At 44.3% G+C, this 230,686-nt stretch carries 195 protein-coding genes, 2 pseudogenes and 3 riboswitches (1 of these 200 cut by a window edge); of the genes and pseudogenes, 37 read left to right on the top strand and 160 right to left on the bottom strand.

All coding sequences use genetic code 11. The features are described 5' to 3' along the window. A protein-coding gene (gene secA2 / locus CYJ37_RS09170; protein WP_101549305.1) for an accessory Sec system translocase SecA2 crosses the window boundary here: on the top strand, positions 1–827 show its 3' end. Its footprint begins 1,528 nt before the window's first position; 827 of the gene's 2,355 nt are visible here — the last part of the coding sequence; its start codon lies beyond the left edge, outside the window; it ends in the stop codon at positions 825–827. A gap of 27 nt (positions 828–854) precedes the next feature. Further along, positions 855–1,751: an accessory Sec system S-layer assembly protein gene (locus CYJ37_RS09165; RefSeq protein ID WP_101549303.1), complete on the top strand. Its 897-nt coding sequence runs from the start codon at positions 855–857 to the stop codon at positions 1,749–1,751. A 50-nt stretch (positions 1,752–1,801) separates the two neighbouring features. On the opposite strand, the gene CYJ37_RS09160 is transcribed toward CYJ37_RS09165, so the two are convergent. The 12 genes and pseudogenes from CYJ37_RS09160 to CYJ37_RS09105 form a co-directional block, all read right to left on the bottom strand. After that, the gene (locus tag CYJ37_RS09160) at positions 1,802–3,028 is read right to left on the bottom strand and encodes a DUF4367 domain-containing protein (RefSeq protein ID WP_101549300.1); all 1,227 of its coding nucleotides are present in this window, start codon (positions 3,026–3,028) and stop codon (positions 1,802–1,804) included. After that, positions 2,988–3,545 carry a sigma-70 family RNA polymerase sigma factor gene (locus CYJ37_RS09155; RefSeq protein WP_101549295.1) on the bottom strand — a complete coding sequence of 186 codons (558 nt, stop codon included), beginning with the start codon at positions 3,543–3,545 and terminating at the stop codon, positions 2,988–2,990. The genes CYJ37_RS09160 and CYJ37_RS09155 overlap by 41 nt, the downstream gene beginning before the upstream one ends. 149 nt (positions 3,546–3,694) lie before the next feature. Then, positions 3,695–5,242, bottom strand: coding sequence for a hypothetical protein (locus CYJ37_RS09150; RefSeq protein WP_101549293.1), 1,548 nt, complete (start codon positions 5,240–5,242; stop codon positions 3,695–3,697). A gap of 52 nt (positions 5,243–5,294) precedes the next feature. After that, the gene (locus CYJ37_RS09145) at positions 5,295–6,014 is read right to left on the bottom strand and encodes a C40 family peptidase (protein WP_101549291.1); all 720 of its coding nucleotides are present in this window, start codon (positions 6,012–6,014) and stop codon (positions 5,295–5,297) included. Positions 6,015–6,170: 156 nt separating this feature from the next. Next, positions 6,171–7,376, bottom strand: a complete 1,206-nt coding sequence (locus tag CYJ37_RS09140) for a CAP-associated domain-containing protein (RefSeq protein WP_101549289.1) — start codon at positions 7,374–7,376, stop codon at positions 6,171–6,173. 183 nt (positions 7,377–7,559) lie between these two features. Then, positions 7,560–7,976, bottom strand: a complete 417-nt coding sequence (locus CYJ37_RS09135; protein WP_180827290.1) for a hypothetical protein — start codon at positions 7,974–7,976, stop codon at positions 7,560–7,562. A 173-nt stretch (positions 7,977–8,149) separates the two neighbouring features. Next, positions 8,150–10,627, bottom strand: a complete 2,478-nt coding sequence (locus CYJ37_RS09130) for a phosphodiester glycosidase family protein (RefSeq protein WP_101549287.1) — start codon at positions 10,625–10,627, stop codon at positions 8,150–8,152. 151 nt (positions 10,628–10,778) lie between these two features. Then, positions 10,779–11,693 (bottom strand): anthrax toxin lethal factor-related metalloendopeptidase, encoded by a 915-nt coding sequence (locus CYJ37_RS27910; protein WP_308302649.1) that lies wholly within the window; start codon positions 11,691–11,693, stop codon positions 10,779–10,781. Positions 11,694–11,786: 93 nt separating this feature from the next. Next, a pseudogene (locus tag CYJ37_RS27710) lies at positions 11,787–12,041 on the bottom strand (hypothetical protein); the annotation flags it as partial. 620 nt (positions 12,042–12,661) lie between these two features. After that, positions 12,662–13,225, bottom strand: a complete 564-nt coding sequence (locus CYJ37_RS09115) for a transposase (RefSeq protein WP_101549283.1) — start codon at positions 13,223–13,225, stop codon at positions 12,662–12,664. Positions 13,226–13,282: 57 nt separating this feature from the next. Continuing rightward, positions 13,283–16,774, bottom strand: coding sequence for a S8 family peptidase (locus CYJ37_RS09110; RefSeq protein WP_101549281.1), 3,492 nt, complete (start codon positions 16,772–16,774; stop codon positions 13,283–13,285). Between the two features lie 152 nt (positions 16,775–16,926). Next, complete coding sequence (locus tag CYJ37_RS09105) at positions 16,927–17,799, bottom strand: helix-turn-helix transcriptional regulator (RefSeq protein WP_101549280.1); 873 nt, start codon at positions 17,797–17,799, stop codon at positions 16,927–16,929. Positions 17,800–17,988: 189 nt separating this feature from the next. On the opposite strand from CYJ37_RS09105, the gene CYJ37_RS27705 reads away from it, so the two are divergent. After that, positions 17,989–18,114: a hypothetical protein gene (locus CYJ37_RS27705; protein ID WP_257964205.1), complete on the top strand. Its 126-nt coding sequence runs from the start codon at positions 17,989–17,991 to the stop codon at positions 18,112–18,114. A 105-nt stretch (positions 18,115–18,219) separates the two neighbouring features. Here the strand turns inward: CYJ37_RS27705 and CYJ37_RS09100 are convergent, their stop codons facing one another. Continuing rightward, a complete protein-coding gene (locus CYJ37_RS09100; protein ID WP_101549278.1) occupies positions 18,220–19,107 on the bottom strand; it encodes a hypothetical protein in 888 nt (295 codons plus the stop codon). Positions 19,108–19,472: 365 nt separating this feature from the next. Between CYJ37_RS09100 and CYJ37_RS09095 the strand changes: the two genes are divergently transcribed. After that, positions 19,473–19,799, top strand: a complete 327-nt coding sequence (locus tag CYJ37_RS09095; protein WP_101549276.1) for a hypothetical protein — start codon at positions 19,473–19,475, stop codon at positions 19,797–19,799. A 70-nt stretch (positions 19,800–19,869) separates the two neighbouring features. On the opposite strand, the gene CYJ37_RS09090 is transcribed toward CYJ37_RS09095, so the two are convergent. The 6 genes from CYJ37_RS09090 to CYJ37_RS09065 all read right to left on the bottom strand — a co-directional run bounded on the left by CYJ37_RS09090 (position 19,870) and on the right by CYJ37_RS09065 (position 26,992). Next, the gene (locus CYJ37_RS09090; RefSeq protein WP_253618474.1) at positions 19,870–20,751 is read right to left on the bottom strand and encodes a helix-turn-helix domain-containing protein; all 882 of its coding nucleotides are present in this window, start codon (positions 20,749–20,751) and stop codon (positions 19,870–19,872) included. Between the two features lie 310 nt (positions 20,752–21,061). After that, positions 21,062–22,267 (bottom strand): efflux RND transporter periplasmic adaptor subunit, encoded by a 1,206-nt coding sequence (locus tag CYJ37_RS09085; protein WP_101549273.1) that lies wholly within the window; start codon positions 22,265–22,267, stop codon positions 21,062–21,064. A gap of 13 nt (positions 22,268–22,280) precedes the next feature. Next, a complete protein-coding gene (locus tag CYJ37_RS09080) occupies positions 22,281–22,943 on the bottom strand; it encodes a hypothetical protein (protein WP_101549271.1) in 663 nt (220 codons plus the stop codon). A 124-nt stretch (positions 22,944–23,067) separates the two neighbouring features. Beyond that, on the bottom strand, positions 23,068–24,213 hold the full coding sequence (locus CYJ37_RS09075; protein WP_101549269.1) for a glucosaminidase domain-containing protein: 1,146 nt from the start codon (positions 24,211–24,213) through the stop codon (positions 23,068–23,070). Positions 24,214–24,374: 161 nt separating this feature from the next. Next, positions 24,375–25,037 carry an HAD family hydrolase gene (locus CYJ37_RS09070; protein ID WP_101549266.1) on the bottom strand — a complete coding sequence of 221 codons (663 nt, stop codon included), beginning with the start codon at positions 25,035–25,037 and terminating at the stop codon, positions 24,375–24,377. Positions 25,038–25,141: 104 nt separating this feature from the next. Next, positions 25,142–26,992 (bottom strand): bifunctional metallophosphatase/5'-nucleotidase, encoded by a 1,851-nt coding sequence (locus CYJ37_RS09065; protein ID WP_101549265.1) that lies wholly within the window; start codon positions 26,990–26,992, stop codon positions 25,142–25,144. A 241-nt stretch (positions 26,993–27,233) separates the two neighbouring features. On the opposite strand from CYJ37_RS09065, the gene CYJ37_RS09060 reads away from it, so the two are divergent. Beyond that, positions 27,234–29,096, top strand: coding sequence for an LTA synthase family protein (locus CYJ37_RS09060; protein ID WP_180827289.1), 1,863 nt, complete (start codon positions 27,234–27,236; stop codon positions 29,094–29,096). A gap of 44 nt (positions 29,097–29,140) precedes the next feature. On the opposite strand, the gene CYJ37_RS09055 is transcribed toward CYJ37_RS09060, so the two are convergent. Then, positions 29,141–31,441: a bifunctional 2',3'-cyclic-nucleotide 2'-phosphodiesterase/3'-nucleotidase gene (locus CYJ37_RS09055; protein WP_101549260.1), complete on the bottom strand. Its 2,301-nt coding sequence runs from the start codon at positions 31,439–31,441 to the stop codon at positions 29,141–29,143. Between the two features lie 203 nt (positions 31,442–31,644). Between CYJ37_RS09055 and tagU the strand changes: the two genes are divergently transcribed. Further along, complete coding sequence (tagU, locus tag CYJ37_RS09050; protein ID WP_101549258.1) at positions 31,645–32,574, top strand: polyisoprenyl-teichoic acid--peptidoglycan teichoic acid transferase TagU; 930 nt, start codon at positions 31,645–31,647, stop codon at positions 32,572–32,574. 26 nt (positions 32,575–32,600) lie between these two features. Here the strand turns inward: tagU and CYJ37_RS09045 are convergent, their stop codons facing one another. Continuing rightward, the gene (locus CYJ37_RS09045; RefSeq protein WP_101549256.1) at positions 32,601–33,734 is read right to left on the bottom strand and encodes a M20 family metallopeptidase; all 1,134 of its coding nucleotides are present in this window, start codon (positions 33,732–33,734) and stop codon (positions 32,601–32,603) included. Between the two features lie 178 nt (positions 33,735–33,912). Between CYJ37_RS09045 and CYJ37_RS09040 the strand changes: the two genes are divergently transcribed. The 3 genes from CYJ37_RS09040 (at position 33,913) to CYJ37_RS09030 (ending at position 36,114) form a co-directional block, all read left to right on the top strand. Continuing rightward, positions 33,913–34,377 (top strand): hypothetical protein, encoded by a 465-nt coding sequence (locus CYJ37_RS09040; protein ID WP_101549254.1) that lies wholly within the window; start codon positions 33,913–33,915, stop codon positions 34,375–34,377. A gap of 248 nt (positions 34,378–34,625) precedes the next feature. Further along, a complete protein-coding gene (locus tag CYJ37_RS09035) occupies positions 34,626–35,132 on the top strand; it encodes a sigma-70 family RNA polymerase sigma factor (RefSeq protein ID WP_101549252.1) in 507 nt (168 codons plus the stop codon). Between the two features lie 82 nt (positions 35,133–35,214). Then, complete coding sequence (locus CYJ37_RS09030) at positions 35,215–36,114, top strand: hypothetical protein (RefSeq protein WP_101549250.1); 900 nt, start codon at positions 35,215–35,217, stop codon at positions 36,112–36,114. Between the two features lie 173 nt (positions 36,115–36,287). Here the strand turns inward: CYJ37_RS09030 and CYJ37_RS09025 are convergent, their stop codons facing one another. From CYJ37_RS09025 to CYJ37_RS09000, 6 genes are all read right to left on the bottom strand, one after another. Beyond that, on the bottom strand, positions 36,288–37,019 hold the full coding sequence (locus CYJ37_RS09025; RefSeq protein WP_101549248.1) for a glycerophosphodiester phosphodiesterase: 732 nt from the start codon (positions 37,017–37,019) through the stop codon (positions 36,288–36,290). A gap of 93 nt (positions 37,020–37,112) precedes the next feature. Next, positions 37,113–38,477 carry an ABC transporter substrate-binding protein gene (locus CYJ37_RS09020; RefSeq protein WP_101549697.1) on the bottom strand — a complete coding sequence of 455 codons (1,365 nt, stop codon included), beginning with the start codon at positions 38,475–38,477 and terminating at the stop codon, positions 37,113–37,115. 74 nt (positions 38,478–38,551) lie between these two features. Further along, a complete protein-coding gene (locus tag CYJ37_RS09015; RefSeq protein ID WP_101549695.1) occupies positions 38,552–39,364 on the bottom strand; it encodes a carbohydrate ABC transporter permease in 813 nt (270 codons plus the stop codon). 2 nt (positions 39,365–39,366) lie between these two features. Further along, positions 39,367–40,305 carry a carbohydrate ABC transporter permease gene (locus tag CYJ37_RS09010; protein ID WP_094768614.1) on the bottom strand — a complete coding sequence of 313 codons (939 nt, stop codon included), beginning with the start codon at positions 40,303–40,305 and terminating at the stop codon, positions 39,367–39,369. Next, positions 40,302–41,435, bottom strand: coding sequence for an ABC transporter ATP-binding protein (locus tag CYJ37_RS09005; RefSeq protein ID WP_101549246.1), 1,134 nt, complete (start codon positions 41,433–41,435; stop codon positions 40,302–40,304). The genes CYJ37_RS09010 and CYJ37_RS09005 overlap by 4 nt, the downstream gene beginning before the upstream one ends. A gap of 36 nt (positions 41,436–41,471) precedes the next feature. Then, positions 41,472–42,212: an MgtC/SapB family protein gene (locus CYJ37_RS09000; protein ID WP_101549693.1), complete on the bottom strand. Its 741-nt coding sequence runs from the start codon at positions 42,210–42,212 to the stop codon at positions 41,472–41,474. A gap of 279 nt (positions 42,213–42,491) precedes the next feature. On the opposite strand from CYJ37_RS09000, the gene CYJ37_RS08995 reads away from it, so the two are divergent. Then, on the top strand, positions 42,492–43,367 hold the full coding sequence (locus CYJ37_RS08995; RefSeq protein ID WP_257964204.1) for a glycerophosphodiester phosphodiesterase: 876 nt from the start codon (positions 42,492–42,494) through the stop codon (positions 43,365–43,367). Between the two features lie 525 nt (positions 43,368–43,892). On the opposite strand, the gene CYJ37_RS08990 is transcribed toward CYJ37_RS08995, so the two are convergent. From CYJ37_RS08990 to CYJ37_RS08955, 9 genes are all read right to left on the bottom strand, one after another. Next, positions 43,893–44,318, bottom strand: a complete 426-nt coding sequence (locus tag CYJ37_RS08990; RefSeq protein WP_009792938.1) for a hypothetical protein — start codon at positions 44,316–44,318, stop codon at positions 43,893–43,895. Between the two features lie 287 nt (positions 44,319–44,605). Continuing rightward, positions 44,606–45,850: an exo-beta-N-acetylmuramidase NamZ family protein gene (locus CYJ37_RS08985; protein ID WP_374703156.1), complete on the bottom strand. Its 1,245-nt coding sequence runs from the start codon at positions 45,848–45,850 to the stop codon at positions 44,606–44,608. A gap of 131 nt (positions 45,851–45,981) precedes the next feature. Further along, positions 45,982–48,066: a glycoside hydrolase family 3 protein gene (locus CYJ37_RS08980; protein ID WP_101549242.1), complete on the bottom strand. Its 2,085-nt coding sequence runs from the start codon at positions 48,064–48,066 to the stop codon at positions 45,982–45,984. Positions 48,067–48,079: 13 nt separating this feature from the next. Further along, complete coding sequence (locus CYJ37_RS08975) at positions 48,080–49,777, bottom strand: serine hydrolase domain-containing protein (protein WP_022544419.1); 1,698 nt, start codon at positions 49,775–49,777, stop codon at positions 48,080–48,082. A 332-nt stretch (positions 49,778–50,109) separates the two neighbouring features. Then, positions 50,110–50,244, bottom strand: coding sequence for a hypothetical protein (locus tag CYJ37_RS27700; RefSeq protein WP_257964203.1), 135 nt, complete (start codon positions 50,242–50,244; stop codon positions 50,110–50,112). 22 nt (positions 50,245–50,266) lie between these two features. After that, positions 50,267–50,352: riboswitch (cyclic di-GMP riboswitch) on the bottom strand. Positions 50,353–50,591: 239 nt separating this feature from the next. Next, positions 50,592–51,764, bottom strand: a complete 1,173-nt coding sequence (locus CYJ37_RS08970) for a toxic anion resistance protein (protein ID WP_101549239.1) — start codon at positions 51,762–51,764, stop codon at positions 50,592–50,594. Continuing rightward, positions 51,761–52,417: a 5-bromo-4-chloroindolyl phosphate hydrolysis family protein gene (locus CYJ37_RS08965; RefSeq protein ID WP_101549238.1), complete on the bottom strand. Its 657-nt coding sequence runs from the start codon at positions 52,415–52,417 to the stop codon at positions 51,761–51,763. Before CYJ37_RS08965 ends, CYJ37_RS08970 begins: the two co-directional genes overlap by 4 nt. 308 nt (positions 52,418–52,725) lie before the next feature. Next, entirely contained in the window at positions 52,726–52,878 is a 153-nt protein-coding gene (locus CYJ37_RS08960) for an anti-repressor SinI family protein (RefSeq protein ID WP_101549236.1), read from the bottom strand. A gap of 16 nt (positions 52,879–52,894) precedes the next feature. After that, a riboswitch (cyclic di-GMP riboswitch) is annotated at positions 52,895–52,981 on the bottom strand. Between the two features lie 371 nt (positions 52,982–53,352). Continuing rightward, positions 53,353–53,580 (bottom strand): hypothetical protein, encoded by a 228-nt coding sequence (locus CYJ37_RS08955; RefSeq protein WP_094768630.1) that lies wholly within the window; start codon positions 53,578–53,580, stop codon positions 53,353–53,355. Positions 53,581–53,678: 98 nt separating this feature from the next. Continuing rightward, positions 53,679–53,761, bottom strand: a riboswitch (cyclic di-GMP riboswitch). 184 nt (positions 53,762–53,945) lie between these two features. On the opposite strand from CYJ37_RS08955, the gene CYJ37_RS08950 reads away from it, so the two are divergent. Next, complete coding sequence (locus CYJ37_RS08950; protein ID WP_101549234.1) at positions 53,946–55,454, top strand: alpha/beta hydrolase; 1,509 nt, start codon at positions 53,946–53,948, stop codon at positions 55,452–55,454. A 64-nt stretch (positions 55,455–55,518) separates the two neighbouring features. Here the strand turns inward: CYJ37_RS08950 and CYJ37_RS28005 are convergent, their stop codons facing one another. The 8 genes from CYJ37_RS28005 to CYJ37_RS08915 all read right to left on the bottom strand — a co-directional run bounded on the left by CYJ37_RS28005 (position 55,519) and on the right by CYJ37_RS08915 (position 65,253). Continuing rightward, positions 55,519–56,271: a methyl-accepting chemotaxis protein gene (locus CYJ37_RS28005; protein ID WP_374703155.1), complete on the bottom strand. Its 753-nt coding sequence runs from the start codon at positions 56,269–56,271 to the stop codon at positions 55,519–55,521. Between the two features lie 683 nt (positions 56,272–56,954). Next, positions 56,955–57,092: a hypothetical protein gene (locus CYJ37_RS27125; RefSeq protein ID WP_165352640.1), complete on the bottom strand. Its 138-nt coding sequence runs from the start codon at positions 57,090–57,092 to the stop codon at positions 56,955–56,957. A 297-nt stretch (positions 57,093–57,389) separates the two neighbouring features. Beyond that, the gene (lhgO, locus tag CYJ37_RS08940; protein WP_101549228.1) at positions 57,390–58,604 is read right to left on the bottom strand and encodes an L-2-hydroxyglutarate oxidase; all 1,215 of its coding nucleotides are present in this window, start codon (positions 58,602–58,604) and stop codon (positions 57,390–57,392) included. A gap of 15 nt (positions 58,605–58,619) precedes the next feature. Then, positions 58,620–59,912 (bottom strand): (Fe-S)-binding protein, encoded by a 1,293-nt coding sequence (locus CYJ37_RS08935; protein WP_101549226.1) that lies wholly within the window; start codon positions 59,910–59,912, stop codon positions 58,620–58,622. After that, positions 59,905–61,323 (bottom strand): FAD-binding oxidoreductase, encoded by a 1,419-nt coding sequence (locus tag CYJ37_RS08930; RefSeq protein WP_101549224.1) that lies wholly within the window; start codon positions 61,321–61,323, stop codon positions 59,905–59,907. Before CYJ37_RS08930 ends, CYJ37_RS08935 begins: the two co-directional genes overlap by 8 nt. 17 nt (positions 61,324–61,340) lie before the next feature. Beyond that, entirely contained in the window at positions 61,341–62,069 is a 729-nt protein-coding gene (locus tag CYJ37_RS08925) for a FadR/GntR family transcriptional regulator (protein WP_101549222.1), read from the bottom strand. 181 nt (positions 62,070–62,250) lie between these two features. Continuing rightward, positions 62,251–64,215: a TRAP transporter permease gene (locus CYJ37_RS08920; protein ID WP_101549220.1), complete on the bottom strand. Its 1,965-nt coding sequence runs from the start codon at positions 64,213–64,215 to the stop codon at positions 62,251–62,253. 21 nt (positions 64,216–64,236) lie between these two features. Next, positions 64,237–65,253: a TAXI family TRAP transporter solute-binding subunit gene (locus tag CYJ37_RS08915; RefSeq protein WP_101549689.1), complete on the bottom strand. Its 1,017-nt coding sequence runs from the start codon at positions 65,251–65,253 to the stop codon at positions 64,237–64,239. A gap of 315 nt (positions 65,254–65,568) precedes the next feature. Here CYJ37_RS08915 and CYJ37_RS08910 point away from each other — a divergent pair, with 315 nt between their 5' ends. Together CYJ37_RS08910 and CYJ37_RS27120 are read left to right on the top strand one after the other, a co-directional pair. Beyond that, positions 65,569–66,807: a helix-turn-helix domain-containing protein gene (locus CYJ37_RS08910; protein ID WP_101549218.1), complete on the top strand. Its 1,239-nt coding sequence runs from the start codon at positions 65,569–65,571 to the stop codon at positions 66,805–66,807. A gap of 1 nt (position 66,808) precedes the next feature. Next, positions 66,809–66,961: a hypothetical protein gene (locus CYJ37_RS27120; RefSeq protein WP_180827288.1), complete on the top strand. Its 153-nt coding sequence runs from the start codon at positions 66,809–66,811 to the stop codon at positions 66,959–66,961. 110 nt (positions 66,962–67,071) lie between these two features. Here CYJ37_RS27120 and CYJ37_RS08905 read toward each other — a convergent pair whose 3' ends face one another. The 3 genes from CYJ37_RS08905 to CYJ37_RS08895 all read right to left on the bottom strand — a co-directional run bounded on the left by CYJ37_RS08905 (position 67,072) and on the right by CYJ37_RS08895 (position 71,665). After that, positions 67,072–68,721: a M4 family metallopeptidase gene (locus tag CYJ37_RS08905; protein WP_101549216.1), complete on the bottom strand. Its 1,650-nt coding sequence runs from the start codon at positions 68,719–68,721 to the stop codon at positions 67,072–67,074. Between the two features lie 486 nt (positions 68,722–69,207). After that, positions 69,208–69,777, bottom strand: coding sequence for a 3D domain-containing protein (locus tag CYJ37_RS08900; RefSeq protein WP_101549214.1), 570 nt, complete (start codon positions 69,775–69,777; stop codon positions 69,208–69,210). A gap of 202 nt (positions 69,778–69,979) precedes the next feature. Continuing rightward, the gene (locus tag CYJ37_RS08895; protein WP_101549212.1) at positions 69,980–71,665 is read right to left on the bottom strand and encodes an alpha/beta hydrolase; all 1,686 of its coding nucleotides are present in this window, start codon (positions 71,663–71,665) and stop codon (positions 69,980–69,982) included. Between the two features lie 150 nt (positions 71,666–71,815). Here CYJ37_RS08895 and CYJ37_RS08890 point away from each other — a divergent pair, with 150 nt between their 5' ends. Beyond that, on the top strand, positions 71,816–72,490 hold the full coding sequence (locus tag CYJ37_RS08890) for a hypothetical protein (protein WP_101549210.1): 675 nt from the start codon (positions 71,816–71,818) through the stop codon (positions 72,488–72,490). A gap of 82 nt (positions 72,491–72,572) precedes the next feature. Here the strand turns inward: CYJ37_RS08890 and CYJ37_RS08885 are convergent, their stop codons facing one another. The 20 genes from CYJ37_RS08885 to CYJ37_RS08790 all read right to left on the bottom strand — a co-directional run bounded on the left by CYJ37_RS08885 (position 72,573) and on the right by CYJ37_RS08790 (position 97,289). Beyond that, positions 72,573–74,480 (bottom strand): alpha/beta hydrolase, encoded by a 1,908-nt coding sequence (locus CYJ37_RS08885; RefSeq protein ID WP_180827287.1) that lies wholly within the window; start codon positions 74,478–74,480, stop codon positions 72,573–72,575. Positions 74,481–74,505: 25 nt separating this feature from the next. Further along, complete coding sequence (locus CYJ37_RS08880; RefSeq protein WP_101549207.1) at positions 74,506–75,522, bottom strand: LacI family DNA-binding transcriptional regulator; 1,017 nt, start codon at positions 75,520–75,522, stop codon at positions 74,506–74,508. A gap of 88 nt (positions 75,523–75,610) precedes the next feature. Beyond that, positions 75,611–77,710 carry an ADP-ribosylglycohydrolase family protein gene (locus CYJ37_RS08875; protein WP_101549205.1) on the bottom strand — a complete coding sequence of 700 codons (2,100 nt, stop codon included), beginning with the start codon at positions 77,708–77,710 and terminating at the stop codon, positions 75,611–75,613. A gap of 16 nt (positions 77,711–77,726) precedes the next feature. Next, positions 77,727–78,878: an ADP-ribosylglycohydrolase family protein gene (locus CYJ37_RS08870; protein ID WP_101549203.1), complete on the bottom strand. Its 1,152-nt coding sequence runs from the start codon at positions 78,876–78,878 to the stop codon at positions 77,727–77,729. A 10-nt stretch (positions 78,879–78,888) separates the two neighbouring features. Further along, complete coding sequence (locus CYJ37_RS08865) at positions 78,889–80,346, bottom strand: extracellular solute-binding protein (RefSeq protein ID WP_101549201.1); 1,458 nt, start codon at positions 80,344–80,346, stop codon at positions 78,889–78,891. Between the two features lie 63 nt (positions 80,347–80,409). Next, positions 80,410–81,288, bottom strand: a complete 879-nt coding sequence (locus CYJ37_RS08860; protein ID WP_101549199.1) for a carbohydrate ABC transporter permease — start codon at positions 81,286–81,288, stop codon at positions 80,410–80,412. Between the two features lie 13 nt (positions 81,289–81,301). Then, the gene (locus tag CYJ37_RS08855) at positions 81,302–82,201 is read right to left on the bottom strand and encodes an ABC transporter permease (protein WP_101549197.1); all 900 of its coding nucleotides are present in this window, start codon (positions 82,199–82,201) and stop codon (positions 81,302–81,304) included. Further along, positions 82,182–83,093: a ribokinase gene (locus CYJ37_RS08850; protein WP_101549195.1), complete on the bottom strand. Its 912-nt coding sequence runs from the start codon at positions 83,091–83,093 to the stop codon at positions 82,182–82,184. The genes CYJ37_RS08855 and CYJ37_RS08850 overlap by 20 nt, the downstream gene beginning before the upstream one ends. A gap of 11 nt (positions 83,094–83,104) precedes the next feature. Then, a complete protein-coding gene (locus tag CYJ37_RS08845) occupies positions 83,105–83,416 on the bottom strand; it encodes a DUF4387 domain-containing protein (RefSeq protein WP_101549193.1) in 312 nt (103 codons plus the stop codon). Further along, positions 83,416–84,774 (bottom strand): acyclic terpene utilization AtuA family protein, encoded by a 1,359-nt coding sequence (locus CYJ37_RS08840; RefSeq protein ID WP_101549191.1) that lies wholly within the window; start codon positions 84,772–84,774, stop codon positions 83,416–83,418. The genes CYJ37_RS08845 and CYJ37_RS08840 overlap by 1 nt, the downstream gene beginning before the upstream one ends. A gap of 239 nt (positions 84,775–85,013) precedes the next feature. Continuing rightward, the gene (locus tag CYJ37_RS08835) at positions 85,014–85,955 is read right to left on the bottom strand and encodes a polysaccharide deacetylase family protein (protein WP_257964202.1); all 942 of its coding nucleotides are present in this window, start codon (positions 85,953–85,955) and stop codon (positions 85,014–85,016) included. Further along, positions 85,952–87,301 (bottom strand): glycosyltransferase family 2 protein, encoded by a 1,350-nt coding sequence (locus CYJ37_RS08830; protein ID WP_101549187.1) that lies wholly within the window; start codon positions 87,299–87,301, stop codon positions 85,952–85,954. The genes CYJ37_RS08835 and CYJ37_RS08830 overlap by 4 nt, the downstream gene beginning before the upstream one ends. Further along, positions 87,298–88,122, bottom strand: coding sequence for a glycoside hydrolase family 16 protein (locus CYJ37_RS08825; RefSeq protein WP_101549185.1), 825 nt, complete (start codon positions 88,120–88,122; stop codon positions 87,298–87,300). Before CYJ37_RS08825 ends, CYJ37_RS08830 begins: the two co-directional genes overlap by 4 nt. Before the next feature lie 266 nt (positions 88,123–88,388). Next, a complete protein-coding gene (gene gtfA, locus CYJ37_RS08820) occupies positions 88,389–89,858 on the bottom strand; it encodes a sucrose phosphorylase (protein ID WP_101549183.1) in 1,470 nt (489 codons plus the stop codon). A gap of 12 nt (positions 89,859–89,870) precedes the next feature. Then, entirely contained in the window at positions 89,871–90,827 is a 957-nt protein-coding gene (locus CYJ37_RS08815; protein ID WP_101549181.1) for a carbohydrate kinase family protein, read from the bottom strand. Positions 90,828–91,027: 200 nt separating this feature from the next. After that, positions 91,028–92,698 (bottom strand): glycoside hydrolase family 13 protein, encoded by a 1,671-nt coding sequence (locus tag CYJ37_RS08810; protein WP_101549179.1) that lies wholly within the window; start codon positions 92,696–92,698, stop codon positions 91,028–91,030. Between the two features lie 272 nt (positions 92,699–92,970). Then, a complete protein-coding gene (locus tag CYJ37_RS08805; RefSeq protein WP_009792914.1) occupies positions 92,971–93,807 on the bottom strand; it encodes a carbohydrate ABC transporter permease in 837 nt (278 codons plus the stop codon). Next, entirely contained in the window at positions 93,807–94,688 is an 882-nt protein-coding gene (locus CYJ37_RS08800; protein WP_009792913.1) for a carbohydrate ABC transporter permease, read from the bottom strand. The genes CYJ37_RS08805 and CYJ37_RS08800 overlap by 1 nt, the downstream gene beginning before the upstream one ends. Positions 94,689–94,772: 84 nt before the next feature. Next, positions 94,773–96,089: an ABC transporter substrate-binding protein gene (locus CYJ37_RS08795; RefSeq protein WP_009792911.1), complete on the bottom strand. Its 1,317-nt coding sequence runs from the start codon at positions 96,087–96,089 to the stop codon at positions 94,773–94,775. Positions 96,090–96,266: 177 nt separating this feature from the next. Further along, complete coding sequence (locus CYJ37_RS08790) at positions 96,267–97,289, bottom strand: LacI family DNA-binding transcriptional regulator (RefSeq protein ID WP_009792910.1); 1,023 nt, start codon at positions 97,287–97,289, stop codon at positions 96,267–96,269. A gap of 299 nt (positions 97,290–97,588) precedes the next feature. Here CYJ37_RS08790 and CYJ37_RS08785 point away from each other — a divergent pair, with 299 nt between their 5' ends. From CYJ37_RS08785 to CYJ37_RS08765, 5 genes are all read left to right on the top strand, one after another. Then, positions 97,589–98,905: a hypothetical protein gene (locus tag CYJ37_RS08785; protein ID WP_101549177.1), complete on the top strand. Its 1,317-nt coding sequence runs from the start codon at positions 97,589–97,591 to the stop codon at positions 98,903–98,905. A gap of 270 nt (positions 98,906–99,175) precedes the next feature. Continuing rightward, the gene (locus CYJ37_RS08780; RefSeq protein ID WP_101549175.1) at positions 99,176–100,474 is read left to right on the top strand and encodes an amidohydrolase; all 1,299 of its coding nucleotides are present in this window, start codon (positions 99,176–99,178) and stop codon (positions 100,472–100,474) included. Further along, positions 100,467–101,714: a M20 family metallo-hydrolase gene (locus CYJ37_RS08775; protein ID WP_101549173.1), complete on the top strand. Its 1,248-nt coding sequence runs from the start codon at positions 100,467–100,469 to the stop codon at positions 101,712–101,714. The genes CYJ37_RS08780 and CYJ37_RS08775 overlap by 8 nt, the downstream gene beginning before the upstream one ends. Before the next feature lie 36 nt (positions 101,715–101,750). Continuing rightward, complete coding sequence (locus CYJ37_RS08770; protein ID WP_101549171.1) at positions 101,751–103,187, top strand: M20 family metallopeptidase; 1,437 nt, start codon at positions 101,751–101,753, stop codon at positions 103,185–103,187. Then, on the top strand, positions 103,184–104,725 hold the full coding sequence (locus CYJ37_RS08765) for an AbgT family transporter (RefSeq protein WP_101549169.1): 1,542 nt from the start codon (positions 103,184–103,186) through the stop codon (positions 104,723–104,725). Before CYJ37_RS08770 ends, CYJ37_RS08765 begins: the two co-directional genes overlap by 4 nt. A gap of 156 nt (positions 104,726–104,881) precedes the next feature. Here the strand turns inward: CYJ37_RS08765 and CYJ37_RS08760 are convergent, their stop codons facing one another. The 5 genes from CYJ37_RS08760 to CYJ37_RS08740 form a co-directional block, all read right to left on the bottom strand. Beyond that, positions 104,882–105,259 carry a hypothetical protein gene (locus CYJ37_RS08760; protein WP_101549167.1) on the bottom strand — a complete coding sequence of 126 codons (378 nt, stop codon included), beginning with the start codon at positions 105,257–105,259 and terminating at the stop codon, positions 104,882–104,884. A 36-nt stretch (positions 105,260–105,295) separates the two neighbouring features. After that, the gene (locus CYJ37_RS08755; protein ID WP_257964219.1) at positions 105,296–105,772 is read right to left on the bottom strand and encodes a hypothetical protein; all 477 of its coding nucleotides are present in this window, start codon (positions 105,770–105,772) and stop codon (positions 105,296–105,298) included. 154 nt (positions 105,773–105,926) lie between these two features. Beyond that, a complete protein-coding gene (locus tag CYJ37_RS08750; RefSeq protein ID WP_101549163.1) occupies positions 105,927–106,757 on the bottom strand; it encodes a hypothetical protein in 831 nt (276 codons plus the stop codon). Between the two features lie 230 nt (positions 106,758–106,987). After that, complete coding sequence (locus CYJ37_RS08745; RefSeq protein ID WP_101549161.1) at positions 106,988–108,388, bottom strand: DUF4179 domain-containing protein; 1,401 nt, start codon at positions 108,386–108,388, stop codon at positions 106,988–106,990. Next, positions 108,381–108,986 carry a sigma-70 family RNA polymerase sigma factor gene (locus CYJ37_RS08740; protein WP_101549159.1) on the bottom strand — a complete coding sequence of 202 codons (606 nt, stop codon included), beginning with the start codon at positions 108,984–108,986 and terminating at the stop codon, positions 108,381–108,383. Before CYJ37_RS08740 ends, CYJ37_RS08745 begins: the two co-directional genes overlap by 8 nt. A 97-nt stretch (positions 108,987–109,083) precedes the next feature. On the opposite strand from CYJ37_RS08740, the gene CYJ37_RS08735 reads away from it, so the two are divergent. The 3 genes from CYJ37_RS08735 to CYJ37_RS27115 all read left to right on the top strand — a co-directional run bounded on the left by CYJ37_RS08735 (position 109,084) and on the right by CYJ37_RS27115 (position 111,325). Next, a complete protein-coding gene (locus CYJ37_RS08735; protein WP_101549157.1) occupies positions 109,084–109,626 on the top strand; it encodes a sigma-70 family RNA polymerase sigma factor in 543 nt (180 codons plus the stop codon). Then, positions 109,616–110,935 carry a DUF4179 domain-containing protein gene (locus CYJ37_RS08730; RefSeq protein ID WP_101549155.1) on the top strand — a complete coding sequence of 440 codons (1,320 nt, stop codon included), beginning with the start codon at positions 109,616–109,618 and terminating at the stop codon, positions 110,933–110,935. Before CYJ37_RS08735 ends, CYJ37_RS08730 begins: the two co-directional genes overlap by 11 nt. Positions 110,936–111,178: 243 nt before the next feature. Then, positions 111,179–111,325: a hypothetical protein gene (locus tag CYJ37_RS27115; RefSeq protein WP_180827286.1), complete on the top strand. Its 147-nt coding sequence runs from the start codon at positions 111,179–111,181 to the stop codon at positions 111,323–111,325. A 100-nt stretch (positions 111,326–111,425) separates the two neighbouring features. Here the strand turns inward: CYJ37_RS27115 and CYJ37_RS08725 are convergent, their stop codons facing one another. The 3 genes from CYJ37_RS08725 to CYJ37_RS08715 all read right to left on the bottom strand — a co-directional run bounded on the left by CYJ37_RS08725 (position 111,426) and on the right by CYJ37_RS08715 (position 117,883). Then, on the bottom strand, positions 111,426–116,990 hold the full coding sequence (locus tag CYJ37_RS08725; protein WP_257964201.1) for a pullulanase: 5,565 nt from the start codon (positions 116,988–116,990) through the stop codon (positions 111,426–111,428). 391 nt (positions 116,991–117,381) lie between these two features. After that, positions 117,382–117,681 (bottom strand): hypothetical protein, encoded by a 300-nt coding sequence (locus CYJ37_RS08720; protein ID WP_101549153.1) that lies wholly within the window; start codon positions 117,679–117,681, stop codon positions 117,382–117,384. Position 117,682: 1 nt separating this feature from the next. After that, the gene (locus tag CYJ37_RS08715; RefSeq protein ID WP_101549151.1) at positions 117,683–117,883 is read right to left on the bottom strand and encodes a helix-turn-helix transcriptional regulator; all 201 of its coding nucleotides are present in this window, start codon (positions 117,881–117,883) and stop codon (positions 117,683–117,685) included. Between the two features lie 323 nt (positions 117,884–118,206). Between CYJ37_RS08715 and CYJ37_RS08710 the strand changes: the two genes are divergently transcribed. Continuing rightward, positions 118,207–119,418: a M14 family zinc carboxypeptidase gene (locus tag CYJ37_RS08710; protein ID WP_101549149.1), complete on the top strand. Its 1,212-nt coding sequence runs from the start codon at positions 118,207–118,209 to the stop codon at positions 119,416–119,418. 56 nt (positions 119,419–119,474) lie between these two features. Here CYJ37_RS08710 and CYJ37_RS28000 read toward each other — a convergent pair whose 3' ends face one another. From CYJ37_RS28000 to CYJ37_RS08605, 20 genes are all read right to left on the bottom strand, one after another. After that, on the bottom strand, positions 119,475–119,741 hold the full coding sequence (locus CYJ37_RS28000; protein ID WP_009792881.1) for a LysM peptidoglycan-binding domain-containing protein: 267 nt from the start codon (positions 119,739–119,741) through the stop codon (positions 119,475–119,477). 296 nt (positions 119,742–120,037) lie between these two features. Next, a complete protein-coding gene (locus tag CYJ37_RS08700) occupies positions 120,038–120,406 on the bottom strand; it encodes a hypothetical protein (RefSeq protein ID WP_101549147.1) in 369 nt (122 codons plus the stop codon). 4 nt (positions 120,407–120,410) lie between these two features. Continuing rightward, positions 120,411–120,737 carry a phosphoribosyltransferase gene (locus CYJ37_RS08695; protein WP_101549145.1) on the bottom strand — a complete coding sequence of 109 codons (327 nt, stop codon included), beginning with the start codon at positions 120,735–120,737 and terminating at the stop codon, positions 120,411–120,413. 161 nt (positions 120,738–120,898) lie between these two features. Then, on the bottom strand, positions 120,899–121,333 hold the full coding sequence (locus CYJ37_RS08690; protein ID WP_101549143.1) for a VanZ family protein: 435 nt from the start codon (positions 121,331–121,333) through the stop codon (positions 120,899–120,901). 175 nt (positions 121,334–121,508) lie between these two features. Next, positions 121,509–122,777, bottom strand: coding sequence for a cytosine deaminase (locus CYJ37_RS08685; protein ID WP_101549685.1), 1,269 nt, complete (start codon positions 122,775–122,777; stop codon positions 121,509–121,511). A 3-nt stretch (positions 122,778–122,780) separates the two neighbouring features. Next, entirely contained in the window at positions 122,781–124,043 is a 1,263-nt protein-coding gene (gene codB / locus CYJ37_RS08680) for a cytosine permease (protein ID WP_101549141.1), read from the bottom strand. Positions 124,044–124,669: 626 nt separating this feature from the next. Further along, positions 124,670–125,299: an SGNH/GDSL hydrolase family protein gene (locus CYJ37_RS08675; RefSeq protein ID WP_101549139.1), complete on the bottom strand. Its 630-nt coding sequence runs from the start codon at positions 125,297–125,299 to the stop codon at positions 124,670–124,672. A 651-nt stretch (positions 125,300–125,950) separates the two neighbouring features. After that, the gene (locus CYJ37_RS08665) at positions 125,951–126,883 is read right to left on the bottom strand and encodes an ROK family protein (RefSeq protein WP_101549137.1); all 933 of its coding nucleotides are present in this window, start codon (positions 126,881–126,883) and stop codon (positions 125,951–125,953) included. Positions 126,884–126,903: 20 nt separating this feature from the next. Beyond that, a complete protein-coding gene (gene nagZ / locus CYJ37_RS08660) occupies positions 126,904–128,502 on the bottom strand; it encodes a beta-N-acetylhexosaminidase (RefSeq protein ID WP_101549136.1) in 1,599 nt (532 codons plus the stop codon). After that, a complete protein-coding gene (locus CYJ37_RS08655) occupies positions 128,499–130,094 on the bottom strand; it encodes a DUF4127 family protein (protein ID WP_101549134.1) in 1,596 nt (531 codons plus the stop codon). The genes nagZ and CYJ37_RS08655 overlap by 4 nt, the downstream gene beginning before the upstream one ends. Continuing rightward, positions 130,091–131,260, bottom strand: coding sequence for an alpha amylase family protein (locus CYJ37_RS08650; RefSeq protein ID WP_101549133.1), 1,170 nt, complete (start codon positions 131,258–131,260; stop codon positions 130,091–130,093). The genes CYJ37_RS08655 and CYJ37_RS08650 overlap by 4 nt, the downstream gene beginning before the upstream one ends. A gap of 101 nt (positions 131,261–131,361) precedes the next feature. Then, positions 131,362–132,840 (bottom strand): extracellular solute-binding protein, encoded by a 1,479-nt coding sequence (locus CYJ37_RS08645; protein ID WP_101549131.1) that lies wholly within the window; start codon positions 132,838–132,840, stop codon positions 131,362–131,364. A gap of 118 nt (positions 132,841–132,958) precedes the next feature. Beyond that, a complete protein-coding gene (locus tag CYJ37_RS08640; protein ID WP_101549129.1) occupies positions 132,959–133,834 on the bottom strand; it encodes a carbohydrate ABC transporter permease in 876 nt (291 codons plus the stop codon). Positions 133,835–133,847: 13 nt separating this feature from the next. Beyond that, positions 133,848–134,813: an ABC transporter permease gene (locus CYJ37_RS08635; RefSeq protein WP_101549127.1), complete on the bottom strand. Its 966-nt coding sequence runs from the start codon at positions 134,811–134,813 to the stop codon at positions 133,848–133,850. Positions 134,814–134,846: 33 nt separating this feature from the next. Continuing rightward, on the bottom strand, positions 134,847–136,421 hold the full coding sequence (locus tag CYJ37_RS08630) for an FAD-dependent oxidoreductase (protein ID WP_101549683.1): 1,575 nt from the start codon (positions 136,419–136,421) through the stop codon (positions 134,847–134,849). Between the two features lie 16 nt (positions 136,422–136,437). After that, positions 136,438–137,298, bottom strand: coding sequence for a MurR/RpiR family transcriptional regulator (locus CYJ37_RS08625; protein ID WP_101549126.1), 861 nt, complete (start codon positions 137,296–137,298; stop codon positions 136,438–136,440). A gap of 30 nt (positions 137,299–137,328) precedes the next feature. Beyond that, positions 137,329–138,279 (bottom strand): acetylxylan esterase, encoded by a 951-nt coding sequence (locus tag CYJ37_RS08620; RefSeq protein ID WP_180827285.1) that lies wholly within the window; start codon positions 138,277–138,279, stop codon positions 137,329–137,331. 20 nt (positions 138,280–138,299) lie between these two features. Beyond that, positions 138,300–139,022 carry an N-acetylmannosamine-6-phosphate 2-epimerase gene (locus CYJ37_RS08615; protein ID WP_101549122.1) on the bottom strand — a complete coding sequence of 241 codons (723 nt, stop codon included), beginning with the start codon at positions 139,020–139,022 and terminating at the stop codon, positions 138,300–138,302. Positions 139,023–139,039: 17 nt separating this feature from the next. Then, positions 139,040–139,720, bottom strand: a complete 681-nt coding sequence (locus tag CYJ37_RS08610; protein WP_101549120.1) for a YesL family protein — start codon at positions 139,718–139,720, stop codon at positions 139,040–139,042. A 202-nt stretch (positions 139,721–139,922) separates the two neighbouring features. Continuing rightward, complete coding sequence (locus tag CYJ37_RS08605) at positions 139,923–142,796, bottom strand: family 10 glycosylhydrolase (protein ID WP_180827284.1); 2,874 nt, start codon at positions 142,794–142,796, stop codon at positions 139,923–139,925. Positions 142,797–143,139: 343 nt separating this feature from the next. Here CYJ37_RS08605 and CYJ37_RS08600 point away from each other — a divergent pair, with 343 nt between their 5' ends. Then, a complete protein-coding gene (locus CYJ37_RS08600) occupies positions 143,140–144,198 on the top strand; it encodes an SGNH/GDSL hydrolase family protein (protein ID WP_257964200.1) in 1,059 nt (352 codons plus the stop codon). 56 nt (positions 144,199–144,254) lie between these two features. On the opposite strand, the gene CYJ37_RS08595 is transcribed toward CYJ37_RS08600, so the two are convergent. After that, positions 144,255–144,914: a hypothetical protein gene (locus CYJ37_RS08595; protein WP_101549116.1), complete on the bottom strand. Its 660-nt coding sequence runs from the start codon at positions 144,912–144,914 to the stop codon at positions 144,255–144,257. Between the two features lie 265 nt (positions 144,915–145,179). Here CYJ37_RS08595 and CYJ37_RS08590 point away from each other — a divergent pair, with 265 nt between their 5' ends. Then, entirely contained in the window at positions 145,180–145,800 is a 621-nt protein-coding gene (locus tag CYJ37_RS08590; RefSeq protein WP_101549114.1) for a hypothetical protein, read from the top strand. A gap of 142 nt (positions 145,801–145,942) precedes the next feature. Here the strand turns inward: CYJ37_RS08590 and CYJ37_RS08585 are convergent, their stop codons facing one another. Next, on the bottom strand, positions 145,943–146,602 hold the full coding sequence (locus CYJ37_RS08585) for a hypothetical protein (RefSeq protein ID WP_101549113.1): 660 nt from the start codon (positions 146,600–146,602) through the stop codon (positions 145,943–145,945). A gap of 352 nt (positions 146,603–146,954) precedes the next feature. Between CYJ37_RS08585 and CYJ37_RS08580 the strand changes: the two genes are divergently transcribed. Both CYJ37_RS08580 and CYJ37_RS08575 read left to right on the top strand, forming a co-directional pair. Beyond that, on the top strand, positions 146,955–147,704 hold the full coding sequence (locus CYJ37_RS08580; RefSeq protein WP_257964199.1) for a hypothetical protein: 750 nt from the start codon (positions 146,955–146,957) through the stop codon (positions 147,702–147,704). Between the two features lie 290 nt (positions 147,705–147,994). After that, positions 147,995–148,660 carry a hypothetical protein gene (locus CYJ37_RS08575; RefSeq protein WP_101549109.1) on the top strand — a complete coding sequence of 222 codons (666 nt, stop codon included), beginning with the start codon at positions 147,995–147,997 and terminating at the stop codon, positions 148,658–148,660. A 48-nt stretch (positions 148,661–148,708) separates the two neighbouring features. On the opposite strand, the gene CYJ37_RS08570 is transcribed toward CYJ37_RS08575, so the two are convergent. The 8 genes from CYJ37_RS08570 to CYJ37_RS08535 form a co-directional block, all read right to left on the bottom strand. Further along, complete coding sequence (locus CYJ37_RS08570) at positions 148,709–149,917, bottom strand: TraB/GumN family protein (protein ID WP_101549107.1); 1,209 nt, start codon at positions 149,915–149,917, stop codon at positions 148,709–148,711. 303 nt (positions 149,918–150,220) lie between these two features. Continuing rightward, complete coding sequence (locus tag CYJ37_RS08565) at positions 150,221–152,755, bottom strand: ABC transporter permease subunit (RefSeq protein WP_101549105.1); 2,535 nt, start codon at positions 152,753–152,755, stop codon at positions 150,221–150,223. Further along, positions 152,752–153,636, bottom strand: a complete 885-nt coding sequence (locus CYJ37_RS08560) for an ABC transporter ATP-binding protein (protein ID WP_101549104.1) — start codon at positions 153,634–153,636, stop codon at positions 152,752–152,754. The genes CYJ37_RS08565 and CYJ37_RS08560 overlap by 4 nt, the downstream gene beginning before the upstream one ends. A 205-nt stretch (positions 153,637–153,841) precedes the next feature. Beyond that, complete coding sequence (locus CYJ37_RS08555) at positions 153,842–154,570, bottom strand: GntR family transcriptional regulator (RefSeq protein WP_101549102.1); 729 nt, start codon at positions 154,568–154,570, stop codon at positions 153,842–153,844. A gap of 62 nt (positions 154,571–154,632) precedes the next feature. Next, on the bottom strand, positions 154,633–155,415 hold the full coding sequence (gene frlD / locus CYJ37_RS08550; protein ID WP_101549100.1) for a fructoselysine 6-kinase: 783 nt from the start codon (positions 155,413–155,415) through the stop codon (positions 154,633–154,635). Positions 155,416–155,474: 59 nt separating this feature from the next. Further along, positions 155,475–156,488 (bottom strand): SIS domain-containing protein, encoded by a 1,014-nt coding sequence (locus tag CYJ37_RS08545; RefSeq protein WP_101549098.1) that lies wholly within the window; start codon positions 156,486–156,488, stop codon positions 155,475–155,477. Between the two features lie 138 nt (positions 156,489–156,626). Continuing rightward, a complete protein-coding gene (locus tag CYJ37_RS08540; protein ID WP_101549096.1) occupies positions 156,627–157,967 on the bottom strand; it encodes an amino acid permease in 1,341 nt (446 codons plus the stop codon). Continuing rightward, positions 157,960–158,811, bottom strand: a complete 852-nt coding sequence (locus CYJ37_RS08535; protein ID WP_101549094.1) for a sugar phosphate isomerase/epimerase family protein — start codon at positions 158,809–158,811, stop codon at positions 157,960–157,962. Before CYJ37_RS08535 ends, CYJ37_RS08540 begins: the two co-directional genes overlap by 8 nt. A 203-nt stretch (positions 158,812–159,014) precedes the next feature. Here CYJ37_RS08535 and CYJ37_RS08530 point away from each other — a divergent pair, with 203 nt between their 5' ends. Beyond that, positions 159,015–159,302 (top strand): hypothetical protein, encoded by a 288-nt coding sequence (locus tag CYJ37_RS08530; protein ID WP_101549092.1) that lies wholly within the window; start codon positions 159,015–159,017, stop codon positions 159,300–159,302. A gap of 164 nt (positions 159,303–159,466) precedes the next feature. Here CYJ37_RS08530 and CYJ37_RS08525 read toward each other — a convergent pair whose 3' ends face one another. Together CYJ37_RS08525 and CYJ37_RS08520 are read right to left on the bottom strand one after the other, a co-directional pair. Beyond that, positions 159,467–159,997, bottom strand: coding sequence for a hypothetical protein (locus tag CYJ37_RS08525; protein WP_101549090.1), 531 nt, complete (start codon positions 159,995–159,997; stop codon positions 159,467–159,469). Next, positions 159,981–161,477 (bottom strand): FAD-binding oxidoreductase, encoded by a 1,497-nt coding sequence (locus CYJ37_RS08520; RefSeq protein ID WP_257964198.1) that lies wholly within the window; start codon positions 161,475–161,477, stop codon positions 159,981–159,983. The genes CYJ37_RS08525 and CYJ37_RS08520 overlap by 17 nt, the downstream gene beginning before the upstream one ends. Positions 161,478–161,658: 181 nt before the next feature. On the opposite strand from CYJ37_RS08520, the gene CYJ37_RS08515 reads away from it, so the two are divergent. Then, entirely contained in the window at positions 161,659–162,036 is a 378-nt protein-coding gene (locus CYJ37_RS08515) for a DUF3139 domain-containing protein (protein WP_101549088.1), read from the top strand. Between the two features lie 123 nt (positions 162,037–162,159). Here the strand turns inward: CYJ37_RS08515 and CYJ37_RS08510 are convergent, their stop codons facing one another. The 19 genes from CYJ37_RS08510 to CYJ37_RS08410 form a co-directional block, all read right to left on the bottom strand. Beyond that, a complete protein-coding gene (locus CYJ37_RS08510) occupies positions 162,160–162,813 on the bottom strand; it encodes an HAD family hydrolase (RefSeq protein WP_101549086.1) in 654 nt (217 codons plus the stop codon). A gap of 37 nt (positions 162,814–162,850) precedes the next feature. Beyond that, positions 162,851–163,519 (bottom strand): fructose-6-phosphate aldolase, encoded by a 669-nt coding sequence (locus tag CYJ37_RS08505; protein WP_101549084.1) that lies wholly within the window; start codon positions 163,517–163,519, stop codon positions 162,851–162,853. Between the two features lie 75 nt (positions 163,520–163,594). Further along, a complete protein-coding gene (locus CYJ37_RS08500; protein WP_101549083.1) occupies positions 163,595–163,957 on the bottom strand; it encodes a PTS glucitol/sorbitol transporter subunit IIA in 363 nt (120 codons plus the stop codon). Positions 163,958–164,066: 109 nt separating this feature from the next. Then, complete coding sequence (gene srlE, locus CYJ37_RS08495) at positions 164,067–165,080, bottom strand: PTS glucitol/sorbitol transporter subunit IIB (protein WP_101549081.1); 1,014 nt, start codon at positions 165,078–165,080, stop codon at positions 164,067–164,069. A 20-nt stretch (positions 165,081–165,100) separates the two neighbouring features. Then, positions 165,101–165,646 carry a PTS glucitol/sorbitol transporter subunit IIC gene (srlA, locus tag CYJ37_RS08490; RefSeq protein WP_101549078.1) on the bottom strand — a complete coding sequence of 182 codons (546 nt, stop codon included), beginning with the start codon at positions 165,644–165,646 and terminating at the stop codon, positions 165,101–165,103. A 4-nt stretch (positions 165,647–165,650) separates the two neighbouring features. Beyond that, positions 165,651–166,091 (bottom strand): transcriptional regulator GutM, encoded by a 441-nt coding sequence (locus CYJ37_RS08485; protein ID WP_101549077.1) that lies wholly within the window; start codon positions 166,089–166,091, stop codon positions 165,651–165,653. 4 nt (positions 166,092–166,095) lie between these two features. After that, positions 166,096–168,027 carry a BglG family transcription antiterminator gene (locus CYJ37_RS08480; RefSeq protein WP_101549075.1) on the bottom strand — a complete coding sequence of 644 codons (1,932 nt, stop codon included), beginning with the start codon at positions 168,025–168,027 and terminating at the stop codon, positions 166,096–166,098. 87 nt (positions 168,028–168,114) lie between these two features. Beyond that, positions 168,115–168,915 (bottom strand): SDR family oxidoreductase, encoded by an 801-nt coding sequence (locus CYJ37_RS08475; protein WP_101549072.1) that lies wholly within the window; start codon positions 168,913–168,915, stop codon positions 168,115–168,117. Between the two features lie 780 nt (positions 168,916–169,695). Then, complete coding sequence (locus CYJ37_RS08460; RefSeq protein ID WP_101549066.1) at positions 169,696–170,670, bottom strand: phosphoglycerate dehydrogenase; 975 nt, start codon at positions 170,668–170,670, stop codon at positions 169,696–169,698. A gap of 46 nt (positions 170,671–170,716) precedes the next feature. Beyond that, positions 170,717–171,883: an iron-containing alcohol dehydrogenase gene (locus tag CYJ37_RS08455; RefSeq protein ID WP_101549063.1), complete on the bottom strand. Its 1,167-nt coding sequence runs from the start codon at positions 171,881–171,883 to the stop codon at positions 170,717–170,719. Between the two features lie 23 nt (positions 171,884–171,906). After that, positions 171,907–172,773: a 4-hydroxy-tetrahydrodipicolinate synthase gene (dapA, locus tag CYJ37_RS08450; RefSeq protein WP_180827283.1), complete on the bottom strand. Its 867-nt coding sequence runs from the start codon at positions 172,771–172,773 to the stop codon at positions 171,907–171,909. Between the two features lie 27 nt (positions 172,774–172,800). Beyond that, positions 172,801–174,159, bottom strand: a complete 1,359-nt coding sequence (locus CYJ37_RS08445) for a hypothetical protein (RefSeq protein WP_101549059.1) — start codon at positions 174,157–174,159, stop codon at positions 172,801–172,803. Continuing rightward, positions 174,152–175,627 carry a tripartite tricarboxylate transporter permease gene (locus CYJ37_RS08440; RefSeq protein ID WP_101549057.1) on the bottom strand — a complete coding sequence of 492 codons (1,476 nt, stop codon included), beginning with the start codon at positions 175,625–175,627 and terminating at the stop codon, positions 174,152–174,154. The genes CYJ37_RS08445 and CYJ37_RS08440 overlap by 8 nt, the downstream gene beginning before the upstream one ends. A gap of 25 nt (positions 175,628–175,652) precedes the next feature. Continuing rightward, positions 175,653–176,168 carry a tripartite tricarboxylate transporter TctB family protein gene (locus CYJ37_RS08435; protein ID WP_180827282.1) on the bottom strand — a complete coding sequence of 172 codons (516 nt, stop codon included), beginning with the start codon at positions 176,166–176,168 and terminating at the stop codon, positions 175,653–175,655. Between the two features lie 70 nt (positions 176,169–176,238). After that, entirely contained in the window at positions 176,239–177,243 is a 1,005-nt protein-coding gene (locus tag CYJ37_RS08430; protein ID WP_180827281.1) for a tripartite tricarboxylate transporter substrate binding protein, read from the bottom strand. Positions 177,244–177,306: 63 nt separating this feature from the next. After that, complete coding sequence (dapA, locus tag CYJ37_RS08425; protein WP_101549051.1) at positions 177,307–178,200, bottom strand: 4-hydroxy-tetrahydrodipicolinate synthase; 894 nt, start codon at positions 178,198–178,200, stop codon at positions 177,307–177,309. Continuing rightward, entirely contained in the window at positions 178,193–179,209 is a 1,017-nt protein-coding gene (pdxA, locus tag CYJ37_RS08420) for a 4-hydroxythreonine-4-phosphate dehydrogenase PdxA (RefSeq protein WP_101549049.1), read from the bottom strand. Before pdxA ends, dapA (CYJ37_RS08425) begins: the two co-directional genes overlap by 8 nt. Then, entirely contained in the window at positions 179,194–180,498 is a 1,305-nt protein-coding gene (locus tag CYJ37_RS08415) for a four-carbon acid sugar kinase family protein (RefSeq protein WP_101549048.1), read from the bottom strand. The genes pdxA and CYJ37_RS08415 overlap by 16 nt, the downstream gene beginning before the upstream one ends. Positions 180,499–180,704: 206 nt before the next feature. Then, entirely contained in the window at positions 180,705–182,492 is a 1,788-nt protein-coding gene (locus CYJ37_RS08410; RefSeq protein WP_101549046.1) for a sigma-54-dependent transcriptional regulator, read from the bottom strand. 365 nt (positions 182,493–182,857) lie between these two features. Between CYJ37_RS08410 and CYJ37_RS27110 the strand changes: the two genes are divergently transcribed. Beyond that, positions 182,858–182,995: a HepT-like ribonuclease domain-containing protein gene (locus CYJ37_RS27110; protein WP_180827280.1), complete on the top strand. Its 138-nt coding sequence runs from the start codon at positions 182,858–182,860 to the stop codon at positions 182,993–182,995. Between the two features lie 141 nt (positions 182,996–183,136). Here CYJ37_RS27110 and CYJ37_RS08405 read toward each other — a convergent pair whose 3' ends face one another. From CYJ37_RS08405 to CYJ37_RS08345, 13 genes are all read right to left on the bottom strand, one after another. Further along, complete coding sequence (locus CYJ37_RS08405) at positions 183,137–184,393, bottom strand: hypothetical protein (protein ID WP_101549044.1); 1,257 nt, start codon at positions 184,391–184,393, stop codon at positions 183,137–183,139. Then, on the bottom strand, positions 184,386–185,132 hold the full coding sequence (locus tag CYJ37_RS08400; protein ID WP_101549043.1) for a creatininase family protein: 747 nt from the start codon (positions 185,130–185,132) through the stop codon (positions 184,386–184,388). Before CYJ37_RS08400 ends, CYJ37_RS08405 begins: the two co-directional genes overlap by 8 nt. A gap of 11 nt (positions 185,133–185,143) precedes the next feature. Then, positions 185,144–186,280, bottom strand: coding sequence for a M20 family metallopeptidase (locus tag CYJ37_RS08395; RefSeq protein WP_101549041.1), 1,137 nt, complete (start codon positions 186,278–186,280; stop codon positions 185,144–185,146). Next, positions 186,273–187,601 (bottom strand): amidase, encoded by a 1,329-nt coding sequence (locus CYJ37_RS08390; RefSeq protein WP_101549039.1) that lies wholly within the window; start codon positions 187,599–187,601, stop codon positions 186,273–186,275. The genes CYJ37_RS08395 and CYJ37_RS08390 overlap by 8 nt, the downstream gene beginning before the upstream one ends. 1 nt (position 187,602) lies before the next feature. Beyond that, on the bottom strand, positions 187,603–188,544 hold the full coding sequence (locus CYJ37_RS08385) for a M14 family metallopeptidase (protein WP_101549037.1): 942 nt from the start codon (positions 188,542–188,544) through the stop codon (positions 187,603–187,605). Positions 188,545–188,627: 83 nt separating this feature from the next. Further along, complete coding sequence (locus CYJ37_RS08380) at positions 188,628–190,265, bottom strand: ABC transporter substrate-binding protein (protein ID WP_101549035.1); 1,638 nt, start codon at positions 190,263–190,265, stop codon at positions 188,628–188,630. Between the two features lie 81 nt (positions 190,266–190,346). Continuing rightward, positions 190,347–191,165, bottom strand: a complete 819-nt coding sequence (gene nikC, locus CYJ37_RS08375) for a nickel transporter permease (protein WP_101549033.1) — start codon at positions 191,163–191,165, stop codon at positions 190,347–190,349. Between the two features lie 12 nt (positions 191,166–191,177). Then, positions 191,178–192,191 (bottom strand): ABC transporter permease, encoded by a 1,014-nt coding sequence (locus tag CYJ37_RS08370; protein WP_101549031.1) that lies wholly within the window; start codon positions 192,189–192,191, stop codon positions 191,178–191,180. Positions 192,192–192,211: 20 nt separating this feature from the next. Next, positions 192,212–193,204, bottom strand: a complete 993-nt coding sequence (locus CYJ37_RS08365) for an ABC transporter ATP-binding protein (protein ID WP_257964197.1) — start codon at positions 193,202–193,204, stop codon at positions 192,212–192,214. Beyond that, a complete protein-coding gene (locus tag CYJ37_RS08360; RefSeq protein WP_101549029.1) occupies positions 193,158–194,174 on the bottom strand; it encodes an ABC transporter ATP-binding protein in 1,017 nt (338 codons plus the stop codon). The genes CYJ37_RS08365 and CYJ37_RS08360 overlap by 47 nt, the downstream gene beginning before the upstream one ends. A 13-nt stretch (positions 194,175–194,187) precedes the next feature. Further along, a complete protein-coding gene (locus CYJ37_RS08355) occupies positions 194,188–194,847 on the bottom strand; it encodes a GntR family transcriptional regulator (protein WP_101549027.1) in 660 nt (219 codons plus the stop codon). Then, positions 194,831–195,886 carry a ketopantoate reductase family protein gene (locus CYJ37_RS08350; protein ID WP_101549025.1) on the bottom strand — a complete coding sequence of 352 codons (1,056 nt, stop codon included), beginning with the start codon at positions 195,884–195,886 and terminating at the stop codon, positions 194,831–194,833. The genes CYJ37_RS08355 and CYJ37_RS08350 overlap by 17 nt, the downstream gene beginning before the upstream one ends. A gap of 11 nt (positions 195,887–195,897) precedes the next feature. Continuing rightward, complete coding sequence (locus CYJ37_RS08345; protein WP_374703150.1) at positions 195,898–196,662, bottom strand: SDR family NAD(P)-dependent oxidoreductase; 765 nt, start codon at positions 196,660–196,662, stop codon at positions 195,898–195,900. A gap of 418 nt (positions 196,663–197,080) precedes the next feature. On the opposite strand from CYJ37_RS08345, the gene CYJ37_RS08340 reads away from it, so the two are divergent. From CYJ37_RS08340 to CYJ37_RS08330, 3 genes are all read left to right on the top strand, one after another. Then, positions 197,081–197,746 (top strand): hypothetical protein, encoded by a 666-nt coding sequence (locus CYJ37_RS08340; RefSeq protein WP_101549021.1) that lies wholly within the window; start codon positions 197,081–197,083, stop codon positions 197,744–197,746. A gap of 278 nt (positions 197,747–198,024) precedes the next feature. After that, positions 198,025–198,795 (top strand): SDR family NAD(P)-dependent oxidoreductase, encoded by a 771-nt coding sequence (locus CYJ37_RS08335; protein ID WP_101549018.1) that lies wholly within the window; start codon positions 198,025–198,027, stop codon positions 198,793–198,795. Between the two features lie 144 nt (positions 198,796–198,939). Next, positions 198,940–199,836, top strand: coding sequence for an STAS domain-containing protein (locus CYJ37_RS08330; protein WP_101549016.1), 897 nt, complete (start codon positions 198,940–198,942; stop codon positions 199,834–199,836). 134 nt (positions 199,837–199,970) lie between these two features. Here the strand turns inward: CYJ37_RS08330 and CYJ37_RS08325 are convergent, their stop codons facing one another. The 16 genes from CYJ37_RS08325 to CYJ37_RS08250 form a co-directional block, all read right to left on the bottom strand. Continuing rightward, positions 199,971–201,155, bottom strand: coding sequence for a DUF2812 domain-containing protein (locus CYJ37_RS08325; RefSeq protein WP_101549014.1), 1,185 nt, complete (start codon positions 201,153–201,155; stop codon positions 199,971–199,973). Continuing rightward, the gene (locus tag CYJ37_RS08320; protein ID WP_101549012.1) at positions 201,148–201,468 is read right to left on the bottom strand and encodes a PadR family transcriptional regulator; all 321 of its coding nucleotides are present in this window, start codon (positions 201,466–201,468) and stop codon (positions 201,148–201,150) included. The genes CYJ37_RS08325 and CYJ37_RS08320 overlap by 8 nt, the downstream gene beginning before the upstream one ends. 477 nt (positions 201,469–201,945) lie before the next feature. After that, the gene (locus tag CYJ37_RS08315; protein ID WP_101549010.1) at positions 201,946–202,914 is read right to left on the bottom strand and encodes an ATP-grasp domain-containing protein; all 969 of its coding nucleotides are present in this window, start codon (positions 202,912–202,914) and stop codon (positions 201,946–201,948) included. Then, entirely contained in the window at positions 202,895–204,217 is a 1,323-nt protein-coding gene (locus CYJ37_RS08310; protein ID WP_257964196.1) for a diaminopimelate decarboxylase, read from the bottom strand. Before CYJ37_RS08310 ends, CYJ37_RS08315 begins: the two co-directional genes overlap by 20 nt. A 28-nt stretch (positions 204,218–204,245) precedes the next feature. After that, positions 204,246–205,088 carry a hypothetical protein gene (locus tag CYJ37_RS08305; protein WP_101549008.1) on the bottom strand — a complete coding sequence of 281 codons (843 nt, stop codon included), beginning with the start codon at positions 205,086–205,088 and terminating at the stop codon, positions 204,246–204,248. Positions 205,089–205,120: 32 nt separating this feature from the next. Next, complete coding sequence (locus CYJ37_RS08300) at positions 205,121–206,047, bottom strand: beta-1,6-N-acetylglucosaminyltransferase (protein ID WP_101549006.1); 927 nt, start codon at positions 206,045–206,047, stop codon at positions 205,121–205,123. Positions 206,048–206,101: 54 nt separating this feature from the next. Then, complete coding sequence (locus CYJ37_RS08295; RefSeq protein WP_180827279.1) at positions 206,102–207,865, bottom strand: right-handed parallel beta-helix repeat-containing protein; 1,764 nt, start codon at positions 207,863–207,865, stop codon at positions 206,102–206,104. A 491-nt stretch (positions 207,866–208,356) separates the two neighbouring features. Continuing rightward, positions 208,357–209,523: a glycosyltransferase family 4 protein gene (locus tag CYJ37_RS08290; protein WP_101549002.1), complete on the bottom strand. Its 1,167-nt coding sequence runs from the start codon at positions 209,521–209,523 to the stop codon at positions 208,357–208,359. 79 nt (positions 209,524–209,602) lie between these two features. Further along, on the bottom strand, positions 209,603–211,141 hold the full coding sequence (murJ, locus tag CYJ37_RS08285; protein WP_101549001.1) for a murein biosynthesis integral membrane protein MurJ: 1,539 nt from the start codon (positions 211,139–211,141) through the stop codon (positions 209,603–209,605). Between the two features lie 29 nt (positions 211,142–211,170). Further along, the gene (locus tag CYJ37_RS08280; protein WP_142385239.1) at positions 211,171–212,517 is read right to left on the bottom strand and encodes an O-antigen ligase family protein; all 1,347 of its coding nucleotides are present in this window, start codon (positions 212,515–212,517) and stop codon (positions 211,171–211,173) included. A gap of 4 nt (positions 212,518–212,521) precedes the next feature. Further along, positions 212,522–213,286 (bottom strand): tyrosine-protein phosphatase, encoded by a 765-nt coding sequence (locus CYJ37_RS08275; protein WP_101548997.1) that lies wholly within the window; start codon positions 213,284–213,286, stop codon positions 212,522–212,524. A 17-nt stretch (positions 213,287–213,303) separates the two neighbouring features. After that, entirely contained in the window at positions 213,304–213,993 is a 690-nt protein-coding gene (locus tag CYJ37_RS08270) for a CpsD/CapB family tyrosine-protein kinase (RefSeq protein WP_308302648.1), read from the bottom strand. Then, positions 213,983–214,714, bottom strand: a complete 732-nt coding sequence (locus CYJ37_RS08265) for a YveK family protein (RefSeq protein WP_101548995.1) — start codon at positions 214,712–214,714, stop codon at positions 213,983–213,985. Before CYJ37_RS08265 ends, CYJ37_RS08270 begins: the two co-directional genes overlap by 11 nt. A 48-nt stretch (positions 214,715–214,762) precedes the next feature. Then, positions 214,763–215,917, bottom strand: coding sequence for a DegT/DnrJ/EryC1/StrS family aminotransferase (locus CYJ37_RS08260; protein WP_101549670.1), 1,155 nt, complete (start codon positions 215,915–215,917; stop codon positions 214,763–214,765). A 1-nt stretch (position 215,918) separates the two neighbouring features. Further along, entirely contained in the window at positions 215,919–216,518 is a 600-nt protein-coding gene (locus CYJ37_RS08255) for a sugar transferase (protein WP_101548992.1), read from the bottom strand. 91 nt (positions 216,519–216,609) lie between these two features. Further along, entirely contained in the window at positions 216,610–218,436 is a 1,827-nt protein-coding gene (locus CYJ37_RS08250) for a polysaccharide biosynthesis protein (protein WP_101548990.1), read from the bottom strand. 1,694 nt (positions 218,437–220,130) lie between these two features. Here CYJ37_RS08250 and CYJ37_RS08245 point away from each other — a divergent pair. Further along, complete coding sequence (locus CYJ37_RS08245) at positions 220,131–221,159, top strand: hypothetical protein (protein WP_101548988.1); 1,029 nt, start codon at positions 220,131–220,133, stop codon at positions 221,157–221,159. Positions 221,160–221,320: 161 nt separating this feature from the next. On the opposite strand, the gene CYJ37_RS08240 is transcribed toward CYJ37_RS08245, so the two are convergent. The 3 genes from CYJ37_RS08240 to CYJ37_RS27905 form a co-directional block, all read right to left on the bottom strand. Beyond that, on the bottom strand, positions 221,321–221,884 hold the full coding sequence (locus CYJ37_RS08240; RefSeq protein ID WP_101548986.1) for a hypothetical protein: 564 nt from the start codon (positions 221,882–221,884) through the stop codon (positions 221,321–221,323). 220 nt (positions 221,885–222,104) lie between these two features. Beyond that, positions 222,105–223,283 (bottom strand): c-type cytochrome, encoded by a 1,179-nt coding sequence (locus tag CYJ37_RS27690; protein ID WP_257964194.1) that lies wholly within the window; start codon positions 223,281–223,283, stop codon positions 222,105–222,107. 320 nt (positions 223,284–223,603) lie between these two features. Next, on the bottom strand, positions 223,604–224,140 hold the full coding sequence (locus tag CYJ37_RS27905; protein WP_101549666.1) for an excalibur calcium-binding domain-containing protein: 537 nt from the start codon (positions 224,138–224,140) through the stop codon (positions 223,604–223,606). A gap of 352 nt (positions 224,141–224,492) precedes the next feature. Here CYJ37_RS27905 and CYJ37_RS08225 point away from each other — a divergent pair, with 352 nt between their 5' ends. From CYJ37_RS08225 to istB, 3 genes are all read left to right on the top strand, one after another. Next, positions 224,493–225,155: an Ltp family lipoprotein gene (locus CYJ37_RS08225; RefSeq protein ID WP_257964193.1), complete on the top strand. Its 663-nt coding sequence runs from the start codon at positions 224,493–224,495 to the stop codon at positions 225,153–225,155. A 186-nt stretch (positions 225,156–225,341) separates the two neighbouring features. Further along, positions 225,342–226,874 carry an IS21 family transposase gene (gene istA, locus CYJ37_RS08220; RefSeq protein ID WP_101548984.1) on the top strand — a complete coding sequence of 511 codons (1,533 nt, stop codon included), beginning with the start codon at positions 225,342–225,344 and terminating at the stop codon, positions 226,872–226,874. Continuing rightward, a complete protein-coding gene (istB, locus tag CYJ37_RS08215) occupies positions 226,871–227,644 on the top strand; it encodes an IS21-like element helper ATPase IstB (RefSeq protein ID WP_009792737.1) in 774 nt (257 codons plus the stop codon). Before istA ends, istB begins: the two co-directional genes overlap by 4 nt. Before the next feature lie 208 nt (positions 227,645–227,852). Here istB and CYJ37_RS08210 read toward each other — a convergent pair whose 3' ends face one another. Both CYJ37_RS08210 and CYJ37_RS27105 read right to left on the bottom strand, forming a co-directional pair. Further along, complete coding sequence (locus tag CYJ37_RS08210) at positions 227,853–229,082, bottom strand: Bcr/CflA family multidrug efflux MFS transporter (protein ID WP_101548982.1); 1,230 nt, start codon at positions 229,080–229,082, stop codon at positions 227,853–227,855. 434 nt (positions 229,083–229,516) lie between these two features. Beyond that, positions 229,517–230,686, bottom strand: a pseudogene (locus tag CYJ37_RS27105) (hypothetical protein); the annotation flags it as partial.

The following is a 230,686-nucleotide window of genomic DNA, read 5'->3' as shown; positions in this document are numbered from 1 at the left end:
CAGAGCTGCATGAAAGTGCACGGATAGATATGCAGCTAAGGGGAAGATCCGGACGTCAGGGCGATCCCGGCTCCACTCAATTCATCATTTCCCTTGAGGACGACATTTTCAACAGCTATGACAAAGAAGAATACGATAAATGGAAAAAGAAGATCAAGACGGACAGCAGCGGCCTGGTCATCGCGCCGAATCCAGTTAAGTTTGTAAATAAGGTTCAGGAAACAGTAGAGAGTTCACACTTCTCAGCTCGGAATCACTTATTAAAGCTGGATGACGTTGTAGACCAGCAGCGCAAGATCATCTACAAAAAGCGGAATTATATACTGGAAGCAAGCAGCTTTAATGAAACACTGAAAGAATCTCTGAAAAAGCATTTAGAAAGGCTGGTTGACCAGTACTGCCCTGAGAGCCAGCTGCCGGAAGATTGGGCCATCGGCGGCCTGTATGAAGAGCTGGCCTTGATTCTGGGAGAAATCCCTTTCCCGGAAAACTCACTGGAAGGACTGGAGAAGAAAGAGATTCAAGCCAAGCTTGACGAGCTGTTTAAAGAGTATATTAAGGTTTTGGATTCACTGGAAGAGAATGCAGAATTCCAGAATCAGATCAAACTCATGATGCTTCAGACCCTGGACCGTTCCTGGGTTGTTCATATGGAGCTTATGGTTCAAATGCGTGAAGGCATCAATATCCGCGGCTACGGCCAGGAAGATCCGTACAGGCTTTATGAAATGGAAGGCTTCGATGAATTTATGCACTTCCTCGCAGAACTTGATGCAAAGTACAGCAGGCAGGCTCAATATTATATCAGGCAATTTCTTGAAGAATAGAATTTCAACAACAGGGAGGAGACGATTATGGGATTATTCAGCAAGAAAAAGAAACATACAGAACAAACGCCAGATGTTGTCCCTGCTATAGGCGGGCAAGGCGTAGATCAAGCCCCTGATTCCGAAGAAACGGGCATAAAAACGGAATTATCCTACCATCCGGAATGGGAGCTCACTCCCCAGGAAAAGTATGTGTTCCAATTTAATCACCAAAAGCTGCCCGGGCTTCAGCCCAACCAGCTTTCAATCAACGGGATCAATCTTTATGAATATGAAGACGGGTTCGTCGTTACAGCTTTTTTGCAGAGCACACTTCCCAAGCCGGTTTCTTTTGAGATCATGGATTTGGTCATTGTAGATGAAGAAGGCAATCCGCTGGCCCGGAAAAGCTTTGAAATGGATTTATTCGGAGAACTGCCTCCACAGACCTGCAGACCGTGGAGATTCCTTTTCAATAATGAAGACAAACTAGCAGAGGACATTCCTGCTAAAGGCTGGAAGCTCGTTTTTGAACTGAAGCAAAAGTCACTTGCCGGCCTTGAACTTGATCTTGAAGAAAGCTGGAAAGAGTCGCTTGGTGAAGAACAAAAGAATAAATTGCAGGAGTTCGTCAAGAATCTTCCTCCTTTGAAGGAGGGTGAAGTGAACTTTATGGGCCTTGAGGCAAGGCAATCCGAAAACAGAAGCATCCCAGTGACCCTGCTGGTCCGTAATGCAAGCAACCGAAGCATCTTCCTTGAGCACCTCCCGCTTGCACTCGAAGATGCTTCAAACGAAATTGTTGCACAGGCAGGCTTTGCACTCAATAATCTTGAAGTGAAACCTCATACATGCAAACCATGGACATTTGTATTCCCTGAAGAAGCGATCAAAAAAGAGCAGATTGACCTCAGCAAATGGAAGGCATATGTACCGAATCAATAAAAAAAGTCATTTCCCCTGGCGGGAAATGACTTTTTTTATTGGCTGTGGGGTCAGACACCTCCTGCTTCTAAAGTTTCAATAGAGGTGATCATCCAGCTTCCGTTCTTGTACTCCAGGTAAGCCACAAAATCTTTGGTACCATGCAGATCGCTTTCATGGAATTGAGTCAGCTTATATTTCTCGTCGCTTACTTTCTCCACCTCGTAAGGAAGGCCGGGCTGGAACATGAGTGGCCCCTCTGTTGCAACTATATATAGACCATCATTCTTCTCTTCAAATAGATAACCAAAATGATACTCTGCAGCTCCTCTTTCAGATACACCATCAAACTCTGCAAGCAAATCGTCCATAGACTCATACTGCAGCTTATAAGCCGTATTGTCTACACTACTATTTGAATAGATCTTGTCGAGTACGGATGATAAGTCCTTAAATAGATTCACAACATCTGGCCCATTTTCAGGAGTATCCTTCGGCTGCTGTTCCGAAGATTCTTTCTTAGGGGCTTCGACAGCCTTTATTTCCTTTTCTGCAGTGTCTTTCTCTTGTTCATTGCTTTCCTGAGCAGCGGCCTTGCTATGATCCTCATTCTGGGTTTTATTCGGCGGCTCACTCGTATTAGGTTTTTCTATGTTTTTATCAGGGATCAAAGGATCAAACCCTTTTTGCTCTAAAATGGAGGCAGTAATTTTAAGCATTTCTTCCTTAGAAAGATTGCCTTCCTGTTCTACTGCCTGATAAAATCCCTCATCTTCCCATAGGATAAGTGAATGTTTATCAGTAAATTGATAGAAAGTCCCTGTCAGGCCGCTGGCAAGCTGGATTTCCTCAGTAACAGCCTTTTTATCTTTAACAGGATGCTTTTTTTGCATTTTATAAGCAAAAAACTCTGCCTTATTTAAGCTATTTTCATAAACATGTTCATAAAGTTCATCATCACCAGCATGTACATGCTTATGAATGAATGATTCGGGAATATATTTTGGCGGCACCAAAACGGGCTTTTTCTCTTCTGCTGCCTGCTGTTTTATATGAGCAGAATCAGTAGAAGGACTACCAGTGCCGTCTGAAATATAAGCAAAAATCCCTGCCGCCGATGCCACCGCGAAAGCTCCGCTTAAAAATATAGGGACCATCCTCTTTACTGGTGCCTGTTTATTTCTTTTACGGGTCGTTATTTCGTTTAACACTGTTCTCTTCATCTCATTTGTGAATTCGAATCCTTCTAACTCGCTTTCAAGCATTTGACTTTTGATCCTGCTCATTTCCTTTTCCATAAAAGTAGTCCTCCCCCCTGTCCTCAACGATATTTTTCAACAGCTTTTTCCCCTTGAGCATGCGGGATTTAACTGTATTTAAATTCAAGTCGCAGACTTCGCTGATTTCTTTCTGAGACAGCTCCCTGAAAAAGTAAAGGAATATGACCTCCCGATATTTAACAGGCAGCCTGAAAACAGCATCAACAAGCTCATTCCGTTCAGCTTCTTGGATATATTCGTTTTCAGCTCCTGATTGGCTCGATGTGAAAAATGAGGATATATAATCAGTCACATGAATTTTGCGGTTATACCAGCTTTTTAAGTAATCTTTGCAATGATTGACTGCCACCCTGTACATCCAAGTCTCCAAAGCTGATTCTTCTTTAAAGGAATCAAGCTTTTCATAACATTTTATAAATATCTCCTGTGCCAAATCCTCTGCTGTCTGCCTGTTTCGCACATAGGAGTAGGCAAGGTGAAGGACCTCTGTGCCATAGCGGTTCATCAGATCAGTAATGATCTCTTTTTTATTCACTTTTCTCCCCCTCCCGTAATAATTTACAGGAATATCAATACTTTGTTTATTTTACAAATTTTAGACGATCTTAAGGGAAGAAAAGTTTAAAAAGATTGTGGTAATTATAACCAGAAGGCCTGTCTTATTGAAAGACAGGCCTTTAAGTCTTATTTTAAATTAAATGAAGCAATGTATCCAACTTTGTTGGTCCCCTGGATCTGGACTTTGTACCATGCAAAAAGATTGAGGTTGTTCTTGATATCTTCAAACGTGCCGTCCAGGATAATGACCTTCGTCCCAGCCGGGAGAGGATCATCCTTACCGTCAGTGGAAGGCTGCTGCCTAAGGTACCCTCCGGTGGATAATGTCACTACATCTCCAGCCTTGTACAGCTCTGTCGATTTTGTTTTGCTGACAGTCTGGTAAAGCATCTTTCCTTTGAAATCCATTAAACCGTTTGGATAAGTGATAGATAGCTGTGCCTCAGGTATAAGGGAAGGATAAACCTGCCCGTATCTCCCCATGTTCTCAAACACTTTTTCCTGATAAGTCTGGCCGGCAGCACGCGCGGGATCATTGGTGAATGATAGGCCGTTATATGCCAATATAGCAAAATACCAGTTTTCCAAAATATCTTTTTCGTTGCCATTAATGATAGGAGTCCGGCTGCCGCCGTAGTCCCATTTTGACAGTAATATTTCAGTACCCTTTTCAATATTGTATAAAGTGTCATATTGCAAGCGTTGGAGATTATATTCGCTGTCACCTTCTCCCAATGTTACCTGCATGATCCCGATACCGCCGTCCAGTGACACAAAGGGACTGCCATCGTCGTTAAACTGCCGGAAGTCTTGATTCTCCGTAATGGCTATCGCTTTTAACACCTCTGGCGGAATACCATGCTTTCTAGCTTCGGCTGTTAGGGCCTTTTTTATATCCTGGACAGACAACTCTACCTTTTCAGGTACATCAGTATCTCCCAAGCTATATTTCTTACCCAGCTCGTTGAATCTTAATTTCAAATTTTCACGGTGCGCATCAGGTTTTACTGACGGAAGGAGCAGTTTGACGTCATTAAAGTATTCCAAGGCACTTGCCCTGTCGCCAGCTGCAAGAGCAGCTTCCATTTCATCTAGTTCCATTTTGACAGTAATGGCATTCTTAATGCTGTTGCGGACTGTTTCAGCGCTGTTTTTGTAGTTGTTTCTGATCAGATCCCTCGTCGACTGTCCATAGACACGGTCGAGTAGAACTCCTTGTTTCCTTATCTCAGCAGATAAGGAATGATAGGCAGCTTCAAGTTCATCATTTACTTTGTTTGTTTTTATAAGAGCAGAGAGTTGAATTTTCTTCTCGGTTATTTTCTCACCAGCTGTAATGGCATCAATATAATGCATAGCTCTTTTAATATGAACTTCTGATTCATTTTTAAGGGTAGTTTCTAATAATGCTGCATTCGCAGGCTTGCTTGAATTAATCATTGCTAAAGCCTTTGCGTTAGCGTCCTTAGCATCATTATACTGCTTCCATGGCCTTGTCTTGCCATCCCCGGACCCTTCAATTGAAATAGCCCATTTCAGCACGGTGGCCTTGTTTTTTGCATCAGTCATATAAGCGTTTAAGTTTGACGCTCCCAGGGTATTTTTTGGAATAAGAGAAAATGCCATCAATAACACTAGCATTCCAGCTATCAGCTTTTGCACTCTATTATTCAAAAGTAGTCTCCTCCTCAAAATAAAAGCCTCCAAACAAGGAGGCATGAAATTTTTATAGTTCGTAGTAATCAATATGCTCCGGCATATTGGTAATGTACATGCTGCTTCCGAGTCCATATTGGCCTCCGTACATTGTATCGTAAACGTAAACGCGGTACTTTTCACCCGGCTTCAGAATCCTGACCATCTCTAGTTTATTGCTGCTGTTTCTCTTCCATAGATTAATAGGTTTCTTGATTTCCACTATGCCGATTTGGCCGCTCTTAACAGCAAGTCCGCGGAAATTCCCATCAGCATGAAGGGAAGCTGCTTTAGGAGCCTCCTGGACGTATCTTTTCGCACCCAGATATCTGCTCTTCCAGTAGTAAGGATCTTCAATACTGCTGATTGAAATTCCTTTGGTGGCATCAGCATGGATAAACTGGCTGTCACCAATATATATACCTGAGTGGGATGGACCTGGTTTATATGTTTCAAAGAAAACAGCATCCCCCGGCTGCAAATCGCTTTTTTCAACAGGTGTGCCTGCAGAAAACTGATCTGAAGAAATCCTAGGAAGATCGACATTATATTGGCTGTATACATATCTTAAGAATCCGGAACAGTCAAAGCCTGAAGTTGTTGCCCCTCCATAAACATAAGGAATTCCTATTAAATTTTTGCTGTAGCTCACAATATCTTCGTTTAAACTGGATGCTTGTGCAGTTGCCGCCCCTGCAAAAATAGGCAAAACCAAACTTGCAGATAAAACTAATTTCGCTAATCTTCTCATATGTACCCCCAAAATGATAAAAATGCTGTCAATTTTTATCTCTCTGAAGGTAATTTTACCTTATTTTCTGTAATTTTCTTATTTCATTTATATTAAAAAAGCCCTCTAATATTTCATTTATATTACAAATGAATAGAATTAGAGGGTTCTTTTTCTCTATTTTGGAGTGAAGTAGTTTTGTGAATAGTAAGGAAGTCCTTCTTTATCCGTGAAAGCAACGCCAACCCCTAGGTTTCTCCATTTTGGATCAAGAATATTTTTTCTGTGCCCCAGAGAATTCAATAAAGCTTCATGTGCAAATATACTGCTATAATATCCCATTGCTATATTTTCCCCTGCAGCCGAATAGCGCACGCCTTCTTTTGTCATTCTCGTAAAAGGGGTTTCTCCCCGAAGGTTATTATGGGCAAAAAAATTATGCTCCGCCATATCCTGGCTGTGCTTGCGCGCAGAACGATCAGCAAGCGTATCTCTAGTCACAGCTCCAAAGCCGTTCCTTACACGTATGCTATTGGTTAAATCAAACATGGTGCGTTCGAAAGCAAGCTGCAGGCTGACCGTAGGAGGACCGAAGAATCCTGTCTTTCTTTCTTCCATTTCCTGTTTCAGCATCTGGACTGCAGTTACCTTTCCTGCATTATGGACATCGTAAAATACTGTAGCTATGTTTCCTTTGATAGCAAAATAATCTTTCTCTGCAGTTTGTTCCAAATTGTAGCGGGTATATCCCTTAACAATATAGCTGATGGGACTTCCCAGACTATCCCTCGTATCAGCCTTCGAAGTGCCAATTGTAATACCTGAGCCGCTCTTTAGCTGTCCGGAATTAGTATAAAACCCTTCAACCTTATTAGATTTATCATAGGAAATGAGGATAAAGTTTTTATAGTTTTGGTGATACACATACCACAGAGAACTATATTCATTGAGCTGCCTGTCCTTTTCCCTGCCTAATAGCCTTTCAACATCAGCCTTGGGAGTGCCGATCGTTATTCCGCATACCGAAAAAACAGAAGCATCTTGGCAATTCAGCAGACTTAACTTGGCCTTTGAAGGAGTCTGGTAAAGGACACTGCTGTCCTTCTTAACAAATAACCCTCCTCCTAAACCATAATAGCCATTTTTGTAAGAGTAGACCCGATACTCTGCATCTTTTAAAAGCAATTTTGCCGGTTTTATGCTGCTGCTTAAAGTATAGCTTTGTACATTCTTTAAAATGGTCACTTTCCCGATTTGGCCCTGTTTCAGTTCAGTCTTTCCCCACATGACTCTATCAGGACAGCTTTCACTGGCAGAGGCTTGGAACTGGAACCCGAAAAAAGCGCAGGCGAATAAGGCAGCCACGATTACTAGCCTTTTCAAATTAATCCCCCTATCATTTTTCTTTTTCTATAGACATCTTTTTGCTTATTGAAACATAACAATCACAGATTGTTCACTCAAGCGGCAAAAGTATGAACTTTCACAATGGAAGAAAACTATAACAAAAGACCTGACCCGGCTGAAGATAGTATCCTCAGCCATCAGGTCAGGCCCCTTTTTTACTTATGAGAAATCCGGCCAGTTCTTTTGATAAAGATCACCCTTAATTTGTTCAAGGGTTCTGTATCTGAACGGCATCATATCGCCAGAGTCCTTGTCCACATATTCCAGCGCAAGTTCCAGTGGGATAAGGTTAAATTGATCCTTTACTTCTGACAGGAAAAAGGCATCCTGTATTTTACCGCTCTTTTTAGAATCAATTAACAGAAATGCCGGGTAAAATGTGCCGTCTTTAGCTTCCAATATCGCTTTGGCGCTCAGGAACCCTTTCGGCTCTTTCTCAATGTTATCATTCGCTGTTTTATCCAAAGCCTTTTGAGCCCAGACCTGGCGCTTATAGCCTCCAATGATTTTGGGAGGTTCCTTCTCAAACTGCTTCCTGATTTCATCAATGTTATTTTGGCTTGGTCTTAATGACATTCTTTTCCCTCCAAAGAAAAAGGGTTCTGTAAATTAATATCTAATATAAAAAAATATTATCGCTTGTAATAGAGTACCATAACCCCTTATACAAATCAAACCAATGAAAAAAGGGGTCAGACCCCTACTTTAGACCCACAAGTCACCTGGGGTGCTAAGTAAGGGGCCAGACCCTATTTGTATACTGCCTGAATCTGGTCTATATAGATAATTCCACCATTTTTATTAGAATCACTGACCTCCATGTAGCGTACTGGTGTGTCAATTGACAGCGGGAGTGCCAAACCTTGGGGAACCGCTGCTTCGACATACTTCCAGCCCGTCCAGTTTAGATCTTTAGTAAAATCAAGCTGGATTTCTTTATTCTTTCCGTCCTTCAGCTGCATTCTCAGCCAATGTCCCTTGCCATCGCCGTAAACCCACATTCCAATTTTCTTTGGATATCCCTTTATCTGGATTGGCTTGGCGGCATCAATATATGCACCTGAAGTTCCGGATGTACCATTAAAGTCATAAGCAAGCTTTGCAGCGTATTTTCCTGTCTTGCTTTGTGCGGCAGAGGACTCTGCACTCACACTTTTATAACGGGCACCAGAGGCTTTATAATTTCCAAACCCTGCTTCAAAGCCTTCAAGCAGGATTGGCTCAGGAGTGCCGACTGTCACATTGATTTTAGCTGTTAATTTTCCATGGCTAACGGTAATGATCCCAGACCCATTTGTATTTCCTGCCTTAAACTCTCCATTTGTTATTGTTCCAATATTAGGTGACACGCTCCATTTAAAAGCAGAAGGGTCTGTCAGTACAGCCTTGCCCTTGTATATACCCTGAGGCATTATTTTGTACGAGTTATTTTTTTCAACAATTATATCTTTCTCCTGAACTAGCAGCTGGTCCAGAGTATTGATGATCTTGACTTTAACTTTTCCGGAGACCCCTCCAGCGGTCACAGTCATTTCGCTGCTGGCAGTATTCCCCAATGCTGTATAGCTGCCATCAGCATTCTTCCTTAATGCCGGCGAAGTGAATGCCACTGGCTGTGGTACCGGAACAGCATTATAAAAGCGGTCCATTCCTTTAATAGTAAGACCCATATTGCTATGAGTATAATTCGCACCAGCAAACAGTGTAACTTCACCAGGTGATAGAATCAGCTGGTTGAGAGGGCCGTTTAAATATTTGCTGATAAACAGCAATGAATTAGAAACCGATCTTTCCCTGCCATCTGAAGGTTTGTTCTGAATCGTCACCTGGCTGTCTCCATATTCCCTGGAAACGAGAGTGGAAGAACCCCCTCCATCAAAAGTGAACGCATTGACAGCTCCTAAATCTTTCATTAGCGCTGCCACTTCCGACAGGCTTAGACCTACACTTTGTGAAGTACGACCATCAATAACTGCAGTAACGATGCTTCCATCTGCTTTAATGCCGATAGCAGATCTTGGATGAACGCCTGCAACGGTTTGCGGGATAACCTTTCCGTTTCTTACAAGATGATATCTTCCGCTGATGGCCTCTTCAACCTGGTTCCACTCAGCTGAATCGAATACCGCGCTTACCTCTACCTTATCTCCTGCCTTTATTGTCTGCAGGTATTGGCTGGCAAGATGATGCCCGGAAAGAATAAATTCTCCCTCATTCAGTTTCTGGTCCCCTGCACCCTGTATAACTTTTGTGACGGTACCAGTCAATACGCTATGCCCGTTCAGCTGCCCTGAATCAATTTTCACCACTGCTTCTGTTCCAAGTTCATTGGTTTTCGTAGAACTTGCAAAGAAAGGTGTATACAGGACAAGGTTGTTGGCAAGCCTCTTTCTATTTACAGAGTTAATGGTATATGGAGACCCGCCATTAATTTGGACCGATAACTTCAGGTCAGGGCTCCCGATCAAAGGCTTGCTGTCCTTGGTAACTCCAAATACAGCCAATTGAAGGAGCGGCGTCTGGCTTGTCGTTACAATATTTCCCTTATGTATCATCAGATCCACAGGGTGGCCATTGCTGTCAAAATAATCACCATTGATCCCTGCGACTACATGATTGTCCGGAGCCTGATTTCTGTTAGCCTGCTTGGAGACCTGTTCAAAACCAAACAGCTGATCGTTAGCCAAGGCTGTTTCCATTGCAATTTTTTCTGTTTTTCCATCATATTCAACTGCGTAGATCTTCTGTTTTCCGCGATTACTGTCAACAGCCAGTTCTGTCTGTGTAACTCCAGGTGCCAATGTTTTGGAGTTTTGGCTGGTGACCTTGCCAATTGACAGTTTTGTCACAGGCGCTGGAGCATTGCCTCCGCCTTCGGCTGCTTCAAGCTCAGCCAGTTTTCTTTTGGAAGGTGTCCGATAGTCGACATATCCTGCCATTTTCGTAATATAATATCCCCCGCCCAGTCCATACTGGCCTCCAAAGAGATTATCATACCTGTAGACCCGGTACTGCTCCCCAGGCTTTAATACTCTTTCATAAACGAGCTTATCTCCAACACGTTTCCAGAGATTAATAGGCTTTATGACTTTTATCTTTCCTATTTGCCCCTTTACCATAAGCAATCCGTCCCAATATACTTTATTGGTGCTTGCCTCGGCAGGCGAATGAATTCCCATAATCAGTGCAGCAGCTACAACTACATTTACAAACCATTTTTTCCGCATTATTCCTCTCCTTTTAAATATTACATTATCATTATATGACAAAATACCAACCATTTGGACATAAACTTCCAATTATCCCCTCTTATCCTACTAAAGTAGGGGTCAGACCCCAAAAAAACGGCACCCTGGAAGGGTGCCGTTTTTTGGGGCTTCATTGCCACTTCATGCTTCTTATAAACTCATAAGTTCTTGGTGCTTTCTTTTTTAGAAGTTTGTTGGAGCTTTCGTCCAGATAATACATAGCAAAGGATTCAGCAAAAAATTCTTCTGCATAACCCGTGTAATAGTTTTCTTTAGGAAAAAGGTTTTCCTTTTCATTCTCCCATATGGACGTAAATACTTTACCGGATGATATCTGGTTTTTTACAATGCTATCCAAGGAATGAGCCAGTTCGTGAAGTTCAAGGTTAATCGATCCATGGCCGGCTCCTCTATGGCTGTAGCCGATTCTTATAGCAACGGTTTTAGTTCCCCCTATACCAGGTATGTCGTCCCAGGTTTTATTGGTTCCTTCCCACCCCCGGGGTGTGATGCCTCTCAAATAGGCGAATTCACTGGTGTCTGTAATAGGTCCATTTGTTAAAAGAATAGAGATTTTATTCAGGTATACTTGCTGAAGTAGAGGTACAGGCAATGTCTCCAGGCGCTGAAGGATTTCATCTGCCTCTCCTTTGTCGTAGCTTCCCTGCGGCAGAGAAACTATCTGCCTGATGAGACAAGAGCTTTCGCATCCAAGCAGCATCCTCTTTTCCGCCGACGGTGTTTCATATTTAACTCTTTCCGGTATGTTTGTGATGTAAAGATTGCCTCCAAGGCCAAACTGGCCGCCATAAGCCGAATCCATCCGGTACACTCTATACCGTTCGCCCTTCTTTAGTATCCTTACAAAAACAAGCCCGCTTTCAGATCTCTTCCACAAATTTATAGGTTCATTAACTGTCACTCTGCCAATCTGCCCCTTTTTTAACTCCATTCCATCCCATAGTACCGACGCGGAAGCATTTGAATCAGGAGAAACACAAAGCAGAAGTGCTAGAAATGCAAATGCAGCAATGAATTTTTTCATAATGATTTCTCCCTTCCTTTAAGTTCAATATTAATCTGTTTGCTGCTAAAAAGAAAGGGTCAGACCCCTACTAAAGTAGGGGTCTGACCCCACCTAATTCAACAATTTCTTAGAAGGTGTTTCGTACTTGATATGGTCCTTCATGTTAGTAACATAGTAGCCTGCTCCGACACCGTACTGGCCGCCGTATTTGGAATCATACGAATAGACTCTGTATACTTCTCCAGGTTTAAGAATGCGTACAAACTTAAGGGTTTCCCCTTCCCTTTTCCATAGATTGATGCTTTCATTGATTTTCAGTCTTCCAATTTGTCCGCTTTTAAGCTCCATTCCATCCCAATAAACCACTTTGCCCCGTTGCTTTTTTAAGCTTATTAATTCCTCATATAGCGGACTTCCGTACTCTAAAGCCGGCTGATCAGTCAAAATCGGTCCAACGTTTTCAGCATAGTGTCTGTATGTTCCTTCACTGTCCTTTGTAACCACAACATTTGTGAAAGTTCCAGCCCGCGTTTTTACTGTTTTTCCAATCTCGATTATCTTAACAGTTAGTGGGATGCCATTATAGTCTTCCTTCCATGTCTGTCCCAAAAAAATCGGATATTTTAATTCTTGAAAGGAAAATCTAGTGTCTACATTTTCAGCATATAGCCCATTCTCATCTTCTCTGTACATAATTTCAGATTCGTGATCTCCGCCATAAGAGTAAATATTCTTCCAATACGCCTTATTCCCATCCTGGCTTAAGAAGGTCTGTTTGCTTCGGCCTTCATAATAGACATATTCATAGATCCGGCTTTTATCAGGCATAAAAGACGGCCCCTTTTTGTTGTCAGCATGAGCATTGCTGCAGTTTAAAATATAGGCAAATAATAGGATAGGAATGATAAGGACATATTTTCTCACTTTTTTCTCCTCCAGATATATAGATTACTACTAATCTATTCCCTTCATGGAAGATTTATACTTTAATTTTCTTCAATTTCTTCATTTACTTTATTTTCTTTATCAACGAAAAGCAGGTAGTTTTCTAAAGAAGGATTAGGAAAATAGGAGAGGATTTTGTTGGTGGTTAGAATGGGGGAAGTGGAGTTATCTTTATAATAATGCAAGCTGCTCCATAGCGGATTATTGCTGTTTTCAATTAAATTGGCTTCCAAGGGATTCCTGTGTATATATTTGCTTGCCTCTAAGAAATAGGTTAACGAATCAATCAGTTTTCCAGTATATCGGCTTTCAAAAACATGCCCTGACACTTGGTGCCGAAATTTATAATAGATAGCATAACGGGTGTGGAGAAGCTTGATAATCTTTGAGGGAGAGTGTGAGCCTGTTTCCAATAGCAAATGTATGTGATTCGTCATAAGGCAATATGAATGGATTTTACAAGGGTATCTATCTATTACTTTTTCTAGTTGATTTAAGTAAACTTTCCTGTCCTGCTCATCATAAAACAAAGGATGCTTTCTAACGCCCCTGCTAATTATATGATAGGTTGCCCCAGGGAACCAGACTCTTGGTTTTCTCGCCATGTTTTCACCTCAAATGAGGGTCTGACCCCTACTTTAGTAGGGGTCAGACCCTATTTATTATTTTATATTCACTTTCAGATTATACGGTGTAAGAGTCGCATTTCCAAATGTGTCACGCACTTTAATGTGGTAGGTGCCTTTTTTGAGATTGAACGCCATTACTTCTGTATCTCCGGCTGCATAGTGATCGGCTGCAGCCAGCAGTTTCCCGTTCCTGTATAAGGATATAACACCGTCAGCTTCCATGCCTGTGACAAACTCCAGTGTGCCTGAAGCATCTTTATCAAGCTTCAGCTCATACCAGTCCTCATCGCCATACGGTACACCTGCATTTAAGTAGCCGGCTGCTTCCCAGGCTTTGTCGCTTTTCTTTTTGAGAGGAAGCGGCTTGGAAGGGATGTTGCCTTTGACGACCGATCCTTTATCTTCATCGGCTTTATTTACGGGTGCCAATGTAAGCTTATAAGGATTTAAAGAAAGCGGGAGGACTCCCTCGAAATATGCAGAAGCAAGAATGATATAGCTTTTCCCCTTTTCGGCTTTAAAGGAGCCATAAGTGGTCCCATTCATTGAACCTTTTTCAAGGTATTGTGATCTCGCATATTCCTCATCGTCCAGTTTTCTATCCTTGTTTACATCCTCAATTACAGCCATATATCCAAAGTAGCTGCCAAACAGCTGTTTAGGGTATTTTGCTTTTAGCGCTTCCGAAGCAGTTTTCATTTCCATGGTCATAGCATAGATATCCGTTTTCTTTGGTTCAAAATAAAAGATATCCTGATCATTAGGCATGGAAAAATTGGCTTCGAATGCAGCAGATGGGAGGTCCTTAATATTTTCCAATTCATTGTTATTCTCATATTTGTCACCAGTATTAGAGACTAATAGCTTTGAATTAAACTGGTAGGGGTCAAAAGAAACTGAACCCGCCATATAATCTGTTGCTGCTTTTAGATAATATGTTTCACCTTTTTCCATTCCGGTATAAAGCTTTCCTTCCAATTTCCCCGGGTACCAGCTGTAATCCATATTGGTGCCGATCCAGCTTAGATAAGAATGCTCCTTGCCTTCCTTATCTTTATCAGTCTTAATTTGATAGATCTCCACTAGGGGCAGATTTGATTTATCATCAAAATTGAATTCATAGATGCCGGTTTCCTCCGGTGTGATACTATACCAGTCTTCATCTTCCATTGATTGAAGATAACCTGTTACAGCCTGTCCAATTCCTGAAGGCAATGCTCCGTCTTTGATAGTTTGCACATAATCAAACTCTTCGTCAGGGCTGTATTCCTCAAAAATAACTTCTCTTTGGGATTCTAATGTCCCGCCCATATCTACTCCATCAGGCGGAAGCATTGGAAGGCCATCTTCATCAGGAGGAAGTACTTTCCCCTCTACTTTTATATTATAGGGAGTCAATGAAAATTCCGGTTTTTGTTCTTCATCCATCATTTCTTCATTCATAATAAAATCATAGATGCCGAAATAATTGACCGCCTCATTGGAAGCTTTCACTTTATATTCCATGTCTGGCCTTGCAATAAAGGATAAAGTTTCTCCCTCACTTTTTCCTTTATTATTTGAATAATAAACAGGTTCCCCTTCTTCCTGACTCTTTGCTATTTCCTTCTTTAAGGATTCCTGTTCTTCTTTAGACATACCCTCTAGATCAATCATGTCTTTTCCAATTTCATAAACGCCGATACTCGTATCGACTCCAGGGATAGCAGAGAGGCTGATTCTCACAAGCTGCTCTTCTTCAACAGAAAAAGAGTAAAAATCATCATCCTTCTCTTCGCCTGTTGCCATCAGTGTGTAATTTTTACCTTTTGAATCATATGGGAGCTGAATATCAATTGGCATTTCACTTGAAGACTCATCTTTGGGCAATTCTTTAAGTTTTTTCACATTCAAATTATAATTTGATAATCTTTTTCCTGAGTCATCATAGCTTCCGTTTACATCCTTTACACCAAATGAAAGTGTGCCGGAATGCGGTATATCGATAAATTTGCCCTCCTTCTTTCCTTCCCTCACCTTATTAACGTCCAGTTTCAATTTTCCCTCGGGAGAATTTAAGTAGATCATAAGCTTATAATCGTATTGGGAGGAGCCATCCAATTCAAACTGGATTTTGTCACCTATTCTCACGTCCGTTTGAAGCCACTTCTCTTCAAATGGTTTTGTAAAAGTGCCAGTAAATGCTGTATTGCCATTCAGCTCCACATTTTCGGCTTTTTCTAATATTTCTTTCTCACTCCAGGTTTTACTGGACAAATCAGGTATTTTCTTCATATCGTACTGCAGTGCCCGAACAGGGTTTATCAACCCATTCCCATATTTTACATCAAACCCTTTATCGCCCAGATCATCTGCTGTATGTTCCAACACATATTCAACCTGCGAAGGGGTTAGATCGGGATATTTGGATAAGAGCAGGGAAACTGTTCCTGCTACCATAGGGGAGGCCATTGATGTACCGCTCATTTTAGTGAAGGTGGACTTTTTCTCATAATCATATAAGGTGCTGTATACCTCGTCACCGGGTGCTACTACATCTACTGAAGGGCCAAAGGTAGAGAAGTCCGAGAGAGTCTTTTTGCTGTTGACAGAGCCTACGCTTATAACTCCCTCGTACGCCGCAGGATAGCTCAAAGTGTCATCTCCAGTGTTTCCAGCAGCAGCTACAACGGTTACATTCTTTTCTAAAGCTTTATTTACAGCTTCTTCAATAACGGGAGATTTCATTGGTCCCCCCAGGCTCATATTAATAACCTTGGCTCCCTTTTCAACTGCATGCAGAATACCCTGGGCAATGGCAAAATCACTCGCTCCCCAGCCTCGGTCAAATACATCAATGGGCAGTATTTTGGCATTTGGATTAATACCGTAGCCTCCAATGCCATTATCTTTGGCTCCTGCAATGATGCCGGAAACATGGGTGCCATGGTAGTCGGGGCTTCCCTGGTTCATTGGATTTACTGTATTATATCCCGGCAGGAGTTTCCCTTTTAATTCAGGGTGGTTCATGTCCGTTCCCTGATCTATTACAGCAACAGTCACCGGTTTATTTCCTGCCAGCTTCTGGGCTTCCGCTGCTTTCAGCTGGCCCAGATGATATTGTTCATTTACCTTAGGATCTGTTATGGCAAGCGGCTTATATAAAGCGCTTGGATTAACGGATTCAACTTGCTTAAAGCTGCTGTACTTATTCATGGCTTTATTGAGGTTCTTTTTATCTTTTACTTTTACGACAGCATAATTCAGTCCTGGAATTATCTTTACAAGAGTTCCTCCTGCAGCCCGGTGTTCAGTAGCGGTTAGCGGTTTCGAGTATTTAATGAGGATCGTATCTTCACTCAAAGCTGCTTGTTTCGTTTGTTCAAGCTTTTTTTGCAGCAACGGCGATTCTGCCTTGTAAGCAGCGACCTCCGCCTTTAAATTTAAGTCTGCATCAGCGTAAGCACTATTTGCTGATGCAAATGGGCCCGCTGCAAGTACTAAACCTGCTGCTAGTGATATAGCCTGATTTTTTATTTTTTTCATCGAACTCCCCCTTTTTTAAGCACTAATTTAATAGTAACCACAATCACCTATTTATAGCAAACATTTCCATATATTAATTTAATTGTTAATTCGACAAAAAAAAGAGGAGGGTCAGACCCCTACTTTAGTAGGGGTCTGACCCTCCTCTTTTTTTACCATTTACTCAGCTTATCATTAATGAATTTCATATACTTTTCATCTTCCTGCAGCTCAAATATTGTTAGTGCTCTCTTCATATAATTCATTGCCTCAGGTATTTTCCCCATAAGTTCGCAGTTATAGCCTATGTGATAGTGCAGCTCGCCCAAAAGGTACAGATTATCCTTCTGAATACAGTTTCGAATGGCTTCCTTACAATAATTAGTGGATTCCCGGTACTTTTTTACTCTAGTAAAAGTACGGGCAATATTGTAATATAAACGGATAAATATAGTGTGATCATTCACATAGGGAAGCAGCTGTAAATGCTCTTTGGCTGAAATGCAGACATCCATCGTCTTTTCATATTCCTTCTCTTCAAAATGGATAGCCCCTATGCTGAGCAAAATCTCAATTTCCCGTTCCGACCATGCCTTCGAATTTGCCTTAGTCATATATATTGCTTCTTCCAGCAGGCATAGTGCACCTGCTTTGTCGTGATTAACTGCATGTTCAACAATTCCTTTATGCCAGACAAGAAGCTGCATATTGCGGTTATTGTGAGAAAACAGCGGGTTTTTTTCTTCAATATGAATGATTTGTTTCATAGTATCATAGTCAGAATTCCTGCGCGCAAACTTTAGCTGATTGGCCACTTCCTGTACATAATCAATTCTCGGTGTCATCCCGATATCAAAAAAATAATTAACATCAACACCAAGCTTCTGAGAAATCAAATACAAGGTGGATGCAAATGGGTAAACATCGCCTTTTTCTATTTTACTGATTTGCGCCTGTGTACAAATACCCTCAGCCAGGTCTTCTTGGGACATCTCCATGAGCTTGCGCAATTCCCTGATCTTTTTGCCCACTGCTGAAAAGTCCATATTCATCCCCCTAAATATTCCTAGAATTATAATATTTTTTAATTGTATCTGTTATATATATGTTTTTAGCCTATAAACACGCGACAATAGCGAAAAACAGGAAAACACCTCTTTTAAAATTATGTTTTAATTAGATTAATCTTACTTATACATCAAGATTATCGCAAATTATACAAAGGAGGAAGTCAAATGAAAAGAAAACTATTTGGTTATTTACTTGTCTGCGGTTTAGTAGTCTGCTTTGGTTTTGTAGGAACTGCCAACCCATCAAACGGCGGTCCCGTCCAGACGCAAGAACTTCCGACAATCTACTAATTTCTAGTCCTTTCCGCTTGACCCCATTTTTTAGCTCCTTTAAAAAGGAGCTTTTTTTTATTGAAGAAAAAAAGCAGGAAGATTGCCTTCCTGCTTGACGTAAACCTATTCAGCTATTTCGGTAATATCAAGTGTGTAAATGGAAGGAGAGATCCACTCGTTCGGATCATCCTTGTAAAGGAGGACAGTATACTCGAATCCGTAAAAATCAAAGCTGATAAGTTCTGTCCCCTTATACTCAAGGGGCTTTTCAAGAGTATAGTATTCTTTTTCTATGTGGTCTCCCATATCAAAATGGACAGATAAGGTTTCTTTAAAACCATCTTCCGTGTTCATCCAGGCAATCATTGGCCCTTCAAAAAGGGGCTCAGCGATTTCGCTCAACTCTCTTGCCATGGTGATTATATCAGATTGCAAAGCATCCCTTGCATGAATAGGATAGATCTTTGGCAAATAATAATTAGCGTCCCCAAGATAGCCTATCATATTGTATATGTCTATCTCATCTTTTTGCATTTCTGCCTTTGCGGCATCAACAATGTCTTTGGCTGTGACAAACAATGAAACCTTTTCCTTCAAAACTTCAGCAGGCTTTTTATATTTTGCCAGAATGGCTTCCCTCGTTGATTTGCCATAGACCCTGTATAGCAGGATTGCCTGCTTCCTGACTTCTGCTGAAACCTCATGATATGCATCATCCATACGAATCATATAAATTTCTTCACGAATTAAATAGTCAAGCTCTTTAGTAAGCGTTTCAATCTTTTTTCCGCCCGTAAGAGCATCAATAAAAGCAATGCTTCGATCAATATGGACTTTTACATTGGCATCCAAGCGCGCGTAATAATTTGCTCTTTTATCTTTTGGAAGCTTGCTTACTTCTGCCAAAGCGTTCTTATACGCAGATTTTGTGTTATTAAACAAAATCATATCCGGCATTGCCAGCTGTTTGTTGCTTTCTACAGATATCTGCCATTTAAGGGACCTGGCCAACTCTTCTGCACGGCTACAGCTTTTTCAGCTGGAGTCAATGAGGTTTGCCCGAAGGCATCGCCAGGGGATATTAAGGTGAATAATAAGACAAAAGAGATAATAAGGAATTTAAAGCTCTTCATTCTTCCTCCTGTATGACGGTATTTTAAACATAATATACAAAAAACAGGAAGAATATAATACAGGAATATTATTCCTCACCTTTAATTATTCTTCTGGGAATATGCCTACAGTTATATATACAGCACCAATTTGTACATCCTTTCGGTTTTAAGGGGAATAATTCCCGGTAAAAGGGGCACACAAGAAACGGGGTAATAATACTTTTCTGTTATCATCTATATAAAGAGCCGGAGGTGATCTGCATGGAACTTGATATGAAGATTCAGCCTATGTTCCTGGATGATGAATGCGCTATCGTGTTTTCCTTTTACTTCAAGAAGGCGGCACAAAAGATCGGCGAGGCAATAATCTACACATGTACCTGCAATTATACTCCTCTAGAAAAACAACATTTTGATCTTGTCCACAATGAGCTGCAAAATGGAGAAAAGGTAGCTTTTGTTGAAAGTTTTACCGTTGTCGAGGAATTCCGATCCGCTACTTATGAGAAAATAAGAGAATTTCTAAGTGTAATTGGCATCCAAAACTTCTATAGCAATGTAGACAAAAGGATGCTCTCAGCTTTGTGACCCCCTATATTTTATATAAAGAAGGAGATAAATCAGTATAATGATTTATCTCCTTCCTATCCTTTTCATCTCAACTATCCCAGGACTGAAGTTTACCTCTAATAAATTCATCGTATTTATTATCTTTTTGGAGCTCAAATATAATTAAAGCCCTCTCCATATAGTCTCTCGCTTTCTTAAAATCTTCCTGCAGTTCAAAATTATAGCCTAGATGATAATGCAGTTCTCCGAGCAGAAAAAGATTATCGCAATCCAAACAGTAGTCGATTCCGGAATGGCAGCTTGAAACGGACTTGGACAGCACTCCCATCCTTGTCCACGTTCTTGCCATGTTATAATGCAGTCTGATTTTAATAGTTTCATCTTTTAATATAGGCAGCATGTTCAAGTATTCCTCTGCTTTTTCATATAACTCCATCGCTTCATTTAAATGATTTTCCTCAAAAAGAATGATCCCCTTGCTTATTGAAATCTCGATTTCTCTCTCGGACCAGTTTTTTCCTTGAGTAAGTTCAATGGCCTTATCAAACCATTCAAGTGACCCCTCCATATCTTTATGAAGGTAATATTCATAAATGCCTTTATGCCAAAGAAGCAGCTGCAGATATACCGGATTTTGTGTAAATAAAGGATTATTTTCTTCAGCCTTAACAATCTGCTTAATATCACTATATTTAAATACACGCCTTGCCAATTTAAGCTGCCGGGAGACTTCCTCTACATAATCCAGCCGGGGGGTTGTGCCTATATGCAGAAAATAATTAACATCTACCCCCAGCTTCTCCGCAATAAAATATAAAGTAGACGCATATGGATAGACATCGCCATTCTCAAGTTTACTGATTTGTGCCTGGGTACAGATTCCATCAGCTAGTTCCTTTTGAGATAAACGCTGTGTTTTTCTAAGCTCTTTAATTTTTGCACCAATAGCTGAGAAGTCCAAAGTTTCCACCGTCCAACAAATATTCTTATAGTTATTTTATATTATAATTCTTGGATTTTAAGGAAGGAAATAATAAGTATATATATATTTTCCTCTTTTATGAGCAAAATCAAGAATTTCCTAAATGTGTTTTAATATACATATAGCCTTTCATTCCTATACCGGATTGTTTAAGGCCATTGTATTCGTTAGCCCAGTGTACACATATTTGTGTACGCAATACTAAATCTCCACTTTCTAATCACCCTATTTATAATAGGGTGATCTTTTTTTTGCAAAAAAAATGGGGTCTGACCCCTACTTTAGTAGGGGTCAGACCCTAATTTGACGTAAGGCCTTTGAGGAAATAACGCAAAGCCTCACTTTTGCCTAGCTGTTTAAGGGAGTTTTTAGTGATCTCTCCAGGATGGGCCGGTGTAATAAACATGGGCCCTTCATTTTTCTCTACATCCTTGGCACGGAAGACAACTAGCTCTCTATTTACAAGCCCTTCTGTTATCTGGACTGCTCCTTCCATCTTCTTCCCTTTGACAACTTTTCGTTTCTCAAGAAGCCCGTTTTCCATTACTGCCCATACATAATGCTGGGATCCTTCTTTAAAAATGGCTGTCTCAGGAACTGTGATGGCGTTCTTTATTTCTTCAGTAATTATTGATACACTTACATGCTTTCCCATGAAGAGCCCTTCTGATTCATTCAATGCAGCAGCATAAGGATACTCACTATTCTTTTCAACTGAGATCTTTTCTTCTGGCAAGCTTCCTGCCTGCACCAGCATCCCTTCTATATTGTCCATATCAGGAACACTCACAGACACCTTCATGCCTTCTTCTATTTTATGACGATCTGCTTCCTCTATAACGCCCGTTACATTGGGTGCTGAAGAGCTTATAACGACTGCAGGATCACCAAGCTCATAATTGATGTCCTGTACAATCCCATCATTTTTACTCAGCACTGTGACTTTGCTGTCACGGCTGCTGATGGACTGAATTTGCCTTTCATACATGGATGCCTCTTCCATAAACAATTCCTGCTGAAGTTTTTTGTCATATATATCCTTTTCAATATTATGGATAATATCAGCAGATGTGTTTTCCTCATCCTCGCCACTGAATTGAACAGTAGCTTTATAGGCAATCAGCTCGCTTATGTGGTCTCCTATGCTTTCTGCCTGCTGTTCGGTTTTTTCCTTTTCCGCTTCAAGCTTTTCAACTTCTGCCCATACATCATCTGCTGTGTATTCAAATAGCGGAGTTCCAGCTGTTACTGTTTCCTGTTCTTTCACCAGGAAATCCCCAAAGGTGCCAAGTGATTTATCAAAGTAATAGGGAGTAGATTCAGCTGGTGAAACCACTCCAGGAACGTCTACTTTCTGTATGATATCCTTTTTCGATGACTGATTAGTTTTGCTTATGTAAGCCGCCCGGTCTGCCTTGCTCCCGTCCTTCAGCAATAAATACATATTAACTGAAATGGCCAGGACACAGAGCAGGGCAAGCAATCTTTTTGTACGCCTTCCCATACCATCAACACCCTTATATTAGCTTCTCTATCTGAAGTTGGAAAAATACTGCAGAAACTGTCCAATACAGCAGATTAATTAAAATGACAACGATTAAAATCAGTTTGGGGCTTTTTTCAGTAATTGATTTTAACGCTTTATATTGAAAGATGATCACTGCAATGCTAAATATGGTAACCATTGAGAATAACTTAGTAAGAAATCCGTTTTCAAATATATATTGGCTGATTATCCCCAAAGAAAATGGAGAAGATTTGCCGCCTGTGCCAAATACTGCAGTTATAGGCAGAAGCAGGACTTTTTCAGCAAGAAAGATGACTGAAACAAATGCCTGGACAACTAATAGTTTTCTATATTCCACATCCATGAATATCCAAAAAAGCACAGCCTGCAGGAACAATATCAGGCATGTATAAATGATCCCCCAGCATGTCTGCCCAATTATCGCAAAAAGCTTCTTCGTCTCAAATTCAGCACTGCCGATACTTGTTATTTCCCTATGTAAAAATTCCATGCCCATACCCAAATAGCCATAGGCCGCAAAGATCATGGCACCTGCTAAAATCAGCAAAATAAGCCGCTTTACAAGCCCCCTTATCTCCTCTGCCTTCCCCAGCTGATAAAAAGCTCCAGAAGGATTGAGGATTCCCCTAACCAGCTGCACATAATATATCATTACATTTCCTCCAAACATTAGTTACACTTTCATTCTAACCTATCAATTGTAATAATTTCCACTATCCTCTCGAATGTTGGGGAATATAGTCAAATTTTCATAGAAAAGAGGGGTCAGACCCCCCTTAGAAATTATCATATAGCTGTTTCCGTTTATCGTAGGTGATGAAGAGACCTGCTCCGAGATCCAGGACGTTCCCATTGATGGCATAGACCCTGTATTGCTGGCCGTTCTTCAAAACTCTTACTGTTTCTCCCGACCGGTTGAACAAGTTGGTATCCCCGGTTATTTTAATGGTTCCCTTATAAAAAGAAACATCCTGGCTTTTAGCCACATAATATCCTCCGCCTACATAATATCGGGCATTATCAAAGCTATAGACCCTGATATTTTCACCGACAGATAGTTTTCTATGGAAAGAGCCATCCGGCTTGTATAAAGTTACATTCGTATTCTTGATGTACAGCCTGCCAATATAAACATTCATTTTCGCACTGTTGGCAGCAACGGTATAACCGCCGCCTAAATTATAGTTATTGCCAATGGTCCCAAAAATGCGGTAAGAATAGTTCTTGGGCAAGGTTTTGTGAACAGTGCCGTTTGGCGCAACTAACGGACGATCAGCTTTAAGGTATAATGAGGCTATCGGCAATTCGTAAGTAATGGAAGTATCCACATTTGGTATGGATAGATTGATTGAACTCATGTCATTGAAAATGGATAGAATTTTCTCTCCATATCCTGTTCCCGGAACTGCCCATCTGCCATTCAAATCAGTCCAATTAGGTGCAATGCCTCTGGTAACGAGATCAAATCGCGGATCGATCTTCTCGGTCACAAGCGGTTCTTTATTGGCATAAGCCTTCAAATGCTGAATTTGAGCACGTACTCCTTCTTCTGGTGTCTGAAAAAAGGCGCCTCTTGCTCCTCCACCTACAGCTCCGATCCCCGCATAATTGTTCTGCTCTGGAACAACATCATTTCCATATTTAAAATAGCCTGTCTCATGCAGAGACTGAGCAAATGCAATATCTCCCCTGATACCTTCAGCACGTCCAATGGCCAAAAACAAATCAGCCAGCCTGTATATATCAATCTCCATTAACCTGGGCACTGGATTTTTTAAAAGTACATAATCCCCCATTTGCTTTGCGGTCAGCACGGAATTACCCGTGATGCTCACTTTGCTGCTTGCTTCTGCTGTATGTAACGGCAAACATGCTCCAAAGACTATTACGACTGCTAAAATCCCTGCTGTTAATTTCCTCATTTTCCTCTCCCTTTATATTATATAAAAATATTACTAGTTTACTATATATTGTAAGGTTAGCTTTGTCACCATTTTCAAACATATTCCATAATTAACCACAAAAAAAGAACCGTCAGCTTTACCGGTTCTTTTTTTGTCAACATCAAATCTTTAATTCTTTTCTATAAAACAGGCACAGCCACGCGATTGACGTAGTCTTTTAAATCCCCGATGGATTTGCACAGTACATCTGGCTCCTCATCAAAAGAAGTTGACTGGACCGAATCAAACCACTGGGCCGCTGCTGTCGCCACCTGTGCATGCCTTCCCGCAGCAATATCAGCTCTGCTGTCTCCTACAAAAATGACATCATTCCGTTCCAACCCTAAAAACTCCAAAGCTTTTAAGATTCCCTCTCCATCAGGCTTAGGTTTCAAAACTTCGTCACCGGCTATTGAAATATCAAAATGGTCTTCAATTTTCAGGCATTTCAAAGTTATATCCAGTCCCCGCCTGCTTTTTCCAGTAATGATACCAAGCTTCATATTTCGTTCCTTTAAAAATTCCAATAAACCCTTAATTTCTTCTATTAATTGAAAACTCCTGTCATGGCCTTTTTCGTAGAAGGAAAAATAATCTTCAATCGCATTTTGTATCTCATTTGTACTTTGAAGATTTCTTACTATAATTTCATCTTCTGTTGGGCCAAACATTCCTATTATCTCTTTTTCAGTTATGTCTCTATCGTCATACTGCCTAAATACATACTTAAAAGCTTCAAAACAGATAGGCAGAGTATCTGCCAGAGTTCCATCAAAATCAAATAGAACAGCCTTTTTTCCCATTTGTCTCACACCTTCCTTTTATTACCATTATAATGATATTGCCGCCTTGTTTACAAGGAAGGCACCATAAATAAAAAAAAACTGCCTTTCGGCAGCTTTTTTTATCATTGTCCCATCAATTGAGCAAGCTTTTTCTTGGATGGCGTTTCATACCCTATATAGCCTTCCATATTCGTTACGTAATAGCCGCCGCCCAGGCCATATTGGCCAAAGTATTTGTTGTCATAGCGGTAAACCCTGTATTGCTCCCCTACCTTTAATACTCGCACGAATGTAAGTTTGTCATTCGCATCGCGTTTCCACAGATTAATCGGCTGCTTCACCACTACTCTTCCGATCTGCCCTTTCTTCATGAGCAGGCCGTCCCAGTAAATCTTAGGAGCAGGCTTACTGTCAACCGGCTTGTCCTCATTAAGCGGGGCAGAAACGACGCGCCCTTCCACTTTGGCATTTACCGTACCGATTTTCTGAATATAGTTAATTAATGCTTCATCTAGAGCCTGATACTCATTAAGGATCGGGCTGTCATTAAATGAAGTATATTCATCTCCGCCTGCTGCCATAAAGTCATTCGTAGCCACTACATACTCTTTATTCATATCAACGGCTTTGCCGTCGATTTTCATTGAATGCACACGGCTGCCGGCAGGCTGCGAAGGATCAATAGCAAAAGTTAAACCTGAAACATGTGGAAAAGCACCTTTTACATCAGGGTAGGCACTTACGCCATTCTCAATGCCTGCTTTGATTTGCAAACCTTTTAATTTCTTCGTCACAATATAATTACCAAAAGGCAGTACGGTAATAACATCACCTTTTGTTATATCCCCTGCATCGATGGAAGCACGAATCCCGCCTCCATTCGTAATTGCCATATCGGCCCCTGTTACATCAACCATGGCATCAGTAATGAGGTTCCCCAGGTTAGTTTCTCCCCCCCGGACCTGTTCACGTTCTCCATCCAGCTTGACGGCGGTTTTTCCAATCACTTGTGAAAGAATTTCTTCTTGAGCTGATTGAATCTTTTTAATTACTTCTTCAACTGCAGGATCTGGCACAATATCAGCTGTTTCTTCTTTTTTGATAAGCTTCGCTGTTTTGCTGACAATTTTTTTGCCATCAAAAGTCAATTCGACAGTTCCAAGATTTTTTGTATACTCACCTGCACTTACGATCAGTGTATCGTTTTCGCCCTTGAGTCCTTCAACAAGTACAGAATGGCTGTGGCCATCTACAATAAGGTCAATGCCTGGTGCTTCCTTTGCTACCTTGATTGATGTATCGGTACTTGACTCATCTATGCCAAGATGGGTTACAGCAATGATTGCATCGACATTTTGAGCTTTCAGCTCCTTAACCATTTCCCTTGCTTCAGCAGCAGGATCTGTAAATGTCAATCCCTCGACATTTTTAGGATGTGTTTTATAGTGAGTTTCAGGAGTAGATAGGCCGAAGATCCCCAGTTTGATTCCATCAACTTCTTTTATTTCATAAGGCTTAAGCAAGCGCGTTCCATCCTGCTTTTTGACATTGGCGCTTAAAACCGGGAACACTACTTTCTTTTCAAGTTCCAGCAGCCTTTGGTAGCCATAGTTAAAATCATGGTTACCTGCCGCCATTCCATCATAGCCAACTTTATTCATAATTTCCGCGATGCTGTCGCCTTTATTCAAGGTAGCAAAATTCGTTCCATGAAAAGTATCTCCCGCATCCAAAAGAAGTGTATTGGGATTTTCACTTTCAAACTTCTTTACCAGAGTAGAAATCTTTGCAAATCCCATGCCGTCATTGTCACTCTCAACCGCACGTCCGTGTGAATCATTTGTGTGCAAAATCGTGATTTTCTTTGTCCCTGCAGCAGACTCTTCTGCATTCGCTGACACAGCCGGACCAATGCCTGAACCAATGACAAAGGCAGCAGTCAGGACAGCAAATCCTTTTTTAAGAATGTTCATTTCCTACCTCCTAAAATTCTAAATCTTTTTTATTATTCCAAAAGTAATTATACATAAAAAATGTAAAGCTGTGTTATATGTTTTGTAAATATGGGGTCAGACCCCTACTAAAGTAGGGGTCTGACCCCACCTTTCGACACGCTTAAAAATGCTGTCGTATTTACACTTTAATTATTTTTAATTTTCCGTAAACTTTATGTTAAGATATTGTAAACTTGAACATCAAGAGGGTGAAAGTCCGTTGAGTAAGTACTTTGCAAAATACAGATCTCTTATAATGGCTGCCTTGGTTATTGGATTTGTAACCGTTTTTTGGCTTATTAAGTCATTTTATTTTATCCATGAACTTGAACTGAATCCGCATAAGAAGTTTAATTTGCTTGCTGCTTCAGGAGTTGGTCTTATGTTAGGAAGCTTCCTATCCCTGAAGAGCAACCAAATAAAGTACTCTTTCTTCATACTGACCTATTTCCTATTGTCCCTTCTTTTGTATTCAGATGTTGTATATGAACGATACTACGATGCTATACTCCATATAGAGTTGCTGGGTCAAGCTGGCCAGCTTGGGGAAGTGGTTGAATCTATCATTTCCTTGTTATATTGGAGTGATATATGGTATTGGGCCGATTTTCCCTTGCTTTTACTCCTGATTACTCTTCATCAAAGATATTCAGGCGCCCGGCTTAATACATTACTGGGTGCTGCCGTTGGGGTGGGAGGTATTGCCATACTGCTATTCTCCGCCTATTACCCATTAAAAGACACCTTCTCTGATCAGTATAAAACTTCATTGACTGGCGTGCTGCCCGCCCATATTTATGATATTTCCCAGACTTTTTTAAGTAAGGCCTTTGCAGAAGAAATAACGGAGAAAGAACTTACAAGGCTTGAGGAAATTAAGGACTATTTTAAAACAAGGCAAGACCAGCAAAAGGATTCACCTTATTTTGGCCAATTTAAAGGAAGAAATCTTATCATTATTCAAGCTGAGTCCCTCAATGATTTCCCAATCGGTTTGTCCGTTTATGGACAAGAAGTAACCCCTAATCTTAACAATCTGGCTGAAAGCAGCCACTATTATAATAATATTTATCTGCAAATCGGCAGAGGCAATACTTCCGATGCAGAATTTGTTGCCAACAATTCGTTATATCCAATGTCTGATCTGGGAATATATAAAACCTATCCAAATAACACTTACCGGTCATTGGGGAAAATCCTGCAACAGGAAGGCTACTCAACAAGTGCCTCCCATGGAAATTCCAAGGAATTTTGGAATCGGGGAATGGCATATGCCAAACAAGGATATCAGGATTTTTATCATCGTAATCATTTTAAAATGAAAGAAGACGAAATTATCGAGCTCGGGATTTCCGATGAGAGCATATTCAAGCAGATGATTCCCATCTATAAGGAAAGCAAAAAGCCGTTTTATAGCTTCATCGTCAGTCTGACGAATCATCGACCTTTTAAACTCCCTTCCAAATACGAATATATGAACTTGCCTGGATCAATCGAAGGAACCAATACAGGCAATTATCTGCAGGCCGTACATTATTTTGATAAGTCCCTTGGAGTCTTCATTGAGGAATTGAAGAAAGAAGATATATGGGATGACACTATTTTTGCCGTTTATGGTGACCATTATGGTCCAATTCCAAAAGACCGTCCGGAATTAAAGAAAATTTTGGATATTGATTTTGACACAAAAGAGCAGTTCAATATTCCACTCATCATCCACCATCCCGGGCAGACTGAAGGAGTACAGAACGAGTCAGTCGGAAGCCAGATAGATATTTTTCCTACACTGAGCAGCTTGATTGGATTAGACCAACAGCTTGCACAAATGGGGAGAAGCCTTGATGCTCCCGTACCTGGATTTGCAGGCTTTTATTATGAAACTACTCCTTACACCTTCTATAGTGACAGTTTAGATTACCTGGCTTCCCATGATGGCAGATTTGAATCGGGCAAGTGCATGGATGCTGAAACAGGCGAACCAGTGGAACTAGCTGCCTGCAGGACGAACTATGATAGATTGAAACAGGAAGTGGATATTTCAAAGTTTCTATTGGAAAATGATTTAATAGGGGAAATTAAATAGGGTCAGACCCCTACTAAAGTAGGGGTCTGACCCTATTATTTTAATTACTGTCCGTTCAATGCTTTCAGCTTCGCTTTCGATGGAGTCTGATATTTGACGTAACCTTTCATATTGGTTACATAATGATCAGCTCCTAATCCGTACTGGCCGCCGTATTTATTATCATAACGATAAACACGGTATTGTTCGCCCGGCTTTAGAATACGGACAAATACAAGTTTGTCTCCTTCACGCTTCCACAGGTTGATCGGTTTTTCAATCGTTACTTTACCAATCTGGCCTTTTTTCATTAATAAGCCGTCCCAGAATACTTTGGATGCAGGATTAGGTGTTTCTGGTTTGGTTTCTGGCTTTTCATCCTTCATTGCAGGGATAGTAAGTTCATATTCAGCAAAGCCAGTATCCAGCGTGCTTAAATATTTGATACTACCATCTTTTGATAGATATTTCTGGGCATTCGGCGATGATTGGAATGATACTTTTACACCGTTTGCTCCTTTAATAGGTGCAAAGCTCCAGTTCTTGTCTGCAGTTGGATTTATCGTTTTTGTCTGGGCGATATAATCAATGATGGCCTGACGATTTTCATCAGGTGCTGCAAGTACGATTTCTTTGCTTGGCAGTTTTACGCCGCTAGCACGGTAATTATTCGTTGCCACAATAAATTCCATATTCGAAGTTACTGGCTTCCCATTAAACTTTAGGTTTTTGATTCTATTGGCATTAGCATTTGCAACATTCTGCGAAGAATCATATTTTGCCGGTTCAGTAACATCAATCTCATAAGTTACACCATCAATGATATCAAAATTGTAAGTTGGGAAATCCCCGTTGACTAGTTCTTGTGCTTCTGTCTTTTTAGGATCAATTTGTTTGAACTGGCCGGCTGACCACTCAAGCCACTCTTTCAAATCTGAGCCATTAACCTTAACAGCATGTACCGTATTAGGATACAGGTATAAATCAGAAACGTTTTTGACTGCAATTTCTCCTGGAGCTATATCAGTGTAATAGCTGGAGCCGTTCCGGCCGCCTGCTTTAAACGGAGCGCCCGCAGATAATATAGGGAGGTCCTTGTATTTTGTATCTTTCAAAGCATTCTCTACATACCATTTTTGAGCATTGGTTACAATTTGCACAGAAGGATCATCTTGAACCAGAGCAAAGTAGCTGTTAATGGCCGCAGTAGTTTCTCCAACAGGTCCCCTCACATATTCAAGTGTCCCTTGGTGCTCATCCTTAATTGCGTCTTCTACAGCTTTGCTGCTTTCAACTAAAGGCTTCTTATCTTTGTCTGCAATGGCGCGGAGTGTAGCAGCTGAATCCGTTACATCCCACTTTCCATCTTTCTTTTCTACAGTCAGGTCAATAACACCCAGGTTATCTCCCCATGAACCTGGCATTGTTACCGGCACGCCATTTATGGTGCCTTTTGCATTATCGAAGCCATTCCCATCCGCAAAATCAGCTTTCACACCTGCAGCTGCCGGGAATTTCTTATGCTGGTGACCAGTTAAAACAGCATCGATGCCTTCAACTTTAGTTAGATAGTATGAAGCGTTTTCCTCGTTGCCTTCGTTAGCTGCAGTATCAATACCAGAATGCGATAACACAACAATGATATCAGCACCATCAGCCTTCATCTTTGGTACAAAAGTCTCTGCAGATTTTACAATGTCTTTAACAATGACCTTTCCCTCAAGGTTTGCTTTATCCCAAGTCATAATCTGCGGAGGTACAAAGCCAATGACACCTACTTTGATTGTATGAGTTTCCCCATCTTCATCAGTGACCTGTTTATCCATGATTTTATATGGAGTAAAATAGTTTTTATCGTTATCAGGGTTATTATCTTTATCATCATGGTAAACATTGGCGTTTACCAAATCAAATTCAGCATCATCATAAGACTCATCAAGCAAATCCAGTCCATAGTTAAACTCATGGTTTCCTACAGTGGCAGCATCATATTTCAATAGATTCAATGCCTTTATTGCAGGGTGCACTTCCCCCTCTTTTGTCGGCTTGATGCGTCCGGCATAATCGCCTAGGGGGCTTCCTTGAATAAGATCGCCGTTATCAAATAGTAAAGTATTCTTCTCTTCTTTACGTGCAGCTTCTATTAGAGTTGCAGTTTTAGAAAGGCCAAATTCATTAGTTTGTGCATCCTTGTAATAATCATAGTTTACAATATTCGTATGAATATCAGTTGTCTCCAAAATCCTCAGCTTTACAACATCACTATTCACTACATCTGCATAAGTAATAGCCGGTGCCGCCTGTGGAATAATCAACCCTAACGCCAGTGCAACCCCAGCCACTTTCTTCTTACTTGAATTTTTCACGCTAACTTCCCCCTAGTGATAATATTGCAACTATTTCATAATATCATAACATTTAAAATTGAAATATATATTTTTTGTAAAGGGTCAGACCCCTACTATAGACCTACTCCCCAAACATTTGACTCAAGAAATTGCTATTATTATAAGCCGGTTTTTAATATAATGTGTTTATTGCTATATTTTGCAAGAGAAGGAGCTAAATCATGAATAATCGGAAGAAGAAAAAGGGCCGCACCTGGCTGAAGGTCGCAGGAATTATTTTTGGGCTGTTAATTATCGCGGGCGGTGCTTATGCTTATTCTATATATCATTCATTAACTAATGCAGTGAATACAATGCACCAGCCAATAGAGAGAGAAAAGTCTGACAAGAGGGCGCAGATTGTTACACTAGAAAAAAAGGAGCCGTTTTCAGTGCTTATGCTTGGTGTTGACGAGCGGGAAAATGATAAGGGCCGTTCAGATACTATGATTGTACTGACTGTAAATCCGGAAACTAAGTCTGCAAAAATGCTAAGCATCCCAAGGGACACCAGAACAGAAATTGTAGGACATGGGACGGTGGACAAAATTAATCATGCCTATGCCTTCGGCGGAATAGAAATGTCCATGAATACTGTCGAGAACTTCCTTGATATTCCGATTGATTATTATATGCAAATCAATATGGAAGGCTTTAAGGATATTGTTGATGCGGTGGGCGGAGTCAATGTTGAAAATGATCTGGATTTCACATCTGGAGAGGTACATTTCCCTGAAGGAAGCATCACTCTAAACGGAGAAAAAGCTCTTAAATTCTCACGGATGCGGTATGATGATCCAAGGGGAGATTTTGGCCGGCAGCTAAGGCAGCGCCAGGTTATACAAGCGGTTATTAAAGAAGGGGCAAGTATCTCGTCTCTATCAAATTATGATGAAATATTCTCTGCTTTGGGCAAGAATATCAAAACCAATTTAACATTCAGTGAAATGGTTGATATTCAAAAAGGCTATAAAGATGCCAGTAAAAATATTCAGCAAATGACTATTGAGGGACAAGGACAGAGAATTGATTCTATTTGGTACTTGATTGTCTCTGATGAAGAACAGGCACGTGTTCAGGAAGAATTGAAGGCACATCTGAATATAAATTAAAGGAGCCGATTAAGGCTCCTTTTTTTTCATTCCGACAGCCGCTGGATCGTCTTCGCCAAAAGCAGCGTCCTTTCCGCAAGCGTCGGAATTTCTACATATTCATTTTCGCTGTGGGCATTGCCGCCGACAGGCCCGAGCCCATCCACGGTCGCAACGCCATTGGCAGAGGTGAAGCTGGCGTCCGAACCGCCGCCTGTCGCTGTATCTGAAACCTCTAGGCCCATTTCCTTGCCGACCTCCTGGATGACATGCAGGAGCGATTCGTTCTGCTCATTCTTCTCCATCGGCGGGCGGCTGATCCTGCCCTTGACCTCCACCCTCGTGCCAGGAACATCGGTGTGGGAGCAGATTTCCTCGATTTTTTCCTGGAGGAATCTTGCCTGCTCCATGTCGGTGATGCGGATGTCCACATGGGCGACCGCACTTGGCGATACCGTGTTGACTGCCGAACCGCCTTCGATCAGCCCGACATTGACGCTGATGCCTTTTTCATGATCGTTCAGCTCATGAAGCTGGATGATCTTGTGGGCCAGCTCCTCGATCGCGCTGCGCCCCTTTTCCGGCTCAATCCCCGAGTGGGCAGCGCGCCCTTTGACAATCACCTTGTAACGGCCGCCTCCCCTCCTTGAGGAGACAAGGGACCCGTCCTTCCTGGCAGGCTCCATGATCAGGGCATATTCCTTGCCTGCCGCCTGCCCGATGATCAGCTTCTTGGATGCTGGCGAGCCGATTTCTTCATCTGTGTTCAGCACGATCAGGACATTTTCATATCCCTTTGTCCCGCTCGCTATCAATGCCTTCAAAGCATATAAAAGCTCAGCCTGGCTGGATTTCATATCCGCAACCCCTGGTCCCAGCGCCCTGTTCCCCTCGATCCGGAACGGCCTTTTGGCTGCTGTCCCGTCAGGAAATACCGTATCCATATGGGCAACAAGGATGATCTTCGGATCAATGGCATTTTTGTGCCTGATGATCAGATTATTGCCATACTTCTCCTGTTCATCGACCTGTACCAGGAACCCGAGCCTTTCGTACTCTTCCTTCAGGATAGAGCCTACTCTATCTACCCCCTCTTTATTGTGGGAACCGCTGTCGATATTGACGAGCCTCTCGATCAGCTCCAGCATTTCCCCTTGCCTGCTTCGTATAAAAACCTCCACTTTTTACCCCTCCATAAAAATGAGCCCCAATTAAGCACTATTGTTATGTATCGATTATACCTTACTATTTTGTTTATGTTTCACAATTGGAGAATGTTAACAAGATAAATTTGTCCGGTGATATTTTTCCTTTCTGGCGAATATCTTTTTATAACTTGTCTAAAAGGAGGCGGGCGCAATGAAAAAAAGAAGCCAATTCCCCATTAAGCTCATCGTGATTCTCATTGCCTGTGCGGCCCTCTTTTTCCTTATCCGGCTCGTCCTGCCTTCCGCAGAAAAGCGGGCCATCAGCACGGTGGATGAGTTTTATACATACGAGCAAAAAGGCGATTTTTCGGCTTCCTGGGAGCTTTTCCATCCGGACATGAAAAAGAAGTTTGACAAAGGCCCCTATATCCAGGACAGGGCCCACGTCTTTTTGAACCATTTCGGGGTCAATACCTTCGGCTATGAGCTCGGAAAAGCAGAGAAGCTTGAGAGCTGGAGGATGGCTGATGGAGGAAAAACCTTTCCGCAGGTTTATAAAGTCACGGTGACCCAGACCTACAAAGGGAAGTACGGGAATTTCAATATAGTGCAGGATGTGTTTGCAGCTGAGCTGGAGGATGGCTGGCGGATCCTGTGGGATTATAAGCAGAAATAAGAATTCTCCTGCTCAACCTTTCTTATTCTAAGGAAGGTTTTCTTCATTTTCTGATAAATTGACATTTTTATTCATTTTTTCTTATTTCCCATGATTTTTATACGAATTTATTATAAAAAATATCATTTTTAAGATAAAAAAGTGCTAAAAATGAAATTTTCCCTAATTCGCAAACAATTTATTTCCCAACTATGCTGAACTTACCCGGGAATACCTGGCTGGCGCGCCGCCCGATAGGGAAAGTTCTCATGGAAAACTTTGAAATGCTTGCAGAACAATACCAGCCGATGATCCGGAAGATCATCCGCACATTATCCATCTATAAAAATGAAGATGAATTCCTGCAGATCGGCCTGATTGCCCTTTGGGAAGCACATGAAAATTTCCGGCCGGAAAAAGGCGAATTCACCAATTTTGCCTACACCACCATTAAAGGCAAGTTCCTGACAGAAATGACCCGCACCAATAGAGAGGAAGAACAGAAAGTTTATGCGAAGGAAGAATTCTGGGAAAATATCGAGGATGCCCATTCTGAAGTGCCGTTTGAGAAAAAGCTGATTCTCTCATACTGCGGGAAGCTGACAGAAAATCAGACAAAATGGGTAATCTACACGGTTCTGGAGGAGCTGACAGTCCCGGAAATTGCCGCAGTGGAAAAGGTGTCTGTATCTGCAGTCAAAGCATGGCGGAAAGGCGCTAAGGAGAGACTGAAAGGAAGCCGGGAAATCTTTGATGGAACTGTAACCTTTCTGTAACCATTTTTAACCGGCACTTAACTACTTCACAAAGCTTGCAGCGTATAGTAAAGCTATATCAAAGAAAAAAGAGGGACTTTTTATGAAAAAGAAAATTGCCGTATTAACAAGTTCTATCGCCTTAGTTTCTATGCTTGCTGGTGCAGGGTATGCTGCTGAACCGGCTCATGGCATGATAGCCGAAGCCTCCGTACAAAGTGTGCAAAAAGCTGATAGCACGAACCTTCAAATCAAACTGCTGGAGGAAGCACTGGCTCCGGTATCGGCAAAGGATGCTGCCGGCAAATGGAGCAAAGCCCTTGCAAACAGAAATGGCGCTGCACAAAACGCGCTGTTCACACCCGCACTGAAGAAAAAGTACAAAAGCTATTTCGAGTCATACGGCTGGGTGACTGGCGGTTCCAGCCCCTGGGTGAGCTCTCATAAAGTAACAAAAGAGAAAAAGCTCAGCAGCACAGCCTATGAATATACCATTCACTTCTCGCTGGTCAGCTCTTCAGGCAAGCACGGCAGCGAAAATGCCGTTATATCAGTTAAAAAATCAGGCAGCACTTGGCTGATTGAAAAGGTTTATATCAAGCCTGACTCTATCATCGGCAGTTTGACCCCATACACAGCTGAGCCGGTCTTCACCTACCGGGCAGCAGAATACGCGTTCTCTATCCCGCAATCATGGGATATGAAATATACAGCAGCTGAAAAAGAAGGAAGCCTTGTCTTCAGCTATAAGCCGGCCAACAAGAAAATCAGCAGCAGGACTCTTTTCAGCATTGAAAAAATCAAGCTGGACACCTGGAAAAAAGATGGCTATGAGGAAGGCCTCCATAAAAAGCTGGGCGAGAAAAACGGCTTTGTCTATGCTATGCTTCCTTCCAGCGAAAATCAGTACAATGACATGCCGGACAGCATTGAATACAAGGAATATCATCAGATGTCCCTGCAGCTCAAAGCTGTCCGTGACTCATTCATGTTCATCAACTAACCACCGGATCCACATTTTAATCATATATTTTGAAGTGATGGATTAATCATCGTTTTACCCCATTTTTAAAGTCCGGCCTGCTGACTGGCACCAGCACGCCCGGCTTTTTTTTGGGGATGGTGACTGGCACCCCAAACAAAAAACAGCCGCCCAACAAACAGCGGCTGTTTAACCTATCTCGCATCCCGAACCTGCATCGCCTTTTCCGGATAATCCGTCATGATGGTGTCCACCCCGAGGTCAAGCAGCTCACGCATCTGTTCTTCTTTATTGATCGTAAACACACGGACCGGGAACTGGTTGCGTTCCGCCTCCCTGCTTGCCTCCGCATAGGCAACCGGCGCATAGACATGCAGTGCTGATGCACCAATTCCAGCAGCATACTTCCACGGCTCATACAGCACCTCCATGAACAGGATGGCCGTCTCAATTTCAGGATCCAGCTGATGGACTCTCTTGAGGCTGTAATGATTAAAGGATGAAATAATCGCATGGGATTTATATTCATATTTCTCGAGCGCTTCGAGCACCTTTTCCTCAATGCCCTCATAAGGAATGACATCACTCTTGATTTCCACATTCAGCTTGATGCCCGTTCCCTGCAGCAGCTCGAGCACCTCGGAAAGCACAGGAATCTTAGCTCCGGCAAACTCTTCCCTGAACCATGAACCTGCATCCAGCTTCTTCAGTTCTTCAAGTGTCATATCCCTGACATTTCCTTTGCCATTTGTCGTCCTGTCGACCTTCTCATCATGGATGACAATCAGCTCGCCGTCCCTGGACAGGTGGACATCCAGTTCAATGCCGTCAACTCCGAGCCTCACAGCTTCTTCAAAGGCAGGCATCGTATTCTCCGGATGTGTGCCCTTGCTGCCGCGGTGGGCGTAGATTTTAGTGTGTTTCATTCTATGCACCTCACTTCACTCAAATTAAAAGGGGCAGCCCCTCTATTATTTATAGCATACCAGCCATAAACATAGGGCGCTGCCACTTCCGTTTTATTTCTTTGTTTTATTTGCGATTTCGATAGCCCTGTCTGTGCCTTCTGCCGCCTGATCAAGTGCTTCCTGAGGGGCTGTGCCCTGATACAGATTTTCAAGTGCCGTTACTACCTGCTGGCGTGATTCCGGGAATACAGAAATCAGCGCGCCCTGTGTCGCTACAGATGGTTTTGTCTGCTGCAGCTGGTCGACTGTCACCTTGAACTGAGGATATTTTTCCCACTCCTGCTTAACGATATCTTCCTCATATGCTGCCGGGTTGATGGCAAAATAGCCTGTTCCGATATGCCATTTCGCCTGTGCTTCAGGTGAAGCCAGGTATTTCATGAATTCCCAGCCTGCTTCCTGCTGCTTTTCAGCAATGCCTTTGGACATCCATAGTGACGCTCCGCCAATCGCAACACCCTGTCTTTCGACTTCATCCGGATATGGGATGAAAGCTACCCCTACATCGAATGGGGAATTGTTGATGGCTGCAGAGACGCCTGCAGAAGAATCCATATACATGGCCACTTTTCCTGTCTGGAATGCAGCGCGGATATCATCCCAGTTTGTGCCGTAGTTGCCGAATGTGCCGGCCTTATTCATTTCATCCAGGAAGTTGAAGACCCTCAAGCCTTCTTCCCCATTGAACACAGACTTTGTTGCGTCGCCTGCGCGGCCATTCTCTTCATTTACATAAAGGCCGCCTTGTGTCGCAACCAACTGTTCAAAGAACCAGCCATAAGTAAGCATCGAGAACCCGTAGCGCTCTCCTTTTTTGGTGAGCTTTTCCGCCGCTGCCTTCACTTCATTAAAGGTTTCTGGCGCTTTTTCAGGGTCAAGGCCAGCTTCTTTAAAAGCATCCTTGTTATAAATCATAACCGGTGTTGAAGAGTTGAACGGCATGGAGTACAGCTTATCATCCACAGTGTAATAATTGAGGATGTTTTTCTCAAGCTGTGAGACATCATAATTATCTTTATCAATGAATGTCTGCATCGGCTCAATAAAGCCGCTGTCGATCATATACTTCGTACCTACTTCAAAAACCTGTGTAATCGCTGGTGCATCTTTCGTGCCGCCTACACTGCGGAGCTTTGTGAGAAGCTCCTCATAAGAGCCTTGAAACTCAGCTTTTACTGAGTATTTATCCTGGGAGCTGTTAAAGTCCGCGACAATGCTGTCCAATGTTTCCTGTCCTGCACCTGACATCGCATGCCAGAAGGTGATTTCTGTCTTGCCGTCCTCAGTCTCTCCTCCGGAACCGCTGCCGCTGCTGCTTCCTTCTCCAGAAGAGCTTTCATTGTTCGAGCACGCCGACATAAGCAGCAAACTGAAAATCGCTGTAAACATAAAGAACCACTTTAACCCTTTTTTCATTCCTGCACCCCTCTTTTTCATATTATATATGGCTGCCGGATTAGCCTGCTGTGCATGCCGCCGGCAGTAAAACACTATTTCAGCGCTCCCTGGGTCAGCCCTTTCTGAAGCTGCTTCTGCCCCAGGAACAAAAGCATTAGTGTCGGGATAATGACAACAATGACACCCGCCATCACGACTCCCCATTCTGTTGCCACTTCCTGCGATTGCAGCTGCTTGAGCCCGATCTGGACAGCCCTTACCTGGTCGTTGGTCGTCACAAGGAGCGGCCATAGATACATATTCCATGTTGTCAGAAATCCATAGGCCCCGAGAGTGACAAGGCTGGTTTTGGAAACCGGCAGGATGACCCGCCAGAAGAAGGCAAATCTGCTGAGTCCTGCAACCTGAGAAGCTTCATGGAGCTCCTTCGGGATGGTTTTAAAATGCTGACGCAGCAGGAAAGTGCCAAATGCCAGTGCAAAGAACGGCATTGTCATCCCCTGATAAGTATTGATCCAATCAAGCTTCTGGATCGTAAAGAAGTTCGGGATCATGGTCGCTTCCCAAGGAATCATCATGGTTGAAATGAACAGGAAAAAGATAAAATCCCTTCCTTTGAAAGGAATGAACACAAACGCATATGCCGCCATGCTGCAGACCACCAATTGGCCGAGCATGACACTGAATGACACGACAAAACTATTGATTAGATATTTCATGAGCGGAAGCCGCTCGAATACTTTTACATAATTGTCAAAATGAAAGGCCTTAGGGAAAAATTTGCCCTGCATGATTTCTCCGCCAGTCATGAAAGAGATCATGAATGCGTAAAGGACTGGGAAAAACAGCAGAAAAGCAGCCAGAACAAGCAGGATATACAATAATATTTTTCTCGGCATACTCATGCTCATTGATAATGCACCTTCTTTTCCCCAAGCTTGAATTGTAGGATGGTGACAATCAGGATACATATGAACAGGAAGACTGCCTGTGCGCTTGCTGTCCCGAATTGATAGTTGATGAATGCTTCCCTGTAGATGGAATACACAATCAGATTGGTCGCCTGCGACGGCCCGCCTTTTGTTAAAATATCAACCTGCCCGAACGTCTGGAAAGCATTGATCAGCGAGATGGTGATGATAAAGAACAAAGTCGGCGACAGCATCGGTATCGTAATCCTGCGAAGCTGATACCAGTAGCCAGCCCCATCAATCTTTGCACTCTCGTATAAATATTCGTCGATATTCTGCAGGCCGCCCAAAAGAATAAGAAAAGAAAATCCGGTATTCAGCCAGATGGTCGAGATGGCCACGGAAATCAAAGCCCAATCCGGGTCCAAAAGCCACTGCACCTGCGGCAGATGAAGCACGCTTAACAGGCGGTTGAACATACCTACGCTTGGATGGAACAGGAAAAGCCATACCACCGATGAAGCCGCTACCGATATCCCCATCGTCGAGGAATAGATCGTCCGGAAAAAACCGATGCCCCGCAGCTTCTCATTTGCAATCAAAGCCAGGAATAAAGAGATGATGATCCCGGCCGGAACCGTGTATAACACGAACAGTATCGTAGCTTTCACACTGTTTCGGAATGCCTCGGACTCCAGCAGATAAGCATAGTTTTCCATCCCGACAAAAAGGGAAGCCGCCCCGTGCTGGTCTGTTAAAAAGAAGCTTAAATAGATCGTCCGGAACATCGGATAAAAAATAAAGACTGAAAACAGCAAGATGGAAGGAAAAAGATATAAAAGGGCAGTACGCGCATTCAGGGACCGTTTCCATAAGCCAGGCTTCAAGCCTGGAGCTGATGCTTGCCTGACAGGGCTGCTTACTTCTGCCTTCATAGCAGCACCTCCTTTTCAATCACATGGTTCTCAATATCTGTTGGTGTTTTGATAATCTGCTTTGTCTCATAATCAAAAAAACAAAGTGAGTCATAGCTGATTGCAATCGGCACAATATCGCCAACCTGGATCCGCCACTGGCCGTTCCACTTGGCTAGCCATTCGCTCCCCCCCAGTTTAAAGGAAAAGATCGTTTCATTGCCCAGCACTTCCACATTGATGACTTCCACCTGAATTTTTTCTTCTGCAGGTGTTTCCTTTGAAGCGGCCTTCAGGTGCTCAGGCCTGACGCCGACAATGACGCGATCCCCTGACAGGAGTCCACGGTCTTCTGCCGGTACATTTATCGCTGCATCTTCTCCGAGAGCGACGGCTGCCCCTGTCCCTGATACTCTGCCTTCTGCGATATTCATTGGCGGAGAACCGATAAAGGTTGCGACAAATGGATTTGCGGGATTATTATAAATATCAATTGGCTTTCCGATCTGCTGGATCTTCCCATCATGGAGGATCATAATGCGGTCTCCCATCGTCATAGCCTCAACCTGGTCATGTGTCACATATATCATGGTGATTCCAAGCCGCCGCTGGATTTGCCTGATTTCCGAGCGCATATGGGCCCTGAGCTTCGCATCTAGATTGGAAAGCGGCTCATCCATCAGGCAAATCGGGGCCTGGTTGACGATCGCCCTTGCCAGTGCCACTCTCTGACGCTGCCCTCCGGAAAGCTCTCTCGGCTTCCGTTTCAGGTATTCCGATAAACCAAGCATAGCTGCCACATCTTCACACCGTTTTTTCCGCTCAGTCTTTGGCACCTTTTTAACATGCAGACCAAAAATAATATTCTCTTCCACCGAAAGATGCGGATACAGGGCATAGTTCTGGAAAACCATTGAAATATCCCGTTTGCTTGGCGGCAGCAGATTAGCTTCCTTCCCGCCGATTTCCAAAACGCCTCCCGTAATTTCTTCGAGCCCGGCAATCATACGGAGCATCGTACTTTTCCCGCATCCGGACGGACCGACAAGCACAAAGAATTCTCCAGGCTCAATTGTGACATTGATATTGGTGATCACATCCGTCTTTTTATCATAAGACTTGGATACATCAATCAATTCGACTTTTTTCATCTTTCCATTCCTTTCTTGATGCTCTTAGTTAAACGCTTACATTTTATCCTGCTTGCGAAAATCTTCTGTCAGCGGACTATGATCCAGCTGGACCTGCTTTACCCCCTCAAGACTGCATAGTTTTTCATATAATGAAAGAATATTTTTCCGGGAAGATATTTTGATTCTGATATCAAGGGATATATAGCCCTCCTCCAGGAAGTAATATTCGTCTGCCATTGTGATCGCTTCAATGAAGGCGCTCTCATTTTTCAGTACCTTATTCAGCTTCCCAAGCACCTTTGCTTCTTCCGAAACAGTCAATGTAAAGACAAAGAACTTGTATGGAGTCAGGAACTTAAACTCCAGGCTTCTCAGCACAAATACATTCAAAAGTACAATGCCTGTGGTTATGTAGGCAGGAAGGTAGAAGCCGCTTCCAACACTGAGCCCGATTGCCGCGACCACCCACAGAGTCGCCGCCGTTGTAATGCCGGAAACACTATTATTGGAGTGCTTCAAAATGGCTCCTGCCCCAAGGAATCCTATTCCGCTGATAACACCATGAGCCAGCCTCGCTGGGTCGAACCGGGCATTAACATGGTCGATCGTTTCATTGAAACCGTAAATGGATAGAATCATCATTAAAGCAGAGCCGACAGAAACGAGAAGATGGGTCTTAAATCCAGCCTGCTTGTTTCTTAAATCTCTTTCCCATCCTATCAGGCCCCCGAGAAGAGCAGCCAGAAACAGCCTTTCAATAATGGTTAAAGCCGATATGGTTATCGTTATAGTCATCCCTCCTTCCCCATCCAAATAAAAAGAGGCCACAAATATGCTTAGATAAAATCCCCTAAGCAAACTATGTGAGCCTCCAGCATCTCCATCACAAAATATTAACTTAGTAATATCTTACATTTATAAACAGATAATTGTCAAACTATTTTTTATATTAAGTTAATTCCTATAAATCCCATGGGTTTATTTTACACAAATTTGCCGTTATGCTATAAAAAGAAGTAAAACCGTTTATACTGGCTATATTCAATGAAGACTTTTTTAAGCAGGTGACAGTCCATGCCAATGAAATTTGTAATCATATATATACTTCTCTATTCCATAGCTGGATGCTCTTCATCAAAGGAAGACCTCATCAGTCCCTCAGACAGCTTTATTGTCATCGGCCACCGCGGTGCCTCGGCCTATGCCCCGGAGCATACGATTGCTTCCTATGAAATGGCCGCCCAGCTTGGCGCAGACTATATTGAAATTGATCTGCAGATGACGAAGGACGGCAAGCTCGCTGCCATGCATGACCAAAAGGTTGACCGCACGACGAATAGATCAGGTGCCGTCCAGTCTTTTACATTGGAGGAGCTGAAGCAGCTTGATGCGGGTTCCTGGTTCAACCGCAAGCATCCCGGTTATGCCGACCCGGCATACAGCCGCCTGAAGGCTCCTTCGTTAGAGGAAATCTTTCAGCATTTCGGAAGCAGTGTGAACTATTATATAGAAACCAAGTCTCCTGATTTATATCCCGGGATGGAGGCAGAACTCTTAAGGCTATTGCATGAGTATGGCCTGATAGGCAGCAAAAAGGACAATGCCCGGGTAATCATCCAGTCTTTCAGCAGCAAAAGTCTGAAAAGGATTCACCGGAATGAACCTGACATCCCTCTGATCCAGCTGATCTCCTACAAAGAAAAGGCTGTGTTGACAGATCAGGACATCAAGAAGCTGCAGAAGTACGCAGCCGGCATTGGCCCGAATTATAATATGATCGATGAAGAATATGTAAAAAAGGCGCGGGCAAATGGACTGCTTGTACACCCTTATACGATTAATAAACAGAATGAAATGGAAGAAGGGGTGGCTTGGGGAATAACAGGAGCGTTCACGGATTTCTCTGATACCTTGACAGAGGTAATCAGTAATCATGATCAGAAGGAATAATCAGCATTAACAAAAAAAACTTCTTTGACGGGAGTTTTTTTTATTTTCTTTTCGACATACCTTTATTACGATCAGCCACTAATCTCCGTGATTTTGGATTCTCTCTGGCAATCAGACAAATATTTCTCAGGAAATAAGAAAAAGCCCCGTGAATAGAGTCGTATCTTGTCAATATTTCTTTTGTTTCATTTACAATAAATGGCGGTATAAAGATAATAAGAATTTAGGGAAAACTATCATAGAGAAAAAAGGTCTTGCTGTTACATTGTTGGTTTACTCATCTAGCTGCCGCAGAATATTCGTTTTTTATCAATCAAAAAACACAAGGAGTGGTACTAATGAAAATCAAAGCAGGAAGCTGGGCCATGCTATCCCCACAGGACAAATTCCTTCTACTGAAAATTATCAGCGAACGTTCTAAACATACAGATCATGAATAAGCCATAAAAATAGCTTAGAAACCGGGAGCGGCTTCTAAGCTATTTTATTTATTTCCGGGCATAAAACGAAGATGCAGGAAGAATTCTATGTGTTTATATAATGCCTTGTAATCTCATCCCAAATCGCTTTCCCGCTTTCTGCTTTCACCGGTGTCAATGTCTGCCCGAACATAATCTTATGCCCGGCAGTCTGACAGATATTGGCCGCCGGCATAGGGGAAGACAAAATATCAAAATCATAGAGCTTCATATAAAATTCCTCATCCCAGTGGATGCCGTTCTCATCTTCATGATCAGCAGCCTGGACAACCCCTGTCGCCACACCACGTGCGATGATTCCCCTCTTGTTGCTATATAAAAATACGAGATCCCCTTCCTGCAGCTTCTTAATCTTTTCTTTCCATGGCGAAAAATATGCCGCGCACTTCGCATTGGCCAGCATATCCCTCTCATCCCTGCCATTCGGGCAGCCTGAACGGTTTGTATTGATCAAATAGGCTTTCTGCGGCATGGTATCACATCCTTGGTGTTTGTTTTTATTATTTTTACCCGGTTTCGAAGGTTGTAAAAGGGGGCGTGTGTTTGGTAAAGGGCTAGGGAGTGGAGAGTGCTAATGAGGGAAAGGGTTTGGGATACATGATTTCCTTTCTAAACGCGATCTCATGTATCCCATCAGGCTCTTCGTATACATGACTCACCCTCTAAACTCTCACTCATGTATTTCATCGCTCAACGCAGGCACCATCCCCCCGCAAAACACAAAAACACCGCCGCAAAGCGGCGGTGCCTGGCACCAGCTTAGTACATCAAATAATCCTTACGCACTTTAGTAAAATCTTTGAGCTCATCCTTCCACTGCGATTCAATCCACTCAACAGATTTTCCTTCTTCAATGGCTTCACGGACCCAGCCGTTTCCAATGAGCTGGTCGAAGAAGGAGATGCCGCGGCTGTCTTCAGCGCGGAATGCAAAGTCCTCCGGATACAGGTCATGGATGCTTTTGACGATATGCAGTCCGGTTTTAACTGGTTCAAATTCATCAGGGTCTGTGATGTGGATCTGAATGCCGTGGGACAGTTTGCCGGCATGCTTGGAAATCGATGGTGTGAAGGATGCTGCCCGGAAGCTGACACCCTTCAGGTTCAGGCTGTTGAGCTGCTGTGCCAGGTTATCGGCATTGATGAACGGTGCTCCGATCAGCTCGAATGGCTTCGTCGTTCCCCTGCCTTCCGATACATTGGTGCCTTCGATCAAGGCAGCTCCCGGATATACTAGGGCGGTATCCAATGTCGGCATATTCGGTGATGGCATGACGAATTGGAGACCCGTTTCGTCATAAAGCATATCACGCTTCCAGCCCTTCATTTTGACGACTGTCAGGTCTGCGCTGATCTTGAATTCCTCATTGAACAGCTTGGCAAGCTCGCCGACGGTCATCCCGTGGCGAAGCGGGATTTCGTAATTACCGACAAAGGATTTGTACGGTGTTTCCAAAACTGGCCCTTCCACCTCAGTGCCTCCAAGCGGATTCGGGCGGTCAAGGACGATGAATGGGATATCGTTCTCTTTTGCGGCTTCCATTGCATAGGCCATGGTGTAGATATAGGTGTAAAAGCGGGTTCCGACATCCTGGATGTCAAACAGCAGGACATCGACGTTTTCCAGCATTTCCGGGGTTGGCTTTTTGGTTGCCCCATAGAGACTGTATACGGGAAGACCCGTTTTTTCATCTGTATAAAACTCGACATATTCCCCGGCCTGCGCGCTTCCCCTTACACCATGCTCAGGTCCGTACAGGGCTGTAAGCTCTACTTCGGGATCATTATGAAGGAGGTCTACAATACTATTAAGCTCTTGATCGACGCCGGTTGGATTAGTGATCAAGCCGACGCGCTTTCCTTCTATTAATTCCTTCTGATCATCGAGCAGCACCTCGATGCCCAGCTCGAATTTCTTCGCTTTCTTATCTTTGCCTTTATGCTTTCCGTTATCTGCGAAGGCTGCTGCAGACAGGGCGGACAGTACGAGAATCAATGACAGCATAATGATCAAGCGTTTTTTCAATGTGACCCCTCCCTGGTTTTGAGAAAAGCCCCAGCCCTGGAATCCAGGCACTGGAACCCTTCATATTGAAAAAATAGTCCTGCAGGAAGATTGCCTTCCTGCCGGCAGCTTTAGTAGCTCAGACCGTGGCCATATTCATACAAAGTTCCGCCTTCAAGCGACGGGATTGTCACTGGAAGCTTTCCTGCTGGCGCGAACTCTCCGAAAATCGCACCTGCAGTTGCTTCAAAGCTTGCCGGGCGGAATCCGTACTGCGCAAGATAGGCATCTGTGCCTGGCACGGCCATGATGTCATAAGGATTGCGGATGGCTACCGTGATGACTGGTGCATCTGTTTCGCTGATCAGCTTGTTGATCATTTTCATTTGTGCGCTGTCAGGCGAGCGGCCGGAAACATTATACGTGTAGGAGCCGACGATGACTGCTTTTGCTTTTTTCGCTTTTTCCAGTTGTTCTGCCGTGAGGCTGAAGTCAGCTGATGCTATGATTTCTGTATTAGCGTGGCGTGCTTTTATTGCTTTCCCCAGATCATTGATATAGGTGCTGCCGATAACGAGGATAGAATCACTGTCTGCCGCTGATAGCGGAAGGGCTCCTTCATTTTTCACAAGGGTGATTGATTTCTGTGCTGCTTCCTTTTCAATCGCTTTATGTTCGGCAGAGCCTACGACATTAAGGGCATTGGCAATCTTTTGGTTCAGGTCCTCCGGTGTTTCTTCTTTGATGATTCCCCGCTTGAGCTTCAAAGTCAGGATTCGCTTAACAGAAGCTTCGACCCGTTTTTCCGAAATTTCTCCTGACTTAACAGCAGCCAGCAGCCCTTCAGCGACTGCTTCGAGTCCGACCGGCATCAGGACAATGTCTGTTCCTGCTTTGACGGAGCGGATCGCTGCGTCAACAGGCCCAAAGTGCTCTGCGATGGCATTCATGTTCATCGCATCTGTTGTAATGACTCCCTCATAGCCCATTTCCTCCCTCATCAGCTCTGTGAGCACTTTGTAGGAAAGGGTTGCCGGGAGGGCAATTTCTTCACCTGTTTTTTGTGAAATTACTTTTGTATCATCGATTTTCGGGAAGGTGACATGTGCCGTCATGATGGCATCAATGCCTGCTTCCATCCCCTTTTGGAATGGATACAGCTCCACTTCCTTCAATCGCTCTTTATCATGCGGGACCTCAGGCAATCCAAGGTGGGAATCGACTGCTGTGTCGCCGTGGCCAGGGAAGTGCTTGGCTGTTGCCGCAACCCCTGCTGACTGCAGTCCCTTGGTATAAGCGACACCCATTTCAGCTACAAGCTCTGGGTCTTCTCCAAAAGAGCGGACACCGATGACCGGGTTATCCGGGTTGTTATTCACATCCATGACAGGCGCGAAGTTGGTGTTGATGCCGAGGGCAGCAAGCTCTTCACCAATGGCTTTCCCCACCTTTTCGGCAGTTTCAGGGGAACGGGCGGCACCAAGGGCCATATTGCCCGGCATATCAGTTCCAGACTGCAGGCGGGTGACAATGCCTCCCTCCTGGTCGATCGTCATCAGGAGCCCGTATTTTTCTGATGCTTCCTGGTATTGTGAGACCAGCTTCGTTGTCTGCTCGGTTGTCACGACATTCTCGCGGAAAAGAATGACGCCGCCGAGATGGTATTTCTTCACAAGCGCTTCAATTTCCGGCTGGATTTCTGTTACGTTCTGGCCTTTCCAGGTCCGGAAATCCGGCATAAGCATTTGCCCGACTTTTTCTTCAAGCTTCATTGCTTTGACAGCATCATCGACCAGCCGATAGCGCTTTGATTTTTCCTTGCGGATTTCTGCCTGAAACCCGGATTTGCGATTTTTTGCGTCAATGGCGATCCGGTCTTTATTTTTTCCATCTGTTACGGTAATAAAAGTACGGCCATTTTTTCCTGACAGTGTTACAGTTCCGTCATCAGATACCCTGGCGACCGTTTTATTGGAGGAGTTCCAGTCAAGATTCTTGGAGACTCCTAGAAAATGCCCTTCCTTATAGACATGCAGTGCTTTAAGCTGCAATGTTTTTCCGCTGAACTGCGTCTCGGATTCCGGCAGGTTCTGCAGGAGGACGAGATCCTTCACCTTATTTTTGCCGGCTGCCGCTGCAGGCTGAAGCCAGGCGGATAACCCAAGGATCAGAACCAGAAAAGTCATTACAATCGTTTTGAGCTTTTTCAAAGCCATTCCTCCTTAACATTTAATAGCTGCGTTTTTGCCATTCTTCACTCGCAAACTCAGGCTTTATGTCTTTACCTTTCTCAGGAGAGATTTTTATATTATCCAGGTACCAGCCTCTGCCGTTGACGGTTGCATCGGTTTTATAGCGGAAGCGAATGAGCTTAGTATCTGCAGGAAGCTCAGCTTTAACCGTGCTCCAGCTTTCGCTGTTTCCGGTAAAAGATTTGACTTCAGTCCAATTTGTACCGTCTGCTGAGATTTCCAGATAGCCATAATCGCTGTTTTCCTCAATCCGGTGCCAGGTCTCAAAAGAGAGAACCGCCTGTGAATGCAGATCGACTTCAGCTGTCAGGCTTTTTTCTGTATTATCGCCATAGCCCGAGAACCAGGCCGGCTGCTTGCCAGGGATGCTGACCGGAATGCTGTCTGCCACCTGTCTTGCAAATGCCCTTCTTGCTCCATTCGTTGAAACGGTATTCCTTGTCGGATGGACCCGGTTGGTCAGCAGGATGGCAATGGTGTCATTTTTCTGGGAGATGACAACTGAAGTGCCTGTGTAGCCTGTGTGGCTGAGTGAATCTTTATCTGTCAGCGCATCGCCGAGCCAGCCCTGGTTCAGCTCCCAGCCTAGTCCGTGGTCATCGCCTGGAAACTGCGGGATCTGATTTTCCGTAAGCGTCCTGACTGTTTCTTTTTTCAGGATGCGCTTTCCGCCATAGGTACCTTCATTTACATACATATGTGCAAACTTCGCCAGGTCTCCAGCTGTGGAAAAGACACCGGCATGACCGGCGACGCCATCAAGCGACCAGGCATTTTCATCATGAACCTCTCCCCAGACAAGGCCGCGCCCAAGGGCAGGCTGATATTCAGTGGCTGCTATCCTGTCCTTCAGACTTTCGGGAGGGTTATACATGGTATCCTTCATGCCAAGAGGCTTGGTAATATGGTCTCTCACATATTCATCCAGGCGCTTGCCTGACAGTTTTTCAATAAGGGCTCCGAGGGCAATCATGTTGAGGTCGCTGTATGTATAAGTGCTCCCCGGTTCATTGGCAAGCGGATATTGCAGGGCGATTGAGATACGGTCTTCGCGGCTGTTCCCTTGTGAATAGAGAGGAATCCATGCCGTGAATCCAGAAGTATGGGTCATCAGCTGCCTGATGGTCACCTCTTCCTTGCCGCCGGCTGCAAACTCAGGCAGATAATCAGCCACCGGATCATCAAGATTGAAGAGGCCTTTTTCATACAGCTGCATAGCGGCTGTTGTTGTAAAGATTTTGCTGATGGAAGCAAGGTCAAAGATGGTGTCCTTCGCCATGGAGATAGGCTGATCGGCTTCTGTCAATCCGTCATCTTTGTACTGATAAGCCATGCCATAGGCTTCATGCTTGACGATATGGCCGCGCCGGGCCACAAGCGCCACTGCACCGGGCATCACCCTGGAATCAATCATCTCCTCCATGATTCCATCGATTTCATTGAGCGGGCCTTCAACCATGCCTGCACCCCTGGCAGATCCCGGATGAAGCACCGGCGATGATTTTCCCGGATGATCCCATGGAAATGGAACAGGAGGCATAAACTTTGAAGAACTCATTTCCGGATCCCCCGCTTTTTCTTTTGCTTCAGGACTGTCGCTTGCCATAACTGCAGGAGCCACAGCGCTTAGGCTCAGGATGGCAGCCAATGTCACTTTCACAGACTTATTCTTCATCTTATTCCTCCTTTTATCATCTCTGAACACGAACCGGACTTTCTCCTCCCCTCCCTTTAATTTAAAAATTCAAATAATTACATCTTTAGGTTAGCGAAATAAGTGTATAGATGTCTATACCAAAGAGGACCTAGTCAATGCTGATTCGACGTCAGAACTGTGACTTTAGGCATGGACAGATGGAAGGATTTGTTCGACAAAGGCTTAGTGAAAGAAAAAAAGCTTATAAACAAGGAATTGGAAATGCAGATGGCAGATTACGGGGCAGATGAGTAAAATGCTTTTACCGCAAAAAATGACCTCTAAGTTGAGGTCATTTTTTCAGCGGTACATTAAATTTGATTGGCAAGCAAGGTCACAAGCGCACTGATCAGAATCGTTGCTGTAAAAAAAGAAATGTATAATAGCGTTTTGTTTCTTGCTTTCTTCCTCTGAATTTCTTCAGGTGTCATCCAATATTTTGACATCAACTCAAACTCCTTCTAGTATGATGGCAGCTGGCTGGCGTTGCCGGTTTGGCTGAGGCCCCTTTAGCTTTGCGTCACCACTTTTCAGTGATTTTGCCCTTGATAAAGACATACGCCTTTAATATCGGTAAATCCTTTACCATATTAACAGACTTTTGTCCTATTTTGCGGTAATTTGTCAAATTTTCTTAAGAAATAATCCAATTTACCAGCAATATTGAGTGACATATGACCGCTTTTGTGCATATACAAAAATTGCCACTTATTGAGGACTAGTGGGTAATTACCCCAATCTCCAGAAAATAAACCTGCATACGAAAATAAAAAAGCCTGCAATGCAGGCTTTTTTACGAACTTTTTATATCAAGCAGTTTCTGGCGCAGTTCATTTTCCATAGAAGCCAGGTCACTTTCTGCCTGGCGCCGCTTATTGCGGCCCTCCTCCTGGATGCGGAGTGTTTCTTCCAGGGTGGAGATGAGGTTTTCCTGAGTTTTCTTGAGGGTTTCAATGTCCACGAGGCCGCGCTCATTTTCCTTGGCCGTTTCAATGGTATTGGTTTTCAGCATTTCCGCGTTTTTCAAGAGCAGCTCATTGGTTGTTTTTGAGACCTGCTTTTGCGCTTCAACCGCATGGCGCTGACGGATAAGGGTCAGGGCAATTGCCACCTGGTTTTTCCACAGCGGGATGGCAGTGTTGATGGATGCCTGGATCTTTTCGACAAGGGCCTGGTTCGTGTTTTGGATCAGGCGGATCTGCGGGGCGGATTGGATCGTAATTTCCCGGCTCAGCTTTAAATCGTACAGCCTCTTGTCCAGCCTGTCCGCAAACTGAAGCATATCGTTGACTTCCTGGAATTTCATCTGGTCGCCTGATGATTCCGCTTCCTTCCTCATCTGCGGGATTGTCTGCTCATGAAGCTCCTCGAGCTTGATTTCGCCCGCTGCAATATAGACATTGAGAGCGTGGAAATATTCCTTGTTCGTGTCATATAACTTCTCCAGCATATGGATATCGGATAAAAGGACATTTTTGCTGCGGTCCAGCTTTACGCTGATCCGGTCAATCTGCGCTCCTGTTTTTTGATATTTGGAGAGGATCTCCTGGACAGAATCGGAGATTTTTCCGAACATGCGGGAAAACAGCGACTGCTTGCCCTGCTTCAGTTCATCCGGATTCATATCATTGAGGCGCTTCATCAGGTCATTGATGATATCACCGACCTCTCCGATATCCTTTTTCTGGACATGCTCGAGCATGCTGTGCGAGAAGGTGAGCAGCTTCGTCTGCGCCTGAGTCCCATAAGCAATCATGGCCTGGTGGTTGCGCGGGTCGATCTGCTCGGCAATCTGATAAGCCCGGGCGCGGTTTTCCTCCGGGATCACGTCTATGAGCTTCACCGGTTTCTCTTCTTTCGCTAGCTCCAGGGCAGGTCCGCCATTCATGTCGCCGAACGGGTCGGCAAGGATATCATCCATTAGACTGCTCGTCTTTTTCGTTAATGATGGGTTTTGTTCGCTCATTTCAGCCTCCTGCTTTCTTCAGGTAATCGGTTTTCCTTCCACGTTTTAATCGAGTTTTTTGCCACGTCTATTTCAAAATTAAGATTATCAATATCATCGGAAATCACTTCGTACAAATCCTTCTCAACCGTCTGGGAGAGTTCATTGATGGTCCTTCGGGTTTCCAGCAGCGACTGGTCGATTTCAAGGTTCTTCTTCGGCTGGGTGGAGAGGAAAACATATTTCTCCGTCATTTCCACCAGAGAATCAAGATGGGAAAAATAAAACCGCTCCGCCTGGTAAAAACGCTTCGGCTCTTTCTTCGTCAGCCTGTAAATCTTCCGTGTGATCCTCATCAGTTCAATCCGCTGCTTCAAAGAAGGAAGATGGCGGATCGCAAACAATGATTTGTGCAGGCGGGAAATTTTCTTTTTCCCTTCTGCAAGGTTTGTCTTGATATACTTGTATTCCCTCCGCGTCAGCCCGTGCTTCCTGAGGAAACGGACACGCCCGATCTGGAATGCGGCCAGATATACTAACACAGCCGCTCCGCCTGCTATCAGCCCGGATAAGAAAAACGTCTGGTCAAATCCGAAATAGCTGACCGTCCAGACCGACCCGGCGAACGGGACAGCCAGTACTGTGCCTATAAGAAACGAAACAATCCGGTTCATTTGTATCGACTCCTGACATAAAATCCTGCTTTATCTACTCATACGGTTTAAGACAGAATAGGTTTCACCCAATCTTTCCCACTGACAGAAAAAGTAAGATTATCTTATTTAATTCAACAATACACGATAAAACTCCTCTTTTCCATAGACCAGGACTGTAAATAGGGGTAGGGCTAGAGGCGTAGACGGTGACACATTTCTCCAGAAAAATGCTGACTTCGTCGAAAAGCTTTTGCGCATAAAAAAAGTGTTAAACCAAGAGATTTAACACTACAGGCATATTATGTATAGTCAACCGCTGTCCCTTGTTAATTATCTCCCTGCTCTTCACTGTGTGCTGAGCTCCAATATAGGTGAGTGCCATTGATGAAGCTATGGATTTCCTCTATTGAAATCCCGCTGCTCTTTGCTTCTAAGATCAATTCAAGCCAATCCCTATCAACCTTTTCCGGCAACCCCATCTTAACAGTCTCCTAATGCGGCAGCCCGGCCGTCATAGCCCTGCAGAACCTTAGACCCGAGGCTTTGCGCCCTTATTTTTCAATAAGTTTGCATTTCACAAAATGTATAGCTGGGTATATCTACCCTCATGAAGATTCAATCAAACCTGTCAATGTGGCGCCATTTTCGACTGTTGACAAGCATCTAATCGATATTTGTCGAACCAGCTCAAAAGAGAAATCTGCTAACCGAAAAATTTCTATGCTGTTTTATAATAAATAAATATCCCTCACCACCTGGCCTCCCCGGACAAGAGCCATTCGATGTCGTCATCCTGATTGCCAAGCGCTGAAAAAACACCTATTTATTCTAGCTTTTCTTCTATCGAAAGATCTAGGTTAAAAACCTTCGCCAACCTGATCAGCTATGGAGCTGACCGCCAGGAATAGAAAAAAAGAGAGTGAAGGGATGTATTCCTTCACTCTCTTTTTTTGCTACACAACTGCAGCATGTTTTTCGCTATATGATGACAGCTGGTGATCCAGCTTCCTGCCTGCAGCCATCAGGTTGGCCAGGCATTCTTTCCGGAGGCTGTCTGTACAGATGAAATTAAAGTTCAGCTCGTGCTCAAGCTGGGAGATGCTCGCTGATAGATTTTTCCCGCTCTCTGCAGCCTTTCTCAGCTGCTCCTCAAAAAACTCCGGTGTACCAAAAAAACTCATGTTTCTCCATCCTTTCCTTTCAGTAACTGCGCCAAAAGGTTCGGCCGATTAGCTCCGAAAGTACTAAGATCAACTTCAAAGCTATTCCACGTTATCACCCTGGCAGCCCGACGATCATAGCTTGCGCCTTAGACTCGCGGCTTTGCGTCCCTACTTTTCAATAGGTTTGCCTTTTTCAATTTTCATACTATTATCATATTACTTTTGTCCTGATGTATCAATTGTTGAGTTCAATTTTTTTGAAAAAAATTAGTATTTGGTTTGTATGAACCAAGCTCAATCATGATATTTTTTCTAATAAAAGGGAAAGTTTTGCCGATAATATAATAAATGGCTTTTGCCGGAATGAAATATCGGAGGACAACATGAATACGACAAAACGGGGAATAAGCTTTGAGTTGAATAGATCAGCCAATCCTGATGCAGAGACCCTGATCTTTGCACACGGTCTTGGTCTGGACAGCACTGTTTGGAAGCTTATTCTTCCAGGGCTGGCAGACTATCATACGATAACATTTGACTTTAGGGGGCACGGGTGGAGCAGCATGGCAGACAAAACCATGGACTGGCAGACTTTGAATGAAGATTTCGAGTCCATCCTGGAAGAGACCGGATCCTCTTCTTTCCATTTCTTCGGACAGGGCCTTGGGGCATATTTCGGCTCCCAATGGCAGGAATTGAACCCAAGCAGGATCCTTTCGTTCATTGCCTTTTCTACCCCTGCCGTAAATCTTGCGGATTGCATCAGAAAATCACCCTCTGAAAATAGCATGCCGCTCATTGATAAAGAAGGGCTGGCAGAATTCTGGATCAGCCACCTGCTTTATAAATCGATCGGCCCTCATTATTTTCTTTTAAAAGATGCCTGTTCGAGGCTTGATTTGCATTCGTACTTTCTAACCAGGCATTTAATCTCAGGATCGTCCATAATCAATTTCAAACATATGAATATACCTATTTTATTTTTAGCCGGGGAATTCGATCACTTTTATCCATCATCACTCGTCATGCTGAGCAGCGACTATATCAGGCAGAGCAGGAAATATATCATCCCTTCTGCTTCTCATCTGATCCAGCTCGACCAGCCGGAAATGACGCTGGCCAGGTGCCGGGAGTTCCTGGCAGATCCGGCAGCAATGGCTGAAGTAAAGCCCGATGCGCGGAGTTCTTACACACAAAAGCTGCTCCTTCAGCTGGAGGCAGCTTTCGAGACGCCTCCTCCAAACGAAGATAAGATCCAAGTCTGTATGCTTGATGAATTTAAAGTAACAGCGGGCAATACAGTGATTGAAGGGAAATGGAACCAGCGCAAAGCAAAAGAAATCCTTGCTTACTTGTGCCTTCACGGGCCCGTTTCAAGGAATATTCTGGCAGAGGTCTTTTGGCCGGAGCTTCCTGTTGCCAATGCGCAGAACCAGCTCCGTGTCAGCTTGACCCATCTGCGGAAAATATTTCAGGGAGGCGGGATTCCCGATCCTTTCACAATCGAAAACAATATTATTTCAATGAACCGGGATATTGAAATTGACGCCCTGCAGTTCAGCCATTTGCTGAACCAGGCGCTGGAAGCAGATGACTGGGCCGCAATGAAGGTCTTGAAATCAAAAGCAGCCGGCAAGATTCCGCCAAAGCTGCTGCCGCAATTCAAGGCCAAGTGGGCAGATGACTATCGGAGGGATTTGGAGCTTTCCATCATCAGGCTATTGAACCTGACTTATAAGCAGCATCTGCACCTGAGGGAAGTGTCAGACGCTCTGAATGATATGCAGCTGCTATTGAAGCTGTCCTCGGAGGACACAAAGCTACATGAAGAAATCAGCAGCCTGTATCAAAAAGTCAGTATGTCCCCGATTGAAATATGGGAACCTGCTTGAATGGTGCACTCTGCCAAAACGGTATATGCAGAAAGGACAGCGGCGGATGCCGCTGTCCTTCTCTTTAGCTCTCAACCTTGAATTTATGTAGCATCCCATCGAGGTCTGCCGCAATTTCATTAAGGGCCTGTGATTCCTTTTTGACTGTTTCCATGTCTGCGGTCTGGCCGTCAACATGGCTGACCACTTCCACCAGCCGTTCATTGACATGCTGGAATTGAGAGGATAACTCTTCAACGCTTGCCGCCACCTCTTCGCTTCCTGCTGCCATTTGTTCACTCACTGCCGATATTTCCTGGATGCGCCCGTTTACATTATCAACAGAACCCAGGATACTTTCAAAGGATTGTACGACAGCATCAATGGAGAGCTTGCCGCCTACTACATCCTGATTGGTCTTTTTCATGGCAGCCGATGTGGCATCCGCATCCTCCTGCAGCTGCTGGATAATTGAAGATATATTTGAAGCAGACTGATTAGTCTGGCTGGCCAGATTCCCTACTTCATGGGCGACAACAGCAAAACCCTTCCCGTGCTCCCCGGCCCTGGCCGCTTCTATGCTTGCATTCAGCGCCAGCAGATTAGTCTGCCCGGCAATATCCGATATTTCCTTTGTTATAGCAGCAATTTTTTTTGAACCCTCAAGAAAGCCGTTAATTGCCTCTTCAAGTGAGTTGAAAGACTGGTCGATGCCATGCATTTTTTCAGCAGCCTCCAGCACCTGCTGCTTGCCTGATACCGCAAGGCTTGCTGTTTCTGCTGATGCCTGATTGACAAGGCTTGACGTTTCAGCGGTATTGCTGACGCCAACCGACATCTCATCCATCGTGACTGCAACTTCATTGGCTGATTGCAGCTGCTGAAAGACAGTCTGCTGAAATTCCATGATCTGCATTTTGATTCCCTGGAGGCTCTCATTGGTATCTGCCACTCTTTGCTCTAAAGAACCTGATGACCGGGACACAGTGCCTCCCGTATCCTTGACGCGGGCAATCAGCTCCTGAAGGCCGCCCCGCATATGCTCCAGCGGTCCACTGATGCTTTTCAGCGGACCCAGCTCCTTTATATCAGCCGGCTTTGACAGATCTCCCTGGCTCACCCGCTCCACAAAACGCTGGATTTCATTGAACGGCTTTGCATAAGAAGCAAAGTTAATAAATCCTGAGAGGACAAATGCCAGGATGATCAATCCCAGCAGTGCAGCAGATTCTGCCGAAATCACAGGCTCTTTGAAAATCAGTGAATAGATGGCTATGATGATCATGCCTGAGACCGCTGCCTGGATTGCCACATTCAGCATATAAACAGCGATTTTTTTAATAATGTCATTCTTTTTCTGCCCCATTATACTCCCCTATCCCTTTTATAAATAGTAGCTTAATAGATATATCGGAATAACAGTGGTAAAATTTAGGTCGAAAGAAAAAAATGTAGCTGGTCAGCACCATTTTATTTTAAGGCAAAAAAAAAGGCCTCCAAACAGAAGCCGCTGCAATCTATCTATTCATATGTCTTAACCATCAGCTTCAGCTTTTCTGTAATCTCTGCCATCAGCTCGGCCACAGTGAGCTTTTTCTCCTCCTGAGCCTTTTCCAGTGCATGCTGCAGCACTTGGATGAATTGTTCATCTTTAGCCATTTTCTGTCACCATAATGTCCTTTTTTTAAAAAGATGTTATAATCATAGACTATTTGTAAAAAAATGTCTATTGGTATTTCTATTGAAAAATATTAATCCCTTTTCTTATACAAACATTCTATCAGGACAAGATAACAGAAAGATGTAAATTGCATAGCAATTCCTTTACAGATTTGACGGCTTCCGTAACATTACGACAGTCATTTTATATAAAAACAGCCGGCAGCATTTTGAGCTGACGGCTGTTCATTCAACGGCATTTGCTGGCAATTAATCCGCCGCCCGGACCTGCTGAATTTAAATGGCAGCAAGTGACCTGCCATCCTGCAGCGCCGGGATCTTCCGTACGATTTCTCTGCCAATTTCAATAGAGGCTGTGGCTGCCGGTGACGGGGCATTGCAGACATGAATGCTGCTTTTTCCGTTAACGATGAAAAAGTCATCAACAAGGCTGCCGTCGCTTTGGAGTGCCTGGGCGCGGACACCGGCTTCTGCCGGGACAAGGTCGTCCTCCTGGATATCCGGCATCAGCTGCTGGACGTTCTCTACAAACTTTTTCTTGCTGAAAGAACGAACCATTTCATCGAGCCCTTCCTTCATATATTTAGAAGCAATTTTCCAGAAGCCAGGATAGCCCATGACTTCGGCAAAATCCCTCAGGTGGAAGTCGGTCTTTTTGTAGCCTTCCCGCTTCAGGCTCAGCACCGCATTGGGGCCGACATCGACGGCGCCGCCGATCATCCTGGTGAAGTGGACGCCCAGGAATGGGAAATTAGGGTTTGGGACCGGATAAATCAGATTATTGACGAGCCCCTTTTTTTCTTCCTTCAGCTTGTAATATTCGCCGCGGAACGGAACGATCTTCAGGTCGACATGGTAACCTGCAAGCCTTGCGATACGATCGCTCTGCAATCCGGCGCAATTGATCAAATACCTTCCCTTTACCGTTTCCCTGTCTGTCTCAACCGCCACCTCATCCTTCAGCTCTGTGATGCTCCTCACTTCATTGGAAAGCTTGATTTCACCGCCATGCCGGCGGATGATCTCGCCCATTTTTTCTGACACCTGGCCATAGTTGACGATGCCGGCCATCGGAACATGAATGGCTTCCAGCCCGTTAACATACGGCTCTTTCTCTCTCAGCTCTTCCCTAGTCAGCTTCCGGACCGCCAGCTCGTTCTGCAGGCCGCGCTGATAAAGATCTTCAAGCAATAACAGCTCCCTCTCATTCGAAGCCACAATCACTTTTCCGCAGATATCATGGTCGATGTCATGAGTCTCACAAAACTCGGCCATTGAACGATTGCCCTGCCTGGCAAACCTGGCCTTATAGCTGCCCGGCTTATAATAGATGCCTGAGTGGATCACTCCGCTGTTATGGCCGGTCTGATGGGCGGCAACCTTCTTTTCCTTTTCAAGAAGGACCACCTTTGCATCAGGATTTTTTTCATATATAGCCATGCCGACTGAAAGGCCGACAATCCCTGCGCCTACAATAATATAATCGTACATTCTGCCACACCTTTCCTAGTTAATGCCGCAGGCTTCCGCCAGCAGTTCGACAAGATGGAGAACCCTTACCTGCCCCTGGAGGCCTTCCCGCTCTACTCCAAGCAGCATCTGCAGATGGCAGCCCGGATTCGTGCTAATGATCAGATCAGGTCCCGCCTTCTGGACATTCCCCATCTTCCTGTCCAAAATCTCCATTGACTCCCCATAGTGCACAATATTATAAATGCCGGCCGAGCCGCAGCACATATCCATTTCTGGAAAAGACCTGTATTCCACTCCTGGAACCTTATGGATCAGGCTGACAGGCTCACTCGCAACCCGCTGGACATTTTTCAGGTGGCAGGACGGCTGGTAGACTGCCTTACCCCTGATTTCCTGCCGGAAAGGAAGCTCCGGCCTGTCGAGGAGGACACTGATATCCTTGCATTTAGCGGCAAAAGCTTTGGCCCTCTCATGCCAGCTGCTGCCCGCTTCAAACAGATGATGATATTCCACAAGGGCGGCACCACAGCCGCCAATACTGTTAATCACATAATCAACTTCATATTTTTCAAAGGCCGCGATATTCCTTTTTGCCAGCTCCACCGCTTTTTCACGCTCGCCGCTGTGCTGGTGGAGCGCCCCGCAGCAGGTCTGTTCATCGATAAAAACAACCTCGCAGCCGGCTGCTGCCAAAAGCTTCATGCTCAAATCATTCACCTTGGAAAAAACAGCATCCATCACACAGCCGGCAAAAAAACCGATCCTGTACTTAGGCTTGGCCTCCCCATACCGAAGCACATGCTGCCTGCGTCTCCCGCCTTCTGCTTTAGGCATCACCTTTTCCAGATTCCGCATTGATTCAGGCAGCAGGTGCAGCAGCTTCATTTCCCTTAAAAGCACATCTGCTTTAAGAGTCTGATAGATTTTCAGGCCGGATCCTATGAATTTCAGCATTGGCCGGTTCGGGAATATGTAGTCGAAGACAAGCTTTTTGAGTGCTTTTTCCTTGAGGTTCTCCTGGCCCTTCCGATGCTCTGATACCGCATCAAGAGCCGATTCCAAAATGCGCCCATATTGGACATTGGTCGGGCAGGCAGGCTCACATGCCCGGCAGCCGAGGCACAGCTCCATTGGCCCGGCCATATCTTCGATCGAGATCCGGCCCTCTGCCGCCATCTTGACCAGATTGATTCTCCCTCTCGGCGAGTGGGTTTCTTTTTCCATCGTCGTATAGGTCGGACAGGAAGGGAGGCAATAGCCGCATTGCACACAGCTGAAGGTTTCGGCATAAGCGAGCTTCTCGAGGACATTGGTCTGTTCAGCCATTATGCAGCACTAGCCTTTGTCCTGGCTCAGGGAAAATCTTTCCCGGGTTCATGATATTATTTGGGTCCCATGCCTCTTTAATCCGCTTCATCATATCCAACCCTGCCTTCCCAAGCTCCATTTCCATAAATGGCGACTTCATGACACCGATGCCGTGTTCGCCTGACAGCGTACCTCCAAGCTCCACCGCCGCTTTAAAAATTCCTTCCACCGCCTGCTCCACCCTTTTCATCTCCTCGCTGTCCCGCTGGTCAGCTATGATATTCGGATGGAGATTGCCATCGCCTGCATGTCCGAAGACTACAAGATGGATCCCAAATCGGTCCCGGATCTCCTTCAGCCTCGCAAACATATCAGGTATTTTGCTGCGGGGGACGGTGGCATCCTCGGATATCTTCGTCGGCTTAATGCGGACGATGGCAGGGGACACCAGCTTTCTTGCCCGCCACAGCTCCTGTTCCTCTGCCTTGTTTCCGGCTATTCTAACATCAGATGCGCCTGTTGCCGTACACACCTCGCGCACAACCTTCATTTCTTCTTCAATCGCCAGCGGGTGGCCATCAAGCTCCAATAGCAATACAGCTTCGGCATCAAGCGGCAGTCCAAGCGGCTCATATTGCTCCACCGCCAGCACAGAGGCCTGATCCATGATTTCCATTTTGGAAGGAAGGATACCTGAGGTCAGCACCTTTGAAATTGCCCGGCCGGAACTAACGAGATCTTGGAAGCTGATGAGTGCCGTCTTTGTAGCCGCAGGCTTCGGAATCAGCTTCAGCACCGCTTCTGTAATGATGCCAAGCGTGCCTTCCGAGCCGACGATCAGCTTGGTCAGGTCATAGCCTGTTACGTTCTTTACCGTCCTGCCGCCTGTCCGGATGATTTCACCCTCAGGTGTCACAAATTCAAGCCCGATAACATAATCCTTGGTCACCCCGTATTTCAAGCCGCGCGGACCGCCGGAATTCTCGGCCAGATTGCCGCCGATGGTCGAGACATGGGCGCTGCTCGGATCAGGCGGGTACATTAGCCCGAACTTGCCGGCTTCATCATTAATCATTGCCGTCAGCACTCCTGGGGACACAACAGCCACCATATCATCAGGGAAGATCTCAAGCTTATCGTTCCACAGTGAAAAATCGAGCACAATCCCGCCGCGCACAGCAAGCGGGCCGCCGCTGAGGGAGGTTCCCCTTCCACGCGGATACAATGGGACCTTATATTCATTCGCAAGCCTGACGATGCCCGCTGTTTCTTCTGCTGTCACCGGCTGCAGAACCAGGTCGGGCCTGTAGGTGCCGAACGAGGCATCGTAGGAAAAGCTGAACAAATCTGCTTCTTCTTCAAGCACCCTCTTCGGGCTGCCCATCATCTCTTTCAGCTTTTGCAGGCAATCAAAAGGGATATCTGCCATGATAATCCTCCTTTCCTCTATTCCATATGCTCGCTCAGCGGCTCAATCCGCTTGTCTCCGAGCTTAATGCGGGCATTGATCAGATGGCGCTTCATAAAATAGGCCGCCGCCTTATCATTCCCTTCCATAATCGCTTCATAGATTTTCAGATGCTCCTCATAGACTTGCTTTCTCTTTCTGGCTCTTCCGATATTCTGCTTCAGGGAAAAATTGAGCGAACGCTGGTAAAGCTCCCGCAGACTTTCAACCGATTGCAGCAGGAACGGATTATGGGATGCCTTCACGATTTCATGGTGAAACTGAAAATCTGCTTCTGACCCGATGGATTGGTCATCCTCCATTTTTGCTGCAAAAGCATCAAGTGCATCCTTTATTTTCTCCACTTCTTCTGATGAAGCCCTCAAAGCGGCAAATGCGGCTGCCTCAGTTTCCACAACCGTCCTCATCTCCAGCAGGTCATACACCTGGTCAATCGATATCATTTCAAACGTGACTGAATCCAGCATGTTCGCCAGATTGACTTCACGGACATAGCTGCCGCCGCCCTGCCTTGACTCCACAAGCCCGCCTGCCTCAAGCACCCTTAAAGCCTCCCTGATCGGCGAACGGCTGACCCCGAACATTTTTGCCAGCTCATTCTCTGACGGCAGCTTGCTGTCTGCCGGGAATTCCTTATCCTTAATCATCCTTTTCAGCTCATCCAATATTTGCGCTGAAACCTTCTTTCTTTCAATCGGAGTTATCATGTAAGCGCTCCCTTTTTAAAATAAAAAAATAGATCGATAGAATCAACTTGTAATACAAGTATACAACAAACTGATTCTTAATCAACTAAAAGTTCGACAATTCAAAAAAATAATCGCCCGTGCCTGACACCGTCCGTGGACAAATGTCCATTTCCGGTGCCTGGCACGGGCAGTTTTTTGTTTATGCGGGTACTCCAAATGAGCTGTTCTTTTTAATCCTGATAAGGTGGAAGATGACGGCAGCCGAGCAGATGGCCAGGCCGGTGATATCTGTCATCAAGCCAGGCTTGATCAGCAGGAGTGCACCTGCCAGGAAGAAGATCCTTTCAACGAGTGACAGCTTTCCGAACAGATAGTTCCCGAGAGAACTGGCCAGGGCGTAAATGCCGATCGTGCTTGTAATTACAACCAGGATCACAGACAGAGCAGATACCGTCTCCCCTTCGGCTGATGGCTGCAGCAGAAGGATCGGGTTATAGGCAATCATAAACGGGATGATGAATCCCGGAAGCGAAATCCGGAGCGCTTCCCACGACGTTTTCATAGCATTCGCGCCTGCCAGCCCTGCCGCTGTGTAAGAGGCAAGAGCCACCGGCGGCGTTATATTCGATAATGCGCCGAACCAGAAAACAAAGAAGTGGGCTGCGATCGGATTGACGCCTGCTTCAACAAGGGCAGGAGCGGCTGTCACTGCTACGACGATATATAGCGCCGTGGATGGCAGCCCCATGCTCAGCACGATGCAAGTCAGCATAACCACAATCAGGATGAGCCATAAAGCTCCGCCAGTCAGTTCAACAATATTGTAGGCAAGTGTAGATCCGACCCCTGTCATCGTTACTACGCAGATGATAATGCCGATGGCGGCACAGGCGATGCCGACCTGGATTGTTCCTTTTCCGCCTTCAATGAACGCTTCAATGGTCTTTTTAAATGTGATCCTCGAAGACTTATCGCGTGTCAGCCAGCTTGCTACAATGACAGAGCCGATGCCCGCGAAACCGGCAAACAATGCCGTTTTCCCGGCAAGCAGTGTTCCAATCACAACAATGATCGGGATAAGCAGGACACCGCGGTCCTTTAATATCTGCACCACGTTCGGGATGTTTTCCTTTGAAATACCCTTAAGGCCCTGCTTCTTTGCTTCAAGGTCAATGGCAAAAATGAGCGCTATATAATAGAGAAAGCTCGGAATGATGGCAGCAAGAATGACCGTTGTATATGAAATGCCAAGGAACCCGGCCATGATAAAGGCAGCTGCCCCCATGATCGGCGGCATGATCATCCCGCCAGTTGACGCCGCCGCCTCAACAGCTCCGGCAAATTTCGGCTTCAGGCCGATCGATTTCATCAACGGAATGGTAAAAGCGCCGGTAGTGGCTACATTGGCAACCGCCGAGCCGCTCAGCGAGCCTGTCAAAGCACTTGAAATGACGGCAACCTGTGCAGGTCCGCCCCTCTTCCTTCCGGCAATCGCAAGCGCCAGATCATTGAAAAGCTGGGTCGCGCCGCTTACAGAAAGAAATGCGCCAAACAGGATGAACATGACAATAAAGGTCGACGCCGTAGAAAGAGTCAATCCCAGGACACCTTCTGTAGTCATATACAGGCGATACAGCAGACGCTCCAAAGAGAAGCCTGCATGCCCGAAAATCCATGGAAAATAGGTGCCAAATAAAGCATAGACGATGGCAATGAGGCAGAGCACCGGGATGAATATCCCGACCGCCCGCCTTGCAGCTTCAAGCAGGACAATGATCGTGATTCCCGCAAATATATAATCCACCATGATCGGCTGTGATCCGCGGTCCACGTGGATGGTTGTATAATTCAGCAGCAGATAGCCGAGCCCTGCTGCTGCAAGCAGTATAAAAAGATAGTCTGCCGGGCCAAACCGGTCTTTCCTTGACTTTTCACCTGCCGGATAAAAGAAAAAGGTAAGAATCAGCAGCAATCCCAGGAAAATCAGATTCCGGTAGATTTCCTGGATATTGGACAAACCGTTTGTATAGATGGCAAATACAGAAAACAGGACGGCGACGGCAGCGGCGACCTTCCGATAAGGACCGGTGAGCGAGCGCACACCGCCCCCAGCCTCCTTATCCAATGCCGCCGGTGCAGCAGTAGTCGATTCAGGTTTCGTCATGGTCATTCCTCCATTTCACATTTATTTTGCTTCAGGCGGTATTAATTCCTCCGGTATATCTGCCCCAGCTTCTTTAAAATAGCGGTAAGCACCGGCATGGAGCGGCACTGTCACCCCGTCCAAAGCCGTTTCAATCGTCATATTTTTCGCAGAGCTGTGCACTTCATACATTTCCTCCAGGTTTTCATATAACGTCTTTGTCAAAAGATAGATGGTATCCTCATCCATCTCCCTGGTCGTCGACAGCAGATTAGGCTGGGCAATCGTCTGGATGTCCTTATCTACACGAGGGTACGTGCCTGCTGGAATGGTAAAGCGGTACCAGCTGTTTGAAACCGCATTGATCTTCTCCAGCTGCTCATCTGTCACTTCAAGAACGGATGCTTTCACATTGCTCGCATACATATCCGTCACAGCGGAAATCGGGATGCCCGCCGGCAGCGATCCCCCATCAAGGCGTCCGTCGCGCATCGCGGAAACAGTATCGCTGTATCCAAGATACTCAGGAGAAATATTCTTTTTCGTCAGATTCATGCCTTCCATCATGACAAGAGTCGACTGCTCTGTACCGCTTGCCTGCGGTCCGACAGAGAAGCTTGTCCCATCGATATCTTCAATGGTGCCGGTCTTTACCTTATTGTCCATCAGCACAAAATGTTCGACATTCGGCCAAAGCATGGCGATTGTGCGCAAATCCTTATAGCGCTTGCCTTTAAACGTGTCCTGACCCTCATAGGCCTGGGTAGAAATCAAGCCCTGCAGAATAGCGAGCTGTGCTTCCCCATCCCGAAGTAATTCAATATTTTCAATCGAACCTGCGGAAGACTGGCCGCTCGCCTGCACTTTCTCATCCTTCAAATGGCTGCTCCAGACATTCGCCATCCCAACCCCGATCGGATAATAGGTCCCGCCCGTCGAAGCCGTTGCAACGGAAACAAAGGTCTTGTCCTTATTGCCCTCTGCTGTTCGTACTCCCACTACAGCCGCAGCCGCCAGGATGACTATAGAAATAATCGCTTTCCATTTTCTGCTCACCAACAAACATCAGCCTCCTCAATATGTAAGCGCTTCAAAACTTGTATTACAAGTATACAATATTACAAGAATTATTCAAAGAAAATTCACAAAATTAAATAAGTGGCACCCGGCTGTACCAGGCACCACTATCCGAAAAATTTTCCCAACTTTATGCAATTGTAACTTTTTACCTATTATTGTATGATGGACCAAAGACCCACACACCCTCTAAAACCGCAACCTTCTATTAATCAAACGTTTGATTAATAGAATATTCTTACACTTATTCCCCTTTGCTGGTATACTATTCCTACGGGAAAAGTAGGAGGTAAAAGCATGAGAACCGGAGCGCTTATCAAGTATTACCGGACAAAGAAAGGGATGACCCAGAGGGAATTGGCCCAAGGTGTCTGCTCCATCTCCCACCTTAGCAAAATAGAAAACAACTCCAAAGAAGCCCATGATGGCACGATCGACTTATTGCTGAACAAGCTTGGCATCACTTTACAGCAGGCAGAAGATAAGCAGGAACAGTTCGGGAGTATGATTGAGGATTTTATCACCAAGCTGATCTACTATCAAAAGGAACAGGCAGAAGCAGCATTCCAAACCCTGTCTAAAGCAGAAGAGCTGATCACCTTTACTCCTTACATAAACTACTATTCTCTCTGGAAATACCGCTATCTTATCTTCGTCGGAGATATAAATGGAGCAGCGGCTCAGAGAGAGCATCTAGGCAAGATAAAAAAGAATTTTTCCCAACATGAAACCTATTTATACAGCTACTTTAATGCGTTATCTTTAATACAGACAGGTCAGCTGGAAAAAGCAGACAATATCCTCAGCACCCTGATTGAGGATAAAGTGAAGGAAAGCGCCATCGGAGCCGGGGATTTGTTTTACCATTACGGACTTGTCAAAAGCATGAAGGAAGAGTCAGGGGCAGCCGTCCACTATGGAAAGAAAGCACTGGGACATTTTTCAGACCAGTTCAATTTCAAGCGGATTCTGCACACCCTGATGCTGCTGGGCATCAATTATACCCACGCAGGCATTTATCATGAGGCAGCCGAGTGCTTCAGGCATCTGCTCAGGAACATTGAAGCGCTGAAGATCGAGACAGCCCTGCTGCCGCAGATTTACCATAATATGGGCTATCTGTACAGAAGGACCAATGACCTGAAGAAGGCATCATTGTATTACAAAAAAAGCCTGGCCCTTCATCCGGTTGAGTCGTCCAACTATTTGATCAGTCTGTATTCATATGCCGAGACTCTTCACAAACTCGGCGACAATGACAGCAGAAAGCATTTTGAAAAACTGAAACTGCTTGCACAGAAAGCCAGCTCCAGAAAGTATGAGCTGATGTCCCATTATCACCTCACCAGTTTTGCAGATGAAAGCAAGGCTATAGAGTTTTTGCAGGAAAGGCTCCTGCCTTTTCTTGAAAAGACCGATGAGCACGAGAATGAGCTGGAGGAATTCTATCAGGTGCTTGCAAGGCATCTGATTCATCATGGCGAGTACGAAAAGGCAATCCAATATATCTCAAAGTACAGGGAGGAATTACAGTAAAATGAAGAAAAAATATCTGTTTCTGCTGATTGCCGCTTTTGGTTTCCTGGTCCATTACGGTGATGCAGCTCCCCCGGACGCTAAAAGCTCCTTTGCTGCATCTGAAAATCCTGATGATCGTCCCATTCAGCCTCCTTTGAAGGAAGACAGCTGATACCCCCTCTACTATCTTCCCCACGCATATCCCTCAAGTCACAGGAAAAGAGCTGCTTCTCACTGGAAGCAGCTCTTCTTCTGGTTAAAGAACTAACCGGTATTCGGCTTTTAATAGACCCCTACATTGTCCCAGGCAGTTCTGACTGCATTATAAGCAGAGCTTCCGCTTCCATATAAATCAGCTGCAGACTGCAGGAGCGCTGCGCGTGCATAGCTGAAATTGCTCGTCGGTGTCAGATAGACAGTCAGGGCACGGTAGTAGATTTTTTCGGCCTGGGCCTTGCCGATGCTGCTGATTGTATAGTAGGCAGCTTTATTCGGGATTCCGCTGTTGATATGGACGCCTCCATTATCGGAGCTTGTGTTCACATACTGGTTCATATGCTCAGGCTGCCCGTACAATGTCGGGTTGGACATGCTGCGGAGGGCATCGCCGGAACGGCCAGGGGTGTACACATCCTCACCCATCAGGAAGTCGCCTGGGTCAAGGAAATATCCAAACACATCGGAGAAGGACTCGTTCAGAGCACCAGACTGATATTGGTACTGCAGATTGGCCGTCCTTTCAGTGACCGCGTGGGTGATTTCATGGGCCACTACATCAAGGGCTCCAGAGAGAGATGTAAATTGGGAGCCATCACCGTCTCCATACACCATTTGCGAACCGTTCCAGAACGCATTATTATAGCGTGATCCGTAATGGACCGTTGATCGGATGGTTGCCCCATTATTGTCGAAACTGTTGCGGTTATGCGTGTTTTTAAAATAATCATAGACCTTTCCGGCGTAATAATGTGCATCCACATCCGCCCTTTGATTGGTCGCAGTCCATGCATTATTGCTGTCGGCGGAACGCGAGCCTGGCAGGGAGGATCCGTTATTGGCAGTGAAGGTCTCAATGACTCCATTCATTGGCTTTGTAACATCATATAAGTAATAAGTTCCGCCTGAAGAATAAGTATTCAATGTTTTGGAGCCGCCGGTCACACCTGTGCCTGTCCCGGTTGCAGCCGCATCAGCCACAGCATTATAAGCTTCGACAATATGGCCGTTCTTCGCGTCGACAAAGATCTGCCAGTTCGCCCCATACGGCTCAATGAACTGCAGCTGGACCTTGTAAGCGAGCGTATACTCCCCGTCCTTTTCATGGATCACAAGGTCATTTTTCACATGCGTATTTTTCACTTCACTCTTTTTGCCGGCTTTCTGGAGGTCAGCAGGCACAGCCTGGTCGCTGCCTTTTGTATCCTCTTCTGTCAGATTGATATTTTTCCAGGCAAGATCAACCGCTTCTTTTTTGCTGATTGAAGCTTTTGTGTCTGTCACCTTTTCGGAAGCATCTTCATATAATTGCCCGGTCGCTGCTGTCACATCATTATTTTTATCCGTATGCACCCGGAAAATCGCTCCCTCTACCGGCACCCCATTGATAGACTGAGAGAATTTATAATGCTTCATGCCAAGATCATCTGTCTGGGTCTCCAGTAAAGTCAGCTCCTTTGCAGGGTCCACTTTAAAGAGATCTTTATTTTCCTGGATGAATTGCTTGACCTCATTTTGATTGTTAATCTTCTTTTTTGAGAGCTTCCCTGCTATGAACTTAGGGGCATGCTTGCCTTTTTCCGCCTGCTTCTGCTTAAGCTCCATCTGGTTCTGCATTTTTTCTGAAGGAGATAGACCGAATGCAGTGGCTGCCGGAAATGCAGCACTGAAGGCTAAAGAAGTTCCGAGTACGATTGCTGTTAACTTTTTTGGCATAAAATTATCCCCTTTTCAGCTATTATTTAGGACCAGCTAATCCATTGCTACACGTGTTAGGGATAATTCTATTCTCGAAAATGCCTGCCAGCAATCAATCAATGTACCCAGCTGGGGAATTCTCTTCAACTTGATAGAAAAACTAAAAAAGCAGCAAAAAGTTTCCCAAATAAAATAATAGAAATGATGCAAAAAAGGCTGCTTTTTGAGCCTTTTATAATCCCCTTTAACCATAAAGAAACCTAATTACATATTTTCCCGCGATTTGATCTATCATTTTTTCCCCATATTTATTAATAATCCCCCCCTAAATATTAGTAATAGACATTAAATTGATTGGGTACTTAGCTCTGAGAAAAAACCAAATTATACTAATTTATTTGTTGATACTTATTTAGCCGGGAAATTGAACATGTATGCATCAAAGCACTTATTAATAAATAAGAGTGTCCAAACAAAAAAAAGAGCCTTATAGAGGCTCATCTGTCAGTTTGCATATACTTTAATTTTTACCGTTTTGCTGCCCCACTGCAGGGCCTGCTGGCGGTTTGGAATGAACACATCAATCTTATTGCCTTTTACAGAGGAACCTTTGTCAGCAGCGACAGCTTCTCCATAGCCGGGTACATACACTTTTGTACCGAGCGGGATAATCTTCGGATCTACTGAAATTACCTTAAGGCCGGGATTTTTCTTTAAATTTAAACCTGTGGCGGTGATGCCGCTGCAGCCTTTGCAGCTGGCAGTATAAGCAGTGGCTTTCACAGTGATTTCTTTATAAGTAGCTTTTTTGGCAGGTGCAGGAGCCTTGGCCGATTTTACAGAAGAGGCAGGGGCAGAGGCTGCAATTGCCAGCTTTTGGTTTATTTTAATTGTATCTGAACTAAGCTTATTCCAAGTCTTGATTTGCTGAACTGTGACATGATGCTTTTTTGCGATTGCCCAAAGCGTGTCACCTTTCTTAACTTGATATGTATTTCCAGAGGCAAAAGTGGCGGTTGAAAATCCAAAGGACAAAACAATAGATGCTGTAAGTGCTAATAGTATTTTTTTCAAACCGATTCTCCTTTAACTTCTTTCATAGGAACATGTTAACAGTTAAAGGTAACAGGAATATTTCAATAGATTGCTAATTGTGTTACAAAATATGATGCTGAAGTGTGTTTTTGTAATATAACAGATCGAGCCGCTTAAGGCCCAGATGCGCAAAAAAAAAGCCGAGACCGCCAAAGTTAAGGCGGTAACGGCTTTAAATAGTCTATTCTAATTCCTTCAGCTTTGCTTTGGATGGAGTTTGATAGCTTACATACCCTTCCATATCTGTAACATAATATCCTCCTCCTAATCCATACTGGCCCCCAAAGTGATCATCGTATTGGTAAACCCTATATGGAACTCCTGCTGCCAGCACACGGGCAAACACCAGCTTGCCGCCTTCTCTTTTCCAAAGATTAATAGGCTTCTTAATAGTGACTTTTCCAATCTGCCCTTTCTTCATCAGTAAACCATCCCAATATACTTCCTTGCCCTGCTTCTCTTTCCCCGGGCCAATGCTGCCTTCCTTGATCCACTTTGCAACATCATGAATCAGCTCTTGTGCTACATTTCCGGGCTTCATATATTCAGTTATCCCATTAGGCTCCCCGTTAAAGTCAGCAAGCATATGGAACATATTTGGATATGACTTGAATTCAGTGTTTTCAACATTTTTAAGTTCCCGCTGAAGTGCCTCATATTCAGACAATGGCACCTGTATATCTTTTTCCCCTTGAAGAAAAAGCATGGGGACATCCTGCGTTTTGGCTAAATCCGCAGGCTTATAATCCCTCAGGCTAAACCACCAGTAAGGATTCTGCAGCATGAAACCTGGCGGAATCAAGGTTTCCGTAAACTTTGGATCTTCCAGGAGTTTAAATTGCTTTGTATAGAATTCCAGCTCCTTCTCCATGGTTTGTACTTGATTTTCAGGTGCTTTCATTTCCTTTGCCCGCGCCACAGACTCTTTCATCTGCCATATCAGCAAATCCTGAAATTTGCTTGCTGGTCCAGCTGCATTAATGACGCCTTTTATATCGCCTTTTTTATCATTTTCTACTATTAGGGGTGATGCATAGGCTCCCTGGCTGTGGCCAAAGATAAAGATCTGTTTTTTATCCACTTCCGGTAAGGATTTCAACCTTTCCACTGCAAGATTGGCATCGAGAACAGTCTCCTCCTGAAGAGAGAATTTTGGATCCATTGCAGATTTAACCGCATGCACCCTGGTCCTTTTATCATAACGGAGAACAGCAATCCCTTCATTGGCCAGCCCGGCAGCTATATCCCGAAAAGGTTTAAAGTTATACATGGTCTCATCCCTATCGTGGGCTCCTGACCCATGGACAAGAACCACAGTCGGAAAAGGTCCTTTTCCTTTTGGAACCGTCAGTAAGCCAGGGAGTGCGAACTTGCCGCTTCCGATCACGATTTCCTTTTCAGTATAGTTTTGTTGGTCATAGCCGGGAACAGGAACATTTGAGGGATGTATCGGATTAAATAAAAAGTCATCGATGTTTCCTTCTTTATCAAGACGAATAACGATATTATAGGCACCATTTTCTGCTTCTGCAGAGAAAGTGACATTCGTATGCACCCCATTATCTTCAATTTCCTTAAATCTGGTCTCCTTTTTTCTGCCAAATGGCGCGAGGAGTCCTGTCCAGAGCTGCTGTAAGACTTCACTCGAAAGGGATTCTTTAAGATTGCTCCCAAGCAGTGCCTGTGCATTGTTCCACTTGCCTGAATCAGTCAGAGCAAGGAATTCCTTTGCCCTCTCTTTATGGCTATCCTGCTGATCTGCCTGGGCATATACTGGTCCGCCCAAGAGCAATAATGCGCCTTCCGAAACAGCCCCCAGACTGATCATTCCTGCTAAAATCCACTTCCCATAAGATTGCAGTTTCATTATTTTCCTCCTTCTCTTTTTTCCTGCAATTCTTATACGTATAAGAAGGATGAAAAGTTCAAAAATAGATAATTTTACCACAAATAATTATTGGTAATTTACTAGTTATATTTGTTATCTTTTTAATAGATGGAAAAAGGAGGGAATAGAATGAAAAGAAGAATGATGATGGCGCTCTGCCTTTTAGCCCTTTCACTCACTGCTCTCAACGGCCAAGCCTCTGCTGCTCCTGTCATGTGGGGAAAAACAGAGTTAAAAAAAGGCCAGCTCGGTAAAGTGACAGTCATGAAGGAGGTTATGCTGTTTCAGTTAAAGGAATCATATATTGAACCTGTCAGGATGCTTAAGCCTGGCGAAGAATTCCGTGTTTATAACACAAAAACTATCCGTTTTATTCCTTTATATGGGCTGGGCGGCAGCATGTATGTCATTCAAAATGATAGAAATAACAATGACAGCTACATTAAATATGAGACTCCTTCTAAAAGGAAGCTCGCATTATTGAACAATGCTTCCCAAAGTCCTGTTATGTGGGGCAGTATGGAATTGAAAAAAGGGCAGGTCGGAAGAGTCACCACAGTGGAATCCGGATTTTCCATCTATAAATATGAAGATGGTAAAATGGTGCCTGCAAGATATGTAGACAAGGGAGAAACATTTCGGGTATACGGCATTGTTAAAGAGGGGAATACAACCAATTATGCTCTTGGCGGGAACTTGTATGCATATAGAAGCAGCATTCGAAAAGATGGAAGTGAATATATGCAGAAAAATTTAAAATACGAGACTCCTTCTAAAGAAAAACTCGACCTGGTAAACCAGTGAATACCCTCTGGTACAAAAAACGGACCGGCAGCTTCATTATGCTGCCGGTCCGTTTTGCAAATCCGGTTGCTAACCCGTTCTTCTAATTACCCGCTTCTGCTCCGCTCAGCCCATTACCAAACATATATTCCAGTCCTTCCTCAAAACCCCGGCCCCATAAATTTGTATCATGCCCGCCGTTTAAGATTCTAAGTTCTGCCGGGCTTCCCGGAACCTCCTCCCATTTTTCGAAGGGGCGGTTAAAAACGTTGGAGCGGTGAAGATGCTCATAAAGGGTAACCGCTTGGACTTCCATATTATATTTCCAGGAGTCTTCAGGCAGATCTTCTTTTTCGCTGACATGGTTCCAGTCATCATCACCCGCATAAATATAGACTGGAACTTCATAAGGCTGCTTGCCATATTGCTCAAGTGCTGCAGGGTAGTTAAGAGCATCCCAGAGAGCAGGGTTAAACGGCTCCCCGAACGAGCCCCTTTCGACAGCGCCTGATGTTGCAGGCGCCTCATCATGCTGGAGGGCCGGACTCAGCAATGAGGCAGCGGCAAATTTATCCGGATAGGTCAGAGCATATCTTAAAGCGCCATATCCTCCCATGGAGTAGCCGACAAGGCCGCGCCCTTCCCGCGACGCAATAGTTTTATAGGTCTGGTCGATTTCATTTACCAGATCCGAGACCACTGCTGTTTCGACTGCACCATATTTCTCAGAATCAACCCAATAGCTGTTCCCTGTAATCGGCGCAACAGCAATGACAGGGCTGATTTCTTTGCTTTCAATCTTCTTATCCAGGATAGGCCAGAACTTATCCCAGCTCTTTTCGTCTCCCCAGCTTCCATGCAAAAGATATAAAACGGGGTAATGCTTATTTTCTTCAGCATTGTAGCCTGGCGGCAGATAGACCTGATAAGGAAGGGAACCTTCGCCATCTCCAGCATCTTCTCCAAGGATTTTGGACGTGACGGTTCCTTTCCTTTTGGAAATATATTCAGAAGCATCATAAACGGGTGAAAATTCCGGTGCTTCCGGCTTCCCAAATAGATATTTCAGCCCCTCTTCGAAGCCCTTCAGCCAAACATCCAGCCCATGCCCGCCATTGATGATCCTGAGTTCGGCAGGATTGGCCGGCACATCCTCCCACTTCTCAAAGTCGGCAGCAAAAAGGTTTTTCCTGTGCAGCTCCTGATAAAGCTGGACAGCCTGGACTTCCATATTATATTTGTAGGCATCTGCCGGAAGGTCTTCCTTCTCGCTCAAATGGTTCCAGTCATCATCCCCTGTGACGATGTAGATTGGAAGGCGATGCGGCTGTTTCACATAAGAGTCAATGCCTGTCGGGTAATTTTTGCTGGTCCAGATTTCCGGATCATATGGTTCCCCAAAGCTTCCTCTTTCCACGGCTCCTGAAGTAGCCGGCGGTTCAGCTTTCTGGATGGCCGGGCTGAGAAGAACAGTACCAGCGAATAAATCCGGATAGGTCAGGCTGTATCTCAATGCCCCATATCCGCCCATCGAATAACCGGAAATATAGCGGCCTGTACGGTCCTTTTTCGTATTATACTTTTTATCCATCCATGGAATAAGGTCCTGGATAACGGCTGATTCATAATGGCCATACTTTTTGGAGTCGACCCAGTAGCTGTTTCCGGTGGATGGGACAACAGCGATGACCGGGTCGATCACCCCTTTTTCAATCATTTCATCAAGCTTAGGCCAAAACTCATCCCAGCTGTTTTCATTTCCATTGCTTCCATGGAAAAGATAAAGGACCGGATAGCCTTCTTTGCGTTTTTTATCATAGCCTGAGGGCAAATATACCTTGTAGGATAGCTTATGCTGCTTCGGGGTCTCATCATGGATTAAAGCCTGAGAGGTTATAGAATCGGTAATCTGGAAACTTTCCTGCTCCTGTTGAAATGCGAATGCGTCCGGTGCGATTGACGCCAATATAAAAAGAATCAGTACAGCTGCAATATTTACCTTCCTGGCCATGCATACCCTCCTTAAATATATAACGTCATTCCGCCTGCCCATTCCTTTTCGTTGATTCCCTTATTACGAGGCGGACATCCAGTACGGTCTGGCTTTCGTATTCCCCGTTGTTCTCAATCATTCCAACTAAGCGTGCAGCAGCGACTGTCCCGATGCTGAAGATCGGCTGTTCAATGGTGCTCAGCTCGGGTTCAACCATTTCACCAAGCTTAATGCCGTCAAAGCCAATGACAGCAATATCCTCCGGCACCTTTTTCCCAAGCTGCTTCAATGTTTTCAGTGCACCGATGGCCATCATATCATTGGCAAGAAACAGGCCGTCGATATCGCTGTGCTGCTTCATCAGTGCTTCAGTTACAGATTTGCCGCTTTCCAGGGTAAAATCCCCCTCCATAACGATGGCACTCTCGGACGGCAGCTGCTCTGCCAGTATCTCTTCATACCCGCGAAGGCGCTCAATCGATGGGGGAAATGTGTGCGGTCCGCTAATATGGGCAATTTTCTTACAGCCGCTCTCAATCAAATGGCTGACCGCAAGCCTTGCCCCCTTTCTGTTATCCATCCCGATGCTATTAGGGGAATCATGGTCGGCTGCCCGGTCGATCCGGACAAATGGTACCTGAAGGGCATCCAGCTCATTGAGGATTTTTTGGCTGAATTGAAATGAGGCAAGAATCAGGCCATCAATATAACGACTCTCAAGATTCCTCCAGAATACGCTGTCCTGCAGGCTTTCTTCATCCGCATGGATCAGGATGAGCGAATACCCCTTCTCCTTCGTTTTTCTCTCAATGGACACAACAAGCTCCGGGAAAAAGGGATTGGTGATCTCCGGGATGATCAGAGCAATGGTATCCGTTTTTTTCCTGGCCAGGCCGCGGGCAATTTCATTGGGCCTGTAATCCAGCTCCAGCATCACTTCCTGGATTTTCTCTCCGGTCCTCCCGCTGATATATCCGTTACTGTTTATATAGCGTGAGACAGTGGCTACGGAAACCCCGGCTTTCCTGGCAACATCCCGGATGGTGCTGTTTTTTTTCATGCAGCGATTCCCCTCTTAGCGGAAAGCTCTTTTCCGTTTTGCAGGATTCCACAGGAATACAGGCAGACGTGAAAAGAGCTTCGCTTATTTAAAATGATCCTTCTGCTTTCACTTTAAAAGAATGGACCAGCATTTCCCCTTCACCCATACAGCCGAAGCCATACATTCCATAATCATGGGTTTCATCCTGATAGGACAGAACAGTCAGACCGTTTATATAAAATTTAATCAGGCTGCCCATGCATTCCGCCCTGAATGTATACGTCTTTCCATGTTTCCACTCATAAGGGACTGTCAGGAGACGCTTAACCCCGAAATCATTTAAAATCAGCGAAACTCTGTTTTCTCCATCAAAGCCGGCATAATAACCTCGTTTTATACCGGGGGCACGGAACAGCAGAAGATGGCTGTCACCTCTCACCGGTTCAACTTCTGCAGTCAGCACAAGATTCCGACTGTAATAATTTCCTGTAAATGAAGCACTGTCACCTTCGCTTATGCATCTGATGGAATTTCCCTCAATCGTCCACTCTCCACCGCTGTGGGAAAATGGCATAAGGCTGAGAAACTCCCTTTCCAGTCTGGAAAAATCGATTTCATAGTCGGCGGTGCCATGGATATGAAATGAACTGATATAAAGGGCACCAAAAGCGCGGGCAGTCAATATGGAAGGGCTTTCAATTTTATAGCCGATTTCATCAATCATACAGCCCTTTGTTTCGGGAATAATAAATTCGAGCTTTTCCCATACCCCCTCCTTCAACAGCACCTTATCCATCAGAATATCTTTCTGTGTTGAGGTATCTCTCACATATGGAGTAATATAAATGCCCGAACCCTGCCATTTATCAAGATACAGCTCTGCAGTCACTGTTTGCCCGCTGTATGCCTGCGGGGAAAAGACAGGCTTATATTTTTCATCATTGAAATCGGTCCGCCGGTAATACGGCTTATAAAAAACCTTTCCAAAGTCTCCATCAACCATCCGGTCAAAAATGACTTCAAGTGAGCCGTTGCCTATTCCAGAGTGATGGCGGAGGGCCGGAATCTTGAAGGAATTGCTGGTGCGGAATCCATGGGTGGAGCCCGGAAGAGCAAAATCAAAGTATACCTCTCCCTTCCTGACCTCAAGTCCTTCAGGAGGCGCCTCGCCGGCTAATTTGTATCCGAGGAGGGCCAATTCCTTTGAAAAGGTCGGCATATCAACGATATTAAGATAGCCGGATACACTGGAAGCGACGATATAGTCATTCATCGGCTTCCGATAATGGGCAGGTATACCCTCCAGGCCGTTCATTACACCAACGATCGTACCGACATTTCCGGCATTGCAGTCGGTATCCCAGCCGCACATCGCTGCAATCTCAATGGTCCTCGCGAAATCTCCTTCTCCATATAAAAGGGCAAGTGCACATACTCCGGCATTCGGGATGATATGGCAGATTCCTGTATATTTATCATATCCCCAGTCCTCATGCAGGTAGCGGAGGCAGGCTCGGAAATCATCCGTATTCTCCTGATGGCAATTCATAACCGCCTCAACGACCTTGCTGTACAGCGAATCACCCGGAATGACACTGAGCCCCGCCTGAATCACTTCATCTACCGCTGCTGTTTCAAATGCCTTTGCAATGCACGCAGCCATAAAGCGGGCACCATACAATCCATTTTTATCATGGGAAACACTTGCCGCCATTTCGGCATAATGGGCAGCCCTTTCTATATTGCCGGGAAAAATAAGCCCCCAGCTGTCCACAAATATCTGGCCGCCAATTTGTTCCGCCAAAATGATTCCATTTTCTTCAGCAGACCCTGACCTTGGGGCGGGTATGCCGTTCTTAAGATTCATGTATGCCCGATGCTCTGAGCTGATATCCTCTCCGCCCCACCAGATCATCCCGACATTTTCGCGGCAATAGTTCAGCCATGCTTTCCCAACATCCTGCGGCTCCATCTCCCTGCCAGCAGCATCATCATAAAGCGCCCGGATAAAGAACACAGGCCCATTTGCATCATCGTCCGCCGAGAATGTTTTGTAGTCCTTTACATACCCCTTGATTTCTCCATAAACAGCCTGGATTCTTTCTGCTGTCCATTCTGTCGGCTCCACCGGGACACCCAGCCTGATGCCGGCATTCATTCCCAGGAAACCGGCATAGACCTTATGCAGATAGTTGTCAGAAATCAATTCCTCACTCCCGTTTCTATTGCTGAAGCAATTTCTGTCTCTTTTCGTTCAGCAGAATATCCTCTCGGATCAGCTCCTGAGCCAGAATGGCAAATTCATCAGCAAGCCCCATGAGGTCCATCTTATTCGTCTCTTCCAGCAGCTCAATATCCTGCTCAGCCAAAACCTCTTCTCCATGAATCGCACCCAGGATCGCACCAGCAATGACCCCTATTGAATCGGTATCACGCCCGGAGTTGATGCCGTCATACACAGACGGATAGAAACTTCCGTCATTCAGGACCATAAAGGCCAGAGCCATTGGCAGCTCTTCTATTGAGAAAAGCCGGCTTGGCGTATAATGATTGGATGCTAGCCCAGCTTTCTCCATTTTCCGGTGGACATCATCTCCCATCGGCGAATATGGGGCCATTTTCTCCTGCAGTGTCCGGATCACTTCGTCCATATCCGCTTCTTTTGACCGAAGCTCAAAAGCCGCATCAGTCAGTTCACGGATTGCTTTTTGGGTGCCGTCCTTTGCATACAGCAGCGCCGTCTCAACAATATCAGCCGCTCCAGCCCCAGGCTCGAACGCCTTCGCCACACAGGCGGCAAACACCCCGGCTGCTTCGAGTCCATAGCTGACCTGATGGCCAATGGCAAACAGGATCGCTTCATCGTAGGCAGCCTTCGGATTGCCTGCATTTACGATCCCTATCGGAGTGCAGTACATGGCCGCACCGCAGTTGACCATATTCCCATGGCCGCCTTCACGCGGCTCGCAATTGGCAAGGACATGGCGGAGAAAAATATGCTTCTCCGGGTAGAAAAGCCTGTCAATGATGAGCCCTTCTTTGCCGAATTCGGGGATATACGTTTTCCGGAACGCAATTTCCTTTATAAATTCCTTCCCCATATCATATGCATCAAGATGCCTTTTTTCCTTCAAATAGACATAGATCAGAGCACGCATCATGAGGGTGTCATCGGTCACGATCCCATTGCCGCGCTTTCTCCCGAGATTAGTCTCGGGAGAGTTTGCTTTGTACCATTCTGTCCGGAGCGATTCGACGCGCCCGTACTTTTCCTTGATTTGCTCATAGCTTAGCTTCTCAACCGGCGCTCCCAGGGCATCACCCAGGGCAGCCCCAAAAATTGCGCCTCTTACTCTTTTTTGAAAAGATATCATGAAAATCTCCTTATTTGATATTTTCATTCGCATAGTTGGTGATTTCTTTTCCGCCCGCCTGGTTCCACTCGTCTACAAACTTATCGAAATCGGTGACAGGGCGCTTGCCGGTAATAATATCTGTGGCATATTCCTTATAAAGATTCTCCATCGCATCCCAGTTGGAAATATACTGCTCCGGAAGGATGAAGCTGTTGTCTTCCTTATAGAACTCATTGGCAAGGTCTCTTGATTTCTGTGCAGGCTCACTCAGCAGCGGCGTTTTCAATGGCTTTTCAGTATTGAATTCAGCAGGTTCCCAGAATCTTGCATACCACTCGCTGTAATACTTGTCAGTCAGCTCGATGCCGCTGTCCGTAACATTATAATGCTCTCCTTCAAATCCAATTCTGTCCAGAAGCTGTCCTTTATCACTCGCAAGATAATCGAGCACCTCAAACGCAGCATCCTTATGCTTGGATTGTGATGAAATCGCCAATCCGCGCGATTCTTTGGTGATATCGGTTGCTGTAAAGCCCTGGTCCTCGCCTTTCGCCGGCGGAAGAACGACAAGGCTCGCTTCATCGCCGTTGACCTGCTTCATCTTTCCATCATAAATATCAATGACCTTTCCATTGGTTCCTACGATTACGGCTGTTTCTCCATCATAGAAAGCTTTTTCCTTCGTATCCCATTGCTTTGTCAGATACTGCTGATCAAGGAGACCTTCTTCATAAAGCTTATTGTAGAATTCCAGCTTCTCCTTTTCCTTGTCAGATACTTTTGAATAAATATATCCATTGCCTTCCTTCAGCCATGTCTGATTCAAGCCGAAAGCCATTTCAAAGATATAGTCAAGCTCTGTTATATCTCCTGCTGCAGTGATGGCATTCACCGGCTTGCTGCCTCCAGGAGGGTTTTCGACAAGCTCCTTAAAGAAGTTATAATAGTTATCAATTGTCGGATCTTCCATCAGCTCTTTTGAACCGGCTGTTTTATCAAACCAGTCTTTGCGGATGACCGGAGTTTTGCTGTCCAAAGGCTTGATCCAAAGAAGATAAGGATAATTAGCCAGCCTTTTCTCGTTATGCGGCTCCAGAATGTTCTTCACATTTTCAGATTTCTCAATATAAGGGCCCAGATCCTCCAGGAGATCCTGATCGGCAATCTGCTGGTCTCCGCCCTGGAAATAAATCAGATCAGGAATGTCACCGCTCATTAAAAGCAGATTCAGCTTTTCTGCATAGTTCCCCTGCGGCATCTCTACCAGTTCAAACTTTACATCCATATCCTTATCCTCTTTCAAGGCTTTGGAGAGTGTTTCAAAATACTTCTGTGCAACCGGATTGGATGGACCCTCATCTTTATAGACGACCCTCAGTGTTGTTGAACCATCTTTTGATTCTTCTTCACCCGTATCTGATTCCTTTGAGCAGGCCGTGACCAGGATCAGCATGAGCGACATGAATAACAGCAAATACTTTTTCATTGTGTTTCCCCCTCTTTCATTTAATGGAATGTAATAGGAATGCATGCTGCAGGAAAAGGATGATCAGTCCTTAACACCCCCTTCAAGCGCTCCTTTCGCGTAGTATTTCAGTATCAAAGGATAGAAGATCAGCAGGGGAACGATTGAGATGATAATGGTGCCTGCCTGAAGCGACCCAAAATCCAGGGCAGCGATCTGTTCATAGGAAAGGACATTCTGCGCCCCCAGCAGGGAGGTGTTATCCCTCTCGACGACAAACTGCCTCAGAACCACCTGAAGCGGCCATTTGTCAGGGGTCGTCAGGTAAATTGTCGCCCGGAAATATTCATTCCAGTGATATACACCGTAAAAGAGCCCCATTGTAGCAAGTGCCGGCTTTGACAGCGGCAGCATGATTTTCGTAAAGATTTTAAAATGTCCTGCCCCATCAATCCTGGCAGCTTCCAGGATGCTGTCAGGCACATCCTCAAAGAACCGCATCATGATGAACAGATAAAATACGTTGATGGCTTTATACAGAATGAGAGATAAATAGCTGTCAAGCAGACCCAGATCCTTTACCAGCAGGTACTCAGGAATCAGCCCCGGCTCAAATACCATAACAACGATCAGAAATAGAATGACCAGCTTTTTTCCGGCAAAATTTGTCCTTGCCAGCACATAAGCAGCCATGGCTGTCAAAAATAGATTCAGTGCTGTTCCGCAGATGGTGATCAGCAGACTGTTAAAAATGCTCTTTACAATCAGCGGGTTGGAGAACAGCACCTGGTAATTGATGAGCGAGAAGCCTTTCGGCAAAATATCAAGGCCTTTCAATTCATGCACCTTAAGCGGATCTGATAGTGACATTGCCAGCAGATTCAGGATCGGCACAAGGACCAGAAGCGAAATAATAATCAAAACCGTATATATAATACCCATGGATAGGCTAATTTTTCTCATTGTCCCCCACCTCCTACCAGACTCCTTTTCCGCTGATTCTTTTCGCGATAAAATGCGTGCTCAGGATCAGCACGACACCGATGACGCCTTTGAACAGACTTGCTGCCGTGGCATAGGCATACTGGCCATTCAATATCCCGATACGGTATACATATGTATCCAGGATGTCGATAACCGAAATGACCGAATCGTTGATCAGGTTAAACACCTGGTCAAAGCCTGCGTTCATGAAAAACCCGAGGTTCAGGATAAATACGGTTATGATGGTCCCGTAAAGCTCAGGGATCGTAATGAACCTCATCTGCTGAAGCCGGGATGCGCCGTCAATCCTAGCCGCTTCGTATAGCGACGGACTGATTTTCATGATGGCCGCAAGATAAATGATAGAATCCCAGCCGGCACTTCTCCACATCTCCGAGAAAACCAGCACCCAGCGGATATGATCCTTGCTTGTCATAAAATCGAGCGATGGGAGCTGAAAGAAATTCCGGAGCGTATTGACTCCCCCATCAACAGGGCTCAGGAAAGCGATCCATACCCCTGCAATGACAACCCAGGATAGGAAATGCGGAAGATAAACGACAGACTGGACATATTTCCTGAATGGGCCGTTCCGTACTTCGTTGATCATAAGCGAAAGAATGATTGGAACCGGAAAAAAGAACACCATCTTCATGGTTGAAATGATGACCGTATTCCTCAGCACATCGAAAAAAGCCGGCGAGCTGAACAGCACTTTAAAATGCTTCAGCCCCACCCAGACATTGTCCCCGATTATCCTGTAATCCTGAAAGGCCAGCTTCATGCCTATAAGGGGAATCACATGGAAGATGCCGAAGTAGACCAGTGCAGGAAGTAGCATTGCGTACAGCACCCAGTCCGCCTTCAGCTTTTTAAAAACTCCCTGCACCATCCGGCTTCCCTCCCTTCAAATAGGCATCCAGCTCAGCCCTTGCCGGCATCCCGGTCTGGGCGCCTTTTTTTCTGACGGAAAGTCCCGCTGCTGCACTCCCAAACCGGATGCTCTCCTCCAATGCCCAGCCCTCGGACAGTCCGACAGCCATCGCCCCGCAGAAAGTATCCCCAGCCCCGGTTGTATCCTCCGCCTTTACCTTCAGCGCCGGAATATGGACAATGCCTTGCCCGTCATGGAATTTAACGCCCTCTGTACCGCAAGTAATAACCAGTTTTTCCGGATACCGGGCCAGAGCTTCCTCTTTTGTTTCATCTGTGCTGAGCACCATTTTGTATTCATGCTCATTAGGAGTCAGGTAGGTTAATTGCCCGACCAGCTCAGGACTCAATTTTTGAGCGGGTGCAGGGTTTAAGATAATCACCTTCCCTTTTTCGTGCAGCCTGGGCACAATATGTTCAAGCATAGACAGCGGTGTTTCCAGCTGAAAGACAATGATATCGTGGCCCAGCAGAGAATCTGCCACTCTCTCAATATAGTGAATATCCGTATGCTGATTGGCACCAGGAATCACGATGATGCGGTTATCAGAATGGCTGATTTCAATGAAAGCCACACCTGTATGGATATCTGCCTGCTGCAGTCCTGTAATGTCTACATTTTCAGAGAGCATTTTTTCCCTGACCAGTCGGCTGTTTTCGTCATTTCCGATGGAGCCGAACATTGAGACCCTGCCCCCAAGGCGTGCGGCCGCTATCGCCTGGTTGGCGCCCTTCCCTCCGAGTGACATAAAGAAATCGCGGCCCATCACTGTTTCCCCTGCAGCCGGAAACTGGTCTGTTTCTGCAAAATAGTCCATATTCAAGCTGCCTACCACTGCAATTTTTTTCATATTTCAACATCCTAATCTATTAGTAAGTTCATCAGCGGGGCATGCTGCTGCGCCCCATACACATCCCTGTCGCCTGCTGATCCTGAAGAAATCTCTCTTAATATGGTGATTTTGATTCCGAGGGCCTGGTCGAAAAAGACAAGATGCCTCAGCTGATTCTCCTCAATGCCGTAAAGCCGGCATACTGTCTCCGGAGTCAGCTTGCCTGACTTTTTTACTCTTTCATAAATCTCCCGCGAGTCAAAAAGAACATCCAATGTCAGTTCAAATGGTCCGGAATTTTTGCTGCGGAGGACCTTTGCCAATGCATATAAGCTTTCCATCAGGCACCCTCCTGCCTGTATTCAATCTTGAAAGGGCTTTCGGATATCTCCATTAAATGATAGACGGAAAATTCATAAACAGGTCCGCATTCTACATCACTTGGGGCAAACGGGAAAGCAAGATTGCCTGCAGTCGATTTGCGCCCTTCATGTCCATAGTGGAGAAAGGTGGAACGCGCTGTCGCACAGATGCTGCTTGCCAGCTCCTGTGTTTCGGCGGTTACCTCAAGGAGCACGCCGATTTCATGTCCGCTGAATGCCTCTGTCTCCCGTCTGCCGAGCACAGCATTCATTCCGTAGTTATAAAAGCGGATCTGATAGGATTCTCGGGAAATCTCCGGATAATAGGCATATACCTGCTTTTCTACCTGGAGCTCGATGTCCTGGATATTCTTAAGCAGGATCGGATCACGAATGCCGGCAAAGACGACCGTCCGGTAGCTTGTTTTCCTTGCTCCCTCCAGCTTGATGCTATGCTGTTCGGCCGGGATATAGCGGCTGCCGGAAACCTCCACCTCCCCTTCACCCAGTTCCGTAAAGCGGCAATCGCTCAAATCAAGCAAAAAACCCGGGCCATGAAGCAGAAAAGGATGCTCTTTTTCATAAAACGTATGGGCCGCTACGGAAATCTTCGTGCAGATGCGGGATGGATTCAGTGACCTGACGGTAAAGCAATCATCCTTGATGGTGCCGAGAATGCTGTCCTTGGTTGTGCCGGGTTCCGCACATAGCGCGCCGCATTCGAGAATTTTCCCTAAATGATAGGAAAGCCCCGCATCCTTGCCATGAAAAATGCCCACCGCAGCAAATGGAGAAGGATCATAAGCGCGTCCGCATATAATAATCTCTGCTCCGCCCTCTAAAGCTTCCAAAATGGGCCCGTGCCCCATCTGCGCGACAATTCCGTTTGTTTCCAGAATTCTCTTCTCTGTCAGATCCGGGACATTGGGACTCATCTGCATGACTTTTCCATTCTGGAACGCTTCTTTAACCTGCTCCTTTGCAATATCTGCCCAAATGATGGCAAGCTTCACAGACAAGCCTTTTTCACCAAGGATTTCCCGGATGACATCTACGGTCGACTCTACATGTACCTTGGCGCCCGCGCCTCCGGCGGAGCCAATGATAATCGGAACCTTGGCTGGCACCCCGTGAGATATCATCATTTCCAGGTCTTTTTTCAGCGCACGCCTGCTCACAATAGAAACCCCAGCGCCAAGCTTATGGGGACCCGCATCCGTCGAACCGGCATCCACCACGATCGCATGCGGCTCCGCCTCCATCCCCCGCCTGAAAGATCCCTCCGGAAAACCATAGCCCAGCATCCCGCATGGAGAAAGGATTCTGACTTCCTTCATTTTTAATCACCTCTATTTATCAAATATGTGAACTTACCTGTTTCTATGAGTAAAATATGTAACCGGTTACACAAATCCTTTAAAATATGCCGGCCACTCATGTAACCGGTTACATATTATTCTAAATGTTCAGATAAGTGGTGTCAACACTATAATTCCAGTTCCCAAACCCTACTATACGGTTAAAAGCACTAAAAGAGGAGGCACTTTTCAGCAGCCTCCACAGTCTCAAAATTGTTCTACGGTTTCACATATTTCTTGAACTCCTCCATACTCGTCTCCGCCACCACTGGAAGCCTCGGTATTTCATAAATGTGATCGCCCCTCTCTGCTGCCTTTTTCTCAACCGTAAATGCCATGCGGAAACCAAGCTTGACGATGGAGTTTACGGTTGCCGGAGAATATTCCCCATAAGGGTAGGCAAAAGCCTGCTTATTGCCGTCCAGCTGAACGATACTTGTCAGCATATCTTTTTCTATCACTTTTTTCTCTTTTGTCAAAAGGTAGGAGGCTTCCTGGTTAAAGCGGCTTTTCTCTCTTTTATGGAGGCTGTAGGTGTGGCTCTGGTAATCGAAAATCCCACACCCTTTTTCAAGTTCGCGCAGGCTGAGATACTGGATTTCCCCCGGCTCATAAGGATGGAGCTTGCTGGTGATATGTCCGGTGATGAGAAAGCTGACAGCTGTATAATCATATTTTTTCAGAATGGGGTATGCCTCCACATAGTTATCCTTGTAGCCGTCATCAAAAGTAATGACCACACTTTTGGCAGGGACTTCCTTTTTCCTTGCCAGAAAGTCATAGAGCTCTGAAAGCGTTAGAGTTGTATAGCCTTCCTTTTTCAAATAGGCCATTTGTTCTTCAAAGTCTTCCTTCAGAACGATCATAGGGTTCAGCTTGCCTTTTATATAATGGCTGTCAGCCAGGTCTTTCTTGCTGATAATATGGTGATACAATAGAACAGGCACTTTTGCCGCTGTATCCTTCTCATTTGAAAAATCCCTTGAGGCCTCCCTGCGGCATGCATGGAGGCGGAAACGCTCGTCTGCGGGAAATAATCCTTTATGCTCGACTGCAAGGATATCATACTCATCGACTACGAAATTAAATCCTGATACCATCATGCTCAGGAATATCAGGAAGCCAAAGGCGACCGCTGCCTTTGCAGCCTGTACTTTCACGCCTTCTCCGCCCCTTTCCATGCCAGCTTTCCAGACCTTTCGAGCTTATTCCAGCTCTTCGATTTATAGAAGAAAGACAATGTTCCATAAGCGACAAACAGCAGATTCATGATTCTATAGAAAAATATATCTGCCGGCAGAAAGATAATAATCCTGAGTATGTCCCTCTTTCGGAAAGCCACGCCATGAAGGTGGCTGATAAAGATGGTAGTAAAAAATTGATAGATATAGAGGAATACTGCTCCCGATCCGAGCAGGAGAACAAGCAGGAGCTGGCCTTGATTCAGAAGCACCATGGCCGGAATGGCCAGCATCGGAAAAGCATTCAGCGTGCCAATCATAAACTGGTCAAAGATAAACACGATGGAGAACCTGAAAGGCAGCTTCCGGAAAAAGCAATTACGGTATTGAATCAGGCAATCAATAAAGCCTTTTTGCCAGCGGACCCTTTGCTTGAACATATCCCCCAGTGTCTCCGGGCATTCGGTATAACAGACAGCAGATGGGACATAGGAAATCTTCAGCCCGCAGCCTTTTTCCTTGATCAGCTTCTGGATCTTAAGGGTAATATCCATATCCTCCCCGATTGTTTCCCGGAAACCGCCGACTTCGAACAATAAACCGCGCCTGAAGGCCCCAAAGGCCCCGGCAATAACGGTCATTGCCCCCAGGGAAGCCTGGGCACGCTTATGAAGATAAAAGGCCGTAAGATACTGAAGGAACTGAAACTTGATGACTCCCTTCATCTTAAAAGTCGGCTTCAGATGGTTGACATGCCCGCTGAACGCCTGGGCGATCAGCACATTCCCGCCGCAGGCAATCACATTCTTTTTTTGGAATTCAGCATTCATTTCCATAAGACTGTTCCTCTCCAGGATGCTGTCTGCATCAAGAGTGACGATAATGTCATTCCGGCTGAAGTTGATTCCCGCATTTAAAGCATCCGACTTCCCGCCATTCCGCTTATCGATGACAAAGATATTCGGAAATCTCTTAGATTCATAGACTGCCGTAATCTCTTTATGCTCAAGCCTCTTTTTAAAAGACCTGCTGCTCGGCGTCAGGCACAACAGTTCTGTTAGCATGGTGATTGAATGGTCAGTAGATCCGTCATTGACGATGATCAGTTCTGATTCCTGCTCCCTGAGCCCGCAATAGCCTATAATGCACGATTCCAGCACTTTTTCTTCATTAAAAGCAGGTACAATGACGGAGAAACTGTGCATTTTTTCAATCAGGCCGCGCTGCTTCTTTTCTTCTTTAAATAGCGGCTGCAAAATATAGTAAGACTGCATGATGACAAAGGCAAGAAAAATGGTGAAAGAACTATAAAGCAATATGGTCACTGGCCTTCCCCTCCCTCCTGGTATACACGTACATAGTCAATCAACAATTCTTTCGGAAAGCTGTCCCGAGGATCAGGCGGTCCCGGCCAAGTGCCTCCAATGGCTGTATTCAAGTACAAAAAGAGAGGAATATCCGGAGAATATTTCTTTGTTTCAAAAATGCGTTTCCCATCAAGCGTCCATACAATCCTTCCCGGTTCCCATATCAGTCCGTACAGATGAAAGTCTTCGGCAAAGTCAGTTTCACCGGTCAGCTTCTTGTAATCTCTCTTCTGCTCTCCTTTCTCATCCCTCCAATGGACAACAAAATACAGTTCGTTCGGGTCTTGGCCGATACTCTCAACAATGTTGATTTCCGGCAGCCAATACTCTTCGGAATTAACTAGCCACAAGGCAGGAAAAACTCCCTGTCCCTTTGGCAGCTTCGCTCTTATTTCGATTCTTCCATAAGTAAATTCAAACTTATCCTCTGTCGTAACAGCACCAGAGGTATAAGATCTTCCTTTAAAAGATTCTTTCCGGCTTGAAATGACCAATGAGCCATCCTGGACATCAATATTTTCCGGAAGATAGTATTGCCATTCCCCATTCTTCTTGGACGGCCAGTTTTGGGGATTCCATTTAATCAATGACTTTTCGCTATGAAATTCATCATTCCAGACAAGATGCCAGCCATCCTGTTCGGTTACAGCCGTTGAAGGAAGCGCCATTGCCTCTTTACTGATTAACCTCTCAGACATCATGGCAGCAGGAGGAAGATTAACCGCCAATTCACTCCCTGAAAGAACCAGAATCAGGAAAAACAGCAAAATACTCTTCATGAATGCACCTTCATTCTTTTCAAAGTATGAAAATTTCTTTTAAAAGAACAAATTATATAAATTTTTTGTTCTCTAGAGAGAACGATATAGATTATATTAACAAACAGTTTATTATCCGTCTACTCAAAAGCATTGAGAATAAATGACAATATCCTCGATTTTTCCACGGTACGCTTCTGGGCATTTAATGCGCCCCAAAGATAAAAGGCAGAGCCGCAGCTCTGCCTTTTATCTTTGGGGATGACGCCTTGCCACCCATATTAAATTCAAACAATATACATATCCATTTCCCCATTGTCACCAGCATACTCGATGGTACTCTTATTCGTTGCCAGATCAATGAACAATGTGCAGCTTTTGCTGCCGTTTCGCCAGGAGAGGCGGAGTTCGCTGTCTGGTGAGTCGAGGACCTGGAATTCGCCGCTGAATGCTTCATAATCATTGCGGAAGCGGATGAGCTTCAAGAGTCTCTGGACAACTGGCTTTTCCAGGGATTCTTCAATTTCCTCAAGAGTGAAGTTATGGCGGTTGATTTCGCGCCCTTCACCGGTGCGTGCTACATTTTTCACATCATTTTCACCGGCAAGAAGCCCGACATAATAGACCTGCGGGACGCCCGGCGTGAAGAACTGGATGGCTCTGGCAGCAAGATAGGCATCATCATCGCTGTTCAGGACGGAATAGTAGGAGCAGCGGATCTGGTGGACATCAAACCCGTCCTCTGCCTTATGTTCGTCAGAAAGAATCAGGCTCAGATTGGATCCCCTTTCAAGGCAGACATCCACAATGTCTTTCGCTTCCTTTGTATCGATCAGGCCGTCTAGGTCAGGCTTGACTGGTATGCCGTCATGGCAGTCGAGCATCGTGAACTGCTTGTGCGGGCGGTTCTTCAGGTAATCAGCCAGGTTCTTGCTTGATTTGTTGATCAGCGTCTCGAGTACACGGTATGGCAGGATAAAGTCATAGATCCAGAAGCCGTGTTCGGCTAGCTTATACTGAATGGAATAATGGGAATGAACCTCCGGCAGAAGCTCGATGCCCAGAGAATTCGCCAGCTCCATGATCCAGTCAAGGAACTCATAAATTTCCGGTTCAACAAAGAAGCAGCTGGTGCCAAGCTTTTTCACGACATAGCCGACAGCATCAAGGCGGACAATTTTGACGTTCTGCTCTTTGAAATTAGTGAAGAAGTCGGTTAATAGCTGCCTGACCTGCTCTGATTTGATATCAAGGTCAATCTGTTCAGAGGGGTCTGTTTTGCCAAAAGTGGTCCATACTGTCTCCTGTTCGCCTGTTTCCTCTATTGTGAAGGTTGAATATGGGAGCGGCCTCCGCAGGAACATCTTATCAACATCCTCCTGTACAGGCTGTCCGTCTTCCCAAAGCTTGTCAAGGGTGATGAACAGATCTGCATACTGGGACTGGCGGCCTTTTGCCAAAAAGTCCTGGAAGTACTCGGATTTCTGCGAGATATGGTTGACCATCAGGTCGACAAGGATATCAAAGTTTTCGCCGATCTTCCGGATATCTTCCCATCCCCCGAATTCCGGGTCGATTTCAAGATAGGTAAGCGGGGCAAATCCCCTGTCGCCTGAGGATGGAAAAGGTGGGAGGATATGCACGCCACCTTTGAAAATATCAGCAAAATGTTCTGTCATTACTTTGTTGAGCATTTTCAGATCTCCGCCGAGGGAGTCCGGATATGTGATAAGCTGTACTTGATTTTTAACTGCCATTTCTAAAACCTCCTACAGTCCGTACATTTCTTTTAGTTGTTCCAGCGGGGGCATGCTGCAGACCGCACCTGTGAATTTTAATTTATAGGCGCTAGCTGCCGAACCCAGCTCCAGGGCTTCCTTTACGGAAAAGCCTTTTACCAGTGCCGTATAAAAGCCTGACCAGAATGCATCCCCTGCACCGGTTGTGTCGATTACATCAGTCGCAAGCGGCTTGATTCGGAAGGTTTCTTCTCCATTGGATACGATTGCTCCATCCTTGCCGATCGTCAGGATGACAAGCTTTGCGCCAAGACCAAGGAATTTGCGGATCTGATTTTCATGGGTGTCCTTCCCGAACAGCCGCTCCGCATCGTCCTCAGATGGCTTTATAATATCGACCATCCCAATGATTGATTTAACGTACTCAATCCCTCCGGCCCCTTTTTTCCATACCATCTGATGGTAATTCGGATCCAGGCAGACCAGGATATTTTGGCTGCGCGCCTGTTCAATCACTTTTTCAATCGTATGGCGGGCCGGTGCCATCGAAAGGGGCCAGCAGGAAAAGTGGACGATTTTTGAATCCAGCAATGCCTTTTCAAGCTCTTCCGTATATTGGAGCTGATAGTCTGCCCCGCGGTAAAAGATGGGATCGGGCGTTCCTTTGCTTTTTGCGACCACAACCATACTGGTGGACGAATCTACCCGCTGAACCAGTCCCGGGTCAATCCCTGTTTTGCGGAGATGGCTGATAAGAAAGGTTCCCAGCCTGTCTTCCCCTACTGCAGACGCGACCAGGGAACGGATTCCCAGCCTCTTAACATTCATGGCAATATTGGCCGGTGATCCGCCAAAATAGTTATGATAAACTGCCGGCTCATCTGCAGGACTGTATTCTTCCGAAATCATGTCGATCAGGATTTCGCCTATCGTTAAAATATCATTGCCTCTCGGCTGGAATTCAATTTTCTCATCTAATTTAAGCATCGTAATCCTCCATCGCTGTACTTGCCGCAACTGATATTAAGGGAATATCTTTCTGCTCCTTTTTCCGGCAGACATGTCCAGTGCTGTCAGGCAGTCTGTACCGTTTTATACCGTCAGGCAGCCTCTATGACTCTACCTTCTGCAGGAGAAAAACTTTTACAAATATTGAGTGCAAAAAGAAAGGGGCAGGTGCCCCATTCTTACTTTAAGAGATACACCCTTGTTTCATAAGGGCTTAAAGTGAATTCCTTTTCCAGCTTCTTTTCAGGAACATCATAGTTATTTAAAACCAGTTCACTTGAAGCACCGCCGATTTCCGACGGCAGCTCTATTTTTTCAGGTTTGTCATGGAAATTGCAGATTACAAGGGCCTTGTCGCTTCCCATTGTCCTGGTATAGACAAAAAGTTTCCCATGGTCAGGAAGGATAAGCTCGTACTTTCCATATACAAAGACAGGGTTCTCTTTGCGGATGGCGATTAGTTTTTTATAAAAATGAAGAATTGAATTTTCATCCTTCAGCTGGCTTTCAACATTGATGGTACGATAGTTTGGGTTCAGGCCCAGCCACGTTTTGTTTCCTTCCGTGAAGCCGGCCATATGCGAGGCATCCCACTGCATCGGAGTCCGTGAATTGTCGCGGCCCTGTTTCCAGACGACCTCCATTATGTCATCGTGTGGAACGCCTTTTGCGGCTTCCACTTTGTAATAGTTCACCATTCCAACATCGTTATAATCTTCTATATCAGGGAATTTCACATTGGTCATCCCAATTTCCTGGCCCTGATAAATGAAAGGCGTGCCCTTCATCAGGAAGTAAAGCGCCCCAAGCATTTTCGCACTTTCCTTCCAGTACTGCTGGTCATTGCCCCAGGATGAAACACGGCGCGGCTGGTCATGGTTTTCGATAAACAGGGCATTCCAGCCTCGTCCTTCAAGGCCTTCCTGCCATTTGGTCAATGCTTTTTTCAGCGCTTTGACGTCCACAGCATCTTCTGTGTCCTTGTCCCACAGGTCAAGAAATTCAAATTGGAAAATCATATTAAAATAGCCATTTTCCTCGCCGACCCATCTGTCAGCATCAGGAATGCCGACTCCGTTGGCTTCTCCGACAGTCATGACGTCATAGTTGCGGATCGTCCTGTCCGCAAATTCTGTAAGGAAATCATCAATCCCAGGGAAATTCATCATTTTCGGAAAAGATGGGACTACATCCAGATTGTCCGGGTTTGGCATATCCGGGAAACCGGGCTCTTTTTTGATATGCGAAATCGCATCGATCCTGAATCCATCAATTCCTTTTTCAAGCCACCAGTTGACCATTTCATAGAGAGCTTCCCTGACCTCAGGATTCTCCCAGTTCAAATCCGGCTGGCGTGCAGAGAATATATGCATGAAGTATTGCTTTGTTTCTTCATCATATTTCCACGCAGGCCCGCTGAAAATGGATTCCCAGTTATTCGGCTCCTTGCCATCTTTTCCATCACGCCAGATATACCAGTCCCTTTTCGGATGATCTTTTGAAGAGCGGGACTCTAAAAACCATGGATGCTCATCACTCGTATGATTAATCACCAGGTCCAGGATCATTTTCATCCCGCGCTTATGGACTTCTTCAAGCAGAAGATTAAAATCTTCCATCGTGCCGAATTCATCCATAATATCCTGGTAATCAGAAATATCGTAGCCATTATCATCATTAGGCGACTTATACATCGGGCAGATCCAGATCACATCAATTCCCAGATCTTTAAGGTAATCAAGCTTCGTAACAATTCCTCTTAAGTCCCCGATGCCGTCTCCATTGCTGTCCATAAAGCTCCGCGGGTAAATTTGATAGGCTACTGCTTCTTTCCACCATGCTTTTTTCATCTCTGTCAAAATCCTTTCGTTGTGCCTTCATTTTTCTTGCAGAATTTAGCCTGGTTGAGGTGTGAAATCAGTGTTAATGGCGTTTTTTTAAAAAAACTATCTGGTATTGCCGCCGCTTAACACTGATTCAGCCCACTTTTTCAATAATTCGGCCAGTTTTTCTATTTTTTCTCCCTAAAATTACGGGAATTCACCCCAAAATCCGGGATATTCGTCTCACTTTACATTTTTTACCAAAAATACAACCTAATATCATTTAGCCGGACTCCAGCCTATTTAATAGATCCCTGCATCACGCCATTAATAATCGCACGCTGGCCGATCATGTACATGATCAGGATCGGGATGACGGTCAATAGAATCGCCGGGATCAGCAGTTCCCAGTTATTCATATATGTGCCGTTGAATACTTTCATCTGCACCGGCATGGTATAGACAGATTCATTGTTCAGCACCAGTGATGGCAGCAGGTAATCGTTCCAAATCCACAGCACGTTCAATATTGAAATCGTAACTGCGATAGGCTTCAGCATCGGAAGGACAATCAGGAAGAAGATCTGCAGGGAATTACAGCCATCAATTCTTGCTGCTTCTTCAACTTCTATCGGGATCGATTTGATAAAGCCATGGAACATGAATACGGAAAGCGCACTGCCGAACCCAAGGTAGAAAATGATCAATAGCGGAATAGGAATCGCATCAATCAGCTGCAGTTTCGCCCCATAGATATAAATCAGCGGGATCATGAGCGACTGGAACGGGATGACCATTGATGCAACCAGCACGGTGAAAAAGAATTTATTGAATTTGGACGGCCTTCTCACAAGATGGTACGCCGCCATGGCAGAGAAAAAGACAATGAACAGTGTGCTCAGTGTGGTAACGATGAACGAGTTCCTGAAGGTGACACCAAAGTTCATCATATTGATCACATCTGCAAAATGGGCGAAATTCCAGTTTTCCGGAAGGGCAAAGGGACTGGTCAGGATTTCGCCATTGGTTTTGAATGAGTTGATGATGAGCAGCACAAAAGGAAAAATAAAACTTACTAGGGCAATGATTGCCAATAGGTATAGAAAAGTGGTAGTGACAATTTTTTGCCTGGCCATTATGCTTCGACCTCCATTTTCTTGCTGGTATAAACTTGAAAACCGGTTACAGCGGCTACAATCACAAACAGGATAATCGCCTCAGCCTGTCCTGTCCCATAGTTCGATTCAATAAAGGCTTTATTGACGACATGCATGGATACCATCTTGGTGCTGCCAAAAGGGCCTCCATTTGTGAGAGCAAAATTCAAGTCATACACCATGAATGCATTTTTTAAAGAAAGGAACCCGGTCACTACGAATGAGGGAACCATTAAAGGCAGCGTAACATTCAAAAGCCTTCTGAACGGGCCGGCTCCATCGATTTTGGCTGCTTCAATCAGCTCTCTTGGAACACTGATCAATCCGGCGATGAAGATGATCATCATATAGCCGGCTGTCTGCCAGATGGTTACGATGACGAGCGACCAGAAAGCCATGGTCGGATCCCCGAGCCACCCGAGTTCAAGCCAATCTATGCCAAGTTTGGTGCCTAATGCAGGGAGCGACTGAACGAAGATAAATTGCCATATATAACCAAGTACCAGTCCACCGATCAGGTTAGGCGTAAAATAAGCTGTCCTTAATGAATTCTGGATCTTCAAGCCGGACGTAACCAGGTACGCCAGACCGAAACCGAACAAGTTGACAAAAAACACGGTTGCCACGACAAATTTAAGTGTCAGCCAAAGCGATTTCCAAAATTCCGTATCTTTTACAGCTTCCAGATAATTCGCCATGCCTGCAAACACCACCGGATCAGCCGGAGTCTGCATCGTATTAAAAGTGAGGAAAAGGCCGTATCCAAATGGGACCAGTACGGTGATACAGAAAAAAAGGAAAACAGGGCCCAGGAATAAAAGCGAATTGCCGATATCACCTATTTTTTTATTTTTCTTCATGCTTCCACATCCTGTCTGTTAGGTAAAAAAAGCAGGCAGGATAAGTTCTCTCCGCCTGCTTTTTTGTTTTCACTTGAGTCTGGATTATTCTTGGTGGGTCTTATAATAGGTTTCAAAAGCTTTTGCAAGGTCTTCTCTTTTGCTTTGACTCGCAATGTATTTCTGAACCTCAGGACCAAGGATAGTAGTCCAATCCCCTGTATTGATATAGTTGGTGCTGAAAGGCATTGTCTTGCCGGCAGCAAGTGCATCACTGATGGCAACGCCGAGCGGGTTGGTTACTTTGTTTGGATTGTTTTTGAATGCTGAGATGATTTGAGATTTATTAACGATAAAGTCTTGTCCTGCTTCATCGTATACCAGCCAGTTCAAGAATTCTTTCGCAGCGTCCTGTTCTTCTTTAGAAGCCTTCTTGTTCACAACAAATGCTTGAGTAGGACCGGCTGCAATCTTGTTGTTCAGCGGGTTATCAGGATTGTTGTCGACAGGGACAGGCATGAATCCAAAGTTTGTACCTTCAAGCGCTTTCAAAGAATCAAAAGCCCAGTTTCCGTTGAAAAGCATCGCAGAATCGCCTTTTCCGACAGCTACATGCGCAGCATCATAATATTGGCCAGTCGGACGTGCACCGAACATATTGTAATCCTCTGAAATCAGCATATCCAATGTGTCATAATAGCCGTTCCAGGCTTCATTCTTGTTATAATCGAATTTTCCGGCTTGCACTTCTTTCAAAGTTTCCGTTGGATCTTCTGTCTGATTAAGAAACAGAGAGCTGTAATGGTTCGCAACTGACCATGCTTCAGTCTGATAAGCCACTGGCTGCTTCACACCAGATTCCTTGATTTTATCCAATAGATCTGCCAGCTTGTCGCGTGTATTGATTGAGAATGGATCAAAGCCTTCGCCTGCTGCTTCTTCAACTACTGTCTGGTTGTAAACAAGTCCCATACCTTCCAGGGCGAACGGGAAACCGATTACATTTCCTTCTTCATCTTTAATGGCATCGCTTGTTTCTTCATTCCATTTTTCATCAGACAAATCGATTCCTACATCTTTATATTTATGAGTGGCATCATAAGGAGAAAACATTGCCAATGTAACCGTTTTCCCAGAGGCGGAAAGCTTATCATAAACGTTCAATGCGTCTCCGACTGCCACTGATTCAACCTGTACATTGATGTCCTTATGATCAGCCATAAAATCCTTTGCGGCCTGCTTAAACTGGGCATCAATCTCACCCTTGCCGTTTGTAACAATAATGTTTACTTTCCCATCTTTTGAGCCTGTATCTCCTTCAGAAGAATTGCCTGAGCAGGCTGCAAGAGAAAAGGTTAATGCGGCTGCCATGCCGGCAGCGGCCGTCTTTTTGAACATTCCTGATTTAGAGAAATTGAACATTTTTTTTACTTCCCCTCTGTTTGAGAATAGTTTTAGCAGATTAGACCATTAAGCTCTTCTGCATGAATTTGTGAAAAGGTTTTCCTAACTCTTACAATTATGATTATATTAAGTTATTAATATTTTGACAAGTACTTTTGAAAACGATTTCCTAAAAGTATTAATTTCAGCAAAAAATCACAATTCCCTATCTGCCTGCATCATTTTCTTGACACTGTCCCTCAGGCTCAGCCGGTAATCAATATAATGCTCTTGAGGCGCAGTTCCGGGCTGGCCAATATTTTGAAGCAGAGCCTCCATTGCTTTGGACCCCATAGCTTCAAAGTCGACCCTGACCGTTGTCAGCTGCGGGCGTACAAGCGTTGCCAATTCAATATCGTCAAACCCCGCAATTGAAATATCGTCAGGGACCCTGTATCCCTGGTCCTCTGCGCAATTTTTGGCGCCGATGGCAATCGTGTCGGATGCGCAAAGAATGGCGGTCGGAAGATCCCTCTTTCTAAGCAAAGTCACCATCGCCTCATACCCCTCCCCAGAGGAAAAGTTGCTTTCAGCAATGAAATCCTGATTGACAGGAAGACCTAGGCGTTTCATTTCATCAATAAAACCCTTATAGCGTGAATAGCCTGCTGACTGATCGTGCAGCGGACCATGAATCATTCCGATTTTTTCATGGCCGCAGCGTACCAGATACCTGACCATTTCTGTTATCGGTGTATAGTTGTCAACATCTACCCAGGTGATGTTTTGCCCAGTTACCTTCTGCCCGACTACTACAATGGGGATCTTATTGGCTTTTATCCAATCTACATGCTGCTCGGTCGTATGGATTGCGGATAAGATAATACCATCAACCTGCTTTTCTTTAAATATTTCAAGAGATTTCAGCTCCATTTCCGGATCGAGCCTGGTGTTGCTCAGGATAATATTGTAGCCATTCCTGTTAGCCACATCTTCAATGCCGTTGATGAGCTCGGCGGAAGTATAGTTGATTTGCGGAAAGATGACCCCTATTAAATTCGTAGATTTGCTGATCAGGCCCCTTGCAAGTGCATTGGGACGGAATTGGGTTTCACGGATGACCTTCTCGACTTTTTCTCTTATATCATCATTCACAGGCTTGCTCTTATTAATTACACGTGAGACCGTTGCAACAGAGACTCCTGCCATTTTTGCAATGTCTTTTATAGTTAATTTCATAGTTTATTCTCACCCTTCAGGAAAACGTTTTCTTGTCACTTTGAATCTATAATTACACAGCGGGTTTGTCAATATACTTATTGTTGGGTGCCAGGTACCATGAAAAGACACTTCACCCCATCTGTCCACGGAGCGTACCTGGTACCACAAAAAGACACTTCACCCCATCTGTCCACGGATGGTACCTGGCACCACAAAAAGACACTTCACCCCCTTTTGTCCACGGATGGTACCTGGCACGGAATTTTTGGTATATAATAGGCAGAAGATTACAGCTGATGCGGAAATAGGTGAATGGGATGGAGATTACATTAGGGGTTATTGGGCCTGAGGATTCGGTCCGGCATATTATGGATTCGGCGGAGTCTTTTTCGGATTTGCGGCTGGTTCCTTTTTATTATGGGAGCCTGGAGGATATTGACGGGATCATCGGGGAAAACCAGCAAAGGATCGATCAGTGGTTTTTTTCCGGTCAGGTCCCTTATACATATGCTTTATCAAAGGAGCTGATCTGTGAGGAGAACAGCTTCTATCCTCCCCTGTACGGCGCGAGCCTGCTTGGAAAGGTGCTGGAGTCTTATCTCGATAAGGAACGAGTGATCAAAAGCATCAGCCTGGATACGATCCAGGAAGAGGAGCTGGAAACGACGAAGCGCTATTTTTCTCTGCAGAGCCTGGAGATCCATTCTTTTTCTTATCCGGATTTCCGCCCTGTTGAGGAGCTGGCCGAGTTTCATATAAAGCTTTACCGTGAGGGCCGGACGGAGGCTGCTTTTACCTGCCTGCGGGGAGTCTATGACTATCTCAAAGAAATGGATATTCCCTGCTATCGTGTGTATCCTTCCCATCTATCGATTCAATTTGCGCTTAAAATTCTGAAAGAACGCGGCCACTCATCCTGGTATCAGCGTTCGCAAATGGCGCTGCTCGGAATTGAACTCATCCAGCCTGATAATGAGGGAGAATTCTTTCATTCCTATGAACGAAAGCACAAGGAGCTTGCTATGAAGAAGCTTCTCATCGAGCTTGCAGAGCATGTGAACGGTTCATATGTGCAAATTGGGGACGGCCTCTATTTTATCTACACAACGCGCGGCGAGGTAGAAATCAAACTTGATAAAAAGGATCTTTACGACCTGATTGAAACGGTCTATGCCCAGACCCATTTCCGCCTCCGCATCGGCCTTGGCTACGGAATCACAGCCCTTCAGGCGGAGGAAAATGTGCAAAACGCACTCAGGAGCGCCCGCCTGAAGGCCAAGCCGGCAATCGTTCTCGTTGATGAAAATGAGGAGCTGACAGAGTTTCATCCGTCCGGCGATTCGGTTACCTTTCATTCTAAAAAATGGAGTGACGAAGGTTGGGCAGACACGCTGAAAAAAGCGAATATCTCTCCTGTCGCGCTTTCGAAAATCCAGACATTGTCCAATTTTTATAAAAAAACCGAAGTGAATTCCCGGGAGGTGGCAGGCTGGCTGGAGAGCACTGAGCGGAATGCGCGGCGGATCCTTTCAGAGATGGAGACTATCGGCCTCGCTGAAAGCAAATCAGTCCAGACTGGCCAGTCAAAGGGCAGGCCGAGAAAGGTTTATAAACTTTTATTGAATGGTAATTAATAGCAAGCCAGCAGGAGTCTTCTGCCGGCTTGCTTTTTATTTTGCTTTCAAGCCCTGCCCTGCCCATTTTCTCACTATCTTTATATACCCTGTTTGTGAATTATTCTACAAAGTATCAATTTTCTAAATATTGTAGTATACTCCCCTTTAAGGAAAATAAACGGCAATTATCCGAAAACAAAAACTCTGATGATTGCCCCAACTTAATGTCTCTATAACTTTTCTAAATTAGGAAACAACCAAAATTTTACATACAGGGAGTGCTGAAATATGACCAGCGAGTTTGTCAAAAATCTTACTCCGCAGCTAGTGGAATGGCGCAGGACGCTTCATAGCCTGCCGGAATTGGGCTTTATGGAATATATCACAACCTACCGGATCGGGAAGGAGCTCGAGAAGATGGGCTTTACCCTCCATATCGGGAAGGATGCCCTGCAGGAAGATGCCCGCCTCGGCGTGCCGAAAAAAGAGGCCTTGGAAGCCCATGAGGAAAAGGCGGCGGCATGGGGAGTCGAGAAAGAATGGCTTGAAAAAATGTCAGGCGGCAATACCGGCCTAGTGGCAACATGGGACACAGGAAGAGCCGGAGACCATATCGGATTCCGCTTCGATATCGATGCCTTGCCGATCCTTGAGTCTGCCGATGAGTCCCACCTCCCATGCAAGCATGAATTCTCATCCGGGGAACCTAACGTGATGCATGCCTGCGGACATGACGGCCATGCGACAATCGGCCTTGGCACAGCGAAATATATTGCTGAGCATACCAATGAACTCAAGGGAAAATTCACGCTCCTTTTCCAGCCGGCAGAAGAAGGCGGCCGCGGTGCGAGAGCAATGGTCGCAAAAGGCTGGCTCGATGATGTCGATTATTTCTACTCCGGGCATATCGGGATTCACTCCTATCCGGTCGGAACCATCGCCGCAACAACGACAGGCTTCTTAGCCTCAACAAAGTACAATGTTTCATTCAAGGGAGTTTCCTCCCACGCAGGCATGCATCCGGAGCTCGGCAAAAATGCTCTGCTTGCCGCAACCACTGCAGCCAATAATCTATATGCAATCCCCCGCCATTTCGACGGCGTCACCCGCGTGAATGTCGGGCGCCTGACTGCCGGGAGCGGACGCAATATCATCCCAGAGGACAGCTATATGGAGATTGAAGTCCGCGGTGAAACGCATGCTATAGGTGACTATATGGCAGAGAGTGCCCTTCGGATCATCAAGGCGGCGGCTGATATGCATGATGTCTCCTGTACGATCGAGCCTGTCGGGGTCACCGAGGTGATGACCTGCAACGAAGAACTGATTCCGAAGATCCAGGAATGGTGCGCTTCAAGCGAGCTTGTCACAGAGGTCATCCCTTCTGTCCCTGTCTCCGGCTCTGAGGATGCAAGCTTTATGATGAACAAGGTCCAGGAGCATGCCGGTAAAGCCACCTATATGCTGTTTGGCACTAAGCTTGACTTCCCGCACCATCATCCTCAGTTTGATTATGAGGAAGGAGTGCTCGCGGCAGCGGTCGATACATTCGCCAGCATCATTAAAGGCGGCTCTTCTAATGGCTGATTTGAACAGCTGGCTTGAAAAAAATCTGGCCATCCTGAATACAGTCTCTAGCATGGACCAGCCGGAGGGCTTCACCCGCCTCAGCTTCACCGCCGAGGAAAAAGCTGCCCATGCTGCTTTCAGAAAAGTGGCGGAGGAGCTCGGGCTCCACACCCTTCAGGATGCGGCCGGCAATCAGTGGGCCATTTGGAAAACAGACAGCAGCCTGCCTCCTGTGGCCGTCGGCTCCCATCTTGATACAGTTGTGAACGGCGGCGGATATGACGGTCCAGCCGGGGTGCTCAGCGCCCTGGCCGCCATCAAAACACTGAAGGATTCAGGGTTCCAGCCAGCGAGAGATATTGCAGTCGTCTGCTTTGTCTCAGAAGAGTCAGCGCGATTCGGCCTGTCGACCATCGGCAGCAAAGCCGTTTCCGGGAAACTCAACAGCCGGGAAGCCGGCAGGATGACTGACCGCAATGGTGTCACTGTTAAAGAGGCTGCCGAGGAATTTGGGCTTGACTGGTCCAGGATCGAAGAAGCTGAACTGCCTGCTGAGAAGCTTGCCTGCTTTTTGGAGCTGCATATCGAGCAGGGAACCCATATTGAGCAGCATGGCGCAGAAATCGGGATTGTAAACGGCGTCGCCTGCCCGGTCCGGCTGAAGGTTCACGTCAAAGGAATGGCCGGCCATACCGGAACGACCCCAATGCATAACCGAAAAGATGCATTCGTCGCCATCGCCCCGCTCGTCACCTTTGTGCATGAAAGGGCGTCACAGTTAAGTGAAGAAAGCATCCAGCCGCTCGTCGCTACAGTCAGCACCGTTGAATTGAAACCGAACAGCATGAACGTTATCCCTGGAGAAATCGAGCTTGGCATTGACATCCGTAGCGTTGATGACATGCTGAAACGTTTTTTTGCTGAAGAAATAAAGGACTTTTGCCAAAAGGCCGCTGCAGACAGCGGGGTGGAAATCCACGTTGAAACCCTAATCAACAATGATTCCATCATGCTTGATCCCAACATGCAGCAGAAACTCACCGGCATATGCGGAGAGCTCGGCCTGAAAGCCCACAGCATGAACAGCGGCGCAGGCCATGATGTCATGAATATGGCAGCCAAATGGCCGTCCGGATTGATTTTTATCCCCTGCAAGGATGGCATCTCCCATCATCCAGATGAATTTGCCTCCATTGAAGACATGATCAAAGGTGTCCGGGTAATCACAAGATTCCTGGAAAAAGAGGCTTCCTTATAACAGCCGATATTTGACTTATTTTAAAGGAGTGACCTGATGACATCCCCCGTAAAAAGGTATTTATCTGAAAATAGACAAACTTTCGAAAAGATAAGCGAATACATCTACCATCATCCTGAAACACGCTTTGAAGAATATGATTCTGCTGAGTTCCTCGCAGCGGAATGTGAAAAAGCCGGATTCCAGGTTGAACGGAATGCCGGGAATATGGAAACAGCCTTTGTTGCCTCTTATGGCAGCGGTTCGCCTGTCATCGGCTTCCTCGGAGAATTTGATGCCCTTTCCGGCCTTGGTCAGGAGCCCGGCAAATCCTCTCCGGAGCCGACAGGAAAAAATGCCGGCCATGGCTGCGGCCATAATCTGCTCGGCACCGGTGCCTTTGCAGCAGCCTGTGCCGCCAAGAACTATCTTGAGGAAAATAATCTGCCGGGGACCATTAAATTTTTCGGATGTCCCGGTGAAGAAGGCGGATCAGGCAAGACCTTCATGGTCAGGGAAGGTGTTTTTGACGGAGTTGACGCTGCCCTTACCTGGCACCCGTCTCCGGCCAACAGCATCATGAGCTTATCTAGCCTTGCAAACTATCAGGTATTTTTCCGCTTCAAAGGGCTTTCCTCCCATGCGGCCAACTCCCCGCACCTTGGGCGGAGTGCACTTGATGCAGTCGAGCTTATGAATGTCGGGGTCAATTATCTCCGTGAGCATGTGATCCCGGAGGCGCGCATCCATTATGCGGTCACCAATACGGGCGGCATCTCCCCAAATGTGGTACAGGCGGATGCAGAGGTTCTGTATTTGATCCGCTCCCCGAAGGTCAAACAGGTTGACGACATCTACATGCGGGTGTGCAAAATTGCTGAAGGCGCAGCTTTGATGACTGAAACGGAGCTGACCATCGAGTTTGATAAAGCCTGCTCCAACTATATCCCTAACCGCAGCCTGGAGCGCATACTCCATGAAAACTTGCTTGAGGCAGGGATTGAAAAGCCGGACAAGCAGGAAGAGTTCTATGCGAAAAAGCTTTGGGACACGCTCTCTGAAGGCGAAAAAGAAAGCTATATTGATATTTTAAAAGGCTTCGGCTACATAGGGGACGGCAGTGAATTTGCCGGAAAATATCTGGCAGACACGATATCGCCGTATCAACCGTCAGACGGCATCCTTCCTGGCTCAACCGATGTCTCGGACGTCAGCTGGGTCATCCCGACCGCGCAATTGACAGCTTCCACCTCTGCTCTCGGAACCCCGCTGCATACCTGGCAGATGACAGCCCAGGGAATCAGCAGCTATGCCCATAAAGGCATGCTGCGGGCAGCAGAGGCGATGGCATTGACAGCCATCAAAATGCTGACGGAAAAAGAAGAGCTTGAAAAGGTACAGCAGGAATTTGCTCTATTCAGGGACAGAAATCCCTATACATGTCCAATTCCGGAAGGTGTAATGCCTTCCAAGCTATCGGAGGGGTCCTCATGAAACTTGAAAACCAGCCTGGAACAAGTCCACAGAAGAAGGAAGGCATTTTTCAGAAATTCCTGAACGGAATTGAAAAAATAGGCAATAAGCTGCCAGATCCATTTATTTTATTCGTCGTCCTGACGCTTCTTGTCATTGTCGCTTCAGCCATTTTTAAAGCGTTCGGTGCTACCGTCGTCCACCCCGGAACAGGGGAAGAGCTGCCCGTCAAGAGCTTAGCATCAGGTGAAGGTCTGCAGTATATCCTCAGCTCGATGCTCGATAACTTTACAGGCTTCGCACCGCTCGGCCTCGTACTGGCCATGATGCTTGGTATCGGCTTGGCCGAGAAAGTCGGTTTGCTTGATTATGCCATCAGGAAAACCATTCTGAAGTCACCGCCGGTATTGATCACTTATACTGTCGTATTTGTCGGAATCATGGGGAATCTGGCCTCAGATGCGGCCATGGTACTGATTCCGCCGCTAGCCGCCATGGTTTTCTACAAGGTTGGGCGCAACCCGATCGCAGGTCTCGCAGCAGGGTATGCTGCAGCCGGTGCCGGCTTCACAGCCAACCTTGTCATTACCGGGACAGACACATTGCTTGCAGGGATCTCCACGGAAGCTGCAAGGATCATTGATGACAGTTTTACCGTTTCACCTGTTGATAACTATTATTTCAATATTGTTTCCGTCTTCCTTCTTACAGTAGTCGGTGCCCTTGTCACCACTAAGTTCATCGAACCTCGCCTTGGCAAATATAAAGGTGATGTCGTCGAGGAAGCAGTCACTGAGGACCACCCGAAAGCAGGCAAAGGACTTCGCAATGCCGTCATCGCCGGGGGAGTTTATTTAGCCATCATCCTAGTCACTCTCTTCCTGCCTGACAGCCCATTGCGCGGCGAAGGCGGAACCATTGTCCCGTCTCCATTCATTGACGGCATCGTTCCTATTACCCTAATCTTCTTTATTGTGATCGGGGTTGCTTACGGTATGACAGTTGGAAATATCAAAACAAGCGGAGATGTTGCCAAATATATGGCTGAATCCATGAAGGATATGGCAGGCTATATCGTCCTGATTTTTGCCATTGCCCAATTCATCGCCTATTTCAGCTGGTCCAACATCGCGACATGGGTAGCTGTAAACGGCGCCGAATTCCTGAAGGACATCGAGTTCACCGGAATCGGACTCATTATCGGATATATCATCTTTACCGCCTTGCTGAACTTCCTGATCACATCAGGTTCAGCCAAGTGGGCGCTTGAGGCTCCTGTCTTCATCCCAATGTTCATGCAGCTGGGCTACAACCCTGCATTCACCCAGGTTGCCTACAGGATCGCCGACTCGTCCACAAACATCGTCACACCATTGATGCCCTATATGGTCATCACCTTATCATTCATGCAGAAGTACGATAAAAAAGCCGGGATCGGGACCTTCATCGCCCTCATGCTCCCGTACTCCATCTGCTTCCTGCTTACCTGGATCATCCTGATCCTCGTATTCTACTTCTTCGGCATTCCATTTGGGCCGGGGATTGGGCCGATGTTGTAAAAGAGGTTATTAGGTACCAGGTATACCAAAAAGACACTTTTGCTGTTTTGTCCACGGAGGGTACCTGGTACGCAGAAAAGACAAAGGGTACCTGGTACCGGATGAACGGGAAAAGGCCTGCAGCGAAGCTGCGGGCCTTTTTTTTTATTAACAAAATCATTGTGTCAGGTTATATTCCTTGTTCTGTTCGTCCCACACAAGAGAATGGTCATCAACATGCACATGCCACTCAGCGCCTTCTAAAACATTTCGAATATCCGCAAGCAGTGATGCCCAATGGTCCACCCCGTCAAACATGGCATCTTCACTATTATCGGGCAATTCAGTTGACCCCTCAAAAATTATATCAGGCTCCGAAGGGCTTTCGGGATCATAGATAAAAAAACTTGTCCAATTATGGCCTTCTCCGGTCCTTAAGTATTCTTCTATGTCATCATCGACGGAGTACCTTTCCAGTAATTGATCAATCGAATCTTGTTCAGCTGAAGTTAGTTTTTGTTTGCGTTTTGCTGTGTAGTAAATTGAAGTACTCACTTTTGAAGATCCCTCCATTATCGAAATTAGCAATGGTTATTCAGGAGAATAGATTTTAATTAATTCGCGTTTAAAATCCTCGTACATCAAAATTGCTTCTTTTAGAATTTCCTCTAATTCCTCATAGCTTCGATATACCGGCTTCTTTATTCTTTGTCCTGAAGGATTTAAAAATCTAGAATAGATACTCCAAGGACTTCCCAATTGCACCTCATTCTCATGATAAACAACCCAAATAAATTCTGTCATTCCAAGCTCTACACTAATATTGAACCATATTTTGTAATCGGGTGACTTGTATTCAACCCCTAGCTTAAAAAACTTTTCTCTTTTATCAAATTTGGCAGGATACCCTAAACTATTAAATATTTCTTCAACTTTATCTTTCTCATAGCTTTCCAGCCTATCTTCCATATCATTTGAATTTGCCTTATAACGAGCGGATAAACTTCTATACCGATCTTCAAATGAGATATTTTCTAATGCCATTTTGATTTCTGGTTTCATTTCCATACTCAATTTCTATTCCTCCATAAATCTTAGTACTACACCATATTCCTTGGCTATTTGTTTATATTTTTCTATATCAGCAAGGTTCCTATTGGTAGCCGGAATCTCAAGTACCAGCTTTCCTTCTAGTGGTTTCCCATCCAGTTCTGGATAGGCATTAGAAAAAAAAACCCGTACTATCCCCAGCCACCGGCTCCTTAAACCCAGGCACATCCATATCCGTCTTAACATCCCCGCCATCAGCTTTCGGCTTATTAATACTGACATGGATGTCATTATTCTGAATCGATCGGCTGATAACTGGAGCATCATCGCCAAAGATCTTCGCTTTTGTACCGGCGAACATCCCGGCGCCGATGAGCGGAATGGTGAGGAGAGCAACGACGGCTGCCCGCTTTCCGTTCTTCTTCCAGTCCACGTTTCCAGTCTGCCGCCACTGGCTGAAGGCATCAAAGGCAGAGGTGATTAGGCTCGTAGCCCCGCTGTATATCGCTGAATTTTTAACAATATGAACACCTTTGTTGATCTGGCTGGCGAGCTTGCGGCTGAACGGCTTCTTTAAAAGCTTCGCTGTGAGGCCGGCAATCCAGTTGCCGGGGCCTTTCATGAGGTTTGCCGGTCCAATGCTCCTGAAAAGCTTGGCCCCGAGCGGCCCCAGCACAGCTCCCATGGTAAAATTGGAAAGGAGACTTTCCCATGTAAAGGCGTCTTTTAATAGGCTGCTGTCGCCTGTAAAAAGGTAATGAAGGGTTCCATGGAGGAACGAGTAGGCGACTGCTCCTGCTCCTGTACCTGCGGCGAAAGCGAAAAGCCTTGGCAAACCAACCAATGATAGAAGTTTGCTGCCCTTAAGAAGCCTGAAGACAGCAAACCCGCCGAATACAGAAAGCGCCCCAGACAATCCGCCGGCGAGCATGCCCCAGGACACATACATTAATACTGCAGCTAAAACGGGAACGTCTTTTGAAAGTACTGTCAACTGCGACAAAATCAGGCAATGCCCCCAGTCCACTTTCTTGTAAAGTGCTGCTCCACATATCTTAACCTATGATTTTGTAGGCGCTTATTTACGAAAAAGGCTTGTGCTGGTATACACAAGCCTTAAATACAAAATACGGATTTTAATTAAGTCGCTGATCTCATATTTACTTCCAAGGTTCTTCCTTATCCGTTCCTTACAATAAAAGGTAGAGCCTATTCCCCTTTGAGAATAACGCTTTATTTAGAATTACTCAGCTTTTTTAAATCTTCCTTTTTAATAAGGATCTTCAGCTCCCAACCCTTAATCCACTCCGGGCTTTCATCGATAGCTATGAAATGAAGATTTTCATTATATGGAATTTTAAATTTCATAAGCTGGTTTTTCCGCTTGGCACTGTCCCTGTCACCTTCTTGCTCTACAGAAGTCTCCTTGCTTCTTTCCTTTCCATTGATCAGAGAAAAGTTCTTTTTCCTTTCTGGTACAAAATCTCCCTTTACATCATATTTAACCCAAACTTCTCCTTTTTTCTCTACAATTTCATTAATTAGGATTCCGCCATTTTCTCCTTGGGGCAGAAAAATAGGGAGCTTCTCGGTAATACTTATTATGTTTTCCTCCGGCTCTCCTTTTAAGAATCTTAAACTTATATATGGTTTAACTGTAATGCGTTTTGGGATACTGTCCGCAGGAGAATATAGGATGCTAGTTATGCGAGTACCCGTGCCTGATTCGTATTTATAGGATGAACCCGATTCATTTAGTGGTGTCAACAGCTTACCTTTATCATCATAAACTTTATAGGCAATCACTCCTGTTTCCTGGATTGCTTCTTGAGTTTGCTTTGTTTCAATATCCATCAGCATTCCGCTTGGTGAGAAAGTCATTTTCCTTATTCTGAAATCGCCAAGATTGCTTTTACGTACTATAGATGGCTCAAGTTGATAAATTTCTCCGATCCTTTTAATCGGGAACGAGAAACTCCAGCTGCCTTTTATAGTATCGCTTTCCATATCCTCCGTATTAATCAGTTCATCAATGCTGAGTTCAAAAGTAAAGGTTTCAGGAAGCTCTTTTTCAATATCGATGTTAACAATTTTATTAATCTTATTTCCTTCTCTTTCTATGATTTTTCCTCCTGAGAATCCAATATCCCCAGCATTTCCACCGTCTATCTTCATGTTATATGAAAAGAAGTCCAAGTCTTTAGCTTTGTCCTCATTCTGATTCTCGATAGCATATGAAGCAGAAATCCTTGCCCCATCAAAGAAAACCTCATTCATTGTAATCTTAATGCCATTGCTTTCAGCTGATTGATTGATCTGCTGGGGCTCATACTCTTTTAAGGCTTTTTTCTGTCCTTCATCTCCATGTTCTTTCAGCAAGCTTTCTAAGAATGGAAGTGCCGATGTGATATGCGGCTTAAGCGGTGTCTGCAGAAGGGATAAAAGGATTACAGCCAAAAGGACAGGCGTCATGATAGAAGCAGCAATAATTGTAAAGCTGGCTTTTTTCTTGCGCTCGATACTGCCGTTTTGTATCTTGGAAAACACAATCTTCCGATCCTCAGAAGAAAATTTCAGTTTTTCCTGTTCTTGCTTTGAATAAATCCTATTGATTTTTTTATCAGGATTATTCATAAATGAAACCCTCCTTTTTCAAAATCTGTCCCATTTGCTCATTTGCTCTTCTTAGCCTTGTACGTACGGTCGCTTCCGGAAGCTTAAGGACGGAAGCTATTTCGCTTATGCTGAGATCCTGAAAGTATCTCATGAATACCACTTCCCGATATTTTAGCTTCAATTTAAAAACTGCTTTTCTCACCGAGCTTGAAAACTCCTTATCAATAATGCTCGTTTCCAAAGAAGGCTCAGATTCTTTCTTTTCAATGGGCAACCCAAATGGAACCACCCTTCTGACAAGCGAACTTTTCAAATGATCCTTGCATTTATTTATCGTCACCCTATAAAGCCAGGACTTAACGTAATTTTCCTGGACTTCATTTAAATGCCTATATGCTGTAACAAATACATTTTGTACGATGTCCTTTGCATCCTCGCTGTTTTTCACGTATGAATAGGCAAGATACGTCAGTTCGGTGCCGAATTCGGCCATTAATTCTGCTAGTAATGCTTCCTCTTTCCCCTCGGGATATCTCTCTGAAATTTTGCCGGCTTTCATTTTTATCCCCCTTTCAACAATTAAACGAGGTGGATCACATTTTTTATTCAAAATCATTATAAAAGCCCCATTTACCAATTATAGTAAAATGAATACAGGGTTTGAACCCCCGTTTTTTTGCCATTCGTCTAATTATTATGAGAGGGGGGAAGGTATGTTGGGAAATGCCATCAACATAGAAAATGAAAATGCCGATATCTTACTCGACGATATCATGGAAGAGTTTGGAACAGATTTAACCATCCTGGCCTTTTCCTATGTAAAGGATATAGAAGCCTCTAAGGATATTGTTCAGACTGTATTTTTGAAATGCTTTATGCACATAAAAGGTTTTGAGAAAAGGTCGTCTTTGAAGACCTGGCTATACCGGATTACTGTCAATCAATGCAAAGATTACTTGAAATCGTACTATATCCGGAAGATTTTTCTGACAGATGATACAAAGGAGCAGGCAACAGAGCAAACACCAGAAACTATCACGCTGAGAAAGCTAAACGACCAGGGCATCGTCGACCACATCATGAGCCTGCCAAAAAAGTACCGGGAAGTTCTGATCCTGCGGTTCATCCACGAACTGGAGTCAAAAGAGATAGCAGAAATATTATCGGTTCCATTAGATACTGTTAAAACCAGAATCCGCAGAGCCAAGGATAAGCTGCGCCCGACTCTAAAGGAGGAATATTTTAATGAAGAATAAATCATCTTTAAAACAGGAGTTCATCAATCAATATGGAGATGGCCTGCAGTTTTCTGAAAGTGATAAAAAAGGCGTATTCCTTAAGATGGAAAAACAGCAAAAGCCTAAAAGAATAAAGCTTATTCCGGCCCTAACACTGGCTGCGCTGCCTCTTATTGCGACTATTCTTATTATCAGTTCCAACTCTTCTATCAATATTCATCCAGAGAAGCCTCTAAGCTCCACCATCGCGGACAGGGACGAAGCAGTGCATAATCCATTGGGAGATGCAGGGCTGCAGAATCTGCATAATGAAGGGAAATTCCAGGAGATAAACCAGACCGTTGAAGATAATGGCATTGCAGTCACCATTCATGAGGCCTTGTATGATGGAGACCGCATCGCTTTGATCTATTCGGCAAAAAAGAACAATGTACCGATGGAGCGTCCATACTTTTACGACAGATTAACAGTAAATGGAGATAATTCTTATAATTACTCAGGGGGTGCCCGCAGTATAGACAATGGGCCCCGTTACCTGCATCAGATTCATCCTTCCGAGGATTGGCCAGATCAATTTGAACTTGGGGTTCAATTATTCTCTGTTGGAGAACAAAAAGGAGAGTGGAACTTTGAATTTCCAATTGAGAAAGCAGTTGATGCCCTTGAGCTGCGGCCAACAGATACTGCCAGCAATGAGGAATGGACAGTTACTCTTGAAAAAGCTGCATTATCCCAAAGCTCCACCTTTCTAAAAGTAAATATGGCCACACCTGGATTAAAAGAGGAAGTCATGGGTCATCTGGATAGATTCATTTTTGAAGTGAAGGATAACAAAGGAAATATCCTTCCATTCATGACTATGGGAGGTACTTCCGGAGACGATATTACAGGCGAGTATATTGAAAAATACAGGCTATATTACGAGCCAATGAGCAAACTGCCTGAATCGTTATCCATCCAGCCTTATATCGAGGATGCAGACTATCATGAAGTATTGGATAGCCCGCTTAAACAAGAACTGCCTTTTTCTCTGCCCCAAGATAAATATGGCGGAATCACAATTACGGATATACAGCAAAAACAGGGGGAAACCTGGATAAAATACAAAGCGGACGGACCGCCAAGCCTTACACGCAGCCATCTATCATTAAAGAAAAAAGGAGAAAATGCCGAGATTGAACGGTTAGACAATTATACCAGTGATGAGCAAGGCTATATCCTTGCCCGGTTTAAAACAAATGACTCCCTGGATGAATTAATCGTGAGTATCTTTAAATCCAATATTAAAAAACTCGATGGCCTTACATTAGAAGTGGATGTTAAATAGTTATAGAGAGCTTCAGCCATATTGGCTGGCTCTTTTTGTCAGATGGTATTCTTGCTGTAAAAAAAAAATGCTATTAACAAGCGACGGCATTGATACTAAATATTTATAATAAACCTAACAGTGATACGAATGTCTCCTCCTGCGCTTATACGCCAATAAGTAACTAAATATTCAAAAAACATACATTTATCAGCAGGAAACTTCCTCCTTTTGCCGAATAATGACAAAAAAGGAGATGATCATATGGAGCAGGCTGCCGCAGAAAAATGGATTTGCTCTGCATGCAAATCTGAAATTGCTGATTACACGGAGTTTATTGATAATGATGGAGTTTGTGATGATTGCTACAGCATTCCTTTAAAGAAGAGGCGCGGATTGGTTATCAGGTAGGAGCTAATACAAAATGAATGAGAATCTTTCAGCACCCTGATGGGTGTTTTTTTATGAAAACAGGGAGACAGATTCACTGTCCCCCCGTTTTTTATGAGTTTTATTTTCTCCCCTTCTTCTTTTCATCTACTTTAATGATGAGGGTTGTTAAAGGTTCGATGGTGAGTTTGTTTTTCTTAAGAGAAAATCCTGATTCCTTCTTGACCGGCTTTGTGCCCGCTTCGTCGTTATCGGCCAGCACCTTGCCTTTCGATAGATCCAGATTCCCAAGCGTCAGGCTGCGGGCTTTGCTGTCCGCATTGACGAAGACATAATAGCTGCCTGTTTTGTCTGTGGACACATTTTTGTAAGCTATCAGCAGATCCTGATCCTTCATTTCCGGGAATTTCAGCAGAGAGACATTTTTATCTACGAGCTCTTTATCGCCGAGGCGGAAGGCGTTTGTTGACCTTCTCAGCTTTATCAGCCCTTCTGTGTATTCCCTTGTAACGTTGTTCACCTTGTATTCTCTGCTGTTCGTGGCTTTCTGCCAGTCGAACTTGTTGATCGCATCAGATGAATCATAAGAATCATGGATAAAGTATCCAAACGGAACCCCATTTTCATCTGTCAGCTCATGGTATTTCTGCTCCGGCACTCCTTCAGCGAGCCATTGCTTTGTCCGGCCGTATTCCTGGCCGGCATGCAGGAAGGCAGTTCCCTGCGAGGTCAGGATCAGCGAGTTGCCGAGGCGGATCCGCTTATGGATTTCCAGATTATTTTCCGGGATGGCCGGGTCTTTTTTAATAGACTGGGCGATTACATCATACAGCGGCAGATTATCGTGTGCGGCAATATACTGGACCATGTCGCCTGGATCATCATCTGCAGTGTTGGATGGCTGACCTTTGATATTATTGAAAATAACACCCAGATCACGGGCACCGCCTGTGATGAATCTCGGCTCCCCTTCCGAACCGAATCCGGATTTCAGCTCATTGCGGATTTCATCCGAAAATACACCGACATCATCAGTCTTATCCATCCAATCCTGATCTGCTCCCATTCCTTCAAGTGCCGGGTCGGCAAGATGACCTGCAAATGTCCGCCAGCCTTCGCCAATGAACAGGGCATCCGGATTGATTTCGGCAGCTGCATCATAAGCATTCTGAATGGACGGATAAGTTGCATCCCCCATCATATCGAAGCGCATGCCATCAATCTTGTATTCGTCAAACCAGTATTTCACTGAATCTACCATCAGCTTTTCAGCCATTGTATGGCTTGTTGCCAGGTTATTGCCGAACCCTCCAAGGAAATTGCCTTTGGCATCCTGGAAAGCATAATAGTTTGGCACAATATCATTGAGCGTGCTTGCTTTGGCCATATGGGTATAAACAACGTCAAGGACAACACCCATGCCGGCATCGTGAATTGCGTCGATTAGTTTCTTCAGTTCCTTCACACGCAGCTCCGCGTCTTCAGGATTTTCCGAGTACGCTCCGTCAGGCGAGAAATAGCTGTGCGGATCATAGCCCCAGTTATACTCGTTCCCTCCTGCTGAATATGTCATTTCCCTCTCGCCCATTTTCGTCTCATCGCCAAAATACCAGGCCATGACAGGCAGGAGCTGGACGTGCGTCACACCCATTGACTTAATATAGTCAAGCTTGTCGATGAATGCTTCGTAAGAGCCCCATCTCGCATCCAGATCGCCTTTGATGGAAGGATCGGAAGTGAAATCACGGACATGGACTTCATAGATAATGGCATCCTCGCGCTTTTCATACCCTTTGATTTTTGCATGATCAAAATGTTTCGGGTCTGTTCCCTTCAGGTCGATGATCGCCGCTTTTCCAACATCATCGCCGTCTGGTCCGGCTTCCCCTTTCGTGTTAACGGTAAAAGCAGCCATCGACTTCGCATAAGGATCAAGCACCTTTTTCGTTACTCCGTTATTGGTCACTTCATATTGGTAGTAATAGCCTTTCAAGTCCTTTACCCGAAGGTTCGATGGCTTGATTTCTTTTGACCAGACGCCTTTTTCACCAAGCTTGAGATCAAAACTGCCGATCAGCTTGCTAGCGTCTTTTTTATCATAGAAATTGGCCGTAACCTTGCTTGCTGTCGGCGCCCATAGCTTCAGCACCGCTCCGCCTTTTTTGTAGGTAGCTCCAAGATCATCGCCATCATAGCTGTACAGCTTATCAAGCATCCGCCAGCCTGATGAAGCAGAAACTGTGCGGCCGGAATAGGAGACGGAAAGCGGCAGTTTCTCAAGTTCGAATACTGCTTTAACTTCAGCCGTTTTATCACCTGTAATCTTTGCACTTGTAATGGGTATTTCTTTACCGTCCTTATCCTTGATGGACAAGCCGGCTTTCAATCCGTCTGCAGTCAATCCTTCTGTCATGGTAAAATTCAATAGAATCGTATCTTCTGAGATGACTTCTGCAGTGGTCATCCCTGATGCCACGTCTCCATATGGTGAAATATAGACCAGATCGTCTCCCTGCTTGATCCAAAGCTGATTATATTTATCCAGCAGGCTGAAGGTCTTGTCACCGGCATCCTTTTCCCCATTGCTTTCGTTCACGATAAGGAAGCCCAGTTCCTTGCCATCTTCCTTCAGTTCGATGTCAGCATACGCCCCGTACCGGTCTGTTCCGGTAAAATCAGCTGCGCCAGCAGGCCAGTTTTCTGAAGGAGCTGCTGAATCGCCCCAGTGCCATAGTCCAAAGTCATCATAATCCCGGTTCTCACGGGTATAATGGATGCGGACTGTGTTTTCTGGAAGATCGACAGGTTCATAGGTAAACACCTGATCAGATCCCTGCTCTATCCAGATTTCATTCATCTCCGGCGAGGAAATAGTGAAGCTCTTATCTCCGCCGTCCTTGCCTGCATCCCCTTTGGACACATCCATGATAAGGAAGCCGATATTTTTGGCTCCTTCAGCAAGGGGTACATCAATATAGGCACCATAGCTGTCTTTCTTTTCAAACATAGTAGCACCGACCGGCCAATTGGCTGACGGGGACTTCACGTCATTCCAGAGCCATGCCCCGTAGTTTTCATAGCTGCCGTCGGCACGGTTATAGTGGATGCGGACAGAGTTCTCAGGAATCGGCTCGATTTCAGGTTCCTCGCCCTCTTCCCCGCTTTGAAGCGATGCTCCTGTGATGCTGCCGGTATCCACGGTCAGCAGGACAGTGCCGCCATCTGAGTTGGCCGGGATTGTCAGAATAACTTCTCCAGCTTCGGTAGTTTGATAGTTTTGATCAGAATAATGGTCTGTTACTGTGGCTGTTTTTGAATCAACAGCCAACTTAATGGTTTTTGCCTTATCCGCTGTGTTTAGGCCGGCATACACGGTCTGCTCCCCATAGCTGCGGGCAAACAGCAGGAATTGCTCCTTGTCAGAGCCGCCAGTCACTGTACGGTCACCTTTGGCAAAAACCTTGGAATGGTCCTTCCTGAAGTTAAGGATCTTTTTATAATGCTCGAGCATGTCATTATCTTCCACTCTATCCCATGCAAAATCGTAGCGGTTGTCATACTGAGGATAGTTGTTGGCGCCTGTCTGTCCAAGCTCTTCTCCGTAATAGATGACAGGCTGGCCTTTTGCCGTTGCCTGCAGGGAGGCTGCTACCTTCATTTTGCCCTTATCACCGCCGAGTGAATGCAGGAAACCGTCCTCGTCATGGCTGCTTAAAAACTGGCCCAGTGTTGCGGTGTTATCCACTTTTGCATTCCGGGCAGCAAGGGCATCATTGGCGGCCTTCAGCTTGCCGTTTACAAAATTGCGGGCTGTTTCTTTGAAGCCGAAGTCCAGCAGGGAATCCATCATTCCGGACTCGAGGTAGCCAAAATCATTGCCAGGTGCTGCACCCCATGCTTCCCCGATCATTTTGAATTTCGGCATTTTTTCAGTGAGCGCATTCTTGAAGCTCATCCAGGTGGCGTCCTCCACATGCTTGACGGTATCCACACGGAAATAATCGATTGTATTGCCGTTTGCCGTTGTTGCTTTTTCAATCCAGTCTGTCTGCCAGTCGATGATCTGCTTTCGGACAGCAGGATCCTCTGTTTTAATATCCGGCAGGCTGGACAGCTCGCCAGCCACTTCATCGCTGCCCACATTACCCTGGCGGACGATATCCTTGAAGCGGCTCCGGTCTTCATCATCCGGGTAGCCTGGCGGAGGGTTTTCTTTGCCGGCATCCAGCTCTTTGAGGCCGTATCCGGTATGGTTCAATACAACATCCACCATGATTTTAATGCCGCGCTCATGGGCTTCGTCGATGAGGGTATGGAAGTCCTCCATTGTGCCGAAATGAGGATTCAGCTTGCTGAAATTTTCCGCCCAGTAGCCGTGGTAGGCATAGTATGGCTCGCCATCGGCCTCACTGTCACGGACATCATATTGAATATTTTCCACGACCGGAGAGATCCAGATCGTATTGACGCCAAGCTCATCAAGGTAGTCCAGCTTTTCTGTTACCCCTTTGAAATCCCCGCCCTGGTAGGCGCCGCGGGACTCGTCATAATTCAGTCCGTATGGATCATTATTGGAGGAATTGCCGTCAAAGAAACGGTCTGTCAGCATAAAGTAGATGACTGACTCATCCCAGTCGAAATCAGCTTCGCCGGCAGATTGCCGTGTTTTGATTTCAATCTCGGCATTCCCGCTATATTCATTGCCATAAGAATCTACTGCTGTAACAGGAATCTTTTTCACACCTGCGGTAGTGCTGTCATCTGCAGCAATGGTGATTTTGCCGAGTGAAGGGTCGATTTCCAGCTGATCAGGACCTCCCAATGAGGAAGTATCAGCGAGAATTTTAGTAATCTTCACCTCGTCAGTCTGTCCTGCTATATCCACACTCAGGACAGCATTTTGGCTATAATCGATGGCTGCTGGACTGGTTGAAGCAGATACTGTCAAGTCAGCCTGCTGAAAGTCGATGGCAGAGATACCGTCCTTGGTGTTATAAGGATCTGTGACCTCTGTTGTCTTGCCGTCTTTGGTAACAAGATAAGAGTACTCATGCTTCCCGTTCGGGATATTTTCGTATGTAAGCATGAATCGCTCGTTTTCCGGCTCATACACCATCTCTTGTGTTTCACCGTTGAACTTGAGTTCAACTTTTTCAATAGAATTCATGCTGTCATTGGCAAAAAGCTCTTTATCGCGGTAATAAAAAGTGGCATTGCCTTTGTTGATAACAGGCGCTGATCCGTCCGGGACAATCCGGATCTTTTCCACACCGCTCGTGATGTATGCTTTTGTCAAACTGTCATTTTTGTTCACAGGAATGAAGCGGTCGCCAAATTCCTTTTCCGCAGTATCCCAGTCCTCTGTGCTACGGAGCACAAAGCCGAACTGCTTTGTTTCAGGGGCAACAGCAATATTGACGGTCGCAACCCCGTTTTCATAGGATTCAAAATTAATCTGGTCATCCTTCACGCCTGTGTTCCAGGCCCAGATATTCCAGCCGTCATATGTCTTGTCATCGCGGGTATAAGTAAAACGGACCTGCCGTTCAGAGGTTTGTGCCGCTTCAGGGGTGTCGGATGCTTCTGTTTCAGCTGCTGCCGCACGTGCCGGCATAAATGGCAGCCACAGGCTTAATAGCATAATGGCCGACAGGAAGATGGACAGTGGGCGTCGGTTTTTTTGCATGAATTGCTTTCCTCCTTTTGGTTGGTTGGATAGGATAAACTTTGTTCGGGGGTGCCTCCTTTCTGTCGGAGATAGCCCTGCAGCGCGGGTTGCGAAAGCGTTTGCACAAAGTTGCACAGTTGGACAGAGACGATATTGTTTTAAAAGGATGCTGAAGAAAGAATGATGTTGGTACCAGCGAAGGAACAATTGTGCAAGCGCTTGCAGGATTGATAAGAAAATTTTACAATAACCGGCAATCCCTTACAACGGAACAAAGTCCTATAATGCGGCCGGGTGGGCCGGGGGGTCAGGTCCCTTGGCCCAAAACAAAAAATGAGCCGGGGGGTCAGACCCCTTGGCCCATTAACGCAAATAAAAAAGGAACAAGGGGGCTGTCCCCTCATCCCTTCTACTGTCTTCTCAATTGGAATAAGTATGCTGCAGAAACGACGCTTTGCAGCAGGAAGATCAGCAGTATATAGAAGATAAAATAATCCTGGTGCATGATTTTTGTGATGGCGGAGAGAAAGAATCCCAGCATGACACCGGCGTTCAGGAGCTTGTAGGAAAGGGACATGACCTTCAGCTGGATCACCTGTCCCCTCTCATCCTTGGATTCACTGTCTTTCTCAAACCTGGCCTTATAGGCCTCCGACACAATGACACAGACAACAAGTACGACAATCGAAACATTGAGCATTGAAAACATCTTATTCCTCCTTGTAATCAAAAACGTCCATGATTGGTTTGTCTAACACCTTTGCAATCTTAATGGCCAATATCAGAGAGGGATTGTATCTGTTTTTTTCAATGGAGAGGATTGTCTGCCGGCTGACCCCGACTGCATCTGCCAGCTCCTGCTGCGTCATTTTCTTTTCCGCTCTGTACACAGAGATTTTATTATCAAGCATTTTCATCCGCCCTTTAGGTAAGCCATTGAGTGAATGGTAATATATTTCTTACATAATGTAAAGTATTTTTTACAAAAAGTATGGAATTAATTACATATATAGATTCATAGTCATGCTTAATCTGAGAATGGGTGACAATGGACATGATCTTTCTATACACCTGATAGGACGAACTATTCAATTATTTCGAAATGCGAAATATTCGACACTCTTCATTTCATTCCTACAAAACTAGACCTGTGCGTAGTTCATATTTCGACAAGGTGACGGCGGCTTGTCGATTTACAATAGTCTTTGTAAGAAAAGCGAAGGAGAGTGACAGGATGAAGGTAAACAAATGGATTGCAGGATTCAGTACAGCAGTTGTTTTATGTGCGGGGGCTGGAGGCACAGCTATTGCGGCCCCATCTCCTGACAGCGGCAAAGCAGGACAGTATGAGGCCAGCTCTGTGGCTGGATTTACTGACTATGCCGAAATGGTAAACAAGCTCCAGCAGATTGAGAAGAGCAGCCAGGGCAAAGTGTCGTTATCGGTTGTCGGCCAATCCAATCAGGGACGGGACATTTACCAGGCACGAGTTGGTACAGGGGAAAAAGTGGTACTGATTGAAAGCGAAATTCACGGCAATGAAAAGACAGGCACAGAGGCACTGTTAAAAATCCTTCAGCATCTTGGATCCAGCAATTCACCGGAAGCGAGGCAGATCCGTGAAAATGTCACTTTAGTGGTGCTGCCAAAAATCAACCCTGACGCTTCTGAGCTTGACCGCCGCGGAAATGATATGTCCTGGGAGGAAGCTGTGCAGGATTTCCCTCAGCTTGCAGCAGCCGCAAAGCCAGCATGGAATTATTATGCCTCAGGCACAATCCAGGAGCGAAATTACACCGGACAGCCCGGGTTTGATGTGAACCGCGACTTCAACCCTGACTTGGATTACGTACCGCAGGCCGGAGATTTCCCTGGCAGGTCAAGCGAACCCGGCTGGTACATAACACCGGAATCCCAAACGGTAAGGGATGTGTATAAAGCATTAAAGGCCGAGTTTGGGAAGGTTGATGTCTTCGTTGATCTTCATCATCAAGGACAATACTATGTAGAAGGAACGGACGACATCGTCACGATGTCCTTGTCAGGCGAGTTTGTGCCTGATCCAAATACATCTGCGGGAGCCAAATATGCGGAATATGCAGATCAATATAATGTTGAGTATTCAAAGCAGCTGAACTTAGCAGCTTATAATGCCCTTCAATCAATCGGCAGCTCGCCGTTCAATAACATCACCCTCTATCAGCAGAACCTGGACCTTCCAGGCACTGCATTGGGAAGCTTCGCCCTTAACGGAAGCGGCACGGTCCTATTCGAGGTCAGGGGCCAGTCCCATACACTGGGACAAAAGAAAAAGGGACAGCTTGTGAAGGCGGTTGAAACCGGCTTGAATGCTATTATTGAAGGAGTTGCGGACGGCTCGGTGGAGAATCTGGATGCTAATGAGTATAACGAGATTCCGAAGACCGCTTATGAGCCAGGTCTGTAAAGGATTAAAAAAGCCTCCATCCTGGATCCCCGGCAGGATGGAGGTTTTTAATTCTATTAGTTACAGTTATATGTCATTAAACGCTGGCCCACATAAATCTTATTCGGATCCGAAATATTATTTAAGGATGCAAGATAGGAAGCCGTCACCCCATACTTAGCGGCAATTTCAGAAAGAGTGTCTCCTGACTTCACATAATAATAGACCGGGCCAAAGCAGCCTGGAGGCGCGGCTTCAGCAGTGGAAGTGCCTACAGTGCCGAATCCCCCCAGAATCCCTAAAGACATAGCAGACGCTAATACAATTTTCCCAAGCTTTTTCATAGAAATCTCCTCCTAATATAGTTTCGGTTCTTCCTTTCAAAACTATCAAATATTGGAAGCGGCAACAATAGGGTTGACCTTGGGAAAACTTACGGAAATCTTGTTATGATAACTTAGGGCTTATGGGGTGTTTATTTAAAGGCTGATCTAATTTAAGAATACGAGGTTCTTTATTGCGTAATTTACTCGCAACAGGAGTTGGCCTAACGTTCTTTATAGCAATTCCTGCTTGGGAAAATCAGAAGATGATAGTATCTTTTAGCAAAAAAAGAGGAACAAGTACCTGTCCCCCTTCCTTATACCGCCTTAGACTGTATCATAAATCTTCTCTCACCGTCCCACCATGCTACCCTGAGTTCAGGATATTGAGAGGATATTAGAATGGCCTCTTCAACATTCACTGTCACCACATGGGTAAAGCCGAGTGAAATCGCCATTTTCCCTTTATCAATATGACCTGCCGCAATCCCATCGCCTTCGCGGACAAAGGAATAGAGCTGTTCATCCCAAAGGGTTCTCTCAAATTGATGATCGGCGATATTTTCTGATCTAGAAACGCTGCTTTCCGCTGGATTAAGCCTGAATCTTTCCCACGGCAAAATGAAGCGGGCATTTTCTTCCTTAGTTTCAAAGCAGAAAAAGTCAGGCACTGAAGCGGATTTCAAATCCTCAGATAACCAGTGTTTGTACTTCAATTCCTTGTTGGATTAAAAACTCTTTACTGTTGATCAGCGTATTCCCCATTCCCGCAAAATCTTCAACTAGGAGGGCTTTCTTTAGGCTGGGGGCATGCCCTTTCCACTCTGGCGACTCGCTGTTGCGGTCATATGTCAAAAAATAATAAGGCAGCCCTGTCAGGAAAGCCAGGTGAAAGCCAGGAAAAGAGCCGCCCCGCAAAATAATCACGAGCCCGTCAAAGCCCTCCCCCCTTATCTCGTCCGCCAGAGAATCGAGCGATAGGGAAATCTGATTATAATCAAGATATATATTTTTCATTTATCTAACCTCTATTTGAAAGATCCAAAAACCAGGAAAGCTGATAGAATGCATCTAAAAACTTTGCCTGTGTCATTATATTATAAAAAAAGAGGAAGGGTAAATGGCAAGATTTGATTGATTCCTTTTGGGGGAGCTGTGCGCCGGTTACTTAGAAACCTTTATTTGTTCTGGCTCATACTTTTTTGCTGCCTGCTTTGGCCGGCAGCAGACTTTATTAAACTATAGATAAGCAGTGCAAGGGAGATGCCTCCGCAGTCCACCATCACATCCAGAAGCAGCCCGCTCCTCAAAAAGTATAGCTGCAGGAATTCTGTTGCCAGCGCATATATGGCTGCAATGATAGCTGAATATGCTTGGGGGAAGAGGCTCAGCAGCCCGCCAGTCAACATGAAAAAGGCAAGAGCATGCCCAGCCTTCTGGTAAGCAAAATTCTTATCAGCACCGGATGGCCAAGGCAGCAGCAGTTCTTCAAACGAAGGGTTCCCCTGCCATTTAAAATGAACTTCTCCTGAATCTCTTAAATCAGCAAAATTGCTCGAACAAGTACAAACGAATTTAAAGACACTCATCATAACCACAAAGAGAATCCTCAAAATAGCGCACCGCCTTAGTTTCTTTAAGAACAGTCTCGGCCATGAGGAAATAAACTATACAGCGTAGATCCCCGTGTCAGGCACCGCTCGTGGACAAATATGGGGGAAGTGTCTTTTGGCGGTGCCTGACACGGAATATCAAGAAGGGGCAGCCGCCGCTGCCCCCTCTCTTAGATCATTTGCTAAAATTTATAGTTTCTCTTTGCTCCCCCAGCAGAATAGAAGTCTGCCTTGGGCTTGTCTGCGCAATGATCCTGCCGTTTCGGATAGAGTAAAGGACGGCTGCCTGCTTGCGGATGGCTTCGTATTCATTTTCAGCGTCTAGGACAATGAAGCTGGCCGGTTTTCCAGCTTCTATTCCGTAGCTGTCTTCGATATGAAGCGTCTTGGCGCTGTTATTAGTAATCAAGTCAAAGGAACGGACAATTTCTTCGTAGCCCATGAGCTGGGATACGTGGATGCCCATGTGGAGAACCTGAAGCATATTGCCTGTACCAAGCGGATACCACGGATCAAAGATATCATCATGGCCGAAGCTCACATTCATTCCTGCTTCAAGAAGCTCCTTCACTCTGGTGATGCCCCTCCGTTTTGGATACGTATCAAAACGGCCCTGAAGATGGATATTCACAAGGGGGTTAGCCACAAAGTTTATTTCCGACATCTTCAGCAGCCTGAAGAGCTTGTAGGCATAAGCATCATTATAGGAGCCCATCGCCGTTGTATGGCTGGCCGTCACTTTGCTGCCGAACCCGCGCTCATATGCTTCCGCTGCCACCACCTCAACAAACCGTGACTGCTCATCATCGATTTCGTCGCAGTGAATGTCTACAAGGCGGTCATATTTTTCCGCGAGGTCGAATGCAATTTTCATAGAAGATACGCCATATTCTCTCGTAAACTCAAAGTGCGGGATGCCGCCGACCACGTCTGCACCCATTTTCAGCGCTTCTTCCATCAGCTCTGCCCCGCTTGGATAAGAAAGGATTCCCTCCTGCGGAAAAGCGACCAGCTGCAGATCAACATGTGAAGCCATTTCTTCTTTTACTTCTAAAAGCGCCTTCAGCGCCGTCAGGGTTGGATCCGTCACATCCACATGTGTGCGGACATGCTGGATTCCCTGTGCGATCTGCCATTTGAGCGCTTTTTTAGCCCGCTCCTTTACATCCTCATGTGTCAAAGTTTCCTTGCGCTGTGCCCATCTCTGGATGCCCTCGAACAGTGTGCCGCTCTGATTCCATTCAGGCTCTCCTGCTGTGAGCGTTGTATCCAGATGGATATGCGGTTCAATGAACGGGGCAGAAACAAGCGCCCTTTTTACATCAAGCTCCTCACCTTGCCAATCTGATACATCCCCCTGCGACAATTCCGCAATCTTTTCGTCTCTTACTGTTATATTCCAAAGCCCATCCTTGCCTCTAAGCTTCGCATTTTTAATTAACATCATTTAGCTCACCTTTTCCATTTCTGTTATCGTGCCTGTGTTTGCCGTGAGAGCTGCAATCTTGGTGATGACAACGAATGTGATCGCCGCCCCAAGCAGTGCATTGACCGGAGGAATTCCCGGGATGAAATTCGCAGCAAGCACACCCGCTCCCCAAGCGATCATGGCCGGCCAGTTGACAGCTTTGAATGTCATTTGCTCAAATTTCTTATACTTGCCTCTGTTGATGATAAAATAGTCCGCCAGAATGATGGCGCCAACAGGCGGCAGAGCTGCCCCAAGGATGGTCAGCCATCCGACGAAGTTATTGTAAAGCCACATTGCCAGGATAGTTCCGACGATTCCGTTAAAAATGACAACCTTGCTTTTTGAGATTTTCGTGATGCTTGAGAAACCGAGTCCGGATGCATACAGTGCATTGTCATTAGTTGTCCAGATATTAAGCCCCAGCACAAGGATGGCCGGGAGGATCAATTTTTGAATGAACATCACTTCGGAAATATCTGATTGGCCAGTTGCGATTGCGCCGATAGCACCGAAGATGAACATGAGTGAATTTCCGATAAAGAAGGCAATTACAGTCGTAATGACTGCTGACCGCTTTGTGTGGGCGAAGCGGGCAAAGTCAGGCGTAAGCGTTCCAGCACTGATAAAAGAACCCACACAGATCGTCAATGCCGCAGCAAGCCCGATTGCTTCTGTAGGCTGATACTGCATAAGGCCTTCAAGCCCTCCAACCGTTTCTGTAGCCTTGAACACTGAAAAGCTGCCGAGGATCGTAATAAGCGGTACCGCGATAAAGCTCAAGATCGCCAAGGCTTTCATTCCGAAAAATGCTGTTGCCGTCATAAGGATACCGGCAATTCCAATCAGCAGATACGCATCAAGCCCTGTCACCTTCTGGACAGGAAGAGCAAACATCGCCACACCAACGCCGAACCAGCCAACCTGGGTCGCTGCCAGTAAGAATGAAGAAAGATATGAACCTTTTTCACCAAATGCATAGCGCGTCAGCAGATGGGTCGATAAGCCGGTCTTGGCCGCGATATAGGCAAGCGCTCCAGTATAAGCGCCAAGAATCAAGTTCCCAGCCAGGACGATGCCGATAAACTGCATAAAAGTCAGCCCTGAGCCAAGCGTCCCTCCTGACCACATGCTTGCCGAGAAAAACGTCAGCCCCAGCATCACCACAAGCATTCTCCAGAATCCGCTCCGGTGTTTCTGCGGAACCTCACTCAGTGAAAAATCCACATCTACCTTTTTCATTTCCATTCCTCCTATAAGTTTCAATAATGTTGAAACTGGTACCGAAGGAGCCTTCGATGGATAAGAAGTTGGAAACGAAAAAAGGCTTCTCGCCGTTTCCGACAAGAAGCCTTTTTCCTCATGAAAAACCAGCGGGCAGGATACACCTCACCCAATGATTCTCATAATTTCCGCTGTCCTTGCCAGCCTCACGGGACTGAATTAAAGGTACCAGTATTTAATTGGTTATTATTATTGCAGAAAAATAGGGAGATGTCAAATAGGTGGGTGGAGGGAAGATGTGTGTTTTACGATTTTGTGGGTTTTCCTCGGAAAATTGGGTGTCAGCTCGGCAGAAGGAGGCTGGCTCGGGAGATAATGTCCTGCTGGACCGTATTTGAGTATGGTATATCATGAAAAATGCCCTTCTACTGTATGTAAAAGGGACATTTTTCCTTAATAGAGCTCCGAAACGTATATGATTCTACATAAATTTTCTATTATTCTACCTAAATTCTTAATTATTCTACCTATTTTTCCAATGATTCTACATAAAATCAGCGTTATTCTACATAAAATACAATTAATGGAAACAAGCACATCCTGACTCCGCCAAAAATGCCTTCATTCTGCGAACCAAAGCAATATCAGTTAAAGACAGACAAAGAACCTGCTCCCATAACCCAAGTCCGCGCCATCAGCATATCCCCCGCCGAAGTCATATGCACTCCATCTGTCGTCAGCTTAAGACTTCCCCCTGATTCAAGGTACTGGATAAATGCCTTATGCTCCGTTACAACCGCTGCGTTGAACTGCTCAGCCAGTTCATGCACTGCCTCAACATATGGAATCAGCAGCCTATTGCCTTCCGAATGAACATCCTCCTCTATGACAGTCGGCTCCATGAGCACGATTTGAGCTTCAGTCTCCTCCTTCACCTGTGTCAGCAGATCCTGATATACCTCCTTGAACCTGCCAGGATCAATCTGCACAATCCCCGGACTGTCCAGCTGCCGCCATACATCGTTAATGCCAATTGAAATGGACACAAGATCCGGCTGAATATCAATAACATCCGCCTTCCAGCGGTCGGCAAGATCAATAATACGGTTGCCGCTCACACCTCTGTTGATAAACTCTAACTCCTTTTCAGGAAAAGAGGTCAAATAGTAGTCGCGGAGGTTCCTTACATAACCGAATCCAATCTGTTCAGGATCCTCTCTTCTGCCATGATCTGTGATGCTGTCGCCGATAAATAACAGTTTCTTTGATTTCATATGCTTCACCTGCTTTAGTTTGATTCTTTATATATTAGATCAACATCCTGGGGATTCCTGCTGACAGGACAAGATTACAGGCTGCTTGTCCAACCAAAATGGCTACTGCCCCTCTATCTATCTGATTAGGGAAAAAACGAAGTCATCACCTGCTGAGAAATGAACTGCTGCCCTGCAAAATGGTGTGGAAAGAGACATATTGTCTTGCCGATGAATACTAAAAGTTGAAAAAGCATAAAAAATGCCCCTCTAAAATGTGTGAGGGGCATTTCTCATTAATTGAGATGGATTCATATAGGATTCTACCTGTATCCAGTGCGGTTCTACCGACTTTTACTGTTATTCTACCAACTCATCTGGTTTTTCTACCGACTTCTCGAATTATTCTACCAACTCGGCTATTTATTCTACCAACTTCTCTAGCCACGCCATAAAAATCACATTTATTACCAAGACATTGTACCAGGCGAGATATAACCCCGCTCTAACCTATCAGCGACTGATAATACTCATACCCCTCAACCCTTCATGCACCACTTTGCTCACAGCCTGCACCATTTCTTCTGGATGCTGGGATTGGAAAATGTTTCGGCCCATATCTACTCCGGCTGCTCCTCCCTGAATCGAGTCCAGAACAGAAACCCTGTCCCCCTACTCCCCCAGCAAAGCTGCCCCAACAATCCCGCTCCGGCTATCAAGCCCGGACAGCCTGATTTCTGTATCTCGTATCAGTGACTGAAGGCCAATCCTCTGCAATTCTATCTTCAGCTGGTCAATGATCCATTGGCCGCCTGACATAACTCCTCCGCCCAGTACGATGACCTGCGGGTTGAAGGTATGTATAAGATTGACCAGCCCATAGGAAAGCCCCATGATCATAATGCTGACCGTCTCTTCAGCGAGGGGATCTCCTTTTTGGTACAGTCGGAATACTTCCTCCCCGGTTACTTCAGCAGGATAGTCCTGGTGCAGTTTCTTCTTTTCAATTAAATCTATCATCCTTCGGGCAATCCAGGTACCGGAAGCATAGGTTTCCAAACAGCCCTTCATGCCGCAGTTGCACTCTTTGCCGTTCATATCAATCGTGATGTGGCCAAGCTCTGCAGCCCCGCCCCAGGCTCCCCGCATCATGCTTCCATTTGTGATGACAGCACCGCCAACACCGGTACCCAGGGCAAGACAAACCACTTCACGGAAGCCTTTGGCAGAGCCGAACTGCTGCTCAGCAAGGCATAAAGCATTAACATCGTTATCAATATAAACCGGCAGCCCCGCAAACTCTGATATGATCCCGGCAAGGGGGATGTTTCCCCACTCTTTGATATTGGCGGTCCCAGACAGAATCATTCCGCGCGAGAAGTCCACCTGGCCAGCTGTTCCGATTCCGACTTTCGCCAAGGTTAAACCCTTTATCCTTGCTTGCTCCTGCATTTCTTTAATTATCGTTTTCAATGAATCTATGATTTCACTTCTGCCTGCTTTAGGTGTCAGCATCCTGTTTTGATATATTATATTGCCACCGGAATCCACAATGCCGGCTGCAATTTTTGTCCCGCCGATATCAATGCCGATGTTATGAAGCATCTTTCTTCCCTCCGGTCGATTCAATTTCTGGTCGGTTCCTCTGCAAAAGGCGGGATTGTGACAGGCAGCTTCCCCCTGAATTCAGCTCTTCCTTCAACCAGCTTCTTTAGAGCAGAGATCGTGTGGCTTGTGTTGCTATAGGCAGCAATATAGGATGCGGCATCTGCTGGAAATGCCGATATGATCTGCGGGTTCCATAAAGAGACGAGTACAATTTTGCCTGTGATTCTATTGATTTCCTCATAGAGGCTCACCCAATCTTCATCCAAGGTTCTTCGCTCATTGATTAAAAGAAGCACATAATCTTCCTCTTTAATGCTGCCAGCCAGCTCTTCAATTTCCTCCAGGGTAGGATTGGCACCATTAATATAATAGGTTTCGTACCTGCCCCCATTGAATACTTGATGGACAACCGCTTTCCGGTCTCCGACATAATTTTCATCATTATAGGTTTTTTGGCTGATAATTTTAACTGACGCTTCTGATGGAAGAGGCAATAATCCTTTCCTGTCAAAAAGGAGGGTGATGCCTTCCAGAGCAATTTGCTCCATCCGGTCATGGTAGTTTTTTCCATAAACTTCTGGCATATCTTCTTCTGCAGGCTCATTGCTCTTTATCCACTTCTGTTTAAAAGCACTTATCCTCCCAACCGCCGAATCTATCGTCTCTTCACTGAGTTGTCCGTTAGCAACAGCCTGCTCAACCGCTTCGATCATAAGCTGCTGGGCTGCCACGTCCCTGCCGCAGGCAAGAATCACATCGGCACCTGCCTGAACGGCCATTACTGTTCCCGCTTCCCTGCCGAAAAACTTGGAGATAGCATGCATCTCCATGGAATCCGTCAGAATCAGGCCTTCAAACTTATACTTTTCACGCAAGAGCTTTTGGAAAAAGAAAGGACTGAGTGTTGCCGGATGGTCCGGGTCGAGCTTCGGATAGACGATATGGGCAGTCATAATGGCTTCCATGCCTGAGTGGATATTCTCGATGAACGGCAGCAGCTCAAACCGCTCCAGCTCTTCAAGGTTTTTATCAACCTTCGGAAGGCTGAGGTGTGAATCAAATTCGGTATCCCCATGTCCCGGAAAATGCTTCCCAACCGCAAGCATTCCTGCAGCATGATAGCCTTCTATGCTTTTTTGGCCAAACCTGCTCACCATCTCTGCCGACTCACCGAAAGAACGGGCTCCGATGACAGGGTTTTTGGGATTATTATTAATATCAATATCCGGGGCAAAATTCATATTGAACCCAAGCTTTATTAATTGAATCCCCATTAAATATGAGGCATCATACGCATTTTCAGCATTACCGGCAGCACCGATCAGCATATTTCCGGGAGAGATGGCCATCCCTTCCCATAAGTAAGCTATCCCTCCGCCCTCCTGGTCGATGGAAATCCAGAGGGGCGGCCGGTTGTGCATTCTGGCGATACGCTGGATGTCCTTGTTCAGCTGCCTTACCTTACCGGCGTCTTTTAAATTACGCTGAAAAAGGATGACTCCTCCAACATTCAATTCCGCAATGGCTCTTTCCAGCTCTGGATTCATTTCTTCCCCAGCAAATGCGATGATGAACATCTGTCCAATCTTCTCTTTCAGAGACCAGTTATGATTCATGCCTTTCCCTCCAATACATCCTCATGTCTGCCCGGCACTTCTTCCAGGTTCAGTGTAAAGCCGACTTCAAACATTCTTCTCCATGGAAGATAGACACCGCCCAGTATGACTTTACCTTCCGGAATATCCGCGAGATAAGTATTAGTAAATTGATGGAGTTTTTCTGAGGCCATATCTGTCACTTCACTGACCTGGCCGCCAAGATTCCGGGGAGTCAGTCCCATCTGCGGCAGAACCTGATAGGAAATATGCTTCCGCACAATCGACTGGTAGCCCCAGTCTTCCACAAGGCGGGAATAAAAGAAAGAACGGCTGGCCTTATTAAAGGCAGCAGGTGTCTCCTTATCCTCCTGCTGGTAATACGATGCGATGACGGCATGTGAAATGACCGTCCCCATAGTATTGCCATTCGTATTCCAGCCGGCATATGCCAGGAGGCTGTGAAGGATAGACTGTTTAAAAAGCTGCTGAAGAAGGGAATGGTCCCCGCCATTGCATATGGCCACATCCGCTAATGCTACCTGCTTGCCTTTTCCGATATAATGCTTCATTGCCTGGATGAATTCCCGGATATTCACCTCTGAGAAATAGGAGCGGTGCCTGCTGCTAAGCTCATGGCTTGATTCTGCCATATGCTCTGCCCCGGCAGCCGGGGAATGGACCATCAGCAGGAAATCATTATCCTTTTCATTTCCTGTGATGATGCCGCCTGCCGCAGTGATATGGGATTTGATGCTTTCCATCAGGGTGCGGTCCTCGTATCGTGGGATAATGTACGGTCCGTTGGCAGAAGAAAATCTGAGCGCAATCTCAGGTCTATACTGCTGGATTTCGCAGAACACTCTCGCAAAAAGGGTGCAGGCAATTTCATCGGCTCCCGGGTATATTGCCGTCCGGTCCATTAGATTGAGCCGGTCGATTTCAAGCATATGCTGCCGCTGTTCTTTGGCAGTGAAGCCATATTCCGAATTATCATCCAGCGGGATGATGAAATAATCGATTATCTCTTCCTCAACCATCTGCAGCACATGTGAAGTCAGACTGAAATTGGTTTTTCTCCGTTCAAAATAATCCTCCTTCACTTCCTCCGGGAGCCTGCTTTCGATATTCAGCAACTCAGCTAGCTCCTCCTTGCCAGCCAGCCCCTGATCTCTTTTATCGGACAGGCGGCCAAGGCGGCAGATCTGCTCGCCGTAGTGCTCGTAATAGTCGGGCTCCTCCTCGCTGCTGCTGTAGGCAGGGACACGCATGATCAGATTATAGGCATAAATTTTTATATGTGGATTTTCGTCCTGAACTGTTCTCAGCACCTCGAGCCGTTCCTGGCATTCATCTATGGAAAGGTGATGCAGCCGGGAAGGGACAATGCCTCCATAGATCAGCATATCAATGGAAACAATGAGATAATCTGCAGATTTTGCTTCCTCCCTCAGCCATTTATGAAGGAGAGGCACATCAGCCGGCCTCTTCATATCGCCAAGCAGCGGCTGGTCCGGAACAACAATCTTCAAGTCTGTCATTGCCGCCAGGTCCTGCGGATATTTCAGGTTGCAGGGCCTCTCATCAAGTGGAAGGTATACGACCTTTTTCATAAGGATCCTCCTCTGCTCAAGTTGTGTTCTTTCAATAAACCCCACCAGCCGTACTGCTCTAGATAGATGCTATCAAAAATCATCAGGCTTTCTCCGTTCTTGGTGCACATCTCCAATGCCTTTTGAAACTGCTGTTCATTTCCTTCATAATCCTTGAGGAATAGGGATGGCAGGTAGGCAGGTTTGTTCATCACAGCCGCCTTGCTGATCTCGATTGCCCCTTCAACACTCTCCCATTCTCTCAGACCTGCAGCTGCAGCTTCCTGTTTTGTTACATGAAAGCAGTAGCAGCCAGTCATTAAAAAATCGAGCTCTTCAGCGTATCCTGTCTCACTGTAATCCGCATCCATCCAATCATAGCCAGGACTGAACTCCTTGCTGCCCCAATTGACACCTTCCTGAAAAAACTCCGGATACCACGAGCCGACATACACACCAAAATCCCTGCTGCTGCCCGCTTTCTTCACTTCTGCTTTCGCTTCCTTTATAAAGCTGCTGATGACCGATGCCCTCCAGGCAAGCCATTTTTTAAAAAAGGGGCCTCCCTCAGCCACATCATAAGGCCAATTTTTTATAGAAAGACTGCTGTACTTTTCAAACTCCCTCCTGCTAAGCGGGCTGTAATCGGCTTTTACATTCGGATAACGGCACCGGTCAAGAATGAAGGCGTCAAACTCATAATTTTCTCCCAGTTCGCGGATGATGGAAAGCTCATATTGTCTTACATCAGGCATAACGGGATTAACGAAAACTGCATTTTCAGTCCAATCCTCCGCCTTCGTAAAGGCCGGCCGGCCATCTCTTCCCTCCCCCAGATAAATCACTTGCCAATCTTCCTGTAAATGGGGCAGAGCAGGCGCTCCGATCCTGCCTTCCGCAAAAATATCCGCCTTCAATATTGCCTTTAACCCCTGCTCTTTAATCGCTTCAAGCATCACTGCCACAAAATCAAGCCCCTGCCAGCAGGAAAACCTCTCCCATTCTCCGGCATGCGGAGCTATTTTACTTTGATAAGTAACATATCCGTAAGGAATCTTTGCATCTACAACAATATGGGTAAATCCAGCCTTTTTGGCCTTATCTATGTACTCATTCCGCTTTTCTTCTATATGGAGTCCCGTGCCATTGGCCAGAAAGTCTACCCACAGAACCTTTGCCTCTTTCATGAAGCCATAACAACTCCTTTCCCTTAAGTGAGAAATGGCGCCTCCTCAGGCGCCATTCCTATTTGATCCCGCTTTAACCATTCTCCAAAACAGTCAGCCTTTTACTTGTTCTTATACCATTCATTTACTTCATCGGTCCATTCCTGGCCGCCTTCTTTATTCCATCTTTCTACAAACTTATCAAAAGCATCGATCGGCTCGTTTCCAGCAATGATATTGGAAAATACTTCATCTTCCATTGTCTTCAGCTGGCCGCCGTACTGGCCGCTTGCACGGGTTGGAGGACCCTGGTATTCCGTATGCATGGCATGCTCGCCAATCTTGGTCACATTGTCATATAATCCGAATTCAAGCCCCAGGGAATCGAGGCGGATCTTCGTTGTTTCCGGATCAAGCGGCTCTACAGTAACATACATTTGGCGGTAAAGATGTTCATTATGTTTTTCAAAATCTGTTGATGCCACTCCGTCCTTCATGCTCCAGACATCATCTTCAAACCCGAGGAAAATATCGCGGAAACCGTCAGACACGATAAAGTCCAGATACTTCACTACGGCTTCAGCATTATCACTTGTCACTGGTACCGCATTATAGCCGCGGACAAGGGCGCTTCCGGCAGTTCCGGAGTCTCCATTCGGCCCAACCGGATACTCGAGCGACGTCCATTTGGCATCAGGATTATTCTGCTGGTTAGTCAGGATCGGCCCGCGCGGATCCCACCATGCTGCTGTAAACAGGCCGGCGCGGTCATTGGCCACTTTTTCACCCAGGACAGAGAGGCTGTTGGAAGGAAACTCTTTATCCAGTAAACCTTCTTTATACATGTCTGCCAGGAACGCCAGCGCTTCCTTCATCTCAGGAGTGGTGCTGGAATATACCAGTTTCCCGTCGCGCTCCACCCACTGGCTGCGCTGAATCCCGAATGCCCCAAGGAATGGAGAAATACGTCCGAGTGTATCGGTCATGATCAAGCCAGTATTGTCTTTTTTCGCTTTGAATTCTCTCAATACATTCACATATTCATCAAGGGTTTCTGGTTTTTTAAGCCCCAGCTCATCAAGCCAATCCTGGCGGACATACATGATTTCAGACCCTTTTTCCTGGAGGATATGGGGAATAGCATATATTTCGCCATCAACGGTCACAGCATCCCAAGCTTCCTCTGGTATCAGCTTCTTCAGATTCTTTCCATGCTTATCAACAAGATCAGTCAGCGGTGTGAGTGCCTGCTGGTTTACATAATTGACGAACCAGTTTGCATCCGGGCTGTAGATGAGGTCTGGAAGATCATCACTCGCCATCAGGACATTCAGCCTTTCCATATATCCTTCAGCTGGAGGCACCTGGACAGATACATCAATGCCTGTATTCTCCTCAATAAAATCGAGGTAAGGATTCTTATTTTCATCCATGCCGCTTGGGAAAGTCCGACCATAGTTATTCACAACAATATCAATCTTCGGATTTTCCTTTGAATCCTTTTCATCGGTGCCCGATTCTTCGGAGCAGGCAGTACTGAACAGCATCACTGACGCTAAAGCGAGGCCTAAGCCAGCTTTCTTTGAAAATAACCCCTTCATTCTACATTTCCCCCTTTGGAAATTTAATTAAGATAACACCTTTCGGGTATGAAGCAGAAAATAAGTCCAGGCTATACAGGCATCATCCCGGACACCCCCTTTTATTTGCTGAAAAGCATCAGCCCTTTACAGAACCAATCATGACACCTTTGACAAAATACTTCTGAAGGAATGGATAGACAATCAGAATCGGCAGTGTACTGGATATGAGTGCGGCTGCCTTCAGTGACTCATTGGCAAGCAGCTGCTGCTCAAAATTGTCCCGCAGATTTATTTCTGACTGATCGAACTGGATCAGCTCCCGGAGATATACCTGGAGCGGATATAACCCTCTGTCATTGATGTACAGAACTGCATCAAAGAAGGAGTTCCAATGGAATACTGCATGGAACAGTCCTATCGTTGCAATGACCGGCATGGACAATGGAATGACAATCTTGAACAGGATGCCAATATTAGAAGCTCCATCCATCTTTGCCGATTCCTCCAGCTCTGCCGGGACACTCTGGAAGAAATTCTTGACGATGATCAGGTTGAACGCGCTGATCGCTGTCGGGATGATGTATGCCCAGAACGTGTTAAGCAATCCTGTTTCCCTGACGACCAGATAGGTAGGGATCATCCCTCCGCTGAACAGCATCGTGAACACCACGAGAAACAAGATGACGCCGCGGCCTTTAATGTAAGATTTCGACAATGGATATGCCATCAGGCAGGTCAGGAAAACGTTTATAAACGTTCCGACCACCGTCCGTGCCACACTGACCCCAAATGCCCTGAGGAAATGCTGGTCCATCAGCACCTCTTTATAGGCGAGGAAGGTAGTCTCGATCGGGAAAAAGACGACCTCCCCTGAAACGATGGCACGCTGGCTGCTTAAAGACTGGGCAATCACATGCAGGAAGGGGAACAGGCATAATAGTGCAAAGCCCCCTAAAAGCAGGTAATTGATGACGGAGAATGTTTTCTCCCCTTTTGTACGCATAACTGCCATTTAAGGCACCCCCTTACCAAAGGCCATTCTGCCCCAGCTTTTTGGCAAACTTATTGGCTGCCACAACCAGGATGAGTGCAATGACCGATTTAAATAATCCGACCGCAGTCGTATAGCTGAACTGTCCCTGGGTGACGCCGACCCGGTACACATATGTCTCAAAGACGTCTCCAACGTTATATACAAGCGGATTCAGCAAAATGAAGACCTGTTCGAAACCGACCTCCAGGATATTGCCCATCTGCAGGATCAGCAGGATGACAATGGTCGGAAGAAGGCTCGGCAGGGTAATATGCCATGTCTGCTGCCACTTATTGGCCCCATCGACTGTTGCCGCCTCATAAAGCTGAGGGTCGATGCCAGCGAGGGCAGCCAGGTAAAGGATGGTTCCCCACCCTACACTCTTCCACAGGTCGCTCGCGACAAGGACGCTCCGGAACCAGCTGTCATCTGCAAGGAAGTAGATCGGCTCAAACCCCAGGAACTCTACAAAGCTGTTCACAATTCCGGTGGATGGCCCGAGAAGATTCATCATGATCCCCCCGACAATGACCCAGGAAAGAAAATGCGGCATATAGATGACCGTCTGAATCGTCCGTTTATACATCATGTTCCTTAGCTCATTCAGCATCAGGGCGACAATGATAGGGGCCGGGAATCCCCAAAACAGCTTGTAAAGACTGATAAGCAGTGTGTTTTTGAAAATCCGGTAAAACTCCTCCGCCTCAAACATCCGCTCAAAGTGTTTAAAACCAACCCATTTGCTTTCAAGGACACCGGTAAAAATGCTGTAGTCCTGGAAGGCAATCACAATGCCCCACATCGGTACGTATTTATAAATAATGAAAAATAATATGCCAGGCACCATCAGCAGATAAAGATCCCAGTATTTCAGGAAAACATTCTTCCGTTTAATCTTTGGCCTTGTTTTAGCATCAAACTTTGCCGCCTGTGTTTCAATCGGTGTTCCTTTAATCATAAAAACCCCCTCCTTTCACTAACCTGCCAGCACTTAAACAGAATGGACAGCCGGCCACGACAGCTCAATCCCCTCAGCCTCAAGGAACCTCTGGAAATCAGCCAGCCTGCCCGCATCATTGCGGATTTGACGGGGGGTCAGACCCCGCTTCAGGCTATATGCTGCCAAGTAGCCGCTCGCCTCGCCAATATTCCATTCGACCGGATGAAGACGGTAGCATCCGTTTGTGATATGCGTCACGCCAAGGTTCTTGGACGCCGGCAGCAGATTATCGACCCTTACTGGGATCAGGCTGCCCAGCGGAATCTGAAACGGCAGGCTGGAGATATCGATGAAAGTTGACAGGCCTGTACTCGGATGAAGATCAATCCGATAGCAGCCGATTCCGACAGAATCAGGGAAAACTTCAGCGCCCGCTTCTCCGCGGACAGCCGTGCTGATATGCTGCTCCAAAACGGTGAATTCTGCTTTAATTCTCCTTGATTCCCTGATATAGGGATACATGGCAAGGCCATCGTCAGTGCCGGTCACATCCGGGCGAAGCCGCAGCCCTTTATACCCCTGGCCGCCATCAGGCCTCGGCGCTTCTGTCTGCATCCAGTAAAGTAGCGATAAACTCAGCTGCCTGGCTCCTTCGAGATGCTTCTTTCTCTCCTCTTCATCCACTTCGATTACCGGGCCAAGCCAGTAATCGTTCTGCGGCCAGTTGATGAGAGAAATGTCGCCCTCATAGGTACCCTTCTGGAAATTGCTTTTATCTATCAATCTCCGATATTCCCATAAAGAGAATTTACCTTCTTCCTTAAAGAAGCCATAAGTAATCGGTTCTAGTGTTACAGGGCTGACAGCCGTCCAGTCCAGCTGCCTGTTCGGCCAGAAAGAAGCTTTGTAATCCCGCCAGAAGCTGTATGTTTCGGGTTTCTGGATGGTAAAGTCTTCTCCTTCCAGATAGTCAACGGCAAAGCAATGGGTGATGGCCTGCATATCCAGCGGATCTGATTCCCCTGGCCGGGCATGAGGTTCTCCAGTATCTTTCTGCGATTCCGCCCCTGTCACGTATTCCACCCCGGCAAGCGGCAGCAGATCCCCGCAATCCGTTGCATCCAAAAAGTAGGGAGCAGTCAGTATATAGCTTTGCCCGCTTAACAGATGCTCTGCCTCCACAGCCTTGACCTGGTCTCCGTCCGACTCTGCTTTTATTGCTTTGGTTTCCGTTAAGACCACGATCTTCCCGCTATGTATGTACGGAGCCAGCATTTCCTGCAAGGCAGCCAGCGCTGCACGGGGCTCGTGGGAAATCCGGCTCACAATGGCGCTTCCCGGGTTGAGATGCGGCATCTGCAAGGTTTTTTCAGAAAGCGGAAAATGCGACTTGTAATAGTTTCTTACCAGGCTGCGGAAAGTTCTGTAGCTGCTGGTACAGCCAAATTTTTCAATCCAGCGGTGCTCATCCGGGGGGACCGCCTGGTTTGTCAGCTGCCCGCCGATCCATTTCGTCTCTTCCGTCATCACGACTTTGCACCCGGACTTGGCAGCAGCCAATGCTGCTGCACATCCGCCTGTACTTGCGCCGATGATGACAATGTCTGCAGACAATTCTCGTTTCAGCATTCCATTGGCCCTCCTAATATAATTTGTCGGAAACGGCTTTGGCCGTCTTCTGCAAGGCAGCCAGCGAATGTTCCTTATACTGCCTCTCAATAAATCTGGTCAGCATATCGAGCACATGCATCTGAGAAATAAGAGAAGAGAAAGCACCGCCATGGAGCGGGTCTTCCACACCAGAGGTCAAAAGGGCGACATCGCCGTATTTGGTAATCGGCGATTTCATATGGTTGGTGATGCAAATGATGAATGCCCCGTTTCTTTTGGCGATTTCAATGGCATCGACCAAATCTTTTGTACTTCCAGAAGTAGAAATCCCGATGACCACATCCCCTTTTTTGGCAAGGGCACAATTCATTGCAATCACGTGGGAGTCAGAAGCTGATTCTGCATTAAACCCCAGCCGCATGAACCTGTATTGCGCCTGCTGTGCCATCACACCGGATGCACCGACGCCGAAAAGATACACCTTATTGGAGGCAATGACCTCCCGGGCTGACTCCTCCATGGCATCCGGATCGACCAGGCTGAGTGTATTCTGCAGTGTAGCACTGTTTTCGGCCGTCACCTTTTGAGCAAGCACATAGGCACTGTCCGTATCTTCCACTTCGCCAAATTCCTGCCTCGCAGCTTCGGTGCCATTCTGGGCAACAGCAAGCTTGAAATCCTGGTAGCCGCGATAGCCAAGCTTCCGGCAGAAACGGATCACGGTCGTCTCTCCAACTTCGGCGTGCTCGGCCAGATCTGAAACCGACCAGTATACCGCCTGCTTCAGGTGGCTTCTGACAACCTCGGCCACCTTTTGCTCTGATTTTGTCAATGATTGAAATATGCTGGTGATCATCACATCAGGATTCATTGTCGTGCTGATTCTATTCATTAAGACATTCACCTTCTAAAGTTCGTATAGTTATAGATATTGATTTACATAGGAAAGCGTCTGATCCATATGGCTGATGATGCCCATATCATGGCCTGAAAAAGGAAATACCTCAATCGACTTCTCGGCCTGGATATTGTTGTAGACGCCGTATATAGGCATCGGCGGGCAGACCAGATCCTTCAATCCTACTGTGACCCTTGTTCTGCAGGTGATGCGCGAGCAGAGATTCAGATTATCGAAATAAGAGAGAGTCTGATAAACGGTTTCTATATGCTCTGGATGCCTGTGAAGGAACTGTTCGACTATGGTCAGCGAACCTTCAAACTTCTGCTTCATGGCCAGGCCTATGTCACACATATTCGGAACATCGGCAACAGCAAGCTTTGGCCTTCCGTCAAGAGCTGCAACAGCGAGCGTGATGCCGCCCCCCAGGCTTGCCCCCATCACAGCGATACGCGAGCTGTCTATCTCCGGCCGGGAGCTTACAAAGTCGATTGCCCTGACCCCATCCATATATACCTTCCGATAATAGTATTCTTCCTTATCGAGAATCCCTTTTGTGGCCCAGGTGCCCATTTCATCCGAGTTATAGCGGGAATAGTCGCCTGTCCTTCCCTGTCCCCTGCAGTCGACAGCCAGGACAGCATAGCCCTGGATCAGCCATTTCATATAATGGGAGACTGAATTTTTATGGCCCCCATAGCCGTGAAAAATGACCAGGCACGGCAGGTTGCCGTTATGCTGGGCCGGCAGTATATAGTAAGCCTGGATAGGAGTTTCATCGAACCCATGAAAGCTGGCTTCATATGCCTCAACCTGCCTGATCGGATAATCCATCCGCTTCACTTCATCCCCCAGCGGCCTGCTCCTTGTCTCGAGAAGCGTCCGATCCCAGAATTCATCATGGTCCCCAAGCTTTGTCCGGCCAGGGATATATGCTTCCAGCTGCCTGATATGTTCTTCTATATGATTCAGCAAGGGCTCACCTCCTTCGCTTCTTATTTAACTTGTTTTTTAAGAGCCATCCTTTCGGCCGTTTCCCTGATCGCTTCATAGAATTGTTTTGTGATGACCTGCGGCCTCGTAATGGCAGTGCCTACTACTACCGCATGGGCCCCCAGTTTAAGGGCTTCGGCTGCCTCCATCGGGGTCTTAATATTACCTTCAGCGATAATCGGGATTTCTGTCGCCTTTGCCAATTCCTCGATCAGCGGCAGATCGGGTATCCTGCGATCTTTGGTATAAGGGGTATAGCTGGATAGCGTTGTGGATATTAAATCAACGCCCGCCCAGCCTGCGGCAATTCCTTCCTCGAAATTGGAGATATCGCCCATGATAAGGCAGGAGCTCCTTTCCCGTATGTAAAGAATCAATTCCTCAAGAGATTCTCCATTCGGCCGCTTTTGCTTTGTTGCATCCAGGGCGATCACATCTGCTCCTGCTTCGATTAAAGCGTCCAGTTCAACTTTTGTCGGGGTAATATATACCGGGGAACCAGAATAATCCCTTTTAATCAGGCCGATGACTGGAAGATTGCAGGCCTTTCTTATCGCTATCACATCATCTGTTCCATTTGCCCGGATGGCAGCCGCTCCTCCTTCTTTAGCAGCCACTGCCATTCTTGCCATCATATCTGCCCCGTGAAGAGGCTCTTCAGGCAGCGCCTGACAGGATACAATCAGCTGCCCTTTAATTTTTTCCATGAAAGCTTGTTTCACCATATTTTCACGTCCTGTTTTTAAATTTCGGTTTTGATTTGCCCGCTTGCCATCTGCCCTTTTTCAGATTGTGACACGCTCTTTTCAGTAAGCGCTTCCACTTTACTGAATGCTTTAAAGCTGACCAGCGTCAATGCATAGGCCATAGCACTTCCTGCAAAAAGCGGGATGAGTCCTGGCAAAGCTCTTAGAATGATTGCCCCGCCCATAAGGATGGCCAGATGGGCCAGAACGGCCAGCGGATTCATGAGCATAATCATGAAAGTGCTTTTAAAATACTGCCACCATTTAGCTTGATAGTGAACATAGACTGGGAAGAGAAAAGTGCCAAGAAGCAGATAAAGAAAGGCTGTTACCCAAAAGAAGTAGTAAAGGATGAGCAGACCGATATTCGCGGGAGAAGAAAAATAGAGAATATCAATATACAGGATGATGCCTGCCCCAAAGTATGCTGCGCCAATCATATTAGCTTTCACAAATTCTTTTTTAAACGTATTCCAATAGGTCTGGAATACTGGAAGATCTTTGTTACCCTTGATCCACTGCCTGACGATAGTAAACATCGCAGCAGTTGAAGGGAAAAAGCCAAGGAATACGGCACCAAGGAGGGTAAAAAAGATCCACAGCAGATTGACATAAGCGAGCCGGACAAACATGAGGCAAAACTTATATAATCCATCCATATGGGGATTATTCGTCAAAGCACACGTCACCTCACAATAGAATAATTGAAATGCTGGACCATGAAAAAGTGGAGTTATCCTCCAATGAATTAATCATTTATTGGAATATACCTCCATCATAAAGCCCAACCCATTTATTGTAAAGACTTTATTTTATAAATTCAGAAAATTAAAAAGAAAGACAAACACTCTTTCCAGCAGAATGTTTGTCTTCTAATTTTTATAATAAGAATTCAAGCAAACCGATGATTTCAGCTGCAGTGTCAGGGTCCACATGCTTCCCGCTGTGCTTCTCCAGCTGGTCAATCACCTTTTGAACGGACTTCTTGCCATTCTTTTCTTCCTGCAGAGCTTTCTTTTCATCTCCTCTTTCCCGGAACTCCTCCATCCTTTCAAAATGCCTTTCTGCATTTCTCAGCTGTGCAAGCAGGCTGTTGCGGATACCGGCATCAATCTGCTCTTCAATCAGCTGCATGGCTTCCTGAAGAGGATCTTCACTGGATTCACGGTTCAGCTCCAGTACTTTATGATGCGTCTTCATGCCATCCACAAATACTTCGACAGTTACTTGATTAGCGCTCACCTGAAGCGGAACAGCTGCAGAAAAAGCACCGTTCGATTGGACAGCTGCTTCCTCTCCATTAATTTTAACAGCTGCAGCCCCCGCTCCAATTACCTCGGCCTTTCCTTTAATTTCGATTATTGCTTTATTAAAAGTTTTGCCATCATACTCAAGGAAGCCGCTCAAAAGGGCTGCTCTTACTTCATCCCCAATGCTATAGGCATTAGCGACCAGCTGCCTTCTTTCCCTTACACCTGAAGCATCAGCGGCAGAGATGACAAATCCGCCTTCCGGTATCAGGCTGTTGTTATCATTGGCTACGCCCCAGCTCCAATTCATGGCCTGCTCTTTATTGACCATTTTTGTAACCTTCCCTGTTCTATCAACAACTGCCTCAACGCCCCATTTATTGGTTCCAGTGCTTAGGCCGAACCCATCAGAATAAACGTTAATATTATCTTCATTGCGGTTGACGTTGAAGAAATCACCCTTGATCGGCTCCGAGCCCTCCCGCGGATCGCTTATCCCCAGCTCATAATCCTTCACATATTCCTCGTCATTGATCGATGCTTTAATGACCGGAAAATTTGCCTGGGAATAGTCAAAAATCATCAGCCCGGCAGAATTTTGGAGACCTGCCTGGAATACTTCACGCTGAAGCGCAGGCTCCTGATGATTAGCAAGAGCCATACCGGCATAGACAGGCAGCTCGCCATTCATAAGGATATTTCCAAGAGTGATATATTTCTTCACCTCTGCTGCAGTATCCTGATATGTGCCGATCATAAGGAAGTCCAAGTCTTCTGTATAGCCAAACTGCGCATAATCATCAGTATAAATCTGGTCATTAGGAAATTGCAGCCGCTCATCATACTTAAAATTAGGGCTGGACCAATTGACTCCGTTCAAGTAGTAAGAATCAAACCAGGAACCTACATAAGATGAAATCTCCACCTGCTTGGAACGCTTGCCATTATAGCTATCCACAAGCCCTCTCAGCTGAGATGTGAAGTCTTTGATCACGCTTGCCCGATAAGTGAACCACTCATCGATCAGCGGTCCATCCACCCGGGTTGAGCCTTCATAAGTAAAAACATCTTCAGGCCAGCTGGTCAGCTGTTTGCCGCGTTCAGCCAGGAAGTCTTCAAATTGAGCCCGGGAAATGTCACTGAAATCGGCAAAGAAATTATCATACCGGCCTCTGTCCAGGACAATTCCATCAACATCATAATTTTTGATCACTTCTTCATAGGACTTTAATTGATAATCAACCACTTCTGGGTCTGCCGGATTCACAAAGGCAACCAGCGCCCCGCTTTTTCCATATTTGCTTTCCCGGAGCGGAAGGATCTGGCCGCCGTCCTCATGGCGGTATACCTTCTCTTCCCATTCCGGATGATCATTCAGTACAGCATACTCATCATAGGCAATAGATCCTTCAGCAAATACGTTCATAGAGGCATGCACCGTCAAGCCGAGATCATGGGCATGAGATATGAATTCTTCAAGCAGATCCAGGTCAGGATTGGAACCCGCCCTTGATGGAGCCGTCATTTCACTCACATAGGGCCTGCCTGTCAGATCATTTTTCTTATATGAGGCAAAACCTTCAACTCCCTTAACATCAAAGACGATGCTGGTCACACCAGCATCCTTTGCCATCACGAGCATATCGCGGATGCTCTCGGATGACTGAAACTTCCGGGCATTCGCTGCCTGGTCTACCCAAAGGAAAACTTCCTTGTCTTCTTCAGTATAGTTTTTATAAAAAACAACAAGTGATTTCTTCTCATATTCTGTGCCATTTTTTGAAATCGTGAGATCTATATAATTCGTTTTCGCTGACAATGGGGACTCATACTGGAAGGAGCCATCAGAAGCTATAGCTGCCTCCTGCCCATTCACCATAAGGCTGTAATCTTCCCCTTCTTCAAAGTTGCGGATTGTTCCCTTCACCAGAGTGGAAGCTTCCGTTACAGTATACATCGGTTCATTGGCCACCTCGATGCCAGGCACCAGCCCTTCTCCGGTCATGAACTCGGTAATCGGGACAACCTCGCCATTCTTCCGGAGCTTGATCACATCACCCTCTGTAAAATTAACGGCCAGGAACTTCCGAAAATCCTTCGTTGCCCAGGAATCATCCTGTGCCAGGAGTACATAGCCCCCTGCCGGTATTTCAATAGTCTGCTCAGGCTCCCAAACAGGCACAGCCCCACCTGCGGAAGGATTGACCACTTTTGTCACTTCGTTCTTATCGTTCACTTGAACAGCTACCCAAAGCCTCTTCACAAGGATCTCCTTTGCATACTCAGATGTATAAAGGCCGATGAAATCAGCTTTCCCTTCAAAATCCTCATCAATAAATGAGATTTGCTTCATTTTCCCAATAGGATCAATAGTAATATCCTCGGGCGCTGCCTCCACTTCTATCACATCATCCTCTGTATAGTCAGCGGAGGCCGAGAAAACCGGGATCATGGAGAATAATAGAATCAGAACAGAAAACACACTGAAACGCTTTTTCCACATTCTTATTACCTGCCTTCTTTTAGTTTTTCTCATGGCATAAGGGATATAAAGTTTTTATGAATAGATGTACTGTCACACCTCCTTTTAGATTTTAAGTATGGAGTTCTCTTGGCTGGATTGAAGCATTATGAAAAAGCGTTTTTAGAACGCCTTTTTAAAGAAATAGTGGTATGTAGAGGAAAACTTGATGAATTCTTGTGAAGTCGGAATGGAGGAAATCTCCTTTTCTATTTACATTTTCGGAAGATGAATCCATAATAAATGAAAGCGCTTTTATTGTAAAGTTAATAGTCGGAAATTTCTGAAACTAGTTATTTAGAATCATATAAAGGAGTGAAGGCAATTGAAAAGCTCAGAAGAACAAGCGGAGAAATTGATTTGGCGTGATCCGAAAGAGGCACCATTTGTGATTAGCGGCTTTGCCTGGTTCCAGGATGAAAAGAAATACAGGCGGCTCCCCTCCGAGCCTGACTGGGAAATACCTGATATTGTCAGCAGGCTCGCAGACTGTACAGCCGGAGGACAGATACGGTTCCAGACAAATGCCAAAACGATCGCTGTAAAAGTAAAGCTGTCGGGGAAGGCGGATATGAGCAATATGCCTGCCACCGGACAATGCGGCTTTGACTGTTACATCGGACCCGCCGGCCACAAACATTTTGTTAATATAACAAGATATGAGCCGACACTGCAGGAATACGAGCTAGCTTTCTTTGAGCGGGAAGGAACTGACCTCCTGCCCATTACATTGAATTTTCCGCTTTACCAGGGAGTAGAGGAAGTTCTCGTGGGAGTCAATGAAGGAGCGGTTATATCTGAACCCGCCACCTTTGACAGCGCCCGGAAGATCATTTTATACGGTACTTCGATTTTGCAGGGAGGATGCGCTTCAAGACCGGGGATGGCATATACCAATATTATCAGCCGCAAGCTCAACCTTGAATTTATCAACCTTGGATTCTCCGGAAGCGGCAGGGGCGAGCCCAATATGGCAAAGATCATCCGTACGATTGAAAATCCCGCCTGCCTTGTTTTAGACTATGAACCGAATTGTGTCAGCACTGAGCTGTATAAAAAGACCCTGCCAGAATTCATACGGATCTATAGAGAAACTCACCCTTATGTCCCGATTATCCTAGTCTCTAAATTTCCTTATGCTGCAGAAGCTGTGGACCGGCAGCTTTATGAAGACCGGATTGCCAGATTAGTATTTCAAAAAAACTTAGTTCAGGAACTTCAGCAAAAAGGCGATCAAAACATAACGTTCATCGAAGGCACTAATATGCTCGGAGAATATACAAATGAAGCTACTGTTGATGGGGTCCATCCCACAGACCTGGGGTTTATAAAAATGGCAGAGTATTTGGGGCCGGTTATTGCGGAAACTGTCGGCCGGCAGTGAGTTTACCTGACGCACAACGCAAAAAGGGACAGTAAATCTGTCCCTCTGTTCCTGTTTTACCAGGAAGCTATAATCCTTCCGTCTTCAACCCATGTTGCATATGCAAGATTATGGTCAAGAACCACACTTACTTTTGCTCCTGTTTCAGCTGAGAATAGAACATTTTCAGGGAAGTTTTTATATTCCTTATGTTCCCCTACCAATTCCGCTACCATATTTGCGTATTTCAGAGGGGCGCTCATTATCCCCGTACTCGTATGGACGATGGCTTTTCCATCTTTAATATATGCAAACAGATCACTGTTTGGGATACCGTACAATTTTGCACCGTACTTCTTTGCAACTTCGAATTCATATAAGAATTTTTCCTCAGGATCTACTAACATATACGTGGAGTCACCAATTTTAATTGTATCCAACGCTGCGTCCGGCTTGGATTCTTTTTCTTGAGCTTTAAGAGGAGGCTGTTTTTGAGCAGGATCGTTTTTCTTTTCAGAATCATTCCCCTCCACTTTTTCAATCACCGGCTCTTGAACTTCTGCCGCTTGCACTTTTACTTCCTCTTTAAAGCTTTCTTTAAATTCACCGATTTGGGCTTTTGTATCCGGTTTTTCTTCTGTAGCCACAGCATTTTCTGGAGATCCTTCATAATAAAATGCACCGGCACTGCCTAAAAATAAGGTCATAAGAATAATTGCTGGAAATTTCTTTTTCATTTCTTTTCCTCCTCAAGATCATTTCATAGATTTAGACGATGTAAGATTAAGAAAGGTTTACAAAATAACAAATAAATTTCAATTGTTACAATTATGTTTCTTAATCTCGTAATAGGAACACTAAGCTAGATTAGAATGCATTGAAAAAGATGGAATACAAAATACTAATAAATTCACCAATCTTTAGAAATATGATTCTCTTTCATATTAGATAATTCCATTGTAAAATATAGTAAAATATTACCAATAAAGTGAGGGGTAGAAATTGAAGCTTAATCCATATATTCTGCTGCTTGTAGTAGCAGCTGCAATTTATATAGGAATAAATATCAACGAAGAAACTCTATTACAAACTGAAATTAATAAAACTAGTACCCATGCTAAACCAGCAGTACAAAAAACTGCAGTAAAGAGTATTCAGGATACTCCCGATATCTCTCCGGAGCACATAATGGAGCATCTACAAAAAAACGGCTTTAAAATCCTCCCGGTAACCGCTGGTAAAACAACAGATATTCATACAGGCACCATGGCCCTGAATAACAGCAATTTTGTCGTACAAGTCGATGTGTACTTTGAAAGGTCCAGCCAGAAGGTCCTTCTTATTGAAACCAACATTGACGCCAGTGCATATATTGATCATCCAGACCAGTCTGAGGTTGAAAACACTGTCAATAAAATGGCTGAAAACTATTTCATCCCTATTGCCAAGATTCCTTTTATAGGAACAGAAGAGAATGAAGCAGGAGAATGGGTGAAGGCAAACATACATAACTCATATTCTAACGCCCCTAAGGAAAAGACTAGTACCCAGGCAGGTGCTGCAACAATTAACATCTTTGGAAACCCATTAATGAGGACTTTGGAAATAGACTTTGGGTTTTAGCAGTATTAGGGTTGAAATTTCGTGACTTGATAAACACGACAGAACTAGGAAAAATTAATTCAATTTCGTATTAATTTTGAGGATGACAGTTACCTTATCCATGAAAATAAAAGAGGGACAGAAACCTGTCCCTCTGCTCTATTTACCATGATGCTACAACTACTCCGTCTTCTATCCATATGCTATATCCTATTTGGTTCCCGAAATCGACAGTTACTTTAGCTCCAGTTTTAGCGGAGAATAAAACATTTTCAGCAATGTTCTCATATTCTCCTCCTGGTGCAAGAAATTCAGATAATATATCGCTATACTTAAGCGGGGCTGCGGCGAGTCCAGAGCTCGTTTGAAGGATGGCTTCTCCATTTCTGACAAATACAAACATGTCACTGTTTGGAACTCCGTAAAACTTTGCACCATATTTCTTGGCAAACTCCTGGTCATGATTGAACTTTTCTTGGGGAGAGATTAGATAATAAGTTGTGTCTTCTATTTTAAACGTATCTTGTACTGAGGCAGGCTTAGATTCAGGCTTTTCAGGTTTTGAACCAGCCGGCTGTTGGCTGGAGTCACTTTTCCCTATAGGTTCGGCATTCTCAACGTTTTCGTTGGATGTCAAATCAGGTTCAACGGTTGGAACTTTCACTTCCTCTTTGAAAGTTTCTTCTATTTTACTAATTTGAGCCTTTAGATCAGATTTTTCTTCCGTAGCATTAACTTTCGCCGGAGAACCTTCATAGTAAAACGCACCCGCAGTACCTAAAAACATTGTCATCATAATAATTGCTGGATATTTCTTTTTCATCTTAAATTTCCCCTTATTGTTTATTTATCTTAATAAAAATCAGTTTCTACCTGGAGCTACTTTATAATTGCGCCGGCTGCACCAAAAAGTATCAGAGGAATAACTGCTTGTTCTTTTCAGTAAGAAAATTCCCCTCAAGTACATTTCAGAATTTAGACGATACAAACTAAGGATGAGTTTATAAAAATGACAAATAAATTTCTTTTTTTACAAAAATATTTCAAATCAAGATATCTTCTTGAAACTACGGCACAGACCTAAGAATCAGTCACCTTGGTTTTAAATTAAAACTAAAGGATTCAGCCGTCTCCTTAGCGAATTACAACACATCTAAAACTCAGAGGTGATCCTCATGCACAAAACAGCTCTCTTAACTGTGACCCATGATCCAACCGGGAACAACTGTGAATCTTTCATTGAATACAAGAGCTTGCTTCAAGATCTATATGAGGATTTATTTATTGCAGTCAGCAATGAAACTTCTCCTGATTTGATCAAGCTTTTGGAAGAAAGCCAATTCAAAGTAAAAATCATCCCTAAAAGAGGAGCTGCCCATGCCCGGCGCAAAGCAGTAGAATGGGGACTAACGTCACAAATGGATTACTATCATTATTGTGATTTTGACAGGATATTGACCTGGAGCAGATATTACCCTGAAGAGTTAGGAACCATAATTTCCAACATATCAGCCCATGACTACACAATCATAGGGCGCACCGAACGGGCATTCAAAACCCATCCTGTTGAATGGGTAGAAACCGAAAAAATAACAAATAGAATCTGCTCACTGGAACTTGGAAAACAAGTAGATATAACCGCGGGATCCTGTGCATTTTCACGGCAAGCTGCAGGTTATATCAATCAATATTCTGAGGCAAAGATGACAGACGCAGAGTGGGCTATGATCATCCATAGAATAGCTCAGTTTAATTTAGGATATATAGCTGCAGAAGGTCTTGAATATCATGAAGAAATAAATGGGGTTTCCAAAAACATCAGCCAAACTGAGAAGTGGATTCAACGTCTGGAATTAAGCTTAATTATAAGTAAATCTGCCAGGGATACCGTGGCTGGTGCGTGTGTTAATCAAACGTTTGATTAAACTGGAGGAGGGTCAGACCCCTACTAAAGTAGGGGTCTGACCCTCGAGTTTTTCCTTCGCTCTAGTCTTGCTTGGACAACTGAATTGGCAAGATTCCTTTATATATTGCCGATGACTATAGATATAGACTGGGTAGAAAAGAACAATTAAAAGAGCAAGGAATTGCTATACTGCCTCAGTAACCAAGCTGAAATGGAATATGATACCAGTGCACTTAAAATGTAAAATATAGTTAAAGATGGATACAGTATGTTACCATTTAATTGGATAAAACAGAAGGAGGCAGACATATGAAACTGAAAAAAACTCTATTTACTTTTCTTGCCGCGGTTATTTTGCTGTTCCCGTCAACTTTTGCTTCAGCGGATGTGATGTGGGGAAAAACTGAATTGAAACCAGGGCAAATCGGAAAAGTCACTATTCTGAGGGATATTGGTGCTATCAAATTCAAACCAATCCGGGAGGATGGTCCGCAGAATCCAATGCATAGTTTTAATCGTGATGTAGTGAAAATGTTAAAACCCGGGGAAGAATTTCGGGTGTACGGAGTTAAACGCATAGGAGAGGCGCTGTTCTATGATTTAGGCGGAGAGCTGTATGTCCAAAGGACAAACAATATAAAATACGAAACCCCGTCCAAAGCCAAACTGGCTCTTTTAGAATCAAGCAATCCATCGGCTAAAGTAATGTGGGGGAAAACAGAACTGAAACCAGGTCAAATTGGTAAAGTTACTATTTTACGTGATATTGGTGCCGAGAAAGCTGATCCGGCAGCTATCAGGAAGTATAGGGTAGTAAAGATGTTAAAGCCTGGTGAAGAATATCGGGTTTATGGGACAAAACGGATTGGGGAAATACTGCTCTATGACCTTGGCGGCGGTTTATATGTCCAGAGAACAAATAACATAAAATATGAAACTCCTTCTAAAGCAAAGCTGGCTCTTTTAAACAATTAACAAAACAGGGTCAGACCCCTACTTTAGTAGGGGTCTGACCCTGTTTTTCTATTGAATCTTCTCTATCTTATAACCTTTTCTCTCCAGCAATTTAATAACACTCATGTCACCAAAATAATGCCCTGCACCTACAACGACAAAATAGGTTTGTTTATTGCCTGCTTTGAGATACTGCTCGATTTTATTGGCCATGCCCATATTGCGTTTATCGAACATTTCTGTCATATATTCTTTGTATTCCGGGCTGTTATCAGGGATGTCGAATACCAGTTTCTCAATAGCAGCATCATCGCTGTACTGCCATGCTTTGATGAGAGGTTCGATTTCATTTCCGCTGCGTTCTGTTTTCAGGAAGTCTTCAATAAGCCTGATTTGCATCTTATCTGAGAAATTTGCCATCATATTAAGCTGGAAGTCCATTCCTTCAAGCTCAATGATCTTTTTCTTCCCGGCATTGGATAATAATTGATAATCAATCCCCAATTCCGGATTATACTTGGGATCCATAGGAACCAGGCCTTCTAGCAGCATGTTCATATACCAGGGCTTGAATTGTTTCAGTTTATTAATATCCATTCCATATTCGTCCAATGCAGCTCCCAGCTTTGTATACAGTTCCTTTGAGATATGATCTTCAATAGTCGTTCCGTCAGTATAGACGCCTTTTTCCATGATGAACTGCTGAATTTCATACGGATCTACATTCAGAATATTTGCTTCTACAACCAGGTTCTGTGATTTATTAAAAGCATTCATGATCTTTGAATTCAATGGGTAATATTCTTCAATGCCAACATGGATGGATCCAAGCATATAAACGGTGTTGCCATTTTTCTCTGCCTTCCACAGGAAGCCGCCCTCATTTTCAACACAAGCAGCTGCTTTAAGCTCAGCCAGCTTCCGCTTTGAAGGAGTTTCATACTTAATCAGGCTGTCTTTTTTAACATATGATCCGCCGCCGACTCCATAAAGTTCCGCTCCTGCAGCCTTCTTAAAAGAATAGACTCTGTATTCACCTTTAGCAGGCAGTGTTTTTCCCGCCGCAAGCTTATTATCTTTCAAGGAATATAACTTTGTTTCTTTTAAAATTGTAACTTTACCCAATTGCCCGCTCTTCAGCTCTGTTTTTCCCCACATGATTTTTTTTGGGACACAATTCCTGGTTTGTTCCGCTGCAGAAACTGAAGTATTTGCAAACGAAGAAACGAGCAGCACAACCGCAAATAGCGTCGCTAAACTTTTAAACAACTTTTTCAACGTCCTTATCTCCCCTTTAATCTTTTTCACCAATAGATTCCTATATATTCATTTAAAGGAAACTATTAACATTTTTAATGTTACTTTAATTTAGGTAGAGGGACAACTTTTAAGAGATTTATTTTTTGATTCATCATTAAATTAATGTGTGCTAGTTTAGGACCAGTCTATGAATATTGCCTTAAAAATAAGACACCTAACAAAGCGGAAATACAATAAATGAGTCTTGGAATCCTTCTTGCGAAAGGTAAAAATGATACGCGTTCACGTACCACTTTATTAATTCCATATAACCGTGCTTCTTTAAATAGACTTGCTCACCTTCAAAGGACGGGCCACAAAACCCTTCCTCCTATCCCAACCTGAACCTACATACCCAGCTGCCCCCAAAACAAGCACCGCCCCCATCATCACCCAGCATCCATCAGCAAAAGCAATACCAGGGTTATTCAACTCAACCGACATTTCCCCGTTGATTACCTTAGCAGGGTTAAGATAAGTGAAAGGCAGCATATGCGCAATAGCCGAAAAAATCCTGGTGCTTACGGCATAACCGGAAATGCAGACAATCACTGCCACTGCCAGCACACTGAACTGATTTTTGATGAGTAAAGAAAGAAACACAGACAATACGATTAAAAACACAAGGACCAGGCTATGCAGCGCATAATTCTCCAGTACCACTCTCCCCAAGCCTTCCAAATGGAAGCCGGTGCTCCATCCTGCCGGGCTTTGGCCGGTGTAAGAAGCCGAACCAACCGCGGAGGCACTGTCATAATGGACAATCGGATACAGCCAATCCCCGAATCCATTTGCAAACGCCCCTGCCAGCACCACCAGAAAGACCAGGACTGTCCAGCTTAAGAGACTTAAACTTGAAGCGGCTATCAGCTTTCCGATAAAAACCTGTCTGCCTGTTACAGGCTGCGTTCTTATGAATTGAATGGCAGGCCGCTTGCCTCTTTCCCTGGCTAGCCCTCCCCCGAGAAGGAAGAAGAATACAACGATAATATAAGAAAAATAGTGGTCAAAATAATAATACAGCGAATATAGGCCGGAGTTATCAATCTTTTTGTTCTGATTCACCCATTCCTCTTGAGTCTGATTCGGCTGTTCATGGGTCCAAGTGGTATTGATGGTTGGATTGAACTCCCCGGCTATGATGGGATCTATCTGCTTTTCCATCATCCATTTCTTTTCGGCTAAGCTGACATCGACCGTAAATTGTCCAATCTGCATAATCTGGCTTTGTACAAAGTTTCCTAGATCATACTCACCGTTTGCTGCCTGCAGTTCATACAAATGATACTCCTGCAGTTGGGAGAGTTCATTTCGCTGGTAGCCATCAAGAGCTGTTTTTAATTTCCCCAGCCTCACTTGGGTCTTTTGAATAACTTCTTTTATGGCCTCTCCATTCTGATGATCCCCTTCAATGCCTTCAAATGAAGCAGCAGCTTCTTCATAATAGGGAAGCGCTTCTTCCTCTATCACTCTGGCCTCTTCTTCAAGCCCCGCAATATAAGCTTCGGCTCTTTCATTTTTCTCATAAGTAAGAATGACCGAGCCAAGGACAATAAACACCGACAAAACGGCCATTACCTGCAGCAGCAGCCCTTTTCTCCTTTCTTTCCTCCATTCAAACAGAATGAAATTCGCCAGGGTGCTGCTGGTCCGCTGTGTTCTTCCTTTGTAAAATGGCCGGTGAATAGAGGAAATACGCTGCTTTCCTTCCTTTTTCAATAATCTGCATGCCACTATTAAAAGGGCAGAGCTCCAGAGTAAAGCACCAAGAAAATAGAGAAAATCAGTCTTAGATGGGACTGTCATGGCCAGGGTGTCAGCCATCAGCAAGCGAAAAGGGTTGAACGGCCGCTGTAAAACAGCCTGCATATCCGTCCAAATAAAGCCTGCCAGCGAGAAGAAAACAGTCAGCATGATAGACATAAAGGTGTTATTCGTCCAGCTGCTGAAAAAGAAAATGAGGCTGAACAGAAAGGCATTCGCACACACAAAAAACAAAATGGCACGGAGGATGAATTGATAAATAGGAATAATTGTATCCGCATCTCCGGCTCCGGCTATCACTGGATATCGCAGGCTTAAATGCTGCTGGTGAACCACGAAGGGAATTAGGATGCTGACTCCAATAACAATCACAGCAAACAATAACGCTGACACCAGCAGGCTCATATACTTGCCGGCGGTCAGCCGCGAGCGGGATATCGGCTGGGTGGCCAGCGTGGACCAGGTGTTCTGTTCCTTTTCCTGCGAAAGGCTGCCGCCGAATAAAAGCACCATAAGCACAAGCCCGATTACCCCGAAGAAAACGGAGCTGCCCTCCTTTAGGATCAGATGAGGCGAAAGAGGATACTCTTCATCCTCATAAGGCAGATTGTACTTTTGGAGCCAGCGGCTTTTATCAAGCCTTGCCTGGATCTCACTCTGCGGAATTCCAGTGAATACCCCGCCACTGTCCAAAAAAGCCTGCAAATGCGATATAAACTCACCCTCCGGCTTCGGAATGTCCCCCCATCTTTCTTCTGTAACAGCCACCTTCCACTGGAATATGCTGCTCAGCATCCCTTGTACTTCAGAAAGCTGTTCGGCAATCATCGGATTTTCCGGAGTTTCCTTTTGCTCGAGCGTCAACTGCGTCTGAACACCCCTTGCCTCTACATCCAATTGCTGGACCGCGAAATAGGCCCGGTCTTTCATTTCCGGGTACTGCTGGTAATGATAAAAATAGACCGCCATTGTGTAGAGCAGAACAATGAATAAGAGCCATAGAAACTTCTTCTGCCTGATCAGCTTTTTCAGCTCGAACACGATATGCTTCATAGCCCGGCTCCATTTTCCATGTAAATCCTCTGGTACCTTTCTTCTGAACCATGCACCTTTTTCTCAACATCCAGGATGCTGATGTTATTCTCCTCCATCAGCCTGATAAATGATGGCAGAGGGCACTCTTCAGTGGTAAAAACAAATTTCTCTTCATCATAAGAGACATTAGTCTCGTTTTCTTTTAATACGATTGCTGCCCTTCCCTGATCATCAACCAGAACATGGTAAAATACCTTCTCATATAATGCGATATTTTCCTCTATCAGCTCTCCGCCCTTCATGAACAGGATGTGCGAGGTGACCCGATCGATTTCTGATAAGTTATGGGAAGATAATAAAATACACGTGCCCTTCTGCTGTTCTTCCAGAAAAAGATTCCTCACCCGGATGCTGCTCGTTGGATCAAGTCCATTCAAAGGCTCATCCAGAATCAAAAGCTTCGGCTCGTTCACAAGCGCCATCGTCAAAAGAAGGTGCTGCTTCATGCCAAGAGAATACTTTCCGACCTTCTTATTCAAATAAGCATCCATGCCAACCCGCTTAGCAGTTAACAGCAATCTTTTCTTAGAAATTCCCTGCATATCGCCGATGAATTGGAGATGGTCATATCCAGTCAAATAGTCGTAAAGGACCGAGTTGTCCTGCATGAACGAAATTTCTTTAAAGATACTATGATCCTGATTGCTTTTATGTAAAATGGTTACCTTGCCCTGGTCGGCCTGCTGCAGATTGGCAATGATATTCAGCAGCGTAGACTTTCCCGCCCCGTTAGGTCCGACAAGCGCCACAATTTTCGGTTCATCGATTTGAAATGTTATACCCTTTAATACCTTGTCTTTTCCATACGTCTTATGTATTCCGTCAACAGAAAGTATCATCGTTTCCTCCTGGCTGTTTTATTCAAAAAGAAAGAGTGGGACTCGCTGAGGAGTTTTGAGTAGTATTATATATTAATAGACGGATGGACATGACAAAAGTAACAGATTTAGGGGTTGGGAAAATTTTAATGCCCTATATAAAATGTAAAAATGGAAAAATGGAAAAGGGCCATACTCCACAAAAAAGGAGTATGGCCCCGAATGTCTATTTCGCCCGATGAACAGTCAAATTAACTTTATTTGTTTCACATACAAATGTAGAAAGATGGACTGGTTCATCCTTTGAATCAAAAGCAATCTTTACGATTCTGAATAGATTCGCGCCGATATCACATTCCAGCAGTCTGGCGTGATCTTTCGTGGCCCCGATCACATCGATGATTTTGTCATTGCTGATAATTTCAGTGCTGTAATCCTCGAGGAGGATCTGATAGGTGGATTCAAGCCTCGCAATTTTCTTTTCCAAATCAGGGAACCGAATGAGAGAGTAGTGTGCGATGTCGTAGAATAAAGGGCGGTCATTTACATACATCAGCCGCTCCAATTCAAGAACAGGGCTGCCTTCTTCAATGCGAAGGTGCCCGGCGACTTCTTCCGATGCAGATATGACTTCGCTTCTTAATATCCGCGAGTTGGGAATCATGCCTAGCTGGTGGCTGAATTCCGAGAAGCCGCTTACAGACAAGAGCTCGTTATGGAACTTATTTGAAGTTACAAACGTCCCTCTGCGCGGTACGCGTGTAAGAGTTCCTTCATTCACTAATTCCTCTATGGCTTTGCGAATCGTAATCCGGCTCACATTATAAATATCACAAAGCTCTGCTTCTGTTGGAATTTGTTCATCGGGCTTGTACTTTCCGCTCTGGATGTCATTCTTCAGCATTTGCCTGATTTGCATATACAGCGGCTGAGGCGTTGAAGGATTTAAATTCATCTGGCTCATCCTTACCTTCGATAGATTGTTAAGATCTATTATACATTGATCTAACTCCCCAGTCACCAGGCACCAAAATATCTGATTGTATTGGCGGCAGTCTTCGCGCCCAATTCCAAACGGCTTTGTGTTGAAAGGCCTTTCAAAATACCGTAAGTAAACCCGGCTATGAAAGAATCTCCCGCTCCCATCGTATCCACAACGTCAGTAGCCACCACACCATACTCGTAAAAATCTTTTCCATCATAAGCAAGCGAGCCTTTTTCACCCAAAGTGGCAACCGCAATCTTTGCCCCTTTGCCAACCGCATTTTTTAAAAACTGGCGGATAAACGCATCATCTTCCTTATAAGAGAAGAAAGGATAATCAACATATGGCAGCAGGCTTTGAACCAGCTTATGGGCCAGCTGATCAGAAAAATCAAAGGACGTCATCAGTCCTTTTTTCTTAAAAAGGGGAAAATAATTTTCCGCGTGCCCCCATAGTCCGGCATGCACCAGCTGATGAGAAGCAATATATTCAAGTTCTACTCCTGTCAAAACAAACTCGCTCATAACACCCTCATCATAGTCACCAAACCGCCGGTCATTGCCTTCCATATGTACATCTGTAACAGCTGTTTTTCCTTCCTTTATAGAAATATGGGCTGTATCCACTCCCTTATCCTGGATGGCTTTGATCATTTCTTCTCCATATTGGTCTGTGCCGACCCAGCCAATATACGCAGGTTCCGCTCCCAATGCTTTTAAATAAACCGCCACATTTACCGGATTCCCCCCAGGATAAGCTTTCCCGCTGTCCTTATAGACATCCATGCAGTTATCCCCGACTGTAACGACCTTCATGGTGCTGTCACTCCTTTCAGCTTAAGAAAGGAGCACTACCGCAGCAGTGCCCGATCTTTCTAATATTCCATTTTGCGATAATAGCGTCTGAGTTCCAAAGGATGATTTCTCTCCCGCTCAAGGTAAACGCTGATGCGGCTTAGGACAGCCCAGTTGATATTGACAGCGAAATGCTTCCTGAATTCATCGCTGATTCCTTCCATTTTAAAATCCTTCGTATCGATTACAGTAAGTTCTTTTGTAATCTTCTCAGCGAAACGCTCAACACGCTCGGCAAGCGGACGGGTTTCATCTTCCCCTTTTAGCAAAATGACACTTGTATCTTCGACAACCAATTCAAGCGTGCCATGGAAAAACTCAGCAGCATGGATCGATTTTGCGTGGATCCACTGCATCTCTTCCAGAATGCACATTGCATAGGAATATGTATTGCCCCAAAGATTGCCTGAACCGACCATCATATGGTAGTCCGTATCTTTATGCTTTACAGCAAATTCCTCCGCTTTTTTATCGAAAGACTGAACTGCATCGAGAATAGCTCTTGGCAGCAATGATACTTCTTTCACGAATTGATCATATTGCGGAAACTCTTCATTGTTATGCATGAACCGGAAGGATACCATATATAAAAGCATAAAGAATGTATCAAAAGAATGCTTTTCAGATCCAGTTGTGATGCAATAGTCAACGATTTTTGTCAGCGGCGTATCCGCTTCAGCGACCAAAGCCAGCGTGGTTGCTCCTCTTTCCCTGCAAAATTCTGCTGCGGCCACCGTTTCCTCTGTTGTGCCTGATACAGAAGTAAAGATGCAGACAGAATCCTTTGTAAAATGCTTAGGATTCGTAACCATGAATTCTGAAGCAATTTCTGCACGGACATCAATGCTTGAGTGTGTTTTGAACATATATTCATAAGGATACATCATGGCGATTGTTCCGCCGGCGCCAATCATGTAAATATTGCTGTAGCCTTTTTTGCAGATACCATCAACAATCTCTTCAATTTTGCCCCTGTAGCCAAGGCCCTCTTTTTCTACTAATTTCAAAAACAATTCTTCATCAAACTTCAACATGGGGAACACTCTCCTTATGAGTCTCTTGCTCGCGACTTTATTTGTTATGTCTTGTATTATAAATAAACATTACAAATAATTCAATCTTTTTCCTTTGAAAATTTTCAGGGAGTCAGCAATCACTAACTCCCTCTTGCATCAGGCCACTATATTTTCCTTGCCAGCCTTTGAACCATACTTTCTTTCCCAATAATAATAGACAGGAAGTCCTGTGGCGACGACGATAAGCGCCGCTATCATACCCTGGATCGGCGCCCAGGTAAAGGTTCCCCAGGCAAGCCAGGCAGCCCCGGCGATGGCCAAAATGGTTGTAATCCTCCATAAAGGCATCCGATAGACCGGCTTATAATCGTCTCTTTTCCGGCATTTATAAACGGCCGCAAAGTCCATAATGTTGATCAGTAGCTGGATAAGCGTAAAATATCCCAGCAGGGCCGTTAAATTGCCGAAGAAAACCAGGAAGCAAGCATAAATGACCTGCACCAATATTGAAAAGCTCGGAGTTTCATATTTCGGATGAACCTTGGCAAAGCGCTGAAAAAACAGGCCATCCTTTGCCATCGCGTACTCCAGGCGAGGCTGGAACATGATGCATGAGCTCAAAGAACCGAGTATGACAACAATCGCTGTCACTCCTACGAATGATGAAGCAATATCCGATAAACCCGGGATATACTTAACCGCATCAGAAACAGCAGCATTGGATTGAATCAGCTGTTCAAAAGGCATCAGTCCGATTACACAGACAGCAAGCAGCGTATAAAGCGTAAGTATAATGAAGATTGAAGTAATCAGCGCACGCGGCAGCACCTTGCCCGGATTCTTAAATTCCCCGGCCATAAAACAGATTGCCGCCATGCCTGTATATGCCCAGGTTGTAGCTGAAACGCCTCCGATCAGGCTTGTTTCCGTACTTCCAGACACTGGAGTATAAGAAAAGTTTCCTGGGTTCATATAGATAAAGCCAAGCGCAATGACAATCAGGAATGGAATGATTTTTACTGCTGTAATAATGACTTGAAAAAGGCCGCCTTCTTTCACACTCCTGTAATGAATTGCGGTGATGGCCAAAATGATGGCGATGCCGAGCAGTTTTCCATTCATCCCGTCAAAGAATGGGAAGAAAGAAGCAACATACGAGACGATCGCAAGGGCCATAATCGAAATGCTTGGCGGATCAAGCGCCCAGAAGGTAGACCATCCATATAAGAAAGCCAATGGCCGCCAGCCTGCTTTATTGAGATATACGTAACCGCTTCCATTTTGCGGGTAGGCTGTAGACAGCTCTGCCAGCACCATAACTTGCGGAATAGCAATCAGCCCGCCGATGACCCAGGCCAAAATTGAAATAGTCGGGGTGCCAGCCGCTTTTGCCACTTCCCCTGTCGAAACAAAAATCCCGGATCCTATTGTCGTACCAACCGCAATAGCCAGCGCAGCCCAGAATCCAAGCTTGCGTGTAAGAGCCCCATTACTCATTTTGAGTTCCCCCAGTTTTAGAATGGAATGCTTCCATCTCTCTTAATTTTTTCACAGACTCTGAAACTATTTCCTTTGGATTCTTATAATAATCAGATCCCATAATCTCCAGGGTGCATGCACCCTTGTACCCGCTGCGTCTTAGAGACTCCATATAGCCCCGCCAATCCAGCACCCCATCATCCAGGGCCAGATGGGCATCTGACACACTATCCCCATCAATCAAATGAAAATGCTTAACCTCACGAAGAGCGGAAAAATAATCTTCAGGAGTTTCCCCCGCGAGCTGCATCGCTACAGTGTCTATCATTCCTGTTAGAGAAGGTGATTGGATATCCTCGAGCATCCTCTTAACTCCCTCAACATCCATTACAAGATTGGTCTCAAACCTTGTTAACGGCTCCAAGACCAGATTCATTCCTTCCTTTTCCGCTATCTTTGCTAGCTGGTGAATCGAATCAGCGGCATAATTCCACGATTCTCTCTTGCTCACAGAATGATCCCCAATGCCTGAAGTAATCAGCATCATATTGCAGTCCAGCTCCAACGCAGCATATAAGTTATCCTTAAAGTACTCAACACTGCTCCTTCTCCAATCAGAATCGGACGCCGCAATATTGTACGGATAGACACACTGCTCCGGCGTAAAGCAAACCAGCTCCATATTTCTCGAACGAAGCTCCCGCTTCATACTTCTTAAATTGCCAGGCAGATTCCGGTATACATAGAAATGCGGCTCTCCAGCCCATAACTCAATATGCCGGATATCAAGACTTGTCATGCACTCCAAAAACTCCTTAAACGGATAATGCCTGAATGTAATATTCATCCCGGCAAGCTTCATTAAATCCCCCCCCTTATGAAAACGCTTATTCATTTGTTATGATTTGTATTATAGTTAGATAGTACAAAACAAGCAACACTTTTTTGAAAATTAAATTTCATCCGAATGATATGCAGGGAAAGGCACCTTGTCCCACAATAAGAAATACATTAAAATTTACACATTAGGCTAGAAATCTAATTACAAAGCTAGGAGCTGCCCTGTTGATAAAAAATTTGCTTTTCTTTCTCTTTCAAATGATCTTATTCACTATACTTCTCACCATCAACTACTTTGTCGATCAACATGTAAGCAGCCCCTATGATTCTGGTGACCTGTTCGGCATTGGAGAAATGCTGCTGTTATTCATCCCGCTTGCCCTCATTGCTGAAAAGGTATATAAGCGTTTTACAAAGATCCGGTTTTTCCATAAGCTGCTGTTAAGTATTCCGGCCCTTGCTGCAGCTGTCTTGATAACCGGTTTTGCATTGGGGCAAGTACAGTTCGCGTGAATACTATTTTAAAAGTTTACTGACAATTTTCACTCTATTCTCGGAAACTAGAAGATAGGAAACAGGAAAGCCCGCATTTATTATTCATCAATAATAAATCCGGGCTTTCTGACATCAATTTGCATAGGGCCACCTATTATGGCAACGGTTTTACCTTCTTCCCTTCACTTCTCACTACCCATCCAAGACACCAAACCTTTCCCTCCGCCCCATAAGGCACAAAGCATCAGCACACCTCCAAACCCCGCAATCACAACCCCAGGAGAGATTATCTTCACAAAAGAAATCCCAATCATGGCAATACCGACAATCAGATAGTGATGAATGGCATGCAGGCGGAAGGTTTTCTGCTCTATATGCCAGGCGTGGTGATAGCCTTGAAGGAACCCAAGTGTTGTCTGAAGCAGGAGTGCTATATAAGGCAGAGAGTCCGCAGGCTGACTAATGGTGCCTGCCAGGATATAGACAGCTCCCATCCCGGCGTAGATGAACGGGTGATGGCGGCGATATTTATTGCCTTTGGTCTGATAAAAGCGATAACCGAAGGCAGCTGAGAAGGAGAATATGGCGAACAGCCAGCCAAACAGAGTAAAGGACAGGGCAGCCTGCTTTAGCCATACGATATAATAAGGAAAAACGACAACCTGCCCGACCGACACCAACAGGGGGATGGCCTGTTCACTCTTGATTTTCATCTGCTGCTCCTTCTTTCAGGTAATAATCATAGAATAGGTTCTGAAAGACTTCATTTGGATCGCGTTTCAGCTTTTCCGCCCGGAACTGCTCCCACTCTGGATACGCCTCTCTGAACTGCTCCTTCGTTTGATAATGGTAGTATGGGAGATAGTAGGTTCCGCCGTGTTCGAGTGTCAGACTGGTCCACTTTTGGATGATTGCTTCTGCATCTGCTATCTGTTCTTCGTTGAGACCGTGCTGAATTAAAACGACCAGGCCCAGCATATCTTCCTTGGCATAATTCAGGCTAGTTATGCTGTCTTTTGCTGCATAACGGACCGTAATATTATGGATTTTAAAATCTTCACCCCGATCCGAAGCTGGCAGCAGATTTTTCAAATCCTCCATATACTCCCCGTACTGATTGACAGGCACGAAGAATTCCTGCAGAACCTCTACCCGCCCCGGCTTTGTGAACTCCATGAACGCAGAGTTGCCGCGCATCACATTATTCCTGGTGATGTTCTTTCCATTCAGAGACCTTGCCATGAGCTTTTGATTATTCCAGAACAGGTCCTCCCACATCCCGCCTTGACGGCCGATATCCATTGCAAGCTTTCCCATCCTGGCTCCTTTTTCTTCCTTAAGAGGGACAGCTCTATCCTGCTTTCCCGTATGGTTATAATCCACCACATACATTTCATCGAGGAAGGTACTCGGTGCGACGCTTACCCTTGCATAATGCATAGCTGTGTCATCATGGTTAAGCAGATTTGTAAAATACGATTCATATTCATCCGTTTTCAGCTCATCTGTATGGATGGTGTACACTTCATCCTCAGTCAGCTCCAGCGTGACATCAAGGATCACCCCAAATAATCCGTATCCGCCAAACATATACTTCATCCATTCCTCCGAATCTTCCCTCGCTACTGTCTTAATTTCACCCGCAGGCGTCAGCACAGTCATTTCCTTTACAGTCCCGGCCATCGGACCGAAGCGGATATCCCGCCCATGAGCATTGACCGACAAAGACCCTCCTATTGTAAAAATCGATTGTGACTGTGTAACCTTCAAGGCAAGCCCATCATCTTTCACGGCCTCCTGGACATTCTCCCATGAAGCCCCGCTCTCAACCTTAACAGTTTTAGCTTCCTTATCGACTTTGAGGATCTTATTGAATGACCGCATATCCAAAACCACACCATCTTTGTAATAGGTATGGCCTCCCTGTGAATGCTGCAGACCGGCAATCGAAATCTTCTGGCCGTTCTGATTAGCTTCTTTTATAATCCGCTGCAGTTCAAGGCGGTCATCTGCTTCGACCACCCGCTCAATCCGTTCTGGCAGAAGGCCTGTATAATCTGTTGCTAAGGCACTTTGCGACAGTCCATATTTGCGCGTTTCGATTGGGATGTTGAAAAGAATCCAGAGAAGGAATATACATACGATACATCCTAGAAACCAAGGTTTTTTAATTAATTTGTTTAGCATCTTCATTTCGCTCACCTGTAATAGTATTTGCTTATCCCAACATTAAATGTGTAATTTTACACTATTGTATTACTTATTCCAAAAAAAGGGAAGTTATTTATAAGCCATATATTTTTTTATCTATTGTTTATATACATTTATTACCTTACAATAAAAGTGTAATATTACACTTAAAAGGTGGTATGAATTGAAAAAGCTAATTTTTATTCCCGTTTTCATTTTTCTTATATGGGGTGTAATCAAGCTAAATTTTCTGCATTATGAATTACTAGCTGATAAAAGAATTGCACAGGTAATAGAATTCCAAGGAGCATTAGTGGAAAATAGAGAAAAACTTGTTAATGTGTATGATTATAAAAATGGATGCTGGTTTCAGAGTATTGAATATAAAGACGATCCTGAAATTACATATTACTATGAGTTTTATAGGTCAGAAAGAAATGTAAGAGTTTTCGCAAGGTATAATAATATGTCCCTGGATTTAGCTAAGAAGCAAGCGAAGTATCCTGTATATGACGTTTATTTCAGAAAGGGAAAGATAGTTGAGGTAATCGAGCGAAGATAGGACAAAAGTTAGGTGGATCTCAAGGAAAAATAAAAAAGGGACAGAAAACCTGCCCCTCTTTTGTCTTCCTTTAGCTATACCGTGAAACTTTTATGTGAAACAAGATTATTCGGGTGGTGCCTGTCACCGTTCAATCTCCTCTACAACTCTCCCAAACTCCTTCTCTCCCATACTGCCAAGCCTCATATGATATCCCTCAAACGCCAAATTCTCAGTAATCTTATTCGGCACGATCACACATCTAAGCCCTGCAGCAATGGCAGCTTTTGATCCGTTCATAGAGTCTTCAAACGCAATGGCTTCAGACGGTTCAATCCCGAAATGGCTGATAACATTCCTGTAGAGAGCCGGATCTGGCTTAACCTTTTCTACATCGTCAGAGGTCTGGATGTAGTCAAAGTATTGAAGGAAGTCCAACTCCTTCAGGAAGAAGGTGACCCATTCCCGGTTGGAGCTGGAGGCGAGTCCGATTTTCAGTCCTCTGCTTTTGGCTTCCTTCAGATAGTCTTCAACCCCTTCACGGGCATTCGGGGATTGAAGTTTTTCCTTATGTAAAATATGAGATCTCTCGATAATTTCCTCGATTGTCATGGTGCCGTTTGATTTTTCCATGATATATTCATACAGGCCTTTTGAATCTGTGCCGATGAAGTGAGCATAGTCGGCAATCGGCATTTCACTGTGATCAATTGCGAGCATGTCGCAGAATGCTTCGTAAAGGGCATATTCTGTGTCGATGATCAGTCCGTCAAAATCGCAGACGATTGCTTTAATCATAGGTTCCACCTTCCTCTTTCTTTCTATTTATCCTCGCTTAAAATAAACTGCCTTCCCCATACTGCCCTATCCAATCCTGCCTGAAAGATTCTACATTGTCTTCAATGGAAGGAATTTTGACGAGTGCTTCGATCAGTTCCGGTGCTGCAGTAATTCCATGTGCACCGGCAAGGCAGACATTGTGGATCTGCTGGACGTTTTTAAAGCTGGCTGCCAGGACTTCACAAGATAAATTATGCTTTGAGAAAATCTCAGTAATCTCTGCAACTACCTTCGCACCATTGCCTGTAAGATTATCGATCCGGTTAACATAAGGAGCCACATAATCGGCGCCGGCTTTGGCAGCAAGATAGGCGTTCATCGGTGTATAAACCGTTGTTGCCAGTGTGCGGATGCCCTCGGCCTTCAGCATTTTGATTGCTTTGATACCCTCGAAGGTGACAGGAATTTTTACAACAACGTTCCCGGAAACAGCTTCACAAAGCCAGCGGGCTTCTCCCGCCATTCCTTCTGCATCCCCGGCGATCGTCTGGGCAAACAGCTCTTTTTCTTCTCCGATAACAGATCTGATTTCCTTAAGCAAAGGCAGGAAAGGCTTTTGCTCCTTTACAACGATGCTCGGATTGGTGGTGACCCCGTCAATCGGGAAAAAATCCACGAGCTTTTTAATGCTTTCAACATTTGCTGAATCAATGACTAATTTCATTTCCCTTGCCCCCTCTTATTAAAAATAATAGCCTAACTCTTGGATGGCAAAAGTTAAGCTATTGTTTTTTATTCATTATGAGTAGATCCGAATAGTGTCTCCAGCATTAACTTCCTGGATTTCACTGTCTTCCAGGTAAAGGGTGCCTGGCAGCTCCGGAGTCTGGGATCCGTCGAACTTCAGGGTAATATGGCCGAGTGAGGAAAGATTTTGTTTCACAGCATCACCGACAGAAGTAACTTTATATTCATTGCTGCCGATCTGCAGGGTATCGCCTGCTGCAATCTCGCCTTCAACTTCTTTTACATCGATAAGCAGGCAGTACTCAGCAAGCTCAGCTGGAGCATTATCCCCGAAAAGGATGAACATTTTTTCACCGATAAAGTCAGTTACCGAAGGGCCGATGCTGTTGATTTTAGTTTCAAATTTCGTTGTCATGGTTGAGTCTCTCCTTTGGATCAATTTTCTCTATTGCGGTACGGGGACAACAGGTGCAGATGCACTAATGAAGCCCATTATCCGCATGCTCATTTTCTATTATTCAATCTCAATCATACAAGCCAAAGCTTGCGAGCCAGGCAATGAAGACGGTCGGCGCCCCCGTGAGGAATCTGGAATATAGGACAGATGGAACCCCTACTTCGACTGTTTCAACCTCAGCTTCTGCAAGTCCAAGTCCTACTGGCACGAAGTCTGCCGCAGCTTGAGCATTGATGGCGAATAGGGCCGGCAATGCAAGGTGGGCCGGGATGTTGCCTTTTCCGATTTCAACCCCGATCAGTGTTCCGACTACCTGGGCAATAACAGCGCCAGGGCCTAAGAATGGGGATAGAAGCGGGAATGAGCAGACAAGTGCGATGACGATAAGCCCCCATACAGAACCTGCGAAAGGTGACAGGAATTTCGCGAACACGTCGCCGATTCCTGATTCCAGGATGACCCCGATGAGCATAGCAACGAATGCCATGAACGGAAGAATCGTTTTGATAACCGTATCAATGGCATCACGGCCGGCCTGGTAGAAGACGCTTGTGATTGAGCCCATTGCCATGCCGACTCTTGCCATTAAACCTTTTGGCTTCTGCTGTTCACTGATTTTCTTGTCTGAGCTGTATTTAGGTGTTTTGATCCCTTCAGCTGCCTCTTCCTGTACTGACATTGCCGGTGCCGGAGCCGCTGCACCTTCTGCATCTGCCAGCTGGATATTTTCCGCCTTTACGCCGGAAACGTAGATGTCTTCTGTAATATGCTTGGCCAATGGACCGCTCTGGCCTGTCGGCATGATGTTGATTGTCGGGATGCGCTTTTGCGGATATAATCCGCAGCGCAGTGTGCCGCCGCAGTCGATGATGACGCAGGCCATTTCTTTTTCCGGCACAGATGTCTTAAAACCGTCGACAAGCTCACAGCCTGTCAGTTCAGCGATTTTATCAGCAATTTCCGGCCTTTGTCCGCCGGTAATATAGACGACTTTGTTCTTCTCGTCTGTTGGTGTTATTACTAAAGGTCCGCCAAATCCGCCGGCACCCTTTGAAATTTTGATTGATTGAAAAGCTGTCATGTTTCCCACCACCTAGAATTCTATAGTTGAACGGTATCTTTTAGTTTTACGTTTTGCTGTTTGGCTACATAAGAAGTTGTCAGGTCAGTGATCCAGCCTCTTAAGAAGTTGGTGAAAATACCGACAAGGAAGTAGCGGAGAGCAAGCTCGGTTACATCATGGCCCAGCGTTGTGATCCCTGCTGAAATCCCGAGGAATACGAACAGCTCACCTGGGTTAACGTGCGGGAATAAACCGTTGTGTGTATGGCATGAATAAGATGCTGCTGCATAATAGCTTGGCTTATATTTTTCCGGAAGGAATCTTCCAAGTGATAATGTCATAGGATTGGCAAGGACAAATGTCCCGATGATCGGCAGAATGAAATATCTTGTAAATGCGTTTTTTCCTGATTTTCTTGCAAGTCTTTCAACACGTTCTTCCCCGACGAGGCGGACAAGCGCGTTCATGGCAACCAATAGCATGATCAATAGCGGTACAATATCTGTGACAAGGCCGACAAAGGTTTCGCCGCCTGTGCGGAATAAGTTCATGAACCCTTCAGCTAATTTGATGATAAAATCCATCTCTTCACCCTCTTCTCATTTCTTTCTTTTTCGGCATTAAATAGTCGATCCAGCCCTTTTTCACCTGCAGCTCGCCGCCCTTAGAAATGATGTCATAGCTCTTAAGCGCATCGGCAATCGCAAGCCGGGTCAATTTATCATGCCCTTTGAAATCTTCTTCGGAAATCTTCAGCAGGTATTTCCCCTCAAAACCATTCAGGTCCTTAACCTTGGAAAAAACGGTCACGCCCTGCATTTTCGCTGCCTTCAGAATTTTATTCCTTTTATCGATAGCGAACATGACGACCGTCCCTGCACGCAGTTTCCCTGTTCTTTTGCCGATGGCCACCCGGCCGAGCGATCTCATTTCGGCATACTTTTTATTAAAATGCTTGATCTGGAAAAACCCAAGGATGCTCTGGACCAGCCAGGCGATCCCAATCAATATGATTAAAAATAGAATCATCTTCTCAGCCCCTTTCCCTGTTTGACCGTTCGATGCCGGAGACAAAATCCTCGTAGGATCCTGCCTGTACCAGCTGTGCGATGAGCTCTTCATTGTTCGCAATCGCGATAATTTCATCATAGATTTTGACAATCAGGCTTTCATTGCATTCATTCTGTTCCTCCGGCAATCCGAGCAGGAACACAACCCTGACTTCCCTGCCATTCTCCATGACCCCTTCCGGGAATATCCCGACCGCCAGCTCAATGTCATTGGACTGCTGATTGAAGGTGTGCGGAAAGGCGATATAGCGGTCAAATACCATCGAACCCTTTTCTTCCCTTTCCTTCAGCCGCTCCTCGAATCCAGGGTCAAGGCGGCCAATTTCAGTCAGCTCATTTACCATATGGAAGACGTTTTCGTGATAGCCTTTAGAGCTGTCCAGCTGGAAAAATGACTCTTTAGCAAGCAGCTGGGCCATCACAGATTGATACTCGCTGCCATTTTGAATGTTGAGCCTCTGTCTGTAGGCCGCCTTCTCAATCTCCCTCTTCACACGGCTCTCATCGAATATTTCGTTGATCATGATAAAAGGTGCTTTAGTCTCAAAGGACAGCTTTACGGTAGAAAAAACAAGATCATATGAATCCAGGACTTCCTTCGCTGCGTCCTTTTCGGCAAAAAGGTCTATTTCTGTATCCTGATTCAGGATGCGCTCCAGCTGGATGCTGACGAGCTTTGCCGTCCCCCGGCCAGTCCCGCAGACGACTGCGGCTTTTTGGAAGCGTTTGACCTTGATATCGCTTTGGCCGATGAACACCCCGAAATAAAAGGCCAGATAGCCAAGCTCATCCTCCGGCACCTCAAGCCCATATCTGCTCTCGATCACCTGTCCGGCAATCTCGGCCATCTTGTAGGCAACCGGATATTTTTCCTTCACATCAGCGAGCAGCGCGTTTTTCAGGCGAAGCCCGAAAATCAGCCGGTTCAGCATAAAGGTCAAGTGGTACAGAAGATCCTGAAAGAAGGACTCATTCTGCTCAATGATTTCCTTTTTAAAGCCAACCTGTTCCAGGATCTGTTCAAGCAGCCGCCTTACATCATCGGTAATCGCAATATCTGCCAGCGTCCGGTTATTTGTCGGCGTCCGCCTTCCTGCAATCGGGATCGTGATGAACAGAGCCTCCGCCTCAGGAATTTCAATCGGGAGCTGATTTTGGATCGCTTCAACAATTTCAAGCGCGATCCCATGCTCCTGTGTGCCGATCAGCTTTTTATGCTTTTCCTCGATAGCTTCAAGATGATGGTTTTTCAAAAGCCGGTCCAGCATGATGATGATGAATTCCAACAGCCTCTCCTGGGTAGGAGACTCGAGGTTATACTCATTCGAGATCCTCTCGATCGCCTCTGTAATATCTTCATCGAGCGGATAATCGCCATACAGCACATCATAAAGATGATCCAGGATGTAGAAGCGCAAATCCAATTCCCTGCCGCTCAGCTCCATCCCCCTGTTCGGCTTGCCGTGGATGATGAGCTTGTATGTTTCAAGGGAAACGGCTGCCTTTTTCAGCTCATTGACGAGCGTTGTGCGGCCTAAGTGCATTTCCTCAGCCAGATCATCCAGTGTATACGTTTCTTCGCTGTTGATGAGCCGGTCGATGATGAACCCGATCCGGCCCTTTTGCGAATTCAGCGAGCTATCTTCCGAGCTGCTTTCTTCCAAATAAGATTGGAACGCTTTCATATTATTGATATCGAAACGGAAGCCTTTTCCTCTTTCATTGAAAAAAGAAGCAATTCCGTCCAAGTCTTCATTCAGCTGTTTGATGTAATTTCTGATTGTCCTGGTGCCCACACCCATTGCTTCTGCAAGCTCATCAAGTGAGTGATAGGTTTTTGTCCGGGCAATTGCCAGCATCTTTGCTGCTCGTTCATCTATCATTCTGTCAGACATTTTTATCACCCCTATTTATATGGAAGCCGGACGGTCTGCCCGCTGGCCGGCTCCCATAAAGGCGCTGAAACAACGTCTTTATAAGCGTCAGCCGCGGGATTTGCCGCCTGAAATATTAAAGGTTGTCCCTGTCACATAGCCTGCACGGTCAGAAGCAAGATAAGAAACCAAGTCAGCGATTTCCGTCAGCTTCCCTTCGCGCCCAAGCGGGATTGATTTGCTGTAATCCGTTGAAAGGCCATCAACCGTCACACCGCGTGTATAAGCCAGAGCTTCATTATAAGCATCTGTCCTGAGGCCAGTCGTTTCAATGATACCAGGGGCAATCGCAACGACACGAATATTGTGTTTGCCAAGCTCCTTCGCCCATGCCCTAGTAAAAGCAATTACCGCTCCCTTTGTTGCGGAATAACAGCTCTGTCCGGCAGACCCTTCCTGGCCAGCCTCTGAAGAAACATTGATAATCACGCCGCCGCTTTGCTGCAGCATCTTCTTCGCAGAAGCCTGGGCAAACAAGTAAGGACCCTTCTGATTCACAGCAACCATGAAATCAAAGTCTTTTTCACTTAACTCATATTCCGGCTTTTCTCCCTTATCGTCAACCAAAAGTCTAGGAAGATTCACACCTGCGTTATTCACTAGGATATCCAAAGACCCGAACAGCTCAACCGTCTTCGCAACCGCCTGATCAACGCTCTCCTTCTTCGTCACATCACATTGGATAAAATAAGAACCGTTTTCCTGCTCGCCTTCTTCCCCATTCAAATCGGCAACCACAACCTTCACGCCGTTTTTCAGGAGTTCATTCGTAATATGTAAACCGATGCCCGAAGCACCACCCGTAACAATCGCTACCTTCTCTTCCAAACCAAGCCAAGAACTGCTCATCTGTCATTCCTCCTATAACCAAGTTGAAAACACTTACAATTTCTAATATCAGTATAGTAATAGAATTGAGAATAATTAATACAGACTTTTTCACTTAAGAGTGAAAATGGGTGTATGAAATGTGGGAGCGGGTTCCTTGGGTGGGCCATGGGGTCAGGTTCCTTGGCCCGTTTCCTTGGGAGAGCCATGGGGACAGGTCCTCGGTCCATTTCCACAAAGCTTTGCTGGTGGAACTAGGGGGACAAGTTTCCTTTGCCATGGAACGGGAGAGACAGAAAGGTATAAAAACGCGTATAATGCTTGCCTCTGGGGCTTAAGAGGGAATTAATCAAACGTTTGATTAGTTTTTTACGGCTGACCGGCATCTGTATTGAAGATGAATAAACAGCAGAAACTTAACAAGAAATGTCTAGTTAACCATATATATAGTGTGAGGATTTATTGTTAACTGGGGGAATTATAGGATGATGAGATGGGGCCAACTAATAAAAATGGGAAAACAAAGATTTGTGCGGATGTACACCCTGGCAATCTCAATTCCACTTGCACTAGATTACTATATAATTAAATTCCTACTTGATTCATTTCACATTAGTTTTGCATTTACTGAGATATTGATTGTCTGGGCAGTATGTTTGTTATTTGGGGCAGTCCTTGCTAGCTATGTTTGGAGCAGAATGGATAGATTGGGTTAAAGATTATCCCCTTATTTAACAGGACAGGGAACATATCCTTCTGTCAAAAAAACAGCCGGCGATAGTTCGCCAGCTGTTTCCTTTTTTATGCCTTTACCCCAACACCATTCACAACATTCTCCAACGGCTCGTCCCGCAGCAGCCTTAGCACATTCTCAGCGGACATTTCACTGGTAAGCTGGACTGCTTCGTTTGTATAAGCGCCGATGTGCGGCGTTGTAACCAGATTTTTCAAACCGATCAGTTCTGGATAAACCGGCGGCTCCTGCTCGAATACATCGAGGCCGCAGCCACGGATTTTATTGTTGGCAAGTGCTTCGTATAATGCTTTTTCATCGATTACACCGCCGCGAGCCGTGTTAATGAGGATGCTGTTCGGTTTCATGAGGTCGAACTGCTCCCTGCCAATCATCCCCTCGGTATACTTATTGAGCGGGACATGCATGGAAATATAGTCAGCAGAAGCAAGCAGTTCAGTTAGGGACACCCGTTCAATGTTCAGCTCCTTTTCATCAGGGGCAGGGGCAGATACATCATATCCCAGCACCTTCATCTCAAATCCCTGGGCTCTTTTGGCAACTCCCTTCCCGATGGCGCCGAGTCCAATGACCCCCAAAGTTTTGCCCCAAACAGATACACCGTCAAAACGCCCCCACTCTCCGCCTTTCACAAGTGCGTTTGCGGCAGGAATGGATCGGGCTGTACTGAGCATAAGACCAAAAGCAAGGTCTGCGACAGCGTCATTATTTGTTCCCGGTGCATTTGTTACGGCAATTCCTTTCGCACTTGCCGCTTCAAGGTCGATATTGTCTACACCGACCCCATGCTTGGCGATCACCTTTAAGTTCTCTGCCCTTTCAAGAAGTTCTTTGTCAGCTGATTCAAGACCCACAATCCACGCATCGGCATCTACAATCTCTTTCAGCATCTCTTCCCTGGAATATGGGATCAGCCGCAGGATTCGGCATCCCTTTTCCTCCATCTCTTCAATCAATCGTTCATGAAATTTTCCAAAGCTCGGTGTTGTAATGATTAACTTCATGATTTCCCCTCTTTTCATAGCGGGCCACCCCCTCACTGGAGGGACATGCCTATGTTATATACCTTTACTTCAATAGCTTTCTATAAATATCCTCCATGTCTGAAACAGACAATTCTTTTGGATTATTGTTCAGAAGTCTTGTCACCTTTGAAGCTGCTTCAGCTAATTCAGTCACATCGTCTTCTTTAATTCCGAATTCTTTCAGGTTCTGCGGGATATTCAATCTTTTTGTCCATTCTTCAATCTGGCTGATCAGTGCTTCAGCAGCCTCTGCAGCAGATGCCTCCCTGTTTGAAACGACTCCGATTTCCCTTGCGATCACAGCCATGCGGTCCTGGATATGATCCAAATTGAAACGTGTCACATGCGGAAGCAGCATTGAGTTTGCCTCTCCGTGGGGAATATGGAACTTACCGCCAAGCGGGTAAGCCAGGGCATGGACAGCTGCGGTGCCTGCACTTGTCAAAGCCATGCCGCCATAGGCAGAACCGATCAGCATATCATGGCGCGCTTCAAGGCTGGACCCTTCTTCGTATGCTTTTACTATGCTGCGTGAAATGAGCCTCATTGATTCCATTGCGAACATGTCGCTGATTGGATTCGCTTTGTTGGAGATAAATGATTCAAAAGAGTGGGTGAAAGCATCCATCCCTGTTGCCGCTGTGATGGCAGGCGGCAATGACAAAGTTAGTGTCGGATCCAGTATGACGAGGCTCGGCAAGAGGTACCTGCTTACAATTCCTTCTTTCAGCTCTGCCTCTGGAACGGTGACAATAGCATTCGGCGTCACTTCCGAACCTGTTCCCGAGGTTGTTGGTATAAGTACTGTCGGCACCCCTTTATTCTGCACTTTGTCAGTGCCGATCAAATCTCTTAAAGGAATTTCATTTGTGCTCATGACAGAAAAGATCTTCGTTGCATCCAGGGCGCTGCCGCCGCCAAGTCCAATCATCAAATCAAACGATTTTCCGGCGAGCTTTCCAAATACATCTTCGATATGGCCAACCGTCGGCTCCGGCTCAATCTCGGCTATGATTTCATAGGTAATCCCCGCTTCCCCCAGCTGTTCTCCAATCAGATCGGTAAAGCTATTATTCTTAAAAAATGGGGTAGTGATGATAGCTGCATTTTTCACCTCTCCTAAAATAGACAGATGATTCTTCAATTGTTTTAAAGAGTCATTTCCCGCTACAATTCTTCCTGCTGTTTGAAATGAATAGATGTTATTCATGATTGGCATCCTCCTGCTCTTTTTTATTCGTATGCTTTCATGATTTCCTTCAATTTTTCCTCCACTGCCTGTGTGACTGGTTCGACCGGATCTCTTGGAGGGCCGACAGGGTGTCCAAGAAGCTCCATCGCCTTCTTAAATACTGCCGGCGTACTCGCCATACTGGAAGCATCCCGTATACTCCTCAATTTCTCCTGTGCTTCCCTGGCCTTATCTAAATCCCCATTCTTCCAATGGTCATAGATGGATACCACCAGCTTGGGATACATATTGGACGTTGCAGCGATGGCCCCCTGTCCGCCTGCCATCAAGGTCCACAATATCAGCGGATCAGCTCCGGAATATACGGCAAAGTCATCATCTGTAGCTCTAATAAACTGCAGAATCTGGTCAAAATCACCTGTACTGTCCTTGATCCCAACGATGTTCTCAACCCTGCTGAGTTCTGCTACCGTCTCTGGCGAAAGCCTATTATTTGTTCTTCCCGGCATATGGTAGATAAGGATAGGAAGAGAAGTCGCACTGGCGACTTTTTTATAATGGTTAACAAGCTCCTGCTGGCTAAGGGTCATTAAATAAGGAGTGATAACAGAAACACTGTCTACCCCCGCCTCTTCCATCCGCCTCGTCAGTTCAATCACTTCTGCCGTACTGATCGCCCCGGTTCCGGCACAAACCGGAATTCTTCCTTTTACTTCATCAACCACAATTCTCGCAAACTGGACTTTTTCATCCATGCTCAGGCTGAAGAATTCTCCGTTTGTACCGAGGATGAATAACCCGCTGATCCCTTCATCGATCAAGCGGTTGACCTGCTTTCTTGCAGCAGCCTCATCAATCGTCTGGTCCTCCTTGAACGGCGTCAGCATGGCCGTAATGATCCCTTTCATTTGTATGCCCTCCCTTTTCAGATATCTTCACAAAATAAAATTAATCAATATCAGTAACGCTGTTGATAGCGGAATAAAAATCAATGCGAATAAGTAATTTCTCCTCCCTATCTCATAGGAAGAAAAGGTCGGGAGGAGATTGCTGATCAAAATATTGGCGCCGCTGAATGTACTGGTCTGCATCCCTGAAACAAAACCGACCAGGAGGGCACTGGCAAAAACCGTCTGATGGATTCCAAACAAAGCTGGATCTATCAGATTTGCGGCAAACAGCATCCCTACAAATTGGTGGACACCTGCCAGAGATAGGAGCACCACAATCAGCATAGTTGCCGGTATGTAAAATAGAAAAGCCATATCCGCCCCAGACCATGGCAGCAGCTCGACAAGCTCATCATCAAGACCGGTTATCTCCATAGAATAGATGAAAAGGCTCGCACTGATAATGACCGCATATAAACCGAATGACCTTGGAGCTTCTCTGAAAATCTGGAATTTCACATGCGCCAGCCATTCCCCTGCCTTTTTCAAAAAAAGGCTCCAGATGAGAGTAAACGGCAGGATGCTGATCACAATGATTTCCATGATGCCAAGATGATAGACAGTCTCCACGCTGAGCAAAAAAACGAAATACAGGACCAGCGGCACAAGCATGAGAAAAAGGCGTTTATAATCAGGCTGCTCAACGGCCTTCCCCTTCTCTGCTCCCGCTTCTTCTGCTTTGCCTTTGACAAGGCGGTAGGATAGCCAAAGTCCTGCAGCGATAATCAGCAGATTGACCGGCAGCAGACTTGTCCACTTTGTCCCTGTCAATTCCAAGGCAACAGCAATCGCTGCTCCTGTAGGAGTAAGCATCATGGCCAGCCCAAAGGAACGGCCGGCAAGCTCAGCCACCGCTGCCTGCCGCTGCCGTTCCTGATCCTTCTGGATAAAAAGGATTTTCGAAATCGGCAAGGCTGCCAAATTAATCAAATTCGCCAGAATGAATGTCCCATAATGGACCAGCTTAAGTGTCCGGATCTTATCACTTAAAACAGTCATATACTGCTTGATGTCCTTTATAAAATCACCGACAGGAAAAGAAATCAAAGGAATCAGGCCAATGAAAAAAATCAGTTTGATTAAAGAAGAAAAACCAGCCAGCCATTCCATCCAGGATGCACTGCGCATTACGGCAACAGCCAGCGAACAAGTAAGGAGGATGGTGGATAATACGGAATAGAACCGTCCAGACCCAATGATCGCTGTTAGGAACAGCAGGAATGCCGCCGCCGATAGGAGGGCCTGAAGCTCTGCCGAGGAAAACGCCAGGCTGCCATGATAGAGGACGAAGGCAGTGAAGAATATGGAGCCCCTGATCAGGAACAGTACTGGCTGGCTACGCATTTTGCCCTTTCTTCTTAGGTTTAAGGACAAAAACAACGGTCAAGATGGTAAATACAAAGAACAGCAGGGCAAGCGGTCTTGTGAAGAATGGTGTAAGATCGCCGCCGCTTTGGATCAAGCCATTTCTCAAGTACTTCTCAAAGCTGGCTCCAAGAAGAAGAGTGATGACAAGCGGCAAAGTGGAGAACTTCCACTTGTCCATGAAGTATCCAATTACACCGAAAATCGCCATGATCCACACATCTGTAATCCGGAAGCCGATGTTATAGCTTCCCGCAATACTCATGACAAGGACGATTGGAAGCAAATAAGACTTCTTGGCCGATAACAGGAATGGAAAGATTTTTGCGCCGATTGTTGTCATGAATACATACATGATCACAACGGATAAGAAGAACGCAATAAACAGTCCAGTCAGGAAATCAGGCTGGCTCGTGAACAGCAATGGCCCCGGCTGCAAGCCGTGCATCTGCAGTCCGCCAAGAAGGAGGGCCGTAACGCCATCGCCCGGTATCCCAAGGGCAAGCAGAGGGATCATCGCGCCGCCGATGACGGCATTGTTGGAAGTTTCAGATGCCACAACACCCTGTATATTTCCTTTTCCAAACGTTTCCGGCTCCTTGCTTGCTTTCTTTGCCCTGTCATAGGCAACAAACGTAGCCAGCGATGAACCGATGCCCGGAAGAATTCCAATGACCGTCCCGATCAGGCCGGAGCGCAGGAAGTTCGGCGTCGATTCCTTCATATCTTTAGAGGTAGGAAACGTCCTGTTCGTTTTGCTTTTCGGAATGATCGGGCTGCCCTGATCCGTCTCAAGCTCAATGAATACCCTTGAAATGACAAACAAACCAATCATCGCCGGGACTGCAGGAACGCCGTTGCTGAGGAAATCCAGTCCAAGCGGGTTTCGCGTTGCCGCATTGATGGGGTCAAATCCCCATGAAGCCAGTACCAGCCCGAAGATGGTTACGATCAAACTCTTGAAAAAGTCACCTGTCAGCCCTGCCACCATGACAAACGCAAACAGCATGACCATCGTGTATTCAAATGGCGTGAAAGACAACGCCAGCTTTGCCAGCTGCGGGGCAAGCAAAACAAGGAACACCAAGGAAATTAGGGAACCGATTAAGTTAGACATCGCTCCCATCCCAAGGGCTCTTGGCCCCATCCCTTTTTTCGCCAAAGGGTATCCATCAAACGCAGTTGTTACAGATGAAGGTGTTCCCGGCATTCCGATCAGGACCGCAGCGACCACCCCGCCTGAAATCCCTCCGATGTAAGCTGCCAGCAAGGTGGCAATCCCGGCAAGAGGATCCATTCCATAAGTCAAAGGAAGAAGCATGACTACGGCGAGAGTTGCTGTCAGACCCGGTATGGCTCCGAAGATTACACCTAAAACGGTACCGATTATGATGTATACCAGCGTGGGACTTAAAAAAATCTCTTGCAATATGTTTAAAATTTCCACTTTTTACAGCCTCCCACAAGGATAATCAGAAAAATAGAGTTTTAGGGAAATACACATTGATCAGGTTGAAAAGGAAATACAGCACAGCATTCAGTCCAATGCTGAATAACAGCGGTGCCAGCCATTTTTTCCTGTCCCACTTGAACATAAGCCAGGTGATCAGGAAGACAAACAGAAATGAAGTGACAAAATATCCGATTGTAGAGAAACCTAAAACAAACAAAAATAAAAGAATCATAGCAATATAGATGGAAGATCGGCTATTTTTCTCTATTTTCACTTCTGAGTCAGCTTCCATCTCTTCCATTTTGATCTCAGCTTCCGTCAGATCCCTCTCTGTGCGCTCTTTCCGGCCTGTCAGGTATTCCCTTAGAACCCCCGCCGCCGAAAAGATGATGAGCAGCCAGGACAGGACAACCACATATGTCCTCTGGTTAAGGACATCGCCGTTGAACCCCATCGTGCTGATATTCTGGGCCGTTACTAAAAATAGGACGCCGCATAATGCCAAAGCTGCCTGGATGATCATATTTTTTTTCATAAGCATCCCCCTGTAAAAAAATGTGTACAACAGACAGCCTCCTGTCTGTTGTACATCCATCATTTAAATGTTATTGGTTCAGATCGATATTTTCAGCAAGTTTATCAAAAAGGGTTTGGACCTCTTCATTCTTAGCCTTGAACTCCTCTTGATTCAAGAATTCCGGCTGCATCCCATTATTAGCGGCCGTTTCCTTGAAGGAATCTGATTCAGAGACTGCTTTGATCGTTTCTTCCCACTTATCCAGCACAGCCTGCGGAGTTCCTTTTGGCGCGTAGAAGCCGAAGCGGACAACCACATCGGTATCCAGGCCTAGCTCACCCAATGAAACGGCATCCTTCAGGCTTTCATGGAAATGACGGTCACGGCTTGAGGTAACGAGCGGGATGACGTCGCCTGACTCAACATACTGGATGGAATCCGGGGTAGAAGCCATCCTAAGGTCTACCTGGCCGCCCATATGTGCAGTGATCAGATCCGCTCCGCTCTGGAACGGCACCAGCTTGAACAGCCCTTCAGCGCCAACCGCCGAGATGATTGCTTCATAAGCTAAGTGCGCTGTTGAACCGATATTTGGAACGCCCACCGAAATTGATCCCGGATTCTTTTTGGCTGCTTCCAGGTATTCATCAAACGTTTTATATTTTGAATCAGCATTGCCGACAAGCACGTTAGGTGTATAAGCGACCTGTGCAATCAGCTCATAATCGTCATAACCAATATCCAGCTGCCCGACCGCATTCATGGCATTCAGAGTAGAGTGGTGAAGCAAAACAGTATGTCCGTCCGCATCAGCATCCAGTACTTCCTGAAGGCCGTTCTTTGTATTGGCACCCGGAAGGTTCAGGACAGTCGTATTCTCATCAAAAAGCTTTTCTTTTGTGATGACTTCGGATACGGCGCGGGCAGTCAGATCGCTTGTTCCGCCCGGATCATAAGGAATGACGATCCTGACATCCTTTTCAGGGAATTCCGCCGGGTCACTATCGCCGCTTCCGCCTGCTGAATTGGAACCGCAGCCTGCCAGAAGACCTACCAGCATCGTTGAAGCCAACATTAATCTTTTCATTTTCATCTCATTCATCTCCCTTTTGAATAGTTAAAGAAAGCGTTAGCAAAATCATCCACGGCAGCCGCGTCAGTCAAATTCACCGGCTTGCCTATATTGACTGACAATTTCATCCACTTCAAGCTTCGTCTTTTCAGGCAATGGCTTAACTGGAAGCCGCGGCTGACCGACCTCAAGACCGGCACTGTTCATCGCTTCTTTCAATACAGACGGCAAGGTTCCTTTTCCAAAGGCATTCCTGATCGCCCTCAGCTTTTTTTGCTGCAGCTCGGCGCCTTCCAGGTCACCCGCACTCCATTTTTCATAAATAGACACGACAACCTTTGGAAGCAGATTGGCCGTTGCGGCGATTGCTCCGCCTCCGCCCGCCATCAAAGCCGGCAGGATCAGGGAATCTGTCCCGACCAGGACGGTAAATTCCGGTCCCTGTGCTTCCAGATTTTTAAGGACATTATCAAAGCTGCCGCTGCTGTCTTTAATGGCAACGATATTGGATACCTTGGCCAGCTCTTTTACTGTCGATGGGGCTAATGGATTTCCGGTCATACCCGGAATATCATATAAGATGATCGGAATATTGACAGCTTCTGCAATCAGTTCAAAATGATTCTTCAGTTCTTCCTGTGAAAGCTTCACAAAATACGGAGTGATCACGGAGACTGCCGTGACACCGGCATCTTCCATCTGTTTTGTCAGACTGATGGTCTCAGCTGTGCTGTTCCCCCCTGTCCCTGCATAGACAGGAAGCCGCCCATCCACTTCGTCGACTACAATTCTGGCAATCTCTATTTTTTCTTCATTGGACAAGGAAAAGAACTCACCATTGCTTCCCAAAACGAATATTCCATGGCATCCAGCCTCGATCATATTGCCGGCAAGCCTGCGCAAGGCCGCTTCATTGACTTTTCCTTCCCCATTAAAAGGCGTTACCATGGCGGGGATGATTCCATTTGGTTTAAACATAAGACCCCTCCTGTCTTTCTTTTGGTGATAGATCAATGGCCATACGGAGTGCTTCTGTCATTGAACCATCATCAGCAAGGTTTTTCCCTGCAATATCAAATGCTGTTCCATGATCAACAGATGTCCTGATGATGCCATTTTTAAGTCCGACCGTAATATTGACTCCTGCTTCAAGCCCCAGCACTTTCACCGGCCCATGCCCCTGGTCATGATAACAGGCAACCACTATATCAAAATCCCCTCTGACCGTCCGGAAAAATAACGTATCTGCAGGATATGGCCCTGAGACCTCAATACCTTCCCGCTGCGCTTTCTCAATCCCAGGAACAAGCTTTTCTTCCTCTTCTCCCTGGCCAAACAGCCCATTTTCACCAGCATGTGGATTGATACCGCAAACAGCAATCCTCGCTTTTTCGTATCCAGCCCGCTTCAGCGTATCATGTGCCAACTTAATGACTTTATAAGTGCGGTCCGGGTTGATGGAGTTGACGGCTTCGATCAGACCGACGTGGGTCGTCAAATGGATTACCTTAAGATTCGGTGCAGACAGCATCATCGAAAAATCTTCCGTTCCCGTCAAGTCTGCCAATATTTCTGTATGCCCCGGGTACAAGTGGCCGCCTTTATGCAGCGCTTCTTTATTTAGTGGAGCAGTGCATATTGCGCCTATCTTCTTTTCGAGCGCCAGGGATACTGCCTTTTCTATGTAGCAAAAAGCTGCATGCCCTGCTTCTGCCGATACATTACCGTAAGGAAGATCCTGCGGCAAAAGATCCAGGTCGATGCAATCGACCGTCCCTTGTTCATACTTGCCTTCCTCCGGCTCTTTAATTATGTTCAGCTCCACCTGGAACTGCATCTTCTCCGCTTCTCTTTGCAATATTTTCGCATCCCCGATCACAACCGGGCGCGACTTTTTATACATCTCCTCTGACTGGAGGGCTTTCAGAATAATTTCAGGGCCTACTCCAGCAGCATCTCCCATGGTTATCCCTATAACTGGGCGCATATCTTTTTATCCCCTCTCAAGATGGTCAAAGACCGAAGCAGCGAAGACTCCGACCCAAAACCGCCAGCTTTGGTTACCATCACAATTTCCTTTTCATGAACCAAGATTCCAATCGGTATTCCAATTTCCACTTCATCCAGCAACTTAAATTCGTTGATTCCCATTGAAAGGCAAGCCTTTTTGGCCGTGTCCCCCCCTGTAAGGAACAGCCTGTCAACTCCATATTTTTTGACGATTTCGGCTGCTGCCATACCAAGTGTTTCAGAAATTCTATCGCTGACCAATGTGGGAGCCAAGCCTATTCTTGCACCGACTTCCTGTGCCTGCTTTATTTCTTCCGGGTTTCCGGATGAATATAGGACAATGTCAAAATTCCCTTCAATAGCTTCCTTGACTGCATTCATTACACGCTCTATTTCCCCTGCTGATTCTTCCTTCCGAAGCACCTTGTGGGAGTATAGCTTGATGCCTTTCACTGTTGGGTCCTTTAAAACCTTTTCCAGCTGCCTGCGGGAATTTCGATTGACACTCCCTACAACCATCAGCACTTGGTTCCCCGATTCCCCGTTCCAATGTTCTTCAGGCTTTCCCGTCTTCATCTTTTCTTCAAGAATGTAATTAGCCAGTCCCGCGGAACCGGACCAGATCACTTGATAGTTAGCTTTTCGTACATGGCTGACAATATTTTTTAAATCTTCCTCTGTAGTGGAATCAAATACAATGAAGTGAGTACCTTCATGATAATGCGCTTTCATTTTTTCAAGGACATGCGCTTCCCCTTTTTCCAAATCCTGTTTTGTAATCATTGCAACCTTTTTACCCGATTCTTTTTTCAAGATTTCCACAATGCTGGATTCTCTGACAGGCGTTTTGGGATCCAAGGCAAATTCGGTTTGCGCTAATGGCCTTCCGCCGATAAAGAGTTTGCCATTTTCCACTGTTCTATTATTCTTGGGATAGCCAGGGGCGATAATAGCAAAATCTGGCCGGAAACTATCATACACGGCTTCCAGCTCTGCACCGATATTTCCCCGCATGGTTGAGTCCAGCTTTTTATAGATTAGCTCAGGACCAATCTTTTTTATAAGCTCACTTGTTTGTTTCACTTGCTGATAGGCTTCCTTAGCAGATAATGCCCTGCTGTCTGTGTCGATCACCAGTACATCGATGTCCGTTTTAGTTGGTTGCTCATTGGACATCAGCACATATGTATTAAGTCCATTTCTCGCAAACTGGACACCTGTATCGTTAGCACCAGTCAAGTCATCTGCTATGATTCCGACTTTCATGTCTCCCCTCCTGCTGCACAACTTAAGATAACGCTTACATAGTGTTGAATAAAACAACACTGTTTTTTCTGAGTATTCATAACCCTTAACCCAAGGATAAAATTTATCATTTAAAAAATCAACACTTTTTAAATAATAAATAACACTAATTAAAAAATAGTTGCATTTTTAAACACAAAAAAAGCCGGCGTTTTGACTGCCGGCTTCTACTTATTATTAAGCTTTCTCCATAAAGTCGATCGATTGATCCCCAGCCGTTTCGCCACCCTGGATTGATTCATATTTTCCTCATGCATCAGTCTGTCTATAATCTCTGCTTCAATCTGGTCAAGCGGCTGATTAAGGTTGATAAACGCTCCCTGGACACCCTCCCGGCCGTTGACATGAAGTCCATAGCCATCAAGCAAAGGCAGTACTTCTTCGGTAATATAAGCATCTTCTGACAACTTTACAAATTGCTCAATTACTTGTTTCAATTCAGTCAGATTAGCATTCCAGCGGTGGGCCTGCAGTGCCTCCAGCACGGGGGGCCTGACGCCGGCAATCTGCTTTCCATATCTTTCATTGAATTGAACAATGAACGTGTGGATCATTTCCTCCAGTTCCCCTCCCCGCTCTCTGAGCGGAAGAAAATGGACTGACTCCTCTCTAAGGATTTCTAACAGCTTTTCATCAAGCTGAGAGCCAGCTTCTTTGAGGAGGGCTGAATCAATGAACGAGAACACAAGGGACGCGCGAACGCTGCCCATCATTTCGCGCAGCCTTTGCTGCTGCAGGATGGAGGCATTCTCGATCCCTCTTAAATGGACCAGGGTTCCTTCCGTTTCATTCTCCAGCAGCTTCAGCAGCTGATTAAAGGATTTAACGCCCGGGCTGCCCAGCTCCACTTCAACATGGGTGCCACCTTCAGGGAGTGCAGTTTTGAACAGCGCCTCCACAAACAAGCTTTTCCCTGTGCCTGATTCCCCCGTCACAGCAACCGGCAGGCCGGCCAGGATCCTCTTTTTGCCCGTCTCCAAAGCCTGTTTGAATGTGTCGGTAGACAGAAGCAGCTGTGGATAGCCATCCTGATTATTATGGGGAAATATGATATTCATCTCCCTCTTTTTTTGCAACTCAGCCCGTTTCAGTTCAAAGTGGTACAATGGCTTGCTGCCGCCATCGCTGATATAGTCAGCATTGATGTCGTAAAGGCCGGACCCCCCGGCCACAGAAAGCTGGAAGGGGACCTGCAGCCCTTTCTTAACAAGCTTGGCTATCTTTTGAAAATAGGGATGGAGTGCAAACAAGGAGTTTCCTTGGACTGATGGGATGACCTGATTGAATGAGTAATTTGAAAAACAGACATCTCCCTCTTCATTGACAAGGGCAACGGCTGACTCAAGGCGATTGAGGATGCCACAATAGAAGGAGGTTTCAGCAGTCAGCCTTTCCTGCACTGCATACATCTGCTTCGCTCGATCAAATGCCTCCAAAATTGATTCCTTTCCGGAAGTGATCAACACACCCTGAAGCCCCATTTCACCGGCAAGACGAACGGTGATCGTGTCGCCGACAATAATTTTCACTCCATTCTCCTTTGCCTGCCGGACCGCAGCCGCCACTTCATCTTTATGGTTGATGGCGGTGTATACAATATCCATGTCAATTAAAGCGGAGACCGACTCAAAGCCCTGGATGATTTTCTTAAAGCCAATCATCCCGACTTTCTGCTGGTAACCTTTTAACAAGGTCAGAATCCTGAGGACATCGTACCCCGAAACCTCTATATCAATAATAGGCAGCGAAGCACTCTCCCTAAGCATGTCCGCTGTCCCGCCGCGGCTGATGATAAAGTCAAATGGCTCCTCCCTATAATTCTCCAGCAAATTCAGGCTCTCAACCAAATCAGCTTTGTGGACCACAATCTCAAATCCAGCAAGCTGCGGTTCCAGACTCTTAATAACCTCCGTTAAGCCTTGGTAAGGAGCAATAACTAATACTCGAATGTCCATAACAAACACCTACTATTGCAGATTTATACAGAATCTATTAAAGGGTATTTATCTCAGAAAAATAAAGCGTTTTCAAAAAACAAGAAGAAAATTAGATTAAAAATGCAACACCATCTTTATCTATTTTATTATTTAATCGACGATTGCACAATCCCTAATATGCCTTTTCAGGAGCCATGGGGACAGGCCCCCTGGCTCATTTTCCGGAAATGGGTCTCTGTGTTTTAGGACTGCCTTCAGAACCTTTGGCTTTCTCCCCGTATTGTCTATTCAGAGACATAACATCTGCGGCCGGACACTTTGATAAACGGAACATTGAACCTTATAATACATGTTATAATGAACAAAAATGACGGAAGTTTGAATTGGATGCTAAAACAGAACAAATCATAGTTGATGCTCCCCTTTCTGCCAAAATGAAAGCAATGATTGGCTTTCGCAATATAGCGGCACATGATTACCAGGAATTCGTCATCATGAAAAAATACTTGAGAATCATTTAAATGATTTTTTTACAGTATACCTCGGCCATCGAAGAAAGAATTTCAGTTTTCTATTTGAATACTGAAAAGCGCACAGCTCTTGGTGAGCCGTGCGCTTTTTTGCAATTCTATTATTTCCTCTCCGTTTTTTAACTTATTCCTTCACGAAGAAACATAATTCCCCATCGTATGAAAAGCATCAAACTTCTTCCCATTCAGCTCCTCAATCGCTTTAATAAACGTCTTTGTCGTATGAGGTGTATCGTATAGAATCCTGAAATATTCTCCCCGCTTCTCTTTTGGTGTTTCTTTATAGGAGTTGCCTACCATCCATCTGCCATAAAAATAGCTGGGGAAATAGGTTTTTTGGACAGGGTCAGAGAAAAAGCGGAAGGCGTTGTTGGCTTCTATTTCGGTGATTCCGCCTTCTTCGATCAGATAAGCGATGACTTCTTCTTTTGTTTTCTGTCCAAGATTATACTGATAGCAGGCGTTTGTTGTGAACATCCGCTGATAATCAAGATAGTTTCTTGCAAGCTGGTATTGCTTCTTCTGATTATCGGTAATGCCTGGAGTTTCTTCGTTGGGATCATCCCAGCCAAGGAAGCTTAGCGCTGTCTCTGGCCCGCCTTCGAATAAAGCATTTGTCGGGCTGTTGATCAGATAATAGGATGCCTCCAGCGGGAGTTTGCCCTGCTTGAACAGATAATCCCAGCGGCAGTAGAAGGCCTGGTGGCCCGGGTATGCTTCATGTGTCATGATTTGCGCCAATATCGGCTCAGTCCAGGGGCGGTCGATATTAAATGTAAGGTTCCCGCGGTAATCCCCTGTGTACTTAGAATAGCCGCTCCAGAACACGCCCCGTATACTCTTGATCCAGTCAATCCCATCCTCTTCAGGAAGTCCGATAACTCTTGAAAGGGTGCCTTGCTTGCTTTTTTCGCGGAAGTTTTCTGCGACAGACGTCACTTCATCAGGTGCTATGAGCGTGTCTGAACGCCATGCTTCCGCTTTCTCCCGAACAGTCCCCTTATATCCTAAATCTGTCAGCCCCTTTTCAACCAGCTCCTTTGCATGCTCAAACTGCTCATCTGTAATAAGATCGGATGGCAGCTCTTGAATATTGGCGATCAGTTCATCATATGCTACCTGATCTCCCTGCAGGCTTCTGGCGAAATAGCGGAACCCATTGACCATGGAGCGCAGATACTCTCCTTTATGGCCCTCGATTGTTGTTATGGCATTTTCTACTTCATCAAGAGACCTGCCTATTTCATCAAAGGTCGAAAGTGAAGAAGCTGTATCACTATAGCTGGCAGTGGCCACTTCCTGTTTATACATCTTTTGAGTTTGTTCATTTAAGCTAAGGACAATGTCTACAATCTTTTCTCCTGTTGGTGCGTCCGTCCATCTAAGCATTGATTTTTTCCTCCTTTTCAGCTGAAGGTTTTGATAGATTCCATAATTCTTCAATGTCAGAGATGATAAGCTTCAGCAGGCTTTGGTATAATTGCTCGCCCTTGCCGGCTGTGGCTTCTCCTGCATTGCCCATATAACCGTCTTTGAACAGCTTCTTGCCTAAGTTCTGAAACTTGATTTTCGGATTCATTGCTACCTGATGATTCCCTGCCAAAGAAGGATCGGCAAGCTCTTCACTGATTGCCAGCACAAGAGAAGTTTCATCCTCGCCGCCATGCCCCGGCCCTTTGGTGATCGTTAATATCTGCTCCCTGTAATCGATCCACCAGTTGATGGTCAGGACGCGCATCCCCAGGTCAGATAGCTTTTCAGCCACAATACTGAGACTCGGTATATTTCCCCCATGTCCATTAAATAGGATGATTTCTTCAAATCCATTTCTATGAAACTCTTTCCCAATTTCAAAAACATACTGTGAAAAAGCTTCAGCAGAAATATCGATCGTTCCTTCAAACGGGGCAAGTGCCCATGAATGGCCATAGGCGATTTCCGGAGCCATTAAAATCCGATTGCCGACTTCCTTCTCGAGCCTCCGGACGAATTCACGGGGAATCCATACATCAGTTCCGAGCGAGCAGTGGGGGCCATGTGTCTCCATCATGCCAATCGGCAGCAGCACAGTACTGACCGACTCTTTTATTTCTTTAAACTGCAGGGCCGTCAAATTCATCATATACATAGAAATGCCTCCTATTCTTTCATATGTTTTAAAATCATTTCTGCAAGCAAAGCTGCTCTGTATGGGAGATTATCCAGGTTCACATGCTCATTTTCTGAATGAGCACTCTCTCCAATAGGCCCCAGCCCATCTATCGTCGGGATATCGATGCCGGCTGTAAAGTTCCCATCGCTGGCTCCTCCAGAAGATCCTTCCTTCAATTCGTAGCCATGGGAAGCAGCAATCTCTTTCAGGTCCTTATATAAAGCTTTCACTGCTTCGTTCCGTTCCAGCGGGAAGCGTTCAAACTCGCCGATCACTTCTGCTTTTGTTCCCTCTACAAAGCTCGGCCGGTTCCTGATTTTCTCCATCAGCTGAAAGGCCTGTTCTTTTTTGGTTATGCGCACATCAATTTCGGCGGAAGCTTCCTTCGCAATCACATTGCACCGCGTCCCGCCCTGTATCACACCGGCATTAATGGATATTCCTTCTTCCTTATTGGCGAGCTTCTTTAAGTCGATAATCTGATAGGCGAGTTCTTCGACGGCACTTGCCCCGTCCCACGCATTAATGCCGGCATGGGCAGCAACACCCTCAACTTTTAAAACAAATTGCCCGGCACCTTTGCGTTCCGTCTTCACAGCACCATCCGGGCTGATGCTGGATTCCGGCACCAGAACCAAGGAGCTTTTCTTTGCTTCTTCGAGAATAATATCCTTCGAATGCACACTGCCTATTTCCTCATCAGTCGATACCAGAAATGCCACTTTGCGGCTGCCAATTTCCCCGAATTCCTTCAATGCTCTCAATGCCCAGAGAGTGATGGTCAGGCCGCCCTTCATATCAAACACACCGGGCCCGTATAAAATATTTCCGTCCCGCTTTATCGGGATCGCTCCCACGTCCCAAACAGTATCCATATGGCCAATCACGAGAATCTGCTCTTTATCTCCCTCTCCATATGTAAAGAGATATTGATTTCCCACCTCCTCTTTATCTATTTTTCTTACTGGCCCGCCAATTAATCTGGCATACTCCTCACTCAGTACCTCCCCACAGTGATCGACATGGGACTTTGAGTAGGATGGAGATTCGGCTTCTGTCAGTTTCAACAGGGTTTCGATCATTTCAGTTTGATTTTCTTTTAAGAAACTCAAAATTTTAGACATTGCAGCCTCCTTTCTTTAAAAAACCTAATTGTTTTTCTAGCCTGACTGCCCTTTTTAGTAATCGAATATCTTCTTTATGTTTGCCGGCCAGCTGCATGCCAATCGGCAGCCCTCCTTTTGAAAGCCCGGCTGGAATAGTTACAGCCGGATGCCCAGTTACATTGAAGATGCCAGTGAATTTCATTTCATCATCCATCTCCAGGGCAGGATCCTCTTTCGGCGCGGGATAGGAGACTGTCGGCATGAGCAGAATATCGGCAGCATTCAGTGCTTCATCAACCTGCTGCCGGAGTGTTGCCATTTGCTCCCTGGCTTTCAAATAGTCAAGCGAGTTATGCCGCAGTCCCGCTTCAATCTGCTTATAAGTGACAGGTGCGTAATCTTCCTTTCTGCCGGCCCATTGCTCATGAACCAGTGCCGCCTCTGGCAGGAGTACATTCATCAAGATGTGCTCCGTTTTATCGAATAAAGGGATATCACTCTCTCTTATTTTCCAGCCGGCTTTTTCTGCCTCGGTTAAGGTGTTATTATAGGCAACCATGACATCCTCTTCCGCTCCATAGAGGAAAGAGGGAGGCAGCACCCCTACAGTCAGTGCCTCTTTATCATCTGAAAATTCAGCCACCTGAGGACACAGCGATTCCATAATAACCAGCAGGTCTTCAGCACTCTTAGCCATTGGCCCGGCATGATCAAGAGAGCCTGACAAAGGGAATGCACCTTCAACAGGAAGAAGGCCATATGTTGGCTTCAAACCGGCAATCCCGCAATAAGATGCCGGTACCCTGATGGAACCTCCAGTATCCGTACCAAGAGAAAACAAGCTCAGCCCTGCCGCTACCGAGGCAGCTGATCCGCCGCTCGAGCCTCCAGCTGTCTTTGACCGATCCCAAGGATTATTCGTTTGGCCATAATCAGGATGGACAGCCCCGTATGCAAATTCAAGCATATTGGTTTTCCCTGTCATCACAGCGCCGAACTGATCCAGAAGCCGTATCAATGGCGCAGTTTCCCGAGGGATATGGCTATTTAAAATCCTTGAGCCGCAAGTCGTCTTAACTCCACTTGTATCGAACAAATCTTTTACACTGAAAGGAATGCCAGCTAAAATGTGCAGCTTTTCCTTCCTTTTAAAAGCCCTCTCAGCCTTTAGAGCAGCTGCTAAGGCACTTTCCTCCGTAAGAGTGATAAAAATATTGAGCTCTTCATTCAATTCCTTTACTCTCTTGCAGATATCCTGAACGACTTCGACAGGCGACAATTCTGTTTTCCGATAAAGCTCGGCTGTTTCAATGATTGAAAGTTCATCCCATCTTTTCATCTTAATCTCCAACAGCCAATAGAGGATCGTCCAGGTTAATGGCGAGAGATGTTACCAAAAACAAGATGATGCCATCTGTATTTGCATGGTACTCCTTTATGCTGTCTCCAAACTCATCAGTGATTTTCCCAACAAAATCACCTTTTTTAACAGCATCGCCGACTGAAACCGATGGATACCATAAACCTTTGTGGTCAGCCCTGTACCAGTCAAAAGTATTCAGCAGCCTCATCGGTTTATCTTCTGCAGTGCCGGAGAGATTTCCAATATGGCGCAGCGCGTTCTTAGTGCCCTCTTGCAGGAGAAGGGAGCTCTCCTTATCCAGGATTCCCTGCTGCCCGGCCTCTGCGATGATCGCTTTTTTACCCTGGAAGCTGGCTGAACTGTAAGTAGATCCCCCTACCTGATCGGTTGAACTTACTATATATTCAATCCCCATGGCAGAAGCAAGCTGACTGGATTCGGCTGCCAGTTCCTGGTTTTCTCCCTTATGATAAATCGTGAAAGGGACAAGGGCTTCAATCATATCGCCGCCATGAAGGTCAATGATATATTCCACAGGTTTGAAGGCTGTCTCTGTTAAAAAGAAGGCCAGCCTTTCCGCTGCAGTTCCATCCTCCTTGCCAGGAAAAACCCGATTAAGATTCTTTTTGTCATCTGGATGAACATAGATGCTTCTGGCATAAAAAGAAGCAGGGTTTGCGATTGGGAGGACTGCTATTTTTCCTTTTACATCTTCTGCTGATAAATTTCTGCCGAGCTCCAAAGCAGCATCGATAGATGTATATTCACAGCCATGGATGCCGCCGAGTATAAGGGTCGCCGGTCCATCTTCCGCTCCATTGATCAAAAAAGCCGGAAGTTTTTCCTGGATCCCCGGGAATTCAAGATAGCCTTTTACTTTTTCTCCCCTGCCGGCAGCAAGATTTCCGAATTTCCACATACAAGCTCCTCCCCTTCTGTTATGTAATTGAATAGAAGCGGCCGTCTGCTGATTTCAAACGGACGCTTCTTTAAAATTAAGGCTTACTCTTTCGTCAATTTTTGGAACGGCACATACCAAGTGTTCATAGGGTTGATTTCATAGCCTTTAACCCATGTTCTCTTAGCGGTTTGCACCAGGCGCTGTGCCGGGAAGATATACGGCACTTCCTCTGCCATGATGGCCTGGACTTCTTTATAGACCTCTTCACGGCGGGCTTCATCAACTACTTCTCTTCCTTCTTCAAGAAGCTGATCGACTTTGCTATTATCATAGAAAGCGAGGTTGAAGCCCGGGCCTTTGCTGGAAGAATGGGCAAAGTACCACAGATTATAATCCGGGTCGGCATAATCCGGAGTCCAGGCAGCCAGAGCCAGCTGATGGCCGCCGCTTGTGACTGTTTCAAGGAATGTCGGCCATGCCAGAGTCTTGATTTCCAGGTCAATTCCGATTTGCTTCAAATCTGACTGCATCATGACGGCGATATTTTTACGGACTTCATTGTTTTCGGAGATCAGGAGCTCAAGCTTGAATCCATCCTCATGGCCGGCTTCTTTTAATAGCGCTTTTGCTTTCTCAAGATCAAACTCTGGCTTTTGGATATCCTGGTTATAGCCAAACATGCCTTCAGGGATGATTCCGCCTGTTCTCTGTGCAGCTCCCAGAAGAATATCATTAATGATAGAATCGTAGTTTACAGCATGTGACAATGCCTGGCGGACCTTCACATCATTGAGCGGCTCTTTTTCCATATTGATGGCGATATCATCGATCTGGTAGCCAGGAGAGCTGACGATTTCAACCCCTTCTGTTCCTTTCATATTGTTCATAACATCCGGGGAAAGCATCGTATCATCGAGTAAATCGATTTCTCCTTTTTCAAGCATCAAACGGGCAGTTGCCGGTTCATTGACAATCTGGATATTTACGGTTTCAATCTTAGGAGCTTCTCCCCAATAATCTTTATTTGCTTTTAAGACCAGCTTCTGTCCGCGGTCCCAGCTCTCCAGAACATATGGCCCTGAGCCCATCTCTTTATCTGCAAGGAATGTTTCCCCAAGATCATCTCCATGGTTTTCTGCCAGCTTCGGATTGACGATATTGGCGTATACAGTTCCAAGGCTCTTCAGGAATGGAGCAAACGGTTTTTCGGTTGTGATTTTGATCGTATGATCATCGACAATTTCAAAGCTGTCTTTGTTGATGACCTTTGAAAATTGCCCGGCGGCTGATTTTCCAACATCGATGGCGCGTGTATAAGAATATTTAACAGCTTCGGCAGTAACAGGTGAGCCGTCATGGAACTTGGCGTCTTTATTTAAATAGAAAGTATAGGTTTTTCCATCTTCGGAAATATCCCATTTCTCCGCCAGCTGCGGCTTGACCTCTGTATCAGTTCCATCGTATGTCACCAATCGGTCATATAGCATGTAAGTGATTCTGAAAGAAGTATTGGCTGCGGTTCCGTGTGGATCTAAGTGAGGTATATCCTGGTTCGTTGCAAAGTTCAGCACATTTGGATCACTTGGTGCAGCACTTTCCTGGCCGGTGTTGTTTTCTCCTTCTGAAGCTGTGCCTTCACTCGTAGAGGTTTCCTGATTGTATTTATTGCAGCCTGCTAATGCCAGTAAAAGAACCAAAACGAGAGCCATCATTTTTAACAAAAAAGGTTTTCTGTTCACTTCTTTTCCCCCAAACTATTTTTATTGTAAAGATGCAAACAACCAGCCTAAGAAAGAATCGCCCCCCTTCAAGTACTGCTATTATCTATTTTTTGGATCCAGCAGATCCCTTAACCCGTCTCCTAAAAGATTAAAGCCAAGAACGGTCAGCAAAATAGCCATTCCAGGGAATGTCGCTGCCCACCAGGCATCACGCAGTATTTCCCTGCTTGAAGACAGCATGGCTCCCCACTCCGGGGACGGCGGCTGTGCGCCCAGCCCGATAAAGCTCAAGCCTGCTGCTGCCAGGATCACAAAGCCCAGGTCCAGGCTTGCCTGGATGCTCGCCGGCGCGATGGAATTCGGGATGATTTCCTTTAAAAGGATCCGGATGGGGTTTGCCCCAAGTGCCCTTGCAGATTCCACAAACTCCGAGTTTTTAATAGAAAGCACTGATGAACGGACAATCCTTGTGTACCAAGGCCACCAGGTGATGGCCAATGCCAGCAGTACATTTTCAATGGATGGCCCCAGGGCAGCTGCAATGGACATGGCCAGAATGATGCCCGGGAAGCTGAGAAAAATATCGGTGATCCTCATGATGGTCTGATCGACGATCCCGCCCATATATCCTGCGACCGCTCCAAGGATGGTGCCAATAGGGAAGGCGATCAGCACGACCAGCAGGCCGATTTTCAAAGAAATGCGTGTGCCGTAGATAATCCTGCTTAGAATATCCCTGCCCACCTCATCTGTTCCGAACCAATGCTCTGAACTTGGAGGAAGCAGCTTTTGCCCGATGTTTACCTGCAGCGGATCTTTAGGCGCAATCCACGGAGCAAAGATGGCGAGGACGATGATGAGGATGACTAATATTAATCCGATCAGTGTTAAAGGACTCTGGAAAATGCGTCTGGCCATTACGTTCCCTCCTTATTCATAATTAAGTCTCGGATCGATTACCTGGTATAAAAGATCGATGATCAGGTTTACTGTGATAAACAGCACGGCAATGAGGATGGTGACTGCCATGACTGCCGGGAAATCAAGATAGGTGATCGCATTGACTGCATACTTGCCGAGGCCCGGCCAGGAAAACACCGACTCTACCAGGACACTGCCGCCCAGTGAGTGACCGAAAGTCATTCCCAGGAGTGTCAGGATCGGCATCATGCCATTTCTCAGCGCATGGCCGTACAGCACCCTGTTTTCAGACCCGCCCTTGGCTGAAGCTGTCCTGATATAATCACTTCTTAATACTTCAAGCATCGAAGACCTTGTCATCCTCGTAATCATCCCGATTGTGACAGCAGCCTGTGTGACTCCCGGCAGAATCAGATGGATCACGGCAGAATTGAACACTGTCCAATTGCCGGTTAAAAGTGCGTCGATTGTGTACATGCCTGTGATATTTGTCGGCGGGGGAAGCCCGGTATCCAGCCTTCCTGATCCAGGCAGCACCCCCAGCTGCAGATAGAAAAACAGCAGGAAGATGATGCCCAGCCAGAATGCCGGCATGGCGACCCCTATCAAAGCCATGACCCGGGCGAATTGATCCGCGATTTTATCCTTTTTGCTGGCGCTAATGACTCCTAAAGGAATGCCAATCAGAATCGTGATAAACATGGAAAAAAAGGTCAGTTCCAAAGTTGCAGGAAAATACTGTTTGATATCCTCCATAACAGGACGGTGCGAATAATTGCTGTTTCCCAAATCTCCCTGCAGCAGATTTTTCATATAATTGAAGTATTGGACATATACCGGATCATTCAGACCCATTTTTTCCTGCAGCTCTTCAATTACTTTCGCGTCTGCGTACGGCCCTGCAGCCAATCTTGCCGGATCTCCCGGGATGGTGTTGGATATGAAGAATGTCAGCAGGCTGATGCCGATCAGGATCGGGATCATCAGCAGCAATCTCTTTAGCAAATAGCGGAGAGCATCCACTTATTCCGCCTCCTTTGTTTCTATGAAATTTGCGATTTTCTATTTGCCTCTTCTGGATGTACATGGATGCAGGCAACCCAGTGGTCCATCACTTTTTCTTTAAGGCTCGGCACGTCCTCTTTGCATGCAGCGGTAGCGGACGGGCATCTGGTATGGAACGGGCAGCCGCTTGGAGGATTGATGGGACTTGGCAAATCCCCCTGCAGGATAATTCGCTCTCTTTTCTGGGTAGGATCCGGCAGCGGCAATGCTGTTAAGAGTGCTTTTGTATAGGGATGCAAAGGATTTCTGTATAATTCCTCCACATGGGTAATCTCAACGATTTTTCCCAGATACATGACCGCGACCCTGTCAGATATATGCTGCACCACCGATAAATCGTGAGAGATGAATATGTAGCTCAGGTTCAGCTCTTTCTGCAGATCGACCATCAGATTCAGCACCTGGGACTGTACGGAGACATCCAGTGCTGATACAGGCTCATCCGCTATAATGAGCTTGGGATTCAAGGTAAGCGCCCTGGCAATGCCGATCCGCTGCCTCTGGCCCCCGGAAAATTCATGCGGGTAACGGTCCAGCTGATCTTTGCGGATGCCAATTTTATCAATGATGCCCTCGATGATTTTCATCCGCTCGGGCCTGCTTTTCATTCCATGTATGATCAGCGGCGCTTCTAAAATAGAGCGGATGGTGCTCCTCGGATTCAGAGATGCATAGGGATCCTGGAAGACAATCTGCATATCCCGGCGCAATTCTTTCATGTCTTTCCTTGGGAGATGCGTAATATTTCTTCCATTGAATAAGATCTCTCCGGAGGTAGGCTTGATCAGCTGAAGAATCGACCTTCCCAGGCTCGATTTTCCGCAGCCGGATTCACCTACTATCCCCAAGGTTTCCCCCTGCTCTACCTTAAAGCTGACGCCATCTACTGCCTTGACCGTTTTCTTCTCGCCCAGAAAGCCTTTTTTAAGAGTGAAGTGCTGTTTTAACTCCTTTACTTCCAGCAGTGTCAAAAGATTCTCCCTCCTTTCCTTCGTATAGCCAGCACGCAGCTTGATGATTCTGCCCGACATCCTTTATTTCCGGCATATTCGTTCTGCAGATTTCCATGGCCATCCCGCACCGGTCGTAGAAGCGGCAGCCCTGCGGCATTTTATCAGGTGAAGGCACCATGCCTGGAATCGACCCGAGCTTCTCTTTCTTAACTCCAAGCCTCGGCACAGAATCCAGCAGCCCTTTTGTATAAGGATGCTTCGGGCTGGCAAACAATTCTTTCACATCCGCCTGCTCGACGATTTTCCCGGCATACATGACCACGACCCTGTCACATACTTCAGCCACAACGCCCAGATCATGTGTGATCATAATGATCCCCATATCATTGGACTTCTTGAGCTTGTTCATCAGCTCAAGAATCTGCGCCTGGACTGTCACATCCAAAGCCGTGGTCGGCTCATCACAGATCAGCATGCTTGGGTTGCAGGCCATTGCGATTGCGATCATAATCCTCTGTCTCATCCCCCCGGACAGCTGGTGGGGATATTCATAGATCAGCTCGTCAGCCCTCGGAAGCCCGACCTCTTTCAGCAGTTCAATGATCCTGCTTTTTCTTTGGTTTTTACTTAAATCGGTATGAAGCATAAGCGTCTCATCAATCTGCTTCCCTACCGTGTGCAGGGGGTTCAGGGAAGTGAGCGGATCCTGGAAAATCATCGACATCTTATCGCCCCTGATTTTCTCCATCTGTTTCTTCTTATATTTGGTTATGTCGTTTCCATCCAGAACAATTTTGCCATCAAGCTTGGCCTTATCCGGCAATAGGCGCATAAGGGAAAGTGCTGTCATGCTTTTCCCGCAGCCGGATTCCCCGACTATCCCGACTGTCTCCCCTTTATTCACCTGGAAAGAAATCTGATCTAGTATTTTTGTATATTGGCCGTCCTTTTTTAACTCGAGGGATACGTTATTGATATCAAGCAGCACAGAATCACCACCTTTAGATTGTTAGTAGGCTTTTTACATTTTCCAATTCCTCAAGAGCATGCACATAATGATCTGAAAACTCCCTGCTTACCCGTTCCTCATCCTTCGATCTTAAAGCTTCCAAAAGCTTTTGATGATTCTCAACCACCAGTGCCGCCCGGTCCGGCAGCATATTGGCGACAGTCAAGAACATGGCGCCAACCTGGGTGTTCAGCTGTTTATGCATATGGATGAGCCTTTCATGCCGGGAGGCTTTGACAATGGTCTCGTGAAAAAGAATATCGCATGAAGCCTCTTCTTCCAGATCCTTATTCCTTAATGCCTCCCCAAAAACATCCAGGCATTCTTGCAATCTATTAAAATCATTTTCTGTTAAATGTTTTACAGCGAGCTCTGCAGCCTTTGCTTCCAAAAGGGCCCTTAATGTATAGATTTCATAAGCATCCTGGAAAGAAAGAGTCGTCACAAAGGTTCCTCTGTTGGTCTCGTGCTTGATAAGCCCCTCATTCTGAAGCATGCTCAAAGCTTCCCGGACCGGCCCCCTTGAAATATCAAGGCTTTCGGCCAGCTGTACCTGGTTAATCTTTTCACCTGGCTTAAGCGTTCCATTGAAGATCATTTTTCTGATTAATTTTGCTACATGGTCTGATAGATTTTCATGATTTAATAACATTCTTCTGCTCACCCTGCTCGTATTTGGCTTTTATTAGATTCAGATTTTCCCACGACATCTGCCGTTCGCCATTTTCTATTTCTTTGATAAGAGAGATCAATGTTTTCGTTAATGGCATCGGAATATGATGCCTTTCCCCTATCTCGACGATCGGGACGAGCTGCGAATCTATTTCGGTTCTTCGCTTTCTGACAGCCAGGTCCCGCCAGATGCCGCTCTTGGTTTTTTTATTGCTTGCCATCCGTTCGCTCAGCCGTTCCAATTGATCATTCAAGGTTTCTTCATCCGTCTCTCCCCTTGGATAGACCAATGCGGGTACCCAGTCATCAAACCCGATAGGGACAATACCAATCTCCTCAGCTACTTCCAGGATTTCAGCGCACAGCTCCATCAATGCTGGCCGCAGCTCCTTGTTCCGGACGACAGCGGCCATCGTTTCATCCACAAGTGCTGTTCCGTATAATAATCCTGCGTAAGACATCTTCCCCCATAAATAGCCCCAAATATTTTCTGTTACCTGTACAGGGCCCCAGCAGGAAAGGATATCTTTTAATTCCAGAACCCTTGCGCTGATATTACCATCCAGCTCCCCAAGGTATAGCGCGGCTGTACCGCCATAAAGGATCCGGCCCGGGCCCAGGTAATCCGCTGAGAAATTCACAAAACAGCCGATTGTCTTTTCCTTGCCAATCAATTTAGCAATCTGGTTTTCGCATAATCCATTCTGGAAGGAAACCACCTTGGTGTTTTCGTCAATCAAAGAAAGAAAAGGTTTCAGTGCCTCTTCGGTATGCTGCGCTTTTACACAAAGAAAGACAGTGTCCAATGGCTTTCCCTGCTCTACCAGCTCATCAGGTGTATAGGCGGTGCATGCTGCATTCAGGATCTCATCCGGACCTTCAATCCTGAGTCCCTGCGCATTCATCGCATGTACATGGTCTTCAGCCGAATCGCAGAATATCACTTTGTTTCCGTCCCTGACGAGATATGCTCCCAGCACCCCGCCTATTGCTCCCGCTCCAATAATCGTAATTTCCATTTCTTATCCTCCTAGAAGAGTTGTTGTCCGCCATCAGCTGAAAGGATTTGCCCGCTCACATACCCAGCCCAATCAGATGCAAAGAATAACACTGGATAAGCTATATCTTCCGGCTCCCCCAAACGCTTTACTGAGATGGAAGCAATCAGATTCTGCTGCTGCTCTTTTGACATGCTCTCCCACTGCTTCTTGGTTGAAGGATTAGAGACAACAAATCCCGGAGCAACATTATTAACTGTGATTCCGTAAGGGCCCAGCTCCTGCGCCATCTGCCGCGTCAAGCCGATCTGCCCCGCTTTGGCACTTGCATATGCCTGAATCCCGGTCAGGCTCGTGCTTCTTCCTGCACCGCTTGATATGTTGATGATTCTTCCATAATTGTTTTTCTTCATATACGGAGCGGCAGCTTTAATCGTGTAAAAAGCCGCATCCAGATTAACAGAAAAGATCCTGTGCCAATCCTCCTCCGGCACTTCCTCCACCGGCTTGTGCACCTGCCCGCATACACCGCCGGCATTATTGACAAGAATATCGATTTTGCCGAGTTTGCTTATAACGAAATCGATCAGCTCTTTTACATTACTTTCTTTTGTAATATCAGCTGCATATGTATGAAATTGATTTTCTTGGCCCTGATCTTTCGCCAAGCTGTTGATCTCTTTCTCTGCCCTTTGAAGATTTTCTTCCAAAATATCCGTTCCAACAACAGTGGCCCCATGCGTTATAAAAGCCTCGCAAATCCCTTTTCCAATGCCATGGCCTGCCCCTGTAACCAAAACGACTTTCCCACTGAAAAATGTTGAATGTAAACTGTTAACACTTTTAACCAAGACAACACTTCCTATGTTTGACAAATTTATTACTATTACAGTAAAGGGTGAAGGTTGAATTGTCAATATTTTTTGAAAATTAATAATTTTACTACTATTTTAAAATAATGACTCTTGAATGCAGCTGATCACTCTCTTCTTTTTTAAAGCATAGAATCTCTCAACCAGAAATCTTGGTACATAAGTATGAGGAAAAAGGGATAAAAAGAACCCGGCTTTTTTATATATGCGGGGTTGAGAACAGGTTAAGTTTTAATCAAACGATTGATTAAATGCCCGTTCTCTATTGGCACAAGTGGATTGTCTCACTTTCGAATATGGATTAAAATGGAATGAAACAATGTACCTAGTAGGGGGAAACACTTTGGCAACTCCAGCCCAAAAGCATTTTCGAAAACAAATGAAGGCGCTTAACCGCAGCAGCCAAGCATTCAACCAGACCGATATATATCAGCCTGCTTTCAAAATCAGACAGCCCAGGCCCAGGTGGAGCTATAGCCTGATTGCTATTGTGCTGATCCTAGTAGTACTATCCGGCATGCCAAAGCAATTCTACGATAATTTCATTGTATACAAGCATGATAAGATGATTGCTTACTTGAAGGAACAGCAGGCGTACACAGAACAAAGCGCTGCTATTTTAAATACCTATCTCATGCAGTCATCCGCCCCTGCCTCCTTGAATTTAAACTCATTGCAGGAAAGCAAAAAAATTCTAAGTGATCTCATTTTAGAAGCGAATAATATGAAAGCCCCTTCTGCATTCAAGGAGCACAAAAATTCTGTCATTGGAATCATGGAAAAAAGGCTTTTTATTGTAACTTATTTAGAGGTGCTCGCCAGCAGCAGCAACCAAAACTATAACGAGCTCACCCCTCACATCAATGAGCTGAAAACAAGACAGCAGCTGGAGCGGAATCAGCTAGCGGGTATATTTGAGGAAGAAAACATTCCGTATATATTAGAGGATGATGGAACGATTCAGTACGAGTATAAGACTTACCGTCCTGGGAATGGGAAGTCTAATTAAATACATGGGCCAGGGGGTCAGGTCCCTTGGCTCACTTTTCATGAAACATTTATGTGAAACAAGGGTGGTGTCCCTTCATTAAAAGCCATTTTATTACGATAGAGCTCTACATAAATATAAAAATGCTTTTAATGAAAAGAGAAAAATACTTTTCTTGCTTGAGGGCTGTTATTATCAACCCTTATTACTACAAATATGAAGAAAGTATTGCTACACTAAACCTGAAAGTTACCATCCTGAATAGTCAGAAACTAATTCTATTAATGGGAGGAGTCAACATGGCAAGATTGAGTGACAAGGTAGCTGTGATTACCGGAGGAGCAGGCGGCATCGGCAAAGAAACGGCCAAGCAGTTCTTAAATGAAGGCGCTAAAGTCGTGATTGTGGACCTGTTCCAGGAATCTCTTGATGAGGCAAAAGCTGAACTGGATGCCCTTGGTAAAGTAATTGCTGTACAGGGAGATGTGACAAAAGAAGAAGATGTGAAGAATTATGTTCAAAAGGCTGTTGATACTTTTGGCAGAATTGATATTTTCTTTAACAATGCAGGAATCGAAGGCAAGGTTCAGCCTATCGCGGAAACAGAATTGGAAGACTTCTTGAAGGTCCAGAACGTGAACGTGGCCGGTGCCTTTCTGGGACTTAAGCATGTTATTCCTGTCATGACCACGCAAGAGAGCGGAAGCATCATTAATACATCATCTGTTGCAGGCTTTGGCGGAACACCTGGAGTTGCACCTTATGTTACATCCAAGCATGCGCTCGTCGGCTTAACGAAAGTGGCCGCACTCGAGGCAGCACCATTCAATATCCGTGTTAACTCGATCCATCCATCACCTGTTCATACACGCATGATGCGTTCGCTTGAGGCCGGATTTGCTCCGGATAATGCTGAAGGAGCTCAAGAACAGTTTGCCCAGGGCATCCCGCTCGGCCGCTACGGCGAAAGTGAAGATATTGCAAGCCTGGTGGTTTTCCTTGCTTCAGATGACAGCAAATTTATCACTGGCTCACAATATCGCATTGACGGCGGTATGGCTGCGTTATAGCATTAGTAAAAAAAGCTGACTCATCACTTTTCGAGTCAGCTTTTTCTTTTGAAAAGATTATTATGCTTTTATAGGTTTATCCGCCTATAGGAGTGGTAAAAAATTAGTTGAGGCTTATTTTAGGATTGAGGGGTACAAGTACATATGAATTCAAATGCTTTTTCTTACAGCAAGTTCATGAATTTCGACGAAGCGGCGGACAGCATTCTAAGAATGATGAGCAGGATTTTAAATATAAATACTCTTTTCATTGCCAAAAATGATCAAAGGACAAATGAGATTGTCAAGGTTGTTAATGATGAGGATATATTGCTAAGCGAAGGAGATACTCTTCCGTTTGAAGAGACCTTTTGCAAGCTGAGTGTGGATTATGGCAAGAAGGTCCTTTATATTCCTGATATTACAAAAAGCGATCTGACAAATGCGCTGAATGTCACCCGGAATTTAGGAAGCGGCAGCTTTGTGGGCCTTCCTATTTTTTATGAGGATGGAAGGAATTACGGGACCATCTGCGGACTGGATACGGAAACCTTTGAACTCACTGAAGAACATGTGGATCTTTTCGAGACCATGAGCTCGCTGCTCTCCTATGTACTGGAGCTCGATGATGCAAACAGACAGATTCAAACTTTGTCAGCACCGCTCGTACCGATCACTACAGGAGTGGCCATCCTTCCGATCATCGGCAATATCAATGAATTCCGGCTGGAGACCATCATAGAATTGGCCCTCACGAAGAGCGAGAGCCTGTCACTGGAGTATCTAATCATTGACCTGTCAGGAATTCTCCAAATCAACGATATGGTGAGCTCGTCCCTTTTAAAAGTTGTCAGCATGCTGCGCCTGATCGGAGTCACCCCCATACTTACCGGAATCAGACCGGATTTGGCATTAAGAGCTATCAGCACAAACACAGATTTAAAATCGGTAAAAACTGAGGCAAGCCTGGAGAGTGCTTTGAAGACGATTGGATTTACACTGAGCAGAGACGAAGGCAAAATCAGAGGGACAGGCTCATCGTCCCGCTCCCTTTTTAGTTAAAACTTATTAATCAAACGTTTAATTAAATGCTCTTAAAGCCAGAAAGGGACAGTAAATCTGTCCCCTCCGGCCTACAGCAGCAAACTTTATGAAACATAGCTGTGAAACAAGATTTTTCGGGTGGTACCTGTCACCTAAATCCTCCCCACAACAGCCGCAATCACCATATGCAAATCCGCCTTCCCGTTGTACCAAACGTACATAACTGTTTTCCCTTTAGAAGCAAATACCTTTTTAATGCCCTCTTCCTCATAAACTATCAACTTATCCAATGCAGGATGCTTTTTTTGCAAGAACTTTTCCGGGCTGTCTTCATACCTGTATCTTTCCACAAGATCAGAAATTAGATTATCCGCCAGACCGGCTACACTAAGCTGATAGACCTGTGTTTGAATGGAGGGTGAATATCTGCCGCTGCCGTCATCCCACTTCTCACCAATTACTTCTCCGCTTTCATCAGTTTCATATTGCTTGGGTGCCAATGGACTCCAGTCGCGGGAATAGCGGTTGCCCCAATCCACATCATCATCGAAATATACCGGCTCTTCCCTGATCAAGTCCGGATTCTTTTCTACATCTGCTAATCTCACAATCGGCAGGTCTATGTTTCCTTCAGGCAATGTTTTTGTGTCCATCATAGAAAGCTGCGCGAATGATATAGCAGCAGTCGAACCGGCTGTTACTATAAAAAGCAAGGATATTGCCGTATTCCGGCGGAAGCGCTTCTTCCACGGAGCATGGTGGTCGATCGGTATTCCTTCGGCAAGTTTTTTCCGCAGCGACCGAATAGAAATCGCCGCTTGGAGGGAATTGTAGGCCGAGTATCCGAGGATGATAGTTAAAATCGTTTGTGTAAGCACATTGCCCTGAACCATCATTAAAGTTGGTGTTCCGTCAAGGAACCATATAGAAGCCAGCATCCCAAACGTCAGCAGTATCATAATCGTGACGGTCCACGCAGTCTGAGCATACTTTTCGTCCAGAGCCTTTAATGTATATGACTGCTCAGCTGGATCTGTATGGAGCTCAGTTGCATGAAGCTCAGCCGGTGAGGAAAAGACATGGAAATAACTGTAGTTTGTGACATAATCCCATCCGCTTTCAGCATACATCTCGACTTGCTCACTGGAGATTTCCTTACTGAACGATACATCAATTCTGTACTTCACCTTCTTCGGCTCACCTTTGACAAACTTAGCAAACCGGCTCCCCATCTTCTTAAGGAAAAGCCCTTCTGCTGCCATGTCTGTGAACCAGCTTTCATGCTCCCCGATTCGCCAATAATCACTAGGGCGGAGTTTGCGTACAGTTTTACCCATCCCCCTCACCCTCCTCTAAAATCCTGCTGTCTTCAATCAGGGCTTTTAATCGACCATACTCAACACGCAGGGCATGTTCCCCATCAGTTGTAATTTTGTAAGTCTTCCTTCTGCCATCATTTTCGGCCAGGTAAATGAGTCCGTCCTTTTGCATCCGGGACAAGACCCCATAAAGCGTTCCCGGACCCATATTCACTCGGTCGTTTGAAACTTCAGTGATGGCATGCATCAGCTGGTAGCCGTGATTGGGACGCATGAGTGCAAGGAGTACGTAGTACATGGCTTCGGTCATTGGGCCTCCGTTGTATGACATTGGTTGGTCCCTTCTTTCCTCGTCGGAGTTAAATGTTGCTCGTTATTATGTGACGCGATATATCGTGTGACATAACAATACAGTATAGGAAACTTATTGTAAAGATACGAGGATTTCTATTTTCTTGTTAACCTTCCGTTTCTTCTCCTTCAATGTTTTTTCGTTTTCTTAATTAAATATTTGTTTTAAATAAATCCAATATCATTCGGGAAAGTTAAATAGAAAGGTACATTGGATGGAGATTTTTAGGTAGCGAAGATTTTAAGTGCGGTTTAGGAAGTAGTCTTTATTTTGTAACGGCAAAAGTCCAAGCAATTTTTACTTGCTTGGACTTTTTAATCCATTCCTCTGCTGTCTGATGAAAATAGCCAATACTGACAAGAGTTTGTTATATGACCTGGATTGATTATCCGAGAAGAATCTTGGGCTTATTGATACCGGCTCTACATGCTCCTCAAATTTTTTATCACAATATTACTAATCGATTAAAACAAATGAATCATATTTTACGAGTATGGTTCCATCTTTATAATTATTTTCTTTTGGAATATTTCTCTTTCCACTTATATTATTTACAATATAATTCACATAATTATGTCCCGCCTCATACGCATGCAAATACCCCCCGCCGAATCTTGGGTTTATTTCTGAAATAACATACCCATTTTCTGTTTTAAAACAATCAATATCAATTGGCCCTACTAAATCTAAAGTACTGAGCAGCCTTAGAATGAGTTCCATTAATTTATTGTCTTTAACCGCAATTGACTTGTCTGTTTCACCCGCTCTCATTTTCACCTTTTTCTTTAGGAATATAGAAACAACTTCTTTTGAAACGATATCGACATAACAATCAATACCAAATTCCTCTCCTTTTATAAAGGGCTGCACAATAAGGTTGTCCATAGATTCTTCATCAATTAGTAGCTTAAGATCTTTAATGGAGTGAATAGTGGTAATTCCGATACTTGCGCTTCCTTTCCTTGGTTTAACAATCAAAGGAAAAGAAATTTCATGACGCTGAATCTCTTCAACTATTTGGTGAAATTTAGTGAATGTTGGAACACAAGGTAAATGATGATCACATAGATATTGATAGGTTAAATGCTTATCAAAGCATATTTTTACAACATTTTCATCAGAAACAATAACCCTTACGCCTTCTCTCTCAAACTCATCCTTATATTGTGCTAATAAGATTAATTCCGGATCAATTAATGATAAAATTGCATTAATTTTATACTTTCGGCAAATCTGCTTGATGACAGAAATATAATCAGGGTGGTTTATCTGCGGGACTATTTCATAATGATCCGCAAAATATAAACCAGCAGCAGTTGCATCGCAATCTACCGTTATAACTACTCCACCAGTTTCATGACAGGTTTCTTTAAAGTACTCCACAAGCTTCACTCTGCGACCAACACTACAGATTAAGATATTCATTGTTTCCCCCTTTTGGAAAGCAGTAAATTTCTTCATTGAAAAACTGCCGGAATGTTTCTGCCCTCCGTGTAATATAAACCTTACCCTCCTCCAATGCTATAATACTTGGCCTGCCTTTAATAAATGGAGGATTGAAGACAATGGTATAAGCACCTACGTTATGAAAAATAACGTAATCGCCCCTCAGCGGAAGTTCATCATGGACATCATGGGCTAAATAGTCTTTCTCCATGCAGGTATAACCTACTATCTCAAATGGTCGCTTATTACCTCCATCAGCGTGTTGTCTAACAATTTTCATCGGAAGGTTCCTTTGGTGCATAGTTGGCTTAATGTTATGAACACTGCCGTCTAATAATACAAATTGTTTTCCACGCACTTCTTTAGTGTCCATTACCTTAGCCATAAAACTAAACACGTTAGCAACCATCGACATCCCAGGTTCAATAATTAAATAAGGTTTACAACTGTTATCACAAAACTCTTTATTCATAATAGTACCTATGACTTCGGCGTATTCTTGAAAAGTAGGGGCATTAAACCCGAAAGAACTAGGTAATTCTCCGTACATCCCTCCTCCTACATCAATATATTCAACACTTTCAGAAATGTATTCTTTTGCAAGTTTACAAAGATTAATGGTAATCTTCCTGTAAGTCTCTACACTTCTATCCTTTGTGGAAAAATGGCCATGAAATCCTACGATTTTAATATTATTAAGAACGTTTATTTTTGCAATTGCTTTTATTACATCTCCATTTTCCACACAAAATCCAAATCTGCTAACTTCATAACCATTTTGAAGAGGACTGAACCCTTCTAGAGAAATATCAAAATTAACTCTTAACCCGATTTTAATTAGTTTTTTAGGATTGTTTAGTGCATATTCGTTTACATAATCTATTTCATAAAAAGAATCTAAGTTTATGATGCTCTCATTTTCTAAAGCAAGCTGAACATCTTCTTTGCTTTTGAGGGGGCCATTAAAAATAATTCTTCTTGGATCCTCTCCTATTTCTATGGCTAGGTCATATTCCAGCCGTGATACAACTTCCGCATATGCACCGAGTAAGGATAGTTCCTTACATATATGCGGAAGATAATTTGTTTTATACGAGTAACCGATTATTAAATTTTGATATTGAGTTTCGAAAGTGTTCTCCAGATTTCGGTAATTCTCTCTTAGTTTATCAACGTTAAATATATATAATGGTGTTCCAAACTTTTTCTCAAGTTGATTAAAAGATGCGTATTCAAGTGTCTCTAAAGTTACAACATTCTTATTTTTCATAAGATTTCCCAACCACTTCTCCCCCTTTAAGAAAATAACGTTAAAGTATCAGCTTCTTCACTTCGGTTTCTTTAGTGAATTTATATTCAGCACTGCTTTTCCATTTAAGGTATAAAAAAAAGAGACCGATTCGCCCGACTATACTTGTTGCATAAAAAGTCCTCGAATCATATCCCACGGTTGGTCCATATTCTTCTTTAAATTTGTTTACGTTTTGTCCCCCCTGATCTCTTTCATTCAAAACTTTACCGCTAAAGTTATACCATTTACACCCTTTTTCTTTAAAACTCAGAATATCTTTCCAATGTAAATACCTATTGGCTCTTCCAATTAAATTACGCTCTAAGGAGTCACTCTTTTCATATCGTTTAGAAGCAGAGTAAATCAAATATCCCTGTTCTTCCTCTTTGTGATGTACATGATAACAAAGGACTTGATTATTTTTACTGACAACGTACGAAATAACCAAGGACCTCTGATCCCTAATAGCCATCAACTTACTTACATCACAGAGCCGAATGTTTCGCTCTTTTGCAAATGGATTAAAAAACTCGCTAAATTTTTCAATTTCCTCATTTTTTGGATGGGTAAGCTCAATATACGTTAATTCATCCCGATTCATTGCACGCTTAATTTTATATCTAGTATTTTTGTGGATTCTCTGAAAAATCCCCTCTTCTTCTTCCTCCAAATTAATCAGATAGTTTGGAACCACTAAACGGAAAGATCCCTTTAAAAGATTGGTATCAGCCTTCGTCGGTTCTGATAGCAAAAGTTCCTGCTGCAAATAAATATCTGCATTCCCTATGTTGATATTATACGGAGGAACCCCAATATCTTCTCTTATTGAGAAAAAACTCCGTTTATATTGAATTGAAAACATAGCTACCTCCTGTTTAATCTGATTTACAATGTTCAATCATTTCCAGCGTGAGCTAAACCAGTTTTTCCACCAAAGTTAATCTGACCTGCAAAATAGTCCACGACTCTCTCATCAACGACTACATCGAATTTTCTGGCAAAAAACTTTCCAGAGGTTAACATGTGTGGAATGTCCTTTTCAGTTAGGCATACTGGAGAATTTCTCTCCCTTAACTTTTCACCCATTCTTAAGTACAATAAATTATCTTTGACTATCGCTGACTTGTAAGGCGAATTCATTATTAATGTATGAAAAAACCACTCATCTGGAGTATATGTGTCTTTGAAATACTCATAATACCATGGATTATTGTCTAGAAATTCAACCATGTATCTTGCTACCTCTAACGGCATAGTAAACCATTGGGAACCACAGAAAAAATCATAATTTTCTGGCCAATAATGATTATTAGGAAACAGAACCACACCATTATCATAAAAAACTTTAATCATTTTTCTATATATCCGGAGAGGGTGTGCAGAGGTATATCTTCTTCTGGTTATTCTCGGCCAATTCATTAATACAGCACCTTTGTTCTTCCAGGTAATATCAAAGAATTCCATAAATATTTTTCCCTTATTTGTTGCCAAATAGTTTTGAAATCCATTCTTTATTAATAGATCCTGACCGCTCCTTAAGGAAACAAAATCATATTGTTGCTCTGAATTTAGTACCTCTCTTAATAGGAGAATAGTAGCATCAATTTGACTAAAATCACCCCATTCACAAACAACAGATTCCTCCAGTATTTTCACAAATTCGCTAGTAATAATTTCTTCCTTAACTTTCTCATGCTGTCTTTTATCAATATGAATATAAACGTCTGCTCCTCCTTCTCCTATTAATTGTTGGATGAACTTGTTCACCTGGCTTGGGTTTTTATGGATTTGCAGAATAAAAGCACTACGTGGTTTGTTCATCTTCTACTTCTCCTTAGATTTTATAAAAAGTCAACTTTATTCTTTGTTATCGCATTACTCGGATATTTTATTTCTTTTAACCTCCTTTTTCAGAGACACTGGATATGAAATTTTATTATTATCATTGTTGATTAACTCATTCTCAGTGATTTTTAAATTATCCGGAATAAAATCCACGTCAATGGCAGCATATGATCCTCCGTTACTTAATCCGGAAAGATAATTTTTGCTGATTGTTAATCCGTTTAATGACCCTCTCCCATACTCTTCCACTATTATTCCTTCTTCACCATCGGTAACTTTATTATTTGATATGACAATGTCACTCATCGGACGTCCTTCATGAACATGGAGATACACACCAGATGAATCCTTAATTTCATTCTCCGCTATTACCACCTGATGAACCGGACCCTTTATTAAGGAAGCATAACTCTTGATATTAACAAACACATTATTTAATATTTTTACGTCGTTTATAAAATAATCTCCGTAATACTCAAAATATACTCCCTTTTCGTATCCCTTAAAATCGTTGCTCGCTATGGTTATATCTTCTAAGTCATTTGATGCAAACAATTTAATAGCAGGCATTGTTTCTTTTCCGGTAAATTTATTTTGCAGAATTTTGGTTTCCTCAGTTCCAGCCTGAATTAAAATACCTTCGTTTAAAGTATTGAATGTATTCTGTTTAATTTCCGTTCCAGTAGAAACTAATCTGCCATCAGACCCGCCTTCAATCATGACACCTACTTCACTAGTTATCTCATTTTGATAAATCTTCACCTCTTGGTTTTTTCTCCATACATGTATATTGCGAACATTCAACTCATTATTATATATTTTTGCGCCTAGGCTATCTTGAATTAAAAAAACTCCTGATGGACAGCTTACATAATTATTGTAGAACTCTATTCCATAATAAAGATTACCCGCCTCCGCAATCTTTGTCTGTTCAGAATCCGAACCTCTAAGTAGTACACAGTTCCCGTCTACAGTTGAAGTCAATTTATTCCCACTTATATCCGCATCAGATAGTTTCATATCTTCCCAAGGCTCAAAGTGAATAGTTGAGCTTCCCGTATGTGAAGTAATAATATTATTCAGGATTTTTACATGATTTACTTGTTCGATGACAATTTGGGCACGTTGATTTTCCTCCACTATATTATTTGTTATGACAACAAAATCGCTAGAATTTTTAGAACCGGAAATTGATATTCCATCGCCAACAGCATTAATCAATCGATTATGGTCGATGACTATGTGATCAGAATCATAGGCAAAAATACAATGCATATGTTCTGTTCCATTGGGGTATTGCCCTTTATTACCATCACACGTTATATTTTCAACTTTCGTATAATCATTCATGTTAATCAAACGCCTTTGTCCAACTGGTACATCATCTGAAAGCCGCATTATCACTGAATCTTGACTTGCCCCTACCAGATTTACATGCGGCTCAAGAAAAATAGGATGTAAACTATAAGTGCCTGAGGGAACAAAAAGGTTTCCGCCACCATTAGCTGAAAGGTTGTTAATCGCTTTTTGAAATGCAGCAGTATCATCAGACCTACCATCCCCTATTGCTCCAAAGTCTTTTACACTTATTTGGTTCATTTGAGACAATACTTTTATTTTCAATATTTTTTTTATGTTTTTATAACTGGCTGTAATTTGGACTTCACCTTCCATGATTGCTGTTACAACGCCAGTTGGGCCCACGGCAGCTACCTCAGGATCTGAAGAATGAAAATGACTCTCCTTAGTTACATTTAATTTGTTCCCACCTTTAAGATCCTTAATCACAAACATATGATGAATAGCACCTTTCCCTAATGAGATGTCTGTTTCATCTAAAGTTATACTTTCATTGGAAGACTTTTGGCTATTCCACCATACCAATAAGACAGCAACTAGAAGGAATACTATAACTGAATAAATTACTAGATAAAGCCTCCGCTTCCTTCTAAAAATCACGTCAAAAACAACCCCTTCGCTTATAACATTACTTTGTTCAAAGATAAATCTTTACTAATTGCCTTTGCTAAATGGTATTTTCTCCAATAGATTTATAGGGAGAAACATAATGAGTAATGGCCGTAATGCAAAGATTCTTCACAAGTAAGGTATATTTAAGCGTTTACAAGCTTCCAATCTGGCTTTCTTTTCATATATACGGAATATCCTGCTTTTTTAGCAAAAGATTTTTAACCTTCTAGAAAATAAATCAATGGCTCTTGTATATTGTTTTTTCACAGTTAAATTTACCCATGATAATTGTATTTTGGGTTCATATAACTATCTCACCATTGAGATACAGTGTTTTTTGCATGACTTTTAATACTTATCAAATGCTTGTTATACACTTCATCCAAGTCCCCAATAATTTTTTCTATTGCATAGTTCTGAATACATTCTCTATTCTTTTTTGCACAAGCTTTTCTCAATGTTTCTGAATAATATAGTTCCTTTATTTCCTTAGCAAAAGCAAAGACATCTCCCTCTCCTACAATGAGTCCATTAACACCATTACTTATAAGATCTCTATTCCCCCTACAATCTGTTACAATAATTGGTAATCCAGTTGCCATGGCTTCAATAATATTCACCGGTAAACCTTCCTGTCTTGATGAAGAAACTGCTATATCAGATAAAGTCATCAGTTGAGCAACATCTTTTCGATATCCCATAAAAACCACCTGATCATTGACCTCGAACTGCTGAACTTTCTTTTTATATAAGCTCATTAGATCTCCATCCCCGACAAGCAGAAGCTTCAAATTAGGAATCTCTTCCTTTAACAAACCCACAGCCTCTATTAAGAGATCTTGACGTTTCCGATAACTTAGCTCTCCCACATAGATTAATATCAATTCTGATTGTTCAAACCCGTATTCTATTCGCAGCCTCTCTTTTCTCTCTTTTGTCTGTGGTAAGAATTTCTTGAGGTTGAGTCCAACACCATTTACTTTAAACACGGAATTCCCATTTCGCATCTTCATTTTTTTGGCTGCTTCATAATCCTCATCATTCATGGTAATAAGAGTATCTGTCCATCTGGCTGCGAATTTTTCTATCGTATAATAGAGGAGCCAATTGACTTTAGGTGCTCCTTTATAAAAATGAAATCCATGGGCTGTATATAGGACCCTCACATTTTTATTTTTTCTGCAGGCAAAGCGTGTTATGAAAGAAGCTACAGGTGTATGTACATGGATTAGATCATATTTTTCGTTTTGTATAATTTCCTTCACCTTTTTATATGCGGTAATATTTTCTTTCTTTAAAGGTGAACGTTGGAATTCAACAGGATGAACCTTGCACCCTATTGTCAATAATTCATTGTTGATTAACTGTATGATGTTACATGCGACATCGACTTCATTCCCCTGTTCCACAAGGAACTTAATATGTGGCACCAGAAAGGCATTCACAGTATTCGAATTCGTGGTAACATACAAAATTTTCATTCAACCTTCTCCTTTTCAATTTATTGCGAAGAAACCTTGCTATTCTTAAAGATCACCATCATTCTAAAGACAGTATTGTTTAGGATACTTGTTTTATACCATCTTTTTCCTTACGCTTGAACTTAACATGAGAGACAACGCTTTGTACTTCATTAATTCTCATCACAAGAATGATTCCTATATAAAGTAAAAGACCCACCAAAACAGCAAGTGTAAAAGCTAGTGTAGAAGCAACTGAATTTTGTAATAGGCCATAACTGATAGTACTGACTGCCCCCATTGCAACAGCGGCCAAGCATGATTTAAAAAAGGTGATCACAATGGACTTTACTTTAAAGCCTCCCATTCTCTTTTTTAGTTGAATGAATAGAAGTAGTGAACAAAATAGGACAGAAATACTTGTAGCCAAGGCTATACCTCCTATCCCTAAGAACCGATACAGGGTAAAGTTCAAAATAATATTAATTATTATTGAAAAGGTTGCATTTATCATTGGAGTTTTTGTATCCTGCATTGAATAGAATACCTTAGAGAAAAGTTCTCTTTGGCTTAGTCCAACCAGACCGATTGAATAAAACAGAAAGGCTTGGGAGGTCGTGTCAATTGCTTGTGTATCAAATTCTCCTCTTCCATACAAGAGTTGAATAATTTCTTTGGGAAATAGTAAACAAATAATTAAGACTGGGAGAACGAAAAGATGAATGGTATTCATAGCATTGGATAGATGTTTTTGTATACCTGTTATATTGTTTTCGGATGCTGCCTTGGAAATCTTAGGGTACAAAACTGATGTGATTGAAGAAACAATAACTCCTATCGCAACCAAATTGGTTGTATTTGCATAGTTTAAGGCCGATATCCCTCCAACAACAACTTGAGAAGCCAAAGTTCGATCAATTAGCAGATTAATCTGTGCAGCCGAAGATCCTAAGATAACAGGCAAAGCTAGATACATCATCTTTTTTAGATTACTGTCTTTAATATCTAAGCGTAATTGATAACGGTATTGATGCTTATGGCAATAGACAATAAGTAAGAGAAATTGAGAGACAGTGGCAACCATACTGCCTACAGCCAATACATATATATTAGTCTGCGAACTTGCTATAAAAGAAACAATAATGATAATATTTGCTGGCAAACCCATAATTGCGGGGATAGCAAAAATTCCTTTCAATTGAAGAAAAGCAGTATAAACGTAAATAAGTCCACTAAAAAAAACACTTACTAATGTTATTCTAGTAAAAATAACAGCCAATTCTAACGTCTCAGTATTAAAGCCAGACGCAAAGAGTTTAACGATTGGTTGTGTAAAAATAAAACTTATTATAAAAATGCCGATGCATATTAACAGAACAAAGTTTGCTAAGTTGTTTGTATATTGATTTGCCTTTTCCAGGCCAGATTTAGTTTCAATTCGTGTGTACATGGGGACGAAGCCTGTAGAAATTCCATCACCGATGATCGCAATAAGAACTGTCGGGATCGTTAAGGAAATTAAATAAATATCACTGATTTCAGAAGCACCATAGAAGTATGATAAACTGATATCTCTTAAAAAACCGAATAACTTCGAGATTATCGCTATCAGCATTAACAAAATAATGGTTTTTTTCATACAATCTCCTGCTATTTCAAATTACCGTTCTAAAGTTTCGGAAAATTGACATTTCCTTTAAACTCGCGTTCCAACTTTCTCTCTTTTGTAATGCAGCGGTTATTGGACGGTTTTCGAGAGTGATGCAATTTCAAAAAGTACACTGTAGCACCTAAGAACAACCAAAGCATTCTTGCATTGTTTAATGAGATAGCCAATGACCCAATTAGCAGAATGATAATTATGTCCCTTAGGATTAAATTCATTACAGAAGTTTGAGAAGAGTAAATAGTTATTTTTCCGAGAGAAAAGGCGATAAATACAAAAAAAGAAAGTGCCAGAGGGATTCCCCATTCTGCAGATAACTGTAAAAAGGTATTATGGGCAACATTGTTAAAATTAAATAGGTCAGTGGCCAATGAAGTATACATCCCAATTCCTACACCTAAAAATGGAGAGATTTGAATTATTTGAAGAGCTGTTTTCCATGTATCCGCTCTTCCGGATCCTTCTTCAGTAATGGCACCGTTAAAGTCAGTAACCAAATTATAAATGCGGCCAAATGAAGGAATATTCGTAGCTATGTTATTAAATAAATACTGAATTTTATCGAATATCAAAGGAGTAATAAAAAGTAATAAGCTTAACACCAATAGTTGACAAGTAAATAGCATTATTTTTTTTCTTGTGAAAAACAGATATTCCAGCAATCTTATTATCAAATAACACCCTAACGTCATAAGGCCTGTTTTTGATCCAGATATTAGAACAGATAAGGAGATTATAACTACAGCGATATATTTATATTTTACCTCTACCGTTTTTACCCTGGTTAAAAACACCAATGATGTAACTTGTAAAACAGCGTAATAATTGGGATCTATCATCAGGCCACGATATCTAGTGCCCCCAAAAAAGAAAAACTCCCTATAAAATTCTAAGTGAGTAAAAGTCATAACTATACCCGCAGCCCCAATAAGAATTCCAGATATTGAGTATCCTTTCAGCAATTTTCCCATTAAATTTTGAGATGATAAATTATATCCCAATATAAAATAGCCAAATAAAGCTAGCAACTTTAAATAATCACTTAAAATTACTGTGGGAATTACAAATAAATCGAATCTCAATGGGATATAAAAGGATGCTGTAACAATAACCTGTACGGATAAGAATAAGAAGCAAATAAGAGGACTAATAGGAATATATAATTGTTTTACCATAAACAAATAAATTAATAGTAGGATACAAAAAAAATCAGCGAAAGAAAGATTTATCCCATATATGACATTAGAATGATGAAGTAAGGCAGCTATACAGATAATAAATAGGCTTAATGCAGTGCTCTTATATTCCAATTTGAACGTACTGTGCACCATTTTTCCACCTTCCAGCAATACTTTAAAAAACCCCTATAAACCTCTTCCTTATCGGCAAGGGATCCTCAAGTTTTAAGCTTTCTCCTTGCATAAGCTTATAAGCATTATCCTTAAAATAAGCGGCTGACTTTTTTCCATATTTAACAGAGATATGGTCATAAGCATACTGAAGTGAGAAACCTCTAAATTTGATGTCATGGGCATCCGTGGCAATAAAGTGCACTAAATGATGTTTGATCATCTGTTCAGCAAACGACTGTACTTTCTTACTGAAAAAACCCAAAATACTTCCAGCCGTTAGTTGTGTCATTGCTCCCTCACGTACTAATTCATAGATAATTTCAGGATTTTCTCTAATAATATTATTTCTTTCTGGGTGTACTATGATAGGGGTTATACCTTTTAGTAAAAGTTCATAAACAATATTGTGAGTGTACGGGGGTACCTCACTCGCGGGCAGTTCGATTAATAAATAAGATTCATTATTATCTAATGTTAGCACCTCTTCACTTTCAATAGAGCGAAGTAACCCCCCGTGAATTCTTAGTTCTTGTCCAGGATGAACAAACAGTGATATATTATTAAGTTGTAGTAGATCGTTTGCTTTAAAAACGCTCTCTAGTATTTCAAATTTTGTATTTATAAATCGACCATTTAAATGATGTGGAGTTGCATATATGTGAGTAATTCCAGACTCTATTGCTGCATTAGCCATTTCTAGAAATTCTGTTTCATCCGACGGTCCATCATCTAATCCAGGAATAATATGACAATGCAAATCGACCACTTGCAATCCTCCCTACTCTAATAGTAATCTCCATAATAATCATTGCGTTTATGATTCACCCCATTTATAACCACTCCCAACATTTGGGAGCCTGTTTTCTCCAAAAGTTCCTTTGCCTTAATTGCTCTATCCCTTCGAGTTTTCCTGCTGGAAATCACCATAACCACTCCGTCACATCTGTTTGCAAGGTTCTGTGAATCAGCGACTGCTAAGATAGGAGGTGTATCGTAAATTATATATTCATATTGGCACTTTAATTCCTTCATCAAAATGTCCATTGAGTTAGAATCCAATAGTTCCGAGGGATTTGGTGGAGTCGGCCCGCTAGGCAGCACATCAAGATTTGGGACTTCCGTAGATAATATTGCTGATTCCAACTGACAATCCTTAGTCAATACAGTTGTAATGCCATCTAAATTACTCAAAGAAAAGGCACAATGAATGGTCGGTTTTCTTAAATCCGCATCTGCCAGGAGTACTTTCTTTCCTTTTTGGGCAAGAACAATAGCCAGATTAGCAGCTGTTGTCGATTTTCCTTCATTGGGGAATGCTGATGTGATCAGTATAGAACTAATATTCTTATCAACTGAAGTAAAGTGAATGTTATTCCTAATTATTCGATATTGTTCATTCATAGGGGATTGCGGATTAGCAAGAGCAATTAAGGGAATATTTTTCTTAGTAAATTGTTTTACTTTATGCCTCAAAGGTTTGCCTCCTTAATTTACGTGATATCCATTTTCCCTCAGTATCTTTTTTCTGTGCCATTTGAACAGAACCGAGAATGGGTAGGCCTAGATAGGCTTCCACGTCATGATCATCCTTTAATGTTGAATCCATGACCTCTGATAACATTGCTACACCTATCCCTCCCATGAAGCCGACAACAAATGCTATAGCAATATTAAATAATAGATTAGGCTTTACCGGAGTTGGGTGCTCCTTTATCTCTGCCTCTGCTAGAATATTTACATTATCGATCCTCATAATCTCTTTTATCTCTTTCTGGAATGTCTTTGAAATTGTATTTGCAATGAGCACAGCCTGGTTAGCATCATTATCTTCAACGATCAAAGAAAAAATTTGAGAATCTTGCTGACTGTTAATGGTAATTTTACCAGTGAGTTGGTCGACGCTTTCCGAAAGGTTGAGTTCCTCAATAACCTTACCGAGAATTACAGGGCTCTTTATAATCCCGCCATAGGTATTAATTAATCCAATATTGTCACTTAATTGACTAAGATCACTTATATTCTCAGAGCTCTTTGAGTTGACTAATATTAGCGTAGTTCCTTGATATACTGGCGTAAGAAGAAAATAGGTAATGAAGCCGCTTATTATCGGAAGCAATAAACTTAAAAGAATAATCGGTTTCCACCTATTCTTTAAAACTAAGAGCAAATCCAGTATATTTACTGTTTCATTCATATAGACCTCCAATTAGTTTTTTGATTTGTATTGTTACTACTACTTACGCTAGCTTATTATTGTCCCAATACATTGAATAACCTTGTATTGATCTTCCAAGCTCATGTTTGAACCAGATGGTAAACAAATTCCTGTATCAAATAATTTATCCGATATGCCTTCTCCACCATCATGTGAGAAAAATGAATTTTCAGTGAATAAAGGTTGAAGGTGCAGAGGTTTCCATACCAGCCTTGCTTCTATATTTTCCCTTTCTAGATAATGCAAAATATCATAATTCGATACACCTGCCTTATTCTTGTCAATAGTTAATACAGTCAGCCACCTATTTGATGTGCTTTGTTCAAGTTCCGGCATGAATGTAATTCCAGGGAGATGGGATAATTCCTTGTAATAAGTTGTGTATATCCGCCTTCTCTGTTTTACTCTAATGTCTAACATCCTTAGTTGGCTTCTTCCAACTCCTGCTAATATATTACTCAAACGATAATTGTATCCGATTTGGCTGTGCTGATAATAGGGAGCAGGGTCCTTAGCCTGAGTAGCTAAAAACCTAACTTTATCTAGTGTCCCGGTATCGTCTGAAACGAGCATACCTCCTCCTGAAGTAGTAATAATTTTATTTCCATTAAACGAATAAACACCAATTTCTCCATTTGTCCCACTTGCTTTACCTTTATAAATGGATCCTAAAGATTCCGCTGCATCTTCAATAATTGGTACATCATATTGGCAACAAATATATTTTAGCTCGTCCATCTTCGCTGATTGACCATATATATTAACCACAATCACTGCTTTGGGTAGTTTGTTTTTTTCTGCTGCGATAATGAAAGCCTCTTTTAAAGCTGTTGGAGACATGTTCCAAGTATCAGGTTCGGAATCAATGAAAACTGGCTCAGCTCCCAAGTACAATATTGGATTTGCTGTAGCAATAAAGGTCAAGCTGGAGCAGAAGACAAAATCACTCTTGTTAACCCCTAATACCGAGAGAGCCAAGTGAATTGCAGCAGTACCAGAACTTAGGGCAACTGCACCCTTAGCTCCTACATAGCTGGCTACTTCCTTTTCAAAAGCATCAACATTTGGTCCTAAAGGCGCAATCCAGTTTGTTTCAAAAGCTTCTTGAATATATTCCATTTCATTGCCACTTAAATGAGGAGAAGAAAGAAAGATTTTTTTATTTACCGATGTATTGATCATTTTATAAACACTCTCTCTCATTATTGTTTGTTCCTGTAAAATCAGGGACGTCTACATTTACATCATCGGAACGGATAACCTTTATACATGTCATGCAAAAAATTTTCAAATCCAGTAATAGAGAGTGATTGTCAACATACCAAACATCCAGGGTGAATTTTTCTTCCCAGGAAATAGCATTTCGTCCGTTTACCTGCGCCCATCCTGTAATTCCAGGCTTGACTTGATGCCTCTTGGCTTGTTCTTTCGAATACAAGGGGAGATAATCCATTAATAATGGCCTTGGTCCCACCAGACTCAACTCACCCTTCAATACATTAATTAATTGCGGCAGTTCATCGAGACTGTACTTTCGTAAAAAAGACCCTAAGTATGTGGTTCTGGATGAGTCCGGAAGAAGCTTTCCCTCCAGATCTTTTAATTCTTCCATGCTGCGAAACTTATATAAATAAAAAGGCTTCTCATTTAATCCCGGGCGCAGTTGTTTAAATAATATGGGAGAGCCAAGTTTGTATTTAATTAAAAGAGGTATCACTATAAATAATGGGGAAAAAATGATAAATAATAAAAGAGCTCCCAATAAATCTATAATTCTTTTCATATACTAATCCTCCACCTTTTTTATCACCAAATGAAAGACCGGATACTCGCCACGTTTATAGTGTATCTTAAGAATTTACGGGACTTTTTAATTAAACTGATACAGCCATAGCTGCCTTAAACTCCAATTTTTTGTTAACAAGAATCAACAAATTTTTACGTAATTCAGGTCTTTCCATATTAGAAAAATTGTTTAAAAACTCTTCAATTTCACTGGCATTTATCTGGGTTCTTTTCCCAATATAAATGTTGGGATATATTTGTTTATCGTATACCTCTTCATCTTTTAGCAATTCCTCGAATAATTTCTCTCCGGTCCGTATACCTGTATATTTTATTCCGATATCCTCAATAGAATGACCTGATAACTTTATAAGATTTTTGGCAAGGTCTTCTATCTTCACAGGATCTCCCATGTCCAAAACAAATATCTCACCGCCCTTGGCTAAAGCTCCTGCTTGAATAACCAATCTGGAAGCTTCAGGTATTGTCATGAAGTATCTAACCATATCCGGATGAGTGACGGTAATTGGTCCGCCCTTTGCAATTTGCTTCTTGAATAAAGGAATGACACTGCCTCTGCTACCAAGGACATTCCCAAAACGAACAGCAACAAATTTTGTATTACTCTGCTTATTCATTTCCTGAACAATTATTTCAGCCAATCGCTTTGTTGCACCCATCACACTTGTTGGATTAACAGCTTTATCGGTTGAAACCATGACAAAATTCTTTATTTCATTGCAACTTGCAGCCTTTGCAACATTCAGCGTGCCAATTACATTATTTTTGATCGCTTCCTCTGGATTCCGTTCCATCAATGGTACATGCTTATGTGCTGCTGCGTGGTAGACGACATCGGGCTGATACATCTTCATGACCAGGTTAACCTTTGCAGCATCCTGTATATCTGTAATTTCAGGAATAAATTCAATTCCTGTATGTTCAAATAGGTCTATTAATTCACTTTCAATTGTATAAATGCTGTTTTCTCCATGCCCTAGAAGAATCATTCTCGTTGGCTGAAAAGAAGCAACTTGACGGCAAATTTCGGATCCTATTGAACCACCCGCACCAGTAATTAGAATTGTTTTTCCAGTAATATATTGTGAGATGCTTTCAATATCAAGTTGTATAGGCTCCCTTCCCAATAAATCCTCCACATTAACATCCCTAAATTGATTAACCGAGACCTTTCCAGTAACCAAATCCTCTAGCATCGGTAAAATTTTTGTTTTGGCAGTTGTTTTGGCACACTCTTGGAAAATTTTGTTTAATCCCTTCTTGCTAAGGGATGGAATGGCTATAACGATATTATCAATGTCTAGCAAATTTACCATTTCTGAAATATCAGGCACACCTCCCAATACAGGTATTCCCAAGATATCCAGCCCTTGCTTTTTGGAATCATCATCAATAAATCCTACAGGTACAAGAGGAACTTTATTATTTTTTAAAAGCTGCCTAGCAACCATGATACCGGCTGAACCCGCTCCTACAATTATTGCTCTCTTACTATTTTGACCATTATTTATATAGGAGGTGCGATATAACCTGAAGCAAAATCGTGACCCTCCAATTAACATGATAGTAAGCAGCCATGCAACAGCTAATAAACGGAAAGGGACTTCCTGGATAAGCACTTGTTGAATGATTGCGCCTCCAACAATTGAAGCTGAAACAACTTTAATAATTACCAGTAGTTCACCGATACCGGCATACTCCCAAGCTTTTTTATACAGGTGAAATTTAAAAGCAAATGAATGGTGATTAGCCAATACAGCCAAAAGCAGGACAATTAATGAATTTGTCATCATATTTAATTTAGCTTCAACCAGAAAATAACTTATAAATATAGAAATTAATACTATACATGTATCAACAACTAAAAATAATGTGACTCTTTGTTTGTAGCTCATTCCATTTCCCCCTTTCCGATACAGACCCTTTTAAAAGCTAACCCCAAACATTGAGACAACTATGTAAATTTTTTCTTAATATTCCAGAAGTTCTTTTGTTTAATGGTTAAATTGTATACTGGGGCATTCAACCCCCCCTCACATCACACTATCGACGACCCCCGTCTAAGGCTTTATAAACCCACAGCATAATCGAGTGCCTTCATTGATAAGGGTGAAGGAGGCATTACCCGTATATTTAGCTAATTATATTCCAAGAAGAACAAGAAGTTCTCTAAAAAGAACAAAACGAATAAAAAAAAACGTTCCGCTTTATTATATAAACTATCACACTCAAAATTTGGGTTAATAAGTTAATAATTAAATTCCCATTAACCTTGTTCGTTAAAATGAATTATACGTTCTTATAATAGTGCATTTTATCTAGATTGTAAATAACATTCACAAAATTTGTTCTCTACAAAAAACAAACAAATCTTAAATTTGTATACTCCCACTTATCCTTTTGGAGATACTCTCAAAAATAAATATATTTTCAGAAATCATGCTTTAGAAGCTTTTTTTGTATATTGCCTTTAATTATCTTAGTATCTGGTGATAGGTACCGAATCACCCTCGCCTGCCGGTTGGTAAAAGACTATCACATCTTATACATATTCCCATTGTCTTAGAGTAGGGTAACGAAGTGTAAGATACGAGTCCTTTTTAATTTTATTTTTATTGAAAAAGATAGGTGATTGAAGGAGAAATACTGAACATAAAAGAACCTGCCCAGAATATATTACTGAAAGGCAGACTCTTCTTTAAGACACTCTTGGTAACCCTTCCCCGCTTGCCTGCGCATTATATAGGACCAATTATCAACCGGTGTAATCAACTGAGTTGATCGCCGTATTATTAGCCTTTATTTAATAAGAAATTAAACAAAAAAGATTAAAAACTAACTAGCACTTTAAACATTCAAGATTGTGTGGTCTGGAATATTTTCACACAACAAAAAACAGATCTACACATCTGGCCTGTTAAATCCTACTTAAATACTAGGCGGTACATACCAAGTTAATAGGAACAAACGAAAGACCATTAATTTGGTAAAGTCGCACGCAGTTAGAAGTCATCTGATATAAAAATGACAAAAACCTACTATTCCTCATGCCCCGAATCTAATGAAGGCAAGAGGAAAAAACAAAAAAGGCATTCAGATAACCTTTCGGCTCATCTGCACACCTTTTACTTTGATCTATTAGTTATACACTTTTGAATGGTATTGCTAGGTCACAAGATCTCACCTGCCGGTCAGCTCTTTACCTCAATCCATCTCCTCAAACAACTCATCCTTCCTCACAGTGATCTTCTCCTGCGCAGCTTCCTCAAGCTTCCCGCTGTATTCACCAAGAACACTCAAGCGCTCATCTGCCATTTCCGTTATCGCCTCAGCATCCTCAGACTTAATTTTCTCCTGGCCTTCAAGCTCCTGAAGCGAGCCCTTCAGAGCCTTTTAGACTACACTGTCTTCGCTCAAATTCAATAACTCATAAAAGAGCCAACAAAATATTATCCGGACCAGATATTATATGGAAATAATTGTTTGACCTGTTTTAATAATGGAAGTTCAAGCAGTTTAGCCCTTTCCTTCTTTACAAATGTTACAATACGATTGCAAATGGATAATATTTTAGGGGGATAATTTTAATATGTTTGGCGTTATTTTGTTTTTAGCTTGGATTGTATTTTCTGTATTATTTATTGTTTCATTGGTTAAGAAAAATGGGAAGGCCAAAAGAAACTTCCTAATTGGGCTTGCTTCCTTTGTGCTCTTTATTGTGGTGATTTCTACTACTACTGAAACCGACTCTGATGCAGATGTTGCTGAAGAGACCGCTGCTGATGGAACTTCAGAAGAGAAAAAACCCCAGAAAAAAGAAGAAGAACCTAAAGAAGAACTTTTTGTTAAACTTGAGTCTTCTGCCTATAGCAAAGATACAGATGCTGTAACTCTAAATCTCACAACGAACCTGCCGGAGAACACAGAGGTTTACGCTAGCTTCCGCGGAGAAGGCGAAACTGATTTTCCATTGGTTCCAGACCACGGTAAAGTACAGAATGGAAAAGTACAAGTGGTAATTGGTGATTATGAAGATGAATATGATGGTTCTGAATATGTTATCAATGGAACATATCCAATATCGGCAAGTTTTTCTGTCGATAAAGACCTAGATTCGAATAAGCACTTGCTAGATGAGCTTGGAGAATTTAAAGAGGTTAACAAGAAGTATAAATTCAACGGCAATCTGACAGAAACTGAAAAAGGTTATGTGGTAGAGGACATTGCCCTTGGAGATATGGAAATTAAAGATGCTTATACACAAGAACAAGTTGATCAGATGAAGCTTGAAAAGAAAAAGGGTGAAGCCACAACAATTGATTTCAAGCAACTGGAGAAAAATCCTGACCGTTATACAGGTGAATATGTAAAGTACACAGGTGAAATTGTTCAGATTCTTGAAGGAAATGATACGACAAACATTCGCCTGGCGGTTACTAAAACTTCTTATGGCTACAATCCAGGAGAAATTGTTTTCATAGAATATGAAGGTTATACTGACTTTGTTGATGGAGACATCGTTACAATCTATGGAGAAGTGTACGGTAAATACAGCTATGAATCACAGGCTGGCTATAACATTTCACTTCCTGGAATTGTTGCAGATATTGTTGAATAATTAATTAAGCGGAGACCATTAGGCAGTATGGTCTCTTTTTTGTGTGATGGGTTGTTTTCCTACTGCAGGATAGTCAGACCTTCTATTATCAGATCGATCCTACCTTTTGAAAATTTTACATTTTCCTGCCCTTATTTTGTAAGTGACGGGTACCTAAAACTTTACATCAACTCATAAAAAGACTCTTTCCCTAAATGTGGTGTGTACTCACGGACTAAACGTTCCAGCTGATCCGGTCCATCAAGGTAAATCCAGTCGTCAATACTGCCCGTATAACAAAATCGTTCAACTTCAAATGTACGCTCATCCTTGTCAATGAGAGTATAGCGGAGAGATGTCTCATATACTTTATATTTCTCCTGCAATGGCTTGGGTATTAGAGCGTCATCGAAGGAATCGACTGCCTGATAGATATAAACGGCATCCTTTTTGACATCTAATTTAAAATCCTCAATGATTGAGTATTTCTTCATTCCCTCTTCAATCAGCCGGAGCTCGTCCGCTTTGATAGGTGAGATAATCTGTTTTCTCAAATACACTTTACCGTTTGGCTCTTCATAGATTTCATATCCTTCAGGGACATCCTGAATATCTGCTGCGCCTTCAGTCTTTTTTGAAAAATGATAAGAGAGGTTTCCTTTCTTTGTTAACCGGCTGTGTAAAAAATAGGTATCACCTCTGAAATTTTTAACAAACAAAACCACATGATTTCCACCTTTCTGCATGGCAATTTTTCACCTGCAGAATACCACAGGTGTTCAGGTTGAGGGAAGCAAAAAAGTGCATCGTTCTGCAAATTTATTTTGCAAAACTTCGCACTTTTATTTTGGAGTAAACAATACACTTTGTTACTTCATCGAATGTGGGGTCAGGCCCCCTATACAGTCTGGAGCTAAGAATACTATAAAACAAGAATTGCCGTAAAGTGACAGGAACCTAATATCACTACTCACCGTCCAATTCCAACAAATACTGCACCATGCTATCTGCTTCCTCTTCAGATACCAATCCTTCTGGCATAGAGCCCTTTCCATTTAATAGAATGTTTACAATTTCTTCTTCACTGTATCTAAAACCTACATTATATAAAGAGGGACCGACGCCACCTTCATAATTACTGCCGTGACAGCCGATACAGGTTTGTTTGTAGATTTCTTCAGCAGACAACCCATAGTCCACAAGCTCATGACTCGATACTTCGTTAACATTCAGAGTCTTATTCATTGCTAAGTGACCCTCATCTACTTCTTTCAACAGATAATCACTGTTATATCCCTTGACTTTAACTTTACCGTCATCATATGTTATTCTGTACTCTTCATATGTCGAAACTTTGTAAGTGAATTCATCTAATATAATTACACTGTTAGCTTGAAATTCCAGTAGTTCCTCCTGTCTCACTTGACTGTTGACTTTATCAACAGCATTTTGACTCTGCAGATATGATTCACCAAGCGGATCCAGCATAGGTTCAATATATGAGAAATCATTTTTATTTATGGCCTCTATCCCTAACTCAACATATTCTTCTACAAATTCTTTGACTTCATCTTCACTTATTGAAGTATAACTGATTGTTTTTTCTGTTATATCTTCTTTCTTCTTTTGATCTTCTTTCATGTCGTGTGAACCTGTTTCTTTTTCGTCATTGGTATTCTCGCTTTCCTCAACGAGGATATCGCTGCTCATTGAATATAAGTTACCGTATTTACTATATATTGAAGCGGTCGGTGTTTCTCCAAAGTTAATACTTTGAGTTTCAATTGTTGCTGCAGTAGATACCGATCCATCCAAATACTCAGCTCTTAGGCTGACCTTGATCTTAAACCTTCGATCATTACCGTATTGAAGATAACTGACCTCCACCCATTCATTATCCTTTAGGTATGTTGAATTCCTTTTATTATGTACATATGCCTTTAACCACTCATCTGAAAGGGTCTGATCATTTGCTTCAACATAGGTAGTTAAATCAAAAGCTATATCTTCAGCCTTCGGTTTCACAACAGCAAAATACAATCCCCATTCGACTGCTTTTACAAAAATCAACATTAAAATTATAAGGGTAAAAGCTGCCTTCAATAAAAATAAAAAGATATTTATTATACTCTTTATGTATGTCATCAGGTGTCTCCTCTTGGGAAATTGGACCCAAACCATTTATTTGCACCAAGTGCCTCAAGTATTATAACGGAGTAACCAGACAAAATTTAAAGGTTATTTTGAAGATTCGCCTAAATATTTTTAAAGAATTTTCCATCTAAATAGTGGCAGCCCCTTTAAGTCTATGCCCCTCCTAGGACATCAAATTATTTACGGTTCACACATGTACATAATTCCGCCAACTTCCGTACTCCTGGCATCCCATCAACTCACCGCAAAACAGACAAAAATAAATAGCGCTGCAGGATCACTGAAAGGTAATCCTGCAGCGCTATTTCCTTCTACTTCTCACATGCCCAATTATCCTTGTCCCGATCATGTTTTGACTCATAAGCAGGATGCCCTTTTGCTACACCGTTCGGATAATATTCTTTCATTGCAGTACAATTAGGAAAAGACGATGGTGCTCCGGGAATCACATAAAGCCCATCTCCATGATCTACTGGCTTTGATGGTGAGCTTTTGCTTTCTGATTGCTGCTTCAGCAGTGCTAACTTAGCCTTGGAGGGTGTTTCGTATTTGACCTTATTGCTTTTAGGCACAAAGCTTCCTCCGCCTACTCCATAAAAACCGCCCTGGTTTCCTTTATAGCTGTAAACCCTGAATTCTTCTCCGGCTTTTAGTTTTCGAACAACTTTAACAGATCCTTTTGCATCAAGGCTAACCAATTCAGTATTGGAAAGAATCGTTACCTTTCCAATCTGGCCAAGCTTTAGCTCTGTTTTCCCCCACATTACTTTTGAGGCGGCATATGTATCCACCAATGAAAAACTTAAAAATGAAAAGCTAAGGACAAGACCCATCACAAACTTTGCCATTCTATTCAATATCAATTCCTCCTGAGCAGATTAGTATTTTTGTACTATAATTTAAAATATACAAATATTGGAGAACTGTTGCAATAGTTTTTGGGATTTATTTGTATTCTAATTTATCTACACCTTCTCCTTCGTAATCTAATACAAATTCGGGTTCAAACCAAAACCATTTAAATCTCTCATTATCAGGATACAAATTATCATAACAATGAACTCCCGACGTTTAATTCAAGACTAGTATTATATCCGGTTCGACAAGGGAATTTTTACTAGGACTTTTTGTATAAAATGTTGCTCCCTAAATATTGTTTTGATTGTATAATTGTTCTATAAAGTATAGGAGGAGAGAAATTTGTTTTCTAAGCTATTCAAATCTTTCATCATGTTTTTGCTGTTAATTGGTTTTGCTTCTTACAGCGTTCAAACAGCCAATGCAGCTACTAAGATTATGTGGGGTAAAACAGAACTGAAAATAGGCCAGATAGGTAAAGTTACTATTTTATCAAATACAAACCTGGTTAAGATCGCCAGCAATGGTTCATTGACTACTGTCCGTACGCTGAAAAAAGGGGAAGAATACCGGGTTTACAGCTATAAGAGCAATCATGGCGGTCTATATGGCGTAGGCGGCGGGAGTTTTGTCCAAAAAAATACGAAAGTAAAATATGAAACTCCATCTAAAGCTAAACTAGCTCTGCTTAAGGCGCAAAGTGTCCCTAGAGAATATACAGCAGCCCTAAAAACAGCAGAGTTATACTCGGATATGATGCACATGTCAAAGGCAGGAATTTATGATCAATTAGTGTCTGAGTATGGAGAGAAATTCCCTCCAGCAGCTGCTCAATATGCGATCAATAATTTGAAAGTCGATTGGAAGCAAAATGCCTTGAAGAGTGCTCAATCTTACGCAGAATTGATGAATATGTCAGACGCGGATATTTATGAGCAATTGACTTCGGAATACGGAGAAAAATTCACTGAGGCAGAAGCACAATACGCGATAGATCATTTGTAGAACAGGAAAAAGCCCGACCACAACTGTGGTCGGGTGTAAACGATAAACTAGAATCAACAGTTTTCCACAAATAAAGCTAAACAGATTCCAACAATTAAGAATCAACAGTTTATCTTAATTGATCCCCTTTCTATATACTTAAATCAGTCTATGGAAAGCGAGGAATAAACAGGAGTGGAAAGACTGATGATCTACAACGAGGTTCATAAGCTTCGCAGTGAGGGTTTTACAAATAGTGCGATAGCTAGAAAATTAAAGATTTCTAGGAATAGAGTAATTGAATATGGAAAGATGTCACCAGAAGAGTTTTACTCGTTTTCAATCTCATTACAAAGCCGGAGTAAAAAGCTAGATCCCTTTCGGGAAAAAATCATTGGATGGTTAAAGGAACACCCAGACTTATCAGGAGCTCAAGTATTGGACTGGTTGGGGGAGAAATTAGACGTTAGTGCTGTCTCAGAAGGAACTGTGAGGAATTATGTCAATGAGTTACGTGAAGCTTATCATATCCCTAAAATGGTTTCTGAGAGAAGTTATAGTACAGTCCCGGACCTTCCAATGGCTCAACAGTTACAAGTAGATTTTGGCCAGGTGAAGGTCTCTACAACGAATGGAACATTTAAACGGCTCTACTTTATTGGATTCGTTTTAGCCCATTCAAGATATAAATATGTAGAATGGCTAGACCGACCTTTTCGAGCATCAGATCTTATTAGAATGCATGAAAATGCCTTCCGTTTTTATGGAGGCATGTCTATTGAAATCGTCTACGACCAAGATCGTTTACTCGCTGTTAGTGAAAACGCTGGAGATCTTATCATGACGGTGGAATTCACAAAATATCAACAGACAAGAAAGTTTAAGGTCTACCTATGCAGAAAGTCTGATCCAGAGTCTAAAGGGAAAATAGAGCAAGTAGTGAAATATGTAAAGAATAACTTTGCGAAAAACCGTACTTTTGATAATCTACTAGATTGGCAGGAATCTAGTATGAGTTGGTTAAAGAGAACCGGGAATTATAAAGTACATCATAATATAAAAAAGAGACCTGTCGAGGTGTTCGCCCTGGAAAAGCCACACCTACAACCGGTCTCCGGTACTTACATTTTTGAAGATATCTTAGGTACCAGTATAACAAGAACTATAAACAAAGACAATGTTATACGGTTTGATGGGAACAGGTACAGCGTACCGCGCGGTACTTACCGAAAAGGAGCTCCCAATATAGCTTATGTCGGAACAGATACTGAGTATCTATACATACGACTGCAGCAAAATGGGCAACCACTAGCCAAGCATAAAATTGCACAAGGAAGTGGTGCTGTTATTTCAGAGCCTTCCCATCGGGAACGTGAACAGCCTAAACGGGATCTATTAATACAGCAAATCAAAGAAATGTTAACCGATAAACAAGCTGCAAGTTGGCTGATGGAAATTCTCTCTGATCAATATCCACGCCATATAGTAGATCAGCTTAAAGTTGTACAATCTGTCATTTTAAAACATCCATCTTTCATCGATGAGGCACTTAGCGAAATGAAACGGTTGCGGTTGACTAGTGCAAATGATCTTAGGGATATTGCCATTACTTTAGAAATCCATAGCCGAAAGAAACATAAAGAAACTGGAATCGCTAACGAGAAATATAAGGAATTAGTTGCCCCCGAACGAAGGGAAGATATTTATTTTAGTGTCCTTCAAGGAGGAGCAAATCAATGAGCCAACCTTACGAATCACTTCAGGATAAATGCAGAACCTTACGTCTGGCTGAGACAGCCAAGGAATTACCTTCTCTTCTAAGGGAAGCTGAGGCAAAGGGATGGACCTATCATGAATTTATCCATGAGTTTCTTAGTCATGAAATGCGTTGTAGGGAAAGAAAAAACAGTGAAAGATTAATGAAGTGGGCTGAGTTTCCAGAAGCTTTAACATTTGAAAACTTTAGACTTGAGGAACAGACAGCGATTGGAGAAAAACAGCTAAATATTTTAAAACATTTATCATGGGTTGATGAATTTTATACCTTAATTATGATGGGACCAACAGGTGTCGGCAAGACCCATCTATCAACTGCCTTAGGTATCCACGCAATAGAGCGTGGGTACCAGGTTTCTTTTATATCAATGGATCGTTTAATTTATGTCTTAAAATCAAGAGAGTACATTAGTAAATCTAAAACAAGATATAACCGTATAGTCAAATCTGATCTGATTATCATTGATGATGTCATGTATATGGCTTATGAACCACAGGATGCCCATTTATTCTTTCAATTTATATATGAGATGTATGACAAAGCTGCATTTATCCTTACCTCTAATAAAGGTCCTGGAGAATGGGGAAAGTTCCTTGGGGATCCGACACTTACGACAGCCATACTGGATCGTCTCCTTCATCGGAGTGAAATTTTGACCTTCAGCGAAGAACAGGACAGTATCAGAATGAAATACAGAAAAGCGTTATTTGATAACCAGAGTGTTGAATCTTAATTGATGAAAACTGTTTAATCTTATTTGCTAAAAACTGTTGATTTCTACTTGACGGTTACATCGGGCTTTTATTTTGAACTTTTGTTTGGTGCCGGATCAATAAAAGATTACTCGTTCGGAGGAAATTTGAACTACATTTACCTGCATCTTTTCTCATTATTACAGCGGAGATCTGTTAACGATAGAAAGGTGTTTTTAATCTTTGCTATTACAAGTTGTTATGAACAGATGCGCCTGGTCCTTTCTGATGCAAAGAGCCTTTCCGAACTAATAAAAAGTAAGATAAGAAAGCCAACAAGCTTGCAGCCAAAATAATAATCCCCATTGGAAGAGCGGAGTACTCACCCGCTACTCCAACAAGTGGAGCTGTTATGGAACCAAGCAGGAACGGCAGCACCCCTAATAAAGCAGATGCACTTCCGGCCACATGCCCTTTTGTTTCCATGGCCAGGGAAAATGATGCTGTTCCAATAATACTGATGGACATGACTAAAAAGAAAATAGGAAGCGCAACTAACAGAAGCGGTGCCTTTAGCAGAAGGGCCGTCAGCAAAAGAATAGCAGCTGTATTGGAAAGCCATAATCCAATTTTCAAGAATGTTTTTTCCGTTATATAATCTGATAATCGGCCAACCAGTTGAGTCCCAATGATTAAGCCGACTCCATTTACGCCAAATAAGAAGCTGAATACTTGAGGGGAAACTCCATAAATGTTTTGGTAGACAAAAGAAATACCCGACACATAAGCAAAGATCCCGGCTGTTATAAATCCCTGAGTAAAGGCATATCCCGCAAATTCACGGTCCTTTAATAACATTCCGAAGTTCTTAATGACTTGCTTGAAATTTCCCGGTACCCGTTTTTCAGCTGGCAGCGTTTCTTCAAGTTTCAAGGAAACAATGATTGTGAAAACCACGCCGATACAAGCAAGGACAATAAAAACTCCTTTCCAGCTCGTAAACGTCAGAATCGCACCACCTATAATTGGCGCGATAATGGGACCAAGATTCCCAACCAGCATTAAAGAAGCAAAGAACTTTGTAAGTTCCCGTCCACTAAACAAATCCCGTACAATGGCTCTTGAGATAACCAATCCCCCTGCAGCTGCAAAGCCTTGAATAAAACGAGAAACGATCAATGTATAAATATTTGGTGCGATGGCACAAGTTACAGAGGATATAAAATACAAAGTGAGGAAGATGAGCAATGGTTTACGACGACCATGCACATCGCTCATAGGTCCTATAACTAATTGACCTAATCCGAGTCCTAATAAACAAGTGGTTAAACTGATCTGGACCAGCGAAGCATTTGTGTGGAATTCATTAACTATAGTAGGAAATGATGGCAAATACGTGTCAATCGTAAATGGGCCTAAAATGGCTAGAGACCCCAACAGAAAAGCTAGCTGTACTCTTTTTTTCTTTGATAAGTTCAATTTTCTATCGCCTTTCTTATGAAGTAGATTAATGGTTTAATAATTCCTTTGTAATTGTATAACTTCCAGCAGGGTTTTTCACTTAATATGCAAGATTTTAATTTAGATTTTTGGGTTAACTTTTCTTATAAATAGATTGAGTCTACATGTACCGGCTAAAAAAAGGCAATTGAGCCAAGGGACCTGCTGTGGCTCTGAGGTCTTGAACGTGGGTCAGAACTCCGATTTTCCCAAAATTGTGTATCTGATGTTTCGAGGAGGAATTGGTGCTGGCTTTTGATTGAATATTTCTATAGTCTGCATTAGTGACATTTCCATCTATATTACCTTATAAGTTATTTTCTGGTAATAATGAATTTTTTAATAAATATTTTCAATATAAACGAAAAGAAAAGGGAATGGTAAAAGTCTTCCATTCCCTTCCTGTTATGTTATTACTTCTTGAAAGAAGCAACAAGTGCTTTCAGTTCAGCAGTGTCTACACCTTGCTTCTCTAGTTCTGCAAGGATTGCATCAATAGCCTCAACATCAAGCACGCCACCGTCAAACAATTCCTTAATAAAGTCTGCAACAAATTTAGCCTCTGCTTTAGAAGCAACTTTCACGATAACGTCAGAAGTAAATTCAACAGCTTGCTTTTTGTTACCGAATTCAACTAGCTTCTCGGCAACTGCGCTAACTTTACCAAATACAGATGATACAGTTTCCTTAGAAAGCTTTAGACCTCCTGGTACCTTTGTGATTTCGGCTGTAAGTTCTGCTACAGCTTTGTCATATGCGGCAGTTGCTTGCTCTTTTGTAAGGATCGATTGTTTGGCTTCTTGCTTCACTTTACCAACTTCTTTAGAGAAATCTTCAAGTTCTTTGTCAGCAGGAACTTGAACTGCTTCCTCTTCATCATCATAAACTGGTACTCCCGGTTTTGCGAAAACAACTTTAATTAGAACGCCGTCAATATTGATAAGCATTCCTTCTTCAAGTTTATCAACACCTGTTACTTCGTTGCCGTCCTTGTCAGTGATGATAACAAGTTCTGCACCTTGCTCAATTAAAGCTTCAATGATTTCTGAAATTGTAGTTTCAGTATTCATTTCAAACTCATATACAGGTGGAGCAGGTGGCTCTTCTTCATTGGAACCTTCTCCGTCTTCATCAGATGGTTGTTCACCTTCGTCAGTTCCTTCGTCTTCGCCACCTGTTACAGGAGGTTCTACAGTGCTGCCTTCACCATCGCCTCCCTCAGCAGGAGGTTCTTCGACAGTACCTTCATCATCGCCACCAGTTGGCTCTTCAACAGCTCCTTCGTCAGAACCCTCTTCTACACCAGTTGCAGGTGGTTCTTCAGTGCCGCCTTCACCATTGCCTCCGTCAGCAGGTGGTTCTTCGACAGTACCTTCATTATCGCCACCAGTTGTTGGCTCTTCAACAGTTCCTTCGTCAGAACCCTCTTCTCCACCAGTTGCAGGTGGTTCTTCAGTGCCGCCTTCACCATTGCCTCCGTCAGCAGGTGGTTCTTCGACAGTACCTTCATTATCGCCACCAGTTGTTGGCTCTTCAACAGTTCCTTCTTCAGAACCCTCTTCTCCACCAGCAGGTGGTTCTTC

Origin of the sequence: Bacillus sp. UMB0728 (genome assembly GCF_002858875.1) — a bacterium.
GTDB lineage: Bacteria > Bacillota > Bacilli > Bacillales > Cytobacillaceae > Bacillus_AB > Bacillus_AB infantis.
The sequence above is the reverse complement of the archived record's forward strand: the minus strand, read 5'-3'. Positions and strand labels throughout refer to the sequence as shown.

Excerpts from the sequence above, each read along its gene's own strand:
- CYJ37_RS09165 (WP_101549303.1), top strand. The coding sequence starts at position 855 with ATGGGATTATTCAGCAAGAAAAAGAAACATACAGAACAAACGCCAGAT.
- CYJ37_RS09160 (WP_101549300.1), bottom strand. The coding sequence starts at position 3,028 with ATGGAAAAGGAAATGAGCAGGATCAAAAGTCAAATGCTTGAAAGCGAG.
- CYJ37_RS09145 (WP_101549291.1), bottom strand. The coding sequence starts at position 6,014 with ATGAGAAGATTAGCGAAATTAGTTTTATCTGCAAGTTTGGTTTTGCCT.
- CYJ37_RS09135 (WP_180827290.1), bottom strand. The coding sequence starts at position 7,976 with ATGTCATTAAGACCAAGCCAAAATAACATTGATGAAATCAGGAAGCAG.
- CYJ37_RS09130 (WP_101549287.1), bottom strand. The coding sequence starts at position 10,627 with ATGCGGAAAAAATGGTTTGTAAATGTAGTTGTAGCTGCTGCACTGATT.
- CYJ37_RS27910 (WP_308302649.1), bottom strand. The coding sequence starts at position 11,693 with ATGAAAAAATTCATTGCTGCATTTGCATTTCTAGCACTTCTGCTTTGT.
- CYJ37_RS09115 (WP_101549283.1), bottom strand. The coding sequence starts at position 13,225 with ATGGCGAGAAAACCAAGAGTCTGGTTCCCTGGGGCAACCTATCATATA.
- CYJ37_RS09110 (WP_101549281.1), bottom strand. The coding sequence starts at position 16,774 with ATGAAAAAAATAAAAAATCAGGCTATATCACTAGCAGCAGGTTTAGTA.
- CYJ37_RS09105 (WP_101549280.1), bottom strand. The coding sequence starts at position 17,799 with ATGGACTTTTCAGCAGTGGGCAAAAAGATCAGGGAATTGCGCAAGCTC.
- CYJ37_RS27705 (WP_257964205.1), top strand. The coding sequence starts at position 17,989 with ATGAAAAGAAAACTATTTGGTTATTTACTTGTCTGCGGTTTAGTAGTC.
- CYJ37_RS09095 (WP_101549276.1), top strand. The coding sequence starts at position 19,473 with ATGGAACTTGATATGAAGATTCAGCCTATGTTCCTGGATGATGAATGC.
- CYJ37_RS09085 (WP_101549273.1), bottom strand. The coding sequence starts at position 22,267 with ATGGGAAGGCGTACAAAAAGATTGCTTGCCCTGCTCTGTGTCCTGGCC.
- CYJ37_RS09080 (WP_101549271.1), bottom strand. The coding sequence starts at position 22,943 with ATGATATATTATGTGCAGCTGGTTAGGGGAATCCTCAATCCTTCTGGA.
- CYJ37_RS09075 (WP_101549269.1), bottom strand. The coding sequence starts at position 24,213 with ATGAGGAAATTAACAGCAGGGATTTTAGCAGTCGTAATAGTCTTTGGA.
- CYJ37_RS09070 (WP_101549266.1), bottom strand. The coding sequence starts at position 25,037 with ATGGGAAAAAAGGCTGTTCTATTTGATTTTGATGGAACTCTGGCAGAT.
- CYJ37_RS09065 (WP_101549265.1), bottom strand. The coding sequence starts at position 26,992 with ATGAACATTCTTAAAAAAGGATTTGCTGTCCTGACTGCTGCCTTTGTC.
- tagU (WP_101549258.1), top strand. The coding sequence starts at position 31,645 with ATGAATAATCGGAAGAAGAAAAAGGGCCGCACCTGGCTGAAGGTCGCA.
- CYJ37_RS09040 (WP_101549254.1), top strand. The coding sequence starts at position 33,913 with ATGAAAAAAAGAAGCCAATTCCCCATTAAGCTCATCGTGATTCTCATT.
- CYJ37_RS09035 (WP_101549252.1), top strand. The coding sequence starts at position 34,626 with ATGGAAAACTTTGAAATGCTTGCAGAACAATACCAGCCGATGATCCGG.
- CYJ37_RS09030 (WP_101549250.1), top strand. The coding sequence starts at position 35,215 with ATGAAAAAGAAAATTGCCGTATTAACAAGTTCTATCGCCTTAGTTTCT.
- CYJ37_RS09025 (WP_101549248.1), bottom strand. The coding sequence starts at position 37,019 with ATGAAACACACTAAAATCTACGCCCACCGCGGCAGCAAGGGCACACAT.
- CYJ37_RS09020 (WP_101549697.1), bottom strand. The coding sequence starts at position 38,477 with ATGAAAAAAGGGTTAAAGTGGTTCTTTATGTTTACAGCGATTTTCAGT.
- CYJ37_RS09015 (WP_101549695.1), bottom strand. The coding sequence starts at position 39,364 with ATGAGTATGCCGAGAAAAATATTATTGTATATCCTGCTTGTTCTGGCT.
- CYJ37_RS09010 (WP_094768614.1), bottom strand. The coding sequence starts at position 40,305 with ATGAAGGCAGAAGTAAGCAGCCCTGTCAGGCAAGCATCAGCTCCAGGC.
- CYJ37_RS09005 (WP_101549246.1), bottom strand. The coding sequence starts at position 41,435 with ATGAAAAAAGTCGAATTGATTGATGTATCCAAGTCTTATGATAAAAAG.
- CYJ37_RS09000 (WP_101549693.1), bottom strand. The coding sequence starts at position 42,212 with ATGACTATAACGATAACCATATCGGCTTTAACCATTATTGAAAGGCTG.
- CYJ37_RS08995 (WP_257964204.1), top strand. The coding sequence starts at position 42,492 with ATGCCAATGAAATTTGTAATCATATATATACTTCTCTATTCCATAGCT.
- CYJ37_RS08990 (WP_009792938.1), bottom strand. The coding sequence starts at position 44,318 with ATGCCGCAGAAAGCCTATTTGATCAATACAAACCGTTCAGGCTGCCCG.
- CYJ37_RS08985 (WP_374703156.1), bottom strand. The coding sequence starts at position 45,850 with ATGCTGTCATTGATTCTCGTACTGTCCGCCCTGTCTGCAGCAGCCTTC.
- CYJ37_RS08980 (WP_101549242.1), bottom strand. The coding sequence starts at position 48,066 with ATGGCTTTGAAAAAGCTCAAAACGATTGTAATGACTTTTCTGGTTCTG.
- CYJ37_RS08975 (WP_022544419.1), bottom strand. The coding sequence starts at position 49,777 with ATGAAGAATAAGTCTGTGAAAGTGACATTGGCTGCCATCCTGAGCCTA.
- CYJ37_RS27700 (WP_257964203.1), bottom strand. The coding sequence starts at position 50,244 with ATGTCAAAATATTGGATGACACCTGAAGAAATTCAGAGGAAGAAAGCA.
- CYJ37_RS08970 (WP_101549239.1), bottom strand. The coding sequence starts at position 51,764 with ATGAGCGAACAAAACCCATCATTAACGAAAAAGACGAGCAGTCTAATG.
- CYJ37_RS08965 (WP_101549238.1), bottom strand. The coding sequence starts at position 52,417 with ATGAACCGGATTGTTTCGTTTCTTATAGGCACAGTACTGGCTGTCCCG.
- CYJ37_RS08960 (WP_101549236.1), bottom strand. The coding sequence starts at position 52,878 with ATGGGGTTGCCGGAAAAGGTTGATAGGGATTGGCTTGAATTGATCTTA.
- CYJ37_RS08955 (WP_094768630.1), bottom strand. The coding sequence starts at position 53,580 with ATGAGTTTTTTTGGTACACCGGAGTTTTTTGAGGAGCAGCTGAGAAAG.
- CYJ37_RS08950 (WP_101549234.1), top strand. The coding sequence starts at position 53,946 with ATGAATACGACAAAACGGGGAATAAGCTTTGAGTTGAATAGATCAGCC.
- CYJ37_RS28005 (WP_374703155.1), bottom strand. The coding sequence starts at position 56,271 with ATGTCGGTTGGCGTCAGCAATACCGCTGAAACGTCAAGCCTTGTCAAT.
- CYJ37_RS27125 (WP_165352640.1), bottom strand. The coding sequence starts at position 57,092 with ATGGCTAAAGATGAACAATTCATCCAAGTGCTGCAGCATGCACTGGAA.
- lhgO (WP_101549228.1), bottom strand. The coding sequence starts at position 58,604 with ATGTACGATTATATTATTGTAGGCGCAGGGATTGTCGGCCTTTCAGTC.
- CYJ37_RS08935 (WP_101549226.1), bottom strand. The coding sequence starts at position 59,912 with ATGGCTGAACAGACCAATGTCCTCGAGAAGCTCGCTTATGCCGAAACC.
- CYJ37_RS08930 (WP_101549224.1), bottom strand. The coding sequence starts at position 61,323 with ATGGCAGATATCCCTTTTGATTGCCTGCAAAAGCTGAAAGAGATGATG.
- CYJ37_RS08925 (WP_101549222.1), bottom strand. The coding sequence starts at position 62,069 with ATGATAACTCCGATTGAAAGAAAGAAGGTTTCAGCGCAAATATTGGAT.
- CYJ37_RS08920 (WP_101549220.1), bottom strand. The coding sequence starts at position 64,215 with ATGACGAAACCTGAATCGACTACTGCTGCACCGGCGGCATTGGATAAG.
- CYJ37_RS08910 (WP_101549218.1), top strand. The coding sequence starts at position 65,569 with ATGAGAACCGGAGCGCTTATCAAGTATTACCGGACAAAGAAAGGGATG.
- CYJ37_RS27120 (WP_180827288.1), top strand. The coding sequence starts at position 66,809 with ATGAAGAAAAAATATCTGTTTCTGCTGATTGCCGCTTTTGGTTTCCTG.
- CYJ37_RS08905 (WP_101549216.1), bottom strand. The coding sequence starts at position 68,721 with ATGCCAAAAAAGTTAACAGCAATCGTACTCGGAACTTCTTTAGCCTTC.
- CYJ37_RS08895 (WP_101549212.1), bottom strand. The coding sequence starts at position 71,665 with ATGAAACTGCAATCTTATGGGAAGTGGATTTTAGCAGGAATGATCAGT.
- CYJ37_RS08890 (WP_101549210.1), top strand. The coding sequence starts at position 71,816 with ATGAAAAGAAGAATGATGATGGCGCTCTGCCTTTTAGCCCTTTCACTC.
- CYJ37_RS08885 (WP_180827287.1), bottom strand. The coding sequence starts at position 74,480 with ATGGCCAGGAAGGTAAATATTGCAGCTGTACTGATTCTTTTTATATTG.
- CYJ37_RS08880 (WP_101549207.1), bottom strand. The coding sequence starts at position 75,522 with ATGAAAAAAAACAGCACCATCCGGGATGTTGCCAGGAAAGCCGGGGTT.
- CYJ37_RS08870 (WP_101549203.1), bottom strand. The coding sequence starts at position 78,878 with ATGATATCTTTTCAAAAAAGAGTAAGAGGCGCAATTTTTGGGGCTGCC.
- CYJ37_RS08865 (WP_101549201.1), bottom strand. The coding sequence starts at position 80,346 with ATGAAAAAGTATTTGCTGTTATTCATGTCGCTCATGCTGATCCTGGTC.
- CYJ37_RS08860 (WP_101549199.1), bottom strand. The coding sequence starts at position 81,288 with ATGAGAAAAATTAGCCTATCCATGGGTATTATATATACGGTTTTGATT.
- CYJ37_RS08855 (WP_101549197.1), bottom strand. The coding sequence starts at position 82,201 with ATGGTGCAGGGAGTTTTTAAAAAGCTGAAGGCGGACTGGGTGCTGTAC.
- CYJ37_RS08850 (WP_101549195.1), bottom strand. The coding sequence starts at position 83,093 with ATGAAAAAAATTGCAGTGGTAGGCAGCTTGAATATGGACTATTTTGCA.
- CYJ37_RS08845 (WP_101549193.1), bottom strand. The coding sequence starts at position 83,416 with ATGGAAAGCTTATATGCATTGGCAAAGGTCCTCCGCAGCAAAAATTCC.
- CYJ37_RS08840 (WP_101549191.1), bottom strand. The coding sequence starts at position 84,774 with ATGAAGGAAGTCAGAATCCTTTCTCCATGCGGGATGCTGGGCTATGGT.
- CYJ37_RS08825 (WP_101549185.1), bottom strand. The coding sequence starts at position 88,122 with ATGAAGAGTATTTTGCTGTTTTTCCTGATTCTGGTTCTTTCAGGGAGT.
- gtfA (WP_101549183.1), bottom strand. The coding sequence starts at position 89,858 with ATGGCAGTTAAAAATCAAGTACAGCTTATCACATATCCGGACTCCCTC.
- CYJ37_RS08815 (WP_101549181.1), bottom strand. The coding sequence starts at position 90,827 with ATGCTTAAATTAGATGAGAAAATTGAATTCCAGCCGAGAGGCAATGAT.
- CYJ37_RS08810 (WP_101549179.1), bottom strand. The coding sequence starts at position 92,698 with ATGAAAAAAGCATGGTGGAAAGAAGCAGTAGCCTATCAAATTTACCCG.
- CYJ37_RS08805 (WP_009792914.1), bottom strand. The coding sequence starts at position 93,807 with ATGGCCAGGCAAAAAATTGTCACTACCACTTTTCTATACCTATTGGCA.
- CYJ37_RS08800 (WP_009792913.1), bottom strand. The coding sequence starts at position 94,688 with ATGAAGAAAAATAAAAAAATAGGTGATATCGGCAATTCGCTTTTATTC.
- CYJ37_RS08795 (WP_009792911.1), bottom strand. The coding sequence starts at position 96,089 with ATGTTCAATTTCTCTAAATCAGGAATGTTCAAAAAGACGGCCGCTGCC.
- CYJ37_RS08790 (WP_009792910.1), bottom strand. The coding sequence starts at position 97,289 with ATGAAATTAACTATAAAAGACATTGCAAAAATGGCAGGAGTCTCTGTT.
- CYJ37_RS08785 (WP_101549177.1), top strand. The coding sequence starts at position 97,589 with ATGGAGATTACATTAGGGGTTATTGGGCCTGAGGATTCGGTCCGGCAT.
- CYJ37_RS08780 (WP_101549175.1), top strand. The coding sequence starts at position 99,176 with ATGACCAGCGAGTTTGTCAAAAATCTTACTCCGCAGCTAGTGGAATGG.
- CYJ37_RS08775 (WP_101549173.1), top strand. The coding sequence starts at position 100,467 with ATGGCTGATTTGAACAGCTGGCTTGAAAAAAATCTGGCCATCCTGAAT.
- CYJ37_RS08770 (WP_101549171.1), top strand. The coding sequence starts at position 101,751 with ATGACATCCCCCGTAAAAAGGTATTTATCTGAAAATAGACAAACTTTC.
- CYJ37_RS08765 (WP_101549169.1), top strand. The coding sequence starts at position 103,184 with ATGAAACTTGAAAACCAGCCTGGAACAAGTCCACAGAAGAAGGAAGGC.
- CYJ37_RS08755 (WP_257964219.1), bottom strand. The coding sequence starts at position 105,772 with ATGGAAATGAAACCAGAAATCAAAATGGCATTAGAAAATATCTCATTT.
- CYJ37_RS08745 (WP_101549161.1), bottom strand. The coding sequence starts at position 108,388 with ATGAATAATCCTGATAAAAAAATCAATAGGATTTATTCAAAGCAAGAA.
- CYJ37_RS08740 (WP_101549159.1), bottom strand. The coding sequence starts at position 108,986 with ATGATTTTGAATAAAAAATGTGATCCACCTCGTTTAATTGTTGAAAGG.
- CYJ37_RS08735 (WP_101549157.1), top strand. The coding sequence starts at position 109,084 with ATGTTGGGAAATGCCATCAACATAGAAAATGAAAATGCCGATATCTTA.
- CYJ37_RS08730 (WP_101549155.1), top strand. The coding sequence starts at position 109,616 with ATGAAGAATAAATCATCTTTAAAACAGGAGTTCATCAATCAATATGGA.
- CYJ37_RS27115 (WP_180827286.1), top strand. The coding sequence starts at position 111,179 with ATGGAGCAGGCTGCCGCAGAAAAATGGATTTGCTCTGCATGCAAATCT.
- CYJ37_RS08725 (WP_257964201.1), bottom strand. The coding sequence starts at position 116,990 with ATGCAAAAAAACCGACGCCCACTGTCCATCTTCCTGTCGGCCATTATG.
- CYJ37_RS08720 (WP_101549153.1), bottom strand. The coding sequence starts at position 117,681 with ATGTTTTCAATGCTCAATGTTTCGATTGTCGTACTTGTTGTCTGTGTC.
- CYJ37_RS08715 (WP_101549151.1), bottom strand. The coding sequence starts at position 117,883 with ATGCTTGATAATAAAATCTCTGTGTACAGAGCGGAAAAGAAAATGACG.
- CYJ37_RS08710 (WP_101549149.1), top strand. The coding sequence starts at position 118,207 with ATGAAGGTAAACAAATGGATTGCAGGATTCAGTACAGCAGTTGTTTTA.
- CYJ37_RS28000 (WP_009792881.1), bottom strand. The coding sequence starts at position 119,741 with ATGAAAAAGCTTGGGAAAATTGTATTAGCGTCTGCTATGTCTTTAGGG.
- CYJ37_RS08695 (WP_101549145.1), bottom strand. The coding sequence starts at position 120,737 with ATGAAAAATATATATCTTGATTATAATCAGATTTCCCTATCGCTCGAT.
- CYJ37_RS08685 (WP_101549685.1), bottom strand. The coding sequence starts at position 122,777 with ATGTTAATTAAAAATGCGAAGCTTAGAGGCAAGGATGGGCTTTGGAAT.
- codB (WP_101549141.1), bottom strand. The coding sequence starts at position 124,043 with ATGAAAAAGGTAGATGTGGATTTTTCACTGAGTGAGGTTCCGCAGAAA.
- CYJ37_RS08675 (WP_101549139.1), bottom strand. The coding sequence starts at position 125,299 with ATGAAATCAAAGAAACTGTTATTTATCGGCGACAGCATCACAGATCAT.
- CYJ37_RS08665 (WP_101549137.1), bottom strand. The coding sequence starts at position 126,883 with ATGCTTCATAACATCGGCATTGATATCGGCGGGACAAAAATTGCAGCC.
- nagZ (WP_101549136.1), bottom strand. The coding sequence starts at position 128,502 with ATGAATCATAACTGGTCTCTGAAAGAGAAGATTGGACAGATGTTCATC.
- CYJ37_RS08655 (WP_101549134.1), bottom strand. The coding sequence starts at position 130,094 with ATGAAAAAGGTCGTATACCTTCCACTTGATGAGAGGCCCTGCAACCTG.
- CYJ37_RS08650 (WP_101549133.1), bottom strand. The coding sequence starts at position 131,260 with ATGAAAGAGGCAAAGGTTCTGTGGGTAGACTTTCTGGCCAATGGCACG.
- CYJ37_RS08645 (WP_101549131.1), bottom strand. The coding sequence starts at position 132,840 with ATGAAGGGGTTATTTTCAAAGAAAGCTGGCTTAGGCCTCGCTTTAGCG.
- CYJ37_RS08640 (WP_101549129.1), bottom strand. The coding sequence starts at position 133,834 with ATGGCAGTTATGCGTACAAAAGGGGAGAAAACATTCTCCGTCATCAAT.
- CYJ37_RS08635 (WP_101549127.1), bottom strand. The coding sequence starts at position 134,813 with ATGATTAAAGGAACACCGATTGAAACACAGGCGGCAAAGTTTGATGCT.
- CYJ37_RS08625 (WP_101549126.1), bottom strand. The coding sequence starts at position 137,298 with ATGAATAGAATCAGCACGACAATGAATCCTGATGTGATGATCACCAGC.
- CYJ37_RS08615 (WP_101549122.1), bottom strand. The coding sequence starts at position 139,022 with ATGGTGAAACAAGCTTTCATGGAAAAAATTAAAGGGCAGCTGATTGTA.
- CYJ37_RS08605 (WP_180827284.1), bottom strand. The coding sequence starts at position 142,796 with ATGTGGAAAAAGCGTTTCAGTGTGTTTTCTGTTCTGATTCTATTATTC.
- CYJ37_RS08595 (WP_101549116.1), bottom strand. The coding sequence starts at position 144,914 with ATGAAAAAGAAATTTCCAGCAATTATTCTTATGACCTTATTTTTAGGC.
- CYJ37_RS08585 (WP_101549113.1), bottom strand. The coding sequence starts at position 146,602 with ATGAAAAAGAAATATCCAGCAATTATTATGATGACAATGTTTTTAGGT.
- CYJ37_RS08580 (WP_257964199.1), top strand. The coding sequence starts at position 146,955 with ATGCACAAAACAGCTCTCTTAACTGTGACCCATGATCCAACCGGGAAC.
- CYJ37_RS08575 (WP_101549109.1), top strand. The coding sequence starts at position 147,995 with ATGAAACTGAAAAAAACTCTATTTACTTTTCTTGCCGCGGTTATTTTG.
- CYJ37_RS08565 (WP_101549105.1), bottom strand. The coding sequence starts at position 152,755 with ATGAAGCATATCGTGTTCGAGCTGAAAAAGCTGATCAGGCAGAAGAAG.
- CYJ37_RS08560 (WP_101549104.1), bottom strand. The coding sequence starts at position 153,636 with ATGATACTTTCTGTTGACGGAATACATAAGACGTATGGAAAAGACAAG.
- CYJ37_RS08555 (WP_101549102.1), bottom strand. The coding sequence starts at position 154,570 with ATGAATTTAAATCCTTCAACGCCTCAGCCGCTGTATATGCAAATCAGG.
- frlD (WP_101549100.1), bottom strand. The coding sequence starts at position 155,415 with ATGAAGGTCGTTACAGTCGGGGATAACTGCATGGATGTCTATAAGGAC.
- CYJ37_RS08545 (WP_101549098.1), bottom strand. The coding sequence starts at position 156,488 with ATGTTGAAGTTTGATGAAGAATTGTTTTTGAAATTAGTAGAAAAAGAG.
- CYJ37_RS08540 (WP_101549096.1), bottom strand. The coding sequence starts at position 157,967 with ATGAGTAATGGGGCTCTTACACGCAAGCTTGGATTCTGGGCTGCGCTG.
- CYJ37_RS08535 (WP_101549094.1), bottom strand. The coding sequence starts at position 158,811 with ATGAAGCTTGCCGGGATGAATATTACATTCAGGCATTATCCGTTTAAG.
- CYJ37_RS08525 (WP_101549090.1), bottom strand. The coding sequence starts at position 159,997 with ATGAAAATCAAGAGTGAACAGGCCATCCCCCTGTTGGTGTCGGTCGGG.
- CYJ37_RS08520 (WP_257964198.1), bottom strand. The coding sequence starts at position 161,477 with ATGAAGATGCTAAACAAATTAATTAAAAAACCTTGGTTTCTAGGATGT.
- CYJ37_RS08510 (WP_101549086.1), bottom strand. The coding sequence starts at position 162,813 with ATGATTAAAGCAATCGTCTGCGATTTTGACGGACTGATCATCGACACA.
- CYJ37_RS08505 (WP_101549084.1), bottom strand. The coding sequence starts at position 163,519 with ATGAAATTAGTCATTGATTCAGCAAATGTTGAAAGCATTAAAAAGCTC.
- CYJ37_RS08500 (WP_101549083.1), bottom strand. The coding sequence starts at position 163,957 with ATGACAACGAAATTTGAAACTAAAATCAACAGCATCGGCCCTTCGGTA.
- srlE (WP_101549081.1), bottom strand. The coding sequence starts at position 165,080 with ATGACAGCTTTTCAATCAATCAAAATTTCAAAGGGTGCCGGCGGATTT.
- srlA (WP_101549078.1), bottom strand. The coding sequence starts at position 165,646 with ATGGATTTTATCATCAAATTAGCTGAAGGGTTCATGAACTTATTCCGC.
- CYJ37_RS08485 (WP_101549077.1), bottom strand. The coding sequence starts at position 166,091 with ATGATTCTATTTTTAATCATATTGATTGGGATCGCCTGGCTGGTCCAG.
- CYJ37_RS08480 (WP_101549075.1), bottom strand. The coding sequence starts at position 168,027 with ATGTCTGACAGAATGATAGATGAACGAGCAGCAAAGATGCTGGCAATT.
- CYJ37_RS08475 (WP_101549072.1), bottom strand. The coding sequence starts at position 168,915 with ATGAGCAGTTCTTGGCTTGGTTTGGAAGAGAAGGTAGCGATTGTTACG.
- CYJ37_RS08460 (WP_101549066.1), bottom strand. The coding sequence starts at position 170,670 with ATGAAAAGAGGGGAAATCATGAAGTTAATCATTACAACACCGAGCTTT.
- CYJ37_RS08455 (WP_101549063.1), bottom strand. The coding sequence starts at position 171,883 with ATGAATAACATCTATTCATTTCAAACAGCAGGAAGAATTGTAGCGGGA.
- dapA (WP_180827283.1), bottom strand. The coding sequence starts at position 172,773 with ATGAAAGGGATCATTACGGCCATGCTGACGCCGTTCAAGGAGGACCAG.
- CYJ37_RS08445 (WP_101549059.1), bottom strand. The coding sequence starts at position 174,159 with ATGCGTAGCCAGCCAGTACTGTTCCTGATCAGGGGCTCCATATTCTTC.
- CYJ37_RS08435 (WP_180827282.1), bottom strand. The coding sequence starts at position 176,168 with ATGAAAAAAAATATGATCATCCAGGCAGCTTTGGCATTATGCGGCGTC.
- CYJ37_RS08430 (WP_180827281.1), bottom strand. The coding sequence starts at position 177,243 with ATGAAAATGAAAAGATTAATGTTGGCTTCAACGATGCTGGTAGGTCTT.
- dapA (WP_101549051.1), bottom strand. The coding sequence starts at position 178,200 with ATGTTTAAACCAAATGGAATCATCCCCGCCATGGTAACGCCTTTTAAT.
- pdxA (WP_101549049.1), bottom strand. The coding sequence starts at position 179,209 with ATGCGCCCAGTTATAGGGATAACCATGGGAGATGCTGCTGGAGTAGGC.
- CYJ37_RS08415 (WP_101549048.1), bottom strand. The coding sequence starts at position 180,498 with ATGAAAGTCGGAATCATAGCAGATGACTTGACTGGTGCTAACGATACA.
- CYJ37_RS08410 (WP_101549046.1), bottom strand. The coding sequence starts at position 182,492 with ATGGACATTCGAGTATTAGTTATTGCTCCTTACCAAGGCTTAACGGAG.
- CYJ37_RS08405 (WP_101549044.1), bottom strand. The coding sequence starts at position 184,393 with ATGCTTAGATGGACGGACGCACCAACAGGAGAAAAGATTGTAGACATT.
- CYJ37_RS08400 (WP_101549043.1), bottom strand. The coding sequence starts at position 185,132 with ATGTATATGATGAATTTGACGGCCCTGCAGTTTAAAGAAATAAAAGAG.
- CYJ37_RS08395 (WP_101549041.1), bottom strand. The coding sequence starts at position 186,280 with ATGTCTAAAATTTTGAGTTTCTTAAAAGAAAATCAAACTGAAATGATC.
- CYJ37_RS08390 (WP_101549039.1), bottom strand. The coding sequence starts at position 187,601 with ATGAAAAGATGGGATGAACTTTCAATCATTGAAACAGCCGAGCTTTAT.
- CYJ37_RS08385 (WP_101549037.1), bottom strand. The coding sequence starts at position 188,544 with ATGTGGAAATTCGGAAATCTTGCTGCCGGCAGGGGAGAAAAAGTAAAA.
- nikC (WP_101549033.1), bottom strand. The coding sequence starts at position 191,165 with ATGGCCAGACGCATTTTCCAGAGTCCTTTAACACTGATCGGATTAATA.
- CYJ37_RS08355 (WP_101549027.1), bottom strand. The coding sequence starts at position 194,847 with ATGTTATTAAATCATGAAAATCTATCAGACCATGTAGCAAAATTAATC.
- CYJ37_RS08350 (WP_101549025.1), bottom strand. The coding sequence starts at position 195,886 with ATGGAAATTACGATTATTGGAGCGGGAGCAATAGGCGGGGTGCTGGGA.
- CYJ37_RS08335 (WP_101549018.1), top strand. The coding sequence starts at position 198,025 with ATGGCAAGATTGAGTGACAAGGTAGCTGTGATTACCGGAGGAGCAGGC.
- CYJ37_RS08330 (WP_101549016.1), top strand. The coding sequence starts at position 198,940 with ATGAATTCAAATGCTTTTTCTTACAGCAAGTTCATGAATTTCGACGAA.
- CYJ37_RS08325 (WP_101549014.1), bottom strand. The coding sequence starts at position 201,155 with ATGGGTAAAACTGTACGCAAACTCCGCCCTAGTGATTATTGGCGAATC.
- CYJ37_RS08320 (WP_101549012.1), bottom strand. The coding sequence starts at position 201,468 with ATGTCATACAACGGAGGCCCAATGACCGAAGCCATGTACTACGTACTC.
- CYJ37_RS08315 (WP_101549010.1), bottom strand. The coding sequence starts at position 202,914 with ATGAATATCTTAATCTGTAGTGTTGGTCGCAGAGTGAAGCTTGTGGAG.
- CYJ37_RS08305 (WP_101549008.1), bottom strand. The coding sequence starts at position 205,088 with ATGTTTTCAATTCAATATAAACGGAGTTTTTTCTCAATAAGAGAAGAT.
- CYJ37_RS08300 (WP_101549006.1), bottom strand. The coding sequence starts at position 206,047 with ATGAACAAACCACGTAGTGCTTTTATTCTGCAAATCCATAAAAACCCA.
- CYJ37_RS08295 (WP_180827279.1), bottom strand. The coding sequence starts at position 207,865 with ATGTTTGTGATTAAGGATCTTAAAGGTGGGAACAAATTAAATGTAACT.
- CYJ37_RS08290 (WP_101549002.1), bottom strand. The coding sequence starts at position 209,523 with ATGAAAATTTTGTATGTTACCACGAATTCGAATACTGTGAATGCCTTT.
- murJ (WP_101549001.1), bottom strand. The coding sequence starts at position 211,141 with ATGAAAAAAACCATTATTTTGTTAATGCTGATAGCGATAATCTCGAAG.
- CYJ37_RS08265 (WP_101548995.1), bottom strand. The coding sequence starts at position 214,714 with ATGAATGAAACAGTAAATATACTGGATTTGCTCTTAGTTTTAAAGAAT.
- CYJ37_RS08260 (WP_101549670.1), bottom strand. The coding sequence starts at position 215,917 with ATGATCAATACATCGGTAAATAAAAAAATCTTTCTTTCTTCTCCTCAT.
- CYJ37_RS08255 (WP_101548992.1), bottom strand. The coding sequence starts at position 216,518 with ATGAAAAGAATTATAGATTTATTGGGAGCTCTTTTATTATTTATCATT.
- CYJ37_RS08250 (WP_101548990.1), bottom strand. The coding sequence starts at position 218,436 with ATGAGCTACAAACAAAGAGTCACATTATTTTTAGTTGTTGATACATGT.
- CYJ37_RS08245 (WP_101548988.1), top strand. The coding sequence starts at position 220,131 with ATGTTTGGCGTTATTTTGTTTTTAGCTTGGATTGTATTTTCTGTATTA.
- CYJ37_RS08240 (WP_101548986.1), bottom strand. The coding sequence starts at position 221,884 with ATGCAGAAAGGTGGAAATCATGTGGTTTTGTTTGTTAAAAATTTCAGA.
- CYJ37_RS27690 (WP_257964194.1), bottom strand. The coding sequence starts at position 223,283 with ATGACATACATAAAGAGTATAATAAATATCTTTTTATTTTTATTGAAG.
- CYJ37_RS27905 (WP_101549666.1), bottom strand. The coding sequence starts at position 224,140 with ATGGCAAAGTTTGTGATGGGTCTTGTCCTTAGCTTTTCATTTTTAAGT.
- istA (WP_101548984.1), top strand. The coding sequence starts at position 225,342 with ATGATCTACAACGAGGTTCATAAGCTTCGCAGTGAGGGTTTTACAAAT.
- istB (WP_009792737.1), top strand. The coding sequence starts at position 226,871 with ATGAGCCAACCTTACGAATCACTTCAGGATAAATGCAGAACCTTACGT.